General features: G+C 67.1%; 203 protein-coding genes, 3 tRNA genes, 2 other RNA genes, 8 pseudogenes, 2 riboswitches and 1 other annotated feature (2 of these 219 only partly in view). Of the genes and pseudogenes, 123 read left to right on the plus strand and 93 right to left on the minus strand.

The features are described from left to right. From kdpA to QP166_RS06025, 6 genes and pseudogenes are all read left to right on the plus strand, one after another. A pseudogene (gene kdpA / locus QP166_RS06000) lies at positions 1-60 on the plus strand (potassium-transporting ATPase subunit KdpA) (it extends 1,645 nt beyond the left edge of the window). Between the two features lie 11 nt (positions 61-71). Then, a complete protein-coding gene (gene kdpB / locus QP166_RS06005; RefSeq protein ID WP_333915089.1) occupies positions 72-2,105 on the plus strand; it encodes a potassium-transporting ATPase subunit KdpB in 2,034 nt (677 codons plus the stop codon). 117 nt (positions 2,106-2,222) lie between these two features. After that, positions 2,223-2,795, plus strand: a complete 573-nt coding sequence (gene kdpC, locus QP166_RS06010) for a potassium-transporting ATPase subunit KdpC (protein WP_333915090.1) — start codon at positions 2,223-2,225, stop codon at positions 2,793-2,795. Further along, complete coding sequence (locus QP166_RS06015; RefSeq protein ID WP_333915091.1) at positions 2,795-5,470, plus strand: sensor histidine kinase KdpD; 2,676 nt, start codon at positions 2,795-2,797, stop codon at positions 5,468-5,470. The genes kdpC and QP166_RS06015 overlap by 1 nt, the downstream gene beginning before the upstream one ends. Beyond that, on the plus strand, positions 5,470-6,162 hold the full coding sequence (locus QP166_RS06020) for a response regulator transcription factor (protein ID WP_333915092.1): 693 nt from the start codon (positions 5,470-5,472) through the stop codon (positions 6,160-6,162). The genes QP166_RS06015 and QP166_RS06020 overlap by 1 nt, the downstream gene beginning before the upstream one ends. A 298-nt stretch (positions 6,163-6,460) precedes the next feature. Next, on the plus strand, positions 6,461-6,739 hold the full coding sequence (locus QP166_RS06025; RefSeq protein ID WP_333915093.1) for a UvrB/UvrC motif-containing protein: 279 nt from the start codon (positions 6,461-6,463) through the stop codon (positions 6,737-6,739). A 166-nt stretch (positions 6,740-6,905) separates the two neighbouring features. On the opposite strand, the gene QP166_RS06030 is transcribed toward QP166_RS06025, so the two are convergent. Further along, positions 6,906-7,748, minus strand: a complete 843-nt coding sequence (locus QP166_RS06030; protein ID WP_333915094.1) for a LysR family transcriptional regulator — start codon at positions 7,746-7,748, stop codon at positions 6,906-6,908. A gap of 214 nt (positions 7,749-7,962) precedes the next feature. Between QP166_RS06030 and QP166_RS06035 the strand changes: the two genes are divergently transcribed. The 7 genes and pseudogenes from QP166_RS06035 to QP166_RS06065 all read left to right on the plus strand — a co-directional run bounded on the left by QP166_RS06035 (position 7,963) and on the right by QP166_RS06065 (position 15,823). Further along, a complete protein-coding gene (locus tag QP166_RS06035) occupies positions 7,963-9,129 on the plus strand; it encodes an isovaleryl-CoA dehydrogenase (RefSeq protein WP_333915096.1) in 1,167 nt (388 codons plus the stop codon). Continuing rightward, positions 9,126-10,721, plus strand: coding sequence for a carboxyl transferase domain-containing protein (locus tag QP166_RS06040; protein WP_333915097.1), 1,596 nt, complete (start codon positions 9,126-9,128; stop codon positions 10,719-10,721). The genes QP166_RS06035 and QP166_RS06040 overlap by 4 nt, the downstream gene beginning before the upstream one ends. A 14-nt stretch (positions 10,722-10,735) precedes the next feature. Further along, positions 10,736-11,209, plus strand: a complete 474-nt coding sequence (locus QP166_RS06045) for a hypothetical protein (RefSeq protein ID WP_333915098.1) — start codon at positions 10,736-10,738, stop codon at positions 11,207-11,209. Continuing rightward, positions 11,206-13,059, plus strand: coding sequence for an acetyl/propionyl/methylcrotonyl-CoA carboxylase subunit alpha (locus tag QP166_RS06050; RefSeq protein ID WP_333915099.1), 1,854 nt, complete (start codon positions 11,206-11,208; stop codon positions 13,057-13,059). The genes QP166_RS06045 and QP166_RS06050 overlap by 4 nt, the downstream gene beginning before the upstream one ends. Next, a complete protein-coding gene (locus tag QP166_RS06055; RefSeq protein ID WP_333915100.1) occupies positions 13,059-13,511 on the plus strand; it encodes a MaoC family dehydratase in 453 nt (150 codons plus the stop codon). Before QP166_RS06050 ends, QP166_RS06055 begins: the two co-directional genes overlap by 1 nt. Beyond that, positions 13,508-14,345, plus strand: a pseudogene (locus QP166_RS06060) (HpcH/HpaI aldolase/citrate lyase family protein). The gene QP166_RS06055 and the pseudogene QP166_RS06060 overlap by 4 nt, the downstream one beginning before the upstream one ends. Before the next feature lie 128 nt (positions 14,346-14,473). Beyond that, a complete protein-coding gene (locus QP166_RS06065) occupies positions 14,474-15,823 on the plus strand; it encodes an ABC1 kinase family protein (protein WP_333917271.1) in 1,350 nt (449 codons plus the stop codon). Positions 15,824-15,977: 154 nt separating this feature from the next. Here QP166_RS06065 and rnhA read toward each other — a convergent pair whose 3' ends face one another. Genes rnhA through ispH form a run of 3 tightly spaced genes read right to left on the minus strand, consistent with a single transcriptional unit; the run spans position 15,978 to position 18,377 of the window. Then, a complete protein-coding gene (rnhA, locus tag QP166_RS06070; RefSeq protein WP_333915101.1) occupies positions 15,978-16,439 on the minus strand; it encodes a ribonuclease HI in 462 nt (153 codons plus the stop codon). Beyond that, complete coding sequence (gene thrB, locus QP166_RS06075; RefSeq protein WP_333915102.1) at positions 16,436-17,389, minus strand: homoserine kinase; 954 nt, start codon at positions 17,387-17,389, stop codon at positions 16,436-16,438. Before thrB ends, rnhA begins: the two co-directional genes overlap by 4 nt. Positions 17,390-17,399: 10 nt before the next feature. Then, entirely contained in the window at positions 17,400-18,377 is a 978-nt protein-coding gene (gene ispH / locus QP166_RS06080) for a 4-hydroxy-3-methylbut-2-enyl diphosphate reductase (protein WP_333915103.1), read from the minus strand. A gap of 107 nt (positions 18,378-18,484) precedes the next feature. Between ispH and QP166_RS06085 the strand changes: the two genes are divergently transcribed. From QP166_RS06085 to ruvB, 3 genes are all read left to right on the plus strand, one after another. Next, a complete protein-coding gene (locus tag QP166_RS06085; RefSeq protein WP_443027243.1) occupies positions 18,485-19,141 on the plus strand; it encodes a hypothetical protein in 657 nt (218 codons plus the stop codon). Between the two features lie 218 nt (positions 19,142-19,359). Further along, a complete protein-coding gene (locus QP166_RS06090) occupies positions 19,360-19,551 on the plus strand; it encodes a hypothetical protein (RefSeq protein ID WP_333915106.1) in 192 nt (63 codons plus the stop codon). Positions 19,552-19,612: 61 nt separating this feature from the next. Continuing rightward, positions 19,613-20,635: a Holliday junction branch migration DNA helicase RuvB gene (gene ruvB, locus QP166_RS06095; protein WP_333915107.1), complete on the plus strand. Its 1,023-nt coding sequence runs from the start codon at positions 19,613-19,615 to the stop codon at positions 20,633-20,635. Between the two features lie 120 nt (positions 20,636-20,755). On the opposite strand, the gene QP166_RS06100 is transcribed toward ruvB, so the two are convergent. Further along, positions 20,756-21,199, minus strand: a complete 444-nt coding sequence (locus QP166_RS06100; protein ID WP_333915109.1) for a TM2 domain-containing protein — start codon at positions 21,197-21,199, stop codon at positions 20,756-20,758. A 131-nt stretch (positions 21,200-21,330) separates the two neighbouring features. Between QP166_RS06100 and ptsP the strand changes: the two genes are divergently transcribed. The 5 genes from ptsP (at position 21,331) to ftsH (ending at position 28,567) form a co-directional block, all read left to right on the plus strand. Next, complete coding sequence (gene ptsP, locus QP166_RS06105; protein ID WP_333915110.1) at positions 21,331-23,598, plus strand: phosphoenolpyruvate--protein phosphotransferase; 2,268 nt, start codon at positions 21,331-21,333, stop codon at positions 23,596-23,598. A gap of 110 nt (positions 23,599-23,708) precedes the next feature. Continuing rightward, positions 23,709-24,560, plus strand: coding sequence for a helix-turn-helix domain-containing protein (locus tag QP166_RS06110; protein ID WP_333915111.1), 852 nt, complete (start codon positions 23,709-23,711; stop codon positions 24,558-24,560). An 85-nt stretch (positions 24,561-24,645) separates the two neighbouring features. Next, the gene (locus tag QP166_RS06115) at positions 24,646-25,512 is read left to right on the plus strand and encodes a hypothetical protein (protein WP_333915112.1); all 867 of its coding nucleotides are present in this window, start codon (positions 24,646-24,648) and stop codon (positions 25,510-25,512) included. A gap of 1 nt (position 25,513) precedes the next feature. After that, positions 25,514-26,521 (plus strand): tRNA lysidine(34) synthetase TilS, encoded by a 1,008-nt coding sequence (tilS, locus tag QP166_RS06120; RefSeq protein WP_333915114.1) that lies wholly within the window; start codon positions 25,514-25,516, stop codon positions 26,519-26,521. Between the two features lie 135 nt (positions 26,522-26,656). Then, positions 26,657-28,567: an ATP-dependent zinc metalloprotease FtsH gene (gene ftsH / locus QP166_RS06125; RefSeq protein WP_443027244.1), complete on the plus strand. Its 1,911-nt coding sequence runs from the start codon at positions 26,657-26,659 to the stop codon at positions 28,565-28,567. A gap of 297 nt (positions 28,568-28,864) precedes the next feature. Here ftsH and ligA read toward each other — a convergent pair. Beyond that, a pseudogene (gene ligA / locus QP166_RS06130) lies at positions 28,865-31,003 on the minus strand (NAD-dependent DNA ligase LigA). Positions 31,004-31,043: 40 nt separating this feature from the next. Next, on the minus strand, positions 31,044-31,475 hold the full coding sequence (locus QP166_RS06135; RefSeq protein WP_333915117.1) for an RrF2 family transcriptional regulator: 432 nt from the start codon (positions 31,473-31,475) through the stop codon (positions 31,044-31,046). Between the two features lie 45 nt (positions 31,476-31,520). On the opposite strand from QP166_RS06135, the gene ssrA reads away from it, so the two are divergent. Further along, positions 31,521-31,868: a transfer-messenger RNA gene (gene ssrA / locus QP166_RS06140) on the plus strand. Between the two features lie 554 nt (positions 31,869-32,422). Here ssrA and QP166_RS06145 read toward each other — a convergent pair. Further along, positions 32,423-33,211 (minus strand): SDR family oxidoreductase, encoded by a 789-nt coding sequence (locus QP166_RS06145; RefSeq protein WP_333915118.1) that lies wholly within the window; start codon positions 33,209-33,211, stop codon positions 32,423-32,425. A gap of 14 nt (positions 33,212-33,225) precedes the next feature. Beyond that, positions 33,226-34,371: an acyl-CoA dehydrogenase family protein gene (locus tag QP166_RS06150; RefSeq protein ID WP_333915119.1), complete on the minus strand. Its 1,146-nt coding sequence runs from the start codon at positions 34,369-34,371 to the stop codon at positions 33,226-33,228. A gap of 412 nt (positions 34,372-34,783) precedes the next feature. Between QP166_RS06150 and QP166_RS06155 the strand changes: the two genes are divergently transcribed. Beyond that, positions 34,784-35,281 (plus strand): CHAP domain-containing protein, encoded by a 498-nt coding sequence (locus QP166_RS06155; protein ID WP_333915120.1) that lies wholly within the window; start codon positions 34,784-34,786, stop codon positions 35,279-35,281. A gap of 7 nt (positions 35,282-35,288) precedes the next feature. On the opposite strand, the gene msrB is transcribed toward QP166_RS06155, so the two are convergent. Beyond that, positions 35,289-35,786, minus strand: coding sequence for a peptide-methionine (R)-S-oxide reductase MsrB (msrB, locus tag QP166_RS06160; RefSeq protein WP_333915121.1), 498 nt, complete (start codon positions 35,784-35,786; stop codon positions 35,289-35,291). Between the two features lie 139 nt (positions 35,787-35,925). On the opposite strand from msrB, the gene QP166_RS06165 reads away from it, so the two are divergent. The 9 genes from QP166_RS06165 to QP166_RS06205 all read left to right on the plus strand — a co-directional run bounded on the left by QP166_RS06165 (position 35,926) and on the right by QP166_RS06205 (position 42,716). After that, the gene (locus QP166_RS06165) at positions 35,926-37,188 is read left to right on the plus strand and encodes a glutamate-5-semialdehyde dehydrogenase (protein WP_333915122.1); all 1,263 of its coding nucleotides are present in this window, start codon (positions 35,926-35,928) and stop codon (positions 37,186-37,188) included. 2 nt (positions 37,189-37,190) lie between these two features. After that, entirely contained in the window at positions 37,191-37,835 is a 645-nt protein-coding gene (locus tag QP166_RS06170; RefSeq protein ID WP_333917272.1) for a nicotinate-nucleotide adenylyltransferase, read from the plus strand. Between the two features lie 2 nt (positions 37,836-37,837). After that, on the plus strand, positions 37,838-38,230 hold the full coding sequence (gene rsfS, locus QP166_RS06175; RefSeq protein ID WP_333915123.1) for a ribosome silencing factor: 393 nt from the start codon (positions 37,838-37,840) through the stop codon (positions 38,228-38,230). Between the two features lie 40 nt (positions 38,231-38,270). Then, entirely contained in the window at positions 38,271-38,693 is a 423-nt protein-coding gene (locus QP166_RS06180) for a 23S rRNA (pseudouridine(1915)-N(3))-methyltransferase RlmH (RefSeq protein WP_333915124.1), read from the plus strand. Beyond that, positions 38,693-39,763 (plus strand): murein hydrolase activator EnvC family protein, encoded by a 1,071-nt coding sequence (locus QP166_RS06185; RefSeq protein WP_333915125.1) that lies wholly within the window; start codon positions 38,693-38,695, stop codon positions 39,761-39,763. Before QP166_RS06180 ends, QP166_RS06185 begins: the two co-directional genes overlap by 1 nt. Positions 39,764-39,869: 106 nt before the next feature. Continuing rightward, complete coding sequence (locus tag QP166_RS06190) at positions 39,870-41,246, plus strand: S41 family peptidase (protein WP_333915127.1); 1,377 nt, start codon at positions 39,870-39,872, stop codon at positions 41,244-41,246. Further along, entirely contained in the window at positions 41,246-41,728 is a 483-nt protein-coding gene (locus tag QP166_RS06195) for a disulfide bond formation protein B (RefSeq protein WP_333915128.1), read from the plus strand. The genes QP166_RS06190 and QP166_RS06195 overlap by 1 nt, the downstream gene beginning before the upstream one ends. After that, on the plus strand, positions 41,725-42,258 hold the full coding sequence (locus QP166_RS06200; RefSeq protein WP_333915129.1) for a demethoxyubiquinone hydroxylase family protein: 534 nt from the start codon (positions 41,725-41,727) through the stop codon (positions 42,256-42,258). Before QP166_RS06195 ends, QP166_RS06200 begins: the two co-directional genes overlap by 4 nt. 8 nt (positions 42,259-42,266) lie before the next feature. Then, positions 42,267-42,716, plus strand: coding sequence for a hypothetical protein (locus QP166_RS06205; RefSeq protein ID WP_333915130.1), 450 nt, complete (start codon positions 42,267-42,269; stop codon positions 42,714-42,716). 56 nt (positions 42,717-42,772) lie between these two features. Here QP166_RS06205 and QP166_RS06210 read toward each other — a convergent pair whose 3' ends face one another. Beyond that, entirely contained in the window at positions 42,773-43,405 is a 633-nt protein-coding gene (locus tag QP166_RS06210; protein ID WP_333915131.1) for a DedA family protein, read from the minus strand. Between the two features lie 113 nt (positions 43,406-43,518). On the opposite strand from QP166_RS06210, the gene QP166_RS06215 reads away from it, so the two are divergent. Continuing rightward, positions 43,519-44,280 carry an aldo/keto reductase gene (locus tag QP166_RS06215; protein WP_333915132.1) on the plus strand — a complete coding sequence of 254 codons (762 nt, stop codon included), beginning with the start codon at positions 43,519-43,521 and terminating at the stop codon, positions 44,278-44,280. A 54-nt stretch (positions 44,281-44,334) separates the two neighbouring features. Here QP166_RS06215 and QP166_RS06220 read toward each other — a convergent pair whose 3' ends face one another. The 3 genes from QP166_RS06220 to QP166_RS06230 all read right to left on the minus strand — a co-directional run bounded on the left by QP166_RS06220 (position 44,335) and on the right by QP166_RS06230 (position 47,542). Further along, positions 44,335-45,732: a UdgX family uracil-DNA binding protein gene (locus QP166_RS06220; protein ID WP_333915133.1), complete on the minus strand. Its 1,398-nt coding sequence runs from the start codon at positions 45,730-45,732 to the stop codon at positions 44,335-44,337. A 9-nt stretch (positions 45,733-45,741) separates the two neighbouring features. Beyond that, positions 45,742-46,227, minus strand: coding sequence for a hemerythrin domain-containing protein (locus QP166_RS06225; RefSeq protein WP_333915134.1), 486 nt, complete (start codon positions 46,225-46,227; stop codon positions 45,742-45,744). A gap of 61 nt (positions 46,228-46,288) precedes the next feature. Then, positions 46,289-47,542, minus strand: a complete 1,254-nt coding sequence (locus tag QP166_RS06230) for a putative DNA modification/repair radical SAM protein (RefSeq protein ID WP_333915135.1) — start codon at positions 47,540-47,542, stop codon at positions 46,289-46,291. A 65-nt stretch (positions 47,543-47,607) separates the two neighbouring features. Between QP166_RS06230 and QP166_RS06235 the strand changes: the two genes are divergently transcribed. Further along, a complete protein-coding gene (locus QP166_RS06235) occupies positions 47,608-48,852 on the plus strand; it encodes a hypothetical protein (RefSeq protein WP_333915136.1) in 1,245 nt (414 codons plus the stop codon). Here the strand turns inward: QP166_RS06235 and smc are convergent. From smc to QP166_RS06260, 5 genes and pseudogenes are all read right to left on the minus strand, one after another. Beyond that, entirely contained in the window at positions 48,797-52,189 is a 3,393-nt protein-coding gene (gene smc, locus QP166_RS06240) for a chromosome segregation protein SMC (protein WP_333915137.1), read from the minus strand. The genes QP166_RS06235 and smc overlap by 56 nt on opposite strands. Positions 52,190-52,400: 211 nt before the next feature. Continuing rightward, on the minus strand, positions 52,401-53,156 hold the full coding sequence (locus QP166_RS06245; protein ID WP_333915138.1) for a thioredoxin domain-containing protein: 756 nt from the start codon (positions 53,154-53,156) through the stop codon (positions 52,401-52,403). Positions 53,157-53,172: 16 nt separating this feature from the next. Next, positions 53,173-53,310, minus strand: a complete 138-nt coding sequence (locus QP166_RS06250; RefSeq protein WP_333915139.1) for a hypothetical protein — start codon at positions 53,308-53,310, stop codon at positions 53,173-53,175. 67 nt (positions 53,311-53,377) lie between these two features. Next, complete coding sequence (locus QP166_RS06255; RefSeq protein WP_333915140.1) at positions 53,378-53,833, minus strand: thioredoxin domain-containing protein; 456 nt, start codon at positions 53,831-53,833, stop codon at positions 53,378-53,380. A 25-nt stretch (positions 53,834-53,858) separates the two neighbouring features. Next, a pseudogene (locus tag QP166_RS06260) lies at positions 53,859-54,356 on the minus strand (DUF721 domain-containing protein); the annotation flags it as partial. A gap of 14 nt (positions 54,357-54,370) precedes the next feature. Here QP166_RS06260 and mutY point away from each other — a divergent pair. The 3 genes from mutY to nudC are packed head-to-tail and all read left to right on the plus strand — an operon-like array spanning position 54,371 to position 57,638. Further along, positions 54,371-55,411, plus strand: a complete 1,041-nt coding sequence (gene mutY, locus QP166_RS06265; RefSeq protein WP_333915141.1) for an A/G-specific adenine glycosylase — start codon at positions 54,371-54,373, stop codon at positions 55,409-55,411. Beyond that, on the plus strand, positions 55,408-56,763 hold the full coding sequence (locus QP166_RS06270; RefSeq protein WP_333915142.1) for a serine hydrolase domain-containing protein: 1,356 nt from the start codon (positions 55,408-55,410) through the stop codon (positions 56,761-56,763). The genes mutY and QP166_RS06270 overlap by 4 nt, the downstream gene beginning before the upstream one ends. Continuing rightward, positions 56,757-57,638 carry an NAD(+) diphosphatase gene (gene nudC, locus QP166_RS06275; protein WP_333915143.1) on the plus strand — a complete coding sequence of 294 codons (882 nt, stop codon included), beginning with the start codon at positions 56,757-56,759 and terminating at the stop codon, positions 57,636-57,638. Before QP166_RS06270 ends, nudC begins: the two co-directional genes overlap by 7 nt. Before the next feature lie 211 nt (positions 57,639-57,849). Here nudC and gyrB read toward each other — a convergent pair whose 3' ends face one another. The 4 genes from gyrB to recF are packed head-to-tail and all read right to left on the minus strand — an operon-like array spanning position 57,850 to position 64,002. Then, entirely contained in the window at positions 57,850-60,342 is a 2,493-nt protein-coding gene (gene gyrB / locus QP166_RS06280) for a DNA topoisomerase (ATP-hydrolyzing) subunit B (RefSeq protein WP_333915144.1), read from the minus strand. A 43-nt stretch (positions 60,343-60,385) separates the two neighbouring features. Next, entirely contained in the window at positions 60,386-61,606 is a 1,221-nt protein-coding gene (locus tag QP166_RS06285) for an MFS transporter (RefSeq protein ID WP_333915145.1), read from the minus strand. A gap of 9 nt (positions 61,607-61,615) precedes the next feature. Next, on the minus strand, positions 61,616-62,893 hold the full coding sequence (locus QP166_RS06290) for an MFS transporter (protein WP_333915146.1): 1,278 nt from the start codon (positions 62,891-62,893) through the stop codon (positions 61,616-61,618). Between the two features lie 23 nt (positions 62,894-62,916). Then, positions 62,917-64,002 carry a DNA replication/repair protein RecF gene (gene recF, locus QP166_RS06295; protein ID WP_333915147.1) on the minus strand — a complete coding sequence of 362 codons (1,086 nt, stop codon included), beginning with the start codon at positions 64,000-64,002 and terminating at the stop codon, positions 62,917-62,919. A 116-nt stretch (positions 64,003-64,118) separates the two neighbouring features. Between recF and rarD the strand changes: the two genes are divergently transcribed. Further along, entirely contained in the window at positions 64,119-64,985 is an 867-nt protein-coding gene (rarD, locus tag QP166_RS06300) for an EamA family transporter RarD (RefSeq protein WP_333915148.1), read from the plus strand. Here the strand turns inward: rarD and QP166_RS06305 are convergent. Further along, positions 64,975-66,204, minus strand: coding sequence for a dicarboxylate/amino acid:cation symporter (locus tag QP166_RS06305; RefSeq protein WP_333915149.1), 1,230 nt, complete (start codon positions 66,202-66,204; stop codon positions 64,975-64,977). The two genes, rarD and QP166_RS06305, sit on opposite strands and share 11 nt — an antisense overlap. Before the next feature lie 68 nt (positions 66,205-66,272). On the opposite strand from QP166_RS06305, the gene glmM reads away from it, so the two are divergent. Then, the gene (gene glmM / locus QP166_RS06310) at positions 66,273-67,610 is read left to right on the plus strand and encodes a phosphoglucosamine mutase (RefSeq protein WP_333915150.1); all 1,338 of its coding nucleotides are present in this window, start codon (positions 66,273-66,275) and stop codon (positions 67,608-67,610) included. A 194-nt stretch (positions 67,611-67,804) separates the two neighbouring features. Here glmM and gpmA read toward each other — a convergent pair whose 3' ends face one another. Continuing rightward, positions 67,805-68,491 (minus strand): 2,3-diphosphoglycerate-dependent phosphoglycerate mutase, encoded by a 687-nt coding sequence (gene gpmA, locus QP166_RS06315; RefSeq protein WP_333915151.1) that lies wholly within the window; start codon positions 68,489-68,491, stop codon positions 67,805-67,807. Positions 68,492-68,504: 13 nt separating this feature from the next. Beyond that, the gene (locus tag QP166_RS06320; RefSeq protein WP_333915152.1) at positions 68,505-68,963 is read right to left on the minus strand and encodes a GNAT family N-acetyltransferase; all 459 of its coding nucleotides are present in this window, start codon (positions 68,961-68,963) and stop codon (positions 68,505-68,507) included. Positions 68,964-69,037: 74 nt separating this feature from the next. On the opposite strand from QP166_RS06320, the gene QP166_RS06325 reads away from it, so the two are divergent. After that, positions 69,038-69,754: a dienelactone hydrolase family protein gene (locus QP166_RS06325; protein ID WP_333915153.1), complete on the plus strand. Its 717-nt coding sequence runs from the start codon at positions 69,038-69,040 to the stop codon at positions 69,752-69,754. Positions 69,755-69,871: 117 nt separating this feature from the next. Beyond that, positions 69,872-70,399, plus strand: a complete 528-nt coding sequence (locus QP166_RS06330) for a GAF domain-containing protein (RefSeq protein WP_333915154.1) — start codon at positions 69,872-69,874, stop codon at positions 70,397-70,399. Between the two features lie 4 nt (positions 70,400-70,403). On the opposite strand, the gene QP166_RS06335 is transcribed toward QP166_RS06330, so the two are convergent. Beyond that, positions 70,404-70,685, minus strand: a complete 282-nt coding sequence (locus QP166_RS06335) for a chorismate mutase (RefSeq protein WP_333915155.1) — start codon at positions 70,683-70,685, stop codon at positions 70,404-70,406. Positions 70,686-70,766: 81 nt separating this feature from the next. Here QP166_RS06335 and QP166_RS06340 point away from each other — a divergent pair, with 81 nt between their 5' ends. Then, entirely contained in the window at positions 70,767-71,777 is a 1,011-nt protein-coding gene (locus QP166_RS06340) for a polyprenyl synthetase family protein (protein ID WP_333915156.1), read from the plus strand. Positions 71,778-72,037: 260 nt separating this feature from the next. Here QP166_RS06340 and lepA read toward each other — a convergent pair whose 3' ends face one another. From lepA to pnuC, 3 genes are all read right to left on the minus strand, one after another. Next, positions 72,038-73,849 (minus strand): translation elongation factor 4, encoded by a 1,812-nt coding sequence (gene lepA, locus QP166_RS06345; protein WP_333915157.1) that lies wholly within the window; start codon positions 73,847-73,849, stop codon positions 72,038-72,040. A 98-nt stretch (positions 73,850-73,947) separates the two neighbouring features. Then, a complete protein-coding gene (locus QP166_RS06350; protein WP_333915158.1) occupies positions 73,948-74,463 on the minus strand; it encodes an AAA family ATPase in 516 nt (171 codons plus the stop codon). Next, entirely contained in the window at positions 74,460-75,038 is a 579-nt protein-coding gene (pnuC, locus tag QP166_RS06355) for a nicotinamide riboside transporter PnuC (protein WP_333915159.1), read from the minus strand. Before pnuC ends, QP166_RS06350 begins: the two co-directional genes overlap by 4 nt. 118 nt (positions 75,039-75,156) lie before the next feature. Here pnuC and QP166_RS06360 point away from each other — a divergent pair. The 6 genes and pseudogenes from QP166_RS06360 to QP166_RS06385 all read left to right on the plus strand — a co-directional run bounded on the left by QP166_RS06360 (position 75,157) and on the right by QP166_RS06385 (position 78,503). Continuing rightward, positions 75,157-75,233 (plus strand) — tRNA-Pro (locus QP166_RS06360). A gap of 78 nt (positions 75,234-75,311) precedes the next feature. Further along, positions 75,312-75,527 (plus strand): oxidoreductase, encoded by a 216-nt coding sequence (locus QP166_RS06365; RefSeq protein ID WP_333915160.1) that lies wholly within the window; start codon positions 75,312-75,314, stop codon positions 75,525-75,527. Between the two features lie 34 nt (positions 75,528-75,561). Next, positions 75,562-76,421: pseudogene (locus QP166_RS06370) on the plus strand (oxidoreductase). A 46-nt stretch (positions 76,422-76,467) separates the two neighbouring features. After that, positions 76,468-77,232 carry a molybdate ABC transporter substrate-binding protein gene (modA, locus tag QP166_RS06375; protein ID WP_333915161.1) on the plus strand — a complete coding sequence of 255 codons (765 nt, stop codon included), beginning with the start codon at positions 76,468-76,470 and terminating at the stop codon, positions 77,230-77,232. Then, on the plus strand, positions 77,229-77,909 hold the full coding sequence (gene modB, locus QP166_RS06380; protein WP_333915162.1) for a molybdate ABC transporter permease subunit: 681 nt from the start codon (positions 77,229-77,231) through the stop codon (positions 77,907-77,909). The genes modA and modB overlap by 4 nt, the downstream gene beginning before the upstream one ends. Before the next feature lie 115 nt (positions 77,910-78,024). Continuing rightward, positions 78,025-78,503 (plus strand): annotated as a pseudogene (locus tag QP166_RS06385) (ATP-binding cassette domain-containing protein). A gap of 164 nt (positions 78,504-78,667) precedes the next feature. On the opposite strand, the gene mtgA reads toward QP166_RS06385, so the two are convergent. The 3 genes from mtgA to QP166_RS06400 all read right to left on the minus strand — a co-directional run bounded on the left by mtgA (position 78,668) and on the right by QP166_RS06400 (position 81,326). Continuing rightward, entirely contained in the window at positions 78,668-79,342 is a 675-nt protein-coding gene (gene mtgA / locus QP166_RS06390) for a monofunctional biosynthetic peptidoglycan transglycosylase (RefSeq protein WP_333915163.1), read from the minus strand. A gap of 62 nt (positions 79,343-79,404) precedes the next feature. Continuing rightward, positions 79,405-80,307, minus strand: coding sequence for an RNA polymerase sigma factor RpoH (rpoH, locus tag QP166_RS06395; protein WP_028966128.1), 903 nt, complete (start codon positions 80,305-80,307; stop codon positions 79,405-79,407). A 71-nt stretch (positions 80,308-80,378) separates the two neighbouring features. Next, the gene (locus tag QP166_RS06400) at positions 80,379-81,326 is read right to left on the minus strand and encodes an RluA family pseudouridine synthase (protein ID WP_333915164.1); all 948 of its coding nucleotides are present in this window, start codon (positions 81,324-81,326) and stop codon (positions 80,379-80,381) included. A 20-nt stretch (positions 81,327-81,346) separates the two neighbouring features. On the opposite strand from QP166_RS06400, the gene QP166_RS06405 reads away from it, so the two are divergent. From QP166_RS06405 to QP166_RS06455, 11 genes are all read left to right on the plus strand, one after another. Beyond that, positions 81,347-81,799, plus strand: coding sequence for a M67 family metallopeptidase (locus QP166_RS06405; protein ID WP_333915165.1), 453 nt, complete (start codon positions 81,347-81,349; stop codon positions 81,797-81,799). A gap of 8 nt (positions 81,800-81,807) precedes the next feature. After that, on the plus strand, positions 81,808-82,455 hold the full coding sequence (locus QP166_RS06410) for a histidine phosphotransferase family protein (RefSeq protein WP_333915166.1): 648 nt from the start codon (positions 81,808-81,810) through the stop codon (positions 82,453-82,455). Positions 82,456-82,533: 78 nt separating this feature from the next. After that, positions 82,534-84,822, plus strand: coding sequence for a chemotaxis protein CheA (locus QP166_RS06415; protein WP_333915167.1), 2,289 nt, complete (start codon positions 82,534-82,536; stop codon positions 84,820-84,822). Continuing rightward, on the plus strand, positions 84,819-85,253 hold the full coding sequence (locus tag QP166_RS06420; RefSeq protein ID WP_333915168.1) for a chemotaxis protein CheW: 435 nt from the start codon (positions 84,819-84,821) through the stop codon (positions 85,251-85,253). Before QP166_RS06415 ends, QP166_RS06420 begins: the two co-directional genes overlap by 4 nt. Positions 85,254-85,324: 71 nt before the next feature. Continuing rightward, the gene (locus QP166_RS06425) at positions 85,325-85,690 is read left to right on the plus strand and encodes a response regulator (protein WP_333915169.1); all 366 of its coding nucleotides are present in this window, start codon (positions 85,325-85,327) and stop codon (positions 85,688-85,690) included. Between the two features lie 29 nt (positions 85,691-85,719). Further along, the gene (locus QP166_RS06430) at positions 85,720-86,781 is read left to right on the plus strand and encodes a chemotaxis protein CheB (RefSeq protein ID WP_333915170.1); all 1,062 of its coding nucleotides are present in this window, start codon (positions 85,720-85,722) and stop codon (positions 86,779-86,781) included. Continuing rightward, positions 86,781-87,605: a CheR family methyltransferase gene (locus QP166_RS06435; protein WP_333915171.1), complete on the plus strand. Its 825-nt coding sequence runs from the start codon at positions 86,781-86,783 to the stop codon at positions 87,603-87,605. Before QP166_RS06430 ends, QP166_RS06435 begins: the two co-directional genes overlap by 1 nt. Positions 87,606-87,687: 82 nt before the next feature. Continuing rightward, positions 87,688-88,377 carry an N-acetylmuramoyl-L-alanine amidase gene (locus tag QP166_RS06440; RefSeq protein ID WP_333915173.1) on the plus strand — a complete coding sequence of 230 codons (690 nt, stop codon included), beginning with the start codon at positions 87,688-87,690 and terminating at the stop codon, positions 88,375-88,377. Between the two features lie 52 nt (positions 88,378-88,429). Then, positions 88,430-88,823, plus strand: an RNA gene (rnpB, locus tag QP166_RS06445) — RNase P RNA component class A. Between the two features lie 54 nt (positions 88,824-88,877). Next, the gene (locus tag QP166_RS06450; RefSeq protein WP_333915174.1) at positions 88,878-89,426 is read left to right on the plus strand and encodes a J domain-containing protein; all 549 of its coding nucleotides are present in this window, start codon (positions 88,878-88,880) and stop codon (positions 89,424-89,426) included. Continuing rightward, positions 89,423-89,719 (plus strand): (2Fe-2S) ferredoxin domain-containing protein, encoded by a 297-nt coding sequence (locus QP166_RS06455; protein ID WP_333917273.1) that lies wholly within the window; start codon positions 89,423-89,425, stop codon positions 89,717-89,719. Before QP166_RS06450 ends, QP166_RS06455 begins: the two co-directional genes overlap by 4 nt. A gap of 503 nt (positions 89,720-90,222) precedes the next feature. Here the strand turns inward: QP166_RS06455 and paoC are convergent. The 3 genes from paoC to paoA are packed head-to-tail and all read right to left on the minus strand — an operon-like array spanning position 90,223 to position 94,003. Next, a complete protein-coding gene (gene paoC / locus QP166_RS06460) occupies positions 90,223-92,418 on the minus strand; it encodes an aldehyde oxidoreductase molybdenum-binding subunit PaoC (protein ID WP_333915175.1) in 2,196 nt (731 codons plus the stop codon). Continuing rightward, positions 92,415-93,368, minus strand: a complete 954-nt coding sequence (locus QP166_RS06465) for an FAD binding domain-containing protein (protein WP_333915176.1) — start codon at positions 93,366-93,368, stop codon at positions 92,415-92,417. The genes paoC and QP166_RS06465 overlap by 4 nt, the downstream gene beginning before the upstream one ends. Beyond that, positions 93,365-94,003 (minus strand): aldehyde dehydrogenase iron-sulfur subunit PaoA, encoded by a 639-nt coding sequence (gene paoA / locus QP166_RS06470; RefSeq protein ID WP_333915177.1) that lies wholly within the window; start codon positions 94,001-94,003, stop codon positions 93,365-93,367. The genes QP166_RS06465 and paoA overlap by 4 nt, the downstream gene beginning before the upstream one ends. A gap of 157 nt (positions 94,004-94,160) precedes the next feature. On the opposite strand from paoA, the gene QP166_RS06475 reads away from it, so the two are divergent. After that, a complete protein-coding gene (locus QP166_RS06475) occupies positions 94,161-94,931 on the plus strand; it encodes a class II aldolase/adducin family protein (protein WP_333915178.1) in 771 nt (256 codons plus the stop codon). A 60-nt stretch (positions 94,932-94,991) separates the two neighbouring features. Then, on the plus strand, positions 94,992-96,932 hold the full coding sequence (locus QP166_RS06480; RefSeq protein ID WP_333915179.1) for a sialate O-acetylesterase: 1,941 nt from the start codon (positions 94,992-94,994) through the stop codon (positions 96,930-96,932). Positions 96,933-97,295: 363 nt separating this feature from the next. Here QP166_RS06480 and pnp read toward each other — a convergent pair whose 3' ends face one another. From pnp to QP166_RS06540, 12 genes are all read right to left on the minus strand, one after another. Further along, complete coding sequence (pnp, locus tag QP166_RS06485; RefSeq protein ID WP_333915180.1) at positions 97,296-99,644, minus strand: polyribonucleotide nucleotidyltransferase; 2,349 nt, start codon at positions 99,642-99,644, stop codon at positions 97,296-97,298. Between the two features lie 215 nt (positions 99,645-99,859). Then, positions 99,860-100,129: a 30S ribosomal protein S15 gene (gene rpsO / locus QP166_RS06490; RefSeq protein ID WP_333915181.1), complete on the minus strand. Its 270-nt coding sequence runs from the start codon at positions 100,127-100,129 to the stop codon at positions 99,860-99,862. 20 nt (positions 100,130-100,149) lie between these two features. Then, positions 100,150-101,082, minus strand: a complete 933-nt coding sequence (gene truB / locus QP166_RS06495; RefSeq protein WP_443027191.1) for a tRNA pseudouridine(55) synthase TruB — start codon at positions 101,080-101,082, stop codon at positions 100,150-100,152. After that, entirely contained in the window at positions 101,046-101,738 is a 693-nt protein-coding gene (locus QP166_RS06500) for a site-2 protease family protein (protein ID WP_333915182.1), read from the minus strand. Before QP166_RS06500 ends, truB begins: the two co-directional genes overlap by 37 nt. A 56-nt stretch (positions 101,739-101,794) precedes the next feature. Next, complete coding sequence (locus QP166_RS06505) at positions 101,795-102,103, minus strand: hypothetical protein (RefSeq protein ID WP_333915183.1); 309 nt, start codon at positions 102,101-102,103, stop codon at positions 101,795-101,797. A gap of 49 nt (positions 102,104-102,152) precedes the next feature. Continuing rightward, on the minus strand, positions 102,153-102,737 hold the full coding sequence (locus tag QP166_RS06510; protein ID WP_333915184.1) for a thymidine kinase: 585 nt from the start codon (positions 102,735-102,737) through the stop codon (positions 102,153-102,155). Then, the gene (locus tag QP166_RS06515) at positions 102,737-103,126 is read right to left on the minus strand and encodes a type II toxin-antitoxin system VapC family toxin (RefSeq protein WP_333915185.1); all 390 of its coding nucleotides are present in this window, start codon (positions 103,124-103,126) and stop codon (positions 102,737-102,739) included. Before QP166_RS06515 ends, QP166_RS06510 begins: the two co-directional genes overlap by 1 nt. Next, on the minus strand, positions 103,123-103,398 hold the full coding sequence (locus QP166_RS06520; protein ID WP_333915186.1) for an AbrB/MazE/SpoVT family DNA-binding domain-containing protein: 276 nt from the start codon (positions 103,396-103,398) through the stop codon (positions 103,123-103,125). Before QP166_RS06520 ends, QP166_RS06515 begins: the two co-directional genes overlap by 4 nt. Positions 103,399-103,419: 21 nt before the next feature. Continuing rightward, the gene (gene rbfA / locus QP166_RS06525; protein WP_333915187.1) at positions 103,420-103,806 is read right to left on the minus strand and encodes a 30S ribosome-binding factor RbfA; all 387 of its coding nucleotides are present in this window, start codon (positions 103,804-103,806) and stop codon (positions 103,420-103,422) included. Beyond that, positions 103,799-104,185: a glyoxalase superfamily protein gene (locus QP166_RS06530; protein WP_333915188.1), complete on the minus strand. Its 387-nt coding sequence runs from the start codon at positions 104,183-104,185 to the stop codon at positions 103,799-103,801. Before QP166_RS06530 ends, rbfA begins: the two co-directional genes overlap by 8 nt. 3 nt (positions 104,186-104,188) lie before the next feature. Next, positions 104,189-107,002, minus strand: coding sequence for a translation initiation factor IF-2 (infB, locus tag QP166_RS06535; protein WP_333915189.1), 2,814 nt, complete (start codon positions 107,000-107,002; stop codon positions 104,189-104,191). Then, positions 107,003-107,710: a DUF448 domain-containing protein gene (locus QP166_RS06540; RefSeq protein ID WP_333915190.1), complete on the minus strand. Its 708-nt coding sequence runs from the start codon at positions 107,708-107,710 to the stop codon at positions 107,003-107,005. It abuts the gene before it with no gap. A 113-nt stretch (positions 107,711-107,823) separates the two neighbouring features. On the opposite strand from QP166_RS06540, the gene QP166_RS06545 reads away from it, so the two are divergent. Further along, positions 107,824-108,153, plus strand: a complete 330-nt coding sequence (locus tag QP166_RS06545) for a GIY-YIG nuclease family protein (protein WP_333915191.1) — start codon at positions 107,824-107,826, stop codon at positions 108,151-108,153. A gap of 88 nt (positions 108,154-108,241) precedes the next feature. Here QP166_RS06545 and QP166_RS06550 read toward each other — a convergent pair whose 3' ends face one another. Genes QP166_RS06550 through rimP form a run of 3 tightly spaced genes read right to left on the minus strand, consistent with a single transcriptional unit; the run spans position 108,242 to position 110,708 of the window. Continuing rightward, entirely contained in the window at positions 108,242-108,472 is a 231-nt protein-coding gene (locus tag QP166_RS06550) for a tautomerase family protein (RefSeq protein ID WP_333915192.1), read from the minus strand. Then, entirely contained in the window at positions 108,472-110,103 is a 1,632-nt protein-coding gene (gene nusA, locus QP166_RS06555) for a transcription termination factor NusA (RefSeq protein ID WP_333915193.1), read from the minus strand. The genes QP166_RS06550 and nusA overlap by 1 nt, the downstream gene beginning before the upstream one ends. Then, positions 110,103-110,708 (minus strand): ribosome maturation protein RimP, encoded by a 606-nt coding sequence (gene rimP, locus QP166_RS06560; protein WP_333915194.1) that lies wholly within the window; start codon positions 110,706-110,708, stop codon positions 110,103-110,105. Before rimP ends, nusA begins: the two co-directional genes overlap by 1 nt. Before the next feature lie 194 nt (positions 110,709-110,902). Here rimP and QP166_RS06565 point away from each other — a divergent pair, with 194 nt between their 5' ends. Both QP166_RS06565 and QP166_RS06570 read left to right on the plus strand, forming a co-directional pair. Beyond that, a complete protein-coding gene (locus QP166_RS06565; RefSeq protein WP_333915195.1) occupies positions 110,903-112,108 on the plus strand; it encodes a PQQ-dependent sugar dehydrogenase in 1,206 nt (401 codons plus the stop codon). A 317-nt stretch (positions 112,109-112,425) separates the two neighbouring features. Then, on the plus strand, positions 112,426-113,610 hold the full coding sequence (locus QP166_RS06570; RefSeq protein WP_333915196.1) for an MFS transporter: 1,185 nt from the start codon (positions 112,426-112,428) through the stop codon (positions 113,608-113,610). Here the strand turns inward: QP166_RS06570 and QP166_RS06575 are convergent. After that, the gene (locus tag QP166_RS06575) at positions 113,603-113,866 is read right to left on the minus strand and encodes a hypothetical protein (RefSeq protein WP_333915197.1); all 264 of its coding nucleotides are present in this window, start codon (positions 113,864-113,866) and stop codon (positions 113,603-113,605) included. The two genes, QP166_RS06570 and QP166_RS06575, sit on opposite strands and share 8 nt — an antisense overlap. 117 nt (positions 113,867-113,983) lie before the next feature. Continuing rightward, a riboswitch (glycine riboswitch) is annotated at positions 113,984-114,086 on the plus strand. Continuing rightward, a riboswitch (glycine riboswitch) is annotated at positions 114,087-114,192 on the plus strand. It begins immediately after the preceding riboswitch. Positions 114,193-114,256: 64 nt separating this feature from the next. On the opposite strand from QP166_RS06575, the gene gcvT reads away from it, so the two are divergent. The 4 genes from gcvT to gcvPB all read left to right on the plus strand — a co-directional run bounded on the left by gcvT (position 114,257) and on the right by gcvPB (position 118,857). Beyond that, a complete protein-coding gene (gene gcvT / locus QP166_RS06580) occupies positions 114,257-115,405 on the plus strand; it encodes a glycine cleavage system aminomethyltransferase GcvT (RefSeq protein ID WP_333915198.1) in 1,149 nt (382 codons plus the stop codon). Positions 115,406-115,407: 2 nt separating this feature from the next. Further along, positions 115,408-115,779: a glycine cleavage system protein GcvH gene (gcvH, locus tag QP166_RS06585; protein ID WP_333915199.1), complete on the plus strand. Its 372-nt coding sequence runs from the start codon at positions 115,408-115,410 to the stop codon at positions 115,777-115,779. A gap of 148 nt (positions 115,780-115,927) precedes the next feature. Next, positions 115,928-117,286, plus strand: coding sequence for an aminomethyl-transferring glycine dehydrogenase subunit GcvPA (gene gcvPA / locus QP166_RS06590; RefSeq protein ID WP_333917275.1), 1,359 nt, complete (start codon positions 115,928-115,930; stop codon positions 117,284-117,286). Then, positions 117,283-118,857: an aminomethyl-transferring glycine dehydrogenase subunit GcvPB gene (gcvPB, locus tag QP166_RS06595; RefSeq protein ID WP_333915200.1), complete on the plus strand. Its 1,575-nt coding sequence runs from the start codon at positions 117,283-117,285 to the stop codon at positions 118,855-118,857. Before gcvPA ends, gcvPB begins: the two co-directional genes overlap by 4 nt. A gap of 154 nt (positions 118,858-119,011) precedes the next feature. On the opposite strand, the gene QP166_RS06600 is transcribed toward gcvPB, so the two are convergent. Beyond that, on the minus strand, positions 119,012-119,911 hold the full coding sequence (locus QP166_RS06600) for a DMT family transporter (RefSeq protein WP_333915201.1): 900 nt from the start codon (positions 119,909-119,911) through the stop codon (positions 119,012-119,014). Between the two features lie 88 nt (positions 119,912-119,999). Here QP166_RS06600 and proS point away from each other — a divergent pair, with 88 nt between their 5' ends. After that, on the plus strand, positions 120,000-121,529 hold the full coding sequence (proS, locus tag QP166_RS06605) for a proline--tRNA ligase (protein WP_333915202.1): 1,530 nt from the start codon (positions 120,000-120,002) through the stop codon (positions 121,527-121,529). Between the two features lie 133 nt (positions 121,530-121,662). Here proS and QP166_RS06610 read toward each other — a convergent pair whose 3' ends face one another. Beyond that, positions 121,663-124,476, minus strand: coding sequence for a TonB-dependent receptor (locus QP166_RS06610; protein ID WP_333915203.1), 2,814 nt, complete (start codon positions 124,474-124,476; stop codon positions 121,663-121,665). Between the two features lie 18 nt (positions 124,477-124,494). On the opposite strand from QP166_RS06610, the gene QP166_RS06615 reads away from it, so the two are divergent. Further along, positions 124,495-124,701 carry a hypothetical protein gene (locus QP166_RS06615; RefSeq protein ID WP_333915204.1) on the plus strand — a complete coding sequence of 69 codons (207 nt, stop codon included), beginning with the start codon at positions 124,495-124,497 and terminating at the stop codon, positions 124,699-124,701. Here QP166_RS06615 and infC read toward each other — a convergent pair. The 4 genes and pseudogenes from infC to QP166_RS06635 form a co-directional block, all read right to left on the minus strand. After that, positions 124,671-125,202, minus strand: a pseudogene (infC, locus tag QP166_RS06620) (translation initiation factor IF-3). The gene QP166_RS06615 and the pseudogene infC sit on opposite strands and share 31 nt — an antisense overlap. 203 nt (positions 125,203-125,405) lie before the next feature. After that, entirely contained in the window at positions 125,406-125,726 is a 321-nt protein-coding gene (locus tag QP166_RS06625) for a hypothetical protein (protein WP_333915205.1), read from the minus strand. A 57-nt stretch (positions 125,727-125,783) separates the two neighbouring features. After that, entirely contained in the window at positions 125,784-127,781 is a 1,998-nt protein-coding gene (gene thrS, locus QP166_RS06630; RefSeq protein ID WP_333917276.1) for a threonine--tRNA ligase, read from the minus strand. Positions 127,782-127,920: 139 nt separating this feature from the next. After that, positions 127,921-128,061, minus strand: coding sequence for a hypothetical protein (locus tag QP166_RS06635; RefSeq protein ID WP_333915206.1), 141 nt, complete (start codon positions 128,059-128,061; stop codon positions 127,921-127,923). Between the two features lie 34 nt (positions 128,062-128,095). On the opposite strand from QP166_RS06635, the gene QP166_RS06640 reads away from it, so the two are divergent. Beyond that, positions 128,096-128,722, plus strand: a complete 627-nt coding sequence (locus tag QP166_RS06640) for a retropepsin-like aspartic protease family protein (RefSeq protein ID WP_333915207.1) — start codon at positions 128,096-128,098, stop codon at positions 128,720-128,722. Between the two features lie 41 nt (positions 128,723-128,763). On the opposite strand, the gene QP166_RS06645 is transcribed toward QP166_RS06640, so the two are convergent. Together QP166_RS06645 and QP166_RS06650 are read right to left on the minus strand one after the other, a co-directional pair. Continuing rightward, complete coding sequence (locus tag QP166_RS06645; RefSeq protein WP_333915208.1) at positions 128,764-129,123, minus strand: hypothetical protein; 360 nt, start codon at positions 129,121-129,123, stop codon at positions 128,764-128,766. 233 nt (positions 129,124-129,356) lie between these two features. Beyond that, a complete protein-coding gene (locus tag QP166_RS06650; RefSeq protein WP_333915209.1) occupies positions 129,357-130,172 on the minus strand; it encodes an LD-carboxypeptidase in 816 nt (271 codons plus the stop codon). Positions 130,173-130,222: 50 nt separating this feature from the next. Between QP166_RS06650 and QP166_RS06655 the strand changes: the two genes are divergently transcribed. The 9 genes from QP166_RS06655 (at position 130,223) to QP166_RS06695 (ending at position 137,736) form a co-directional block, all read left to right on the plus strand. Next, entirely contained in the window at positions 130,223-131,641 is a 1,419-nt protein-coding gene (locus QP166_RS06655; RefSeq protein ID WP_333915210.1) for a glutamate ligase domain-containing protein, read from the plus strand. Between the two features lie 54 nt (positions 131,642-131,695). Further along, positions 131,696-132,112 (plus strand): hypothetical protein, encoded by a 417-nt coding sequence (locus tag QP166_RS06660; protein WP_333915211.1) that lies wholly within the window; start codon positions 131,696-131,698, stop codon positions 132,110-132,112. Next, positions 132,109-132,309 (plus strand): helix-turn-helix transcriptional regulator, encoded by a 201-nt coding sequence (locus QP166_RS06665; protein WP_333915212.1) that lies wholly within the window; start codon positions 132,109-132,111, stop codon positions 132,307-132,309. The genes QP166_RS06660 and QP166_RS06665 overlap by 4 nt, the downstream gene beginning before the upstream one ends. A gap of 41 nt (positions 132,310-132,350) precedes the next feature. After that, entirely contained in the window at positions 132,351-133,076 is a 726-nt protein-coding gene (locus QP166_RS06670; RefSeq protein ID WP_333915213.1) for an alpha/beta hydrolase, read from the plus strand. A gap of 17 nt (positions 133,077-133,093) precedes the next feature. After that, positions 133,094-133,528: a VOC family protein gene (locus QP166_RS06675; RefSeq protein WP_333915214.1), complete on the plus strand. Its 435-nt coding sequence runs from the start codon at positions 133,094-133,096 to the stop codon at positions 133,526-133,528. A gap of 1 nt (position 133,529) precedes the next feature. Next, on the plus strand, positions 133,530-134,246 hold the full coding sequence (gloB, locus tag QP166_RS06680; protein WP_333915215.1) for a hydroxyacylglutathione hydrolase: 717 nt from the start codon (positions 133,530-133,532) through the stop codon (positions 134,244-134,246). Positions 134,247-134,302: 56 nt separating this feature from the next. Beyond that, on the plus strand, positions 134,303-134,710 hold the full coding sequence (locus QP166_RS06685) for a hypothetical protein (RefSeq protein ID WP_333915216.1): 408 nt from the start codon (positions 134,303-134,305) through the stop codon (positions 134,708-134,710). 11 nt (positions 134,711-134,721) lie between these two features. Next, positions 134,722-136,041, plus strand: a complete 1,320-nt coding sequence (locus QP166_RS06690; protein ID WP_333915218.1) for a cystathionine gamma-synthase family protein — start codon at positions 134,722-134,724, stop codon at positions 136,039-136,041. A 531-nt stretch (positions 136,042-136,572) separates the two neighbouring features. Beyond that, complete coding sequence (locus QP166_RS06695; protein WP_333915219.1) at positions 136,573-137,736, plus strand: NAD(P)/FAD-dependent oxidoreductase; 1,164 nt, start codon at positions 136,573-136,575, stop codon at positions 137,734-137,736. A 52-nt stretch (positions 137,737-137,788) separates the two neighbouring features. Here QP166_RS06695 and QP166_RS06700 read toward each other — a convergent pair whose 3' ends face one another. After that, complete coding sequence (locus QP166_RS06700) at positions 137,789-138,916, minus strand: zinc-binding dehydrogenase (protein WP_333915220.1); 1,128 nt, start codon at positions 138,914-138,916, stop codon at positions 137,789-137,791. Positions 138,917-139,010: 94 nt separating this feature from the next. Here QP166_RS06700 and QP166_RS06705 point away from each other — a divergent pair, with 94 nt between their 5' ends. The 5 genes from QP166_RS06705 (at position 139,011) to QP166_RS06725 (ending at position 146,263) form a co-directional block, all read left to right on the plus strand. Then, the gene (locus QP166_RS06705; RefSeq protein WP_333915221.1) at positions 139,011-139,844 is read left to right on the plus strand and encodes an arylamine N-acetyltransferase family protein; all 834 of its coding nucleotides are present in this window, start codon (positions 139,011-139,013) and stop codon (positions 139,842-139,844) included. Between the two features lie 148 nt (positions 139,845-139,992). Further along, positions 139,993-141,852 (plus strand): beta-L-arabinofuranosidase domain-containing protein, encoded by a 1,860-nt coding sequence (locus tag QP166_RS06710; protein WP_333915223.1) that lies wholly within the window; start codon positions 139,993-139,995, stop codon positions 141,850-141,852. 286 nt (positions 141,853-142,138) lie between these two features. Continuing rightward, positions 142,139-144,358: a S9 family peptidase gene (locus QP166_RS06715; protein ID WP_333915224.1), complete on the plus strand. Its 2,220-nt coding sequence runs from the start codon at positions 142,139-142,141 to the stop codon at positions 144,356-144,358. Between the two features lie 57 nt (positions 144,359-144,415). Beyond that, positions 144,416-145,132: an MgtC/SapB family protein gene (locus QP166_RS06720; protein WP_333915225.1), complete on the plus strand. Its 717-nt coding sequence runs from the start codon at positions 144,416-144,418 to the stop codon at positions 145,130-145,132. Between the two features lie 60 nt (positions 145,133-145,192). Then, a complete protein-coding gene (locus QP166_RS06725; protein WP_333915226.1) occupies positions 145,193-146,263 on the plus strand; it encodes an aspartate-semialdehyde dehydrogenase in 1,071 nt (356 codons plus the stop codon). A 135-nt stretch (positions 146,264-146,398) separates the two neighbouring features. Here QP166_RS06725 and QP166_RS06730 read toward each other — a convergent pair whose 3' ends face one another. Further along, positions 146,399-147,007 (minus strand): YitT family protein, encoded by a 609-nt coding sequence (locus QP166_RS06730; protein WP_333915227.1) that lies wholly within the window; start codon positions 147,005-147,007, stop codon positions 146,399-146,401. A gap of 94 nt (positions 147,008-147,101) precedes the next feature. On the opposite strand from QP166_RS06730, the gene QP166_RS06735 reads away from it, so the two are divergent. Continuing rightward, on the plus strand, positions 147,102-147,536 hold the full coding sequence (locus tag QP166_RS06735) for a GFA family protein (protein WP_443027192.1): 435 nt from the start codon (positions 147,102-147,104) through the stop codon (positions 147,534-147,536). After that, entirely contained in the window at positions 147,523-148,278 is a 756-nt protein-coding gene (locus QP166_RS06740; protein ID WP_333915229.1) for an alpha/beta fold hydrolase, read from the plus strand. Before QP166_RS06735 ends, QP166_RS06740 begins: the two co-directional genes overlap by 14 nt. A 97-nt stretch (positions 148,279-148,375) precedes the next feature. Here the strand turns inward: QP166_RS06740 and QP166_RS06745 are convergent, their stop codons facing one another. From QP166_RS06745 to QP166_RS06755, 3 genes are all read right to left on the minus strand, one after another. Beyond that, positions 148,376-148,858, minus strand: a complete 483-nt coding sequence (locus QP166_RS06745) for a hypothetical protein (protein ID WP_333915230.1) — start codon at positions 148,856-148,858, stop codon at positions 148,376-148,378. A gap of 65 nt (positions 148,859-148,923) precedes the next feature. Then, a complete protein-coding gene (locus QP166_RS06750; RefSeq protein ID WP_333915231.1) occupies positions 148,924-150,354 on the minus strand; it encodes an AMP nucleosidase in 1,431 nt (476 codons plus the stop codon). Positions 150,355-150,424: 70 nt separating this feature from the next. Beyond that, positions 150,425-150,904 (minus strand): peroxiredoxin, encoded by a 480-nt coding sequence (locus QP166_RS06755; protein WP_333915232.1) that lies wholly within the window; start codon positions 150,902-150,904, stop codon positions 150,425-150,427. A 96-nt stretch (positions 150,905-151,000) separates the two neighbouring features. Between QP166_RS06755 and QP166_RS06760 the strand changes: the two genes are divergently transcribed. From QP166_RS06760 to QP166_RS06805, 10 genes are all read left to right on the plus strand, one after another. After that, on the plus strand, positions 151,001-151,561 hold the full coding sequence (locus tag QP166_RS06760) for a YqgE/AlgH family protein (RefSeq protein ID WP_333915233.1): 561 nt from the start codon (positions 151,001-151,003) through the stop codon (positions 151,559-151,561). A 217-nt stretch (positions 151,562-151,778) separates the two neighbouring features. After that, a complete protein-coding gene (ahcY, locus tag QP166_RS06765; RefSeq protein WP_443027193.1) occupies positions 151,779-153,200 on the plus strand; it encodes an adenosylhomocysteinase in 1,422 nt (473 codons plus the stop codon). 133 nt (positions 153,201-153,333) lie between these two features. Continuing rightward, entirely contained in the window at positions 153,334-155,670 is a 2,337-nt protein-coding gene (locus tag QP166_RS06770; RefSeq protein WP_443027245.1) for a PAS-domain containing protein, read from the plus strand. Then, entirely contained in the window at positions 155,667-156,122 is a 456-nt protein-coding gene (tsaE, locus tag QP166_RS06775; protein ID WP_333915235.1) for a tRNA (adenosine(37)-N6)-threonylcarbamoyltransferase complex ATPase subunit type 1 TsaE, read from the plus strand. The genes QP166_RS06770 and tsaE overlap by 4 nt, the downstream gene beginning before the upstream one ends. After that, a complete protein-coding gene (locus QP166_RS06780) occupies positions 156,119-157,102 on the plus strand; it encodes an aminoglycoside phosphotransferase family protein (protein WP_333917278.1) in 984 nt (327 codons plus the stop codon). Before tsaE ends, QP166_RS06780 begins: the two co-directional genes overlap by 4 nt. Positions 157,103-157,155: 53 nt before the next feature. Further along, entirely contained in the window at positions 157,156-157,854 is a 699-nt protein-coding gene (locus QP166_RS06785) for a nucleotidyltransferase family protein (protein ID WP_443027246.1), read from the plus strand. Then, positions 157,847-160,822 (plus strand): double-strand break repair protein AddB, encoded by a 2,976-nt coding sequence (gene addB, locus QP166_RS06790; protein WP_333915237.1) that lies wholly within the window; start codon positions 157,847-157,849, stop codon positions 160,820-160,822. The genes QP166_RS06785 and addB overlap by 8 nt, the downstream gene beginning before the upstream one ends. A gap of 81 nt (positions 160,823-160,903) precedes the next feature. Then, entirely contained in the window at positions 160,904-164,353 is a 3,450-nt protein-coding gene (addA, locus tag QP166_RS06795; protein WP_333915238.1) for a double-strand break repair helicase AddA, read from the plus strand. 47 nt (positions 164,354-164,400) lie between these two features. Beyond that, positions 164,401-164,724, plus strand: a complete 324-nt coding sequence (gene trxA / locus QP166_RS06800) for a thioredoxin TrxA (RefSeq protein WP_028966059.1) — start codon at positions 164,401-164,403, stop codon at positions 164,722-164,724. Then, positions 164,724-165,200 carry a hypothetical protein gene (locus tag QP166_RS06805; protein ID WP_333915239.1) on the plus strand — a complete coding sequence of 159 codons (477 nt, stop codon included), beginning with the start codon at positions 164,724-164,726 and terminating at the stop codon, positions 165,198-165,200. Before trxA ends, QP166_RS06805 begins: the two co-directional genes overlap by 1 nt. 76 nt (positions 165,201-165,276) lie before the next feature. Here the strand turns inward: QP166_RS06805 and QP166_RS06810 are convergent, their stop codons facing one another. Further along, the gene (locus QP166_RS06810) at positions 165,277-165,888 is read right to left on the minus strand and encodes a glutathione S-transferase family protein (protein WP_333915240.1); all 612 of its coding nucleotides are present in this window, start codon (positions 165,886-165,888) and stop codon (positions 165,277-165,279) included. Positions 165,889-165,896: 8 nt separating this feature from the next. Next, positions 165,897-167,123 carry a bifunctional glutamate N-acetyltransferase/amino-acid acetyltransferase ArgJ gene (gene argJ, locus QP166_RS06815; RefSeq protein ID WP_333915241.1) on the minus strand — a complete coding sequence of 409 codons (1,227 nt, stop codon included), beginning with the start codon at positions 167,121-167,123 and terminating at the stop codon, positions 165,897-165,899. A 46-nt stretch (positions 167,124-167,169) separates the two neighbouring features. On the opposite strand from argJ, the gene QP166_RS06820 reads away from it, so the two are divergent. The 4 genes from QP166_RS06820 to QP166_RS06835 all read left to right on the plus strand — a co-directional run bounded on the left by QP166_RS06820 (position 167,170) and on the right by QP166_RS06835 (position 173,000). Continuing rightward, on the plus strand, positions 167,170-168,030 hold the full coding sequence (locus QP166_RS06820) for a TonB family protein (protein ID WP_333915242.1): 861 nt from the start codon (positions 167,170-167,172) through the stop codon (positions 168,028-168,030). 58 nt (positions 168,031-168,088) lie between these two features. After that, positions 168,089-168,343: a hypothetical protein gene (locus tag QP166_RS06825; RefSeq protein ID WP_333915243.1), complete on the plus strand. Its 255-nt coding sequence runs from the start codon at positions 168,089-168,091 to the stop codon at positions 168,341-168,343. Between the two features lie 87 nt (positions 168,344-168,430). Continuing rightward, a complete protein-coding gene (gene secA / locus QP166_RS06830) occupies positions 168,431-171,166 on the plus strand; it encodes a preprotein translocase subunit SecA (protein ID WP_333915244.1) in 2,736 nt (911 codons plus the stop codon). A 226-nt stretch (positions 171,167-171,392) separates the two neighbouring features. After that, positions 171,393-171,448, plus strand: a sequence feature (sul1 is cis-regulatory element that is thought to sense ions involved in sulfur or methionine metabolism; They are found in Alphaproteobacteria). Positions 171,449-171,515: 67 nt separating this feature from the next. Beyond that, a complete protein-coding gene (locus tag QP166_RS06835; protein WP_333915245.1) occupies positions 171,516-173,000 on the plus strand; it encodes a SulP family inorganic anion transporter in 1,485 nt (494 codons plus the stop codon). A 48-nt stretch (positions 173,001-173,048) separates the two neighbouring features. On the opposite strand, the gene QP166_RS06840 is transcribed toward QP166_RS06835, so the two are convergent. After that, positions 173,049-173,657: a CC0125/CC1285 family lipoprotein gene (locus QP166_RS06840; protein ID WP_333915246.1), complete on the minus strand. Its 609-nt coding sequence runs from the start codon at positions 173,655-173,657 to the stop codon at positions 173,049-173,051. A gap of 412 nt (positions 173,658-174,069) precedes the next feature. On the opposite strand from QP166_RS06840, the gene QP166_RS06845 reads away from it, so the two are divergent. After that, the gene (locus QP166_RS06845; RefSeq protein ID WP_333915247.1) at positions 174,070-175,260 is read left to right on the plus strand and encodes an acyltransferase family protein; all 1,191 of its coding nucleotides are present in this window, start codon (positions 174,070-174,072) and stop codon (positions 175,258-175,260) included. A 1-nt stretch (position 175,261) separates the two neighbouring features. On the opposite strand, the gene QP166_RS06850 is transcribed toward QP166_RS06845, so the two are convergent. From QP166_RS06850 to QP166_RS06870, 5 genes are all read right to left on the minus strand, one after another. Beyond that, positions 175,262-176,047: a glycosyltransferase family 32 protein gene (locus QP166_RS06850; protein WP_333915248.1), complete on the minus strand. Its 786-nt coding sequence runs from the start codon at positions 176,045-176,047 to the stop codon at positions 175,262-175,264. Positions 176,048-176,207: 160 nt separating this feature from the next. Continuing rightward, positions 176,208-177,206, minus strand: a complete 999-nt coding sequence (locus tag QP166_RS06855; RefSeq protein ID WP_333915249.1) for a hypothetical protein — start codon at positions 177,204-177,206, stop codon at positions 176,208-176,210. Between the two features lie 49 nt (positions 177,207-177,255). Next, positions 177,256-177,630: a type II toxin-antitoxin system PemK/MazF family toxin gene (locus QP166_RS06860; protein WP_333915250.1), complete on the minus strand. Its 375-nt coding sequence runs from the start codon at positions 177,628-177,630 to the stop codon at positions 177,256-177,258. 200 nt (positions 177,631-177,830) lie between these two features. Continuing rightward, complete coding sequence (locus tag QP166_RS06865; RefSeq protein ID WP_333915251.1) at positions 177,831-179,354, minus strand: oligosaccharide flippase family protein; 1,524 nt, start codon at positions 179,352-179,354, stop codon at positions 177,831-177,833. Between the two features lie 307 nt (positions 179,355-179,661). Then, positions 179,662-180,669 (minus strand): acyltransferase family protein, encoded by a 1,008-nt coding sequence (locus tag QP166_RS06870; RefSeq protein ID WP_333915252.1) that lies wholly within the window; start codon positions 180,667-180,669, stop codon positions 179,662-179,664. Positions 180,670-181,184: 515 nt separating this feature from the next. On the opposite strand from QP166_RS06870, the gene QP166_RS06875 reads away from it, so the two are divergent. After that, entirely contained in the window at positions 181,185-182,087 is a 903-nt protein-coding gene (locus QP166_RS06875; RefSeq protein WP_333915253.1) for a glycoside hydrolase family 16 protein, read from the plus strand. A 325-nt stretch (positions 182,088-182,412) separates the two neighbouring features. On the opposite strand, the gene QP166_RS06880 is transcribed toward QP166_RS06875, so the two are convergent. The 3 genes from QP166_RS06880 to moaA form a co-directional block, all read right to left on the minus strand. Further along, positions 182,413-182,487, minus strand: a tRNA-Asn gene (locus QP166_RS06880). Positions 182,488-182,563: 76 nt separating this feature from the next. Next, a complete protein-coding gene (locus QP166_RS06885) occupies positions 182,564-183,343 on the minus strand; it encodes an NAD kinase (protein ID WP_333915254.1) in 780 nt (259 codons plus the stop codon). Next, on the minus strand, positions 183,340-184,350 hold the full coding sequence (gene moaA / locus QP166_RS06890; protein WP_333915255.1) for a GTP 3',8-cyclase MoaA: 1,011 nt from the start codon (positions 184,348-184,350) through the stop codon (positions 183,340-183,342). The genes QP166_RS06885 and moaA overlap by 4 nt, the downstream gene beginning before the upstream one ends. A gap of 173 nt (positions 184,351-184,523) precedes the next feature. Between moaA and QP166_RS06895 the strand changes: the two genes are divergently transcribed. Both QP166_RS06895 and QP166_RS06900 read left to right on the plus strand, forming a co-directional pair. Continuing rightward, on the plus strand, positions 184,524-185,027 hold the full coding sequence (locus QP166_RS06895; protein WP_333915256.1) for a diguanylate cyclase domain-containing protein: 504 nt from the start codon (positions 184,524-184,526) through the stop codon (positions 185,025-185,027). Beyond that, positions 184,940-186,130 (plus strand): SgcJ/EcaC family oxidoreductase, encoded by a 1,191-nt coding sequence (locus QP166_RS06900; protein WP_333915257.1) that lies wholly within the window; start codon positions 184,940-184,942, stop codon positions 186,128-186,130. The genes QP166_RS06895 and QP166_RS06900 overlap by 88 nt, the downstream gene beginning before the upstream one ends. A gap of 100 nt (positions 186,131-186,230) precedes the next feature. On the opposite strand, the gene mfd is transcribed toward QP166_RS06900, so the two are convergent. Together mfd and QP166_RS06910 are read right to left on the minus strand one after the other, a co-directional pair. Next, positions 186,231-189,686, minus strand: coding sequence for a transcription-repair coupling factor (gene mfd, locus QP166_RS06905; RefSeq protein WP_333915258.1), 3,456 nt, complete (start codon positions 189,684-189,686; stop codon positions 186,231-186,233). A gap of 203 nt (positions 189,687-189,889) precedes the next feature. Further along, positions 189,890-190,165 carry an FAD assembly factor SdhE gene (locus QP166_RS06910; RefSeq protein ID WP_333915259.1) on the minus strand — a complete coding sequence of 92 codons (276 nt, stop codon included), beginning with the start codon at positions 190,163-190,165 and terminating at the stop codon, positions 189,890-189,892. Positions 190,166-190,238: 73 nt separating this feature from the next. Between QP166_RS06910 and recG the strand changes: the two genes are divergently transcribed. Both recG and QP166_RS06920 read left to right on the plus strand, forming a co-directional pair. Next, on the plus strand, positions 190,239-192,293 hold the full coding sequence (gene recG / locus QP166_RS06915) for an ATP-dependent DNA helicase RecG (RefSeq protein WP_333915260.1): 2,055 nt from the start codon (positions 190,239-190,241) through the stop codon (positions 192,291-192,293). Positions 192,294-192,435: 142 nt separating this feature from the next. Continuing rightward, positions 192,436-192,873, plus strand: a complete 438-nt coding sequence (locus QP166_RS06920) for a DMT family transporter (protein WP_333915261.1) — start codon at positions 192,436-192,438, stop codon at positions 192,871-192,873. Positions 192,874-192,887: 14 nt separating this feature from the next. On the opposite strand, the gene QP166_RS06925 is transcribed toward QP166_RS06920, so the two are convergent. The 6 genes from QP166_RS06925 to serS form a co-directional block, all read right to left on the minus strand. Next, complete coding sequence (locus QP166_RS06925; RefSeq protein ID WP_333915262.1) at positions 192,888-193,199, minus strand: PilZ domain-containing protein; 312 nt, start codon at positions 193,197-193,199, stop codon at positions 192,888-192,890. A 66-nt stretch (positions 193,200-193,265) separates the two neighbouring features. After that, on the minus strand, positions 193,266-194,492 hold the full coding sequence (gene tyrS, locus QP166_RS06930) for a tyrosine--tRNA ligase (RefSeq protein ID WP_333915263.1): 1,227 nt from the start codon (positions 194,490-194,492) through the stop codon (positions 193,266-193,268). A 24-nt stretch (positions 194,493-194,516) separates the two neighbouring features. After that, positions 194,517-195,134: a murein hydrolase activator EnvC family protein gene (locus tag QP166_RS06935; protein ID WP_443027194.1), complete on the minus strand. Its 618-nt coding sequence runs from the start codon at positions 195,132-195,134 to the stop codon at positions 194,517-194,519. Continuing rightward, entirely contained in the window at positions 195,092-195,640 is a 549-nt protein-coding gene (locus tag QP166_RS06940; RefSeq protein ID WP_333915265.1) for a LysM peptidoglycan-binding domain-containing protein, read from the minus strand. The genes QP166_RS06935 and QP166_RS06940 overlap by 43 nt, the downstream gene beginning before the upstream one ends. A 9-nt stretch (positions 195,641-195,649) precedes the next feature. Next, entirely contained in the window at positions 195,650-196,420 is a 771-nt protein-coding gene (gene surE, locus QP166_RS06945) for a 5'/3'-nucleotidase SurE (protein ID WP_333915266.1), read from the minus strand. Continuing rightward, complete coding sequence (serS, locus tag QP166_RS06950; protein WP_333915267.1) at positions 196,420-197,697, minus strand: serine--tRNA ligase; 1,278 nt, start codon at positions 197,695-197,697, stop codon at positions 196,420-196,422. Before serS ends, surE begins: the two co-directional genes overlap by 1 nt. A 116-nt stretch (positions 197,698-197,813) precedes the next feature. On the opposite strand from serS, the gene QP166_RS06955 reads away from it, so the two are divergent. The 3 genes from QP166_RS06955 to QP166_RS06965 all read left to right on the plus strand — a co-directional run bounded on the left by QP166_RS06955 (position 197,814) and on the right by QP166_RS06965 (position 199,364). Next, positions 197,814-198,323 (plus strand): host attachment family protein, encoded by a 510-nt coding sequence (locus QP166_RS06955; protein WP_333915268.1) that lies wholly within the window; start codon positions 197,814-197,816, stop codon positions 198,321-198,323. A gap of 174 nt (positions 198,324-198,497) precedes the next feature. Then, the gene (dksA, locus tag QP166_RS06960; RefSeq protein WP_333915269.1) at positions 198,498-198,965 is read left to right on the plus strand and encodes an RNA polymerase-binding protein DksA; all 468 of its coding nucleotides are present in this window, start codon (positions 198,498-198,500) and stop codon (positions 198,963-198,965) included. An 87-nt stretch (positions 198,966-199,052) separates the two neighbouring features. Then, the gene (locus tag QP166_RS06965; protein ID WP_333915270.1) at positions 199,053-199,364 is read left to right on the plus strand and encodes a PilZ domain-containing protein; all 312 of its coding nucleotides are present in this window, start codon (positions 199,053-199,055) and stop codon (positions 199,362-199,364) included. Positions 199,365-199,771: 407 nt separating this feature from the next. On the opposite strand, the gene QP166_RS06970 is transcribed toward QP166_RS06965, so the two are convergent. From QP166_RS06970 to purM, 3 genes are read right to left on the minus strand one after another with little or no spacing between them, the layout of a single operon-like run. Continuing rightward, a complete protein-coding gene (locus QP166_RS06970; RefSeq protein ID WP_333915271.1) occupies positions 199,772-200,044 on the minus strand; it encodes an MmcQ/YjbR family DNA-binding protein in 273 nt (90 codons plus the stop codon). Further along, positions 200,041-200,610, minus strand: coding sequence for a phosphoribosylglycinamide formyltransferase (gene purN, locus QP166_RS06975; protein WP_333915272.1), 570 nt, complete (start codon positions 200,608-200,610; stop codon positions 200,041-200,043). Before purN ends, QP166_RS06970 begins: the two co-directional genes overlap by 4 nt. After that, entirely contained in the window at positions 200,607-201,698 is a 1,092-nt protein-coding gene (gene purM, locus QP166_RS06980) for a phosphoribosylformylglycinamidine cyclo-ligase (RefSeq protein WP_333915273.1), read from the minus strand. Before purM ends, purN begins: the two co-directional genes overlap by 4 nt. Before the next feature lie 61 nt (positions 201,699-201,759). Between purM and QP166_RS06985 the strand changes: the two genes are divergently transcribed. From QP166_RS06985 to mprF, 8 genes are all read left to right on the plus strand, one after another. Continuing rightward, the gene (locus QP166_RS06985; protein ID WP_333915274.1) at positions 201,760-202,989 is read left to right on the plus strand and encodes a heavy-metal-associated domain-containing protein; all 1,230 of its coding nucleotides are present in this window, start codon (positions 201,760-201,762) and stop codon (positions 202,987-202,989) included. After that, a complete protein-coding gene (locus QP166_RS06990; protein WP_333915275.1) occupies positions 202,986-203,606 on the plus strand; it encodes an HdaA/DnaA family protein in 621 nt (206 codons plus the stop codon). Before QP166_RS06985 ends, QP166_RS06990 begins: the two co-directional genes overlap by 4 nt. After that, complete coding sequence (locus QP166_RS06995; RefSeq protein WP_333915276.1) at positions 203,603-205,789, plus strand: RNA degradosome polyphosphate kinase; 2,187 nt, start codon at positions 203,603-203,605, stop codon at positions 205,787-205,789. The genes QP166_RS06990 and QP166_RS06995 overlap by 4 nt, the downstream gene beginning before the upstream one ends. A 35-nt stretch (positions 205,790-205,824) precedes the next feature. Next, positions 205,825-207,273, plus strand: a complete 1,449-nt coding sequence (locus QP166_RS07000; RefSeq protein WP_333915277.1) for a Ppx/GppA family phosphatase — start codon at positions 205,825-205,827, stop codon at positions 207,271-207,273. 95 nt (positions 207,274-207,368) lie between these two features. After that, positions 207,369-207,746 carry a hypothetical protein gene (locus QP166_RS07005; RefSeq protein WP_333915278.1) on the plus strand — a complete coding sequence of 126 codons (378 nt, stop codon included), beginning with the start codon at positions 207,369-207,371 and terminating at the stop codon, positions 207,744-207,746. A gap of 2 nt (positions 207,747-207,748) precedes the next feature. Continuing rightward, positions 207,749-208,477 (plus strand): AcvB/VirJ family lysyl-phosphatidylglycerol hydrolase, encoded by a 729-nt coding sequence (locus QP166_RS07010; protein WP_333915279.1) that lies wholly within the window; start codon positions 207,749-207,751, stop codon positions 208,475-208,477. A gap of 90 nt (positions 208,478-208,567) precedes the next feature. Continuing rightward, positions 208,568-209,011 carry a DUF2147 domain-containing protein gene (locus QP166_RS07015; protein ID WP_333915280.1) on the plus strand — a complete coding sequence of 148 codons (444 nt, stop codon included), beginning with the start codon at positions 208,568-208,570 and terminating at the stop codon, positions 209,009-209,011. After that, a complete protein-coding gene (gene mprF / locus QP166_RS07020; RefSeq protein WP_333915281.1) occupies positions 209,004-211,574 on the plus strand; it encodes a bifunctional lysylphosphatidylglycerol flippase/synthetase MprF in 2,571 nt (856 codons plus the stop codon). The genes QP166_RS07015 and mprF overlap by 8 nt, the downstream gene beginning before the upstream one ends. A 30-nt stretch (positions 211,575-211,604) precedes the next feature. Here mprF and QP166_RS07025 read toward each other — a convergent pair whose 3' ends face one another. Both QP166_RS07025 and QP166_RS07030 read right to left on the minus strand, forming a co-directional pair. Next, positions 211,605-211,946, minus strand: a complete 342-nt coding sequence (locus QP166_RS07025) for an SWIB/MDM2 domain-containing protein (protein ID WP_028965720.1) — start codon at positions 211,944-211,946, stop codon at positions 211,605-211,607. A 306-nt stretch (positions 211,947-212,252) separates the two neighbouring features. Beyond that, on the minus strand, positions 212,253-212,951 hold the full coding sequence (locus QP166_RS07030) for an endonuclease/exonuclease/phosphatase family protein (RefSeq protein ID WP_333917279.1): 699 nt from the start codon (positions 212,949-212,951) through the stop codon (positions 212,253-212,255). 172 nt (positions 212,952-213,123) lie between these two features. Here QP166_RS07030 and QP166_RS07035 point away from each other — a divergent pair, with 172 nt between their 5' ends. Next, positions 213,124-213,627, plus strand: coding sequence for an acyltransferase (locus QP166_RS07035; RefSeq protein ID WP_333915282.1), 504 nt, complete (start codon positions 213,124-213,126; stop codon positions 213,625-213,627). A 34-nt stretch (positions 213,628-213,661) separates the two neighbouring features. Here QP166_RS07035 and QP166_RS07040 read toward each other — a convergent pair. The 3 genes from QP166_RS07040 to QP166_RS07050 all read right to left on the minus strand — a co-directional run bounded on the left by QP166_RS07040 (position 213,662) and on the right by QP166_RS07050 (position 215,351). Further along, a tRNA-Thr gene (locus tag QP166_RS07040) sits at positions 213,662-213,737 on the minus strand. A 25-nt stretch (positions 213,738-213,762) separates the two neighbouring features. Further along, entirely contained in the window at positions 213,763-214,650 is an 888-nt protein-coding gene (locus QP166_RS07045; RefSeq protein ID WP_333915283.1) for a hypothetical protein, read from the minus strand. After that, a complete protein-coding gene (locus QP166_RS07050) occupies positions 214,647-215,351 on the minus strand; it encodes a serine hydrolase domain-containing protein (protein WP_333915284.1) in 705 nt (234 codons plus the stop codon). Before QP166_RS07050 ends, QP166_RS07045 begins: the two co-directional genes overlap by 4 nt. A 284-nt stretch (positions 215,352-215,635) precedes the next feature. On the opposite strand from QP166_RS07050, the gene QP166_RS07055 reads away from it, so the two are divergent. After that, positions 215,636-215,809 carry a hypothetical protein gene (locus QP166_RS07055; RefSeq protein WP_333915285.1) on the plus strand — a complete coding sequence of 58 codons (174 nt, stop codon included), beginning with the start codon at positions 215,636-215,638 and terminating at the stop codon, positions 215,807-215,809. A gap of 285 nt (positions 215,810-216,094) precedes the next feature. Here QP166_RS07055 and QP166_RS07060 read toward each other — a convergent pair whose 3' ends face one another. Further along, positions 216,095-219,400 carry a glycosyltransferase gene (locus QP166_RS07060; RefSeq protein WP_333915286.1) on the minus strand — a complete coding sequence of 1,102 codons (3,306 nt, stop codon included), beginning with the start codon at positions 219,398-219,400 and terminating at the stop codon, positions 216,095-216,097. A 320-nt stretch (positions 219,401-219,720) separates the two neighbouring features. Here QP166_RS07060 and QP166_RS07065 point away from each other — a divergent pair. The 3 genes and pseudogenes from QP166_RS07065 to QP166_RS07075 form a co-directional block, all read left to right on the plus strand. Next, positions 219,721-220,005 (plus strand): annotated as a pseudogene (locus tag QP166_RS07065) (PDZ domain-containing protein); the annotation flags it as partial. Positions 220,006-220,044: 39 nt separating this feature from the next. Beyond that, positions 220,045-220,731, plus strand: a complete 687-nt coding sequence (locus tag QP166_RS07070; protein ID WP_333917280.1) for a response regulator transcription factor — start codon at positions 220,045-220,047, stop codon at positions 220,729-220,731. Continuing rightward, a protein-coding gene (locus QP166_RS07075) for a sensor histidine kinase (RefSeq protein WP_333915287.1) crosses the window boundary here: on the plus strand, positions 220,732-220,878 show its start. 1,197 nt of this gene lie beyond the right edge of the window; only the first 147 of its 1,344 coding nucleotides appear in the window; it begins with the start codon at positions 220,732-220,734; its stop codon lies off the right edge, out of view. It begins immediately after the preceding gene.

Consider the following 220,878-nt stretch of genomic DNA (forward strand, 5'->3'; position numbering starts at 1 on the left):
AGCCTCGCGCTCGGTCCCATCGCCGATCATCTCGCGATGATCCGCGGCCAGCTCTTCTGATCGGGCGCATCATGGCCAAGCAGACCAAAAGCCTCTTCACCGCCGACCTCGTCCTGCCGGCGATCTCGGCATCGTTCCTCAAGCTCAACCCGGCGCAGCTGGTGCGCAATCCGGTGATGTTCGTCACCGCCGCGGTCGCGGCGTTGATGACCGTGTTGCTGGTCATCGGTCACGATGGGCTCGGCACCGGCTTCAAGGTGCAGCTCGTCATCTGGCTGTGGCTGACGGTGCTGTTCGGCACCTTCGCCGAGGCGCTGGCGGAAGGGCGCGGCAAGGCGCAGGCCGCGTCGTTGCGCGCCGCCAAGGCCGAGCTGACCGCCAAGCGGCTAAAGCGCGACGGGCGCGACTATGACGACGTGCCCGCCAGCCAGCTGAAGATCGGCGACGTGGTGCTGGTGGAGACGGGCGACCTGATCCCGTCCGACGGCGAAGTGATCGCAGGCGTCGCCTCGGTCAACGAAGCCGCGATCACCGGCGAGAGCGCACCGGTGATCCGCGAGGCGGGCGGCGATCGCTCGGCGGTGACGGCGGGGACGCGCGTCATCTCCGACGAGATCCGCGTCAAGGTGACCGTCGAGCCCGGCAAGGGCTTCCTCGACCGCATGATCGCGCTGGTCGAGGGCGCCGAGCGGCAGAAGACGCCGAACGAGATCGCGCTGACGCTGTTGCTGGTCGGGTTGACGATCATCTTCCTGATCGCGGTCGCGACGATCCCCGGCTTCGCCAGCTATGCCGGGGGCAGCATCCCGGTGGCGATCCTGGCGGCGTTGCTCATCACGCTGATCCCGACCACGATCGCCGCCCTGCTGTCGGCGATCGGGATCGCGGGGATGGACCGGCTGGTGCGGTTCAACGTGCTCGCCAAGTCCGGACGCGCGGTCGAGGCGGCAGGCGATATCGACGTGCTGTTGCTCGACAAGACCGGGACGATCACGATCGGCGACCGGCAGGCGTCGGAGTTCCGCGCGGTCGGCGGCGCGAGCGTGGCCGAGCTGGCCGAGGCGGCATTGCTCGCCAGCCTTGCCGACGAGACGCCCGAAGGACGCTCGATCGTGGTGCTGGCGCGCGAGGCGTTCCACGTCACGACCGCAAGGCTGCCCGACGATGCCGAGGTGATCCCGTTCACCGCGCAGACGCGCATCTCGGGCGTGAAGACCGGCGGCGCGCTGATCCAGAAGGGTGCGGTCGATTCGATCCTGCGCGCCAACGAAGGCAGCGGTGCGACCGCGGCGGCGACCGAGTTGCGGCGGATCACCGACGAGATCGCGCGGGCGGGTGGCACCCCGCTGGCGGTGGCGCGCGACGGGCGGTTGCTGGGCGCGATCTTCCTGAAGGACGTGGTCAAGGCGGGCATCCGCGAGCGCTTCGGCGAGCTGCGGACGATGGGGATCCGTACGGTGATGATCACCGGCGACAACCCGCTGACCGCCGCGGCGATCGCCGCCGAGGCGGGGGTCGACGACTTCCTCGCGCAGGCGACGCCCGAGGACAAGCTGGCGCTGATCCGCAAGGAGCAACAGGGCGGCAAGCTGGTCGCGATGTGCGGCGACGGCACCAACGACGCGCCGGCGCTGGCGCAGGCCGATGTCGGCGTGGCGATGAACACCGGCACGCAGGCGGCGCGCGAGGCGGGCAATATGGTCGACCTCGACAGCGATCCGACGAAGCTGATCGAGGTGGTCGGGCTCGGCAAGCAGTTGCTGATGACGCGCGGGGCGCTGACGACCTTCTCGGTCGCCAATGACGTCGCCAAATATTTCGCGATCATCCCGGCGATGTTCGTCGCGCTCTATCCGGGGCTGGGCGTGCTGAACGTGATGGGGCTGGCGTCGCCGCAATCGGCGATCCTGAGCGCGATCATCTTCAACGCGATCATCATTCCGTTGCTGGTGCCGCTGGCGCTGAAGGGGGTGGCGTATCGGCCGATGGCGGCCGGGCCGCTGCTGGCGCGCAACTTGGCGGTCTATGGTCTGGGCGGGCTGCTCGCGCCGTTCGTGGGGATCAAGATCATCGATGTGGTCGTCGGCGGCCTGGGGCTGGCGTGATTTGGAAGCCTCTCCCCCTCGGGGGGGGCGGCGGGGTGGTTGTGGCGCGGGTCCGTTCCCTCTCCGCCCCACCCCCAGCCCCTCCCCTCAAGGGGAGTGGAGCGAAGGGAAACAGAGATGAATACCGATATCAAAACCGCTGTGCGGCCCGCGATCGTCATGACGATCCTGTTCGCGATCTTGCTCGGTCTGGTCTATCCTGTCGCGATGACAGGCTTGGGTCAGATGATCTTCCCCGCGCAGGCGAACGGCAGCCTCGTCCGCGACGCGTCGGGGCGCGTGATCGGCTCGACGGTCGTCGGGCAGGCGTTCGTCGCCGGGCGCTATTTTCAGACGCGGCCTTCGGCGGCGGGCAAGGGCTATGACGGGCTGGCCTCGTCGGGGTCGAACCTCGGGCCGACCAGCAAGGCGCTGGTCGAGCGCGTGACGCAGGACGTCGCGACGCGGCGCGGCGAGGGGGTGACGGGCGACATGCCCGCCGATCTGGTCACCGCGAGTGGGTCGGGGCTCGATCCCGATCTGTCGCCTGCGGCCGCTTTGGCGCAGGCGCCGCGGGTCGCGCGGGTGCGGGGCCTGCCGGTCGATCTCGTGCGTGCGCTGGTGACGGCGCAGACCGAGACGTCGCTGCTCGGCGACGCGCACGTCAACGTGCTGGCGCTCAACCGCGCGCTGGACGCCACCGCGCGCTGATGCCGCCCAACGGCGACGCCCGGCCCGATCCCGACGCCCTGCTGCGCGCCGCCGCGCAGGAAGGGCGCGGGCGGCTGAAGATCTTCCTCGGCGCGGCGCCGGGCGTCGGCAAGACCTATGAGATGCTGTCCGAGGGCAAGGCGCGGCGGCGCGACGGGGTGGACGTGGTCGTCGGCATCGTCGAGACGCACGGCCGCGCCGAAACCGAGGCGCTGACGCGCGGGCAGGAGATCGTCGCGCGCCGGGCGGTGAACCACGACGGGCATCTGCTGCACGAGATGGACCTCGACGCGGTGCTGGCGCGCGCGCCGCGGCTGGTGCTGGTTGACGAGCTGGCGCACACCAATGCGCCGGGCAGCCGGCATCCGAAGCGCTATCAGGATGTCGAGGAACTGCTCGCCGCCGGGATCGACGTCTATTCGACGGTCAACATCCAGCATGTCGAGAGCCTCAACGACATCGTCGCCAGCTTCACGCGGGTGCGGGTGCGCGAGACGGTGCCCGACAGTGTCCTGGAGGCGGCCGAGATCGAGGTCGTCGATATCCCGCCGGACGAACTGATCGAGCGGTTGAAGGCGGGCAAGGTCTATCTGCCGCAGGAGGCGACGCGCGCGCTGGGGCATTTCTTCTCGCGCTCGAACCTGTCGGCGTTGCGCGAGCTGGCGCTGCGGCGCGCGGCGCAGGCGGTCGATGCGCGGATGCTGGATGACGTGCGCGCGCTCGGGCTCGGCGGGACCTGGGCGGGGAGCGACCGGATCGTCGTGGCGATCAGCGAGCTGCCGGGCAGCGACGTGCTGGTGCGCGCGGGCAAGCGGATCGCCGACGGACTGCGGGGGCCGTGGACCGCGCTGTTCGTCGAGACGCCGCGCGCCGCGCACTTCACCGACGCACAGCACGCGCGGGTGGCGGCGGCGATGACGCTGGCGACGCAGCTGGGCGCGGCGGTCGCCACCGTGCCCGCGACGCATGTGGTGGAGGGGATACAAGGCTTCCTCGCGGATGCGCGCGCGACCCAATTGGTGCTCGGCAAGTCGCCGCGGTCCCGCTGGTTCGAGTTGCGGCACGGGTCGGTGGTCGATCGGCTGGTGCGCGACACGCCCGACGTGACGGTGCACGTCCTGCCGGTCGCGGCGGGCGCGGGGCGGACCGAGCGCGGCAAGCGGCGGCCGGCGCGATGGGGGGCACCGTCGGGCTATGCGGTGACGAGCGCGATGGTCGCTGGGGTGACGGCGGCCGGAAGCGCGCTGGTCCATGTCATCGACCTCGGCAACGTCGCCTTGCTCTATCTGCTGCCGGTGATGACGGCGGCGAGCCTCTACGGGCTGCGCACCGGATTGTTCGCGGGGCTCGCCTCCACGCTGGCCTATAATTTCTTCTTCCTGCCGCCGGTGGGGACGCTGAGCATCAACAATCCCGAGAACGTCATGTCGGTGGTGGTCCTGCTCGGCATCGCGTTCGCCACCAGCCAGTTGACCGCGCGGGTGCGGGCGCAGGCCGATCTCGCCGCCGCCAGCGCGCGCACCAACGCGACGCTCGCGGGGTTCCTGCGCCAGATCGCGGCGGTCAACGACGCCGATCAGGCGGCGCGGATGATCTGCGACGACGTGCGGCGATTGCTCGACGTGCATGTCGTGCTGCTGGGTGCGGCGGCGGATGGGCCGCTGGAGGTGCTGGCGGCGAGCGATCCCGGTTATCGGCTGGACGCGATGGACAATGCCGCCGCCAATTGGGCGTTCGACACCGGCAGCCCGGCGGGCAAGGGATCGGGGACGCTGACCGCCTCCGAATGGCTGTTCCAGCCGCTCAAGGCCGGCGCGCGCACGCTGGGGGTGCTGGGGGTGGCGAACGACGGGGGCACCAATCCAGTGCGCGCCGATCAATTGCCGCTGCTCAGCAGCCTGCTCGACCAGTCGGCGCTGGTGCTGGAGCGATTGCGGTTGCAGGCGGAGATGCGCGATCTGGACGTGGTGCGGACGCGCGACCGGCTGCGCGCGGCACTGCTGTCGTCGGTCAGCCACGACCTGCGCACGCCGCTGACCGCGGTGATCGCCGCCGCCGACCAGCTCGACCATGGCGCGACGCCGGAACTGATCGGCACCATCAAAAGCGAATCGGCGCGGCTCAATCGCTTCGTGGCGAACCTGCTCGACATGGCGCGGGTCGAGGCGGGTGCGATCCGGCTGAACGTCGAGGCGATCGACCTGAGCGATGCGGTGACCGGCGCGGCGCATGACGCGCGTCGCGCGCTGGAGGGACATGGCATGCGGCTCGACGTGCCGCCCGACCTGCCGCTGGTGCGCGCCGACCCGCAATTGCTCCACCATTGCCTGCTCAACCTGCTCGACAATGCCGGACGCTACGGCGAGCCGGGCAGCGAGATCGTCATCGAGGGACGGCACCGGTTCGGGGAGTTGCGGCTTGTCGTGCTCGATCACGGGCCGGGCCTGCCGCCGGGGCGGGAGGCGGAGGTGTTCGAGACCTTCACGCGGCTGGAGGGTTCGGACCGCGCGATCGGCGGCACCGGGCTGGGGCTGGCGATCGTCAAGGCGTTTGCGGAGGCAATGGGGATGATGGTCGAGGCGAGCAATCGTGGCGACGGGGGCGGGGCGGCGTTCACCCTGGTCTTTCCGGCGGCGTCGATCGTGCGCGATGCCGAGATGGAAGGTCGATCCTGATGCCCGCCAAGGTCCTGATCGTCGACGACGAGCCCGCGATCCGGCGGTTGCTGCGCAATACGCTGTCGCGCGCGGGCTATGAGGTGGTCGAGGCGGGGAACGCGAAGGACGCGTTGCAGCAGGCGGCGGCCGAGCATCCGGCGGCGATCCTGCTCGACCTCGGGCTGCCCGACCGCGACGGGCTGAGCCTGATCCCGTTGCTTCATGCGGGTGGCGAGGTGGTGATCCTCGTCGTCTCGGCACGCGACGCGGTCGACGAGAAGGTCGCTGCGCTCGACCTCGGCGCGGATGATTTCGTCGGCAAGCCGTTCGACACCGAGGAATTGCTGGCGCGGCTCCGTGTGGCGCTGCGGCATCGCGGCCCGGCGGTCGAGGTGCAGAAGAGCGTGACGCGTGGCGATCTCGACATCGATCTCGACCGACGGATCGTGCGACGCGATGGCGCTGAAGTGCATCTGACCCGCAAGGAGCATGATGTGCTGGCGATGCTGGTCCGGCACATCGGCCGGATCGTCACGCACGACAAGCTGCTCGATGCCTGTTGGGGCGGGGACGAGGATGCGCGGATCGAATATCTGCGCATCGTGATCCGCAACCTGCGGCAGAAGCTGGAGGCGCCCGCGCCGGTCGGTAGCGTGATCGCGAACGAGCTGGGGGTCGGCTATCGGTTGCGGAGCGACGGCGCGATTTGACGCGCGCGCACGGAGCGAGACGAAGATCGACCATATCATGCGGCCGGATCGACGCACGAGTGGCCACGGTAGCTGGCTTAGAGTTTGATCCAGCTGGCTTGAACCATCGCTATTTGCGCGCCGGCGAAGGCCGCGGCCCGGGTGGATAGGTCTGCGAGATAGAGCGCAACGCGCATCAGCAGCGTCCCCAACTGGGCCCCGGCGTTCGCCGGGGTGCACTCGGCTTGGATGGATCATACCATAGCGGCACGCCGCCCGGCTGATCGGAACGCGCTGTCCGCCTGCCGGTTGTGGTGGGATGGATCAAGGCGAGTCTCGAGCAGCGACGCTCCATGGGTTGCAAGCGCGGATGGAGGCGGCTGCGGCGGCGCTCGATTACGAGGAAGCGCGGCGGTTGCGCGACGTGATCGGCTTGTTGCGGAATGGCGCGACGATCGAGGAAGCGGCGGCGGCGGATGGGCTCACGCGCCAGCAGCCGGGTGCGATGGGGTTGGGGACGAGCCGCCAGCAGGTGGTGCCGCCAGAGGGGTGGAAGCCGCCGCGGAAGCCGGACCCGATGACGCGGGGAAAGTGGTAGATCATCATGCCGTGAGGTCGGGGTGACGGTCGTCACTGCGATCGAAGTGAAGCAGTCCAGGGCGTTCTGGTCCGGCTCTGGATTGCTTCGTTACACTCGCAATGACGGGTGGGTCGGGTAACCGTCTTTCTTCGTTGCTGGTGAGATCAGGTCCGGGATGACGGGGTTAGGGCAGCGCTTCTCGCAAGCCGGCGATCAAGGCGGCGTCGGCGGGCAGGTGTGCGGCGAAGACCAGTCCGACGTCGCGGCTCGCGTCGAAATCTTCCAGCGGCACGCGCGCGACGCCGTCGGCTTGGAAGCTCTCCGGCATCACCGTGATGCCCAACCGCGCACGGACGTGCGACAGGGCGCGATCGTCGCTGGTCGTGCGCGCCGGGAAGAACGGACGGACGCCGCGTGCGGTGAAGAAGCGGCTTGTCTCCGACAGCATCTCGCAATGGCGGCGGACGATCATCGGTTCGTGCGCGATCTCCTCGGCGCGCAGCGATGCGCGCGCGGCGAGCGGATGCGTCGCGCCGATCGCCAGCGCATAGCCCTCGGTGAGCAGATGCTGCCCGGCACTGCGATCGTCGCCGTCGCGCAGGATCGTCAGCGCGGCGTCGATCCGTCCGCGCGCGAGCCGGGCACGCAGGTCGCGTTCGTTGCCCTCGACCAGTTCGACGCGCTCGCAGGTGCGCGTCGCCAGCCAGCGCTCGATCCAGTGGCGCGGGATCGTGGTCAGCACGCCGACCCGCAGCAGTGGGGCGGATGCGGAGCCGGTCACCGCGCGCTCGGCGGCGGCGAACCCGCTCTCGATCGCGCGCGCGTGGGCGAGCAGGCCGGCACCCGCCTCGGTCAGCGCGACACGGCGGTTGGTGCGGTTGAACAGCGTGCGGCCGAGCGACGCCTCCAGCCGGGCGATGCCGACCGACAGCGTGGGTTGCGTGACGTTGCACGCGGCGGCGGCGCGCGAGAAATTGCCGGTGTCGACCACCGCGAGGAAATAGCGCAAGTGATAGCGGTCGATCATAGACGACATCTATACCCAGTTTCGGCGCGTTTCAATTTTGCCGGGTGACCTCGACACTCTACAGAGTGTTCTATCAAGCGGCGTCACCCACGCCGTTCGTGCTGAGCCTGTCGAAGCACGTGCCTTGGGGCACGCCCTTCGACAAGCTCAGGGCGAACGGGGGTGATGATCGTAAAAGCCCGGCAAGACGGGCAAGGACGGATAGGAGAGAGCGATGGACCTCGATTTCGGTCTGGGCGAGATGGCGGACACGATCCGCGAGACGGTGCGACGCTTCGCGGCCGATCGGATCGCGCCGATCGCGGCGCAGGTCGATGCCGAGGATCGCTTTGCGCGCGAGTTGTGGCCGGAGATGGGCGCGCTGGGGCTGCACGGCATCACCGTCGAGGAGGCCGATGGCGGGCTGGGGCTCGGCTATCTGGAGCATGTGATTGCGTGCGAGGAGGTCAGCCGCGCCTCGGCGGCGATCGGGCTCAGCTATGGCGCGCATTCCAACCTGTGCGTCAACCAGATCCGCCGCTGGGGCTCGGCCGAGCAGAAGGCCAAGTATCTGCCGAAGCTGGTCTCGGGCGAGCATGTCGGCAGCCTGGCGATGTCCGAGGCTGGTGCGGGATCGGACGTCGTGTCGATGAAGCTGCGCGCGACCAAGGTCGATGGCGGGTGGCGGCTGAACGGCACCAAGTTCTGGATCACCAATGCGGCCTATGCCGATACCCTGGTCGTCTATGCCAAAACCGATGTGGAGGCGGGGTCGAAGGGGATTACCGCGTTCCTGATCGAAAAGGGCTTCGACGGGTTTTCGATCGGGCAGAAGATCGACAAGCTGGGGATGCGCGGATCGCCGACCGCCGAACTGGTGTTCGACGATTGCTTCGTCGCGGATGCGCAGGTGATGGGGCCGCTGAACGGCGGGGTGAAGGTGTTGATGTCGGGGCTCGATTACGAGCGTGTCGTGCTGTCGGGTATCCAGCTGGGCATCATGCAGGCGTGTATCGACACGGTGCTGCCCTATGTTCGCGAACGCAAGCAGTTCGGGCGGGCGATCGGCGAGTTCCAGCTGATGCAGGCGAAGGTCGCCGACATGTATGTCGCGCTCAATTCGGCGCGGGCCTATGTCTATGCGGTGGCGAAGGCGTGCGACGCGGGGCGGACGACGCGCTTCGATGCGGCGGGGTGCATCCTGCTCGCCTCCGAAAGCGCGGTGAAGGTGGCAGGCGAGGCGATCCAGGCGCTGGGCGGCGCGGGCTATACCAAGGACTGGCCGGTCGAGCGTTATTGGCGCGACGCCAAGTTGCTCGATATCGGCGCGGGGACCAACGAAGTGCGACGGATGCTGATCGGGCGCGAGCTGATCGGGCACGACGCGCCGAGGGCGCAATGACCGCGATCCGCTCGCTGGTCGATACGGGCGCGGCGACGTTCGCGGCCAATGACGCGCACAACCGCGCGCTGGCGGCGGCGTTGCGCGAGAAGGCGGCGGCGAGCGCGCTGGGCGGGTCCGAGCAGCATCGCGCGCGGCATGTCGCACGCGGGAAGCTGCTGCCACGCGAGCGGGTCGACCGGCTGCTCGATCCGGCCGCGCCGTTCCTGGAGATCGGCGCGCTGGCGGCGAACGGTATGTACGAAGATGGCGCGCCGGGCGCCGGGATGATCGCGGGCGTCGGGCGCGTATCGGGGCGCGAGTGCATGATCGTCGCCAATGATCCGACCGTGAAGGGCGGCGCCTATTTTCCGATGACGGTGAAGAAGCATCTGCGCGCGCAGGAGATCGCGCGCGAAAACCGCTTGCCGTGCGTCTATCTGGTCGACAGCGGCGGGGCGAACCTGCCGCATCAGGCGGAGGTGTTCCCCGATCGCGAGCATTTCGGGCGGATCTTCTTCAATCAGGCACAGATGTCGGCGGAAGGCATCGCGCAGATCGCGTGCGTGATGGGGAGTTGCACCGCGGGCGGCGCCTATGTGCCGGCGATGTCGGACGAAAGCGTGATCGTGCGCAACCAGGGGACGATCTTCCTCGCCGGACCGCCGCTGGTCAAGGCGGCGACGGGCGAGGTGATCTCGGCCGAGGAATTGGGCGGGGCGGAGACGCATGGGCGACGGTCGGGGGTTGTCGACCATGTCGCCGAGAATGACGAACATGCGCTGCTGATCGTCCGCGATATCGTCGCGACGTTGGGCAAGGCGCGCGCGCCCGATGTGTCGCTTGCCGAGCCGCGCGCACCGTTGCTCGACGCGCGGGAGCTGTACGGGATCGTGCCGCAGGACGTGCGGGCGCCGTATGACGTGCGCGAGGTGATCGGGCGGATCGTCGACGGCTCGGAGTTTCACGAGTTCAAGGCGCTGTACGGCACCACCCTGGTGTGCGGCTTCGCGCATATCTGGGGGATGCCGGTCGCGATCCTGGCCAACAACGGCGTGTTGTTCAGCGAGTCGGCGCTGAAGGGCGCGCATTTCATTGAGCTGGCGTGCCAGCGGCGCATCCCCTTGCTGTTCCTGCAGAACATTTCCGGCTTCATGGTCGGCGGAAAGTATGAGGCGGAGGGGATCGCCAAGAACGGCGCGAAGCTGGTGACGGCGGTCGCGACCGCATCGGTGCCGAAGATCACATTGTTGATCGGCGGCAGCTTCGGGGCGGGCAATTACGGGATGTGCGGGCGCGCTTATTCGCCGCGCTTTCTGTTCAGCTGGCCGAACGCGCGGATCTCGGTGATGGGGGGCGAGCAGGCGGCGAGCGTGTTGGCGACGGTCCACCGCGACGCGGAGACGTGGACACCCGAGGAAGCCGAGCGCTTCAAGGCGCCGATTCGCCAGAAATATGAGGACGAGGGCAATCCTTATTACGCCACCGCGCGGCTGTGGGATGACGGGATCATCGATCCGGTGCAGACCCGCGACGTGCTGGGGCTCGCCTTTGCCGCGACGCTGAACGCGCCGGTGCCCGAACGCGCGCAGTTCGGCGTGTTCCGGATGTGATCCCAGGAGAGACGATGATGATCCTGCTGATGCTGTTGGCGCAGACCACGCCCGTCGCCCCGATCGTCAAGGGCACCGCCTTGCCGCCGCCGGGCACCGAAGAGGCGCAAGTGATGGCGCCGGTCGAGGCGCTGCTCCGCGCGATCGAGACCAGCGACCGCAGCGCCGCGCTCGCCGTGACCTTGCCCGAGGGGACGATCACCGCGACGCGCACCGGGCCGGACGGCTCGCCCCAGCGGCGGACGCTGCGCTGGGCCGACTGGGCGGCGCAGCTCACCCCCGAGCAAGGCCAGGTCGTCGAGAAGCAGGGAACGCCCGCGATCGAGATCGACGACAATGCCGCGATGGTATGGGCGCCCTATACCGTCACCGTTGCGGGCAAGCCGGTGCAATGCGGGTATAATCTGTTCGACGTGGTGCGCGGGGCGGCGGGATGGAGGATCCTGAACGTCACCTATTCGGCGCGCGAGACGGGGTGCACGCCATGATCGCCTCGCTGCTGATCGCCAATCGCGGCGAGATCGCGCGGCGGATCATCCGCACCGCGCGCACGCTGGGCATCCGCACGATCGCGGTCCACTCCGATGTCGATGCCGAGATGCCGTTCGTGCGCGAAGCCGACGCGGCGGTGTGCATCGGGACGGCGGCAGCGGCCGACAGTTACCTGCGGCAGGACCGCCTGCTCGATGCGGCGCGCGCTACGGGCGCGGCGGCGATCCATCCCGGCTACGGCTTCCTGTCCGAGAATGCCGAGTTCGCCGAGGCGGTGGTCGCGGCTGGGCTGGTGTGGGTCGGCGCACCGCCGGCCGCGATCCGCGCGATGGGGCTGAAGGACGCCGCCAAGGCGCGGATGATCGCGGCGGGGGTGCCGGTGACGCCGGGCTATCTGGGCGAGGATCAGTCGCCCGATCGGCTCAAGGCCGAGGCGGAGGCGATCGGCTATCCCGTGCTCATCAAGGCGGTCGCGGGGGGCGGCGGCAAGGGGATGCGGCAGGTCGATGCGCCCGCCGAGTTCGTCGAGGCGCTGGCGAGTTGCCAGCGCGAGGCGGCGGCGTCGTTCGGCGACGATCGCGTGCTGATCGAGAAGTACATCCTGTCGCCGCGCCATATCGAGGTGCAGGTGTTCGGTGACACGCACGGAGAGGTGGTGCACCTGTTCGAGCGCGATTGCTCGCTTCAGCGGCGGCATCAGAAGGTGATCGAGGAAGCGCCCGCCCCCGGGATGGATGCGGCGACGCGCGCTTCGGTGTGCGATGCGGCGGTACGCGCGGCCAAGGCGGTCAATTACGTCGGGGCGGGGACGATCGAGTTCATCGCCGACGCCTCCGAGGGGCTGCGCGCCGATCGCATCTGGTTCATGGAAATGAACACGCGGTTGCAGGTCGAACATCCGGTGACCGAGGCGATCACGGGGCAGGATCTGGTCGAATGGCAGTTGCGCGTCGCGAGCGGCGAGCCGCTGCTCAAGGCGCAGGACGAACTGGCGATCCACGGCTGGGCGATGGAGGCGCGGCTGTATGCCGAGAACCCGTCGACGGGGTTCCTGCCGTCGACCGGGCCGCTGGATCGACTGCGTTTCCCGGCAGGCGTGCGCGTCGACAGCGGGGTCGAGGAGGGCGGGGCGGTGACGCCATTCTACGACCCGATGATCGCCAAGCTGATCGTCCACGGCGCGACGCGCGCGCAAGCGGCGCAGCGGCTGGCGGAAGCGGCGGCGGGGACGCAGGTGTGGCCGGTGCGGACCAACGCCGCGTTTCTGGCGCGCGCGGCGGCGCATGCCGACTTCGTGGCGGGGCGCGTCGATACCGGGTTCATCGCGCGTCATGCCGACACCCTGATCCCGGCGGCGGAACCGACGCAGGCGGTGGTCGCGGCGGCGGCGCAAGCGTTGTTGCCCGCCGCTGGCGAGACGCCGTGGACGGCGTTGCGCGGGTTTCGGGCCAACGCCGCGCCGGTGATGGAGGTGGCGGTCGAGGTGGCGGGACAGCCATATGTCGCCGAGCCTGCGTCACTGCCGGGTGCCGAGATTGCCGGTGGCGTGCTGTTCGCGGGCGGCGAGGCGTGGCCGTTCGGGGCGCGGCGGGCGGATCATCTCGGCGGGGCGAGCGAGGGTGACGGTGCGCTGCTCGCGCCGATGCCGGGGCGTGTGATCGCGGTGCCGGTGACGCAGGGGCAGCGCGTCGCGCGCGGCGAGCGGTTGCTGGTGCTCGAGGCGATGAAGATGGAGCAGGCGTTGCTCGCGCCGTTCGACGGGGTGGTCGCCGAGTTGAAGGTCGTGGAGGGTGCGCAGGTGACCGAGGGGATGTTGCTGGCGCGGATCGCCGCGGGAGACGAATGATGGCCGGGCGGCACTATGACGAATGGCAGGTCGGCGATCGGATCGTCCACGAGATCCGTCGCACCGTCACCGAAACCGACAATCTGCTGTTCACGACGATGACGCACAATCCGCAGCCGCTCCACCTCGATGCCGAGGCGGCGAAGGCGAGCGAGTTCGGACAGATCCTCGTCAACGGCACCTTCACCTTCGCGTTGATGGTTGGGCTGTCGGTCGGCGACACGACGCTGGGAACATTGGTCGCCAACCTCGGCTACGACAAATTGGTGATGCCCAAGCCGGTGTTCATCGGCGATACCCTGCGCGCCGAGACCGAAGTGCACGAGTTGAAGGACAGCCGTTCGCGGCCGGAGGCGGGGATCGTCACCTTCCTGCATCGGCTGCTCAACCAGCGCGACGAGGTCGTCTGCCAGTGTTTGCGCACCGCATTGTTGAAGCGGCGCGCGGCATGAAGTTGCGCTCGCTGCTGTTCGTGCCCGGCGACCGGCCGGAGCGGTTCGACAAGGCCGCAGCGAGCGGCGCGGACGCGCTGATCCTCGACCTGGAGGATGCGGTCGCGCCGGGAAGCAAAGCGGCGGCGCGGGCGGCGGTTGGGGCGCGATTGCGGACGGCGCGGGGGACGTGGCGGTATTCGTGCGGGTCAATCCGCTGGGCACGTCGTTGCTCGACGAGGATCTGGCGGCGCTCGGCGGATTGTCGCCGGATGCGGTCGTGTTGCCGAAGGCGGAGGGGGCGGCGAGCGTTCGCGATCTGGCGGCGCGGCTGACGGCAGTGGGGATCGACGCGCCGATCCTGCCGATCGCGACCGAGACTCCGGCGGCGATCTTCCAGCTTGGTAGCTATGCCGGGTGCGGGGGGCGCTCGCCGGGCTGACGTGGGGGGCGGAGGATTTGCCGGCAGCGATCGGGGCGGCGACCAGTCGCGAGGACGATGGTCGGTTTACGGCGCCGTACGAAATGACGCGGTCGCTGGCGTTGTTCGCTGCCCATGCGGCGGGGGTAGCGGCGATCGAGACTGTTTATCCGGCGTTTCGGGATGACGCGGGGCTTTCGGCCTATGCTGCGCGAGCGGCACGCGACGGCTTCACGGGGATGATGGCTGTCCACCCGGCGCAGGTCGCGACGATCAACGCCGCTTTCACTCCGACCGACGAACACGTTGCGCACGCGCGGGCGGTGGTCGCGGCGTTCGGGGCGGCGCCGGGGGCCGGGGTGCTGCAGCTCGATGGCAAGATGATCGATGCGCCGCATCTGGTGCAGGCGCGACGGTTGCTGGCGCGGGTTTAAGGCGGTTCGTCATTGCGAGCGGAGCGAAGCAATCCAGGGCGTCCTGGTCCGGCTCTGGATTGCTTCGCTCCGCTCGCAATGACGGGCTCGGCGCGGAACCGCGCGCCATTCTCCCGCGCTCTGTGGTGATGCAGGATGATGATCTTTCCAAGGCCCGCCACCGCGCGGTGCCGAGCGGGCGGCTGGCGCGGCTCGGCGGGTTCGGGCGGCTGGCGGGCGGTGTCGCGGGCGGGATGCTTGCAGAGGGCGCGCGGCGACTGGCGGCGGGCGAGCGGCCGAAGGTCGGCGACCTGATCCTCACCCCCGGCAATGCGGCGCGCGTCGCCGACCGGTTGTCGCATCTGCGCGGCGCGGCGATGAAGCTGGGGCAGATGATCTCGATGGACGCGGGCGATGTGTTGCCGCCCGAGTTGCAGACGATCCTCGCACAGCTTCGCAACCAGGCGTACCGGATGCCGCCGCAACAGCTCGACCGCGTGTTGCGCGAGGAATGGGGCGCGGACTGGCGGCGGCGCTTCCGGCATTTCGACGCGTCGCCGGTCGCCGCCGCGTCGATCGGGCAGGTGCATCGCGCGACGCTGCCCGATGGGCGGATGCTGGCGATCAAGGTGCAATATCCGGGTGTCGCCGACAGCATCGGCGCCGATGTCGACAATGTCGCGACGCTGCTGCGCGTCTCGGGGCTGTTGCCCGCGACGCTGGATCTCAAGCCATTGCTGAACGAGGCCAAACGGCAGCTCGCCGAGGAAGCCGACTATGTCCGCGAGGGCGCGGAGTTGCGTGCCTATCGCGAGCGGCTGGCGGGCGATGCACGTTACGTGGTGCCGACGCTGGAGGAGGCGCTGACCACCAAGCGCGTGCTGGCGATGGAGTTCGTCGCCGGGCGACCGATCGAGGCGCTGGCGGAGGCGTCGCAGGACGAGCGCGACGCGGCGATGACGTCGCTCATCACCCTGGTGCTGCGCGAGTTGTTCGAGTTCGGGGTGATGCAGACCGATCCGAACTTCGCCAATTATCGCTGGCAGCCGGAGACGGGCGCGTTGGTGCTGCTCGATTTCGGCGCGACGCGGCGGGTGCCTGCAGAAACCGCGGCGGGGTATCGGCGGCTGATCGAGGCGGGGCTGGCGCGCGATCGTGACGCGATCCGCGATACCGCCGTCGAGGTCGGGTTTTTGGGCAAGGCGGCAGCGGACGCGCATCGTCCGGCGATCGACCGGATCATCGCGGCGATCGACGATGCGCTCAACCGGCCGGGTTCGTTCGACTTCGGCGACCGGGCGTTCGTGCCGGTGGTGCGCGAGGAGGCCAAGGCGCTGGTCGCGGATCGGGCGACGTGGCACGTGCCGCACGTCGAGACGCTGTTCGTCCAGCGCAAGGTGAGCGGGACGGCGTTGCTCGCCGCGCGGCTGAAGGCGCGCGTCGACGTGCGGGGGCTGGCGGCGGGGGCGGTGGGCGAGGATTTGCCCGGGCGGACTTGATCCACTCGACTTGAACCGGTTCCCACGGTCACCCCGGCGAAGGCCGGGGCCCAGTTGGGAAGGCCAAAGGAATGAGGCGCAACGCACATCATCAGCGTCCCCCAACTGGGGCCCGGCTTTCGCCGGGGTGACGATGGGGCTTTGGTCTACGAGATCAAACGGTCGCCTTGGTCCGCCCCGCCTCGACCGCCGCGTCGCTCGCCAGGCGATCGGCGCGTTCGTTTTCGGGGTGGCCGGCGTGGCCCTTGACCCATTTCCAGTCGACGCGGTGCGGCTTGGCGGCGGCGAGCAGCGCCTGCCAGAGGTCGGCGTTCTTGACCGGCTTCTTGTCGGCGGTCTTCCAGCCGTTCTTCTGCCAGCCGTGGATCCACTTCGTCAGCCCGTCCATGACGTAGCGGCTGTCGGTCGACAGCGTCACGCGGCACGGACGGGTCAGCGCGTTGAGGCCCGCGATCGCGGCGGTCAGCTCCATGCGGTTGTTGGTGGTGAGCGGCTCGCCGCCGGCCAGTTCCTTCTCGTGCTTGCCGGCGCGGATGACCGCGCCCCAGCCGCCGGGGCCAGGATTGCCCTTACACGCGCCGTCGGTGAACAGCTCGACCTGCGTCAGCTCGGTCATGCGAACGCCTCCGGGTGGGCTTCGTACCAGTCCAGCCGTCGCAAATAGGCGAGCGGGTCCTTGCGCATCACCAACGCATCGGCGGGCGTGTGCAGCCAGTCCCACGCGCGGCTGAGCAGGAAACGGATGCATGCGCCGCGCGCCAGTAGCGGCAGCGCGGCCCGCTCGGCATCGCTGAGCCCGAACGCCGTGGTATAGCCGGTCAGCAACGCCGCGCCGACCGCGGCATCGGGGTTCTCTCCGCGCGCATCGAACGTCCACGCCGAATGCATCACCGCAAGGTCGTAGGCGCGCACGTCGGTGCAGGCGAAATAGAAGTCGATCAGCCCGGTGACGATATCGCCGTGCATCAGCACGTTGTCCGGGAAGAGATCGGCGTGGATCGCGCTGACCGGCAGACCCAACGGCCAGGCGCGTTCGACGTCCCGAAGCGCGATATCGATGCGGTCGAACAGGCCGGGCTGGATCGTGTCGAGGTCGCGCCCGCATTTCTCCAGAAGCGGCCGCCACGTCGCGACGCCCATCGAATTGACGCGCGTCCGGCGGAAGTCGGCGAGCGCGGCGTGCATGTCGCCCATCGCGGTCGCCGCCGCCTGGGCCTGCGCCGGGGTCGGATGCGAGACGGACACGCCGTTCAGGAAGCGGATCAGGCACGCCGGGCGGCCCTCCAGCATCTGGATCACGGCGCCGTCGCGATCGGGGATCGCCGGGGGTACCGCCAGCCCGCGCCCGGCCAGATGGTCGAGCAGCGCCATGAAGAACGGCAGGTCGTCCGCCGCGACGCGCTTTTCGTAGAGCGTCAGGATGAAGCGCGCCGTCGTGGTGTCGACGAGGTAGTTGGAATTCTCCACCCCCTCGGCGATGCCCTTGACGGACACCAGTTCACCGACGTCGTAGCGAAGCAGGAAAGCGGCGAGCGCCTCGGCGGAGACGTGCGTGTAGACAGCCATGGTTCGTGCGTCAGGCGGCGGCGTCGAGCCCGCGCGGCAGCTTGAACGCGATCGTCTCGCGCGTCGTCTCCTCTTCGCGCTCGGTCACGTCGAACCGCGTCGCCAGCCGGTCGACCAGCTCGCGCACCAGCAGCTCGGGCGCCGAGGCGCCGGCGGTGATCCCCAGGGTGCCGACGCCCTCGAGGAACGACCAGTCGAGATCGGCGGCGCGCTGGATCAGCGCCGCGCGGATGCCCTGCCGCTCGGCGACCTCGACCAGCCGCACCGAGTTCGACGAATTGGGGGCGCCGATCACCAGCACCGCGTCGCACGCGTCGGCGATCGCCTTGACCGCGGCCTGACGGTTGGAGGTGGCGTAGCAGATGTCCTCGCCGCGCGGGGCCTGGATGGCGGGGAAGCGGCGGTGGATCGCGGCGACGATCGCGGCGGTATCGTCGACCGACAGCGTCGTCTGGGTCAGGAACGAGAGGTTCTGCGGATCGGGAACGACCAAGGTGTCGACGTCCTCGACCGTCTCGACCAGCGACATCGCGCCCGTCGGGACCTGACCGAAGGTGCCGATCACCTCCGGATGCCCGGCATGGCCGATGAAGAGGATGTGCCGCCCGGCCTCGACGAGGCGTTCGGCCTGACGATGAACCTTGGAGACGAGCGGGCAGGTGGCGTCGAGATAGTCGAGGCCACGGTCCTGCGCCTCGGCGGGAACCGATTTGGGAACGCCGTGCGCGGAGAACACCACCGGCGCACCATCGGGCACCTCGGTCAGTTCCTCGACGAACACCGCGCCCTTCGCCTTGAGCGAATCGACGACAAATTTGTTGTGGACGATCTCGTGCCGGACATAGACCGGCGCGCCATGCTTCTCGATCGCCAGTTCGACGATGCGGATCGCGCGATCCACCCCGGCGCAGAAGCCGCGCGGTGCGGCGATCAGCAATTCCAGCGGGCGACGGGGCGTGGCGGCGGGGTCGGTGACGGGATCGGCCATGTCGGCGGCTCTACGCGAATGCTTGCTCCGGCGATAGACGGTTCCTATGCTGGCGACGACCCGGGGCCGTTACGCGGCGCCGTATCATCTGTGCCCCATTGCCCGGGATTGTGTTTGTGAACGCTCGCCATATCGCCGCTCCGCTGATCCTCCTGCTCGTGGGTGGATGCGCGAAGAGCGGGGAGATCGATGTTTCCGGCGGGGGTGCCGGCATCACCGCGGTCCGCAGCGTCTGCCCGACGGTCGGCGTGCCCGCGGGCACCGGCGACGTGACGCTGTTCGATCCGTCGAACAGCCGTGCTGCCAGCGCGATCGACGTGGTCGCGACGATCAGCAACGTGCGTTCGACCTGCGACGATCAGGGCGCGGACGTGACGACGCGCGTCACCTTCGACGTCCGCGCGCGCCGCACCCGCACCGACGGGGCCCGTGACGTGACCTTGCCGTACTTCATCGTCGTGACGCGCGGCGGCAGCCAGGTGGTCGCGAAGCGGGTGTCGCAGGTCGGGCTGCACTTCGATGCGGGGCAGGGGGTCGCCTCCACCAGCGCCGAGGCGAGCAGCGCGGTCGCGCGCAGTGCCGCGACGTTGCCGCAGGAAGTGCGCGACCGCCTCACGCGCCGCCGCAAGGCCGGCGACGAGGACGCGGCGGTCGATCCGCTCGCCGATCCGAAGGTGCGGTCGGCCGTCGCCTCGTCATCGTTCGAGGCGCTGGTGGGCTTTCAGCTGACGCAGGATCAGCTGCGTTACAACGCGACGCGCTGAGCCGCCGACGAATATTTTCGTCCGACGCACCGATTGGCGCGAAGGCTCAACCTTTAGGTAACGATCGGCCGTGTACGTCAGCTGATCCGTCGTCGTTATGACGCGGCCGAAGGAAGTAACACGTGAACAGCCTGTCTCCTCTTGCCGGTGCTGGTTCGACCGTTCGGTCGCTCCCGGCCGTGCGCCCGGCGGCGGCACCTGCGACTCCGGCGACACCGGTGGCTTCGGTCACGGCGAAGGAACCGGGCGCGGCGTCGACCGGCAGCCTGATCCGTACCGCGAGCGAGCAGCTCGACCAATTCGATCGGGTCATGGAGAAGCTGCGGGCGGGCATGGGCGCGGGCGCGGCGACCTATGGCGGTGGTGCGCCGGCGGGGCAGACCGGGCAGATCGTCGACCGGCTCGGATAGGCGAGCACCCAAGGCCTCGGCAGGACTTGCCCCGCGCGCGTGCTTCGCTACGGAACGAAGCGTGACCGATGACGACCGCCTGATCTCGCCCGCGCGCCGCGTCGAGGACGTCGATGCCGCGCTGCGCCCCAAGACGCTCGACGATTTCGTCGGGCAGAAGGCCGCGCGCGAGAATTTGCGCGTGTTCATCGAGGCCGCGAAGGGGCGTGGCGACGCGCTCGACCATGTGTTGTTCTTCGGTCCGCCGGGGCTCGGCAAGACGACGCTGGCGCAGATCGTCGCGCGCGAGATGGGGGTCGGCTTTCGCGCGACTTCCGGCCCCGTGATCGCCAAGTCGGGCGATCTCGCTGCGCTGCTGACCAATCTCGAGGACGGCGACGTGCTGTTCATCGACGAAATCCACCGGCTCCAGCCCGCGGTGGAGGAGGTGCTGTATCCGGCGATGGAGGACCGCGCGCTCGACCTGATGATCGGCGAAGGGCCGTCGGCACGCAGCGTGCGGATCGACCTGCCGCGCTTCACCTTGGTCGGTGCGACGACGCGACAGGGATTGTTGACGACGCCGTTGCGCGATCGGTTCGGGATTCCGGTGCGGCTGCAATTCTATACCGTCGAGGAACTGGAGCGGGTGGTCTCACGCGCGGCGCAGCTGCTCGACCTGGGGATCGCGCGCGACGGCGCAATGGAGATCGCGCGCCGCGCGCGGGGGACGCCGCGGATCGCCGGGCGGCTGCTGCGGCGCGTGCGCGACTTCGCCAATGTCGCGGGTTCGCCGGTCGTCGATGCGACCGTTGCGGACCGCGCGCTCAATCGGCTGGAGGTCGATTCGCTGGGGCTCGATGCGATGGACCGGCGCTATCTCATGATGATCGCGGACATCTATCGCGGCGGGCCGGTCGGGGTCGAGACGCTCGCCGCCGGGCTCAGCGAGCCGCGCGATACGATCGAGGAAGTGATCGAGCCGTATCTGATCCAGCTCGGGCTGGTCGCGCGCACCGCGCGTGGGCGCGTGCTGAACGCGGGCGGGTGGAAGCATTTGAGGCTCAACCCGCCTGCGGGGGCGCAGGACGGGTTGTTCGACTGAACGGTGGGACTTGAGAGAGATTGCTTGGCCGTTCAGGGGGGCTCTTACCAAAGGCGTGCTCGTGGACGGGCCCCAACCCAACCCCTCCCCTGAAGGGGAGAGGCTTGAATCATCTCTGACTTACGGCCGGCGTGGGTAGCGCGCGGCGAACTCGCGATCTGACATGATGAGATAGCGAACGGTATCGACCAGCGCCCAGATGCCGGTGACGAGCAGCCCGACCACGGTGAGCGTCAGCACGAGCATCACGATCGCCGATGTCGTGCGCCCGAGGTAGAAGCGATGGATGCCGAGCGTGCCGAGCAGGAAGGCGAGCGCCGCCGCCACATATTTGTTGCGATCATTGTGCGGGACGGCGGTTGCCGCGATCGAGGCCGGCGCGGCGGCGAGCGGAAAGATGTTGAGCGCGCGGCTGCCCGAGGTTTCGAAATCGACCGATTGGCCGATCGCGGGTTCGCCGCGCTGCGCCCAATCCTCGGGCAGGAAGGTATAACGTTGCCCGTCGTCGCCCGCCACCAAGCCATGCCCGCTGCGCGTATCGACGCCAAGAACCTGCCCCCGCATCACTATCCCCTTTTCCCGATGACTCGTCTCAACATCGCGTCGCCCGTTTGGCAAGGAGCGACGCGACGGGAGGCGGACAAAAATATTTTGCTGCGTGGCACCCAAGCCACAGGTCTGATAGCCACGCGGTCATGCCCGTGTCTGCCGCCCGCTCCGCCCGCGAAATCCTGGTCAATCTGCACGACGTGATGGCCGCGCGCTCGAACGCGCAGGCCAAGCTCAATTCGGTGGTCGAGATCATTGGCGAGGCGCTGGATAGCGAGGTCTGCTCGATCTATTTGCTGCGCGAGGGCGTGCTGGAGCTGTTCGCGACGCGCGGGCTCGATCCGGCCGCGGTGCACGTGACGAAGCTGGCGATGGGCGAGGGGCTGGTCGGCACGATCGCGCAGCACAATGAGGTGCTCAACCTCGACGAGGCGGCGAGTCATCCCGATTTCGCGTACAAGCCGGAGACCGGCGAGGATCGCTATCACAGCTTCGCGGGCGTGCCGATCATCCGGCGCGAGCGCTCGGTCGGGGTGCTGGCCGTGCAGCACGCCGATCCGCGCCGCTACGAGGATGTCGAGATCGAGGCGTTGCAGACGGTGGCGATGGTGCTGAGCGAGCTGATCGCCAATGCCGGGCTGATCGACCAGGCGGGGCCGCGCGACCGGCCGCAATCGACGGCGCCGACGCGGATCACCGGGCAGAAGCTGGTCGACGGCATGGCGGTGGGCTGTGCGGTGTTCCACCAGCCGCGTATCCATATCGAGCATACCGTCGCCGAGGACACGGAGGCGGAGCGCCACCGCGTCTATGCCGCGTTCGACAAGATGCGCGATCAGATCGACCGGATCGCGCGCGAGGCGGAATTCGGCGTCGGTGACGAGCATCAGGAGGTGATCGCCACCTACAAGATGTTCGCCTATGACGAAGGCTGGGCGCGGCGCATCAACGAGGCCATCGACAGCGGGTTGACCGCCGAGGCCGCGATCGAGCGCGTCCAGCAGCGCACGCGCCAGCGGATGCGCGAGATCGACGATCCGCTGCTCGCCGACCGGATGCACGATCTGGAGGATTTGTCGAACCGGCTGCTCCGCATCGTCTCCGGTCAGATGGGCACGGCGGCGCAGATGGGATTGCGGCAGGACACGATCCTGATCGCGCGCAACCTCGGGCCGGCGGAATTGCTCGAGTACGACCGGCGTCGACTGAAGGGCGTCGTGCTGGAGGAGGGATCGCTGACCGCGCACGTCACGATCGTCGCGCGCGCGATGGGCGTGCCGGTGCTCGGGCGCGTCCGCGACGTGCGGCGGTTGATCGCCGAGGGCGACCTGCTGCTGCTCGACGTCAACGAGGGGACGCTGACCGTGCGCCCGACCGGCGCGATGGAAGAGGCTTTCGAGGCCAAACTGGCCGCGCGGCAAAAGCGCAAGGCCGCCTATGCCGCGCTGCGCGATGTCGCGCCGGAGACCAAGGACGGCCATCGGCTGACCGTGATGGTCAACGCCGGGTTGCGCGACGATGTCGCGGCGCTGGACGTGACGGGTGCCGACGGGATCGGGCTGTTCCGCACCGAATTCCAGTTCCTCGTCTCCGCGACGCTGCCTCAGCGCGAGCGCCAGCAGCGGCTGTATCGCGAGGTGCTGGATGCGGCGGGATCGCGGCCGGTGATCTTCCGCACCGTCGACATCGGTGGTGACAAGGCGTTGCCGTATCTGATCCATGCCGAGGACGAGGAAAATCCGGCGATGGGCTGGCGGGCGCTACGGCTCGCGCTCGAACGCGACGGATTGATGAAGGCGCAGGCGCGCGCACTCCTGGAGGCGGCGGCCGGGCGGACGCTCAACGTCATGTTCCCGATGGTGTCGGAGGCGTGGGAGTTCGACGAGGCGCGTGCGCTGTTCGAGAAGCAGCGCGATTTCCTTGCGGCGCGCGGGAAGAGGTTGCCGATGGAGGTTCGCTATGGGGCGATGCTGGAGGTGCCGGCGCTCGCCTATCAGCTCGACCTGCTGCTGCCGTCGGTCGACTTCCTGTCGATCGGCACCAACGACCTGACGCAATTCCTGTTTGCGGCGGACCGCGCCAATCCCAAGCTCGCCGAGCGTTACGATTGGCTCTCTAGCTCGATCCTGCGCTTCCTGCGGCACGTGGCGGTGCCAGCGGCGCAGGCGGGCGTGCCGGTCAGCGTGTGCGGCGAGATGGGTGGCCGGCCGCTCGAGGCGATGGCGTTGATCGGGATCGGAATTGAGCGATTGTCGATCACCCCCGCGGCAGTCGGGCCGGTCAAGGCGATGATCCGGTCGCTCGATCGCGGCGCATTGACCGCGTTCATGGAGGAGTTGCTCACGCATCCGCCGCGTGACGTGCGCGGCGCGCTGGCGCGCTGGGCGGCGGAGCAGGGCGTCGAACTGGCCTAGCGATCGGACGCATCGAACGCGCGTCACATGGTACGGTCGGTTGACACGTCCGTGACGCTTTGAAAGACGATGGTCACGCATCGCGGCAAACGCAGGGGTCGGAGACAGGAATGAGCGAAGGCGAGCATTCGGCGCAGGCGACGTCGCCGAGCGGCGCTCCGCAGCCCGGGACGGTTGGTGCCCGTTTGCGTGCGGCTCGCGAGGCGCAGGGGATGTCGGTGGCCGAGGTCGCGGCACGGACCCGCGTGACGCAGCGCTTCCTGGAGGCGCTGGAGGACGATCGGCTCGATCTGTTGCCGTCGCCGACCTATGCGTCGGGGTTCGCGCGGGCCTATGCGCGCGCGGTCGGGCTCGACCAGGCCGAGATCGGGCGCGGCATTCGCGGCGAGCTGGCGCGCGGCGCGATGCCGATGCGGCAGCACCATATCGAAGAGATCGCCGATCCCTCGCGCGGGCCGTCGCGCTTCACGGTGATCGTCGCGGCCGGGATTGCGCTGGCGTTGCTGATCCTCGGGGTGCTGTGGCTGTCGACGGGGATGTTCCGCGGCACGCAGCAAGCACCCGAGACGGCGGCGAGCCCGACGGTCGTGGCGCGCAGCGCGCCGGTGCCGCCGCCCAGCCCGACGGCAGCGGCCGGCAAGGTGGTGATGACCGCGAAGAACGAGGTGTGGATGCGCGTCTATGACGGTGCGAACAAGACCTTGTTCACGGGCACGTTGCAGCCGGGGCAGACGTTCGAGGTACCGGCAGGGATTGATCGGCCGATGCTGAATATCGGTCGGCCGGATCAGCTGCAGGTCGCGGTCGATGGCCGGGTGCTCCCGCCGCTCGGCGATGGCAAGCGTGCGATGAAGGATGTCGGTGTCAGCGCCGAGGCGTTGGCGGCGCGGTTCGCGGGCGCACCCGCGGCGTCCGCCAGCCCGCTGGTGCCGCCCGCGACGCCGTCTGCGACTGGCCTGTGACGTTGCTGCGTCGCCTGCTTCAGGCTGGCGACAGGCTTGATACTCCAAAATACTATCCGGTGCCGACGCATCGGGGGACGGGAAGATGACGAAGTTTCTAGTGGGCGCTGCGATCGCCCTGACACTCGCGAGCCCGGCGCTCGCGCAGCGCGATGCGCCGGTCGAGGCGCGCGTCGACAAGCTGGAGAGCGAGATGCGCGCGGTGCAGCGCAAGGTGTTCCCCAGCGGGGCTGGGATGATGGTCGAGCCGCAGATCGCGCCGAGCGCGCCGACCTCGGTCGAGGCCACGGGCGTTCCTGCGACGAGCGCGATCACCGATCTGTCCGCGCGCGTCGCTTCGCTCGAGCAGCAACTGGCGTCGATGACCGGGCAGATCGAGCAGAACGATTATCGCGTCCGGCAGCTCGAGACGCAGTTCGCCGACTATCGCAAGGCGACCGACGCGAAGCTTGCCGCGCCGCCGGTCGCGACGCCGGTCGCCCCGGTCGGCGGTCCCGATGTGACCGTCCCCGAAGCGCCCGAACCTGCCAGCACCGCCGCGGTCGCCAAGCCGAGCACCGGCGATCCGGCCGAGGACGGGTATCTCTATGGCTTCCGGTTGTGGGAGGCGAAGCGCTATGGCGAGGCGGTGACGGTGCTCAAGAAGGTCGTCGCCGATAATCCCAAGTCGCGCCGCGCCAGTTACGCGCAGAATTTGATCGGTCGTGCCTATCTGGACGACAACAAGCCCAGCCTCGCGTCGATCGCTTTCTACGACAATTACAAGAAGATGCCGGATGGCGAACGCGCGCCGGACAGCCTGTTCTATCTGGGCAGCGCGTTGGTGAAGCTCGACAAGGCCGCGGACGCGTGCAAGGTCTATGGCGAGCTGTCCGATGTCTATGGCGCGACGATCTCCGCCAAGATGAAGGCCGATATCGTCAAGGCCCGTGCCGCCGCCAAGTGCAAGTGAGGTGACGCTGCGTCCGCTGCCTCCGGCGGCGGTCGCAAGGTTTCGCACCGACGTCGAGCGGCTGGTCGGGCGTGCGTTCGACGGCGCAAGCCTGTCTGAGACGGCGCGGCTGGCGTTGGCGGTGTCGGGCGGCGCAGACAGCATGGTGATGCTCCGGCTGAGTGCGGCGGCGTTTCCGGGACGGATCATCGCCGTGACCTTCGACCATCGTTTTCGTCCGGAGTCTGCCGCCGAGGCGGCGATGGTCGGCCGGGTGTGCGCGATGCTTGGCGTTCCGCATCAAACTCTTACACCGGCCGAGCCGATCGTCGGCAACAGCGTGCAGATGCGGGCGCGGGACGCGCGCTATGCCGCAATGGTGGCGTGGGCGACGGCGGCGGATGTGTCGTTCCTGCTGACCGCGCATCATGCCGACGACCAGGCCGAAACGTTGCTGATGCGGTTGCAGCGCGGCTCCGGGCTGTCGGGGCTTTCGGCGATCCGCGCGGTGCGCTTCGACAGCGTCGGCGTCGTCCTGCGGCCGCTGCTCGGGTGGCGGCGCGTTGAATTGCGGGCGATTGCCGAGGAAAGCGCAACGCCGTTCGTCGACGATCCGTCGAACCTCGACCCGCGGCATGATCGCACTCGGGTTCGCGAGTTGCTGGCCGCGACACCGGCGCTGGACCCGGTGGCGCTGGCGGCGTCGGCGGGCTTTCTTGCCGAGGCGGAGGACGTGCTCGTCCGCCATGCCGAGCGGATCTGGTCCGAGCGATGGCTCGGGCCGGATCGCGGCCTGGCGATCGCCGACGAACCGCGCGATCTGCGGCGGCGTCTGGTCCGCCGCGCGCTGGCGGAAACGCGCGCGCGACTCGGGATCGTCCTGCCGGCCTTCGACGGTGATTCGGCCAATGTCGAGGCGCTGCTTGACGCTCTGGAGGCCGGGAAAAGCGCGACGCAGGGCGGAATTATGGTCCGCAGCGTCCCGCAAGGCTGGATCTTTCGTGCGGCACCACCGCGTCGATCACTCTGACCGACGTTGTTCCATTGCCATTAACCTGTCCGAGCCTACATTATAGCCGACGAAAGGTAGCCGATGAACGACAACGACAGGCAGCCCGGAAACGGCGGCAACGACAATAACGGTTCGGGTGGCCCGAACCCGTGGATGAAGAGCCTGCTGATCTGGGTCGGCGTGCTGCTTTCGCTCGCGGTGGTGGTGACGCTGTTCGACGGTCGGACGAGCACCGCGCAGGGCAATACGATCGCTTACTCCACCTTCCTCGACAAGGTCGACGAGGGCACGGTGAAGAGCGTCAACGTCAGCCGCGACATGATCTCGGGCAGCTTCTCTAGCGGTGACAAGTTCCGCACCTATCCGGTGCAGGATTCCGGCTTGATGGACCGGCTGCGCAAGTCGGGCGTCGAGGTCGCAGGCAAGCCCGAAGAGGGGCCGTCGGTGTGGATGGTGCTGCTGTACCAGTCGCTGCCGTTCCTGCTGTTCCTCGGGATCGCCTTCTTCGTGCTGCGCCAGATGCAGAAGGGCGGCGGCGCGGGCGGCGCGATGGGCTTCGGCAAGAGCCGCGCCAAGGTGCTGACGCAGAAGGAAGGCAAGGTCACCTTCAACGACGTCGCCGGCATCGACGAGGCGCGTGAGGAACTGGTCGAGATCGTCGACTTCCTGAAGGACCCGACGAAGTTCGCGCGGCTGGGCGGCAAGATCCCGAAGGGCGCGCTGCTGGTCGGTTCGCCCGGCACTGGCAAGACGCTGCTCGCGCGCGCGATCGCGGGCGAGGCAGGCGTGCCGTTCTTCACGATCTCGGGTTCGGACTTCGTCGAGATGTTCGTCGGCGTCGGCGCGAGCCGCGTCCGCGACATGTTCGAACAGGCCAAGAAGAGCGCGCCGTGCATCGTCTTCATCGACGAAATCGACGCGGTCGGTCGTCATCGCGGTGCCGGCTTGGGTAACGGCAATGACGAGCGCGAGCAGACGCTCAACCAGCTGCTGGTCGAGATGGACGGTTTCGAGGCCAACGAAGGGATCATCATCGTCGCGGCGACGAACCGTCCCGACGTGCTCGACCCCGCGCTGTTGCGTCCGGGCCGCTTCGATCGACAGGTCGTTGTGCCGCGCCCGGATATCGACGGTCGCGTGAAAATCCTCGAAGTGCATATGAAGAAGGTGCCGTTGGCGCCCGACGTGGATGCGCGCACGATCGCGCGCGGCACGCCGGGCTTCTCGGGTGCCGATCTCGCCAACCTCGTCAACGAGGCGGCGCTGATGGCAGCGCGCAAGGGCAAGCGGCTGGTTGCGAACGCCGAGTTCGAAGAGGCCAAGGACAAGGTCATGATGGGCGCCGAGCGTCGCAGCATGGTCATGACCGAGGACGAGAAGCGTATGACTGCCTATCACGAGGCGGGCCACGCGATCGTCGCGCTGCACGAGCCGGCATCGGATCCGATCCACAAGGCGACGATCATCCCGCGTGGTCGCGCGTTGGGCATGGTGATGCGCCTGCCGGAGCGGGACAGCTACAGCTATCACCGCGACAAGATGTACGCGAACCTCGCCGTGGCGATGGGCGGGCGGATCGCCGAGGAGGTGATCTTCGGCTATGACAAGGTGTCGAGCGGCGCGAGCGGCGACATCCAATACGCCACTGGCCTGGCGCGCGACATGGTCACCAAATGGGGCATGTCCGACAAGGTCGGCCCGGTCGAATATGCGCAGCCGGAAGGCGAGAGCTTCCTTGGTTATTCGTCGAGTCAGCCGGTGCGGATGTCGAACGCCACCGCGCAGCTGATCGACGACGAGATCAAGGCGATCGTCGAGGGCGGTCTGCACCGCGCCAAGCAGGTGCTGACCGAGCATCTCGACCAGCTTCACACGCTCGCGGGTGCGCTGCTAGAGTATGAGACGCTGAGTGGTGACGAGATCAAGCGGTTGATCGCGGGCGAGGAACTCGATCGTCGCGATCATGGGCCGAAGACGCCTTCGATGCCGGCGGTCGGGACATCGATCCCGAAGACGAAGCGGCCGTCGGGTCCGTTCGGGAATCCGTCGCCTGCCGGGGCTTGAGGGTTCGGTAGTGATTGGGTGATGAAGGAGGCGGCCTGCGGGTCGCCTTTTTTTGTGCGCGGTTGGGAGCTCGTCATTGCGAGCGTGGCGAAGCAATCGAGGATCGGACCAGGACGCTCTGGATTGCTTCGCTGCGCTCGCAATGACGTTCGCGGTTGCTGCGCTATCAGTGACGGTGCGAGCCGCTTCCTTCATTCGTCGCCCCGGACTTGATCCGGGGCCCCGCTTCTTTCTTGGGAAGTAGGAGGTAAGAAGCCAAATCCCGGATCAGGTCGGGGATGACGTTGGGGGTGAGCGTTATTCGCCCGCGCGGGCGACGATCGCGTTCCATTCGGCTTCGTCGACTACCGTGATCCCCAGCTCGACGGCCTTGGTCGCTTTGGACCCTGCGTCGGGGCCGGCGACGAGCAGGTCGGTCTTCTTCGACACCGAGCCCGCGACGTGCGCGCCGAGCCGTTCGGCCTGCGCCTTCGCTTCGTCGCGGCTTAGCGTTTCGAGCTTTCCGGTGAACACCACTGTCTTGCCGGTGATCTCCGAACCGCGGGTCTCGACCACGAACGACGGGGGAGAGACTTGCGCGAGCAGATCGTCCCAGACCGCCTGATTGTGCGGCTCGTGGAAGAAGTCGGCGAGCGCGTGACCGACCGCCGCGCCGACGTTTTCGACCCCGATCAGCTCGGCGATCGCCTTGTCGAGGCGGGTGCGGTGACGCTCCGGTGTCTCGCCGATCACCGCGGGTAGCGCCTCGCGGAGCGACATGACCTCGCGTGCCTTGTCGGCGAGCGCGGGGAGGGTGACGTAGCGTTTGAGCAGATCGCGTGCGGTGACGATCCCGACATGGCGAATGCCGAGCCCGAACAGCAGCCGCGCCGCATCGGGTGCGCGGCGTGCCTCGATCGCGTCGAGCAATGCATCGACCGAGCGCGCCTGCCAGCCCTCACGCCCGACCAGCTCGTCGCGGTGGGCGGCGAGGCGGAAAATATCGGCCGGCTCGGTGATCCAGCCGAGGTCGATCAATTCGACGAGCGTCTTCTCGCCGAGCCCGTCGATGTCGAGCGCGCCGCGGCTGACGAAATGCTTGAGCCGTTCGAGCCGCTGCGCCGGGCAGACGAGGCCGCCGGTGCAGCGGACGTCGACTTCCCCTCTTCGGCGACCGCCTCGCTGTGGCAGATCGGGCAGTGATCGGGGAAGGCGAACGGCGGCAGGTCGGCGGAGCGCGGGAGCACCGCGACGATCTGCGGGATGACGTCGCCGGCGCGTTGCAGGATCACGCGGTCGCCTTCGCGCGCATCGAGCCGCGCGATCTCGTCGCGATTGTGGAGCGTGGCGTTGGTGACGACCACGCCGCCGACCGTCACCGGGGTGAGCCGCGCGACCGGGGTCAGCTTGCCGGTGCGGCCGACCTGGATGTCGATCCGCTCCAGCGTGGTCTGCGCCTGTTCCGCGGGGAATTTGTGCGCGATCGCCCAGCGCGGCGCGCGGCCGACGCTGCCCAGCCGCTCCTGCCAGTCGAGCCGGTCGAGCTTGTAGACGACGCCGTCGATGTCGAAGGGGAGGTCGGCGCGCCGTGCCTCGATCGCGCGATAAACCGCCAACGCGCCCGCCGCATCGTCACAGCGCGCGAAGGCGTCGGCGATCGGAAAGCGCCAGTCGCGCAAGGCGGCAACCACCGCGGTTTGCGTGTCGCCGGGGATCGCGCTGGCCTCGCCCCAGCCGTGCGCGAGGAAGCGGAGCGGGCGGGCGCGCGTGACCTCCGGGTCCTTCTGGCGCAACGATCCGGCCGCGGCGTTGCGCGGATTGGCGAATTGGCGGGCGTCCTTACCCGTCGCTGCGGCCTCGTCGGCGAGCCGGCGGTTGAGCGCCGTGAAGGCCGCTTTTTCCATATAGACCTCGCCGCGTACCTCGAGCACATCGGGCGCCGCGGGGAGCGTCGCGGGGATGTCGGCGATCGTGCGGACGTTGGCGGTCACGTCTTCGCCAACCGCGCCGTCGCCGCGGGTCAGTGCCTGTACCAGCCGGCGATCCTCGTAACGCAGCGAGCAGGACAGGCCGTCAATCTTGGGCTCGGCGGTCAGCGCGACCGGCTCCTCGGCACCGAGCCGCAGGAAGCGCCGGACACGCGCAACGAACTCCAGGACGTCCCCATCGGAGAACGCGTTGTCGAGGCTCATCATCGCACGGGCGTGCGCGACCTTGGCGAGGTGCGCGGCGGGGGCGGCGCCGATCTGGCCGCTCGGCGAGATCGTCGCGGACCAGCGCGGGGAAGGCTTGTTCGATCGCGCGGTTCCGCCGAACCAGCGCGTCATACGCCGCGTCGCTGATCTCGGGCGCGTCCTCGGTATGATAGCGCTGGTTGTGGTAGGCGATCTCGGTGGCCAGCCGCGCCAGCTCGGCAGCGGCGGCGGTGTCGTTCTCGGGCAGCGGCGCGTCGGTCATCGTAACGGGTTAGAAAACCCGCGCGGCAGCGTCCATCACTTCACGCCGCGGCGAGCTTCTCCGCCGTCGCATCGGCGAGGCTGGTGCCGTCGAGGATGCGTGCGGTTTCATCGCGCACGCGCATCATCGCAAGGCGGATCGCGCAATCGGCTTCGCTCTTGCAGTCCTTGCAGGGGCGGTAGGCGGTGCGGCTGACACAGGGGACGAGCGCAAGCGGCCCCTCGATCACGCGGATCACTTCGCCCAGCGAAATCAAATGCGCGGGACGGGACAGCACATAGCCGCCCATCTTGCCACGATAGCTGTGCAGCAGCCCGGCGTCGCGCAGATCGGCGAGGATCAGCTCGAGGAACTTGCGCGGCACGTTCGCCTCCGCCGCAATGCGCGTCATCGGCGTCGGGGGCGCACCGGCCGGGGCGGTGGCCAGGAACAGCATCGATCGTAGGGCATAACGGGAGCGCTGGGTAAGCATGACCCACTATATACAGGGATATTGTGGCGGGCAAATGGCCGCATGCCCCTTTTCCAATCGCTTCGGGTGCCCTATATCGCCCTTTGTCGGGTTCTACCCGGCTATGGCGATAAACTGCGGCGTAAAATAGACGCAGCGGACCCGGGGGCAGTACCCGGCGGCTCCACCATAAGTGGTGGTGTATCTGGACACCGTTTCTGACGGGGCCGAACCAGGATCGACGTGTGTTGAAAGGCGCTGTTTTCGCTCGGAATGGGACCACCGCAACGGCCCATTACACAAGTGCCAACGATAACGAAGCACTCGCGATTGCGGCGTAACTGATGGCCTAACGGCCTGACGTTACACCAAAATAGCGCGGTTGGACCCCACCGGGCAACAGAAGGGGATTCCAGCGGTACGGGGAGCACCGGGCAACAGAAGCTCCCCACTTTTAGATTACATTGCAAGCGATTGGCCGCCGCGGCTTAGTCGTCGCCAAGCAGCGACGACTTGCGCGGGATGGTTTCTTCGTTGGGCTGGCCCTTGTCGAGCTGGTCAGACGGGCGGCGCGCGTCGCCGTCCTGCTGATGCTCCGTCGACAGGTTGGGGCGCTTGGTTTCGGTCGTGGGGCGGATCGAATCGTCGGTGATCGCGTCGTCTCCTCTGGCTGGATCAACGGACTGCCTTGCGCGGGCGTTCCTTGCCTTAGTCGGGGCGACAGAGCGGAATGACCGGCACCCGTTTTGTCATTGCGAGCGTAGCGAAGCAATCCAGGGCGTCCCGGTCCTTCCCAAGATTGCTTCGCTACGCTCGCAATGACGCATGAGGTTCTAACCTGCGTCATCCCACATCTTCGTTGCCAATTATTCGGGACGTCGCCCCGTTGTTTGGCGGCGGCCGCAAAAGCGGGATCCCGGATCAGGTCCGGGATCATGTGGGAGGAGGATGACGGGGAGGGCAGGCGCCTAGCCGTCGATGCTGCCACCCAGCGAGGCATGGACGAGGCCGCCATCGACTGCGATCGTCTCGCCGACGACATAGTCTCCCGCCCGGCTGGCGAGATAGATGGCGGTGCCTGCCATGTCCTCGTCGGTGCCAATGCGGCGCGCGGGGATCGCCTTGGCCACCGCATCGCCATGGTCGCGCGCGGCGCGGTTCATCTCGCTGGCGAACGCGCCGGGGGCGATCGAGGTGACGTTGATGCCGTCGCGGATCAGCCGCGCGGCCAGCCGCTTGGTCAGATAGATCAGCGCCGACTTGGAGGCGTGATAGCTGTAGGTCTCCCACGGATTGAGCCGCAGCCCATCAACCGACGTGATGTTGATGACCTTGGCCGGGCGCTCGGCGTTCGCACCGGCCTTGAGCAGTGCGTGGAGCGACTGGGTGAGGAAGAAGGGCGATTTGACGTTGAGGTCCATGACCTTGTCCCAGCCGCTCTCCGGAAACTCCTCGAACGCGACGCCCCACGCCGCCCCGGCATTGTTGACGAGGATGTCGAGCCGGTCCTCGCGTTCCGCCAGGGCAGCGGCGAGCGCGCGGCAGCCGTCGACGGTCGAAACGTCCTGCGGCAGCGCGATGCAATTCTCGCCGAGTTCGGCGGCGGTTTCGGCGCAAGCCTCCGCCTTGCGGCTGGAGACATAGACGCGCGCGCCCTGCGCGACGAAGCCGGCGGCGATCATCTTGCCGATCCCGCGACTGCCGCCCGTGACCAGCGCGACGCGACCGTCGAGGCGGAACAGCTTGCCGGTATCCATATGAACCCTCTCCCTTATCCGCCGCGCTTCAATGTCTCGCGTGCGATGATCAATTGCTGGATCTGGCTGGTGCCTTCGTAGATGCGGAAAAGCCGCACGTCGCGGTACAGCCGTTCGACGCCGTAATCGGCGATATAGCCCGCGCCGCCGAGGATCTGCACCGCGCGGTCGGCAACGCGGCCGACCATCTCGCTGGCGAAATATTTGGCGGCGGCGCTCTCCAGAATGACATCGTCGCCGGCATCCTTCCTGCTGGCGGTGTCGAGCACCAGCGCGCGAGCGGCGAGCGCCTCGGTCTTCGAATCGGCGATCATCGCCTGAATCAGCTGATGCTCGGCTATCGCCTTGCCGAACTGGCGGCGGCTGGTGGCGTAAGCGACCGCATCGGCGATCAACCGTTCGGCGACGCCGACGCAGACCGCGGCGATGTGCAGCCGCCCGCGATCGAGCACCTGCATCGCGATCCGGAAGCCGTCGCCCTCGGCACCCAGCCGGTTCGCGACCGGGACGGGCACCTCGTCGAACACGACGTCGGCGACCTTCGCGCCTTTCTGCCCCATCTTCTTTTCCGGCGCACCGATGGTGACGCCGGGCAGATCGCGCGGCACGAGGAAGGCCGAGACGCCGCGCCCGCCCTTTTCCTCTCCGGTGCGTGCCATCACGGTGAACAGGTCGGCACGATCGGCATTGGTGATGTAGCGTTTCGTGCCGGTCAGCCGATAGACGTCACCGTCGCGTACCGCGCGCGTCGTGACGCTACCCGAATCGCTTCCGACGTCGGGTTCGGTAAGGGCGAAACTGGTGATGATCTCGCCGCTGGCGATCCGCGGAAGCCATGCGGTTTTCTGTTCGTCGTTGCCCGCGATCACCACACCTTGGCTGCCGATCCCGACATTGGTGCCGAAGGCGGAGCGGAACGCCGGGGTGGTTCGCCCGAGTTCGATCGCAACGCGAACCTCTTCGCCCATCGTCAGCCCGAGCCCGCCGTATTCGGGGGCGATCGAAAGTCCGAACAGGCCGAGCTCGCGCATCTCGGCAATGACGGCATCGGGCACGGCATCGTCGGTCTCAACCTGCGCCTCCAGCGGGCGCAGCCGTTCCGCCACGAAGCGGCGCACCGTCGCAATCAGGGCTTCGAACGTTTCCGAATCAAGCGCCATGGTGACAGCCTCATCCTCTCCGTAGACAGAGGCCGGCTTAGGTGCAGACCGACGGGTCGGCAAGCCGAGAGCGATACCTGACATTCGAAAAGCTCGCGATCCGCTTGTTGTTGCTGCCCGTACTGGTCGGCCGAAAAGCCGGTTGTAGCTTCGTGCGAATCGTCAGTCGGCCTCGGATCAGGTTGATTTTAACGCCTCGATAACACTCAAGGTCAGCAACGCTGACGTGATTTCCGGCGCAATGTTCGGTTCGTCGTCGGTCATCTTCGGTTCATCCGAAAAGGTTCCCGCGGCATTTGTTGATTCAGATCTTTCTGGTTAGCCGACTTCCATCAGTCCTGTTGACCGGGGGTCGCCCGTGAACGTCAAGGTTTGGACAGCGCGCTTTGCGCTGGTGGTTTCGTGCGTCCTGATGACGACTGCGCCGGCACAGGCGCGTTATCTGCAGTGCGTGCCGTTTGCTCGTGAAGTCTCCGGCATCGATATTCGTGGCAATGCCAATACTTGGTGGGGCCAGGCAGCGGGCCGCTATGATCGTGGCACCTCGCCGCAGGTCGGCGCGGTCATGGCGTTCAAGGCGACGCACGCGATGCCGGTCGGGCATGTGGCGATGGTCAGCCGGATCGTCAGCGATCGCGAGGTTCTGCTCACCCACGCCAATTGGTCGCGTCGTGGTGGGATCGAGCGCGACGTGCGCGCGGTCGACGTCTCGGCGGCGGGCGACTGGAGCGAAGTGCGGGTGTGGTTCGCAGAGGTGGGTGATCTGGGCACGAGCAGCTATCCGCTCGCCGGCTTCATCTATGCGGGCAAGGCACCGACGACGAACGAGGATGTCGCGCCGCTCGCGCCGCTGACGATTGCGACCGCAGCCGTGGTGCCGGTCGCCGGGGTATTGCCCGCCGAGCGTTGAGACGCGATCAGGCGGGGCGGAAGATCATCGCCACGCCATTCATGCAGAAGCGTTTTCCGGTCGGGCGCGGCCCATCGTCGAAGACGTGACCCAAGTGCCCGCCGCAGCGGCTGCAATGTACCTCGGTCCGTACCATCCCCAGCGTCGAGTCGCGATGATAGCCGATCGCGTTGGGCAAGGGCGCAGTGAAGCTCGGCCAGCCAGTGCCGCTTTCGAACTTGGTCTTCGACGAAAACAGCGGCTGGGTGCAGCCTTTGCACGCGAACGTGCCGGCGCGATGTTCGTTGTTGAGCGGGCTGCTGTACGGACGTTCGGTGCCCTCGCGGCGCAGCACATCGAAGGCCGCCGGACCGAGTTGCGCCTGCCATTGCGCATCGGTGCGGGTGACGGGGAAACGCTCCGCCGCGTCGGCGCTGCGCGACCCGCAGGCGAACAAGGTCGTGGCGAGAAGCCCGCCGCCAGCGACGGCAAAAAAGCGACGACGGTCCAAGGCTGTATCGGTCATTGCGGTGATATGGTGCGCGTCGGGCCAGCCGCCAGCACCCGCCGGGGTGCGCAATCAAATTTGTCGACGTGAATGCCGCCGCCGGTGCGCGCCGCCGTGGGTTTGGGAGTTCCGAGACTTGCGTGCTACGCCCACGGCCATGTTGGACACGAATACGCCCACGACCCTGATCGCCACGATGGCGGCGCGCGCACGCGCGGCGGCGCACCACCTCGGCGGATCGAGCGACGCGCAAAAGGCGAGCGCGTTGCGATCGGCGGCGACCGCGTTGCGTGAGGCGAGCGCGTCGATCCTCGCGGCCAATGCGCTCGATCTGGAGCGAGGGCGCGGCAATGGGCTGTCCGATGCGCTGCTCGACCGGCTGCGGCTGGACGAGGCGCGGCTCGAGGGCGTTGCGGCGGCGGTGGCGACGGTCGCCGATCTTCCCGATCCGGTCGGGCAGGTGATCGACGAGGCGGTCCGGCCCAACGGGCTGGCGCTCAGCCGCGTGCGGGTTCCGATCGGCGTGATCGGGATCATCTACGAAAGCCGCCCCAACGTCACCGCCGATGCGGCGGCGCTGTGCGTGCGATCGGGCAATGCGGTGATCCTGCGTGGCGGCTCCGAGGCGGTGGAGAGCAATCGCGCGATCCATGCCGCGTTCGTGCGCGGGCTGGAAGAGGCGGGGGTGTCCGGCGAGGCGGTGCAGCTCGTCCCGACCACCGACCGTGCGGCTGTCGGTGCGCTGCTCACGGCTGCGGGCGCGATCGACCTCATCATTCCGCGTGGCGGGCGTAGCCTGGTCGAGCGGGTGCAGAACGAGGCGCGCGTCCCGGTGCTCGCGCATCTTGATGGGATCAATCATGTCTTCGTCGATCGCTCCGCCGATCTTGGGATGGCCACGCGGATCGTGCTCGACGCGAAGATGCGGCGGACCGGTGTTTGCGGCGCGATGGAGACGTTGCTGATCGATCGCGATTGGCCGCACGCCGCCGCGCTCGTCACCGCGCTGGCCGAACGCGGTTGCGCGGTGCGTGGCGACGAGGCGGCAAGGGCGCTGGTGCCCTCGATCGACGTCGCCGAGGCGGCCGATTGGGACACCGAATATCTCGACGCGATCGCGGCGGTGGCGATCGTCGATGGCCTGGATGGCGCGCTGTCGCACATCGCCGCGCACGGCTCGCATCACACCGATGCGATCGTCGCCGAGGATCCTGCGGTCGCGGAACGCTTTTTGCGCGAGGTCGATTCGGCGATCGTGCTGTGGAATGCCTCGACGCAATTCGCCGATGGTGGCGAGTTCGGGCTGGGGGCGGAGATCGGCATCGCGACCGGGCGGCTCCATGCTCGCGGGCCGGTCGCGCTCGAAGGGCTGACCACCTACAAATGGCTGGGGCGCGGCAGCGGGCAGATCCGCGGTTGACGATCCGGCGCATCGGCCTGCTGGGCGGGTCGTTCAATCCGGCGCATCGTGGCCACCGCCATGTCACGCTGGAGGCGATCCGGCTACTCGCGCTGGACGAAGTCTGGTGGCTGGTGTCGCCGGGCAACCCGCTCAAGCCGCGCGCGGGCATGGCGCCGCTGGCCGCACGGCTCGCTTCGGCACGCGCGATGGCACGCCGCGCACCGATCAAGGCGACCGATCTGGAGGCGCGGCTGCGGACCCGCTACACCGTCGATACGCTGCGACGGATCGTGCAGCGTTATCCGCGCAATCGCTTCATCTGGATCATGGGCGCGGACAATCTCGCGCAATTTCATGCGTGGCGGCAATGGCGGACGATCGCGCGCACGATGCCGATTGCGGTGTTGACCCGTCCGGGCTATGACGACGATGCTCTCGCGGCTCCCGCGATGGGCTGGCTGCGGCGCTATCGGCGGCCCGCGCGCCAGGCAACGAACTGGGCCGAGTGGAGTGTGCCAGCCCTGGTGCTGTTACGTTTCCGCCCCGACCGGACATCCGCGACGCAATTGCGCGCCGTCGATCCCGACTGGCATGTTCGCTTCGCCGATCCGATATCTGTGACCTCAATTCCCGCCGCGTCGTCGTCGCGGCAACCCCAGGAGTAACCTTGCCCGCCACCGAACCCGCCCGCCGCTCGCCCGATTCCACGGATGTCGAGGCGCTGCATCGTCTGGTCCTGCAATCGCTGGACGACGATCAGGCGGTGGACACGATCTCGATCCCGCTCGCGGGCAAGTCGTCGATCGCCGACTATATGGTCATCGCCAGCGGGCGTTCGACTCGACAGGTCGCGTCGATGGCCCAGAAGCTGTCGGAGCGGATCAAGGGCGCGACCGGGCGTCCCGCACGGATCGAAGGGCTGCCCAACGCCGATTGGGTGCTGATCGATGGCGGCGACGTGATCGTCCATCTGTTCCGCCCCGAGGTGCGCAGCTTCTACAATCTGGAGCGGATGTGGTCGTTCGGCGATGCGCCGGCGCCGAGTGTCGCGCCGAACTAAAGGCGGCTTCTGGTTTCTGCCGCTCTGTCGGAAGGCGGTTATGTTGCTGCACATCGTCGCGCGGGGGCGGATCGGGCGATCGTCCGAGGCCGAGCTTGTAGAGCGATACCTCAAACGCATCGTCTGGCCGACGCGGGTCAGCGAACTGCCCGATCGTGGCGGGCGCGAGCCCGACCGGGTGGGGCAGAGCCGCCGCATCCTGCTCGACGAAAAGGGTGAGGTTCTCGGCTCGACCGCCTTCGCGGAGCGGATCGGCCGCTGGCGCGACGATGGCGTGCGCGAGGCGCGCTTTCTGATCGGGGCCGCGGACGGCTTTTCGGATAGCGAACGTGGCGAGGCCGATATGCTGCTGTCGTTCGGCCGCGCGACCTGGCCGCACCTGCTGGCGCGCGCGATGCTGGCCGAGCAATTATTTCGCGCGACCAGTATCCTGGCGAGCCATCCCTATCACCGCGAGGGATGATGCGGGCGCAGGCGTCATGGGTGATGGTCGTGGCGGCTGCGCTCTGTGGCGGCGGGGCGGGGGCCGCGCCGGAGCCGGCCGCGACCGCGCAGCGCCGGGCGCAGATGCTCGAAGAGCGTGCCGATCGCATCGCAGACCCGGCACAGCGCGCGGAGCTGCGCGAGGCGGCGGTCGCGGCGCGGGTGGCGGCGGCCGAAAGCGATCTCGCCGCTTTGCAGGCCCGCGCCGCCGCGATCAAGGCGCGGTTGGCGACGCAACGACGCGTGCTCGCCGCGCGTGAGGCACCGGTCGCGCGGCTGCTGGCGACGCTGACCACCCTGGCCCGGCGACCGGCGGTGGTCGCGCTGGCGCAACCGGGCAGCGTCGCGGACCTGGTCCATGCCCGTGCGGTGACGACGGCGGTGATGCCGGTCCTCCGCGCGCGATCGGAGGAACTGCGGCGCGTGGTGGCGAACGGACGCGCGTTGCAGGCGAGCGCGGATGCCGCGGAAGGTCGGTTGCGCACCGCACGCGCGCGGCTGGTCGAGGCGCGTGAGCAGCTTGCGGCGGTGACCGGCGGCGATGACGAGCGCGCGCTGGCGATGGAAGAGGCGGTGCGCGATACCGCCGAGCGGCTTAGCACGATCGGCGGCGAGCAGGCGGTGCTCGCCGATGCGATGGCGCTGGCGTTGCCGGCGATGCCGTTCACGGCGGCTGGCATGGCGACCCCGGCCTATCGCTTGCCGGTGCGCGGGCGGTTGGTGACCGGGCTGGGTGAGATCTCCGGAAATGGCGTCCGGGCGCGCGGGCTGACGCTGGCGGTGCCTGCCGCCGCGGCGATCGTTGCGCCAGCCGGTGGGCGCGTCCGCTTCGCCGGGCCGTTCCGCAGCTTTGGACGGATCGTGATCGTCGATCATGGCGCGGGCTGGACGTCGTTGATCGCCGGGCTTGGCAGCGTCGCGGTCGAGAGCGGGGCAAGTGTCGCGGCGGGCGGCGCGCTCGGTGCTGCGCCGACGGTCGACGGCGCGCGCGTCACGGTCGAGTTGCGACGGCGCGGCCGGCCCGTGGATATCGCGCAGCTCGTCGGGTGAAACCGGATGCCGCTCAGCCGCCATTCTGCCGCGCGGGCGCTTTGATCGTCCCTGCAATTCCGCTACACGGCGGGATCGTCCATTCGCAGGAACAGTTTCGCCCGTCATGAAGTCAAAGCTGCTCCCGGCCGTCGCGCTGGTCACCGCCATCGCCACCGTGCCGGTCGCCACCGGGGCGATGGCCGCATCGGACACCGCCTCCTATCGCCAGCTCGACAAGTTCCTCGACGTCTACAATCGCGTAAAGGCCGATTACGTCGACAAGGTCACCGACGATCAGTTGATGAAGGGTGCGATCGACGGGATGCTGGCGGCGCTCGATCCGCACAGCAGCTATGTCGACGCGTCCGACTTCGACAATCTGCGCATCCAGACCGAGGGCAATTATGGCGGCCTTGGCCTGACCGTCTCGATGGAGGATGGCGCGGTGAAGGTGATCGCGCCGCAGGAGGATACGCCTGCCGGGCGCGCCGGGATCAAGTCCGGCGACTTCATCACCCATATCGATGGCAAGCTGATCTACGGCGGCACGCTCGACGAAGCGACTGCGCAGATGCGGGGCAAGCCGGGCACGAAGGTGACCCTGACGCTGATCCGGTCCGGTCGGGACAAGCCGATCGTGGTGACGTTGGTGCGCGAAGTGATCGTGCAGCGTCCGGTCAAATGGGAGGTGAAGGGCGATGTGGGCTACATCAACATCAACACCTTCTCCGAACAGACCGGCGCGGATACGCGCGCCGCGATCATGGCGATCGACAAGTCGCTTGGGCATCGCCCGCTCGGCTATGTCGTCGACTTGCGAGAGAATGGCGGCGGGCTGCTGACGCAGGCGATCGAAGTGTCGGACGCGTTCCTCGACCGGGGTGAGATCGTCAGCCAGCGTGGGCGCGAGAAGGACGATATCGAACGCTATTTCGCGCGACCGGGCGACGATGCGCACGGGCTGCCGATCATCGTGCTGACAGATTCAGGCACCGCCTCGGCCAGCGAGATCGTCGCGGGCGCGCTTCAAGATCATCATCGAGCGCTGGTGATGGGCGAGCGGACGTTCGGCAAGGGATCGGTGCAGACGTTGCTCCAGCTTGGCCCGCGCACCGCGCTGCGGCTGACCACCGCGCGTTACTTCACCCCGTCGGGGCGCAGCGTGCAGGAGGGCGGGATCGAGCCCGACATCAAGGTGCCGCAGATCTCCGACCACGATTACAAGTCGCGGCCGGTGTTCCGCGAGGCCGATCTGCGCCGCCATCTGATCAACGAGATCAAGTCGCCCGACAATGCGGTGCTCGAAGAGGACGTGAAGGACGATCCGCGCTTCTCGACCTCGCCCGACGCGCTCAAGAAGCAGGGGATCGAGGATTTCCAGCTCTGGTATGCGCTCAAGACGATCGCGCGGCTGGGTGGCGCTACGCAGGTCGCGGCGGTGACGCAGGCGATGACGGTCAAGCCGACCGCCGCCGCCACGCCGGCACCGGTGAAGAAGTGATGGCGACCGGCCTGCGTAACGCCCGCCTGCTCGCGCTGCTGATCCCGGCGGCGCTGCTCGGCGGGGCGTGGGCGTTCCAGCTGATCGGCGGGCTATACCCGTGCGAGATGTGCCATTGGCAGCGCTGGCCGCATTATGGCGCGCTGGCGATGGCGGTGCTGGCGTTCGTGACCGGCGGACCGCGGGTCAAGGCGACGCTGGTCGCCGGCGCGGCGGCGCTGATCGCGGTGTCGGGGCTGATCGGCGTATTCCACGCCGGGGTCGAATATCATTGGTGGCAGGGGATCACCGCCTGCACGCAGACCACGAACCTGTCGGGGTTGTCGAGCGATCAGGCCTTGAAGGACCTGCTCGCCGCACCCATCGTCCGGTGTGACGCGCCGCAATGGTCGCTGCTCGGCGTGTCGCTGGCAGGGTGGAATGCGGTGATCTCGTTGGTCGGCGCAGTGCTGATCGCGGTGCAACTGAGGAAGCGTGGATGACCTGGAAGCCCGGTGACCGTCCGCATCCGTCCGCAGCGATGATCCGCGTCGATCAGGCCGGTGAGTTCGGCGCGATCCGCATCTATGCGGGCCAGCTTGCGATCATGGGGCAACGCTCGCCGATGGCGCGCAAGATCTCCGCGATGGCGTTGCAGGAGGAGAAGCACCGCGCTTTCTTCGACCGTATGATTGTCGAGCGGGGTGTGCGCCCGACCTTGTTCCAGCCGTTCTGGGACGTCGCGGGCTTTGCGCTCGGCGCAGTCACCGCCGCAATCGGGCCAGAGGCGGCGATGGCGTGCACCGCTGCGGTCGAGACCGAGATCGACAAACATTATGGGGAGCAGCTCGTCGCGCTCGGCGACAGCGATCCCGAATTGTCCGATGCTATCCGCGAGTTCCAGGCCGAGGAGCTGGAGCATCGCGACACCGCGCTCGCCAATGGCGCCGAGAATGCGCCGGCCTATCCGCTGCTGTCGGCGGCGATCCGGCTCGGCTGCCGCTTTGCGATCGCCACTGCCAAACGTATTTGAGAGGACCTATGCCGCTGCGACGCTTTCCCCTCGTGCTGCTGACGCTCGCTGCGCTGCCTGCAGCGGCGCAGAGTGGGCCACCGACGACCACCGCGCGGGTGTCGCGCACCACGCCTGCCGAGGGCGTGTCGCGTAGCGCGCCGGTGAATGGCGTGATCGTCCTCTATGGCAACGAACGCTGCCCGACCGACAATGCCGGTAACGAAGTGGTGGTCTGCACGCGCCGTCCTGCGGAAGAGCAGTTTCGTATCCCCAAGGAGTTGCGCAACTTCGAGGTGACGCCCGAGAATGAGAATTGGGCGGCACGCGAACAGGCCAATCGCGATGTCGGGACGGTCGGCGTCGGGAGTTGCTCGACGGTCGGCGCGGCGAGCGCGACGGGCTGCGTCACGCAGAGTGCGACGCGGTGGAAGAAGGAGCGTCGCGCCGAAGCGAAGCGGGATACGCCCGAGCTGTAGAGGCCGGGGCGGAAGCAGCGAGGCCCCGGATCAGGTCCGGGGCGACAAACGGGGTGTCAGCCCTTCGCTTTCATGCCCTTGACGCGGTGCCAGATGTAGAAGGCGATCGCCGCCACCAGCACGACGCCGATCGCCGCGTCGGCGCGGTGGAAGAACGCCTTGAGGCGCGGATCGCTGTTCCACTTGTCGCCCAGCGTCATCCCGATCCAGGCCAGCAACAGGCAGAACGGCCACGAGCCGATGAAGGTGTAGAGGTGGAAGGGGATCAGCTTCATCCGCGCCACACCGGCGGGGAAGGCGATGAAGGTACGGATCACCGGCAGCATCCGCCCGATCAGGATCGCCCACCCGCCCCAGCGATTGAAGAAGCGATCGGCGAGATCCAGCTCGCCTGGCCCGAGCAGCACGTAGCGCCCGAACTTCTCCGCCATCGGCCGCCCGCCGCGCCGCCCGATCTCATAAGCGACGATCGAGCCGAGATTGCACCCCAGTGCGCCGGCGGTCGCGGCGAGGAACAGGTTCAACTCGCCGGTCGACACCAGATAGCCCGCGAACGGCATAATGATCTCGCTGGGCAGCGGGATGCATGCGCTCTCGATCGCCATCAACAGCGCGATACCCCAATAACCGCCGGCAGAAATGACGGCGATGGCAAAGCCCGCGAGGGCGGCAAGGATCTTCTCGACCATTTGCTGCGCTTGCGGCACGGCGGCGAGAAAGGGAAGCGGGAATCCGGGAACCGCGCCGGGACAGCAATGGTTCGTCGCGCATGACGGAACTTACATTGAACGACGGTCGTGCCATGCCGCAGTTGGGCCTTGGCACTTATCAGATCCCCGATGCGCAGGTGGCGCAGGTGGTTCGCGCGGGGCTCGATCTCGGCTTCGGCCTGGTCGACACCGCCTCGATCTATCACAATGAGCGCGGTGTCGGTGAGGGGCTGGCGCATGACGACGTCTGGGTGACGACCAAATTGTGGCACGACCAGCATGGCGATGCGGCGGCGGCGCTCGACGCCAGTCTGGCGCTGCTCGGTCGTGACTATGTCGATCTGTACCTGATCCACTGGCCGCATCCCGATGGCGAACGCTTCGTGGATGCGTGGCGGACGCTGATCGAATTGCGCGAGCGTGGGCTGGCACGGTCGATCGGTGTGTCAAACTTCCTGCCCGAGCATCTCGACGCGATCATCGATGCGACGGGGGTCGTGCCGGCGGTCAACCAGATCGAGCTGCATCCGACGTTCCAGCAGCGCGCGGTACAGGATGCCAATCGCGCGCACGGGATCGTGACGCAGAGCTGGAGCCCGCTCGGGCAGGGCGCGACGCTGAAGGACGAGCGCGTCGTGCAAATCGCGGACGAGGCGGGAGCGACGCCGGCGCAGGTGATCATCGCCTGGCATCTCGCGAAGGGCTTGTCGGTAATCCCGAAGGCGGGTGATCTGGAGCATCTCGCCAGCAATTGGGGCGCGCAGAAGGTGCAATTTTCGGACGAGCAGATCGCGGCGATCGACGCGATGGATGATCCTGACGGACGTATGGGACCCGATCCGCGAGAGATGTGAAGGGGATCGGCACCCTGCTCCGTCGTTGCTTCGCTACGCTCGCAATGACGGACGTCAGCTTAGCGCCGCGTGCGCCAGCTTCAGATCCTCGACGAAGCGCGCAAACTCCGTGGTGCGCGCATCCTCGTCGGGCAGGCGTAGCAGATAGCTGGGATGGACCGTGATCCAGGCCGCACCGCCATCCGGTAGGCGTTGTTCGCGACCACGTTCGCGACCGATCGTCATCAACTTGCCGAACAGACTGCGCGCGGCGGTCGCGCCCAGCGCCACTGTCACCTTCGGCCGCAATAGCAGTTGCTCCTGTTCGATCCACCAGCGGCACGCCTCGATCTCGCCCGCGTCGGGCTTGGCGTGGATGCGGCGCTTGCCGCGCGGCTCGAACTTGAAGTGCTTGACCGCGTTCGTGACATAGGTCTGCTCGCGGGTAATCCCGGCAGCGGCGAGTGCACGGTTGAACACCTGACCAGCGGGGCCGACGAACGGGTGGCCGGCAAGATCCTCCTGATCGCCGGGTTGCTCCCCGACGAACATCATCGGCGCCGACACCGGTCCCTCGCCGAACACCGTCTGCGTCGCATGCTTGTGGAGGTGGCAGCGCGTGCAGGCGGTGGCTTCGTCGCGTAGCGCCTCCCATGCGAGTTGCGCATTGCCGCCGATCTCCTCCCGGTCTCGGGCTCGCTCGATCATTCCGCTCTCCCGTGCCTGTGCGCTGGCCAGCAATTGCGGCACCAGCGCGGTTTCCGGCATGTTCTTCCAGTATTTGCGCGGCATTTCCTTGAGCATCGCGTTCACCTTGACGCGCGCCGGGTTGAAGATGCTGGCGTAATAGGTCTTCCACACTTCCTCGACCGGATCGCCCTCCGGCGCGTCGCCGCGCACCGCCGCCGGGCCTTCGGTCAGCCGCGCGCCGTCCCAATGGATCGAGACCTCGGGAGTGAGGATCGACCAGCGCATCGATGCGAAGCGGTTGACGAAGAACGCGGCGTTGCCGCGGACGATATGATGCTCAGGCTCGAACCACGCGACATAGCGGTCGCCGTCATCGTCGGTGACGCTGCGGAAGCGCACGAAGGCGCGCATCTTGTGGATGTCGCGGCGGACCGCCTTCGCCAGCCCTTCGAGCCGGCGCACGAGCGGATCGGCATGATCCTCGACCAGCCGCGGCATGTCGCGCAGGCGCCATAGCAACGTGTAGAGCAGCGCGAACCGCTCCGGATCGCGGTGGAGGATTGCGTCCCCGGCCAGCGCGATGAATGCGCGCGACACGCGCAACGGGGAGGCGGCGGGCGGCGGCGCTCCGGCGGGTTCCGCCGCCGTTGCAAACAAGTCCTCCGCCGCCGTGCCGACCTGCCACACGACACGGTCGGGCGGCACGTCGGCGGCGATCAGCGCGCGCGCGGCTTCACGCCAGGCGTCCATGTCATCTGGCGCGGAGAGAGTCGCGACGCGCATCGGTCGTGATTAGTCGCGCTCGTCGCCGCCGGGCGAGTTGTCGCGTGCCAGGTCCAGCTCGGCGGGCTTGCGCTCCTCATAGGTGTCGGCGAGGCGTTCCTCGGTTGCGTCATCGAGCTTCTCCTCGGCGGCGGGAAACATCTCTTCCTCTTCCTCGTCGATATGATGTTCGTAGCGGTGGCGCATGTGGGCGAACTTCTCCTCCCAGGCGTCCGAGCCGAACTCCATCTCAAACAATTCGCCGATCAAGTCGTCGACTTCCTTGTGCTCGGCAACCGAGTGCCGTGCATCGTCTCGCAAATCGGGGCGGCCGAGCATCGTCGCATAGAGCGACTCCTCCTCGGCAGCGGCGTGGCTTTGAACCTCCAGCCGAAACGTTTCGAACAGCTCGCGGCGCTCGGCGCTGTCGCCCTTCTGCGCGTCGAGCCGCTTGAGCATGTCGCGCTGCTTGTCGTGATCGCGCTTGAGGTCCGCGTAGATTTCTGCCTGCGCCATATCGATCTCCTTCGAGGCCGAAGCGCATGAGGCGGCGCGCCGTTTCACACGCGATTCATTCTCACGCGCCGAACAATTCCAATTGCTGGCGGGAGGGGTGGGGCGTGACGAGCGGTTTGAGCTCGGCGCGGTCGGTGAGCGTCACCGGACGCCAGTCTTCGGCGACGATGAACGGACGGATGCGCGCGATCGATACGGTCAGCCGCGCCACGTCATCGAGCCGCAGCCGACGCCAGCGGCGTGCGGCAAGGATGCTCTTGACCGCCTTCGTGCCGAGACCGGGAACGCGCCAGAGCAACTCACGCGGGGCGCGGTTGACGTCGACCGGAAATTGGTCGCGAAACTTGAGCGCCCAGGCGAGCTTCGGATCGATATCGAGCGGCAACATGCCCGTGGCGTCGTCGGTCGCGGCGACCACTTCGCGCGGCTGGAAACCGTAGAAGCGCATCAGCCAATCCGACTGATACAGCCGATGCTCGCGCATCAATGGCGGACGTTGCAGCGGGAGCACGCTCGATGCGTCCGGGATGGGGCTGAACGCCGAATAATAGACGCGGCGCAAACCGAAGCGATTGTAAAGCGACGACGCCTTGGTGACGATGTCGCCATCGGTCGCGGCATCGGCCCCGACGATCATCTGCGTCGACTGACCGGCGGGAGCAAAGCGTGGAGCGGACTTGTACTTGGTGCGCGCTTCGGTCGTGTCCACGATCGCCGCGTTCATCTTGCCCATCGCGCCCTCGATACGGGCGTTGTCCTTCTCGGGCGCGAGCCGCTTCAGCCCGCCGACGGTCGGCAACTCGACATTGATCGAGACGCGATCGGCATAGAGCCCAGCCTGATGCACAAGCTCGGGATCGGCGTCGGGGATCGTCTTGAGGTGAATATAGCCGCGGAAGTGGTGATCCTCGCGCAGGCTGCGCGCAACTTCGACCAGTTGCTCCATCGTATAATTCGAGGATTTGATGATTCCCGACGACAGGAACAATCCCTCGATATAATTGCGGCGATAGAAGGAAAGGGTCAGGTTGACGACCTCCTGCGCGGTGAAGCGCGCGCGGCGGACGTTCGAACTCTTGCGGTTGATGCAGTAATGGCAGTCGAAGATGCAGCTGTTCGTCAGCAGGATCTTGAGCAACGAGATGCAGCGCCCGTCGGGGGCATAGGCGTGGCAGATGCCCATGCCTTCGGTCGAACCGATCCCCTTGCCATCAGCGGAATTGCGCTTCGCGGTGCCCGACGAAGCGCAGGACGCGTCATATTTTGCCGCATCCGCAAGGATTTCCAGCTTCTGTCGGACATCCAGTTGCGCCATGTGTTCGATGTATGTTCGACAAGGCGGCTTGTCGAGGGCACATCGCTTTGCCATGGATCAGCCCCGTGAAGAAGCTGATCGACCGGCTCGGCCCCAATGGCCCGTACCTTGCGCTGGCGCTGACGTGCCTGCTCGGCTGGGCGTTCAAGGCGCATTGCGGCGCGGGGTGGAGCGGGTCCGAGCAGTATATTACCGGCTGTTATAGCGATGCGGTGCCGTTCTGGGGCTTGCGGGGGGTCGCGGCGGGGCAGGTTCCGTACTTCGAGGCGCGGATGGAATATCCGGTGCTGACCGGCGCGCTGATCTGGGTCGAAGGACTGGTCGCGCGCGTGATCGGTGGGCGGGGCGCGGATGCGGCCGACTTCCTCAATGCGGTGACGCTCGGCAATGCGATCCTCGCCTTCGTGGTGCTGGAGTTCCTGCGCAGCGGCGGCGTGGGGATCAGGCGGCAATATGCGTGGGCGCTCGCGCCGCCGCTGGTGCTGTATCTCGGGCATAATTGGGATCTGCTGGCGGTGAGTTTCGCGGTCGCGGCGTTGCTGGCGGCACGGCGCGGGGCGGACCGGAAGGCGACCGCGCTGGCGGCACTGGGGGGCGCGGCGAAGCTGTTCCCGGTGGTGATGCTGCCGTTGTTCGGATTGGGCGCGTTGTTCCGCGCCGGCTGGCGCTGGCCGCATCGGATCGGCGCGGCGGCGGCGATGGTGGTGGTCGCGGTGGTCGCATGGGGCGTGGTCAACCTGCCCGTGGCCGCGCTGGCGTTCGAGAATTGGCGTGAATTCTATACCTTTTCCAGCGAGCGCAGCGGGACGGCGGCAAGCGCCTGGGAGTTGATGGCGCAGTTCGGCTGGTGGGCCACCGACATACCGACGCGCAATTTCTGGTCGTTCGTGCTCTTCGCGGGTGGCGCGGCGACGATCGTCGCGGTGGGCTGGCGCAAGCACGGCGAGCGACCGTGGTTGCTGTTCATGCCGGTGCTGGCGTGGTTCCTGCTGACCAACAAGGTCTATTCGCCACAGTTCGATCTGTGGCTTTGGCCGATGATCGTGCTGACCGGCACGCGGGTGCGGGCGATGGCGCTGTTCCTGCTCGGCGACCTGCTCGCCTATTTCGCGGAATTCTGGCTGTTCGCGGGAATGGACGGCCCGTGGCCGTCGGCGACGCAATCGGACATCCTTGCCGCCGCGATCGTGCGCGGGGTGGCGATGCTATGGTTGATCCACGGCGCGGTGCGCGACGATGCGCCCGGCTGGACGCTCATTCCGCCGCCAGCAGCTCCGCCGCTTGAAGATCGACCGACACCAGCCGGCTGACGCCCTTCTCGATCATCGTGACACCGAACAACCGGTGCATCCGGCTCATCGTCACGGCATTGTGCGTGACGATCAGGTAACGCGTGTCGGTTTCGCGGGCCATGCGATCGAGCAGGTCGCAGAAGCGCTCGATATTGGCATCGTCGAGCGGCGCGTCGACCTCGTCGAGAACGCAGATCGGCGCCGGGTTGGTCAGGAACAGCCCGAAGATCAACGCGATCGCGGTCAGCGCCTGCTCGCCGCCGGATAGCAAGGTCAGCGATTGCAGCCGCTTGCCGGGCGGCTGCGCCATGATCTCCAGCCCGGCTTCAAGCGGATCGTCGGAGTCGACCAGCGCGAGATGCGCCTGACCGCCGTCGAACAGGGTGGTGAACAGCCGCCGGAAATGGCCGTCGACCGCCTCGAACGCGGCGAGCAGCCGTTGGCGGCCTTCGCGATTGAGCGTGCCGATCGAGCCGCGCAGGCGGTTGACCGCCTGACCCAGTTCCTCACGCTCCGCGGCGGTGGCGGTGCCGGCGGCTTCCAGCTCGGCAAGTTCCTGTTCGGCGACCAGGTTGACCGGGCCGAGCCGTTCGCGATCCATGGAAAGCCGCTCGTGCGCGGCCGATTCTTCCGCAGGGCTCGCCACCGAGTCCACGTCGAAGCCTATCCGCTCGGGCAAGACCGGCGCAGGGCATTCGAAGCGTTCGCCCGAGACTCGCCCCATTTCGACACGGCGCAGTTCGTGACCTTCGAGCCGCGCGACCGCGCCGGCGCGTCGCTCACGCGCCTGCGCCAAGGCTTCTGCAGCGCCGGTGAGTGCGGCGTCCGCGACGCGTAGGGCAACATCGGATTCTCGTTCGGCTTCGTGCGTGGCCTCGGCGTCGGCGCGCGCGGCGAGGTGCTGCGCCTCCAGCGTCGCGATGTCGGTCGCCAGCGCGGCTGGACGCGCCGACAGATCGGCCAGTTCGATATCGAGCGCGGCGGCGCGCGCGGCCATATCCTCGATCCGCCGTGCCGCTTCGCCGGCCCGCGCGCGCCAGCCGAGCGCTTCGTCGCTGGCGCCCGACGCGCGGGAACGCGCCTCTTCGAGCATCCGGTCGTGCGTGCTGCGATCGGCGCGGGCGAGCGCGACATGCGCGCGCGCCGTCTCGGCCTCGGCACGCAGTCGCGCGGTGGCGGCGGTCGCCGCGGCTCCATCGGGCAAGGCGTCCACCACCTGAGCAGCCTGCGCCTTTTCGAGGTCCGCCGCCTCCGCCTCGGCGGTCACGCGCGCGGCACGCACGGCGAGATCGGCTTGTTGCGCCACCAGACGCTCGATCAGCGCGGTGGCGCGATCCTCGTCGCGTTGCGCCCCGCGGTGCGCTGCCTCGGCCTCGGTGAGCAAGGTCCGCGATGACTGGGCCGCAGCGCGGGCACGCGCGATCCGCTCATCAAGCTTGGTGCGGCGCGTGGTGGCGACCGCAACCGCCTGTTCGGCGGCGGGGCGTGCCGCCTCAAGCGCGCTGATCCGGTTAAGCCGCTGCAATCGCTCGGCCGCCGCCACGCCACCGATGTCGCTAACATAGCCATCCCAGCGCCGCACATGCCCGGTGCGGGTGACGAGGCGCTGCCCGACCTGGAGAACCTGACCGGAATCGCCCTCCACCAGGAATACCTGCGACAGGCGCCGTTCGAGCGCGCGCGGGGCCGTAACGCGAGCGGCAAGCGGCAGCGTCCCCACCGGCGCGGGGGGATCGGTCGGGTCGAGCGCGGCGCCGGTCCAGTCGGCCAGTGCGGTCTCCAGTTCGTCGCCGAGCACTGCGGCCAGCGCTCGCTCGAAACCGGGCTCCGCACGGACTGCGTCGATCAACCGATCGCCATCGCGCGCCGTCGACTGGCGCAGCGCGGCGAGTTCGCCGTCGAGCGCCGCCAGCGCGGCGATCGTGGCGGCGCGGCTTGCCTCGGCCGGGTCTCGTTCCTCGCGCGCCTCGGTCTCGCTGGTCTCGGCCCAGGTCAGCGCCGCCGCCGCCTTTTCGGCCTGCTCCTGTGCCGCGGCGAGCGCCGCCTGCGCGATGGCGCGTTGTTCCTCCAGCACCGCGGGATCGTCGAGCGCCTCGATCGCACCGGCGAGCTGGATCGCCTCGCGACGCGCGCGGTCGTAGCGCGCGGCCGCTGCCGCCTGCGCAGCGAGTGCGACGCGGCGTTCGGCGGCCTCGGCGGCCTCGGCGGACATTGCCTGCGCCAACGCGACTTCGGCATCGCGCGCGCGGCGTTCGGCATCGGTCAGCGCGGCATCGAGCGCGGGACGCGCGGCGGCAGCTTGCGCGATGCGCTGCTTGAGGGCTTCGCGTTCGTCCGCCAGTCGCGCGATGGCGGCGGCGGCGTCGTGCGCGAGCGCATCTTCCCGCGCGCGATCGTCGTCGATCCGTACGCGCGCGTTGCGTGTGTCGGACAAGCGGCGTTCGAGGCCGATGCGCTGTTCCTGAAGCCGGGTGAGCTGGTGCGCGATCTCGGCGGCGGCCTTGCGGGCGGCGAGCGCGGCGTCACGCGCGGCGACATGGCGCTCGGCGGCCGCTTGCTGTTCAGCCTGGGCGGCGGTGCTGCCCGCGGAGGCGGTGACAAGCGCGGCGTCGGCGGCGTCCGCTTCGGCCTTGGCTTCGGTCGCCGCGGCGGCGGCGTCGCGCCACCGTGCGAAGATCATCCGCGCTTCGGCGAAGCGGATCTGTTCGGAGAGCAGCCGGTAGCGTTCGGCGGCGCGTGCCTGTCGCCGGAGCGCGGTGATCCGCGTCGTCTGGTCGGCGAGCAGTTCGTCGAGGCGCGCGAGATTGGCCTCGGTGGCGCGAAGCCGCGTTTCGGCATCCTTGCGGCGGACGTGGAGCCCGGCGATGCCGGCGGCTTCCTCCAGCATCGCGCGTCGTTCGACCGGGCGCGCAGCGATCACCGCGCCGATGCGATTCTGGCTGACGAGCGCGGGCGAGTGCGCGCCGGTCGCGGCATCGGCGAACAGCAACTGCACGTCGCGCGCGCGGACGTCGCGACCGTCGATCCGGTAGGCGGAGCCTGCGCCACGCTCGATACGGCGGACGATCTCGCTTTCCTCGGGACCGTCCGGGCCGTCGCGTTCGGCGAGCAATGCCACTTCGGCGAAGTCGCGCGGCGGACGCGAGGCGGTGCCCGCGAAGATCACGTCCTCCATCCCCGCGCCGCGCATCGAGCGGGCGCTGTTCTCGCCCATCGTCCAGCGGAGTGCTTCGAGGAGGTTGGACTTGCCGCAGCCATTGGGGCCGACGACGCCGGTCAGGCCCGGCTCGATGCGGAGATCGGCGGGGTCGACGAAGCTCTTGAAGCCCGTGAGGCGGAGGCGTTTTATCCGCATCGCGTCAGGCGGGGCCGGTCGTCTTCGTCATTCCCGCGCAGGCGGGAATCCAGACGCGCGAACGCTGCGCCTTTTGCGGGAAGGTCAGAGGTTCTGGATTCCCGCCTTCGCGGGAATGACGGTGTGGGGCGGGAATGAAGGGTTGGCGCGGGGCGGGCGCGTTCGGCACCCGCCCGCAACAGGCGTCCGGGGCGGCGGACGCCCGCCGGCATCACGCGCCCGCGTTCTTCAGCGCCGTCTCGACCTGCGCCCATGTGACGCCGTCGACCTTCGCGCCATTCAGGATGAAGGTCGGGGTGCCGGTGACGCCGTTCTTGTCGGTGCCGTCCTGCATCATCTTGGTGAGCTGGTCGATCGCCTTCGCATCGGTGAGGCAGGCGCGCGCCTGCGCCTCCGGCACCCCGCGCTGCTTGATGAACTCCAGATAGCCCATCTTCTCGGCCCAAGCCGTCGCGACCTGCGCGGGGGCGGCGTTCTGCGTCTGCTGCAGGAACGCCTGATCCTGCGCGATCTTCATCTGCGTATCGAGGAACTTGGGCTGATCGATATACATTTGCTCAAGGATCGGGAAGAACGGCTGCGGCCCGGCGCAGCGACCGAGCAGCGCGGCGGCGAGATCGGGCGGGCCGTGAACGAGGAAGTCGCGGAATTCGTACGAGACCTTGCCGCTCTTGACGTAATTGTCCTCGAGCGGACGCATTCCGGTCTGGCCGAACGCGCCACAGGTCGGGCAGGTGCGCGAGCCATATTCGACCAGCTTCAGCCTGGCGTCGGGATTGCCGACGACGAAGCCGCCTTCCGGGGTTGCGGACACGACCTGCGTCCAGTCCTGACCGGCGGGGGCCGCGACCGCCTTCACCGATCCCGCGGGTGCGGTCGGCGTGCTGCCATTACCGTCGCCCGCGCCGCTGCCGCAGCCGGCGAGCAGCGCGATCGCCGCCAGCAAGGGGGTTGCCATACGCTTCATCGTGTCACTCCGTCGCTCATTTCGCACCGGCCGCGCGCAAGTGCGGTTGCAACTGCGTCCAGCCGACATTCTGGATCAGCCGCCCGTTGATTTCGAACGCGGGCGTGCCGGGGACCTTTGACGTGCTTTCGGATATCGCGATCGTCTTCTTCACCGCTGCATCGGTGGCGAAGCAGGCGCTGATCGCCGCCGGCGGCGCCCCGCGTCGCGCGCGATGGCGGTCAGCCCGGCACCTTCGGCGATCGCGGAGAGCTGAGCGAGTTGCGGCCAGCTGGCGATCCGCGCCTGATTGGCCTGCGCCCAGTCGCTGGCAAGATCGAGCCATTGCTCCTGCTTCTGGAAAAAGCGGCATGAACGCGCGGGAAGGCCGCCGCGCCCGAACAGCGCGCCAGCGTCGCCGCGGCCAGGTCGATCCCGTCATGGACCTGGTTGCGCAACTCGACGCTGGTCGAGCCCGAGCGGACCATCGCACCGAGCGTGGCATCGGATTCCTGGGTGAAGTGCGCGCAATGCGGGCAGGTGTAGCTGACATATTCGACGAGCTTCACGCGCGCCTTGGGATTGCCGATCAAATAGCTGCCGCTTGCCACCGGCGTCGCGACCGCGGTCCAGGGGCGGGGCGCGGTGGCGGCGGTAAGCGCGACGGCGGCGAGCAGGGGGAGGAGAATGCGGGTCATCGGACCTTCGGCAATACGGGGCGGGGGCGGCAACGCCGGAGGCGAGCGCCTCCAGCACGGCCTTCAACTCGGGATCGGCGATCGTGCGCAGGCTTTGCCCCATCTCGGGCGGGGCCGGGGCGAGCGACGGCGGCGTGCGGCGTTCGGGGCGGCGCGTGACCTCGCCATGCCGGATCGCGACGCGCACCACCGCGGCATAGCCGAAGAAACGGTTCACGCGTTCGATGATCTCGGCCGTCAAATGGCTCATCATCGCAGCATGAGCGCCGCGGACCGTGAGCGTCAACACGCCGTCCTGCTTCTTGCCGGTGGGAAAGCGGATCGATTCGGGGGTGCTGGCGGCGGCGAGTCGCTCGCCGACGATCTCCGGCCAGCGCGTGACGATCGCCGACTGCACGAAGCCGAAGCGGCGGAATGCTGCGCCGCCGACCGCGGGCAACAGCTCGGCGACCTGCCGCGAGCGATTGTGGCGCGGGGATTCGGTTTTGGGATCGCCAGCGCGCTTGCTCATTCCACTGCCCATGCCATAGCCGGGGCATGGACGCCAAGCACCGGATCGATATCGCGACTCCGTTGCTCGGTTGGTACGATCGCCATCGCCGCGATCTGCCGTGGCGCGCGAAGGCGGGCGAGGCTGCCGCCCCCTATCGCGTGTGGCTGAGCGAGGTGATGCTACAGCAGACGACGGTAGCGACGGTGCGCCCGCGCTTCGTCGAATGGACGCGGCGCTGGCCGACGTTCGCCGACCTCGCCGCCGCCGACGAGGGTGAGGTGATGGCGGCGTGGGCCGGGCTTGGCTATTATGCGCGAGCGCGCAACCTGCTGGCGGCGGCGCGGACGATCGCAGCCGAGCATGGCGGGAAATTGCCGGACACCGAAGCGGCGCTGCGCGCTTTGCCGGGCTTCGGCGACTATACCGCGGCGGCGGTGGCGGCGATCGCGTTCGGGCGGCGCGCGGTGGTGGTCGATGCCAATGTCGAGCGCGTGGTGTCGCGGCTGTTTGCCATCGACACGCCGCTGCCAGCGGCGCGCAAGCCGATCCGCACGGCCGCGGATGCGATCACGCCCGAGGCGCGCGCCGGCGACTTCGCGCAGGCGATGATGGACCTCGGCTCGGCGATCTGCACGCCGCGCCGGCCGCGCTGCCTCCTATGTCCGCTGAACCACGGCTGCGCCGCGCAGGTAGCCGGGAACCCCGAAGCCTATCCGGTCAAGAAGCCCAAGGCGGCGCGGCCCCACCGGCACGGCACATTGTTCTGGTTGCAGCGCGACGACTCGGTGCTGTTGGTGCGGCGGCCGGACAAGGGGTTGCTCGGCGGCATGCGCGCGCTGCCGACCGGACCGTGGTGCGACGACCCCCCGTTGCTCGTCGATGCACCCGCAGACGCCGACTGGCGGCTGCTGAATGAGGCGGTGAGTCATGGCTTTACGCATTTCACGATCGACCTTGCGGTCGCGGTGGCGCACACGGAAGCCGCGAGCAACAAAGGTGAATGGTGGCCGGTCGACCGGCTTGCCGAAGCGGGATTGCCGACGGTGTTCGCGAAAGCGGCAGATGTGGTGAGGAGACGGGCATGAAGACGACGCGGTGGACGATGATGAAGCCGGTGAAGACGGCGGGGCTGAGCGCGGCGCTGCTGGCGACGGTCGCAGCCTCTGCGCAGCAACCACAGCCGCAGATGCGCGCGCCCGCACCAACCCAGCGTGCGCCGGACGCCGCGGTGGCGGGGACGATGCTGCCCGCGACCAAGGCGCTGTACGATGGCTATATCGCGGCAGGGAAGATGCCGGGGATCGTCGGCGCATTCGGGCTGGGTGAGTTGCCGACGGTGTTCGTCAGTGCCGGCAAGATCTCGCTCGACCCCGGTGCCGCCGCGGCTGGTCCCGACTCGTTGTGGCGCGTCTATTCGATGACCAAGCCGATCACGGGCATGGCGGCGATGTTGCTGGTCGAGGATGGCAAGCTGTCGCTCGACGATCCGCTGTCGAAATACTTCCCGGCGTTCGCAAAGATGCGCGTGCTGACCAGCCCCGATACGTCGCTGGAGACGCGCGCCGCGACCAAGCCGATCACGATCCGCGAGTTGATGACGCACACGTCCGGCATCGGGTATCAGATCAACGCCAAGGGGCCGTTGATCAAGGAAATTGAGCGACTCGGCCTGGTGCCGGCGACCGTGAACGCGCAAGTCGAGGCGCAGGCGCGACGCACGCGTCCGGCGTCGCTCGCCGCCTTCGCCGATCGCTTGGCGCAGGCGCCGCTGGTCGCCGAGCCGGGGACGACCTGGCATTATTCGATGGGGCTCGACGTGCTGGCGGCGGTGGTCGAGAAGGCTAGCGGCATGTCGTTCGAGCGCTTCGTCCAGACGCGATTGCTCGATCCGCTCGGCATGACCTCGACCTATTGGCAGGTGCCGCAGCGCGATGTCGGGCGATTCGCGAGCAATTACGCCTTCGTCGGCGAGAACCTGACCCCGCTCGACCCGGCGGCACGGTCGCCGTGGCTGCAGCCGCCGAGCTTCCCTTATGGTGGCGCGGGGCTGGTGAGCAGCGCGCGAGATTACGACCGGTTCCTCCATATGCTCCAGAACTATGGAAGCTTGCAGGGCAGTCGCGTGATGAAGGAACAGACCGCGCGACTGGCCATGTCGAACCTGATGCCGGCCGGCGTCTTTTTCGACAATGACGGCCAGCAGCGCGGCTTCGGCGCGGGCGGCGTCGTGTATCTGAACGACGATCCGAACGGCGCGTCGAAGGGCAGCTATGGCTGGGCCGGGGCGGCGGGGACGCTGGCGCTGGTCGATCCCGCCAAGCGGTTCCGCAGCACGATCATGGTCAATTACTTCCCGGCCGAGAAGTGGCCGCTGGGCAAGGAAACCTATGCCGCGATCCGGCGCGATGCCGCGCGGCTGCATGGAGGGCAATGGTGATCGAAACCGGGTTCACCGGCGGCACGCTGGATCGCGCCGACGCGCTGCGGCAGGATCCGGCGGCGATGGCCGCGCTGCTGGCGAACCCGGGATCGCGGCTTCTGCGGCTCGATGCGTTCGAGCCGGTCGTCGAGGAGGACGGCTCGCTTGCGTGGGGCGTGGTCGCCGACGCGCCGGACGGGGCCGAATTCGTGTTGCTGGGGCTTGCAGAGGGACGCGCGCATTTTGCGGCCGTCATTCCCGGCGACGGGGCGCCGCCGCCCTACCGGTCGCCGACGCTGTTTGCGTTGCTCGATCGGTTGCGCGGCGGTGAGGCCGCGACGTTCGCAGCGGCGCGCGCACTGATCGACTGGCATGCGCGGCATCCGTTCTGCGCGCGGTGTGGCCATGGCACTGCGCCGTTCCGCGCCGGCTGGGGGCGTCGCTGCGCGAACTGCAAGGCGGAGCATTTTCCGCGCGTCGACCCGGTGGTGATCATGATCGCCGAACACGAGGGGCGCGCGCTGATCGGGCGACAGGCGGCGTTCCCGGCGGGGCGGTATTCGGCGCTGGCGGGCTTTCTGGAGCCGGGCGAGTCGATCGAGGAAGCGGTGGCGCGGGAGATTGCCGAGGAAGCCGGGGTGCGGGTGAGTGCGGTGCGCTATGTCGCGAGCCAGCCGTGGCCTTTCCCGTCGCAGTTGATGATCGCGTGCATCGCCGAGGCAGAGGATGATGCGATCACGCTCGATACCAACGAGCTGGAGGATGCGCGCTGGGCGACGCGCGACGAGGTTCGCGCCGCGCTGGCGGGGGAGGCGGGCGCGTTCGGTGCGCCGCCGCCATATGCGATCGCGCATTCGTTGTTGCGGGCGTGGGTGGACGGGAAGGTGGGCTAGGTCTTGCTGGCTGCCGCTTCGGCGTTCCTGCGTTCGTCATCCCCGCGTTCGTCATTCCCGCGAAGGCGGGAATCCAGAACCCCTGGCGTCTCGGCTTTCGCGAAGACCTGCTCGTCTGGATCCCCGCCTACGCGGGGATGACGGGTGTGGGGAGCGTTATGTCACCGTCGTCCCGAACCTAGTCCGGGACGACGAGAAGTGATGGTGCCGCTTAAACGTCGAGGTTCGCGACGCTCAGCGCGTTCTCCTGGATGAACTCGCGGCGCGGCTCCACGACGTCGCCCATCAGGCGCGTGAAGATCTCGTCCGCGACATCGGCCTGCTCGATCGCGACCTTGAGCATCGTGCGGTTCGACGGATCGAGCGTGGTTTCCCAGAGCTGCTCGGCGTTCATTTCGCCGAGACCCTTGTAGCGCTGGATCGCCAGTCCCTTGCGACCTGAAGCGAGGATCGCCTCCAGCAATTGCGACGGGCGCGCCACCAGCGATTCGCCACGGCCGACGGAGACGGTCTCCTCACCCTCCTCGTCGGTGGCGATCGCGTCGACCGGCGTCTCGACCGCGGCGGTCTTGACCGGCACCAGCTTCGCGGCGTGCGCGAAGGTCTCGGCCTGTTCGGCGGCGAGCGTGTGGAGCTTGCGTGCCTCGGCAGAGGCGAGGAACGCCGCCTCGACGATGTGATGATCGGTCACGCCGCGCCACAATCGCTCGAAGTGGATGCTGCCTTCCTCGGTGACGCGCGCGCTCCATGTCGCCTCGTTGTCGCCCTGATCGAGCCGGCGGACGACCTCCGTGACGGCAGCGGCGCGGGTGTCGCGCGTCGCTTCCGGATCGAGCGCGCCGCCCAGCGCCAGCCCTTCGATGATGACCGGATCGTAGCGACGCGGCACGTAACGCATCAGCGTCCGCATCCGCCGTGCGTGCTCGACCAGCGGGCGCAGGTGGACGCCGGTAAGCTTCTCGTCGCCACGCTCCAGCGCCATCGCGCCCAGCCCGGCGTCAACCAGGTAATTGTCGAGCGCGTGATCGTCCTTGAGATAGACCTCCGAGCGGCCCTTGGTGGCCTTATAGAGCGGCGGCTGCGCAATATAGAGATGCCCGGCCTCGATGATCTCGCGCATCTGGCGATAGAAGAAGGTCAGCAGCAGCGTGCGGATATGCGCGCCGTCGACGTCGGCGTCGGTCATGATGACGATCTTGTGGTAGCGCAGCTTCTCGAGCTTGAAGTCGTCGCGACCAATCCCGGTGCCCATCGCCTGGATCAGCGTGCCGATCTCCTTCGAGCCGAGCATACGGTCGAAGCGCGCCCGCTCGACGTTGAGGATCTTGCCGCGCAAGGGCAGGATCGCCTGGAAGTGGCGGTCGCGGCCCTGCTTGGCCGAGCCGCCGGCCGAGTCACCCTCGACGAGGAACAGTTCGGACTTGGCGGGATCGCGCTCCTGACAGTCGGCGAGTTTGCCCGGCAGGCTGGCGATGTCCATGACGCCCTTGCGCCGGGTCAGCTCGCGCGCGCGCTTCGCCGCCTCGCGCGCGGCGGCGGCGTCGATGATCTTGCCGACGATCGAGCGCGCGTGCTGCGGATTTTCCTCGAGCCATTCGGCCATCTTGTCGGCCATGAGGCTTTCGAGCGGCTGGCGGACCTCTGACGAGACGAGCTTGTCCTTGGTCTGGCTGCTGAACTTCGGGTCGGGCAGCTTGACCGAGACGATCGCGGTCAGCCCCTCACGCATGTCGTCGCCGGTGAGCGAGACCTTCTCCTTCTTCAGGAGCCCGGACTTTTCGGCATAATTGTTGAGCGTGCGGGTCAGCGCGGCGCGGAAGGCGGCGATGTGCGTCCCGCCGTCACGCTGCGGGATGTTGTTCGTGAACGCGAGGACGTTCTCGTAATAGCTGTCGTTCCACTCCAGCGCGACCTCGATCGTCACATGATCGCGGGTGCCGGCGACCGAGATCGGATCGGGGAACAGCGGCTGCTTGTTGCGGTCGAGCCACTTCACGAACGCGGCGATCCCGCCTTCGTAGAACAGCTCGATCGACTTCGGCTCCTCGTGGCGCGCGTCGTTCAGGAACAGACGGACGCCCGAGTTGAGGAACGCCAGCTCGCGATAGCGATGTTCGAGTTTCTCGAAATCGAACTCGACGATCTTGAAGGTCGCGGGCGAGGGGAGGAACGTGACGCGCGTGCCCTTCTTGCCCTCGGCGGGGCCGACCACCTTGAGCGGAGCGACCGCGTCGCCGTGAGCGAAGCGCATGTAATGCTCCTCGCCGTCGCGCCAGATCGTCAGGTCGAGATATTCGGACAGCGCGTTGACCACCGACACGCCAACGCCGTGCAGGCCGCCCGACACCTTGTAGGCGTTGTCGTCGCTGGTGTTCTCGAACTTGCCGCCGGCGTGGAGCTGGGTCATGATGACCTCGGCCGCCGACACGCCTTCCTCCGGGTGGATGCCGGTCGGGATCCCGCGGCCGTTGTCGGTCACCGACACCGAACCATCGGCGTTCAGCGTGATGTCGATCCGGTCGCAATGCCCGGCCAGCGCCTCGTCGATCGCATTGTCGCTCACCTCGAACACCATATGGTGGAGGCCCGAGCCGTCGTCGGTATCGCCGATGTACATGCCAGGGCGCTTGCGGACGGCGTCGAGGCCCTTCAGCACCTTGATCGAGGAGGCGCCGTATTCGCTGGTATTCTGAGGTTCTGCCATGCCGGAGCATATAGGCAGCCGGGCGGTGTAGCGAAAGCGAAACCTAGGCCCGGGTGGGCCGGTCGCGCAGCCCCGCGAAGAGCAGCCCGGCGATCGCCAATGCGCCGCTCGCCACGGTCAGTCCGACGGCATCCCCGCCGGTCAGGTCATGGAGCGCGCCGAAGCCAATGATCCCTGCGCCGCTTCCGATCAGTGCGACGACGATCAGCGTGCCGTAGATCTCGCCATAGGCGCGCAACCCGAACAGCCGCGCGGCGAAGAAGGGGAAGAGGTCGTTCTCCGCGCCGTTCATCAGCCCGGCGCAGAAGACGCAGAGTGCCAGCCCGGGCAGCGCCAGGGCCGGCCATTGCAGCGCCGCAAAGCCGAGTGCGGAGATGAAGGCGACGGCGGCGGCGATCCGCTGCGGCGGGAAGCGGTCGATCAGCGCGCCGAACGTGACGCGCGCTGCGACCTGCGACGCGCCGAATGCCGTCAGCAGCAGCGCCGCCTCCTTCGCGGCCAATCCCCGGTCGATCCCGAACGGCACCAATTGCGTGATGAAACCGATCGTGCCCAAATTGACGAAGAAGCCGGTCAGCCCCAGCCGCCAGAAGCGCGGATCGCGCCGCGCCGCGGCGGCGGAGATGCCGGGAGGCTCGGGCGCGTCGTCGGTCGGGCGAGTGACGAGATCGGCGCGGCGGATCGAGAACAAGGCGATCGGCAAGGCGATCAGCGCCGAATAGATCGCCAGCGCCACGAACCCGCCGCGCCATCCGAAATGCCCGATCACCTCGGCCAGCGCGATCGGCAACAGCAAGGTGGTCAGCGGCAGTCCGGAGGTCGCTAGTCCCAGCGCCAGACCGCGATGCGCGACGAAACGCGCTGCGATCAGCTTTCCATAGGCCAGCGCGCTGGTGCCTGGCACGGTCATCGCCAGGGTGAGTACGAGCAGGTGATAATGCCACAATCGCCCGGTCATTGCCGCCATGCCGAGATAGGCGGCGGCGAGCGCGACCATGCAGCCGACAATCATCGGGCGGACGCCGATGCGATCGACGACGCGCCCGAGCAACGGCACCGCGAGGCTGCCGGCGAAGCCCAATCCGCTGGCGGCGGCGATCGCACCGCGGCTCCAGCCGAACTCGCCGGTCATGCCCGGCACGAACATGCTCGACAGATTTTGAAAGAGCGCGGGGCCTGCGCCGCTGCCCACCACCGCACCGAGCACGATCGGCCAACCGCTGCGCCATTCGCTGTGATTCGGAGCAGGCGAGCGGGCGGGCATCGGCGGTCGCTAGCGAGCGGTGGGGTCGCCGTCATCCCCTGCACGGTCGGGGAGGATCAGAAAGCATATTGCCGCGAGCAGCAGCGCGCCGCAACCAAGCGTCAACGCCCCGGTATAGCCGCCGGTGAGGTCGTGCAGGCGTCCGAAGCCGATGATCCCGACCGCGGTGCCCGACAAAGCGATCGGCATCGCGGTGCCGTAAATCTCGGCATAGGCACGCAAGCCGAACAGGCGCGCGGCGAAGAACGGCAGCAGGTCGTTCTCCGCGCCATTCATCAGCCCGGCAAGGAAGACGAGCACCAGCAGCAGCGCCAGTCCGGAAGGCGCGAAGGCGAGCGCGACGAAGCTGGCCGCCGAGACGATCGCGAAGGCGGCGGCAACGGGTTGCGGACGGAATCGATCGATCAGCCAGCCGACCAGCAAACGCCCGGCGATCGCGCTGGAGGCGAAGCTGGTGAGCAGCAACGCCGCCTGGGAAGGGCGCAGCCCGAGTTCGAGCCCGATCGGAACGAGTTGTGTCACGAAGCCGGTCGTGGCGGCGTTGATGAGCCAGGCCGAGGCGACCATGATCCAGAAGCGGCTGTCGCGCCGCGCCGCTGCCGCGCTGGTGCCCGGCAGGCCGCTACGGTCCGCCGCGGGGGTGGCGGGCAGCGGCACGGCGCGGAGGCTGAGCAGGATCAGCGGCAGCGCGAGTACGGCCGAGCCGCCTGCCAAGGCAGCGAACCCCGCGCGCCAGCCGAAGTTGGCGATGGTGGCGCCCAGAATGGGTGCAGCGACGATCGTTGCCAGCGCCAGCCCCGAGGTGCCGAGTGCCAGCGCCATGCCGCGGCCGCGCACGAAGCGCGCCGCGATCAGTTTTCCGTAGGTGAGGCTGCTCGTCCCCGGCAGCGCCAATACGAGCAGGACGACGCCGAGCTGATAGCGCCAGATCGCCCGGCCGCCGCTCATTCCCATCGCCGCGAGCCACAGATAGGCCGCGCCCAGCAACAGCATCGACGCGACGATCACTGGTCGCACCCCGACGCGGTCGGCGGCGCGCCCGATCAACGGCGCGGCGATCGCGCCGCTCAAAGCGAGCCCGGCAGCGGTGGCGATGTTGCCCCGCGACCATCCGAAAGTTGCCTCCAGGCCCGGCGTGAAGAGGCTGGAGAGGTTCTGGTACAGCCCCGGCCCGAACCCGGCGCCGAGCATCGCGGCCGCCACCACCGGCCAGCCGCGCCGCCATTCGGTCAGCGTGCGCGGGGCGGCGGCAGGAGCGGCAACATCGGTCAGCGGGCTTCTTCCCATGAGAGCGGACGACAATTCGTCCCTCAACGCGGCGCAGGCGAAAATGTTGTGGGTGTAACGACATCGTGCAGCGCCACCCAAGTGGCGGTGTCGATCCCGTCGAACAAGGCACGCTCGGTCCCGGTCATCCACACCTGTCCGAGCGGGGCGAGGCGCGCGAACAGCGCGGCGCGGCGAACGGGGTCGAGATGCGCGGCCACTTCGTCGAGCAGCAGCACCGGAGCGTGCCCGGTCAGTCGCGCGACAAGCTCCGCATGGGCGAGCACGATACCGAGCAGCAGCGCCTTTTGCTCGCCGGTCGAGGCGGTGGCGGCAGGGCGGGCCTTGTCGACGTGCGTGACGATCAGATCGGCGCGATGTGGGCCGACCAGTGTGCGCCCGGCGGCGGCATCGCGGGCGCGGCCGGTGCGCAGGGCGTCCGCCAGTGCTTGCGCATCGCCGCTCCACCCGTCGAGCGCGATCCGCGCGCGCGCGATCTCCCCGGCGGGCTGTAAGGCGAGTGCCTGATCGAGCGCGGCGACGGTGCGACGGCGCGCGGAGTCGAGCGCGGCACCGTGCTGCGCCATTTGCGCCTCCAGCGCAGCGAGCCAGTCGGAGTCGGGGAGCGGATCGGCGAGCAACCGGTTGCGATCGCGCATCGCCGCCTCGTAGCGTGCGCCGTCGCGGGCATGGCCGGGCTCGATCGCCAGCGTCAGCCGGTCGAGGAAACGCCGTCGCCCGCCCGCCGCCTCGGTGAATAGCCGGTCCATCGCCGGGGTGAGCCACAGCACCGCGACCCGCTCGGCGAGCGCGGTCGCGGGTGCGGCGGCGCCGTTGATCCGCACCACGCGGCGTTCGGGCGCCGACGCCACCGCACCGGTGGCGAGCGTCTGCCCATCCTCAAGCGTCGCCGCGACTCCGAAGCCGCCCGGCCCGTCGCTGCGCGCGACCTCCGACAAGGCGGCGCGGCGCAATCCCCGACCGGGTGCGAGTAGCGACACCGCCTCCAGCACGTTGGTCTTACCCGCGCCGTTCGGGCCGTACAGCACGACGAAGCCTGGCGCGGCATCGGGCGCGATCGACAGCGCTTCGTGGTTGCGGACATCGGTGAGGACGAGGCGGGACAGCATGGGGGCGCGACGCTGGTACGGGCAAAGCGCGGAGAGGGCGACTGTTTCCTTGCTCCCCGATCGCCGCGGGTCGCGGCGGCCTTGCATCGCGTCGCTTCACTAGCGACAGGGCAGGGATGACCGACAATTCGCATCGTTCCGGCCTGCTTCTCGGCGTGGGCGCCTATGTGTCCTGGGGCCTGCTCCCTCTCTATCTCCACCTGCTGACCGGCGTGCCGGCGTTGCAGGTGCTGGCGCATCGCGTGATCTGGTCGTTGCTGCTGCTCGCCGCGATCGTGCTGGCGATGCGGCGTGGACCGGCGATCATGGCGGCGGCGCGCGGGCGGACGTTGTTGCTGCTGTGCGCGTCCGCCGCGCTGATCGCGGTCAACTGGCTGGTCTACATCTTCGCGGTACAGAGCGGGCATGTGCTGGAGGCGAGCCTCGGCTATTTCATCAATCCGCTGCTCAACGTCGCCCTTGGGACGATCGTGCTCGGCGAGCGGATCGGCGCGGCGCAGAAGGCGGCGGTGGCAGTGGCGGCGATCGGCGTCGCGGCGCTGGCGATCGTGGGGGGCGGGGCATTGTGGATCTCGCTGACGCTCGCTTTCACCTTCGCCCTCTATGGGTTGATCCGCAAGGTGGCGGCGATCGATGCGCTGGGCGGGCTGACGGTCGAGACCGCGTTGCTGGTCGGGCCGGCGTTGGCGGTGCTGTGGCTCAGCCCCGAGCCGGTGTTCGGGCGCGGCGACATCGATCTGTTGCTGGTGCTGGCGGGGGCGGTGACCGCCGCGCCGTTGCTGATGTTCGCCGCCGCGGCGCGTCGGTTGCGGTACTCGACGTTGGGACTGCTGCAATATCTCGCGCCGACGCTGCAGTTCCTGCTGGCGGTGCTGGTGTTCCACGAGCCGTTGCGCGGGGTGCATATCGTCACCTTCGCGCTGATCTGGACCGCCTGCGCGCTCTACGCCTTCGGCAGCCGACCGCGGCGCGCTACGCTCTAGGTTCGCGCCGGCCCAGCCATGCGGTGGTCGCAAGGTCCATGGTGACGTTGCCGACGGTGCGGATGATGTCGGGGATGGTCTCGACCGCGACCAGCAAGCCAAGCGGGGCGATCGGCGCGCCGATCGTGCCCGCGATCGGGGCGATGGCGCTGACATAGCTGACCGTGCCGGGCAGGCTGACCGAGCCGAGCGAGGTGAGCGTCGCCACCACCACGCCGATCGCCAGCGTCGCGGGCGACAGGGAGACGCCGAACCATGTCGCGACATAGATCGCGACCGCGAGATTCATCGCCGGGCCGGTCGCACGGAAGATGGCGACCGCTAGCGGGAGCGTCACGCCCGCGGTCTGGACCGGCACACCGAGCTTGCGCGCCCCCTCCAGCATCGCCGGCACCGAGGCGAGTGAAGACTGCGTGCTGATCGCCACCGCCTGCGACGGCAGCGCGGTGCGGGCGAAATCCGCAGGGTTGAGCCGTGCGCCGGTCCAGGCGACCGGATAGGCGAGCAACGTCACGATCACCCCGACGCTGGCGACGACGAGGATGTAATGCGCGAGCGCTCCGAACGCGCCCGAGCCGGCACGTGCACCGACCACCAGCGCCAGCGCGAACACGCCGAGCGGCGCGATCCACAGCACCCAGTCGATCACCACCAGCATCGTATCGCGCAATGCGGTGAAGAAGCGCACCAGCAAGGTCCGCCCCTCGGCGTCGATCCGCGCGATCGCGAATGCGAAGACGAGCGTGAAGATGATGAGCGACAGGAAGGCATCGCTGGCGGCGGCGTGGACGATATTGGTCGGTACGATCCCGGCGAAGAACTCGCCGAGCGGCGGGACGGTCGGCACCTTGCCCGCGCCGACCAGCGCGGCGCGCAACGCCTGTGCCGAGGCGGCGGGGAGCGGGGCGACCGCGAGGATCAGCGGCGTGGCGATGGCGGCAATCACCGCCGACAGGAACAGGAAGGTGACGTAAAGCGCGATGGCGCGACCGGCGAGCCGCCCGGCGCGCGCTGCCTCCGCCGTCGAGGCGACGCCGGTGACGAGCAGCGACACCACCAGCGGCACGATCGTCATCTGCAACCCGTGCAGCCATGCCGCGCCGATCGGCTCCGCGATCGCGATCGTGCCCGGGACCGCAGCGCGCGCGAAGCTGGCGAGGGCGACGCCGCCCGCCAGCCCGATCAACAGCGACAGGAGAATGCGCGTAGCTTGCGACATGCGGTATCTTCGCCTTTTGCTCGTCCGCGATTATGGGACCTGTCTGGGCCAAGCGAACGGAAGACACGATGGCAAGAAAATATTTCGGCACCGACGGCATTCGCGGCCTGACCAACGCCGGCGCGATGACCGCGGAGATGGCGATGAAGGTCGGGATGGCGGCCGGTCGACACTTCCTGCGCGGGCAGCACCGCCACCGGGTGGTGATCGGCAAGGACACGCGCCTGTCGGGCTATATGCTGGAGAGCGCGTTGCAGGCCGGGTTCACGAGCGTCGGGATGGATGTGACGCTGGTGGGTCCGATGCCGACCCCGGCGGTGGCGATGCTGACCAAGTCGATGCGCGCCGACATGGGCGTGATGATCTCCGCCAGCCACAATCCGTTTTTCGACAACGGAATCAAGCTCTTCGGGCCGGATGGTTACAAACTGTCCGACGAGGACGAGCTGGCGATCGAGGCGGCGATTGACGGCGAGGTTGCGCTCGCCCCGGCGGGCGAGATCGGGCGCGCCAAGCGGATCGACGACGCGCGCGGTCGCTATATCCATTTTGCCAAATCGACGTTCCCCAATGACTTGCGGCTCGACGGGATGAAGGTGGTGGTCGATTGCGCGAACGGCGCCGCCTATCAGGTCGCACCGGAGGCGCTGTGGGAATTGGGCGCCGACGTCGTTCAGATCGGGGTCAATCCCAATGGCCTGAACATCAACGACAAGATCGGCTCAACCCACCCCGAAGCCTTGTCGGAGGCGGTGATCGCGCATGGCGCGGCGATCGGGATCGCGCTGGACGGCGATGCCGACCGGCTGATCGTGGTCGATGAAAAGGGCCGGGTGATCGACGGCGACCAGTTGATGGCGACGATCGCCGCGGGCTGGGCGCGGGCCGGGCGGCTGGCGGGCGGCGGGCTGGTCGCGACGGTGATGTCGAACCTCGGGCTGGAGCGACATCTGAAGGCGCAGGGCCTTGGGCTGATCCGCACCGCGGTCGGCGATCGGCACGTGCTGGAGGCGATGCGGCGGCGCGGCTACAATGTCGGCGGCGAGCAATCGGGGCATATCATCCTCAGCGATTATGCGACGACCGGCGACGGGTTGGTTGCGGCGTTGCAGGTGCTGGCGGAGATCTGCCGCGCGGGCGCACCGGCCAGCGAGGTGCTGCACCGTTTCGAGCCACTGCCGCAATTGCTGAAGAACGTGCGCTTCTCGGGCGGCAAGCCGCTGGAGACCGACGCGGTGAAGGCGGTGATCGCCGATGCCGAGGCGGAGCTGGCAGGGCGGGGGCGGCTGGTGATCCGTCCGTCGGGGACCGAGCCGGTGATCCGCGTGATGGCCGAGGGCGATGATCCGGCGCAGGTGGAGCGGGTGGTGGACCGCATCTGCGATGCGGTGCGCGCCGCGGTTTGAGGGTTGGGCGGTGGGCTCAATCGCCCGCCATTTTCACCCTCTCTCCCGTCACCCCGGCGAAGGCCAGGGTCCAGTTGCAGGAGGCTTTTGACGACGCGCAGCGCACCACCACTGCGACCTTCCCAACTGGGCCCCGGCCTTCGCCGGGGTGACGGGGAGGGTGGTACAGCCCCCGAATCAGGGAGCCCGTGTGATTACCGCTCGTTCAGATAGTAACGGTCGGTCGCATTGAGTGCGTTGTCCAATTCGTAGACGATCGGCTGGCCGGTCGGAATTTCCAGCCCGGTGATCTCGTCGTCCGAAATCCCCGACAGATGCTTGACCAGCGCGCGGAGCGAATTGCCGTGCGCGGAGATCAGCACGCGTTGTCCGTCCTTGAGCGCGGGAGCGATGCGGCCTTCCCAATAAGGCAGAACCCGCGCAATCGTGTCCTTGAGGCTCTCGGTTGCGGGAACGTCGATCCCGGCGTAGCGGCGGTCCGCGGAGAGGTCGAACTGGCTGCCCGGCTCGATCGGCGGCGGCGGGACGTCGAAGCTGCGGCGCCAGACGTGGACCTGCTCGTCGCCGTGCTTCGCCGCCGTCTCGGCCTTGTCGAGCCCGGTCAGCCCGCCATAGTGCCGCTCGTTGAGCCGCCAGTCCTTCTCGACCGGCAGCCAGAGCCGCCCCATCGCCTCCAGTGCGAGGTTGAGCGTCTTGATCGCGCGGGTCTGGAGCGAGGTGAAGGTCTGGTCGAAGTCCAGCCCCTTGGCCGCCATCAATTCGCCCGCGGCGCGCGCCTCGGCGGCGCCCTTCTCGGTGACGTCGACGTCCCACCAGCCGGTGAAGCGGTTTTCGAGGTTCCAGGCGGACTGGCCGTGGCGGATGAGGACGAGCGTCGGCAATCGGGTTCTCCCGTTAGAGGATCAGGGTCAGAAACTGGTTATGCGGGCTGGGGGCATAATCGGCGAAGGCATCGCAAGGGACGAAGCCGGCGCGGCGGTATAGCGCGAGCGCCGGTGCATAGGCCGCGGTGGTGCCGGTTTCGAGGTACAAGCGACGATAGCCGCGCCCATGAGCCGTCGCGACGATCGCCTCCAGCATCGCATGACCGACTCCGCGCCCGCGCCAGGCGTCGGCGGCGCGCATCGACTTCACTTCGCCGCTGTGCGCGTCGAGTTCGCGCAGTGCGCCCATGCCGATCGGCGTGTCACCGTCCCAGGCCGTCCAGAACGTGACGTCCGGGGTCGACAATCCCGCGGTGTCGAGCGCGAAGGAGAAGCCGGGCGGAGTGTTGTCGCGCTGATCGGCGACATGCGCGGCGAGCAACGGCGCGATCAGCGGATTGGCGGGAACGTCCTTCCTGATCTGCATCATGAGCCCCGCTGCTTGTCCGGCGAATGGCTCCGATCTAGCGAAAGGTACGACCGACACAACAGGAGAGCGCGCCCATGACGATCAGCCGTCGCACTATCGTCCATGACGGGCCGGGCGGTCCGTTCGAAGGCGTGTTCGCGTGGGACGATGCCGGGGCCGGGCCGCGGCCGGGCGTGCTGGTGATCCCGAACGTGCTCGGGCAGAAAGAAGCCGACACGCTCAAGGCCGAGGCGCTGGCGGCGCTCGGCTATACCGCCTTCGCCTGCGACCTGTTCGGCCAGGGCAAGCGCACGCAGCGCGGCGCGGGGGCGAGCCGCTATATGGACGAACTCAACGCCGATCGCGGGTTGCTGCGCGAGCGGTTGGGTGCGGCGCTGGGCGCGCTGACCACCCAGCCCGAGGTCGATGAAGCGAGCGTCGCGGCGATCGGCTTCTGCTTCGGGGGCAAATGCGTGCTCGACATGGCGCGGGCCGGGTTGCCGATCCGCGGCGGGGTCAGCTTCCACGGCGTCTATGACCGGCCCGACTGGCCGAGCGTCGATCCGATCACCGTTCCATTGTTGATCTGCCACGGGTGGGACGATCCGCTCGGGCCGCCGTCGGCGGTGGTCGAACTTGGCGAGGAGCTCACCGCCGCGCGCGCCGACTGGCAGATCCATGCCTATGGGCGCGCGGGCCATGCCTTCACCGATAGCGCAATGCCCGCCGGGCAGGCCGGGTTCGGTTACGACGCACGGGCCGATCGCCGCAGTTGGCGCGCCATGAGTCAATTTTTACAAGATTGCCTTTGAAAACAAATACATGATTGCCGCCCTTTCAGCGGCATTGTAGCGACCCTCCCCAGACAGCGCGCGTCGATCGATCGGCGCGCCGTTCCAGAAAACATAAAGCTCGGAGTCGCCGGGGGTATGGGGATCACCGTTTATGCACCGGCGCCTACGCCGAGTGACGAGGCCGCCCGCGAACGCGCGGTGCTGTCGTCCGGGGCGCTGGACGCGCGCAATGACAGCATATTGATCGAGCTGGTCGAACAGGCGCGGCAGCGGTTCGGCACCGGGATGGCGGCGGTGTCGATCCTCTCGCGCGACTGGCAGTATCTGATCGCCGCCGCCGGGGTCTCGTCGCGAACCTACAGCCGCCGCATGTCGCTCTGCGGTCATGCGATCATTACCCCGCAGGCGGTATTCTGCGTCGAGGATGCGCGTGCGGACGCACGCTTTGCCGACAATCCGGTGCTGATCGACGGCGGGCAGGTGCGTTTCTATGCCGGCGCACCGCTGGTCGATGCCGACCATCTGCCGATCGGGACGTTCTGCGTGTTCGACCGAACGCCGCGCGCCGATTTCGGCGCCTATGACCAGATGCACCTCAAGCAGCTTGCCGACGCGACGATCGCGCGGCTGGCGATGCGTCGCGCCGACCGGCCGGCGACCTGACCGTTCAGCCCGCCGCGGCGGCGCGGTGGTGGCGGATCACCTCGTCGATGATGAAGCGCAGGAACTTCTCCGAGAATTCGGGGTCCAGCTCGGCGTCCTCGCTCAACTGACGCAGCCGCGTGATCTGCGCCTCTTCGCGGCCGGGGTCGGCGGCGGGCAGCCCGGTATGCGCCTTGTGCGCGCCGACCGCCTGCGTGATCTTGAAGCGCTCCGCGAGCAGGCACACCAAAGCGGCGTCGATGTTGTCGATGCTCTTGCGATAGCCCTTCAGAACGTCGTCGGTCATCACGGCTTCCCCGTCAAAGCGATAATGGTCATGCAGCCCGCGCTTGCGTTGCGCGCGTGCCTCCCCTAAGGGCAGGAACAGATGAGCGCTACCTTGCACCGACTTCCCGGGCACACGCCCTCGCTCGATCCCATGATCGGGCTGGTTGCCGCCGACATGGATCACGTCAATGCCGTGATCGTAGAGCGGATGCGATCGGAAATTCCGTTGATCCCGGAATTGGCCGGTCATCTGATCGCGGGCGGCGGCAAACGGATGCGCCCGATGCTGACGCTCGCGGGGGCGCAGCTGGTCGGTTATGGCGGCGATCGCCATCACCTGCTCGCCGCGGCGGTGGAGTTCATCCATACGGCGACGCTGCTCCACGACGATGTCGTCGACGGATCGGACCTGCGCCGCGGCAAGCGTACCGCGAACATCATCTGGGGCAATCCGGCGAGCGTGCTGGTCGGCGACTTCCTGTTCTCGCGCTCCTTCGAGCTGATGGTGGCGGGCGGCAACATGCGCGCGCTGGAGATCCTGTCGAACGCCTCGGCGGTGATCGCGGAGGGCGAGGTCAATCAGTTGACCGCGGCGCGGCGCGTCGACCTGCCCGAGGAACGCTATCTCGACATCATCCACGCCAAGACGGCGGCGCTGTTCGCCGCGGCGTGCCGGATCGCGGCGGTGGTCGCCGAGCGCCCGGCGGCGGAGGAGCAGGCGCTCGACTCGTACGGCCGTAACCTCGGGATCGCGTTCCAGCTGGTCGACGATGCGATCGATTACACCAGCGACGCGGGCACGATGGGCAAGGATGCCGGCGACGATTTCCGCGAAGGCAAGATGACGCTGCCAGTGATCCTCGCTTATGCGCGGGGCGGCGACGAGGAGCGGGCGTTCTGGCGCGACGCGGTCGAGGGACGCCGGTCTAGCGATACCGATTTCGCGCAGGCGATCGATCTGGTCCGCCGCACGCGCGCGGTCGACGATACGCTGGCGCGAGCGCGGCATTATGGGCAGCGCGCGATCGAGTCGCTGGCGATCTTCGCCGACAGTCCGATCAAGGACGCGATGGTCGAGGCGGTCGAGTTCGCGGTGGCACGGGCGTATTGATGCTGCTGGTGGGCGTGTGGGCACGCCCTTCGACAGGCTCAGGGCGAACGGATAGGGTTCACCGATAGCGGTCGATCCGCCGTCATTGCTTGGACGTACGCTCAATGAAGTTTACCGGGTCGGGCACGCCCTTCGACAAGCTCAGGGCGAACGGGAGAGAGCCGGATTGTAACCCCCGTTCGTGCTGAGCTTGTCGAAGCACGTGTCGCGGACGGTCTTGGCCGTCGTCCCGAGTCACACCCGGAGCGACGGCCAGCGACTCAGTTCTCGTCGCCCATGCGAAGGGCAGCGATGAAGGCTTCCTGCGGGATGCTGACCGAGCCGTATTCGCGCATCTTCAGCTTGCCCTTCTTCTGCTTGTCCAGCAGCTTGCGCTTACGCGTGGCATCGCCGCCGTAGCATTTGGCGGTAACGTCCTTGCGCATCGCGCTGATCGTCTCGCGCGCGATCACCTTGCCGCCGATCGCCGCCTGGATCGGGATCTTGAACAGATGGCGCGGGATCAGTTCCTTGAGGCGCTCGCACATGCCGCGACCACGCGTCTCGGCGGTGCCGCGGTGGACGATCATGCTCAGCGCATCGACCGGTTCCTCGTTGACGAGGATGCTCATCTTGACGAGGTCGCCCTCGCGATAGCCGATCTGGTGATAGTCGAAGCTCGCATAGCCCTTCGACAGCGACTTGAGCCGATCGTAGAAGTCGAAGACGACCTCGTTGAGCGGCAGCTCATAGGTCGCCTGCGCGCGTCCGCCGACATAGGTCAGGTTCTTCTGGATACCGCGGCGATCCTGACACAGTTTGAGGATCGACCCGAGATATTCGTCGGGGACGTAGATCACCGCCTCGATCCACGGTTCGCTGATCGACTCGATCTTGTTGGGATCGGGCATGTCGGCGGGGTTGTGGAGGTCGATATGCCCGGCGCCGTGGCTCAACTCGATCTGGTAGACCACGCTCGGCGCGGTGGTGATGAGGTCTAGGTCGTATTCGCGGGTCAGTCGCTCCTGGATGATCTCCAGATGCAGCAGCCCGAGGAAGCCGCAGCGGAAGCCGAAGCCGAGCGCGGCCGAGGTTTCCATCTCGAAACTGAACGACGCGTCGTTGAGGCGCAGCCTCGAAATGCTCTCGCGAAGCTTCTCGAAGTCGTTGGCATCAACGGGAAAAAGTCCGCAAAAGACGACCGGCTGAACTTCCTTGAACCCCGGCAGCGCTTCGGTGGCGGGGCGCTTGGCGTCGGTCAGCGTGTCGCCGACCCGCGCCTGCGCGACGTCCTTGATCTGCGCAGTGATGAAGCCAATCTCACCGGGGCCGAGGTCGGGAAGCTGCTCGATCTTGGGCCGGAAGCAGCCGACGCGGTCGATCAGATGCGTGGTGCCGGCCTGCATGAACTTGATCTGCTGACCCTTCTTCAGCACGCCTTCCATGACGCGCACGAGGATCACGACACCGAGATACGGGTCGTACCAGCTGTCGACCAGCATCGCCTTGAGCGGGGCCTCGGCATCGCCCTTGGGCGCCGGGATCTTCTTGACGATCGCCTCGAGGATGTCGGGAATGCCGATCCCGGACTTGGCGCTGGCGAGGACCGCATCGGACGCGTCGATGCCGATCACGTCCTCGATCTCGGCGCGGACCTTCTCGGGCTCGGCGGCGGGCAGGTCGATCTTGTTGATGACCGGCACGATCTCATGGTCGTGCTCGATCGACTGGTAGACGTTGGCGAGCGTCTGCGCCTCGACGCCCTGCGCGGCATCGACGACCAGCAACGCGCCCTCGCATGCCGCCAGCGACCGCGACACTTCATAGGCGAAGTCGACGTGGCCGGGCGTGTCCATCAGGTTGAGCGTGTAGGTCTCACCGTCCTGCGCCTTATAGGCGAGGCGCACGGTCTGCGCCTTGATGGTGATCCCGCGCTCCTTCTCGATGTCCATATTGTCGAGCACCTGCTCGCTCATCTCGCGATCGGTGAGGCCGCCGGTCGCCTGGATCAGGCGGTCGGCGAGCGTCGACTTGCCATGATCGATGTGCGCGATGATTGAAAAATTGCGGATCGTGTTGAGCGGGGTAGTCATATCCCCGCGCGCCTAGCGCAGCCGTGACGCGAGCGATAGGGGGCGAGCGTTCCGAGGCCGCCGCGGAAGCCGCGGAAATGCGCCGCCGCCGGGGCCGCTCACATCGCGGCGCGGATCGCCGCCACCGCGTTGAGGTAACGCCGCGAGCCTTCGCCCTGGATCAGCACCCATGGTACGTTGCGACGCTCCAGCTCGCGCCGCGACAGGTCGAAGAAGCGTTCGCGTGCGCGCTGCGTGCCGAACATGCGGGTGCCGTCCTCTACCCACGGCAGGTCGATGTCGAACAGCAAATAGAGGTCTGCGGTGGCGTCCCACCGATCGAACCACGGATCGCGCCGCCCGAACATCATGTCCGCCCACACCGCGCTCATCAACGGATCGGTATCGAGGATCACCGGCCGCGCGCCGCTTTCCCGGGCGGTGCGTGCCTTGGCATCCTGCGTCCGCGCGATCATGACGAGATCAGCCATCGTCAGATCGATGCCATAGGTTTCGCAATAGGTTCGGCCGAATTCGGCGACGCTGACCGAATCGAACTGCTGCGCCAGCCGCGGGGCGACGGTCGACTTGCCGGTGCTCTCCGGCCCATGCAGGCATACGGTGCGCACGCTCATGCCGGCACCGTCCGCCAATCCGCACCGGCTGCGCGCCGCCAGTCGATCAACCCCCATAAAGCGAGCGCGAGATAGAAGAGGTAGAGCCCGGCAAAGGCATATAATCCCTTTGCCAGATAGAGCGGCACCGATGCGACGTCGACTGCGATCCACAGCCACCAATTTTCGAGCGCGCGCTTCGCCATGAGCAGCTGTGCGGCGACACTGGCCGCCGCAATCCCGGCATCCCACCACGGCAGCGCGGCATCGGTCCACCGGTGCATCGCGCTGCCCCATGCGAGCCAGCACAGGATGATGCCGCCCAGCCACAGGGTGCGGGCGCGGGTGTCGAGCGTGCGGACAGGGACGTCGCCGCTGCGCGCCTCCGCGCGTCGCCAGTTGATCCAGCCGTACAGGTTCGCCGCGGCGAAGAAGAGCTGGAGCAAGGCGTCCGAATAGAGCCGTGCGCGAAACACGACGAGCCCGAGCAACGCGACCGAGACGATCGCGGTCGGGAAGGTCCAGATGCTCCGTCTAGCCGCCAAAGCGACACAGGCGATCCCGAGGATGGTAGCGGTCCATTCAGCAAGCGACATCGCCGTGGAACCTAGCCGTGCGGGTATGTAAAAACAGCTACGATTCCCCGCTTGCGCTGCAAATTTCCGCTGATATAAGCCGCGCCCTGTCGACGGTACATCCGACCGGCACCCTGGTCGGGGAATAGCTCAGCCTGGTAGAGCACTGCCTTCGGGAGGCAGGGGCCGGAGGTTCGAATCCTCTTTCCCCGACCATTTATCTCCGCCGCATTTGTGCGGCACGATCTTCCCGCTGATGCGTAGGAGCCGCTCACCTTCAGGAGCGTGTTTCCGATGAGCGGACCCCGGTTATTCCAGCCAATCGAGATCGGCGGCCTGTCGCTCGCCAACCGCATCGTCATTGCACCGATGTGCCAATATTCGGCGGTCGACGGCGGCATGACCGATTGGCACACGATCCATCTCGGTCATCTGGCGCTGTCGGGCGCGGGCGTGCTGACGATCGAGGCGACCGCGGTCGAGCCGGTCGGGCGAGATCAGCTACGGTGATGTCGGGTTGTGGGACGATGCGACCGAGGCGGCGATGGCGCGCGTGCTCGAATCGGTGCGCCGTCATTCGGACATGCCGATCGCGATCCAGTTGGCGCACGCCGGGCGCAAGGCGTCGACCGACCTGCCGTGGAAGGGCGAGCGCCAGATCCCGGCCAGCGATCCGCATGGCTGGGAGACGGTCGCACCGTCGGCATTGCCTTACGATCCCAAGAACCCGGCACCCGTAGCGCTCGATCGCAAGGGTCTGGCGCGCATCCGCGATGCGTTCGCCGCGTCGGCGAAGCGGTCGGCACGGCTTGGGCTCGACCTGATCCAGATCCATGCCGCGCACGGCTATCTGCTCCACCAATTCCTATCGCCGCTCTCCAATCGTCGAGACGATGAATATGGCGGGTCGCTGGAGAACCGGATGCGCTTTCCGCTGGAAGTCTATGATGCGGTGCGTTCGGCCTTCCCGGCGGAGCGACCGGTGACAGTGCGTGTGTCGGGCAGCGACTGGGTCGAAGGCGGCTGGGATGCCGAGCAGACCGTCGTGTTCGCCAAGGCGCTGGCGGATCGCGGGTGCGCGGCGATCCATGTGTCGAGCGGGGGCTCGATCCGCGTCAGCAGATCCCGGTCGGCCCGAGCTACCAGGTGCCGCTGGCACGCGCCGTGAAGCAGGCGGTATCGATCCCGGTCGTCGCGGTCGGGCTGATCACCGAGCCGGAACAGGCCGAGGCGATCGTCGCGACCGGCGACGCGGATATGATCGCGCTGGCGCGGACGATCCTCTACGATCCCCGCTGGCCGTGGCACGCCGCCGCCGAACTTGGCGCGCGGGTGAAGGCGCCCGACCAGTATCTCCGCTCGCAACCGCGGCAGTACAAGCACCTGTTCGATATCGACGATTGAGGGGGCGATCGAGGGCGGCGCAATTGTCTTCGCGGGGGGCGGTGCCATGAGCATCGTCATGCGCTTTCTGCTTTCGCTGCTCGCCCTTGTCACCTTGGCCTTGCCGGCGGCAGCGCAGGAGCGCGCGCCGCTCGTGCTGGCGGCGGCGAGTATGCAGGAGGCGTTGACCGACGCCGCCGACACATGGGCGAAAGCGGGGCATGAGCGGCCGCGATTGTCGTTCGCGGCGTCGTCGGCGCTCGCGCGGCAGATCGCGGCGGGCGGGCGCGCCGATCTGTTCATTTCCGCCGACAGCGACTGGATGGACGATGTCGCGAAACGCGGACTGATCGTGGCGGGGAGCCGCGCGGTGCTGGTGCGCAATCAGTTGGTGGTGGTGTCGCGGCCGGGGCTGCCGCGGGTCGTCGCGACCAAGGGGGCGGCGCTCGGCAAGCTGCTGGGCGGTGCGCCGCTGGCGATGGCCGACCCGGACAGCGTTCCCGCGGGGAAATACGGTCGCGAGGCGCTGACGCGGCTCGGTGCGTGGGAGGCGGTGGCGCCGCGCGTCGTGCGGGCGGAAAATGTCCGCGCGGCCTTGGCGCTCGTCGAGCGTGGGGCGGCACCCTATGGCATCGTCTATGCCACCGACGCGCGCGCCGCGACCGGCGTGCAGGTCGCGGGGGTGTTCCCGCCGCGCAGCCATGCGCCGATTGTCTACCCGATCGCGCGGTTGACCGCCGGGACGAGCCCGGAGGCGGAAGGCTTCCGCCGCTTCCTGCTGTCGCGCGCCGGGCAGGCGATCCTCGCGCGGCGTGGCTTTTCGACGCGTTGAGCGAATTGCTGCCGATCGTTCGCCTGACCCTGCTGGTCGGCGGCACCGCGACGCTGGGGGCGCTGCCGATCGCCTTCGTACTCGCGTGGGTGCTGGCGCGGTGGCGGTTTCCGGGCAAGGTGCTGCTCGACGGGCTGGTGCATCTGCCGCTCGTGGTGCCGCCGGTGGTGACGGGTTGGCTCCTGTTGCTGGCCTTCGCTCCCGCCGGGCCGATCGGACGCGTGCTGGAGGCCGGCTTCGGGATCAGCGTGCTGTTCCGCTGGACCGGCGCGGCGATCGCGGGGGTGATGGCGCTGCCGCTGATGGTGCGCGCGATGCGGCTGTCGATCGAGGCGGTCGACCGGCGGCTGGAGCAGGCGGCGCGGACGTTGGGTGCGACGCGTTGGCGCGCCTATGCGACGGTGACGCTACCGCTTGCCGCCCCCGGGATTGCGGCGGCGCTGGTGCTAGGGCTGGCCCGCGCGATCGGCGAGTTCGGGGCGACGATCACCTTCGTCTCGAACGTGCCCGGCGAGACGCAGACGTTGCCGCTCGCCATCTATGCCGCGCTTCAGCGGCCGGGGGGCGAGGCGGAAGTGTGGCGACTGGCGGCAGTGTCGGTCGGGCTGTCGCTGGTCGCGTTGATCGTGTCGGAGGCGCTGGTGCGCCGCGCGGGGCGGGGCGTGCATGTCCTTTGACGTCGATGTCGAGGTGCAGCGGGGCGAGGCGATCGTCGGCGCACGCTTCGTGGCGGGCGACGGGCTTACGGTGCTGGTTGGCGCGTCGGGGGCGGGGAAGACCAGCCTGCTCGACATGATCGCCGGGCTGCTGCGGCCGATGCGCGGGCATGTGCGGGTTGCCGGGCGGACGTTGTTCGATGCCGATGCCGGGGTCGATGTGCCGCCGGAGCAGCGGGATGTCGGCTACGTGTTTCAGGACGCGCGCCTGTTTCCGCATCGGCGCGTGCAGGCGAATTTGCTGTACGGCGCGCGCGATGCTTCGCGGCTGGCGGAGGTGGCGGCGACGCTCGACATCGCGCCGTTGTTGCGGCGCTGGCCAAGGACGTTGTCGGGGGCGAGGCGCGGCGGGTGGCGATCGGGCGGGCGTTGCTCAGCGAGCCGGCGTTCCTGTTGCTGGATGAACCGCTGTCGTCGCTCGATCCGGTGCGGCGCGAGGAGGCGATGCTGGCGATCGAGCGTATTCGCGATGCGCGGGCGGTGCCGATCCTGATGGTGACGCATGATGTGCGCGAGGCGGAGCGGCTGGGGGATCGGGTGATTGCGATCGGGTGAAATAAGGTCGGACCGTACCATCCCCGTTCGCCCTGAGCCTGTCGAAGGGCGTGCGACGGGGCACGTGCTTCGACAAGCTCAGCACGAGCGGGGTTGGTGTTGCGCCGATCTTCCCGGAAAGGAAGAGGCCGGTCCCCGAGTCCGGAGCAACTGCGCGGTGATGGTCAGCGAAGGCAGCTATCCAGCCCGGTGCGGCGGACCGCGCCGACGTAGCGCGCGATCTGGTTGCCGCGGCGGCGGACGAAGCCGGTCGGGGCGACCGCCTCGCGCTTCTTCGGGAGCGGCAGGACCGCGGCGATCCGTGCAGCCTCGACCGGGCTGAGCGTCGCGGCGCTATGGTGGAAGTAACGCTGCGCCGCCGCCTCTGCGCCGTAGGTGCCGATCCCGGTCTCGGCGATGTTGAGGTAGACTTCCATGATCCGCTTCTTGCCCCAGATCGTCTCGATCAGCAGCGTGAACCATGCCTCCAACGCCTTGCGGAGATAGCCGCCGCCCTGGAAGAGGAAGGCGTTCTTGGCGGTCTGCTGGCTGATCGTCGAGCCGCCGCGGATCCGCTGACCCTCGGCATTGTGCGCCGCTGCACCGGCGATCGCGCGCCAGTCGAAGCCGTGATGGCTGCAGAAGCGTGCGTCCTCACCGGCGATCGCCGCGCGCGGCATGTCGGGATCGATCCGCGACAGCGGCGTCCAATCCTTGGTGACCGAGTGACCGCCGACGAGGTCGCCCATCATCGTCATCGTGAAGGGGACGGGGACGATCGCGTACACGCCCACCCAGACGAGCGACAGCACGACGAAGCCGAGGACGATCTTGATGAGCAAGCGCAGCGCGGTGAACATGCCGCACGTCGTACCGGCACCGGGCGGGGTCGCTCAACCCCTTCCCGGTGTCGTGCCGTGCATCAGGCGGTGAGCAGTCGCTTGTCGCCCGCCAGCCGCATCATCGCGCGCTGGAGCTTCTCGAACGCGCGCACCTCGATCTGGCGCACGCGCTCACGCGAGACGCCATAGACCTGGCTGAGTTCCTCCAGCGTCTTGGGATCGTCGGTCAGCCGCCGCTCGGTCAGGATGTGCTTCTCGCGATCGTTGAGGTCGTCCATCGCGTTCATCAGCATGTCGTGGCGGACGTCCGCTTCCTGCTGATCGGCGACGACGCTGTCCTGCAACGGCGCATCGTCCTGCAACCAGTCCTGCCACTGGCCCTCGCCGTCCTCGCGCATCGAAACGTTGAGCGACGTGTCGCCGCCCATCGCCATGCGGCGGTTCATGCTGACCACGTCCGCCTCGGTCACGCCGAGATCGGTGGCGATCTTCTGGACGTTCTCCGGCGTCAGGTCGCCGTCCTCGAACGCGTCGAGGCGTGCCTTCATGCGGCGAAGGTTGAAGAACAACTTCTTCTGCGCCGCGGTGGTGCCCATCTTCACGAGGCTCCACGAACGCAGGATGAACTCCTGGATCGACGCGCGAATCCACCACATCGCATAGGTGGCGAGACGGAAGCCGCGATCGGGCTCGAACTTCTTGACGCCCTGCATCAGGCCGATATTGCCCTCGGAGATCAGCTCGCTGACCGGCAGGCCATAGCCGCGATAACCCATCGCGATCTTCGCGACGAGCCGCAGGTGGCTGGTGACAAGCTGCGCCGCGGCATCGGTGTCGCCGTGCTCCTGAAAGCGCTTGGCGAGCATATATTCCTGCTCGGGCGCGAGGATCGGAAACTTCTTGATCTCCGACAGGTAGCGATTGAGGCTCTGCTCCCCGCCGAGCGCAGGAATCGTCGCGGGGACGTTGCTGCGGGTTGCCATGATCCTAAGTCTCCCTTCCTTGCGGAATACGCGCGACGTGCCCGGTGGCAACGTCGACCCGCGTTCCGCTTCTATACGATAAGCTGACTGAACAGTTCCTGCATGTCCGGCGGCATCGCGCTGTCGAAACCCAGCGTTTCGCCGGTGATCGGATGCACGAAGCCAAGATGCGCGGCGTGAAGCGCCTGTCGCCGGAAATTCAGCGTGTCCAGCACCTGCTTGTGAGCATGTTTTGTTCTACCATAAACCGGATCGCCCAGCAAGGCGTGGCCGATCGACGCCATATGGACGCGCACCTGATGCGTGCGCCCGGTTTCAAGCCGGCACTCCACCAGGGTCGCATCACGCAGTAGCTCCAGCGTGCTGTAATGCGTCACCGCGCGCTTGCCGCCCTGCACGATCGCGACCTTCTTGCGATTATCGGGCGAGCGCGCGAGCGGAGCATCGACCGAGCTGGCCGCCGGCATCGGACGCCCGCCGACGATCGCGCGGTAGCGCCGGTCGATGCTGTGTGCGGCGAATTGCTTGGCAAGACCCTCATGCGTGCGGTCGGTCTTGGCGGCGACCATCAGGCCGGAGGTGTCCTTGTCGATCCGGTGGACGATCCCCGGCCGCGCGACTCCGCCGATCCCCGAGAGCGAGCCGTGGCAATGGTGAAGGAGTGCGTTGACCAACGTCCCGTCGAGGTTTCCCGCAGCGGGGTGGACGACCAGCCCGGCCGGCTTGTCGATCACGATCAGATGCTCGTCCTCATATGCGACGACGAGCGGGATGGCCTGCGCCTCGTTATGCGCCGGCGTGGGGGCGGGGACCGCGACCGCGAACCGTTCGCCGCCGCGCGCCTTGCGCGACGGATCGCGCATCGCGGTGTCACCCTGCGTGACCTGCCCGGCGTTGATGAGCACCTTCAGCCGTTCGCGCGACAGCGTCGGCACCGCATCGGCGAGCGCACGGTCCACCCGCCAGCCATCCGCTGCCGGTGCGATCGTCGCTTCGAGAATGATGACCCCCCGGTCCATTGCTTTGCTAAATGGCGATGATGGTCAGGATTACAATCGCTCAGCGAAACGAACTGTGCGCGCGGGCCGCCGAAACGGATGACGAGATTTGCGGCTTGTTGCTCGGTTCCGGGAGCGACGTCGCGCGGCTGGTGCCATGCACGAATGTCGCCGCCGATCCGGGAGTTCGGTTCGAGATCGACCCGGGAGCATTGATCGCCGCCCATCGCGCGGCACGCGGCGGGGGCGAGCAGGTGATCGGTCATTATCATTCGCATCCCTCCGCCGTCGCCCGGCCCTCGCCGCGCGACGCGGCGGATGCGGCACCGGACGAGAGCATCTGGCTGATCGTCGCGGGCGAGGTGGTGACGGCGTGGCGCGCGGTGGCGGATGGCGCGGTGCACGGGCGGTTCGATCCGCTGCGGCTGGACGTAACCGGTTGCGCCGATCCGGGCGACTCGCCACAAGGCGTTAATCCTGTTTCGCCGAGGTAACCTCCCCGATGTCCATCAGCCCGGTCGATTTTGCCTCGCTCCTTTGTTCGCGGCTTTGCCACGATCTGCTGTCGCCGGTCGGCGCGCTCAACAACGGGCTGGAGCTGCTGAACGACGAGACCGATCCCGAAATGCGCGCGCGGTGCCTCGATCTGCTGAACGAAAGCGCGCGCACGTCGGCGAACAAGTTGAAGTTCTTTCGGCTGGCGTTCGGCGCCGCGGGCGGATTCGGGGAGCGGGTCGACGTGCGCGAGGCGCGGCAGGCGGTCGAGGCGCTGCTGGGCGACAACAAGCGGCTGAACCTGCAATGGATGGTCGAGGCCGAAGAACTGCCGAAGGGGGCGGTCAAGGTGCTGCTCAACCTCGCGCTGATCGCGGGCGATACCCTGGTGCGCGGCGGTACGGTGACGATCGGCACCGAGGAAAGCCCCGAGGCGACCGAGATTGTGTTGCGCGCCGAAGGTCCGCGGATCGTGCTCGACCCCGATCTGCGCGCCACGCTGACCGACGGGCCGGCGGACGATGCCGCGGTTGCGCCGCGCGCCGCGGCGGCGTTCCTCATCCACGAACTGGTGCGCGAGGCCGGGGGATCGGTGGTGGTCAGCGAGCCGGTGGATGGCGCGCTGCTGTTCGGCGCGGCGCTGCCGCACCGCTAAGTTCAACGGTGGCGCGGTAAAGACCCTTTTAACGCCTGTCGTGCGATGCCGTCTGCCTGACTTGGGCAATGGGACCGCATGGACGATCTGCTGCAGGAATTCATTGCCGAGACGCGCGAGACGCTCGAGGCGATCTCGGGCGAGATCGTGGGTTGGGAGGCCGACCCCGGCGATCGCTCGCGGCTGGATGCGATTTTTCGGTTCGTCCACACGATAAAGGGCAGCTGCGGCTTCCTCGACCTGCCGCGGCTGGCGCGGCTGAGCCACGCCGCCGAGGACGCGCTCGCGGCGGTGCGCGCGGGCGAGCGTGCGCCGGATCAGGCCCTGGTGACGGTGATCCTCGCGATCATCGACCGGATCGGCGAGATCGTCGAGGCGATCGATGCCGGCGAGGCGCTGTCCGAGGCCGGCGAGGCGATGCTGATCGCGGCGCTGGACGGCGCGATTGCGGGCGAGACGGGCACGCTGGCCGAACTGGCGGATGCGCCTGCGGTCCCGTCTGCGACACGCGCCGCGCCGAAGCGTTCGGTCCGCCTGTCGGTCGACCTTCTCGACCGGATGATGAGCGGCGTGTCGGATATGGTGCTGGCCCGCAACCAGCTGGCGCGCCACCTGCGGATGATCGACGATCCGCGGCTCGAATCGATGCTGGAGCGGCTGAGCATCTCGGTCGACGAATTGCGCGACACGGTGACGCGGACGCGGATGCAGCGCGTCGAATCGCTGTTTTCGGCACTTCCGCGATTGGCGCGCGATTCGGCGGCGGCGCTCGACAAATCGGTGGTGCTGACGATCGAGGGCGGCGACGTCGAGCTGGACCGCGAGATGATCGAGCTGCTGCGCGATCCGCTCGTGCATCTGGTCCGCAACGCGGTCGATCACGGGATCGAGGATCGCGCCGGACGGATGCGTGCGGGCAAGCCCGCCGCCGGGCAATTGCGGATCGTCGCGCGACAGGCCGGCAACCTCATCATCATCGAGATCGTCGACGACGGACGCGGGATCGACAGCGAGCGATTGCTCGCCAAGGCGTTGCGCGAACAACCGGAGCGCGCCGCCGAACTCGCCGCCCTGGACGAGGAAGGGCGGCTGAAGCTGATCTTCGAGCCCGGCCTGTCGTCGCGCGACGAAGTGACCGCGCTGTCCGGACGCGGCGTCGGAATGGACGTGGTGAAGGCCAATGTCGAACAGGCCGGCGGACGCATCTCGCTGACGAGTCGACCGGGGCAGGGGCTGACGATCGCGCTGGAAGTGCCGTTGACGCTCGCGATCCTCAACGCGGTGCTGGTCGATGCCGCGGGCACGCGCTTCGCGATCCCGCGCCAATCGGTCGACGAGATCGTGGCGGTGGACGGCGGCGCGGTGCGGGTCGACCGTATCGCGGCCGGAGCGGTGGTGCTGCTGCGCGGGCAACGCCTGCCGATGGTGTCGCTGCCGACGCTGCTGGGACAGGACGAGACTCAGGCGGCGCCCGGCTTCCTCGCGATCGTGTCGTTGCGCGAAGGGCGATTCGCGCTGGCGCTCGATGGCGTCCGCGATACGCAGGAATTGGTGGTCAAGCCTGCCGCCCCGGCGGTGATGTGCGCTGGCATCTATGCCGGCCAGATGTTGCCCGACGACGGGGCGCCGATCCTGCTGCTGGATTGCTCCGCGATTGCGGCGCGCGCGGCGCTGGCGTTCGAGCGCCCCGATGCCGCGGTGGCGGAGGCCGAGATGGTCGAGCCGGTCCGCGCCTTGCTGTTCGACGACATCGACGGCGTGCGCCGGATGATCGTGTCCGACGCGGTCGACCGGATCGAGGGCGTCGCGCCTGGCGCCGTGCGCGCGCTGGCTGGTGGTCTATGGCTGACGATCGGTGACCGTTCGATCCCAGTCTGGGCCGGAACCGGCGCCGTCGCGGGCGAGGTGCGGAAGGTGCTGCGCCTCCAGCTCGACGATCAGGAACTCGCCTATCCGATCGCCGATCCGATCGAGATCGTGCCGTTGCCACAGGAGATCGCACCGGCGGCCAACCCGCATGGTGTGATCGCAGGACTGGCGGTGATCGACGGAGAGCCGATCGAACTGGTCGATCCGCTCGCCTTGTTCGACGACGCGCCTGCGATCGCCGAGCGCCCGCTGTGCCTGCTCCACGGTGCCGAGAGCGGCTGGATGGAGGCGTTCCTGAAACCGGCGATCGAGCAGGCGGGATATCGTGTCGTCCGTCGCGCACCGCCGGGCACGCCGGTGACGCTGGCGCTGACGATGGAGGATGACGCCGACGCGCCACCGGTGCCGGCGCTGCGCCTTAGCCGCGAGCGCGGCAAACCGCTCTATCGGTTTGATCGCGCCGCGTTGATCGCCGCACTGAAGGGATATGCCGCATGAACGAGGCCCTGCATCTGGTCGCGCGGGTTGGTGACCGCGGGTTGCTGTTCGATGCCGAACGCGTCGATTCGGTGGTGGAGGTCCACAGCACCGTTCCCGCACCGGGCGCTGCTCCCGCAGTGGTCGGGCTAGCGGCGATGCGCAGTCGCGTCGCGACGGTGATCGACGTGCGCGCGCTGTTCGGCGGTACGCCGATGGAGCGCGACGGCAAGGGCGGCCGCGCGGTCGCGACGCTGGTCGACGGGCATCTCTACGCCATCGCCGTCGACGCGCTGGAGGATGTCGCAACCTTCACGCTCGCGCCCGCGCCGATCGCACAGGGCGCGGCGGGCGAATGGGACTTCGTCACCGGCGTTGCGGAGGGCGATGGCGAAACGCTGATGGCGGTCGACATCGACCGGCTGGTCGCGCGCGCCAGTGCGCTGAGCTGAGCGCCTTCGTTAACTCCATCCTTACTGCGGCGCGGCCAAGATCGGTCAGCACCAGAACTATCGGAAAAGACATGAAGACCTGCCTGATCGTCGATGATTCGAAGGTGATCCGCAAGGTGGCGCGTCACATTCTGGAGGCGCTCGACTTTTCCGTTTCGGAGGCGGGCGACGGTCGCGAGGCGCTGACGCAATGCCGGCAGTCGTGCCCCGACGTGATCCTGCTCGACTGGAACATGCCGGTCATGAGCGGCATGGAATTCCTGCGCGCGCTCGGCGAGGAGCCGATGCCGCATCGTCCGAAGGTGGTGTTCTGCACCACCGAGAACGGCATGGCGCACATCCGCGCCGCGATCGAGGCGGGTGCCGACGAATATGTGATGAAGCCGTTCGACCGGGAGACGTTGCACAGCAAGCTCCAGATCGTCGGCGTCGCCTGAACTAGACCGGGCAGGTGCCGGAACCCGTCATGATCCCGCGTAGCGACTCGGCCGGCTCGGCCCGGCGTGTGCCGCGTGTGCTGATCGTCGACGATTCGGCGGTCGCACGCGCCGCACTGTCGCGCTTCATCAGCGGCAGTGGTCGGTTCGATCTCGCCGCGGCGCTGCCGGACGCGCAGCGCGCGCTCGCTTTCCTGCGTACCGAACCAGTCGATTTCATCCTGCTCGACCTCATCATGCCGCATCAGAGCGGGATCGAGGCACTGCCCGAGCTGCTGAAGGCCGGCGCGGGCGCGCGCGTGCTGGTGGTATCGAGTTCGGCCGCCGAGGGGGCAGCGGTGACGATGCGCGCGCTGGCGCTCGGCGCCGCCGACACGTTGGTGAAGCCCAGCATCGGCGCCTTCGCCGGTCGGTTCGGCGAGACGTTGCTGGCGCGGCTGGATCTGCTCGCTGCTCACGGCGTCAATCGCCCGCTCCCACGCCGTGCGACGATCATGACGCCGCCGCCGTTCGATGCGATCGCGATCGGCGCATCGACGGGTGGCATCCACGCGCTCGCGTCGTTGCTGGAGCAGGTGCCTGCGACGATCACGCAGCCTATCTTCGTCACGCAGCATCTCCCGCCGTCCTTCTCGCCCTATTACGCCGCGCAGGTCGGCGTGTTCGCCAAGCGACCGTCATCGATCGCGCACGAGCGGCGACGCGTGGTCGGCGGCGAGGTGCTGATCGCGCCGGGCGACGCGCATCTGCTGGCCACTATGCAGCCCGATGGACATATCGCCACGCGCCTGTCGCAAACGCCGAGCCCGACCGGGAACCTGCCGTCGGTCGATCCGATGCTCACCAGTCTCGCGCAAACCTATGGCCCGCGCCTGCTGGCGATCGTGCTGACCGGTATGGGGCGCGACGGGCTCGAAGGTGCGCGCGCGGTGCGTGCCGCTGGCGGGACGATCGTGGTGCAGGATCGTGAGTCGTCGGTCGTCTGGGGTATGCCGGGCGCCGTGGCGGAGGCAGGGCTCGCCGACGCGGTGCTCGCGCCGCAGGAGATCGGCACGATGATCGCGGCGCGCCGCACCGGTGCGCGCGGCTGATGGCGGAGATCGACCCCGGCTCGGCGCGCGTGTTCGCGGCGCTGCTGGAAGCGCGCACCGGGCAGCGGATCGCCAACGGCCGCAGCTGGCGCTTCGAAGCGTCACTGGGGCCGCTGCTGCAGGCCCATGCGCTCGACCGCGTCGACCAACTCGCCGCACGGCTCATCGAGGGCAAAGACAAGCAATTGGCGGACCGGATCGTCGACGCGCTGCTCAACCAGGAGACCTCTTTCTTCCGCGACGCCGGCATCATCGAGGGGGCGGCGGAGGCGGTCGCCGGACGGGTGCCGCTCCGTGTGTGGTGCGCCGCCTGCGCGACGGGGCAGGAGCCATTGTCGCTGGCGATGCTGTTTGCCGAAGCGGGCGGCGCGATGCCGGAGATTGTCGCCACCGACGTTTCCGCTGCGGCGATCGCGCGGGCGCGCGAAGGCACTTACTCGCAATTCGAGATCCAGCGCGGGTTGCCGGTGCGGCGGATGGTCAAATGGTTCGAACCTGCGGCCGAAAACCATTGGCGCGCGTCGGCCGCGTTGCTGGGCGCGATCCATTTCCGCCGCCACAATCTGATCGTCGATATGCCGCCGGCCGGTGAGTTCGACCTGATCCTCTGTCGTAACCTGTTGTTCTATTTCGCGCCCCATCAACGCGAGCAGGTGCTGGCGCGGCTGGCAGGCGCGCTGAAGCCCGATGGTTTGCTGTTGCTCGGCGCGGGCGAGACGGTGATCGGCCAGTCGGAACGGCTCCGCCCGAGCGTCCGCGCGCGCGGCTTCTACGAACGCGTTCCGAGCCCTGGCGACAGCAACCGGGTTTACACCGGGCACTGATTTCGCGAACGACGTCGCAACGGGTAATGGTGGCGAGGTCGATGGTGACAGGCGAGCAGCGTCGGACGGGCGGATCGGGCGCATGAGGTGCCGCGAGGTGCCGTCGCCGAACTCCAACGAGCGGTTGCTGCCGATCTCGATGATCGTGCTGCACTATACCGGCATGAAGACCGCGCAGGAGGCGCTCGACCGGCTCTGCGACCCGGCCGCCGAAGTGTCATGCCATTATTTCGTCGACGAGGACGGCACGATCACGCGGCTGGTGCCCGACGAAAAGCGCGCGTGGCACGCGGGTGCGGCGCATTGGCGTGGCGTGACCGACGTCAATTCCGCCGCGATCGGCATCGAGATCGTCAACCCCGGTCACGATCATGGCTATCGCGCTTTCCCGGAGCCACAGGTCGATGCGGTGATCCGGCTCGTCGCGCATCTGAAGGATATGTACGAGATCACGCGCGGCAACATCGTCGGCCATTCCGACGTCGCGCCGCTGCGCAAGCGCGATCCGGGCGAGCTGTTTCCTTGGCATCGGCTCGCGCGACTGCGGCTGGCGCTGCCGCGACCGACAAAGAACCTTGTCGATCCGCTGTGGGGCGAGGCGGCATTCTGCCTCGCGCTGGAGCGGTTCGGTTACGACGTGAGCGACCGGATGGCGGCGATCATGGCGTTCCAGCGACGCTTCCGTCCCGAGTTGATCGACGGCGAGATGGACGCGGAATGCCGGATGATCCTGCTGGCGTTGCTGCTGCCGAAGCCGCAGGGGGATGATTGATCCGCCGTCGTAGTGCTTTCCTAATGCCCGTTGGCACGCTACGGCGTCCGCGCCAGAGGGCCGGGCGGCCGCGTCGCGCGCAAGCGTGCCGAGGAAAGTCCGGGCTCCACGGAACAACGGTGGCGGGTAACGCCCGCCGGCTCGGGCTTCGGTCCGCAGTCAGGGACAGTGCAACAGAGAGTAGACGGCCTGGGCCTCGGCCCGGTCATGGTGAAAGGGTGCGGTAAGAGCGCACCGCGCGGCCGGTAACGGTCGTGGCACGGTAAACCCCACCGGGAGCAAGACCGAATAGGGGCGGCATGGCGGCGCTTGCGTCACCGGGGTGTGTTCCCACCCGCTGCCCGGGTTGGTTGCTGGAGCGCGTCGGCAACGGCGCGCCGAGAGGAATGGTCGCCTATCCCCGTTCGCGGGGTGGACAGAACCCGGCTTACAGGCCCTCTGGCAAATTCGCAGGTACGATCGGTTGGCGCGGGCACGACGCGCCCCTATGTGCCGCAGGAATGGCACGTATTCCCACCCGATCGAACGACTGGGGCTTTCCCCGCTGGCGCGGCTATGGCGCCAATCGCGAGGCGACGACCGTGCGGCTGTGCGACCGCCACGGCTGTAACGAACCGGGGATCTGCCCCGCGCCCAAGTCGCCGAACAGTCCGGAGCGCTGGTATTTTTGCCAAGCGCATGCCGCCGAATACAATCGTGGCTGGAATTATTTCGAGGGCCTGTCCGCCGAGGAGGCCGCGCAGCGCGAGGCGAACGAGCGGCGCGATGCCGGCGGTTTCTCGCAGTCGAAGCATCAGGCCTGGGCCGGCTCGGGCGATGGCTCGCGTTCGCGCGACGAACTGCGCGCGCTGGAGGTGCTTGAGCTGGAGGTCGATGCGTCGTTCGACGATGTGCGGCTGGCGTGGCGACGGTTGGCGAAGTCGAACCATCCCGACGTGCGGCCCGGCGACAAGGACGCCGCGACGCGCTTCCAGGCGATCCAGGCCGCCTATGACGTGCTGCGCGTCGCTGAGGAGGCGCGGACGTGGAAGCCGCGCGCCGAGCCATGAAGGATCAGGTGCGCGCCGGCTGGACGGGCGCGGTGCTGGTGTGCGGCAAATGTTCGAAGAAGCTGGGCGGCGGGTTCGGTGCGAAGGGCAAGACGTCGCTGGCGAAGGCGCTGCGCGGGGAGCCGGGGTTCGGCAAGGGTCGCAAGGCGGCGGTCGGGGTGGTTGAGGTGAAGTGTCTCGGGATTTGTCCGAAGGGGGCGGTGACGGTCGTCGACAGCCGGGCGCCAGGGTGCTGGCGGATCGTGCCGTTGGGGGTGGATGTCGGCGCGTTGGCGGGGCAGTTGAGCGAGTGAGGGACACTCACGACCGTTCGCGCTAAGCTTGTCGAAGTACGCGCTCGAGGCGCTGTGCTGCCGGCACGTGCTTCGACAGGCTCAGCACGAACGGAAGGAGTGGCTTTCCACAACCTCGTCATTCCCGCGAAGGCGGGAATCAAGACGCGCGGATCTGTCGATAGAGGCGCAACGTCAGAGGTTCTGGATTCCCGCCTTCGCGGGAATGACGGTGGGGAGAGATGCGAGCCCACTTCCGCGATCACGCCACCGGCAATCTCCGGCAGGTCAGGTGACGGGCTGAGGGACACTCACGACCGTTCGCGCTGAGCTTGTCGAAGTACGTGTTCGCGGCGCTGTGTGGCGGCGCGTGCTTCGAGCGGCTCAGCACGAACGGAAGGAGTGGCTGTCCACAACTTCGTCATTCCCGCGAAGGCGGGAATCCAGACGCGCGGGTCTGTCGATAGAGGCGCGAGGTCAGAGGTTCTGGATTCCCGCCTTCGCGGGAATGACGAACGTGGCCCTCACGCCATCGGCAATCCCTCCAGCACCTTGTCGAGCGTCAGCGGATAGTCGCGGATGCGGACACCGCAGGCGTTGTAGACTGCGTTCGCCACTGCCGCGGCCGCGCCGCATAGCCCCAGTTCGCCGACGCCCTTCGCCTTCATCGGCGAGCTCTTGTCGTCGAGCGTGTCGAGGAACACGACCTCCTGATGCGGCACGTCGAGGTGCACAGGGACGTGATATTCGGCCAGATCGTGGTTCACGAAATAGCCGAAGCGCGGGTCGACCACTGCGTCTTCCATCAACGCCGCGCCGATCCCCATCGTCATGCCGCCGATCACCTGGCTGCGCGCCGATTTGGGATTGAGGATGCGTCCGGCATCATAAACGCCTGACATCCGGCGCACGCGGATTTCGCCGGTGTAGACGTTGACCGCAGCCTCGACGAAGTGCGCGCCGAAGGTCGCCTGTGCGTAGTCCTTTTCCAGCGTGCCATATTCCATCGTGTCTTCGCCGCTGATCCCCTCGTCGCCCGCCGCCTTGGCGAGATCGACCGAGCGGTTGCCGCTCGACACCTTGCCGTCGGCGAAGGTTGCGTCGTCGGAGTTGAAGCCGAGTTTCTGCGCGATGCGGCGGCGCAGGTCGAGGCAGGCGGCATAGACGCCGGCGGTCGAGCTGTTGCCGCCCCATTGCCCGCCCGACCCCGCCGAGACCGGGAAGCGGCTGTCGCCCAGCAGCACTACCACCTTGTCGAGCGGCACGCCCAGCATCTCTGCAGCAGTCTGTGCGATGATCGTATAGCTGCCGGTGCCGATGTCGGTCATGTCGGTGGCGACCGTCACCATGCCCTTGCGATCGACGCCGACCCGCGCGCCAGACTTCATGTTCATGTTGTTGCGGAACGCCGCCGCCATGCCCATGCCGACCAGCCAGTCACCGTCACGCACCTGTGCGGGCTTCGGGTTGCGGCGATCCCAGCCGAACTTCTCCGCCCCTTCCTCAAGGCATCGGACGAGGTTGCGATCGGAGAACTTCCGTTCGGGCTTCTCGGGGTCGACCATCGTGTCGTTGACGATGCGGAAGCGCACGGGATCCATCCCGAGCTTCTCCGCCATCTCGTCCATCGCGACCTCCAGCGCCATCATGCCGGGGCCTTCGCCGGGCGCGCGCATCGCATTGGCTTCGGGCAGGTCGAGCACCGCGAGATGCGTCTCGGTCAGCCGGTTCGCCCCGGCATAGAGGAGCTGCGTCTGGTTGGCCGCGGTCTCCGGTCCGCCGCCGGGCAGGTCGCCCGACCACGTCTGGTGCGCGATCGCGGTGATCTTGCCGGCCTTGTCCGCGCCGATGCGGATGCGCTGGATCGTCGCCGGACGATGGGTGGTGTTGTTCATCAATTGCGGCCGGGCGAGCGCGACCTTCACCGGTCGCCCCGCCGCCCTGGCGCCGAGCGAGGCCATTACTGCGTCCGACCGCACCCACAATTTTCCGCCGAACCCGCCGCCGACATAGGGCGAGACGACGCGAACCTTCTCCTTGGGGATCAGCAGCGTTTCGCTCATGTCGCGCACGGCCCAGGCGATCATCTGGTTGCTGGTCCACAACGTCAGTTCGTCGCCGTTCCATGCCGCGATCGTCGCGTGCGGCTCCATCATCATGTGGCTCTGGTCGGGCGTGGTATAGGTCGCATCGAGCTTGACCGGCGCGCCTGCGAAGGCGCCCGCGAAGTCGCCGCGTGCGGTCTTCATCTTGTCGCCCTTGGCGATCGGCGCGCCGTCCTTGGCGGCCTTCAGCTCATACTTGCCCTTGACGCGCTCATAGTCGACGCGGACGCGCTTGGCGGCGTCGCGCGCCTGCTCGAACGTCTCTGCCACGACGATCGCAACCGCTTGGTCGTAATGCTCGACCTCCGGACCCGCGAGCATCGTCGCAGTATGCGCCTTGGCCTTCCCGAGTTTGCCGGCATTCTCATAGGTCACGATCGACAGTACGCCGGGCGCACGCTGCGCGTCCGTCGTGTCGATCCGCGTGATCCGCCCCTTGGCGACCGCCGCGCCGAGGATCACGCCATAAGCATGGTTCGGCGCCACGTCGTTGCGCTCGAAGGCATAAGGCGCGGTGCCGGTGACCTTGAGCGGACCGTCGATGCGATCGGTGGGCCGGCCGATGACCTTTTGCTGGTCGATCGGGTTGCGGCCGGCGGGAGTATCGAACTTCATGCTGCGCGTCCTTCGGCGAGCACCGCGGCCAGCGTGCGCTCGACCAGCGGGATTTTATAGGCGTTCTGCGGCGTCGGCGTGGCGCCGGCCAGTGCGGCGGCGGCGATGGCCTTTGCGCCACCATCCAGCCGCGCTTCGGCGGCGGTGACGCGCCACGGCTTGTGCGCGAGGCCACCGAAGGCGAAGCGCGGCGTGCCGCTTTCCGGCAGGATCGCGGCGACCGAGATCGTCGCGAAGGCATAGGAGGCGCGGTCGCGGACCTTGCGGTAGATGTGCGTGCCGCGCACCGGCGCGGGAAGCGTGACCGCCGTAATCATCTCTCCCGGCGTGAGCGCCGTCTCGATCCAAGGTGTGCTGCCGGGCAGGCGATGGAAGTCGGCGATCGGGATCGTGCGGGTACGCCCGCCGCCGTCAACCGTCTCGACGATCGCGTCGAGCGTGCGCATCGCTACCGCCATGTCGCTGGGGTGGGTCGCGATGCAATCCTTACTGGTGCCGATCACCGCCAGCGCGCGGCTGTAGCCGCCGAGCGCGGCGCAGCCCGAGCCGGGCTTGCGCTTGTTGCACGCCTGATTGGTGTCGTAGAAATATGGGCAGCGCGTCCGCTGGAGCAGATTGCCCGCGGTCGTCGCCTTGTTGCGCAACTGCCCCGACGCGCCCGACAGCAAGGCGCGGCTGAGCACGCCATAGTCGCGGCGGACGCGCGGATCGGCGGCGAGCGCGGTATTGCGCACCAGGGCGCCGACGCGCAGGCCGCCATCGGGAGTCGCCTCGATCGTGTCCAGCCCGAGCCGGTTGACGTCGACCAGATGCGTCGGTGCTTCGACCTGCAGCTTCATCAGGTCGAGCAGATTGGTGCCGCCCGCGACGAACTTCGCGCCTGGCGTCGCGGCGACCGCCGCGGCGGCGGCGGCGGGGGAGGTGGCGCGCTCGTAGGTGAAGGGCTTCATGCGACGTCCTCCGCACCGGCGACATCGGCGATCGCGGCGACGATGTTCGAATAAGCGGCGCAGCGGCAGATGTTGCCGCTCATCCGCTCGCGGACTTCGTGCGCGTCGATGCGTCCGGTGGCGGTGAGATCGGCTGAGACGTAGCTCGGCACACCGTCCTTCACTTCCTGCAACATCGCCACCGCGGCCATGATCTGGCCGGGCGTGCAATAACCGCATTGGTATCCGTCGTGCTTGACGAACGCGGCCTGCATCGGGTGCAGGTCGCCGGGCTTGCCGAGCCCTTCGATCGTGGTGATGCTGTCGCCGTCGTGCATCACGGCCAGCGTCAGGCACGAGTTGATGCGCTTGCCCTCCACCATCACCGTGCACGCGCCGCACTGGCCGTGGTCGCAGCCCTTCTTGCTGCCGGTGAGGTACAGATGCTCGCGCAGCGCGTCGAGCAAGGTGACGCGCGGGTCGAGGTCTAGCGCGCGCTTCTTGCCGTTGACGGTGAAGGACACCGGCAAGGTCGCGGCGGGCGGCTCCGCGGGCAGCGGCTGCGCATCGAGCGGCAGCGCGGTGGTGGAAGCGGCGGCGACTCCGCTGACGAGCGCGCCGCGCCGCGTAAGGCTGAATCCGTTGGTGTCGGTCATGTCGGTCCTGCTGCGGGAACGGGCAGGAAAGCCGCTCCCGTTCATGAAACGCAACCGATCCACGTTATATCCGGCTGCAACACAAGGATACATGCGCCGCTGGCGGGCGGCCAGCACCTGTATTAACATCCATGTCAAAAGCATGGAGAGGAAGCGCATGGCAACGGCGGCGATGGTGGAATCCACGGCGATGGCACCCGGCGAATGGGAGGCACGGGTCGATCTCGCTGCTGCCTATCGGCTGGTGGCGCTCTATGGTTGGGACGACCTGATCTTCACGCATCTGTCGGCGCGCGTGCCGGGGCCGGAGCATCATTTTCTCATCAATCCCTATGACATGATGTTCGAGGAGATCACCGCCTCCTCGCTGGTCAAGATCGATGTCGAAGGTCAGCCGGTCGGCGCGAGCGCCCATCCGGTAAACCCGGCCGGGTTCACGATCCACTCCGCGATCCACATGGCGCGCGACGATGCGCAGGCGGTGATGCACCTTCACACGCCACACGGGCAGGCGGTGTCGGCGATGGCGTGCGGGCTGTTGCCGCATACGCAAACCGCGATGATCGCGTCGCACGACGTCGCCTATCATGAATATGAGGGCATCGCGACCGACCTGGAGGAGCGCGAGCGGCTGGTCGCGGACCTCGGGTCGCGCCATGCGATGATCCTTCGCAACCATGGCACGCTGACCGTCGGCGACTCGGTCGCGTCATGCTTCCTGCGGCTGTATTTCCTCGAACGCGCGTGCGAGGCGCAGGTGCTGATGCTCGCCGCCGGCATGGATGGCCTGCACACGCCGCCGCAGGGTGTCGAGGACAAGGTCGCGCGGCAATCGCCACCCGCCGGGGTGGGGATGCTGGCGCGCGGGCTGGCGTGGCCGGCATTGTTGCGCAAGCTCGACCGCATCGATCGCTCCTATCGCGATTGACGCTTGGCGAGTCCCCGCCGGGTGCGATACGCGAGCGCTAACAAAGCAATGGAGGGGATGATGGCGATGTGGCGCATGTTGATGGCGGGATCGGCTATGGCGCTCGCCGCGCCGGCGGTGGCGCAGGACGCGACGCCGCGCTTCGCGCATATCTTTGCGGATCATGCCGTGCTGCAACGTGACCGGCCGATCGCAATCTGGGGGCAGGGTAAGCCGAACACCGCCGTGACGGTGCGGCTCGGCCAGCAGAGCACCGGCGCGACCGCCGACGCGCAAGGGCGGTGGCGCGCGACGCTGCCGGCGCAAGCCGCGGGCGGCCCGTACACGCTGACGGTCGATGGCGGACAGACGCTGAGCGACATCATGGTCGGTGATGTCTTCCTCTGCGGTGGCCAGTCGAACATGGAGTTCATGGTCAAGCAGTCGACCAATGCTTGGGGCGCGTTGCAGACGCCTGCCGATCCCGACCTGCGCTACGCCACGATCCCCGACACCAGTCGCGCGCGGGCGCTCGGCGATCTCGAAGCGCCCGCCAAATGGCAGCGCGTCGGGCCGGAGACGGTCGGCGACGCCTCGGCGGTCTGTTACTACATGGCGCGCTCGCTGCGACAGAGCGAGAAGGTGCCGATCGGCTTCATCAATTCCGAATGGGGCGGCACGCGGATCGAGAGCTGGATCAGCCCTGCGTCGCTCGCGACCCTTCCACGGCTGAAGGACGGGATCGCGGCGGTCGATCTCTACGGGCGTGATCCGGCGAAGGCGCTGGCGCAGGACGGCGCACGGCGTGAGGCGTGGTGGAAGGCGCATGATCCCGCCGCTGCGCGACAGGCGGCATTTCGGCGTCCCGACTTCGACGATGGCAAATGGGCGACCATCCCCACTTCGGCGTGGAAGCAGGCGGGCGTGCCCGCGCTCGCGGCGTTCGAGGGGGTGATGTGGCTGCGTGGCACGATCGACCTGACCGCCGAACAGGTCGCGGCGGCCAAGACGCTGCGTCTCGGGCCGATCGACCAATATGAGGAAACCTGGGTCAACGGCCGTTATGTCGGCGGCGGTAGCGTCAATTGGGCGTGGCGCCATTATGACGCGCCGGCCGGTACGTGGAAGGTCGGCCGCAATGTCGTCGCGATGCGCGTGCTGGGCGGCGCGAATGGTGGCGGGCTGACCGGTGCTGCGCCGCGCGGGCTGGAACTGGCCGACGGGACGTTGGTGCCGTTCGCCGGGCCGTGGCGCTATTATCAGGGCCGGGCGCTGACCGGCGAGAAGATCGCGCCCGCGCCGTGGGATGTGCCGAACAGCCTCGCGACGCTCCACAACGGCATGATCGCGCCGTTCGCCGGCTACGGGCTGAAGCTTGCCGCCTGGTATCAGGGCGAGTCGAATGCGGGTGAGGCGTCGACCTATCGCGAATTGATGACGCTGTTGATGGCGGACTGGCGGCGGACCTTCGCGGCGCCGGAATTGCCGTTCTTCGTCGTCCAGCTCACTTCCTATGGCAAGCCGTCCACCGCCCCGCTGCAATCAGGCTGGGCGGAACTGCGCGAGGCGCAGGCGCAGGCGGTCGCGCAGGATGCGCACGCCGGGCTGGCGGTGACGCTGGACGTCGGTGATCGGTTCGACATTCACCCGACGCAGAAGACCGTGGTCGGCGAGCGGCTGGCGCGGCTTGCGCGCGTGATCGCTTACGGTCAGCCGGGGCTGCGCAGTGGACCCGAAGTGGCGGGCGTGTCGCGGAGCGGCAGCGATCTGGTGGTGCGCTATCGCAACGTCACCGATGGGCTGCACACGTATAGCGCGGGGCAGGCGATCGGGTTCGAGGCGTGCGCGGGCGATGCGTGCCGCTACGTGCCGGCGGAGGCGCGCGGCGATACGGTGGTGTTGCCGGGCGCGAATGCCGGCGGGGTGACGAAGGTGCGCTATGCGTGGAGCGATGCGCCGTTCACGAATTTGTTCGATGGCGCGGATCTGCCGGCGGCGCCGTTCGAGCGGGTGGTGGAGTAGGGGGCGTCATTACGAGCGTGGCGAAGCAATCCAGCGCGTCCTGGTCCGACCCTGGATTGCTTCGCTACGCTCGCAAAGACGGGGTTGTTCTACCTCTTCGACCTGAATTTGATCCGAAGACGGGCCTTCTTTGATTGGGCCATACGGCTGGCGCGATATCATGTCGTCACACCGGCGAAGGCCGGGGCCCCAGTTGGGAGGGGCAGTGGAACGAAGCGCGACGCGCCTCACCAGCGTCCCCAAACTGGGCCCCGGCCTTCGCCGGGGTGACGGCCTAGAAGTCCGAAGCGACGAGCACTCAAACGAAAATGGCCCCGGCATCGCTGCCGGGGCCATTCGCTTGCTGCACGCAAAGCGAAACGCTTAGTCGCGGTCGCCCGTCAGGAAGGCCGGGGCGAAAGCGGGCGCATCGCCCTCTTCCTTGCCGCCTTCGCTGCGCTCGCGACGCGGGCCGCGGCCTTCGCGACGCGGACCACGGTCGCCGCCACGATCGCCGCCGCGGCCACCACCGTCACGGCTACCGCCGTCACGACGCGGGCCACGATCGCCACCACGGCCACCGCCGTCACGGTCGCCGCGCGGCTCGCGCGCCGGGCGGGTGTCTTCCAGCTCGGCGCCGGTTTCCTGATCGACGACGCGCATCGACAGGCGGACCTTGCCGCGCGGATCGATCTCGAGGACCTTGACCTTGACCTCCTGGCCCTCGGTCACGACGTCGCCCGGCTTCTCGACACGCTCGTTCTTCATTTCGCTGACGTGGACGAGACCGTCCTTGCCGCCCATGAAGTTCACGAACGCGCCGAAGTCGACGATGTTGACGACCTTGCCGTTGTAGATCTTGCCGACCTCGGCCTCTTCGACCAGGCCCTTGATCCAGTTGATCGCGGCCTCGATCTGCGACGAGTCCGACGACGACACCTTGATGACGCCCTCGTCGTCGATGTCGACCTTCGCGCCGGTGGTGGCGACGATCTCGCGGATCACCTTGCCGCCGGTGCCGATCACTTCACGGATCTTCGACTTGTCGATCGAGAAGGTCTCGATGCGCGGTGCGTGTGCCGACAGCTCGGTACGCGTCGAGTCGAGCGCCTTGGCCATTTCGGCCAGGATGTGCGCGCGGCCTTCATGCGCCTGTGCCAGCGCGACCTTCATGATCTCCTCGGTGATGCCGGAGATCTTGATGTCCATCTGCAGCGCGGTGATGCCCTCGCTGGTGCCGGCCACCTTGAAGTCCATGTCGCCGAGGTGATCCTCGTCGCCAAGGATGTCCGACAGGACGGCGAAGTCCTTGCCCTCGAGGATCAGCCCCATCGCGATGCCCGAGACCGGGCGCTTCAGCGGCACGCCCGCGTCCATCATCGCCAGCGAACCGCCGCAGACCGTCGCCATCGACGACGAGCCGTTGCTCTCCGTGATGTCGCTGGTGACGCGGATCGTGTAGGGGAACTCTTCCTTCGTCGGCAGCACCGGGTGCAGCGCCCGCCACGCCAGCTTGCCGTGACCGACTTCGCGACGGCCCGGCGCGCCGAAGCGGCCCACTTCACCGACCGAATAGGGCGGGAAGTTATAGTGCAGCATGAAATGCTGGTACGACAGGCCGTTCAGACCGTCGATCATCTGCTCCGCGTCGCGGGTACCCAGCGTTGTGGTCGCGATCGTCTGCGTCTCGCCACGCGTGAACAGCGCCGAACCGTGCGAGCGCGGCAGGAAGTGGACTTCCGCCTCGATCGGACGGACCGTCTTGGTGTCGCGCCCGTCGATGCGGCGGCCGGTCTTCAGGATCGCGGTGCGGACGATATCCGCCTCCAGCTTCTTCACCAGCTTCAGGCTGGCGAGATAGGCTTGCGGATCGCTGTCCTTCAGGTCGGCCATGCCGTCGCGCGCCTTGGTGCGCGCGGCGTTGATCGCGGTCTGGCGCTGCTGCTTGTCGGTCAGCTTGTAAGCCGCCTCCAGATCCTTGCCGATCAGCTTCTTGAGCTTGGTCTTGACGGCAGCGCTGTCGGCCTGGACCTTCAGCTCCCACGGCTCCTTCGCCGCCTGCTCGGCCAGATCGATGATCGCGTTGATGATGTCCTGCGACGCCTTGTGCGCGAACATCACCGCGCCCAGCATCACGTCCTCGGACAGCTCCTTGGCCTCCGACTCGACCATCATCACCGCGTCGTGCGTTGCGGCGACCATCAGGTCCAGCTCGCCCTCGACGACCTGCGCGTCCGACGGGTTCAGGATATATTCGCCGTCCTGATAGCCGACGCGCGCCGCGCCGATCGGGCCCATGAACGGCACGCCCGACAGCGTCATCGCTGCCGAGGCGGCGATCATCGCCAGCAGATCGGGCTCGTTCTCGCCGTCATACGACATCACCTGCGCGATGCAGTTGATCTCGTTGTAGAACCCTTCCGGGAACAACGGGCGGATCGGGCGATCGATCAGGCGGCTGACCAGCGTCTCACGCTCGGTCGCGCCACGCTCGCGCTTGAAGAAGCCGCCGGGGATGCGGCCGCTGGCGGAGAACTTCTCCTGATAGTGAACGGTGAGCGGGAAGAAATCCTGCCCTTCCTTCACGTTCTTGGCGGCGGTCACGGCGCACAGCACCACCGTTTCGCCGAGCGTCGCGATCACCGCGCCGTCGGCCTGGCGGGCGACCTTGCCCGTCTCCAGGGTCAGCGTCTTGCCGCCCCACTGGATTTCCACCTTCTTGGTATCGAACATATGATTTCCTTCACTCCCCGCACCCGATGCGCGGGGGCCTGCGTACGGGCCGGTAGTGGCCCGGGAAGATGTGGCCGTATTGCCGTCTCTTCCGTCCCGGCTCCAGCGGGCCGGGGAGGGGTGCCGTCTGGCGCCCCTTCATGCTGGACCCGGCTTACGCCGGGATGACAAAGAGGAATGACAAAAGGGGCGACCTTGCGGGCCGCCCCTTCATGTTACTTGCGGAGTCCGAGCTTCGCGATGAGCGCCAGATAACGATCACCGTCCTTCTTGCGGAGATAGTCGAGCAGCGAGCGCCGCTTGTTGACCATCATCAGCAGGCCGCGGCGGGAATGGTTGTCCTTGGCGTGGCCCTTGAAGTGCTCGGTCAGGTTCTTGATCCGCTCCGTCAGGATCGCAACCTGGACCTCGGGCGAACCGGTATCGCCTTCGGCGCGGGCGTTGTCGGTGATGACTTCCTGGCGGCGTTCTGCGGTAATCGACATATGTGTTCCTACGACATCTTCTACAAGTTGAAGCCACGGACGACGCGGACGGAGCCATGCTCCACCTCGACCAGTGCGACGGGCAATTCCCCCAGCATGGCAAAGGCCTGACCGTCGTCGGCGGCGATCCCGGCCAGCACACGCCCCTGACGGAGCGCCCCTGCCTGGTCGGGCGTGAGTGCGAGAGCCGGGATGTCGTCCAGCCCTGCGCTCAATGGCAGGAGAGAGTGTTCAAGGCTGCGCGCCTTAGCGACTTCGTCCAATTTGTCCAGCGTAATCGCCTGATCGAGGGAGAACGGCCCGGCCTTGGTACGGCGCAGATAGGTGACATGGCCGACGGTGCCTAGCGCCAGTGCGATGTCGCGCGCGAGGCTGCGGATATAGGTGCCCTTCGAGACATGCGCGGTCAGCGTGACGGCCTCGAGCGGCGCGTCGCCCGGTGCGGTCGCCAACGTGAGCGCGTGGATCGTCACGTCGCGCGTCGCCAGCACCACCTCCTCGCCAGCGCGCGCGAGATCATAGGCGCGCTGCCCGCCGACCTTCAGCGCGGAGTAAGCGGGGGGCATCTGCGCGATCGGGCCGGTGAAGCGCGGCAGGATCGCCGTCAACGCTGCCGCGGTCGGGCGCACGTCGCTGGTGGCGATCACCTTGCCTTCTGCGTCGAGCGTGTCGGTCTGCTCGCCGAAACGGATCGTGAAATCATAGATCTTGTCGCTGTCGAGCAACCGCCCGGCCAGCTTGGTCGCCTCACCGATCGCGATCGGCAGCACCCCGGTCGCCAAAGGGTCGAGCGTGCCGCCATGTCCAACCTTGGCCTTAGCATAACCGCCGGTGCGCAGCGCACGTTTCGCCGCCGAGACACCCTGCGTCGAGCCGAGTTCCAGCGGCTTGTCTAGGATCAGCCATCCGTGCAACGTCACCGTCCGATCGCCCCTGCGAGCGCGAGATACCATTCGGCAAGCGCCTGCGCCGGTGGCGCGACCAGCCGCTGGACGATGTTCGCCCCCGGCATCAGCATTGGCAGGACCAGCAGCAGCACGATCAGCAATGGGAAGCCGAAGCGCGCCAGCCGGTCCCAGCGCTGTGCCAGCCGCTCGGGAAGCAGCCCGGCGACGACATGCCCGCCGTCGAACGGTGGCAGCGGGATCAGGTTGAAGATGGCGAGAAAGACGTTGATGATGACGAAGTTGAGCAGGTTGGCCGCCACGAACGCGCTGATGCTGCCCGCTGCGACCCCGTAGATGTCGCGCGTGAACAGGCCGAGCAGCACTGCACCGATCAGCGCGAGCACGAGGTTCGATCCCGGACCGGCGAGCGCGACCAGCATCATGTCACGACGGGGGTGTGGCAGGCGGTTCGAGTCGACGGGCACAGGCTTCGCCCAGCCGAACACCGGCGCCTTGGCGATCGCGAGCAGCAACGGCAGCGCGACCGTTCCGATCGGATCGACGTGGCGCAGCGGGTTGAGCGACAATCGCCGCTGCTCCTGCGCGGTCGGATCGCCGAGCGCGCGCGCGGCGAGGCCATGCGCGACCTCGTGAAAGACGATCGCGATGACGAGCGGGATGATCCAGATCGCCGCCGACCAGATGATGCCGTTGGGGTTCATGGTGGCGCAGATAGGGCGGGGGAGGGGGAAGGCTAGGTGTGTGGTTGTCGGCCAACCTATTCATCCTCGGGCAGTGGATGGACGGCCCAAGGCGATTGAGCATCGATCCTTTCGGCCAGATGGCCGAGCTCAACGTTTGGAAGCGATGCTAGGTCTGGTTGTTCGTCAAGGATGTGCGTGGCGTGAACGAACTGGCAGTCTTTCTCGAAGTCGTGATCGTCAACGCCACACATGAATTGAAGGTCGCCGTTACCCTCGTGAAGAAACAGGAGAACAGGCGCGCCGTCGATCACGTGGATGCAGGTGAAACATCCTTTGTCGGCATCGAAGGTATAGCCTGCAAAACTAATGGTGGAGGTGTCCACGGCCTCATTCTAACACAGATACGGGTAAGAAAACGATCAGGAACCGGCATTACGCACGGTTATGGAGCGCCTCGCTAAAATGCCGTCGGCACATCGCGACGTAGCGATCATTGCCGCCGATCTCGGTCTGCCGACCTTCTGCGACCGGACGGCCTTCAGCATCAACGCGCAGGTTCATCGTCGCCTTGCGCCCGCACGCGCAGACCGACTTGATCTCGACCAGCGAGTCCGCCAGCGCCAGCAGCCGCGCCGATCCCTCGAATAGTGCCCCGCGGAAATCGGTGCGCAGGCCGTACGCGAGCACCGGTATCCCCGCGCGATCCGCCAGCGCGGCGAGTTGATCGACCTGCGCCGCGGTCAGGAATTGCGCCTCGTCGACCAGCACGCAGGCGAGCGGGGTCTCGGCGTGACGCTGAAGCACGCAGGCGGCGATGTCGGTCGCGGGGTCGAACATCGTCGCAGGCGCTGACAAGCCGATCCGCGACGCGACCGTTCCCGCGGCAAAGCGATCGTCGACCGCCGCGGTGAACAGCATCGTCGCCATCCCGCGCTCGCGATAGTTGAAGTCGGCTTGCAGCAGGTTGGTCGATTTGCCGGCGTTCATGCTGGCATAATAGAAATAGAGCTTGGCCATCAGGCGAGTGTTTCGATGGTGAGCGGGCAGTAGTCGCCGGCCGCCGGGGCGATGCCACGATCGAAGGTGACGAAGCGATTGGCGGGCTCCGCAGCTGCGATGTGAAGAAGGTCCGCAATATCGCCACCGCTGCGGTAACGTGCCAAGGCCCAGCGTACACCGGTCTCCGCCTGCGCCAGGACGTTCGGATAGTCCAGAAAGGCACTCAGCAGCCCCGCGACGGTCGCGCGATCAAAGCCGTAACGCGAGCGCAGGACCCATGCGCTCTCGATCATGACGGTGATCGTCACCAATACTGGCTCGCTTATCAATGCCCGGGCCGTTGCCTGTTGCGCAGGATCGTCGCCGATCAACAGTCGGATCACGACATTGGTGTCGATCGCCTTCATTGCCGGCCGCTAGCTGCCCAGTGCTCCGCGACCGTCGCGTTCATGTCATCGATTGACACGACCGGGCCTTGATATGAGGCTGCGAGTTCACGAACACGAGCGGCGACCTCGTCAGCCGACTGGCCGCTTTTCGTCGGTGCCGGACGGAGGAGCACAGAATCGCCGCAGCGAATGACATCGAGCTGTTGCCCGGGACGAAGGGCCAGCGCTTCACGTACATCCTTGGGGATGACGACCTGCCCTTTAGCCGACAATGTCGTCCGCGCGCTCATACCGGTAAGATGCGTCTTACCTCATTCCCCGTCAAGATCGCGCGCCACCTCGGGCTTGCGGAGCAACGCGTCGATGTGGCTGCCCTCGTCGAAGCTTTCGTCCGCCAGGAACTTGAGCCGCGCGGCATATTTCATCTTCACGCGCGTCGCGACCTCCCGCTGCAGATAGGCGGTGTTGGTGCGCAACGCCTTCAGCACCGCTTCCTCGTCCTTGCCGAGCAGTGGCTTCACGAACACCGTCGCGTGGCGCAGGTCGGGCGACATGCGAACCTCGGTGATGCTGACCATATGGCTGGCCAGCGTCTCGTCGTGCACGTCACCGCGCTGGAGGACTTCCGAAAGGATATGACGGACTTGCTCGCCGACGCGCAGCGTGCGGACCGAGCGTTCGCCGCTTTGCTCATTCATTGCCGTCACCGTTCACAGGGGTGAAGAAGGTCAGCCGGTTGTACGACGGATCATGGACGCCGATCTCCAGCGTGCCCCATGGCGTTCGCTGCGGCTCGCCGGGGCGGGCGTTCTCGAACCCACGCGCGCGCAGCGTCGCGGCATAGGCCACGACGTCGTCACACGCGATCCGCACCGACGACCCGGGCGCACCATCGCCGTAATGTTCCGACAGGTGGAGCGTACAATCGCCGGACCTGACGCCCATGTAGAGCGGCATCCCCGACTCGAACCGGTGTTCGAACACCAAGTCGAAGCCGAGGAAGTCCAGGTAGAACGCCCGCGTCCGCGCCGCATCGAAGCTGCGCAGGACGGGCGTGACCGTACCGAGCGTCGTCATCCCTTACAGCGTGCGCTCGCGCAGTTCGACTTCGAAGGTTTCGAGATAATCCCCGGCCTTGATGTCGATGAAGTTCTGCGTGAACGTGACACCGCACTCCAGACCGGCGCGCACTTCCGGCACGTCGTCCTTGAAGCGCCGCAGCGACGCGATCTCACCGCTGTAGATGATGACGTCGTTGCGCGTGATGCGCGCTTTGAGCGCCTTGCGAATGACGCCCTCGGTGACCAGCAGACCGGCGGCCTTGCCGTGCTTGCCCGCCGAGAAGACCTCGCGGATTTCCGCACGACCGACGACCGTCTCGAACGCTTCCGGCCCAAGCTCGCCTGCCATACCGGCGCGGATCTCGTCGATCAGGTCATAGATGACGTCGTAATATTTCAACGCCACCTTCTGCCGCTCGGCGATCTCGCGGGCCTTGGCATTGGCGCGGACGTGGAAGCCGATGATCGGCGCGCCGCTGGCACCCGCCAGCGTCACGTCGCTCTCGGTGATCCCGCCGACGCCCGAGTGCAACACCCGCGCGCGGATCAGATCGGTCGAGATCTTGTTGATCGATGCGACGATCGCCTCGACCGTGCCCTGCGTATCGGCCTTCACGACCAGCGGATATTCGATCGCAGCATTCGCACGCAGCGCCGAGAACATGTTCTCGAGGCTGGTCGGCGCCGAGGTCGTGCGCTTCTGCGTGAGCACGCTCTGGCGATATTCCGCGACTTCACGCGCGCGCTGCTCGTTCTCGACGACCTGCAACTGGTCGCCCGCCGACGGCGTGCCCGACAGGCCGAGCACCTCGACCGGCATCGACGGACCCGCGACCTTGAGCTGACGCCCCTTGTCGTCGACCAATGCACGAACCTTGCCGCTCTCCGCGCCGACGACGAACACGTCGCCGACCCGCAGCGTGCCGCGCGTGACGAGCACGGTCGCGACCGGACCACGGCCCTTGTCGAGTTTGGCCTCGATCACGCTGCCCTCGGCGGCACGATCCGGGTTCGCGCGCAGGTCGAGCAATTCGGCCTGGAGCTGGATCTTCTCGATCAGTTCGTCGAGCCCGATCTTCTTGAGCGCGGAAACTTCGACGTCCTGCGTCTCGCCGCCCATCATCTCGACCTGGATGTTGTGCTCCAGCAGACGCTCGCGGACACGCTGCGCATTCGCCTCGTGCTTGTCGATCTTGTTGATCGCCACGATCATCGGCTTGCCCGACGCCTTGGTGTGATTGATCGCCTCGATCGTCTGCGGCATCAGCCCGTCGTCGGCGGCGACCACCAGCACCACGATATCGGTCACGTCGGCACCGCGCGCCCGCATCGCGGTGAACGCTTCGTGGCCCGGCGTGTCGAGGAAGGTGATCTTCGACTTGTCCTTCAGCGTGACCTGATAGGCGCCGATATGCTGCGTGATGCCACCGGCCTCGCCACGTACCACATCGGTGCCGCGCAGCGCGTCGAGCAGCGAGGTCTTGCCGTGGTCGACATGGCCCATGATCGTCACGACCGGCGGGCGCGTCTGCAACGTCTCCGCCGCATCCTCGGTGGTGTCCATCGCCAGATCGATGTCCGAATCCGAGACGCGGACGATGTTGTGGCCGAATTCGGTCACCAGCAGCTCGGCGGTGTCCTGGTCGATCGTCTGCGTCATCGTGACGGGCATGCCCATCTTGAACAGCGTCTTGACCAGATCGGCCCCACGCTCCGCCATGCGGTTCGCGAGTTCCTGCACCGTGATCGCCTCGGGCACCTGCACGTCGCGGACCTGCTTGGCCTGCGGCTCGCGCGGGCCGCCGAAGCCACGCTTCTCCTTCTCGCGCGCGCGCTTCAGCGCGGCGAGGCTGCGGGCGCGCGCACCGTCTTCGTTGAGCGCGCGCGTGACGGTCAGCTTGCCGCCACGACGCTCGTCACCCTTGCGGTCACGCTGCTGCGGACGTGCCGGGCTGTTGTTGCGCGGCGTCGCCTGACCACTGGGCAAACTGCGCGATGCGGCGCTGCCACCGGCAGTCGGCGCGTTTGTCGACGCGGCAGGAGCCGAAGCGGCGGCCGGCGCAGGCGCCGGCTTGGGTTGCGGCTTCGGGATTTCGGGACGCGCGACCGGCGAGAAGCGGCGCGGCGCGGGCATCGACGGATCGCGACCCAGCCCAAGTGTCGGGGCGGGAGCGGGCGTCGGTGCGGCACGCGGCGCGGGAGCCGGCTTCGGTGCCGGGCTCGGCGCGGGAGCTGGCGCTGCCTCGGCAACCGGGGCAGGCGCGGGCGTCGGCGCTACCACCGGGGCAGGCGCAGGGGTCGCGGCCTCGACTGGTGCGGGAGCGGGCGTCGGCGCCGGCTCGGGGGCATGCTGCGCGGCAACCGGTTCCGGTGCCGCCGGGGCAGGCGTCGGCTCCGCAGCCTTGGCAGTCGCCTCGGCTTCAGCACGCGCGCGCTCGTCGACGCGACGACGCTCTTCATCGGCAGCGCGGTGACGCTCGGCATCCTCGCGACGGCGGCTTTCCTCCAGCGTGTGCATGCGCTGGTCTTCAGCCTCGCGAAGCAGGCGTGCCTGACGCTCCTGCGCGGTCTCGTTCGAAACCGGCGGGCGCGGTGCGGGACGCGCAGGGGCGACCGGCGCGGTGGGCGCAGGGGTCGGCTCAGGCGCGGGGGTCACTGCCTCGGGCGCACCGCCCTGCGGACCGAGTACGCGGCGACGCTTCACCTCGACCACCACCGTATTGCTACGGCCGTGGCTGAAGCTCTGCTTCACCTTGCCGGTCTCGACCGTGCGCTTGAGCCCCAGCGGCTGGCGCATTCCGAGTTTCGGCTTGTCGTTGTCGGTCTCGCTCACTCAAATTCCTCGTGCATTCTCACGGCCGGTAGCGGTCGCCTCGGCAATGCCGGGCGCCGATGCGCCTTGCGCGGCCGTAGCGCAAGGTGCTGGATTCAGATCAGGGCCGATAAAGTGCAGCCAACGATCGAGCGCTTCGCTGAGTCGTGTGGCCGCAGCGCGGTCGATGACGCCGACGTGTACCACATTTTCGCGGCCCAGCGCCAATGACAATATGGGGCGCGCCACCGGCAGTGCCAAGCCCCTGACGTCCGAACCTTCGCGATCGGACCCGACGCGCCACGCCTGCGCCAGTTTGCGGCAGCCGTCCTCGGCCGCGTCGGCAGCGTGATAAAGCGCCCGAAGCTTGCCCGAGCGCGCAGCGGTCTCGATCCGCTCGGAGCCGGTAAGGATCGTCCCACCGCGCGACTCCAGCCCGAGCCGGTCGAGCGCATTGCGCTCCAGCGCGGCGGCGATCAGCGCGGGCAGGTCGTCGGGGATGGTCAACTCGCCGGTCTTGAACGCGCGTGCGAGCGCGCCGCGCAGCTTGCCCTTGGCGATCGCCTGTTCCAGCTCGGCGCGGTCAACCCCGATCCACGCGCCACGGCCGGGAGCCTTGGCGCGCACGTCCGGCAACACCCGCCCGTCGGGGGCGAGCGCCAACCGAATCAGCGCCGCGGGCGACGCACGCTCGCGGGTGAGGATGCAGGAGCGTTCGGGAGCGGTCATGCGCGTACCCCAGACATCACAATCGTCACTCCGGACTTGTTCCGGGGTCCACCGTGCCGCACCATCTTACGGCGGCGGATTCGCGGAAGAGTGGATGCCGGGACAGGCCCGGCATGACGGGGGAAGAGGAAGTGAGAGAACGGCAACCCTGCGTCTACATTATGGCCAGTAGTAAGAACGGCACGCTCTACATCGGCGTCACGTCCAACCTGCTCGGCCGCATCATGCAGCACCGCAACGGCGCCTTCGGTGGGTTCACCGAGCGCTACGCCGTCAAACATCTCGTCTGGTACGAAATGGCCGATACGATGGAGGCCGCCATTGCGGCCGAGAAGCGCATTAAGAAATGGCCGCGCCAATGGAAGCTCAACCTGATCGAGCGCGACAATCCGCAGTGGCACGATCTCGCGATCGCACTCGGGCTGGATGTCGTGCGCAACTGATCGCCCCTCTCGCAAAGGCGCGGGCAGGAAGGTCGTGATAGCGGTGGATGCCGGGACGAGCCCCGCATGACGATGAAGCGTCAGCGTCTCATTGTCGGGGGTCCGCATGCGCGTCTCCCTTGGCAACAGGCGCGTCGCGGTCGGCCAGCAACTGGCCGCCCGCACCGTAATTTTCGGTCGACACTTCCTCGATCACGATCTGCACCGCGGCCGGGTTCTTGGCCAGCCGCGTGACCAGCGACGTCGTAACGTCTGCCACGATCGCCGCTTTCTGCTCGCGCGTCGCCGCGCCGGCCAGTCGGATCGACACGAACGGCATCAGGCGTCCTGATCCTCCGACGCCTGCTCGGCGGGCTGTTCGGCGGCCGGCTCGTCCTCGAACCAGTGCGCGCGTGCGGCCATGATGATCTCATTGCCCTGTTCGTCGCTGAGCCCGTACTCGCCCAGCACGCCGCCCTTGTTCTCGGGACGATCGGTGCGACGCGGCGCATCGTCGTTGCGGCGGCGCGGCTCGGCGCGCTTCTTCTCGACCAGCTCGTCGGTCGCGAGATCGGCGAGGTCGTCAAGCGTCTTGATCCCGGCCTTGCCGAGCGTGACGAGCATCGCTTCGGTCAGATACGGCAGCTCGGCCAGCGCGTCCTCGACGCCCAGCGCCTGCCGCTCCTCGCGGTTGGCCTGTTCGCGACGATCGAGCGCTTCCTGCGCGCGGCTCTGCAATTCCTGCGCGAGATCCTCGTCGAAGCCCTCGATGCCCGCCAGCTCGTCGAGCTCGACATAGGCGACCTCTTCCAGCGCGCCGAAGCCTTCGGCGACCAGCAGCTGTGCCAGCGTCTCGTCGACATCCAGCTCGTTCTGGAAGGTCTCGGAATTCTTGACGAACTCCTGCTGACGCTTCTCGCTGGCGTCGGTCTCGGTCAGGATGTCGATCGCCTTGGCGGTCAACTGGCTGGCGAGGCGGACGTTCTGGCCGCGGCGACCGATCGCGAGGCTGAGCTGATCGTCGGGGACGACCACCTCGATGCGATCCTCTTCCTCGTCGATCACCACGCGCGCGACGTTCGCCGGCTGCAACGCATTGACGACGAAGGTCGCGGTGTCGGGCGACCAGGGGATGATGTCGATCTTCTCGCCCTGCATCTCCTGCACGACCGCCTGCACGCGGCTGCCCTTCATGCCGACGCACGCGCCGACCGGGTCGATGCTGGAGTCATGCGAGATGACGCCGATCTTGGCGCGGCTGCCCGGATCGCGCGCGGCGGCCTTGATCTCGATGATGCCGTCGTAGATTTCGGGCACTTCCTGCGCGAACAGCTTCTTCATGAAGTCGGGATGCGCGCGGCTCAGGAAGATCTGCGGGCCGCGGTTCTCGCGCACCACCTTCAGGATCAGCGAGCGGATGCGATCGTTGACGCGCACCACTTCGCGCGGGATCTGCGCGTCGCGGCGGATGACGCCCTCGGCGCGGCCGAGGTCGACGACGATATGGCCGAACTCGACGCGCTTGACGACGCCGGTGATGATCTCGCCGGCGCGCTCCTTGAATTCTTCATACTGGCGCTCGCGCTCGGCATCGCGGACCTTCTGGAAGATCGTCTGCTTGGCGGCCTGCGCCTGGATGCGGCCGAACTCGATCGGGGGCAGCGGATCGACCAGATAGTCGCCGACGGTCGCGCCCGGCTGCAGCTTCTGCGCGCCGTTGACGTCGACCTGCTTGTAGATGTCGTCGACCAGCTCGACCACCTCGACGACGCGCCACAGGCGCAGGTCGCCGTTGTTCGAATCCAGCTTCGCGCGGATGTCCATTTCCTGGCCGTAGCGGGTGCGCGCGGCGCGCTGGATCGCATCTTCCATCGCCTCGATGACGATCGCCTTGTCGATCATCTTCTCCGAAGCGACCGAATTGGCGATCGCGATCAGCTCCGCACGATTGGCGGTGACGCCGGTGGCCATCAGTGGGTTTCCTCTTCTTCCCCGTCCGCGTGCGCGGACATGTCGTCACTATCGTCCGTGGACGTATCTTGGATCTCTTCTTCCGCGCCCTCCATCGAGAGCGGGACGGTGGCCTCGATCAGGCGATCGGTCAGCACCAGCTTGGCATCGGCGATCAGCGCGAACGGCACCTGCTCGACCACGCCGGTGCGCGGGTGGCGGATCGCGATCAGGCCGTCGGCATCGATGCCTTCGAGGTCACCCTTGAACTGCTTCTGCCCGTCGACCGCCTCGGTTAGCACGATACGTGCCTCATGCCCGGCCCAGTCGGTGAAGTCCTGCTTGCGGGTCAGCGGGCGGTCGATGCCCGGCGACGACACTTCCAGCCGGTAGGCACCCTCGATCGGGTCCTTGCCGGCTTCCTCCAGCGCGTCGAGCTTATCCGAGATGCGGCGCGACAATTCGGCGCAATCGTCGATGTTCAGCTGCCGTGTCTCGGGCCGCTCGGCCATGATCTGCAGCGTGCGCTCGTCGTCCTTGCCGAACAGCCGGACGCGCACCAGCGCGAAACCGAGCGCACCGGCCTCTGGCTCGATCAACCGGACGAGGGGAGTGATATCGTTCAAAAGCACCTACCGCACATGCGTTTCTCGCCGCCGCGGAGCGAGCCCCGCAGCCCCTTATCACCTGACGATGTAAGAGAAAGCACGGTCCATATAGCGCCAGTGCGTCACCCTAGCAAGCACCTAGGCCAAGGTAGCGGAACAATGGCGTAAGCACGGGTTTGTTTGATGAAATCGACATGAAAAGGAGAAAAGGGTTGCTGTACCGTATCGCCTTCGCCGCCGTCGCGCTGAGCGCTGCCGCGGCTTGCAACGGTGAGGATTCGGCGGCGGTGCAGCCGATCGCGGACGCCCCGGTCGCGCCCGCGCCCCAGCCCGCCCCGACGCCGAGCCCGTCGCCTTCGCCAAGCGGCACGCCGATCGCCGGCACTCCCTTCGCACGCGCGGTCATCGCCGACTTCGACGCTCCCTGGGCGATGACGTTCCTTCCCGATCGGCGGATGCTCGTCACCGAGAAGAAGGGCGAAATGGTGCTCGTCACCGCCGATGGCGCGTCCAAGCGGACGATCGCGACGATCGACGTCGATTCTGCCGGGCAGGGCGGATTGATGGACGTGGTGCTCGCCCCCGATTTCGCGAGCAGCAAGCGCGTCTATTTCAGCTATTCGGCGGCCGGGCGGGGCGGAAAGGGCGTGGTGCTCGCGCGCGGTGTCCTGTCAGGCGAGGCGGGTGCGGAGCGGCTGGCGTCGATCGAGACGCTGTACCGCGCCACGCCGCTGGTGACGGGTGACGGCCATTATTCGGGGCGCATCGCCTTCTCGCCCGATGGCCAATATCTGTTCTTCACCAACGGCGACCGGCAGAAGTTCACGCCGGCGCAGGACAAGAGCGGTTCGCTCGGCAAGGTGCTGCGGCTCACGCCAGACGGCAAGCCGGCGGCGAACAACCCGCTGGCGGCACAGGGCTTCCTTCCCGAGGTGTGGAGCTATGGTCACCGCAACCTGCTCGGCCTCGCCTTCGATCCGCAGGGAAATCTCTGGCAACAGGAGATGGGGCCAAAGGGTGGGGACGAGCTGAACCTCGTGCTGTCCGGACGCAATTATGGCTGGCCGAACGCCTCGAACGGCTCGAACTACGACGGCAGCGACATCCCCGATCACGCGCCCGGCGACGGCTATGAAGCGCCCAAGGTGTGGTGGAATCCGGTGATCTCGCCCGGCGGGCTGATGATCTATTCGGGGGATCTGTTCCCGCAATTTAAGGGCGATGCGTTCATCGGCGGGTTGTCGTCGCAGTCGCTGGTGCGCGTCGACCTCAACGGAACGAACGCGAGCAAGGGCGACCAATGGTCGATGGGCGCGCGGATCCGCGAGGTCGAGCAGGGGCCGGACGGCGCGATCTACGTGCTGGAGGACGGTGGCGACTCGCAGGGGCGGTTGCTGCGGCTGACGCCGGCGGCGTGAACCGTCGCAAGCCTGCTTGCTAGCAGAAGAAGCGGGATTCCGGATCAAGTCTTGGATGACGATAGTGGTGCAGGTGACTGTCCCACCGCATCGTCGCCCCTGCGCAGGCAGGGGCCCATGTCTGTCGAGTGTCGCACAGAGGCTGACACATTCGCCGAGCCTTGTGTGTCAAACGCTCAGCGCCTCCACTAACGGACATAAGCTCCTGCCTACACAGGAACGATCGCGGCCTTCTCAAACGATCGCAGCACTTGACGCTGCACCGCAGCATCGCCAGCTATGCGGTTCACCAGAAAAGTCGAAAACGGGGAATTCGCATGGCCACCGCCATCGCCGACGTGCGCAATGCACCCGTCGGCTTGATCCATTTGTCGCTCGCGGTCGGCGGGTTCGCGATCGGCACGACCGAATTCGCGACGATGAGCCTGCTGCCCGACATGGCGCGCGATCTCGGTGTCGACGCCCCGACCGCGGGGCATGTCATCAGCGCTTATGCATTGGGAGTGGTGGTCGGGGCGCCGTTGCTCGCGGTACTCGGCGCGCGGATGGCGCGGCGGCATCTGCTGATCGCGCTCATGACCTTGTTCGCGCTCGGCAATGGCCTGTCGGCACTCGCGCCCACCTATGGCTGGATGATGCTGTTCCGCTTCATGGCCGGGCTTCCGCACGGTGCGTATTTCGGCATCGCGATGCTCGTCGCGGCGTCGCTCGTCGATGCGGGCAAGCGGACGCAGGCGGTAGCGCGCGTCATGCTGGGGCTGACGGTCGCGACGATCGTCGGTGTGCCGCTGGCCAATTTCATGGGGCAATTGCTCGGCTGGCGGTCGTGCTTCATCGTCGTCGCGGGGCTGGCGGCACTCACCGCCGGGCTGGTCGCCTTCTTCGCGCCGCGCGACCGCGGCGATCCGCAGGCAAGTCCGCTATCGGAACTGCGGGCGCTCAAGCGGCCGCAGGTGTGGCTGACGCTCGGGATCGGCGCGATCGGCTTCGGGGGGCTGTTTGCGGTCTACACCTATCTGGCGGACACGATGGCCGATGTGACGCACGTCGGCCCGCGCATGGTGCCGTTCGCGCTGGCGGCCTTCGGCGTCGGCATGACCGCTGGAAATCTGATCGTTCCGAAATTTGCCGACCGCGCGTTGCTGCCGACCGCGGCCGTCGTGCTGTTGTGGAGCATCGCCGCGCTGCTGCTCTGGCCGTTGGCGGCGCAACATTTCGCGACCGTGCTGGTGGCGATGGTGGCGATCGGGATCGGCGGATCGCTCGGCACCGTGCTCCAGACCCGGCTGATGGACGTGGCGGGCGATGCGCAGGCGCTTGCGGCCGCCCTGAACCATTCGGCCTTCAACACCGCCAATGCGCTGGGGCCGTGGCTGGGCGGAATGGCGATCGCCGCCGGTTGGGGCTGGACGTCGACGGGTCCGGTCGGGGCAGCGCTCGCGGTGGCCGGGCTGGCGGTGCTGGCCGTGTCCTGGGCCGTGGACCGCCGCGTCGCTACATGACGATGCCCGGCTTCGCCTCCGCGATCGCCGCCAGCACCATCCGCTCCCATACCGCGACATCGCCCGCCGCCGCCATTGCCAGGCTTGGCGCACGCATCGTGTGCAGCACCGCGATCGCATCGTCGCGGTGATCCTTCCATTGCGCATCGACCAGCGCGCTGGGCGACTCGACGGTACCGTGACCATTGGCGCTCAGGTGCTGCGCGGCCAATACCCGTGCGATCCGCTCCACGACCGGGGAGGTGGCAGTGTCCATTGGCGATCTCCTTCTCCTGCACGATGAACGTGCCCCGCGCGTAACGGCTCCACTGAGCGATTGACTCCCGCTCCGGCGGGCGTAGACGGCAATGCAGTCGATGCCGCGCAAGGGGCATGGGCCAGCGCGGGAGAGCGCGGCCGGCCTTCCAGGTCACCAGCCGCCGCCGAAGGAGCAACCACCCCGGAATCTCTCAGGCAGCAGGGACCGCGCCGGCCGATCGACACTCTGGAAAGCGGTATGTGGGCTTTTGCCTGCACGCCCACCGAAGGGGTAACTCGGCGCGCCCGAGGAAAGCTCTCAGGTTCCGTGACAGAGGGGGACATTCGGATCGCCAGCGGGCTTAGGCTCCGTCTGCGACCGGCCTCTTGTGACGGAAGACCGAGAACGATGAGCGACGCCCCCGTTCAATCCGAAGACGATGGTTTCGAGCCGCTCGAAATCCTGACGCTCCCGCTCGACGCCTGGCATCGTGCGAAGGGCGGCCGGATGGTCGAGTTCGCCGGCTATCACATGCCCGTCCAGTACGAAGGCATCATGGCCGAGCACCTCTGGACGCGCGAGAATGCCGGGCTGTTCGACGTCAGCCACATGGGCCAGCTGTCGATCACCGGCGACAACGTTGCGACCGCACTGGAGTCCTTGATGCCCGCAGCGATCACCGATGCGCCGCTCAACAAGGCGCGCTACTCGCTGCTCCTCAATGACGAGGGCGGGGTGCTCGACGACCTGATGCTGACGCCGCAAGCCGCGGATCGCATCTACATGGTCGTCAACGGCGCAACCAAATATGACGATGTCGCGCACATGATCGAGCATCTGCCCGACGACGTGACGCTCAACATGATGGAAGATCATGCGCTGCTGGCGGTGCAGGGCCCGAAGGCGGTCGAGGCGGTCGCGCGGCTGGTGCCCGGCGTCGCGGCGCTGACCTTCATGCAGGCGGGCGCGTTCGAGTGGAACGGCCATGAACTCTGGGTCAGCCGCTCGGGCTATACCGGCGAGGACGGCGTCGAGATGTCGGTGCCCGCCGAGGCCGCCGAAGCCTTCGCCGATGCGCTGGTCGCCCAGCCGGAGATCAAGCCGATCGGCCTCGGCGCACGCGACTCGCTGCGGCTGGAGGCGGGATTGCCGCTCTACGGCCATGACCTCGATCCCGCGATCACGCCGGTTCAGGCCGATCTCGGCTTCGCCCTGTTCAAGCGCCGCCGCGAGGCCGGTGATTTCCCCGGTGCCGCGCGCATCCTCGCCGAGCGCGAGAACGGCCCCGCCACCAAGCGCGTTGGCCTGCTGGTCGATGGGCGTCAACCGGTCCGCGAGGGCGCCGATGTCGTCGATGCCTCGAGCGCGGTCGTCGGCCGCGTCACCAGCGGCGGCTTCGCGCCCACGGTCGGCGCGCCGATCGCGATGGCCTATGTCCCGCTCGCCGATGCCGTCCCTGGCACCGTCGTCACCTTGTCACAGCGGGGCAAGGCGCATCGCGCCACCGTCACCGCCATGCCGTTCGTTCCCCACCGCTACTTCCGAGGAGTGAAGTAAAGATGAGCCGTTATTTCACCGAGGACCATGAGTGGATCGATGTCGATGGCGACATCGGCACGGTCGGCATCAGCGACTATGCGCAGAGCCAGCTGGGCGACATCGTGTTCGTCGAGGTGCCCGATGCGGGCCGTTCGCTCGGCAAGGGAGACGAGGCCGCGGTCGTCGAGAGCGTGAAGGCCGCGTCGGACGTCTATTCGCCCGTCTCCGGCAATGTGCTGGAAGGCAATCCGGCGCTGACCGACGAGCCGGCGCTGGTGAACAGCGATCCCGAAGGCGAGGGCTGGTTCTTCAAGATCACGCTGTCGGATGCCTCCGAGCTCGACGCGCTGATGGACGAAACCGCCTACGCGGCCTTCGTCGCGAAGCTCTGACGACAAGAAGCCCCCTCCCTTTCAAGGGAGGGGGTTGGGGGTGGGTGGTGTGCTCATATGCGGCCAGTGCCGTGCGACGCCGATCCCGTACCCCCGGACGCTGACCCTCCCCGACCCCTCCCTGTCAGGGAGGGGGAGTTTTTTGACCATGCGCTACCTGCCCCTTACCCCCACCGACCGCCACGACATGCTGGCCATGATCGGCGCATCGTCGATCGACGAGCTGTTCGCCGACGTTCCCGAAGCGGCGCGGCTCGATGGCCCGATCCACGACCTGCCGATGCACGCCAGCGAGCTGTCGGTCGAGCGCCACATGTCGGCGCTCGCACGTCAGAACACGGTCGCCGGCGAAGTGCCGTTCTTCCTGGGGGCCGGGGCCTATCGCCATCACGTCCCCGCCAGCGTCGATCACCTGATCCAGCGCGGCGAGTTCCTGACCGCCTATACGCCATATCAGCCGGAGATCGCGCAGGGCACGCTCCAGATGCTGTTCGAGTTCCAGACGCAGGTCGCCGCGCTGCTCGGCACCGATGTCGCGAACGCCAGCATGTACGACGGCTCGACCGCGTGTTGGGAAGCGATCGGCATGGCACGCCGGATCACGCGGCGGGGCAAGGCGATCCTTTCGGGCGGGCTGCATCCGCATTACGTCTCGGTCGCCAAGACGATGGCGAAGTACACCGGCGACGTGCTCGACACCACGCTGCCGGTGCTGGGGGCGGAGACCGATCTCGACGCGCTGATCGGCAAGATCGACGACGACACCTCCTGCGTCGTCGTCCAATATCCGGATATCCTCGGCCGCATCGCCGATCTGACCCCGCTGGCCGATGCCTGCCATGCGAACAAGGCGTTGCTGATCGCGGTCGTCACCGAGCCTGTGGCGCTGGGCGCGCTGCGTTCCCCGGGCGAGATGGATGCCGATATCGTTGTCGGTGAGGGCCAGTCGCTCGGCGTCGGCCTCCAGTTCGGCGGTCCCTATGTCGGGCTGTTCGGCTGCAAGGAAAAATACGTTCGCCAGATGCCGGGCCGGTTGTGCGGGCAGACGGTGGATGCCGAGGGGCGGCGCGGCTTTGTGCTGACACTGTCGACCCGCGAGCAGCATATCCGCCGCGAGAAGGCGACCAGCAACATCTGCACCAACTCCGGGCTGTGTGCGCTGGCCTTTTCGATCCACATGACCCTGCTGGGCGAGGCGGGTCTGCGGCAATTGGCAGCGCTCAACCACGCCGGTGCGTGTCGTGCCGCCGACCGGCTGGCGAAGGTGCCGGGCGTGAAGGTCGTCAACGACACCTTCTTCAACGAATTCACGATCGACATCGGGCAGGAGGCGCGCCCGGTCGTGCGTGCGCTGGCCGACAAGGGCGTGCTGGCGGGCGTATCGCTCGGGCGGCTCTATCCGGGCGAGGATGCGCTCGCCAACGGGCTGATCGTCGCCGTCACCGAGACCGCGACCGACGAGGACATCGAGGCGCTGGCGACCGCGCTTCAGGAGGCACTGGCATGAGCATCAACGCAAGCGGCTGGAAGCCGACCGCACCCGTCAAGGGCGAGGGCGCGGCCCCGACCTTCACCGGCAACAAGGCATTGATGCTCGAAGAGCCGCTGATCTTCGAGATCGGCTCGACCGAGACGACCGGCGTCGATTTCGCCAATGGCGACGTCGCGGGTTCGCGGCTGGGCGACCTGACCCGCAAGAGCGCGATCGGCCTGCCCGGCCTGTCGGAGCAGGAGACGGTGCGCCACTACACCCGCCTCAGCCGGCAAAATTACGCGATCGACCTCGGGCTGTTCCCGCTCGGCTCGTGCACGATGAAGCACAATCCCCGCCTGAACGAGAAGGTCGCGCGGATGCCGGGCTTTGCCGACGTCCACCCGCTCCAGCCGGTCGATACCGTGCAGGGCGCGCTCGGCGTCATCAACGAACTGGCGGTGTGGCTGATCAAGCTGACCGGTATGTACGGTGTCGCGATGAGCCCGAAGGCGGGCGCACATGGCGAATTGTGCGGCATCCTCTGCATCAAGGCGGCGCTGGAGAAGCGCGGCGAGGGGCACCGCAAGGTCGTGCTGGTCCCCGAGAGCGCACACGGCACCAACCCGGCGACCGCGGCCTTCGCGGGCTTCACGGTCGAGGACATCCCCGCCACCGCCGACGGTCGCGTCGATACCGCGGCGCTGAAGGCGCGGCTGGGGCCGGACGTCGCGGCGGTGATGATCACCAACCCGAACACCTGCGGGCTGTTCGAGCGCGATCTCAAGGAGATCAGCGACGCGGTCCATGCCGCGGGCGGCTATGTCTATTGCGACGGCGCGAACTTCAACGCGATCGTCGGGCGCGTGCGGCCGGGCGATCTCGGCGTCGACGCGATGCACATCAACCTGCACAAGACCTTCTCGACCCCGCACGGCGGCGGCGGGCCGGGCTCGGGGCCGGTCGTGCTGTCGGAGGCGCTCGCGCCGTTCGGCCCGCTGCCGTTCACCGCGCGGATGGCCGATGGGCACATCCAGCTCATTGAAGAGGAAACCGCCGGCGACGACCACCCCGATACGTTCGGTCGGATGGTCGCCTTCCACGGCCAGATGGGCATGTTCACCCGCGCGCTGGCGTACATCCTCAGCCACGGCGCGGACGGGCTCCGCCAAGTCGCCGAGGATGCGGTGCTGAACGCCAATTACGTGCTGCGCTCGCTGGAGGACGTGCTCGACGCGCCCTTCGCGCCGTCGGGGCCGTGCATGCACGAGGCGATCTTCTCGGATAAGGGCTTTGCGGCCGGCTTCTCGACGATCGACGCTGCCAAGGCGCTGATCGACGAGGGTTTCCACCCGATGACCATGTACTTCCCGCTGGTCGTTCATGGTGCGATGCTGATCGAGCCGACCGAAACCGAGAGCCGCGCCGCGCTTGACCAGTTCATCGGCGCGCTGCGCTCGGTAGCGGAACGCGCCAAGGCAGGCGACCCGTCGCTCAAGACCGCCCCGCACTTCGCCCCTCGCGCACGCCTCGACGAGACGCTCGCGGCGCGCAAGCCGATCCTGACGTGGAAGCCGTCGGTCGTGCAGGCCGAAGCGGCGGAGTAGGCACGGAGCGCGGAGCCCTGAACACCGTTCGCACTGAGCTTGTCGAAGTGCGTGTTCCAAGCGCTCCGCCTCTTTCACGTGCTTCGACAAGCTCAGCACGAACGGAGAGTGTGACCACGCGGCGGTCGAGCCGTGCCTGCGGAGGAACGGCCGTTCAATCCTCCGGCGCGGCCGTCACCGTCTGCTGCTTGCCCAGCCGCTGTTCGCGCCACACGATGAACAGCCCGCTGGCGATGATCACCGGCGCGCCCACCCAGGTCATCGTGCTCGGCAGCACCCCGAACAGCAGCCAGCCGTAGATCGTCGCCCAGATCAGCCCCGAATAGTCCATCGGCACCACGCTGGTCACCGGCGCCAGCTTCGCCGCCCCGGTCAGCGCCAGCTGTCCGCACCCGCCGACCAAGCCGATCGCGGCGAGATTCAGCCATGTCAGCGGGTCGTGCGCCTTGAGGTGGAAGGCATAAGGCACCGCGATCAGCGGCAGCGTCAGCACCGAGAACCAGAACACCGTCGTCCCTGACGGCTCGTCGCGTAATTGCCGCAACAGGATCGCCACCAGCGCGACGAACAGCGCCGCCAGCAACCCGACGATGGCGCCGAACAACGGAACATGCGTCCCGCCGCTGGGCTGCGCGACGATCAGCACGCCCGCGAACCCGATCAGCACCGCACTCCAGCGCTGAACCCCGGTCCGCTCGCCCAGCACCAAAGCGCCCAGGATCGTCGCGAAGATCGGCACCGTAAACTGGAAGGTCGTCGCCTCGGCAAGCGGGAGCAGCAACACCGCGCCGAACGTGAACACCATCCCCACCACGCCGACCAGCGACCGCGCCAGATGCCCCTTGATCCGCGTCGTGCGCAGCGATCCCAACCCGCGCGTCGCCGCGACGAACCCCAGCACGACCGGCAGCGCGCACGCCTGTCGCCAGAACATCGTCTCGGGCAACGACGCCCCGCGCGTCTCGGCGAGCTTCACCAGCGCCGACATCGTGGAGAGGAAGAAGATCGCCAGCAGGCGTAGGGCGATGCCCTTCAGGACGCGATCACCCGACATGCGGTCGTCCCTAACCGCCGCACCCCGCCAAAGGAACCCCGCGCGTTGCCGCTTGGCGAGTGGGCGCTTTGCCGCTATCGCCGCGCGCATGAAACATGCGCTACCCGTCACCCGCGAGGCCGATTTCGCCGCCTGGTATCAATCCGTCATCACCGAGGCCGACATGGCCGAGGAGTCGGGCGTACGTGGCTGCATGGTCATCCGGCCATGGGGTTATGGCATCTGGGAGCGGTTCCAGCGGCTGCTCGACGATCGCATCAAGGCGACCGGTCACGAGAATTGCTATTTTCCGGTCTTCATCCCGCTCAGCTATTTCGAGCAGGAAGCGAGCCATGTCGAAGGCTTCGCAAAGGAAATGGCGGTCGTCACCCACCACCGGCTGATCGCGGACGGGAAGGGCGGGCTGGTCCCCGATCCCGCCGCCAAGCTGGAAGAGCCGCTGGTCGTCCGCCCGACCAGCGAGACGGTGATCGGCCATGCCTTCGCGCGTTGGGTGCAGTCGTGGCGCGACCTGCCGGTGCTCATCAACCAATGGGCGAACGTCGTCCGCTGGGAGATGCGCACCCGCATGTTCTTGCGCACCGCGGAATTTCTGTGGCAGGAAGGGCATACCGCGCACGCCACCGCTGACGAGGCGCGCGAGGAAACGCTCAAGATGCTCGAGGTCTATCGCGACTTCGCCGAAAATTGCGTCGCGGTCCCGGTGATCGCTGGTGAGAAGCCAGAGAACGAGCGCTTCCCCGGCGCGGTCGGCACCTGGTCGATCGAGGCGATGATGCAGGACGGCAAGGCGCTTCAGGCGGGCACCTCGCACTTTCTCGGCACGAACTTCGCCAAGGCGCAGAACATCCGTTTCCAGAACGCCGACGGGCAGCTGGAACATGCGCAGACGACCAGCTGGGGCGTGTCGACGCGGATGATCGGCGCGCTGATCATGGTGCATGGCGACGACGACGGCCTGCGCGTCCCGCCGCGCGTCGCGCCGTGGCAGGTGGTGATCGTGCCGATGCTGCGCGACACACCCGAGGACGAAGCGCTGGTGAGCTATTGCCGCGAGTTGCAGCAGGCGCTGGCGGCGGAGAGCGCGTTCGGGGAGCCGGTGCGTGCCCTGCTCGATCTCAAGCCGGTCAAGGCCACGAACAAGCGCTGGGGCTGGATCAAGAAGGGTGCGCCGCTCGTGATCGAGGTCGGCGGGCGCGACATGGCGGCGGGCAACATCTCGGTGATCCGCCGCGATCGCCTGTACCGCGCGGACGGCAAGCTCGACAGCGCCGCGGTGGCGCGTGACGGCTTCGCGGGCGAGGTCGCGGCGCTGCTGACGGATATTCAGCAGACGCTGTTCGATCAGGCCAAGGCGCGGCTGGAGTCGAACATCGCACCAGCCGACGGTTGGTCGCAGGTCGAAGCGCATTTCGCCGACGGGGCGAAGAACCCGGGGTGGCTCGAGGTGCAATGGTCGCGCCCGACCGGCGCGGGACTCGAGGCGGTGGTCGAGCGGCTGAAGGCGCTCAAGCTGACGCTGCGCAACGCGCCGATGGGGCAGGCGGCGGCTGACGGCCCGTGCATCTTCACCGGCGACGTGGCGGTGGAGCGCGTTTTGGTAGGGCGGGCGTACTGAGGTTTCTCACCTGACCGTTCCCGGCGAAGGCCGGGGTCCAGTTGGGTGCCGCTCATTGTTATACGGCGACGTTCGCCAACTGGACCCCGGCCTTCGCCGGGGAACAGCGGAAGAATAAGCCTTTTATCCTACCTCAGAACCGCGTCCGCAGCGTCAGTCCATAGGTCCGCGGCTCCGCGAGGAACGACGCGAACAGCTGGTTGCCGACCCCGCCGAACGACTGCACCTGCTGCTGGCTGCCCGCTCCCTGGAACGGCGCGTTGAACGCCACCTGCTCGTAATTGGTGTTGAGCAGGTTCTGCGCCCAGACCTCGATCGCCCAGCGATCCTGATTGCCGCGCAAGCCGATGCGCGCGTTCATCAAAGTGAACCCGTCCTGCGTCTTCTCGACGAACAGGTCGGAGCCGGTGTTATAGTCCGACACCGTCCGCTGATCGACGTAGAACAACGCCGACATCCCGCTGCTCCCGATCGGCGGGTTCCAGCTCACCGACGTGGTGATGACGTTGCGCGGTGCGTTCGACATCTGCGATCCCGACAGCAGGAACAATGCCGGATCAAGCGCCGCACCCGCATCCGATCCGACCAGATTACGGCGATACTTCGTATCCGCAAACGTATAGCCCATGTTGATCGCGAGATGCTCGACCGGATAGATTCCGGCTTCGGCCTCGAAACCCTGGCTGACCACGCCGTAGCGTACGTCGCCGGTGCAGGCACCGGTCGCCAGCGAATTGTCGCGGTCCGCACCGTTCAACCCGGCCGAGCACGATCCGATATTCTCGACGACATAGTTGGTGCCGTTAAAGGTGTTGAGCTGGAAGTTCTTGAACTCGGACCGGAAGCCGGCAAGGTTGAACGTGAACTGCCGGCTCGAATATTTGAGCCCGACCTCATAGGCATTCACCGTCTCGGGATCGAAGCGCAGCCGGCTGCCGTCGATATTGGCGATCGTTGCGGGATTATAGGCGTCGCCGAGGTCCGATCGGTCGAGATTATACCCGCCCGCCTTATAACCGCGCGAATAGCTGGCATAGGTCATCAGCCGGTCGGTCGGCTTCCAGCTCAGCACCGCAGTGCCGGTTACCTGGTTCTCGCGCAGCTTGTCGTCGATCGTCCGCCCGTTGAGCGCGCTGGACGAATTGCCGGTGCAGGCGAGGGTAGCGATCCCGCGGGTCAGCGCGGCCAACTGCGGGTTATTGAACAAATTGCCGCCCGGCCCGGCGCCCAGCAACGCCTGCACCTGCGGACAGACGGTGTTGTTGTTGCCGAAGGTCGCGTCGAAGTCCTTCTGTTCGCGGGTCCAGCGCAGGCCGGCGGTCAGCGACAGTCGGTCGGACAGCCGGAAGATGTTGTGCGTGAAGACCGCGAAGCTCTTGCTGTTCTGGTTGTAGACGTCGCGCGTCGTGCCCAGATCGTTGAGCGTCGAGAGCAGGCGGATGCTGCCCAGCACGATCGGAGTCGCCGCCCCGAACGCCGCGGTCGTGCCCGGCACTTGCCCCTGCAGGATCGCCGACCCCGCCGCGCTCAGACAGCCCGGATTGGCGGGATTGCGCAATGCGGCGTTCGGATTGATCGTCGCGACGATCCGGCACGCCGCGAACGCGCCATAGTCACGCCCGAACTTCAGATTGTCGACGACCTGTAGGTTCTCATTGCTGAAGAAGCCGCCGATCAACCAATTGAGCCGGTCACCGAATGCCTCGCCGTTCAATCGCAATTCCTGCGTGAAGGTGTGGAACTGCCGGTAGTTGTTGCCGTCGTTCGGACGGTATCCGATGTCGAGGACATTGGCGTCGATGTCGTTCGCGCCGTCCGACTTGTACTCACGGTAAGCGGTGATCGAGGTCAGCGCCGCGCCGCCCAGGTTCCAGTCGATCTGCCCAGAGCCGCCGTAATCCTTGGTGACGTTCGAATAAGCGCGGCCGGGGGTGAAGGCGATGCGGCGGCTGTAGGGATCGTTGCCCGCCGGGAAGACGCTGCCTGCCGGATAGCCGCGCAGCGCCGCGATCTGCTGCATGACGCTGACGATGCGATTGCCCGCCGGATTGATCGCATAGTCGCCCGGCGTGCCCGGCGTCGGATCGATCTTCTCGCGCGTGTCTACATAGACCGCGCCGCAGCACTTCTCGTTGCGCCACGTATAGTCGCCGATCAGCCGCACCGAGAAATCGGGTGACGGCTCCAGCAGCAATTGCCCCCGCACGAACCAGCGGTTGCGATCGTTGTAATCGGTGTTGTTGACGACATCGCGATAGAAGCCGTCGCGCTTCGAGGCGACGCCATCGATGCGGAAGGCGAGCAGGTCCTTGACGATCGGCCCGGTGATCGCGCCCGCAACGCGGTAAAAGTCGTAATTGCCGTACGTGCCCTCGGCATAGCCGCCGAAGTCGAACGATGGCGCCTTGGTATAGATGTTGATCGCACCCGCGGAGGAATTTCGCCCGGAAAGCGTGCCCTGCGGACCGCGCAGCACCTCCACGCGGTCGACCTCGCCGAGGTCGTTGAGGCCGGAACCGGTGCGGCTGCGATAGACGCCGTCGATGAACACCGTCACCGAGCTTTCGAGCCCCGGATTGTCGCCGACGGTGCCGATGCCGCGGACCCGCGCGGAGGCATTGGCCTCAGATCCGGTCGAGGACACGTTCAGCGAGGGTGCGAGCTGCGCCAATTGGCGAATATCGGTTGCGCCCGAATTCTGTAGCGCAGCCTGGCTGACCGCATTGATCGAAATCGGAACGTCGGCAAGGCGCTCGGCACGGCGGGTGGCGGTGACCACGATGTCGCCGGCGTTGAGCATTCCGGTATCGCCGGCCTGCGCCGAAGCGGTGTCGCTTTGCCCGGCGACCGCGGCGTTAGTGGTTACGGGGCTCGTCTGGTCCTGCGCCAGGGCCGGCATTGCCAGCACCGCGGCGGCGGTGGACAGAAGGGTGGCGGTAAGACGCATGGCGCTATCTCTCTCCCAATGTCATCCGAACTCTTTGAAGGTTCGGTATTGGAAGAGCGTAACGTCGATGCCGCGCTCGTCCAGCCATTTTATATGGCTGTCCCGAGTTTTTCGAAAACGCTGTCGGATAAATACAACGCCGCCGCGCTGGTCGGGCGCGGCGGACGTTACGGCAGGCTCGGCAAATTCACGCGTTACTTCGGCGCGAGCACCATCAGCATCTGACGACCTTCCATACGCGGATAGGCCTCCACCTTGGCGATTTCCTGCACCTGCTCGGCGACTCGCTGCAGCACGTTCATGCCGAGCTGGCCGTGGCTCAGCTCACGGCCGCGGAATCGCATCGTGACCTTGACCTTGTCACCTTCCTCGATGAACTCGGCGACCTTCTTCATCTTGGTGTCGTAATCGTGGTCGTCGATGTTCGGACGCATCTTGATCTCTTTGATCTCCTGCGTCTTTTGTGACTTACGCGCGAGGTTCGCCTTCTTCTGCGCCTCGTACTTGAACTTGCCGACGTCGAGGAACTTGGCCACGGGCGGATCGGCGTTGGGCGACACTTCGACTAGGTCGAGGCCGACTTCGCGCGCCTGCTCCATCGCCTCGCGCGTGTACATCACGCCGAGATTCTTCCTCGTGGTCGATCACGCGGACTTTTTGGCTCTGGATCCACTCGTTGAACCGCGGGCCGTTCATCGGAGGCGCCTGCATCGGCCGGCGCGTCATGGGAGGACGTATGGGTATTGCTCCTGAAGTGATTACGCTTGCAATATACGGCATCCCGTCGCGTTTTGGAATAGCTCCCGCTCCCCGCCCGAGAGAGAGCCGAGGTGAGGGACCGATGTCGAGCAGAGAGCGTCCTGTCGGCGTGTCTCGCGAGTGGCGAGACCGGATCGGAAGCTCGGTCCAGATCCGCCGCGTGACGTCGTTCAATCCTTCGGTGCGCTACGTGCCGGCGCGTCCAAAATGCTTCGCATCGCATTGTTGCGGTTCGTTACTTCGGTTTGCTCGTTATCGGTGATGCGACCATCGCTCGCGTAGCGATCGGACAGCGAGTCATTCACGGCATTCTCGCTCTTCGCCCGGCGCGCATCGCGGCGCGACAGCCGCCCGGCGGAATGCTCCCGGTCAATCCGTGCGTTCTTGTCGCGCACCCCGCGCTCGACGGGGACGATCCGCCCATTGATCCCGGTCTGCGCGCCAGCGGGCAGCGAAAGCGACAAGGCGAGGGTCGCCAGCAAGATACGCATCGGTCCGCTCCCTAGGTGCCCACGCATCATATGGGAGCGGACCGATCACGTCGAGCGTCAGCGCAGATCGGGCGCCCGTGCCTCGTCGCGCAACATCTGCACCGCCTCCTCCAGCGTCAGGAACGTCTGCGCCTGGCTGCCGAGCCGCCGCAGCGCGACCTTGCCTTCCTCGGCCTCGCGCTTGCCGACCACCAGCAGGTTCGGGACCTTGGCGACCGAGTGCTCGCGGACCTTGTAGTTGATCTTCTCGTTGCGCAGGTCGGTTTCGACGCGGATGCCCGCCGCGCGCAGCTTCGCGGCCACCTCATGCGCATAATCGTCGGCGTCCGACACGATCGTCGCCACCACCGCCTGCACCGGGCTGAGCCACAGCGGGAACCGGCCGGCGTGATGCTCGATCAGGATGCCGATGAACCGCTCGAACGTGCCGAGGATCGCGCGGTGGAGCATCACCGGGCGATGCCGGTTGCCGTCCTCGCCCACGTAGCTCGCGTCGAGCCGGTCGGGCAGCACGCGATCGGACTGGATCGTGCCGACCTGCCACGTCCGCCCGATCGCATCGGTCAAATGGAACTCCAGCTTCGGCGCGTAGAAAGCGCCTTCGCCCGGCAGCTCCTCGAACTTGTCCTTGATGTCCTGCGGCAGGTTCGACGCCTGCACCGCCTCGCGCAATTCCTGCTCGGAGCGGTCCCACATTTCGTCCGAGCCGAAGCGCTTCTCGGGGCGCAGCGCCAGCTTCACCGCATAATCGGTGAAGCCGAGATCCTGATAGACCGAGTGGAGCAGTTCGCAGAACTTACGCACCTCCTCGACCAACTGGTCCTCGCGCACGAAGATATGCGCGTCGTCCTGCGTGAACTGGCGGACGCGCATGATGCCATGCAGTGCGCCATGCGGCTCGTTGCGGTGACAGCAGCCGAACTCCGCCATGCGGATCGGCAGATCGCGATACGATTTGATCCCCTGCTTGAAGATCAGCACGTGCGCCGGACAATTCATCGGCTTCAGCGCCATCATGTCGGCATCACCCGAAATGACCGCGCCCTCATCCTCGGTATTGGGGATTTCGTCGGGGACGACGAACATGTTCTCGCGATACTTGCCCCAGTGGCCGGACTGCTCCCACTGGCGTGCGTCCATCAGCTGCGGCGTCTTCACCTCGGCATAATCGGCGGCATCCAGACGGCGGCGCATATACGCCTCCATCTGCCGCCACAGGATATAGCCCTTGGGGTGCCAGAAGACCGACCCTTGCGCCTCGGACTGGAGGTGGAACAGGTCCATCTCCGCGCCGATCTTGCGATGGTCGCGCTTGGCGGCTTCCTCCAGCATCGTCAGATGCGCGTCGAGCTGCTTCTTGTTGAGCCAGCCGGTGCCATAGACGCGGCTGAGCATCGCGTTCTTCTGGTCGCCGCGCCAATACGCGCCCGACACGCGCGTCAGCTTGAAGGCGTTCGGATCGAGCCGCCCCGTCGACGGCATGTGCGGCCCGCGACACATGTCGAGCCACGCGCCCTGACGATAGATCGTCAGTTCCTCACCGTCTGGCAGTTCGGCGGCCCATTCGGCCTTGAACGTCTCACCCTGCTTCTGCCACGTCTCGATCAACTGCTCGCGCGACCAGACTTCGCGCGTGAACGGCTCGTTCTTCGCGATGATCCGCCGCATCTCGGCCTCGATCGCGGGCAGATCCTCGTCGGTGAACGGGCGATCCTTCGGCGCGAAGTCGTAATAGAAGCCGTCATCGGTCGCCGGGCCGAAGGTGATCTGCGTGCCCGGGAACAGATGCTGCACCGCTTCGGCCATCACATGCGCGAAGTCGTGGCGCGCCAGCTCCAGCGCATCCGCCTCGTCCTTCTGCGTCACCAACGACAGCCGCGCATCCTGCGTCAGCGGACGCGACAGGTCGCGCAGCTCGCCCCCTTGGCCTTCATCCACCCGCGCGGCGATCGCCGCCTTGGCGAGCCCCGGCCCGATCGCGGCAGCGATGTCGGCGGGGGTGGTGCCGGACGCGACCTCGCGGACCGAACCGTCGGGCAGCGTGATCGAGAGCATTTCCATCGGAGGTCTTCCTGCACAAAGTCGAGGTGTCGGCCTAGCGATGCCGTGCCCCGACGAAAAGAGCGGCGTGGGTGATCGTCAGGGTGGAAAGCCGCCGCACCGTTCCCCCGGTCCGGGTGGGCGGTGCCGTGCGTCAGAGAATGACGCGGGCGCCGGCCCCCGGACATGGCCGGGTAGTGGTGGTAGTGAGCATCGTCTTCACCTCACCGACATAGCGCGCACGCCCGACATGCGCCAGCCATTCTCCAGCCCGGCCATTCTCCAGCCCGGCCATTCTCCAGCAAGGTTGCCGTCCCTATATCACGATCATGCCCGTCGAGATTTCGGCCAACCCGCATTTCTATTTGCTGCTCGGCGCGCTGTTCGTCGCTGCACTGGTGGCGCGACGCATTCCGATCCTGCGCACCCTGGTCAGCCTCGCATTGTGGGTCGGGGCCGGGCTGCTGCTCTACGCGACGATCGCCGAGCGCGGTCGCTTCGACCCGTGGCTCGGCCGTGCGGCGGCGGCGCTCGACATGGACGATCAGAAGGTCGCGGGCGAGGAAACGCGCATCCGCATGAGCCGCGATGGCCATTTCTACGTCCGCGCGCAGATCGGCGGGGCCGAGCGTCGCTTGCTGGTCGACAGCGGTGCGACGATCACCGCGCTGTCCCCGGCGACCGCCGCGGCGGCCGGGGTCGAGGTTAAGCCCGCCGTCTTCCCGGTGCTGCTGAAGACCGCCAACGGCACGATCCGCGCCGACACCGGCGAGGTGCGCGAGTTGCGCTTCGGCAACGTCATTGCGCGCGATCTTGCAGTGGTGGTGTCGCCTGCATTCGGTGATGTCGACGTGCTGGGGATGAACTTCCTGTCGCGGCTCAAAAGCTGGCGGGTCGAGGGCCGCACGCTGATCCTCACCCCGCATCATCCGCAGGAGACGCCCGCGAAGGCGTGAGACGTCGGCGGCGGGCCGTACCCGCCGCCGATCATGTTTGCTCAGGCCGTTCGCGCCCGGGCAACCGCGGTGTCGAAGTGGTTGCCCGGTGCCACGGTGCAGGCATCTACCGCCACCGGGATGATCCGCGCATCGTCGATCACCTCTTCGGTCGTCACCTTCTTGCCATGGCGCATCGCGGTGTCGAACGCGATCCCTTCGGGACGCAGCTTCACGAGTGCGTCCGCGGTGTCGCGGCACACCACGGTCTTCTCGGTATTGCCGTTCTTCACCAGCGCGATGGCCACCATGCCGTTCGACAGCGGCACCTGCGCCGCCTGCGCCACCCAAGGTGCCGCCGACGCGCCGGTGGCGGCGATCAGGCTGGAGAAAGCGACAACTGCGGTGAGCATCTTGTTCATCGTGCCCTCCTCTTGGCTAGGGTTAGGCCCAAAAAACGACGGATTTGCGGGGTGGTTTCGTTCCCGTATCGACATTGACAAATGTTAATCCGGGGTTTGGAAACCGTTCATTGCGTGCCCCGTACCGTCATGGCGAGCGTAGCGAAGCAACCCAGGGCGTCCTGATCCAACGCGGGATGGCTCCGCTACGCTCGCAAGGACGAAGAAGACAAACCCGCGGGCCAAGGGCGCGCTCACGTCACCCCGAACGGCACCACATGGTTCGCCTGCGTATGCCCGATCTCTGCGCGCCCGAGATACGGCACGCCCAGATCGCGGCACCAGCGCGTCATCATCTCGTCGAGCGGTTCGCTCCATTCGGGCTCATTGGGCTGCACCGCGGTCACCGCGCCCAGCCGGACGCCTGCGATGCTGCGCAATTGCGTGGCGTTGCCGAGCGTGAACAGCATTCGGTCGATCGCATACATCGGCTCCGACACTTCCTCGACGATCAGCACATGGTCGGCAAGGTCGGGGAGGTAGGGCGTCCCGACCAGTGCGGCGAGGATCGACAGGTTGAAGGCCGCGGCCGGACGTCCGTCGAGCCCCGGCTCCAGCCCCGCGCGATCGCCGCGTGCCAACCAACCCAGCGCCCGCGCCACCGTCGCATCGCCGCCATGCCGTCGGATATCGCTCGCCATCGGCCCATGCACCGCACGCCCGATCCGCCGCGCATAGAGCGCTCCCAGCAGGAACCCGACGTCGGAATAACCGAGATAGGTCTTGGTCCGCGCCGCCGCCCCGAGGTGCGGCATGATCGTCGCCAGCAACCGGTTCGACCCATAACCGCCGCGCAGGAACCAGATCGCATCGAACGCAGGATCGTTGGCGTATTCGAGGAACGCCGCCGCGCGTACCGCGTCGGACCCGGCAAAATGCCCGTCATGCGCATAGCATTGCGGATGAAAGACGAGGTCGATTTCGGGGTAGGCGACCGCTGCGAACGCGGACACCGGCGCGATCACGTCCGGGTTGGCGACGCTGCTCGCCGCCAGCACTCCGATCCGCATCGCCACCTCCTGCTTGTCACGCCCGCGCAAAGCGCCGATAGCCCGCCGCCATGCATGACGGCAACCTATCGGGCCAGCGCTTCTTTCTGGTCGGGATCGGCGGATCGGGAATGATGCCGCTGGCGATGATCCTCCGCGGGCGCGGCGCGATCGTCGCGGGCAGCGACCGGGGCCTCGACCAGGGGCGTGTGCCCGCCAAGTTCGACGGACTGCGCACGCTGGGTGTCGAGCTGTTCGCGCAGGACGGCGGCGGCGTGACCGCTCCCGAGCAGATCGTGGTGGCGTCCGCCGCGGTCGAGGACACCGTCGCCGACATCGTCGCCGCGAGCCGGCTCGGTTGCCGTCGTCTGTCGCGTGCCGATCTCAACGCCGCGCTGTTCAACGCCGCCGCGCAGCCGATCGGCGTCGCGGGAACCAGCGGCAAGTCGACGGTCACGGGCATGATCGCGACGATCCTCGACGCCGCCGGACGCGATCCGACCGTGATGAACGGCGCGGTGATGAAGGATTTCGCCAGCCCCGACCGCCCGTTCGCCAGCGCGCTGGTCGGGCAGGGCGATTCCTATGTTAGCGAGGTAGACGAAAGCGACGGCTCGATCGCGCTCTATCGCCCGCAGGTCGCGGTGCTCAACAACGTTAGCCTCGATCACAAGTCGCTCGACGAGCTGAACCGCCTGTTCGGCGATTTCATCGGCCATGCGCGCACCGCAGTGGTCAACGCCGACAATATGGACGCCGCTCGGCTGGCGATGGCGTTGCCCCCGGCGCGCGTGACGCGCTTCTCGCTGGTCGATCGAAGCGCCGACCTGTTCGCAACAGACATGGTCGCCGAGCCGTTCGCGATCCGCTTCACGCTGGTTCACGACGGCCGACAAGCACCCGTGGCGCTCAAGGTGCCCGGCCGCCACAACGTGTCCAACGCTTTGGGTGCGATCGGCGCGACGCTCGCCGCCGGTCTCTTGCTCGAACAAGCGGTGGCGGGCATCGAGCGCTTCACCGGCCTGCGCCGCCGTTTCGATCTGGTCGGCGAGGCGAACGGCGTCGCAGTGATCGACGATTTCGGCCACAACCCGGACAAGATCGCCGCGACGCTCGACACGCTCCACGCCTTCCCCGGCCGGGTGATCGCTTTGTTTCAGCCGCACGGCTACGGCCCGCTCAAGGTGATGCGCGCCGAACTCGCCGCGATGTTCGCGACACACCTGCGCGCCGACGACCTGCTCGTGCTGCCCGACCCCGTCTATCAGGGCGGCACCGTCTCGCGCGAGGTGACCAGCGCCGATGTCGTCCATGACGTGACGATTGCCGGGGGAAACGCGCTCCACATCCCCGATCGCGCCGCGGCGGCGGCGCATTGCGTCGCGCAGGCGCGCCCCGGCGACCGCATCGTCGTCATGGGCGCACGCGACGACACCTTGTCCCTGCTCGCCGGCGAGATGGTGCAGATGCTCGGTGTAAAGCACGCTTGACGTAAAGCAGCCTTGACTTGTAAAGCTTCCTTCACATGATGAGGGAGAGTCGAGATGCACGTCCAGCCCGAGATCAAGCGCTATAGCTACCGGCTCGCCGCGACGATGACCGTCTACGTCGTGACGCTGATCGGCGTGAACCTGTGGTTTCGCGCGGCGCCGCCGTCCGGCGCGCTCGCCTATCTCGCGGCGGTGCTGCCCGCACTGCCGATCGCGGGCGTGTTCGTCGTCATCGGACGCTTGATGGTAGAATTGCGTGACGAATATATCCGCGCGCAATTCGTTCGCCAGTCGCTGATCGCAACCGCGGTGACGCTGTCGATCACGACCGGCTGGGGATTCCTCGAAGGCTTCGGCCTCGCGCCGCACGTCGCCGGCTATTATGCCGCGACGATCTGGTTCGTGGTCTTCGGCGTCATCGCCACCAGCAACGCCTTGCTGACGTGGCGCGCATGCCGGGCGGCGCGATGACCAATCACCTGCGCGCATTGCGCGCCGAGCGCGGCTGGAGCCAGCAGGAACTCGCCACGCGGCTGGACGTCAGCCGTCAAAGCGTGATCGCGATCGAGAACGGGCGCTACGATCCGTCGCTGCCGCTCGCCTTCCGCATTGCCGAGACCTTCGGCAAGCGCATCGAAGAGGTGTTCGTCAGCCCCTCGGCAAGCTGACCCGCTTTCCTGACTCGCCCGCCGTTCCTATGTCCGCGCGCATGAGCATCGTCACAACGCAACCGCCGCGCCCGCGGCTCGTGTATCACCACACGCAAGGCACGTCGCCGACGATCGTCTTCCTGCCCGGCTATGCCTCCGATATGACCGGCAGCAAGGCGGTCGCGCTCGAGGAATGGGCCAAGGCGCAGGGCCGGGCCTATCTGCGCTTCGACTATGGCGGTTGCGGCGCCAGCGAGGGCAAGTTCGAGGATCAGTCGCTGGCCGACTGGCGCGACGACGCGCTTGCGATGATCGATCATGTCGATGGCCCGGTCGTGCTGGTCGGCTCGTCGATGGGCGGGTGGATCGCCTTGCTCGCCGCGCTTGCCCGGCCGGAGCGGGTCGCGGCGCTGGTCGGCATCGCCCCCGCGCCGGACTTCACCGACTGGGGCTTCTCGCAGGACGAGAAGATGTACCTGCTCCAGCACGGCCGTCTGGAGCGTCCGAACCCTTATGGCCCCGAGCCGACCGTCTATACGCGCCGCTTCTGGCAATCCGGTGAGGCCAACCGCCTGATGGGCGGGACGATCGCCTTCGACGGCCCGATGCGGCTGCTGCAAGGTCAGCAGGATCCCGACGTGCCGTGGCATCGCACCTGCCGGCTTGCCGAACTGATCCGCTCGCCGCACGTTCAGACGTGGTTGGTCAAGGACGGCGACCACCGGCTCTCGCGCGAGGACGATATCGCGTTGCTGATCCGCGCCGTCGAGGACGTGGTGCCCTGACGGGCGGGAGCAAGACGTTGAAATATCTGCACACGATGATCCGGGTCAGCGATCCCGGCAAGACGATCGCCTTCTTCGAGGTGCTCGGGCTCAAGGAAGTCCGCCGCCTCGACAATGAGGCGGGGCGCTTCACGCTGATCTTTCTTGCCACGCCCGAGGACATGAACGCGCCCGGCGAACGCGCCAACGCCGAGGTCGAGCTGACCCACAATTGGGACCCGGAGGAATATGCCGGCGGCCGCAACTTCGGCCATCTCGCCTACCGCGTCGAAGATATCTACGAGACCTGTCAGCGGATGCTCGATCACGGCTACGTCGTCCACCGCCCGCCGCGCGACGGGCACATGGCGTTCGTAAAGACGCCCGACGGCATCTCGATCGAGCTGCTGCAGAACGGCAGGCTCGAACCCGCCGAGCCATGGGCGTCGATGCCCAACACCGGGACGTGGTGAGATGCTAGAGATCGTCCGCGTCCCCGTGCTCAGCGACAATTATGCGTGGCTGCTCAACGACGGGACGCATACCGTGGCGCTCGACCCGGGTGAGGCGCAGCCGGTGCTCGACGCAGCGGCGGCGCGCGGCTGGACGATCGGCGCGGTGTGGCTGACGCATTGGCACGCCGATCACGTCGGCGGCGCGGCGGCGATCAAGCAGGCGACCGGCGCACCGGTCATTGGCCCGGAAGCCGAGCGCGCCAGGATCGAAGCGCTGGACGATGGTGTGGGGCAGGGCGATACCGTCATGCTCGGCGATCGTCGCGCCGAGGTGTGGCACGTGCCCGGCCACACCGCCGGCAACATCGCCTTCCACTTCGCGGACGACGCCGTGATCTTCACCGGCGATACCTTGTTCGCGATGGGCTGCGGCCGGCTCTTCGAGGGCACGCCGGCCGAGATGTTCGCGAACATGCAGCGCTACGCCACACTCGACGATGCGACCCGCGTTTATTGCGGGCACGAATATACGCAATCGAACGGTCGCTTCGCGCTGACGGTCGAGCCTGACAATCAGGCGCTCGTGCAGCGGATGCAGCAGGTCGACCGGCTCCGTGCAGCGGGCGAAGCAACGATCCCGACCACGATCGGTCTCGAACGTGCGACCAATCCGTTCCTGCGCGCGCCCGACGTCGCGACGTTCACGGAACGCCGCTTGCGCAAGGATCAGAGCTGACGATATGGTATCGCACGTAACCATGTCGGTGCGTGCGGATGGAAGGAGAGAAAGCGATGCGTTTCCTCGTCACCTTCGCCGCTGCGGCGGCGCTCGGGGCCGTAGCGGTGGTCGCCGCTCCGGCACAGAACACCGACAAGCCCGACAAGAACCGCATCGCTTATGAGAAGCTGCTCGCCGGCAAGACCCCCGGCAAGCCGCAGGATTGTATCGATACCCGCTTCACCCGACCGCAGCTGACCGCCTACGACGGCAAGCTGCTGTACCGTGTCAGCGGCAAGCTGGTCTATGTCACCGATACCGGTGGCGGCTGCGAGGCGGTAGCGCGCGGCGACGCGATCGTCACCCGCCAGTTCCAGACCCGGTTGTGCCGCGGCGACATCGCCCAGACCGTCAACCTCCCGGCGCGCATCCCCAGCGGTAGCTGCGCGATGGGCCAGTTCGTTCCTTATCGCTCGCAATAGGTGAGACTGCCATGACCAAGCCGACCGAAGACGATCTGACCGGCGTCGAGACGCGCCGGTCGCCCAAGGCTCAGATCGATTCGATCGGCGGGCGCAAGCTCAAGCCGGCGACGCTGATGATGGGTCACGGTTACGACCCGGCGCTGTCGGAAGGCGCGCTCAAGCCGCCGGTCTTCCTCACCTCGACCTTCGTCTTCCCCAACGCCGCGGCGGGCAAGCGCCATTTCGAGGGCGTCACCGGCAAGCGGCCCGGTGGTGCGGAGGGGCTGGTCTATTCGCGCTTCAACGGCCCCAATCAGGAAATCCTCGAAGACCGGCTCGGCATCTGGGAGGGCGCGGAGGATGCGCTGACCTTCTCCAGCGGCATGTCGGCGATCGCGACCTTGTTCCTGTCGCTGGTGCGACCGGGTGACACGATCGTCCACTCCGGCCCGCTCTATGCCGCGACCGAAACGCTGATCGCACGCGTGCTGGGTCGCTTCGGGGTCAATTGGCTCGACTTTCCGGCGGGCGCGACCCGCGAGGAGATCGACGCGGTCATGAAGAAGGCCAACGACGCCGGTCGTGTGGCGTTGATCTATCTCGAGAGCCCAGCCAACCCGACCAACGCGCTGGTCGACGTCGAGGCGGTACGCGCCAGTCGAGACGCCATCTTCGCCGATGCCGAGGAACTGCCGCCGATCGCGATCGACAACACCTTCCTCGGCCCACTCTGGTCGCAGCCGCTCCAGCATGGTGCCGATGCGGTGGTCTACAGCCTCACCAAATACGCCGGCGGCCATTCCGATCTGGTCGCGGGCGCGGTGCTGGGGGCCAAGCCGCTCATCAACACGATCCGCGCGATGCGCAACACGATCGGGACGATCTGCGACCCGAATACCGCGTGGATGCTGATGCGCAGCCTCGAAACGCTGGAATTGCGGATGAGCCGCGCTGGCGAGAATGCCGCCAAGGTCTGTGCCTTCCTGCGCGATCAGGAGAAGGTCGAACTTGTCGGCTATCTCGGCTTCCTCGCCGAGGCGGAGGGCCGACAGGCCGACATCTACCGCCGCCACTGCACGGGCGGGGGCTCGACCTTCTCGCTCTACCTGAAGGGCGGCGAGCCCGAGGCATTCCGCTTCCTCGACGCGCTGAAGATCGCCAAGCTCGCGGTCAGCCTCGGCGGCACCGAGACGCTCGCCAGCCACCCGGCGGGCATGACGCACCTGTCGGTCGCGGACGAGCGCAAGCAGGCGCTCGGCATCACCGACAATCTCGTCCGCATCTCGATCGGCGTCGAGGACGCCGACGATCTGGTCGCCGACATGGAACAGGCGCTGGCGGCGATCTAGAGTTTGATCCACCCGGTTTGCACACTTATTCATCGTCACCCCGGCGAAGGCCGGGGCCCAGTTGGGAAGGTCGACGAAATTAGGCGCAACCTACATCATTAGCGTCCCCCAACTGGGCCCCGGCCTTCGCCGGGATGACGCTTCTGCTTGGATGGATCACCCTCTAGGGTAACCGCGGCTTCATCCGTCATGCCGGACTCGTTCCGGCATCCACCGTTCCGCTAACGGGTAAGTGTTGATCCTGCGGAACGGTGGACCCCGGAACAAGTCCGGGGTTACGGAATGATCGGGACAGTGTTTTCGAGTTGATTCGAGGAGCTTTCCTGCGGCCTGTCAAAAAAGCATCGTCACCGGTTCGATGCCGAAGCGATGGTGGCAAGCGACCAAAATCAAACGCCTTCCGTCATTGCGAGCGTAGCGAAGCAATCCAGGACGTCCTGATCCGGCGCTGAATTGCGTCGCTCCGCTCGCAAGGACAACCGAGGCTCGACCGGCATCGACTTCGCCGCGCGCCTATGACACGGCCGCGCGATGGAAACATTCGACGCGATCGTGCTGGGCGCGGGCGGGGCAGGGTTGATGGCGGCGGCGGTCGCCGGGCAGCGCGGCCGGCGCGTCGTCGTACTCGATCATGCCGAGGCGCCGGGCAAGAAGATCCTGATCTCCGGTGGCGGCCGCTGCAACTTCACCAACCTGCACACCGCGCCCGACCGCTACCTCTCCGCCAACCCGCATTTCGCCAAGTCCGCGCTCGGCCGCTACACCGCGCGCGACTTTCTCGACATGGTCGAACGCCACGGCATCGCCTGGCACGAAAAGACGCTCGGACAATTGTTCTGCGACGGCTCGGCGCGCGCGATCGTCGACATGCTGCTTGGTGAGTGCGAGCTGGGCGGCGTCACGATCCGCCTGGGGCATTCGCTCGGCGAGATCGGCCACGCCGATGGCCGCTTCACCGTCGCGCACGGCGACCGCAGCTATACCGCCCCGGCGCTGGTGATCGCGACGGGCGGGCCGTCGATCCCCAAGATGGGCGCCACCGGCATCGCCTATGACATCGCGCGTCGCTTCGGCCTCAAGGTCGTCGAGCCGCGCCCGGCGCTGGTCCCCTTGACCTTGCCCGGCGACGAAGCGCTCTTCCGCGCCCTCTCAGGGGTCGCTACGCCGGTCGTCGCCCGCGCCGGTAAGGCCGCTTTTGCCGAAGCCGCGCTCTTTACCCATCGCGGCCTGTCCGGCCCCGCGATCCTGCAAGCGTCGAGCTACTGGCGGCACGGCGAAGCGGTCGCGATCGACTTCCGCCCCGACGCTGCCCCCGGCTGGCTGACCGGCGCCAAGCGCACGCGACCGCGGGGCACGCTCGCGCAGGTCCTCGATTTGCCGTCACGGCTCGCCGACGTGCTCGCCGAGCGGCTCGGCGTCGGCGAACTCGGCGCGACGACCGACCGCGCGCTGGCGGAGGCCGAGCGCCGCCTGTCCGATTGGCACTTCCATCCCGATGGCACCGAAGGCTTTGCCAAGGCCGAGGTGACGGTCGGCGGCATCGCGACCGATGCTTTGTCCTCGAAGACGATGGAGGGGCGCAAGGTGCCCGGCCTGTACGCGATCGGCGAGGCGGTCGACGTCACCGGCTGGCTTGGCGGCTATAACTTCCAATGGGCATGGGCGAGCGGTTGGGCTGCCGGGCAGGCGATTTAGCCTCTATCGTCGTTGCGACCCCGGCCTGCATCGGGGTCGCAACGACGACCGACTATCGCGTCGGGTCGATCAGATACTTCTCCCCCGTTGCCTTGCGCTCGTAGGCGCGCAGCACGTCCGGGTTCAGCGCTTCCTTCAGTCCGATGGTCGCGGTGTAGTTGCTGGCGAAGGTCGTGGTCAGCTCGTCGGCGATCCGCTGCCGCATCCGCTGCGCCGTTTCCGCCCCCGCTTTCTTCAGCCACGGGAACAGCAGGAAGCCCGACACGCTCCACTGGAACCCGAACGCCAGCCGGTTGAGCGTCGTCGGTCCGGTATCGAGCGCACCGTAGATATACAGCTGCTTGAACGTATCCGAGCCATAGCGGCTGTACTCGCCCGCATTGCGGCTCGCGGCCTGCTCCATCGCCTGCAGGATATCGCTTCCCAGCGACCCGCCGCCGATCGCGTCGAAGGCGATCGTCGCGCCCGTCTCGGCGCACGCATCCGCCAGCTTCGCGCGGAAATCCTCGTCCTGGCTGTTCAGGACGTAGGTCGCGCCGATCGCGCGCAGGATCTCCGCCTGCTCGGGCTTGCGAACGATGTTCACCAGCGGCACGCCATCGGCGAGGCAGATCTTCTGGAGCATCTGCCCGAGGTTCGATGCCGCGGCGGTATGGACGATCGCCTTATGCCCCTCTGCGCGCATCGCCTCGACGAACGCGAGCGAAGTCAGCGGGTTGACGAACATCGCCGCGCCGTCCGCCGCGCTGGCACCCTCGGGCAGCGGCACCACCTCGCGCAGCTTGGCGAGCCGGTATTGAGCGAACATCGCGCCGCCGATCATCCCGACCTTGCGGCCGACCAGTTCCTGCCCCTGCGCACCCGCGGCGACCACCGTTCCTGCGCCTTCGTTGCCCACCGGCAGCGACTGGCCGACCCGCGCACGCAGCCCCTTCACTCGCCCGTCCGGAACCTGGAAGCGCAACGCCGGCGCGTCAGGCGTGCCGACCTCTTCCAGCGTCGTCACATCGGCCGGTCCCAGCAACAGCCCGAGGTCGGAAGGATTGATCGGCGCGGCCTCGACGCGCACCAGCACCTCGTCGTCGCCGGGCGTCGGATACGTGACCTCTTCTAGCCTCAGTGTCAGCGAGCCATCGGCGTCGACCACCGATCGCAGTTCCAAACCCTTGGTGTCGCTCAACTTGGCCTCCTCATTTGGTGATCCGGCATGGGCCTGACTATGGGGTCGGTCAAACCCGTTCTCAACGTCGCCCAACCGCGCTACCGCGGGCGGCATGTTCGACCTCGACGCCTATCTCGCCCGTATCGACCTTCCCGCGCGCCCGACCCGCGATGCCGCCGGCCTGTCGCGCGTCCAGCATGCGCACCGTCTCGCGATCCCGTTCGAGAGCCTCGACGTGCTGCTCGGCCGCGCGATCGCGATCGACGGGGCGAGCGTCGCCGCCAAACTGGTCACCGCGCGGCGCGGCGGCTATTGCTTCGAGCACAACCGCCTGTTGCTCGACGCGCTCGCCGCGCTCGGCTTCACCGCGCGGCCGTTGCTCGCGCGGGTCTGGCTCGGCGCCACCGCGATGCCGCCGCTGACGCACACGCTGTCGCTGGTGACGATCGACGGCCAGCCGTGGATCGCCGACGCCGGCTTCGGCGGCAGCTACGCCCCGGTCATGCCGCTGGAGGATGGGGCACAGGGCGAAGCGCCCGACGGCGCGCACTTCCTGCTGGTTGGCGATGACGAACGCGCCGGGGAGGGCGGCTGGCTGCTGCTCCGTGACGGCGATCCGACCACCACCGATGGCCGGGGGACGGGGCCGGGCTGGCAGCCGCAATATAGCTTCACCACGACCGAAGTGCATGACAGCGATCTGGCGCTGGGCAATCACTGGTCGATGAGCGCGCCGGGCAGCCGCTTCACCCGCACGGCCGTGACGAGCATCGTCCTGCCGCGCGGCTTCGCGTCGCTGATCGACCGCCAGTATCGCCGCCGCGCAGCGGAGACGATCGCCGAGGCGGAGATCACCGATCCGCGCGTCTATCGGATGCGGCTGAGCATGATGTTCGGGATCGACCTTAGCGCGAATGAGGTCGAAGAACTTGGATTGTTTGGATGATGATCGCCGATCGTCCACCGCCCTACCTTCCAGGATCTCAGCCGGGCGCGACAAGACAAAAGTGCCGAGGCGACGGCTGGCATTTGACGGAGTAATGGCTATGATCGTCACGCGCAGTCGACGGAACTGCGTACGATAGGAGAGTTTTGTGACGAACGTCTGTTGTAGCCCATTGTCGCGTCGTCATTTTCTTTCCGGCGTCGCCGGCAGCGCGCTTTTGGCCGGCGTTACCGTCCCCACCCTTGCGCAGGTGAGCACCCCCGCCAAGCTCCAGCCGTTCGACATGCAGGACGTCGACCTGCTCGACAGCCCGTTCCTCCATGCGCAACGCCAGACCGAGGCATATCTGCTCCGGCTCCAGCCCGACCGAATGCTCCACAACTTCCGCATCAATGCCGGCTTGAAGCCCAAGGCGGCGGTGTATGGCGGCTGGGAATCCGAGCCGATGTGGGCGGAGATCAACTGCCACGGCCACACGCTCGGCCATTATCTCTCCGCCTGCGCGCTGGCCTATCGCGCCACCGGCAAGCAGGAGTACCGCAAGCGCATCGTCTATATCGCCCGCGAACTGGCGGCGTGTCAGAAGGCGGCGAACAGCGGCCTCGTCTGCGCCTTCCCCAAGGGCGCGGCGCTTCTGTCGGCGCATCTGCGCGGCGAGCCGATCACCGGGGTGCCGTGGTATACGCTCCACAAGGTCTATGCCGGCCTACGTGACGCGACGCTGCTCGCGGACAGTGCGGCGGCGAAGGCGGTACTGCTGCGGCTCGCCGATTGGGGCGTGGTCGCCACCCGTCCGCTCAGCGACGCTCAGTTCGAGGAGATGCTGAAGACCGAATATGGCGGCATGAACGAAGTCTATGCCGACCTGTTCGTGATGACGGGAAACGCTGACTATCAACGACTTGCGGAGCGTTTCTCGCAAAAGGCGATACTCGCGCCGCTGGTGAAGGCGCAGGATCAACTCGACGGCTTGCATGCCAACACCCAGATCCCGAAGATCATCGGCTTCCAGCGTGTGCATGAGGTAGGCGGCGACGCCAGCTACCATGCCGCCGCGCAATTCTTCTGGAAGACCGTCGCCCGCACCCGCGCCTTCGCGACCGGCGGGCATGGCGACAACGAACATTTCTTCGCGATGGCCGATTTCGACAAGCACGTCTTCTCGGCAAAGGGGTCGGAGACGTGCTGCCAGCACAACATGCTCAAGCTGACGCGGCAGCTGTTCCTGCAGGATCCGCGCGCCGATTACGCAGACTATTACGAGCGCACGCTCTACAACGGCATCCTCGCCTCGCAGGACCCCGACAGTGGGATGGCGACCTATTTCCAGGGTGCGCGCCCCGGCTACATGAAGCTGTACCACACCCCGGAGGACAGCTTCTGGTGCTGCACCGGGACCGGAATGGAAAATCACGTCAAGTACCGGGACTCGATCTATTTCCACGACGGGCGCCAGCTTTACGTCAATCTGTTCATCCCATCGTCGTTGAAGTGGCGTGAGCAAGATGTTGTTTTAACACAAGAAACATCCTTCCCCGCGCAGTCCGGCACGCGGCTGCGGATCGCGGCGAAGCGCCCGGCCTTGCTTGCGCTCAAGCTGCGCCACCCGCGCTGGAGCCATACCGCCACGGTGCTGGTCAACGGTGTCGAGGCGGCGACTTCGGTCGAACCCGGCAGCTATGTCACGCTCGACCGGACGTGGAAGGATGGCGACAGGGTCGACTTGCGGCTGGTCATGGAGCCCGCCGCCGAGCGGGCCCTGCGGCGCCGCAGATCGTCGCCTTCACCTACGGCCCGCTGGTGCTGGCCGGCGCGCTCGGCAAGCAGGGGCTTGCGCCCGGCGCGGACATCATCGTCAACGAGCGCAAATACGGCGAATACAATGATGCGCCGGTCGCGGTGCCGGTGCTCGCGGGCGACCCCGACGCGCTGGTCAAGAGCATCCGCCCGACCGGCAATCCGCTCGAATTCACGATCGTTGCACAGGACGGGACGCCGGTCCGGCTGATCCCCTATCACCGCGTCGCGCACGAACGCTACGCGACCTATTGGCAACTCGCCTAGCGCAACACCGGGGCAGGTTGGATCACCGTCGCACAGCGATCGCCTGTATGGCGCTGACGGTGGTTCGATGCGGTCCGGCCTTGCTCCGGATTGCGACGTGGTCATCCTTACCCAGCAATGACGGCAAAAGACAAACCTGCGTCATCATGTTCGGGCGCGATCGATCCCAAGATTCTGCTGTCTTCGTGCGGTGATCTTTGTCACCAGCATTCGGGTGACGGAGGGTCTGAATGCACAAGTGGTTTATCGTCGCCGCGCTGGCGACGACGGGATTTTCGGCCGTGGCTGACGCGCAGGGGGCAGTTGCGCAGACGCCGCTGACACTTGAGCGGGTGTTCGCCACCCCCGATCTCGCGGGACCGCAGCCGCGCGCGCTCAAGCTGTCGCCGGACGGCACGTTGCTGACCTTCCTGCGCGCGCGCCCCGACGACAAGGACCGGCTCGACCTGTGGGCACGCGACACCAGCACCGGCGCGGAGCGGATGCTGGTAGACAGCCTCAAGGTCGGCTCTGGCGCCGAATTGTCCGAAGCCGAGAAGATGCAGCGCGAACGCGCCCGGATCGGCGCGCTCAAGGGGATCGTCGCCTATGACTGGGCCGCGGACGGTCGCAACCTGCTCGTGCCCGTTGACGGCAATCTGTATCTTGCCGGTGTCGACGGGCAGGTCCGCCGGATCACCGACGTGCCCGGCGGCGTGCTCAACGCCAACGTTTCCCCGCGCGGCGGCTTCGTCAGCTATGTCCGCGACCAGAACGTCTGGGTCCAGCCGCTCGGTGGCGGTGCGGCGCGCGCACTGACCAGCGAGGGCAAGGGCCTCGTCCACTTCGGCGAGGCGGAGTTCGTCGCGCAGGAGGAAATGCACCGCACCGACGGTTATTGGTGGAGCCCCGACGATCGCTACGTCGCGGTCGAGCGGTTCGACGAAACGCCGGTCAAGGTCTTCACGCGCGCCGCGATCGGCGCGACCGGCACCAGCATCTACGAGCAACGCTACCCCGCCGCCGGCACGCCCAACGTGCTGGTCGACTTGTACGTGATGCGCGCCGACGGATCGGGGAAGGTGAAGGTCGATCTCGGCAGCGACCCCGACATCTATCTGGCGCGCGTCGATTGGTTGCCGGACGGCTCGGCGCTGCTCGTCCAGCGCGAGAACCGCGCGCAGACGAAGCTCGACATGCTCCGCGTCGATCCGGCGACCGGCAAGGCGACCGTGCTCTTCACCGAGTCCGCGCGTGCGAAGAGCTGGATCAATCTCTCCGACAGCTATCGCCCGATGGAGGACGGCAGCCTGTTGTGGCGCTCCGAGCGTGACGGCTTCGGACATCTCTGGCGATTGAAGGGCGGCCGCTGGACGCAACTCACCAAGGGCGATTGGGTGGTCACCGGGCTGGTCGCGGTCGATGAGCCGAAGGCGCGCGCCTATTTCCTCGGGACGAAGGACGACGTCCTCGAACAGCATCTCTACGCGCTCGACCTGAAGCGCGGCGGCATCACGCGGCTGACCGAGCGCGGCTGGAACAACAGCGTCACCGCCGACGGCAAGGCGCAACGCTTCCTCGTCACCCGCTCCAACCCCAACCAGCCGCCGCAGACCTATCTCGCCGACGCCGGCGGCAAGCGGCTGGCCTGGATCAACGAGAACCGCGTCGAGGGCGCGCATCCCTATGCCCCGTATCTCGCCAGCCATCGCCCGGTGCAGTTCGGGACGATCAAGGCCGCGGACGGCAGCACCGATCTTCACTGGCAGATGATCACGCCGGTGATGGCGCCGGGCAAGCGCTATCCGGTGTTCTTCCAGCATTATGGCGGGCCGGGGTCGCAGGGCGTGGTCCGCAACTGGAAGAACCCGCTGATCCAGCATCTGGTCAGCCGCGGCTGGATCTATTTCGAGCTGGACAATCGCGGCTCGCCCAACCGCGGCGTCGCCTTCGAAAGCGCGATCTGGCACGCGATGGGCACCGTCGAGGTCGCCGATCAGCTCAAGGGTGCGGATTACCTGAAGACGCTCGCCTTCGTCGATCCGGCGCGGATCGCCACTTATGGCTGGTCCTACGGCGGCTATATGTCGCTCAAGATGGCCGAGGCCGATCAGGACGTCTATGCCGCTGCGATCTCGGGCGCGCCGGTCAGCGACTGGCACCTGTATGACACGCATTATACCGAGCGGTACATGGGCGATCCGCGTGTCGACGGCGTCGCCTATGACGCGTCGCGTGCGGTGATCGATCCGAAGAAGATCACCACGCCGCTGCTGCTGATGCACGGCATGGCCGACGACAACGTCTTCCTCGACAATTCCACCAAGGTGGCGGCGGACCTGCAGGCCGCCGACATGCCGTTCGAGATGATGCTCTATCCCGGCAAGACGCATTCGGCGGTGCGCGACATCCACGTCTGGACGACGATCGAGCGCTTCCTCGACCGGCACATCGGCGACAAGCCGGAATGACCCGATCGCGACGACGGTGTCATTTCGCCGTCGTCGTCGTTGGCTAACGCCCCCGCGATGCGCTTCCTGACCCTGTTTCACCTGTCGCCGTTCCTCGACACCGCGATCAGTTACGTGACCGCCTTCGTGCTCGGCACGGCGATCGGGGCGGAGCGGCAGTATCGGCAGCGGACGGCGGGGCTGCGCACGAATGCGCTGGTGGCGATCGGTGCGGCCGCGTTCGTCGACCTCGGTCAACGACTGGGCGGCGACGTCGAGTCGATCCGGGTCATCTCCTATGTCGTATCCGGGATCGGTTTCCTCGGCGCCGGCGTCATCATGAAGGAGGGGATGAACGTCCGCGGCCTCAACACCGCCGCGACGTTATGGTGTTCGGCCGCCGTCGGGGCGATCGCCGGGTCCGACATGGTGGCGGAGGCGGTGTTGCTGACCGGTGTGGTGCTGTTCGCCAACACCGCGCTTCGGCCATTGGTCGACGCGATCAACCGCATTCCGTTCGCGGGCGGCACGGTGGAGGCGACCTATAGCGTGACGATCACGGTCGCGGTCGAGGAAGCGGGGCCGCTCGGCGATCTGCTGGTCGAGCATCTGGAGAATGCGCAACTGCCGGTCGCCGACCTCGCGACGCAGGAACGCGGCGAGGAACAGGTCGCGCTCGTCGCCACCCTGGTCGGCACGAATGTGGCGCATAGCGAACTGGATACGCTGGTCGAGCACCTGTCGCGCGTCCATGGCATCGACCACGCCACCTGGCAGGTAAGCACGCACGATTAGGAAAGCGGATGGACGACCTTGCGCAACGGCGATAGGGCCGGGCCATCAGCGGAGGTTTTGATGGGTTATCGGGTAGTAGTGGCGGGAGCCACGGGCAATGTCGGGCGCGAGATGGTCAACATCCTCGCCGAGCGGCAGTTTCCGGCGGACGAGATCGCGGTGCTCGCCTCGTCGCGCTCGGTCGGTGACCAGATCGAGTACGGCGACACCGGCCGGATGCTCAAGGTGCAGAACATCGAGCATTTCGATCCCGCCGGCTGGGACATGGCGCTGTTCGCGATCGGCAGCGAGGCCACCGCGGTCTATGCGCCGAAGTTCGCCGCGGCGGGCTGCACCGTGATCGACAATTCGTCGCTCTACCGCATGGACCCCGACGTGCCGCTGATCGTGCCGGAGGTGAATGCCGCCGCGATCGACGGCTACAAGCGCAAGAACATCATCGCCAACCCGAATTGCTCGACCGCGCAGATGGTCGTCGCGCTCAAGCCGCTGCACGACGCCGCCACGATCAAGCGCGTCGTCGTCGCGACCTATCAATCGGTGTCGGGCGCGGGCAAGATCGGGATGGACGAGCTGTTCGAGCAGAGCCGCAACATCTTCGTCGGCGACCCGGCCGAGCCGAAAAAGTTCACCAAGCAGATCGCCTTCAACGTCATCCCGCACATCGACAGCTTCCTCGACGACGGGTCGACCAAGGAAGAGTGGAAGATGGTTGTCGAGACCAAGAAGATCCTCGATCCCAAGATCAAGGTGACCGCCACCTGCGTGCGCGTGCCGGTGTTCGTCGGCCATTCCGAGGCGCTGAACATCGAGTTCGAGAACGAACTGTCGGCCGAGGACGCGCAGAACATCCTGCGCGAAGCGCCCGGCGTGATGCTGATCGACAAGCGCGAGGACGGTGGTTACGTCACCCCGATCGAAAGCGCCGGCGACGACGCCACCTATGTCAGCCGCGTCCGCGAGGACCCCACGGTCGAGAACGGCCTGGCGTTGTGGTGCGTCAGCGACAACCTCCGCAAGGGCGCGGCGCTCAATGCGGTGCAGATCGCCGAACTGCTCGGCCGCCGGCATCTCAAGAAGGCCGACGAGACCGGCGAGGAAGACTTCCAGGCGGTGCTGACCGCGGAGTAAGCATACTCTACCCGTCATTCCCGCGAAGGCGGAATCCAGACGCGCAGGCCTTCGAAAGAGCCCTGACGTCATAGGTTCTGGATCCCCGCCTTCGCGGGGATGACGGCCGTCGAGAGGGGGCAGCCGTACGCCCCCTCAATACCCGCGATACCGCCCCGGCCGATGCCACGCGATCAAGATCCCGCTGATCGCCGCCGACGACACCGCCGACCACCCGACCCGCTCAGGCGGCAGAAACGCTAGCGCGGTCAGCAGGATGAGCGTGTCGATCGCCATCTGCGTCCGTCCGGCGTTCCATCCGCGCGTCTTCTGCAGCCACAAGGTCACCACCCCGGTCCCGCCGATCCCGGCATGATGCCGCGCCAGCGCCAGCGCACCGAAGCCGATCACCGATCCACCCGCCAGCGCCGCGAAGGCCGGATCGATATGCGCGATCGTCAGTCCGATCCGCGTCCACGTCCCCAACGCCGCCACCCCCGCACCGACCAGCACGGTACGCAGCGTGAAACGCCGTCCCATCGCCTTCCACGCCAGCCACATGAAGGGCAGGTTGATCAACGTGAACAGCGCGCCCGTCGGCAGCGGCACCGCATAGGAGATCAGCAACGCGATTCCCGCGGTCCCGCCCGTCACCAGCCCGGCGGCGTGCAGCAGCGCCAGCCCGAGCACAACGAGGATGCAGCCGAGCGTCAGCGCATAGGCGTCCTCGATGGCGGAATGGGGCAGGGGCTGGTCCGGCGTCACAAGCAATCCCTATCCACGTCGGTGGTGTGCTGCAACGCAGCATCGATGGACGCGGCGCGTGCCGGTGCGTAGAGCCGGCGGCATGAGCCCTATCATGACCGGTGGCTGCCAGTGCGGCGGCATACGCTACAGCGTCGTGGTGACCGACGACGACGCCTATCTCTGTCATTGTCGGATGTGCCAGCGCGCGACCGGCGGCGTATTCGCGGCGCTCAAACAAGTGCCCCGCGCCGCGGTCACCTGGACGACCCGCCAGCCCGATCGTCGTGCTTCGTCGGAAATCGCTCAGCGCGGCTTCTGTGCCGAATGCGGCACGCCGCTGACCTACGAAGGTGTGAGGTCGGACAATCTGGACCTGACGGTCGGAAGCTTCGACGAAGCGCACCGGTTGAAACCGGTCGGACATTTCGGCGTCGAAAGCCGCCACCCGGCCTGGAGAGACACGGCAAACCTGCCCGAGAAGCGGACGCAGGATCTCCCGAACATCGTCAGCCAATGGATGGAAACGCGCGGCCATGTCCCCGACTGAAACCCGATATTTCGATAGCTTCGACGGACAGCGGATCGCGTGGCGTGAGTTGGGGGAAGGGCGCCCCGTGGTGCTGATCCACGGTTTCTTCTCCGATGCGCAGACCAATTGGTTGAAATACGGCCATGCCGCCGCGATCGCCGCGGCCGGTTTCCGGGTGATCATGCCCGATCTGCGGGCACACGGCGAAAGCGCCCGACCGCACGACAGCGCGTCATACCCACCCGACGCTTTGGCGCGGGATGGTCACGCGTTGCTCGCTCATCTCGGGTTGAGTGATTACGATCTCGGCGGTTATTCGCTGGGCGCGCGAACGACGGTACGGATGCTCGCGACCGGCGCGACGCCGCGTCGCGTGGTGATCGCCGGCATGGGCCTGGACGGCATCACTCGCGCCGACCGCCGCGCCGGACACTTCCGCAACATCCTGACCAACCTCGGGAAACACGAACGCGGCAGCCCCGAATGGATGGCCGAGGCGTTCCTGAAGACGACCGGTGGCGATACCGTCGCGCTGCTCGGGATCATCGACACGTTCGTCGGCACCCCCGAGGCTACGCTCGAGGCGATCGTGCAGCCGGTGCTGGTCGTCAGCGGCAAGGACGACGACGACAACGGCTCCGCGCCCGCCCTCGCCGACGCGCTCCCGCAGGCACGCTATGTCGAGGTGCCGGGCAACCACATGAGTGCGGTGACCAAAGCCGAACTCGGCCAGGCGATCGCAAGCTTTCTCAAAGGATAAGGCTCAATCCCGGTCATCCCGGACTTGATCCGGGATCCCGCTTCTTCTGCTCGCGAGTAAGCGACGCCCCGGAAGAAAACCGGGGCGTCGGACGAAATCACGCCTTCTCGGGGATCGTGTTCTCGTCGGCGATCTTCGCCTCGAATGACTTGGAAGAATCCTTGCCATCCGGCTGATGCGCCTTGGCCTTCTTCGCGCCGTCGGGTGCAGGAAGCTGCGGCGACTTGGGCGTTGAGCCACGTAGCGTCAGCAGCGCAGCCGTCGCTGCCGCACCGATCGCCGCGACGCCGCCGGCGATCGCCGCCGCGCCCCATTTGCCGCCGACCTTGTCGATCGCGGACTCGCTGCGCGACGCGGACTTTCGGCCCGTCGTGGCCCGCGGCTTCGCCGGCGTGGCGCGGGCGCGCTTGGTCGCCGGCTTCTTGGCGGGGGCGGCGCTGGTATCCGACTTCGTCGCCTTCGTCTTGGCAGCCCGAGGCGCCGCCGCCTTCGGCGCAGCGGCCTTGCGCGGCGCACGGCGGCGCGGAGTGGCGGGCTTCGATGCCGCCGGCGTCGGCGTATCGCTGGTGTCGTCGGCCATGATCTGCTCCCATATCGATGGTTTCGGGAGCGCAACGCACGGACGCCGCTGTGTTTCCAAGCCGATCAGCGAAACGGCGGCTCGTTGAACGCGCGCAGCTTGCGGCTGTGCAGCTTCGCACCCTCGCGACGCAGCTCCTCGCACGTCTCGATCCCGATCCGCATATGTTCGCTGATCGCGCGTTCGTAGAAGCGATTGGCCTGGCCGGGCAGTTTCAACTCGCCGTGCAGCGGCTTGTCCGAGACGCACAGCAACGTTCCATAAGGCACGCGGAAACGATAGCCCTGCGCCGCGATCGTCGCCGATTCCATGTCGATCGCCACGGCGCGGCTGAGCGAGAAGCGCAGCGCCGAGCGGGCGTAGCGAAGCTCCCAGTTACGATCGTCGGTGGTGACGATCGTCCCGGTACGCAGCCGCCGCTTCAATTCGTCGCCTGACTGACCCGACACCGTCTCCGCCGCGCGCGCCAGCGCCTGTTGTACCTCGGCGATCGCCGGCACGGGAATTTCGGGCGGCAGCATGTCGTCGAGCACATGGTCGTCGCGCAGGTAGGCGTGCGCGAGCACATAATCGCCGATCCGCTGCGACGGCCGCAGCCCGCCGCAATGCCCGATCATCACCCACGCTTCCGGGCGCATCACCGCGAGATGGTCGCAGATCGTCTTTGCGTTCGATGGGCCGACGCCGATGTTGACGAGCGTGATCCCCGTGCGGTCGTCGGCCATCAAATGATAGGCCGGCATCTGCAACCGCCGCCATGCGCTGTCGTCGAGCATCGCGGGATCGTCGCCCGCCTTGAACAGCACGCCGCCCGGCCCCGACAGCGCGGTGAAGCGGCCTCCCTCGCTCACCTGCTGCGCACCCCAGCGGACGAATTCGTCGACATAGCGGTGATAGTTGGTGAACAGCACGTAGCGCTGGACATGCTCGGGCGGGGTGCCGGTGTAATGACGCAGCCGCGCAAGGCTGAAGTCGGTACGCAACCCGTCGAACAATGCCAGCGGGCGCGTGCCGTCGATCGACGCCCATAGCCCGTCGGCGATCTCGTCGCCGATAAACGCCAGTTCGGTGGTCGGAAAATAGCGTGCCAGCTCGGCAGCGGAAGTCGCGTCCAGGCTCAACGCATGATGCGGTTCGATGACATAGGGGTAGGGGATCTCCTGCGTCCCCGGGACCGCATCGACCTTAACGTCGTAATCCTCGATCAACAGCGTCAGCTGCTCGACCAGATAATCGGCGAACGCCGCGGGTTTGGTGACGCTGATGCGATAGTCGCCAGGGCTGACCAGCCGCCCGAACGAGCGCATCGGGGTAGGGCGTCCGTCGCCACCGGCAAAGCGCAAGCGGATTTCGGGATAGGCGAACGCGCCGTCGTTTCGCGCGCTGCGTTCGGGCACGGAGCCATCGGCGATATAGGCGGTAATCGCCGCCTTCAGTCGGTCGACGGAGGCGGTGTAGAGCCGGTCGAGTTCCCGGACGAGGTCGTTCGCTGTCATGTCGGACGGTTACATAGTCCGCATGACCGGGGCAAGTCGCCCCGCCGTCAAACGGCGGGGCGTGTAACGCTCACAGTGTTTCGAGCAGGTGATCCGCCGAGCTGACGCGGAACTCGCCGGGTGCCTCGACATGAAGCGACTCGACGACGCCATCGTTGACGACCATCGCATACCGCTGGCTGCGGCGGCCCATCCCGAACTTTGTGCCGTCCATATCGAGACCCAGCGCGGCCGCGAAATCGGCATTGCCGTCGGCCAGCATCGTGATGCCCTGCGCGTCATTGGCCTTTGCCCATGCCTCCAGCACGAACGGATCGTTGACCGCGGTGCAGGCGATCTCATCTATGCCCTTCGCCTTCAACGCGTCGGCCTTCTCGATGAAACCGGGGAGGTGCTTGGCCGAGCAGGTCGGCGTGTACGCGCCGGGCACGGCGAACAGCGCCACGCGGCGGCCCTTGAAATAGTCGGCGGTGTCGATCGGCTCGCGGCCATCGGCGACAAGCTTCGTAAGCTGCACGGAAGGAAGGGGTTCGCCGATACCGATGGGCATATAGATAACTCCGGTTAGGATGGGCGCCAGCGATGGCGAGTGCGCGCGGCGATTTCAAGCTTTGGCAACCGCGGCCGGAGCGCCTAAGTCACAGCCATGGAGCAAGCGACCTATTTCACCGGCCAGTTCCTGCTCGCGATGCCGGGCATCGGCGACGCGCGGTTCGATCATTCGGTGATTGCGATGTGCAGCCATGACGAACAGGGTGCACTCGGGATCGGCGTGGGCGCGACCGTCAACGGCCTCGGGCTGCACGAGGTGCTGGAGCAACTGGAGATCGCGCCCGGAGTCGCGCCCGACGCGCCGGTGCATTTCGGCGGACCCGTCGAGCCGCGGCGCGGCTTCGTTCTCCATTCGGACGATTGGGGCGGTCAGGACACGCTCGATGTCGCGGGCCGCTGGCGCCTGTCGGGAACGCTCGACGTGTTGCGGGCGATCGCTGCGGGAACCGGACCGTCGCAATGGCTGGTCGCGCTCGGCTATGCCGGATGGGGGCCGGGACAGCTCGAGGTCGAATTGACGCGACACGGCTGGCTCAATGTCGAGGACACGACGGACATGCTGTTCGCCACCCCGGTCGAGGAACGCTGGACGCGCGGCTTCGTCGCGGCCGGCGTCGATCCGCGGCTATTGTCGAGCCAGTGCGGTCATAGCTGACGCGTTCTCGATGCGAGCGCGGTCCAGGGCGTCGCCGCTCGTCCATATTCTTGAACAAGGCAGTGTCCCCGTGCGCCGGGAAGCGCCACCGATGGGCACCGATCACATATAAAGATACCTTTATATTTGATCCGCGCAGGCATCGCGGCTAAGGCGCGCGGATGCCGATCGGTGTGGTGCATGCCTTGGTCGGCCTCATCTGAGTGGAGACAACGCCGTGGCAACCGCCCCCGTGCTCGAAAAGAACGACTACGTCATCAAGGACATCGGCCTCGCCGACTTCGGTCGCGCCGAGATCAACATCGCCGAGACGGAGATGCCCGGCCTGATGGCGCTGCGCGAAGAGTATGGCGCAGCACAGCCGCTGAAGGGCGCGCGGATCACCGGATCGCTGCACATGACGATCCAGACCGCCGTCCTCATCGAAACCCTCACCGCGCTGGGCGCCGACGTGCGCTGGGCGACCTGTAACATCTTCTCAACGCAGGATCATGCCGCCGCCGCCATCGCCGCTGCGGGCATCCCGGTGTTCGCCGTGAAGGGCGAGACGCTCGCCGATTACTGGGATTACGTCGGGTCGATCTTCGACTGGGACGTCAACGGTGACGGCCAGACCGCCAACATCATCCTCGACGATGGCGGCGACGCGACGATGTTCGCGCTGTGGGGCGCGAAGCTCGAAGCCGGTGCGACCTTCGGCGAGCCGGAGAACGACGAAGAAGTCGAATTCCAGCGTTCGGTCAAGGCGTTCATCGCCAAGAAGCCGGGCTACCTGACCGAGACCGTCAAGAACCTGAAGGGCGTGTCGGAAGAGACGACCACCGGCGTGCACCGTCTGTACGAGATCGCGAAGAAGGGCGAGCTGCCGTTCCCGGCGATCAACGTCAACGACTCGGTCACCAAGTCGAAGTTCGACAACCTCTACGGCTGCAAGGAATCGCTGGTCGACGCGATCCGTCGCGCCACCGATGTGATGCTCGCCGGCAAGGTCGCGTGCGTCGCGGGCTTCGGTGACGTCGGCAAGGGCTCGGCACAGTCGCTGCGCAACGGCGGCGCCCGCGTGATGGTGACCGAGGTCGACCCGATCTGCGCCTTGCAGGCGGCGATGGAAGGCTTCGAAGTCGTGACGATGGACGAGGCGGTGAAGCGTGCGGACATCTTCTGCACCGCCACCGGCAACGCCGACGTCATCACCGCCGATCACATGAAGGCGATGAAGCCGATGGCGATCGTCTGCAACATCGGCCACTTCGACAGCGAGATCCAGATCGCGGCGCTCAGCAACTATGAGTGGACCGAAGTGAAGCCGGGAACCGACCTGGTGAAGTTCCCCGATGGCAAGCAGATCATCATCCTCGCCAAGGGGCGTCTGGTGAACCTGGGCTGCGCGACCGGTCACCCGTCGTTCGTGATGTCGGCGTCGTTCACCAACCAGACGCTCGCGCAGATCGAGCTGTGGACCAAGTCCGAGAACTACAAGAACGAGGTCTACGTCCTGCCGAAGCACCTCGACGAGAAGGTCGCGGCGCTGCACCTCGAGAAGCTGGGCGTCCAGCTGTCGAAGCTGACCCCGAAGCAGGCCGGTTACATTGGCGTGCCGGTCGAGGGGCCGTTCAAGCCGGATCACTATCGCTACTGATCGCACGATCGGCGATGGCGAACGAAGGGCGGGGCCATTGGCCTCGCCCTTTTTCGTGAGCGCGCGCCGCGCCGCTTGCCGCTAGTCGATGCCGACCCTAGACAAGCGCTATGTCGCGGATCTCGCACGCTCTATGACGCCGTTACCGCCGGGCATCGCGATCGCGATCGGCGCGGTCGTGCTGTTGCTCGTGTTCGCTGGAGTCGTGTTGATCGCGCTGGGACTGCGCGCGCGCGCCGGCGCGGTCGAAGCGGTGCGGGAGCGCGAGACCATCGAGACGTTGCTCGCGAGCGCGCCGATGCAGCCGATGGTGGTGCTGCCCGATGGGCGCGTCGAGATGGCGCGTCGGGTGGCCGACTGGCTGGGCTTCACTGACATCCCGGCCTATTTCCAGGAGGTCGAGGCAGCAGGCTGGGGCCTGCATCCTCATGAGGCTGCGGCGATGTCGAGCGGGCTCGCCGCTTGCCAGCGATCGGCACGCCCCTTCACGCATACGATCCACGCACGCGATGGCGGGCGGACGTTGACCGTGCAGGGCGACCGCCGCGGCGAGGCCGTCATCCTGTGGTTCTACGATTCGACCGCCAGCGAAGGCGAGATGCGGCGGCTCGGCAACGACTTCAACGATTTGTCTGATGCGTTCGATGCGCTGACCGGGCTGGTCGAAGCCGCGCCTTTGCCGATGTGGTACCGCGATGGTGACCTGCAACTCGCGATGGTCAACTCGGCCTATGTCACGGCAGTCGAGGGCAGCGACGCCGGCGATGTCGTTGGGCGCGGGCTGGAACTGGTCGACGGTTCGGGGCAGGGCAGTCCGACCGCCGGCGCGGCGCAAGCGCGCGACGAGCGCCGGCCGCAGCAGCGTGTGCTGCCCGCCACGATCGGTGGCGCGCGGCGGGCGTTGCGCATCCACGACGTCCCGCTGCCGGTCGGCGGGGTGGCGGGCTATGCCATCGATATCGAAGAATTGGAGCAAAGCCACGCCCGCGAGCGGCGGTTCGCGGAGGCGCAGCGTGCGATGCTCGACCGTCTGTCGGCGGGCGTGGCGCAATTCAGTGGTGACCGCAGCCTCGTCTTCTGTAACCAGCCGTTCCGGCGGATGTTCGCGATGCGGCTGGAATGGCTGGCCGATCGCCCCGAGTTCGACCGCGTGCTGGAGCGGATGCGCGAAGCCAATCGCGTTCCCGAAGTCCGCGACTTCCCCGGCTGGAAGGCGGAGCGGCGCGGCTGGTTCGTCAATGCCGATACCGCGGTCGAGGAGAACTGGCACCTGCCTGGCGGCACGCACCTGCGCGTCGTGGCGCAGCCGATCCCCGACGGCGGATTGATGGTGTTTTTCGAGGATCGTACCGAGCAGGTGCAGCTCGCCAGCGCGCGCGACACGCTGCTGCGCGTCCGTACCGCAACCTTCGACAATCTGTTCGAGGCGTTGGGCGTCTTCTCGGCGGACGGGCGTTTGCAACTCTGGAACAATCGCTTCCGCGCCTTGTGGGATCTGGAGGAGGAGTTCCTCACCGGCCATCCGCGCGTCGACGTGATCGCGGAGAAGGTCGCGCCCAAGCTGTCGAACCCGCGGCGCGCACGTTCGATCGCCGAATTGGTGCGCACAGCGACGATCGAACGGCAGCAACGCGCCGGGCATATCGCGCTGGCGGACGGGCGGCAGTTCGAATTTGCGGCGGTGCCGCTGCCCGACGGCAACGCGCTGTTCACGATGCTCGACATCAGCGACAGCCGCGCGATGGAACAGGCGCTGCGGGAGCGCAACGATGCGCTCGAGGCGGCCGACCAGGTGAAGACCGCGTTCGTCGCGAACATGAGCTACGAGTTGCGTACGCCGCTGACCTCGATCAGCGGTTTCGCGGAGATGCTGCACGGTGGCTATGCCGGCGATCTGTCGCCGGACGCGATCGCCTATCTGGATGCGATCCTCGACTCGGTCGACCGGCTCGGCTTGCTGATCGACGACGTGCTGGATCTGACCTCTACCGACAGCGGTGCGCGCCCGATGGAGCGGGCCGACATCGACGTGGCGGCCGTCGCGCGCGCCGCGGTCGAGGCGTTGCGCGCCACTGCACGGCGGCATCATATCGATCTGGCGGTCGAGGTGCAGCGCTCGGCAGGGCGGCTGGCTGGCGATGCGCGTCGCATTCGGGAGGTCGTCGAGCATCTGCTGCGCCGCGCGATCGGTGCCGCACCCGAGCATGGCAAGGTGGAGTTGTCGGTCAACGGCAACGCGCGTGGTGCACGGATCGTGGTGACGGACAGCGGACCCGGTATGACCACCGAGCAGGTATCGCGCGCCTTCGATCGCTTCGCCGGCGAGGGTGCGCCAACGACCGGCGAGCGAGCGCTCGGTCTCGGTCTCCCGCTCGCCAAGCAATTCGTCGAGGCGCACGGCGGGACGATTGCGCTGCAAAGCGCGCCGGAAACCGGCACGATCGTCACCGTGGAGCTGCCGCGGCGATGAGGCACGGCGAGGAGCGGTTGTTGGACGCCGTGGCGACTGCGGCGGCGGGCGCGCGACTTGCGGAGGTGCTGAAGGCCGGCGACGTCGTGACGCTGACCGGCGGGCTGGGTGCGGGCAAGACCACGCTGGCGCGGGGCATACTCGCTGCGCTCGGACTGGCCGAGGAAGCGCCGAGCCCGACCTTCGCGATCGTTCAGCCATACGACCCGCCAGAGGTGCGGCTGTCGGTGTTGCACATCGATTTATACCGGCTTGATGATCCTTCCGAAGTTGATGAACTGGGGCTCGATGAAGCGAGGCTCGACGCGGCGCTGCTGATCGAATGGCCCGAGCGCGCCGGAGTTGGGCGCTGGCCGGATGCGCTGGCGCTCGACGTGGCATTGGCCCCCGATGGCGCGCGTCGCTTGACTTGGAACGCGCCCGACGCTTGGGACGGGCGATGGCCACGATGATTCCGCCGGCGGACGCGCCCGCCTTTCTCGACGCGCATGGATGGGGCGGGGCTCGCATCGAGCCGCTGGCCGGCGACGCCTCGTTCCGGCGGTATTTTCGCGTCTACGCCGATGCCCGTCGTGCGATCCTGATGGACGCACCGCCGCCGCAAGAAGACCCGCGTCCATTCCTGGCGGTGGCCGAATGGCTCGCCGAGCACGCCTTCGCTGCGCCTGCGATCCATGCCGTCGATCTCGAACGCGGGTTGGTGCTGCTCGAGGATTTCGGTGACGTGCGGCTACGCGAAACCGCGGACGCCGATCCGGAAGCGGCAGTGGCGCTATATGAGGCGGCGATCGATCTGCTCGTCGTCTTGCGCGCGCAGCCGGCCGGGCCGTGGCGCGATTATGGCCGTGCCGAGTTGCAGCGCGAGGCGGGGTTGCTCGTCGACTGGTATTGTCCTGCAATCGGCGCGGACGTCGATGCCGAGCGTTATTGGGCAGCTTGGGACGAGGTCCTGCACCATGTCGAGGGCGTGACGCCGGTGACGGTGCTGCGCGACTATCATGCCGAGAACCTGATGCTGGTCGGCGCGGAGCGGACGCTCGGCCTGCTCGACTTTCAGGACGCGCTTGCCGGTCATCCCGCCTATGATCTGGTGTCGCTGCTGCAGGACGCTCGGCGTGACGTCGACCCGTCGATCGAGGACGCGATGCTGGCGCGGTATCGTACCGCGACCGGCGAGGGCGAGGATTTCCTGCGCGCCTATCATGTGCTCGGCGCGCAGCGAAATGCCAAGATCCTCGGCATCTTCGCGCGATTGTGGAAGCGTGATGGCAAGCCCCGTTATGCCGCGCTGTGCCCGCGGGTCTGGGCGTATCTGGAACGCGACCTGACCGATCCGGCGCTGGCGCCGGTCGCGCGTTGGTTCGACGACAATCTGCCGTCGGAATGGCGCGGTGATCCGCTGGTGCTCGCCGACGCGCGAGGGCTCAAGTGACCCGCCCGAAATACATTCGCCCCGACCCGGGCTCACGCGTCCCGCGCACCGCGATGGTGATGGCGGCGGGAGTCGGCAAGCGGATGCGCCCGTTGACTGCGACGCGGCCCAAGCCGCTGGTCGAGGTGCGCGGGCGCGCATTGATCGACCATGTGTTCGATCGCCTGCGGTCCGCTGGAGTCGAGCGCGCGGTGGTCAATGTCCATTATCTCGCCGACGCGCTGGAGGCGCATCTGCGCCACCGAGTCCACGATATCGAGGTGATCGTCTCCGACGAGCGCGCGCAATTGCTGGAGACCGGCGGAGGGATCGTCCGCGCGCTGCCGTTATTGGGCGAGGAGCCGTTCATCGTCGTCAACGGCGACAATCTCTGGCTCGACGGCCCGACCGACGCGATCCGCCAGCTTGCCGATCGATGGGACGACGCGTCGATGGATGCGCTCTTGCTGATGGTGCCCTACGCCCGCGCCCACAATCATAGCGGGCAGGGCGATTTTCATCTCGCGGCCGATGGAAGGATCAGCGGTCGGCGCAAGCCCGGTCGCGTCGCGCCTTTCGTCTTCACCGGCGTGCAGATCGTGTCGCCGCGGTTGATCCATGATTGGCCACAAGGGCCGTTTTCGACCAACCTGTTCTGGGATCGCGCGATCGCGGCGGGACGCGGCTATGGCCTCGTCCACCAGGGGCTGTGGTCCGAGGTAAACGTGCCGCGCGCCATCGCGCGAACCGAGGCGCTGCTCGCGGATGGTTGATCCCGCCCCGCCGTCGGAGCGGGGGCTGCGGCTCTATACCATCCCCGCGCATCGTGCCTTTGCCGATGCGCTGGTCGCGGGACTGTTGCGGCGGTTCGGTGGCGACCGGCTGGCATTGGCCCGCGGGACGGTGCTGGTACCCAATAATCGCGGGGGGCTGGCAGTGCGTGAGGCGTTCGTGCGTGCGAGTGGCGGCGCGCTGCTTCTGCCGCGGATCGTCGCGCTGGGTGGCGAGGAACTGGACACCGGGATTGGCGCTGCGCTCGATCCGGCCGATGCGGCACCGCCGCTGCCGGCGGCGATCGATCCGCTGCAACGACGGATGATCCTGGCGCGGCTTGTCGAGGAGGAGCGCGCTGCAGACGGTCGCCCCGTCGACGCGGCGGAAGCAGTACGGCTGGCGGGGGAGCTTGCCGCGACGCTGGACCAACTGATCGTCGAGGAAGTGCCGCCCGCGCGGCTCGCGGCGATCGATCCCGGCGAAGGGCCGTCCGACCATTGGGAGGCGTCGCTACGCCTCTTCCGTCTGCTGCTCGACCGCTGGCCTGCCGAGCGCGACCGGCTGGGTGCGATGGATGCTGCGGAGCGCCGTATTCGCTTGCTCGATCAGCAGGCCGCCCGCTGGCGCGCCGCGCCGCCCGACCAATTCATTTGCGCGGCCGGCATTACCGACCCCGCCCCCGCGGTGGCGCGGCTGTTGCGCACGGTCGCGGAATTGCCGCAGGGGATGGTGGTCTTCGCCGATCTGGATCTGACGCTTCCCGAGGAGGAATGGGCGGCACTCGGCCCCCATGCTCCGGATCCTGTCACGGGATTGCGGGCGCGATCGATCGAGGTGCACCCGCAATTTCACCTCAAGCTGCTGCTGGAACGGATCGGAGCGGCGCGCGACGAAGTGTCGCGCTGGACCGCGGGCAGCGAGCATGATGCGACCGCCGCCCGCGGCCGCGCGATTGCCAACGCGCTCGCGCCGGCGCGCTTCACTGCCAAATGGACGCAGCTCGAGGCCGCCGACCGGCGACTGACCGGGGTCACGGCGGTCGAACTCGCGACGCCGGCCGAGGAAGCACAGGCCATCGCGCTCAAGCTGCGCGAGGCGGTCGAGACGCCGGGGTTGACCGCTGCACTGGTCACGCCCGACCGGATGCTGGCGCGTCGCGTTGCGGCGCACTGCCGGCGCTGGAATATCGAAGTCGACGACAGCGCGGGCCGGGCGCTCGCGATCCTGCCACCGGGGACGCTGCTGACCGCGATCATCGAAGCGGCTGCGCAGGATTTCGCCCCGATGGCGCTACTTACGTTGCTCAAGCACCCGCTGGTGCGGCTTGGCGAAGGGCGTGGCGAGTGGCTCGATGGCGTGCGGCGGCTGGACCTCGCGCTGCGCGGCCCGCGGCCCGCGCCGGGGCTCGACCGGATCGACCGACACCTCGCCGCAAGGCCTGCCTTTGCCCGCGCCGCCGAATGGTGGCGTTCGGCGCGCCCGTTGCTGGAGCCCGTGGCGCGCGGGTTCGGCGCAGCGATGGCGACGCTGCCGGGGCTGGTCGCGTGCCTCCGCGAGGCGGCGGACCTACTGGCGGGCGAGGAAGCGTGGCGCGGTCCGGCGGGGCGTGCCGCGGCGGATCTGCTGACCGGGCTGGAGACGCAGGCACCGCTTGGGCCGCAGCGGATCGCGCCGGCAGGGTTCGCGCCGCTGCTGCGGATGCTGATGGACGAGATCGCGATCCGGCTGTTGCCGCGCGAGCGCCATCCGAGGCTCGCGATCTACGGACTGATGGAGGCGCGGCTGCAACGCGCCGACCTGATGATCCTGTCGGGACTTAACGAAGGGACATGGCCGGGCTTGCCTGCGCCCGACCCATGGTTGGCGCCGCGCGTCCGCGCCGAGCTGGGTTTGCCGGGGCTCGACCGTGGCATCGGGGTTGCCGCGCATGATTTCGGACAGGCGCTGGGCGCAAAGCAGGTCGTGCTGACTCGCGCGCGTCGTGACGCGCGGTCGCCGGCACTTGCGTCGCGTTTTTGGTTGCGGCTGGAGGCGATGACGGGCGAGCGGTTTCCGCGGGACGGGACGCTGGCGGCGTGGGCGCGCGCCTTGGATGGGACGCGCGTGCCGATCCCCGCCGACCGCCCCGCGCCGTTGCCGCCCGCGCGACTGCGGCCACGTCAGATTTCGGTGACGGAGGTCGACCGGCTCAAGGCCGATCCATTCGCCTTCTACGCGCGGAGGATCCTCAAACTTTCCTCGCTGGATCCGGTAGATGCCGATCCCAGCGCGGCGTGGCGCGGCACCGCGGTTCATGCCGTGCTGGAGGCATGGGCGCGCGAGGATGGGTGCGATGCGGAGAAGCTGCTCCCGCGCGCGCTGACGTTGCTCGCCGACCCCGCGACCCACCCGCTGCTTCGCGCCTTGTGGCAGCCGCGGCTGGTCGCGGCGTTCGAATGGGTCGCCGGCAAGACGCTCGCCGACCGCGCCGCGGGACGCATTGTGCTCGCAGTTGAGGGGCGTGGTACCACCGAGCTGTCCAAAATAGCAGTGACGGGGCGCTTCGATCGCATCGATCGGATGCCGGATGGCGGGCTCGGGATCATCGATTACAAAACCGGGAAGGCTCCGTCGGTCGCGGCAGTGCGTGGCGGCTTCAACCTGCAACTCGGGCTGCTCGGCGCGATCGCGGAGGCGGGCGGGTTCGTCGATGTGAGCGGGCAGGCGAGCGCGTTCGAATATTGGTCGCTGGCGAAAAAGGGCGAGACGTTCGGCTCGGTATCGAGCCCCGCGGACCCGGCGGGGAAGGGCGGGCGGATCATGACCGACGATTTCGTTCGCGCCGCACGCGACAGCTTCGCCGAGGCGGCGGCGCGTTGGCTGACCGGAGAGGAGCCGTTCACCGCCAAGCTGCACCCGGAGTTCGCGCCCTATGCGGAGTACGACCAGTTGATGCGGCGCGACGAATGGTATGGTCGCGATGTTTGACGTCGATCGTCGTGGCCGCGTGAGTGGCGTAGGTCCGGGGTTCTGGATCCCCGCCTTCGCGGGGATGACGGAGGCGCACGGATGACGCCGCGCGCTGTCACCCCGCTGCCGCAGTTGAAGGATGCGCAGCTGCGCGCCAGTCGGCCGGAGGCGCATGTCTGGCTTTCCGCGTCGGCGGGCACCGGCAAGACGCAGGTGCTGGCGGCGCGCGTCTTCCGGCTGTTGCTCCGCGACGTCGAGCCCGGTGCGATCCTCTGCCTTACCTTCACCAAGGCTGGCGCGGCGGAGATGGCCGCGCGCGTCAATCGACAGCTCGCCGCCTGGGTACGGATGCCCGACACCGAACTCGGCGCCGATCTCGCCGCGCTCGGTGAACCGCCGACACCGGAGCGTCGTGCCCGCGCGCGCACGCTCTTCGCTCGGGTCCTCGACGCGCCCGGCGGCGGGCTTCGCATCCAGACGATCCACGGTTTCTGTCAGGGCCTGCTCGCGGCCTTCCCGATCGAGGCCGGGCTGGTCCCCGGCTTTCGACCTATCGAGCCGCGCGAGGAAGCGCTGCTCCGTCGGCAGGCGCTCTCCGATCTGCTGGTGCAGGCCGAACGGGAAGGGCGCACCCGCCCGGTCGAGACGATCGGTGCGCTCAGCGTCCGGCTCGGCGAACAGGGCGCGGAGCAGTTCCTCGCCGATTGCGCGCGCGCGCATGATGCGCTGGAGGCGCTGCCCGCCGGGATCGCGCCGTTCATCCGTACGCAACTCGGCCTGCCGCTCGGTGATGTCGCCGCGCATATCCGCGATGCGTGTAGCGATGGCGCGATCGATCGGGCGACGCTCGACACGATCGCCGCGCTCAATCGTAATTGGGGGACCAAGAGCGGGATCGACCGCGCCGAGACGATCGGGGCGTGGCTGGCGGCGAGCGTCGAGGAACGCGCCGCGACGCTCGATCGACTGCACGGTGTCTGGGCGAAGAAGGACGGCGATCCGCTGTCATTCGGCAAGGGCCGCGCGCCTGCGGACTCTGATTATGCGGAACACGCGCTGCGGATGCACGGCTGGTGCGGCGAGTTGCTGTCACTGCGCGTGCGCGCCGCCTATGCCGACCGGCTTGGCGCGACGCTGGAGGTCGGGCGCGAATATGCGCGCGGCTATGCCGCCGCCAAGCGTTACAGCGGCGCGGTCGACTTCAACGACCTGATCGACGCCGCGGTCGCGCTGCTGCGGCAGGAAGGGATCGGCGAGTGGATCCGCTACAAGCTCGATCAGATTACCGAGCACGTGCTGGTTGACGAGGCGCAGGACACCAATGTCGCGCAATGGACGATCATCCGCGCGCTGGTGGATGAATATTTCGTCGGGCGCGGCGTCTATGCGCCGTCGGTGCGGACGTTGTTCACGGTCGGCGATCTGAAGCAGGCGATCTTCGGCTTCCAGGGCACCGATCCGATCAACTTCCTCGCCGCCGAGCGCTATTTTGCCGAGCGCGCGCGCGATGTCGAGGGCGACGACCTGATGCCCGATCATGAGCGTGGGCTGCCCTTCGACCGACTTTCGCTGACCGATTCCTTCCGGTCGACTGCACCGGTATTGGAGTTCGTCGATCAGGCGATCGCGACGGTCGGCGCGGGCGGGCTCGGGGCGGCCGAGGACATTCCGCCGCACGCCAGCCGCGTCACCGGACCGGGGGCGGTCGTGCTGTGGCCGCCGGTCGTGGCGGGAGCGACCGATGCCGAGGACGGCGGCGAGGAAGGCTGGATCGACGATGCGGTCCGCGCCAATGCCACCCGCATCGCGCAGGCCGTGAAACGCTGGCTCGGCCCTATCGAAGACGGTGGGTTGATGCTGGAGAGCAAGGGGCGCCGCCTGCGCCCCGAGGACGTGATGATCCTCGTCAAGCGTCGTGGCGAGCTGGCGCAATTGCTGGTCGCGCGGCTCTATGCCGAGGGCGTACCCGTCGCTGGGGTCGATCGACTGCGACTGTCCGCGCCGCTCGCGGTGCAGGATCTGCTCGCCGCGGTGCGCTTCGTGCTTCAGCCCGATGACGATCTCAGCCTCGCCAGCCTGCTCGTCTCGCCGCTGATCGGCTGGACGCAGGACGAGTTGATGATGCGCGCGGTCGAGCGGCAGGGATCGCTGTGGCGACACCTGTCGCGCCATCATGCCGCACACGTCACCGAACTGGCAGGGCTGCTCGCCAGCGCCGACTTCGACACGCCCTATCGGTTTCTGGAGATGCTGTTGTCGGGGCCGCTCGACGGACGGCGCAAGCTGTTGGCGCGGCTCGGCGAGGAAGCGCGCGACCCGATCGAGGAACTGCTCAACGCCGCACTCGATTTCGAGACTGGCTCGACGCCGTCGTTGCAGCGTTTCCTCGATTGCTTCGAGCGCGACGATGTCGAGATCGTTCGCGACGCCGCTGCGCCGCTCGATGCGGTGCGGGTGATGACGGCGCATGGCGCGAAGGGCTTGCAGGCGCCGCTGGTGATCCTTGCCGACGCCACCGCCGACCCCGACGCGAGCCCACGATCGACATTGATGTGGACGCCCGAGGGGATGGACAAGCCGATCCCGGTGTTCCGCCCCCGAACCGCCGAGCGCGCCGGCGCGATCGATGCGGCGATGGCGCAGGTCGAGGAGCGTGAGCGTCAGGAGCATTGGCGGCTGTTCTACGTCGCCGCGACGCGTGCCGAGGAGCGGCTGGTGATCGCTGGCTCGCTGAGCGCCAAATGGCAGGGTGTGACACCCGAAGCGAGCTGGTACGCCGCCGCCGCGCGCACGTTCGACGCGCTTGAGGTCCCGGGTGAGGGCGAGCGGGTGTTCGCCGGGCGCAGGCCCGCAATGCCGGTCGCGGTCAAGGGCGGGGCGGGCGATGCTGACGAAGGCGCTACCCTGCTGCCTGACTGGGCACGTCGGCCCGCTCCCGAAGACGCCAAGCCGCCACGCCCGCTGACCCCGTCGTCGGTCGGCGACGACGTAGTGAGCGATGCGCCGGCGGCACCCGCCGCGCGCGACGCGGCCGAACGCGGCACGTTAATGCACGCACTCTTCGAGCGGCTTCCTCCGCTTGCGCCCGCCGTGCGCGAGGCGGCGGCGCTGCGCTGGCTCAGTGCGCGCGGGGTGAGCGATCCGCAAGGCGTGCTCCGCCCGGTCATGGCGGTGCTGGACGATCCCGGCTACGCCGCCTTGTTCGGCCCCGCCGCGCTCGCCGAAGCGCCGATCGCCGCGACCTTGCCGAGCGGGCGCGTGATCTCAGGGACGATCGACCGGCTGCTGATCGGCGACGGCGTGGTGCGCGCCATCGACTTCAAGACCGGGCGCAGCGTTCCCGACAGCATCGAGGGAGTGCCGGACTATCACCGTCGCCAGATGGCTGCCTATCATGCGGCGCTGGAGGTGATCTTTCCGGGCACGCGCGTCGAGGTGGCGTTGCTCTACACCGCGGCGCCGCGGTTGATCGAATTGCCCGCCGCGCTGCTCGACCCCGTCAAGCGCCGCTTCTCCGGCCCGGAGCAAAGCTTGGCCATCGGTGGTTGAGCGAGCGCATCCCGCACCCTAATTTGATGGCTTCCAAGGAGAATGACATGGCCACCAAGAAGATCACCGACGCCAGCTTCCAGACCGACGTGCTGTCCGCCGATAAGCCGGTGCTGGTCGATTTCTGGGCGGAATGGTGCGGCCCGTGCAAGATGATCGGCCCGTCGCTGGAAGAAATCAGCGAGGAACTGGGCGAGCAGGTGACGATCGCCAAGCTGAACATCGACGAGAATCCCGACGCGCCGGGCCAGTATGGCGTGCGCGGTATTCCGACGATGATCCTCTTCAAGGGCGGCGTCCCGGCCGCTACCAAGGTCGGTGCCGAGCCGAAGGGGCGGCTGAAGGCATGGCTCGAGGGTGAACTGGGCTGATGTTGCTGGCGGCGCTGCTGTTGATGCAGGGCGCCGCCATGGTTCCGGTCCTGGCCGAGACGCCGCAGTGTCGGCGTGAAGAGCGGTCGGGCGGTGCGGTGGTCGTGATCCGCGGGCCGGATCGTGATTGTCGCCGGTTTCGCGCGCCGCGATCCTTCGACGGTGTGTGGATCGACGAATTCGAAGGCTCCCGTTTTATCGAGGGTGCGCGAAGCTACGACGAGGCACGACGGCGGCTGGCGTCCGATCCGAATGTCTATTGGCTGGCGATCGACGACAAGAGCAAGATCGCGAAGGTCGTGCCTCGGCGGTATGGCACTGCTTACCGTATCCGGCTGATCGCGCGGGAGATGCTGCCCGAGGCGGGGCGATCGCGGTTCAGTCTGCCGGGCTTCGGTCACATGGGGATGTGGTACCGGAGCATATTGGTCGACGCGGTTGAGTCAGCCGAGGTGATCCGTGCCGCGCCTGAATGATGACGTCGGGGATCGAGCTTTGGTCAGGCTGACATAGGACCGATCCGACCGTGGTTCGATGTCATGCCAGCGCGCGCTAGCTTAGCGGGATCATCACGTTATCGGCGTAGCCCGGTCGCGTCTTGAGCCGCTCGTACCAGTCCGCGAGATGCGGCAGCGGCTCGCGGGCCAGTGCGAGCGCGAAGAACGTTTGCGCGTACACGCCCATCGGCACGTCGCCGAGGCCGAACGTCTCGCCCGACAGCCACGGCTGCGTGGCGAGCGCGGCGTCGAGGACCGTCATCATTCGGTTGCAGGCCACCGTCGCCTGCTCGATCGCATCGGCGTTGCGCTGGTCGCCTGGCTGACGGACGAGGCCGAAGAACGCCGGACGCTGCGCCTCGGCATAGCCGAACTGCCAGTCCATCCAGCGATCCGCGAGCGCGCGGCGCACCGGATCGGCGGGCCACAATGCATCGCCGCCGTGCCGCGCCGCCAGATAGCGCAGGATCGCGTTCGACTCCCACAGCACGATGTCGGCATCGTCGATCGTCGGGATCAGCGCATTGGGGTTCTTCGCGCGATAGGCGTCGTCCATCCCGAACGCGCCGCCGACGTCGTGGCGCTCATAGGGGAGCCCCAGCTCCTCGGCGAGCCACACGACCTTCTTGACGTTGTGCGAGTTCAGCCGTCCCCAGATCGTCAGCATAGCCCGGCTCAGCTACGATAGTCGGCGTTGATCGAAATGTAGCCGTGCGTCAGGTCGCAGGTCCATACCGTCGCGCGGCCTTCACCCAGCCCGAGGTCGACCCCGATCTCGATCTCGGCGCCCTTCAGATGCGCCGCGACCGGGGCTTCGTCATAGCCGATCACCGCCAGCCCGCCCTCGGCGACCTGCGTGGCGCCGAAGCGGATCGCTAGCCGGTCGCGTTCGGCGGGCTCGCCGGCCTTGCCGACCGCCATCACCACGCGGCCCCAATTGGCGTCCTCGCCCGCGATCGCGGTCTTCACCAGCGGTGAATTGGCGATCGACATCGCGATGCGATGCGCGGAGCGGTCGCTCTCCGCGCCCTCGACCGTCACCTCGATCAACTTTGTCGCGCCTTCGCCGTCGCGCACCACCAGCAGCGCGAGTTGACGGCAGACGTCCGCGAGCGCGGCGCGGAAGGCATCGGCGCCGTCGCTGTCGTCGTCGGCCAGCGGGGTGTTGCCCGCTGCGCCGGTCGCGAACGCCAGGACGGTGTCGCTGGTCGAGGTGTCGCCGTCGACCGTGATGCACGAGAAGGTGCGCGTGTTCGCCGCCGCAAGCGCCGCCTGCAGGAACGGTGCCTCGACCGCGGCGTCGGTGAAGATGAAGCCGAGCATCGTCGCCATGTCGGGCGCGATCATTCCCGAGCCCTTGATGATCGCGGCGATCGTGATCGTGCGGCCATCCACCACCGCCGTCGCGGTCGCGCCCTTGGGATAGGTGTCGGTGGTGCCGATCGTCTCCGCCGCCGCGTGCCAGTTCGCTTCCGGCGCGACGAAGGCGGTGGCCAAGCCGGCCTGCGCCTTGTCGATCGGCAGCGGCACGCCGATCACCCCGGTCGAGGCGACGAACACGTCGGACGGGCGGCAACCGATCGTCTGCGCGGTCTGCGCCGCGATCGCTTCGACCGCCTCCCGCCCGCGATTGCCGGTGAAGGCGTTGGAGTTGCCGGCGTTGACGACCAGCGCGCGGGCCTCGCCGAGCACCAGCGCCTTGCGGCACCATTCGACCTCGGGCGAGGGGCATTTCGATTGCGTGAGCACGCCGGCCACGGTGGTCCCCGGGGTGAACTCGGCGAGGGTGAGGTCGGTGCGATCCCATTCCTTGTAGCGTGCCTTGGCGACGCGCAGGCGGACGCCGGCGATCGCCGCCATTTCGGGGAAGGGCGTGGCGAGCGGGGAGATGGACGTCGACATGACCGCCCCATAAGCTGCGTCGCGGCACAGGCAAAGGGGCGATGCGATGCAGTGGTGGTGGGCGATCGCGGCGGCGCTGGTCAGTGGAGCGGCATCGGCGCAAGGGACGCTGGAGCGCCGCGCGCAGGTCATCCATCCCGAGGAATGGCTTGGCCCCGAACATTATCCGCCGGCGGCGCTGCGGGCCGGCGAGCAGGGCCGCGTGGTCGTGGCGGTCGACGTGGATGCGGACGGCAAGCCATCGGGATGCCGGGTGAGCGAGCCGGGGAACCTGCCGATCCTGGAGAGCAGTACCTGTCAGGCGGTGATGAGCGGGGGTGAGTTCGCACCGGCACTTGATCGGCGGGGACGCCCGGTCACCAGCACGCTGATCATGCCCGTGCGCTGGGTCATCCCGGTATCGCCGGTCGCGCCGACGCAATTGCCCGTGGCGGGACCGATCGACTTCGCGTGGCGCCTGTCGTTCGCGGCCGACGACCAAGTCCTGTCGTGCGAGTCGCGCATCGACGGGCGTCCGCTGCCGATGCCGGCCAACGTCTGTGCGACGATATCGCACTACGACCCGGCAAAGCTGCGTGCGCAGGCGAAGCTGGTCGGGCCGTTCAGCATCGCGACGACCGTCTCGACCCGCTTCGGCGACACCCCGCCGCCGCTGCCGGCGGCATCATGGCCCGGCAAGGAATTGCTCGTCGCCGAAGTGCGTCAGCACCTCGATGCGAATGGAAAGGGGAGCGGGTGCGAAGCGCATTTCACCGGGGAGCTGGCGGCGCGTGCACAAACGATCGTGCCCGCCGATCCGTGCGTCAGCGACCCGCGCCTTCGCGACGCGATCGACAAGATGGGCACGTCGCATCCACAACACATGTTGCTCGTAACCCGCATGACGTTGCTTCCCGCCCCGAATTGATGGTTTACGCGTGCGCGGGCGGTGGACGTGTCGCCGCCCTCATCCTATGTCCGGCGTCGTGAATCTGCTGCTCATCCTTTCCGCATTGCTTTCCGCGCTGACCGGCGTCGGGGCGGCGGCGCGTCAGCCGCAGGTTGCGCAGGCGGTGGCGCAGCAGGTGAAGGCCGCCGCGATCGCCTCTGCTGCGCGACGTCTCGCCACGCGCCCGGCGCAACCGCGCGCGACGCTCGTGGCCAGCAGCACCATGCCGGTCGCGCGCACTTTTGCGATAGTCGCGATCGAGCCGATCTTCGCGAGCCGTCGGCGCGAATAGCGCGGCGTCCGCTTCGTCACGCCACTTCTTCCCGCGCGGCCGCCCGACACCGGCCGCCGCGCCGCTTCCAGATACAGGATCACGCCCATGTTCGGCGGTATTGCCAAATCGCTCTTCGGTTCGTCCAACGACCGTTACGTCAAGTCGCTCAACCCGATCCTCGCCAAGATCGCCTCCTACGAGCCGGCGTTGCAGGCGATGGACGACGCCACGCTGTCCAACCAGACCGTGTTGTTTCGCGAGCGGCTGGCGAATGGCGAAACGCTGGACCAATTGCTTCCCGAGGCATTCGCGACCGTCCGCGAGGCGGCCAAGCGCGTGCTGGGACAACGGCACTATGACGTGCAGATGGTCGGCGGCATCGTGCTTCATCGCGGCGAGATTGCCGAGATGCGCACCGGTGAAGGCAAGACGCTGGTCGCGACGCTCGCCACCTATCTCAATGCGCTGCCGGGCGAGGGCGTCCACGTCATCACCGTCAACGATTATCTCGCCAGCCGCGACGCCGACTGGATGGGCCGCGTCTATCGCTTCCTGGGGCTGACCACCGGCGTGATCGTGCCGAACCTGTCGGACGAAGAGCGCCGCAACGCCTACGCGGCCGACATCACGTACGGCACGAACAACGAATTCGGCTTCGATTACCTGCGCGACAACATGAAGTATGAGCGCAACCAGATGGTGCAGCGCACGTTCGCGATGGCGATCGTCGATGAAGTCGATTCGGTCCTGATCGACGAAGCGCGCACCCCGCTGATCATCTCGGGCCCGACCGACGACAAGTCCGAGCTGTACATCAGCGTCGACGCGATCGTGAAGCAGCTCAACGAAGAGGATTACGAGAAGGACGAGAAGCAGAAGTCGATCGTCCTGACCGAAGACGGCACCGAGCGTGCCGAGCGGATGCTCGAGGCCGCCGGGCTGTTGCAGGGTGCGAACCTGTACGATTTCGAGAACACGCAGGTCGTCCACCACCTGAACCAGGCGCTGCGTGCGAACGCGATGTTCAAGCGCGACACCGATTACATCGTCAAGGACGACAAGGTCGTCATCATCGACGAATTCACCGGGCGCATGATGGACGGCCGCCGCTGGTCGGACGGGCTCCACCAGGCGGTCGAGGCGAAGGAGGGCGTCAATATCGAGCCCGAGAACCAGACGATGGCCTCGATCACCTTCCAGAACTACTTCCGCATGTACCCGAAGCTGGCCGGGATGACCGGCACCGCGGCGACCGAGGCGGCCGAGTTCTACGACATCTACAAGATGAACGTCGTCACGATCCCGACGAACAAGCCGGTGCACCGCGTCGACGAAGAGGACGAGTTCTACAAGGATACGCAGGACAAGTTCCGCGCGATCGCCAAGAAGATCCGCGAACATGCCGAAACCGGCCAGCCGGTGCTGGTCGGCACGGTGTCGATCGAGAAGTCCGAGCTGCTCAGCGAATTCCTGCGGCAGGAAGGCGTCGATCACTCGGTACTCAACGCGCGCTACCACGAGCGCGAGGCGCATATCGTGGCGCAGGCCGGGCGGCTGGGCGCGGTGACGATCGCTACCAATATGGCGGGCCGCGGCACCGACATTCAGCTGGGCGGCAACCTCGAGATGCGCGTCGAGGACGAACTGGCCGGGATGCCCGAGGGGCCAGAGCGCGAGGCCGCGATCGAACAGATCCGCGCCGAGATCGCGGTCGAGAAGCAGAAGGTGCTCGAAGCCGGCGGACTGTTCGTGCTGGCGACCGAGCGGCACGAGAGCCGCCGTATCGACAACCAGCTGCGTGGCCGGTCGGGGCGCCAGGGCGATCCGGGCCTTAGCCGCTTCTACCTGTCGCTGGACGACGATCTGCTGCGTATCTTCGGGCCGGACACGCTGTTCGCCAAGATGATGCGCAACAACATCAACGATGGCGAGGCGATCGGCAGCAAGTGGCTGACCAAGGCGATCGAGACCGCGCAGAAGAAGGTCGAGGCGCGCAACTACGATATCCGCAAGCAGGTCGTCGAGTACGACGACGTGATGAACGATCAGCGTAAGGTGATCTACGAGCAGCGCGCCGACATCATGGATGCCGACACGGTCGGCGACGTGGTGACCGACATGCGCGCCGAGACGGTCAATGCGATCGTCGGCGAAGCGTGCCCGCCCAATTCGTATCCCGAACAATGGGATGTCGAGGGGATGAAGACGCGGCTCGCCGAGGTGCTCAATATTACCCCGCCGGTGGATGATTGGTTGAACGAAGACGCGCTCGATCCCGAGATCGTCACCGAGCGCGTGCTGGCCGAAGCCGACGCGATGGTCGAGGCCAAGGCCGCCGAGCTGGACACCGCGACATGGACGCAGGTCGAGAAGTCGATCCTGCTCCAGAACCTCGATCATCACTGGAAGGAGCATCTTTCGACGCTCGACGCGTTGCGCCAGGTCGTCCACCTGCGCGCCTATGCGCAGAAGACGCCGATCAACGAGTATAAGCAGGAGGCATTCAACCTCTTCCAGCGGATGCTCGACGCGATTCGCGAGGATGTGACGCGCACGATTGCCTACGCGCAGTTCCAGATGCAGGCACCGCCAACGCTGCCCGACCTGCCGGACTTCATCACCACGCACTTCGACCCGTTCACCGGCGAGGACAATTCCAACGACATCGATGCCGGTACGCGTGGGCTGGTGACGACGACGATCCCGCCGCTCCAGATCCCGCAGCCGACCGCTGCCGATCTCGGCGACGATCCGGCGAGCTGGGAAGGTGTCGTCAGCCGCAACGCGCCTTGCCCGTGTGGTTCGGGTCGCAAGTACAAGCATTGCCACGGCGCAGCGTGAGGTAAGGAGGGCTGTTCCTTCGTTGTCCCGGTGATTGGATTAACCGCGGGGCACTTGGGTTGCCGCCCTTTCGCCGTCATTGCGAGCGTAGCGAAGCAGTCCAGAGCGTCGTGGTTCGGCGCGGAATTGCTTCGCCGTGCTCGCAATGACGGACACTGACGTTCCGCGCGCCGCGTACAACCTCTTGCCCCGACCAGCCCGCATCGCCTAAAGGCACCGGCATCCGCATGGACCCGGTGAAAATCCGGGTGGCTATCCCGGCCGCCGACCCGCCGGGCAACCTCCACGTATCATCCTGAACTCAGCGTCTCATGTAGGCGCCGATACGTGCTGTGGTTTCAACAGACTCATGACCAACATCATCTCTCACTTCCGATCCGCGTGGTGCGCGGATCTTGGCGAGGCGCGCCGCGAAATCCTCGCCGGTATCGTCGTCGCGCTCGCACTGATCCCCGAGGCGATCGGCTTCTCGATCATTGCCGGAGTCGATCCGCGCGTCGGCCTTTATGCCTCGATCGCGATTGCGATCGTCATCTCGCTGCTTGGCGGACGGCCGGCGATGATCTCCGCCGCGACCGCGGCGGTCGCGGTGGTCGTCACCCCCTTGGTGCGTCGCTACGGCGTCGATTATCTGTTTGCCGCCACGATGCTGATGGCGGTGATCCAGATCGTCGCCGGGCTGTTGCGGCTCGACCTGCTGATGCAGTTCGTCTCCCGCTCGGTGATTACCGGCTTCGTCAACGCACTGGCGATCCTCATCTTCATGGCGCAGCTGCCGCAACTCACCGGCGTCACCTGGCATAGCTTTGCACTGGTTGCCGGGGGATTGGCGATCATCTACCTGTTGCCGCGTGTGACGAAGGCGGTGCCGTCGCCGCTGGTGGCGATCGTCGTTCTGACGGTGCTGGCGATTACGCTCGGCCTTCCGGTGCGCACCGTGGGGGACATGGGGCGGCTGCCCGAAGGGCTGCCGTCGCTGACTCTGCCGCAGGTGCCGCTGACACTCGACACGTTACGCATCATCCTGCCCTATTCGCTGACGATGGCGGCGGTCGGCCTGCTCGAGTCGATGCTGACCGCGCAGATCGTCGACGACATGACCGACACCGAAAGCGACAAGCGGCGCGAGTGTATGGGGCAGGGCGGGGCGAACTTCGCCGCCGCGCTGGTCGGCGGGATGGGCGGCTGCGCGATGATCGGGCAATCGGTCATCAACGTCACCTCGGGCGGGCGCAAGCGGCTCTCGACCTTCATCGCCGGCGCGTTCCTGCTGTTCCTGCTCGCGGTACTCGGGCCGGTGGTCGGGCGGGTGCCGATGCCGGCGCTGGTCGCGGTGATGATCATGGTGTCGATCGGCACGTTCAGCTGGAATTCGATCCCCAACCTGCGCCGGCACCCGCCGACGTCCTCGATCGTGATGCTCGTCATCGTCGCCGTGGTGGTCGCCACGCGTGACTTGGCGCAGGGCGTCATGGCGGGCGTGCTGCTGTCGGGGATCTTCTTCGCCGGCAAGGTGCGGCGGATGTTCGCGGTCGTGCGGGAGCCGGGTGATCCGGTTCGCTACCGCGTGCGCGGCGAGATCTTCTTCGCCTCGGTCGATCTGTTCACGCGTGCCTTTGCGGCGGAAGGCGCGGCCTCGATCATCATCGACGTGTCGGAGGCGCACTTCTGGGACATCTCGGGTGTCGGTGCGCTCGACAAGATCGTCGCGCGGTTGCGGCGCGACGGTGCGACGGTGGAGGTGGTCGGCTATAACGACGCCAGCGCGGACTTGATCGACCGTTTCGCGCTCCATGACAAGACGGGCTTCGAACTCGGCGCCGTCCCGCATTGAGGTCATGAGAAAGGGCATCGGTCACCCGGACCGATGCCCTTCCGGTGCTTAGGACGCCTTGGGCAGCCGGATGGTCGGGCCGATCGAGTCGACCACCGCGCGCGCGTTGAACGCCCGCACGTTGCCGCGATCGGGCGTGCCCTTGAACATCACGATCTCAGCCGACGCTTCGTAGCGATCAACGGTGCGGATATCCTGACCGCCGCCGAAACCGCCCCACTGGCCGCCCCAGAACGGGTCCCAGGCGCGATAGCCGAACCCGCGACCGTAGAAGCCCCAGCGCGGGCCCCACAGACCACCACCGAAGGCGCCGAAGCCGGGGCCCCAGCCACCACCGAAGCCCGGCGTCGAATAGGTGCGCGCCTGACGATCGGTATCGCGATCGGCCATCACGAAATAATCGAAGCCGTTCTGCAGCGTCAGCTCGGCGGAGCGGAACAGCAGATAGCGCTCGACGACATCGCGGTCGGTCACGGTGTTGCCGGCGAAGGTGACACGATAGCGGTTCGGTTCGATCCGCATATCGCTGTAGCCGGTACGGTAGAAGCCGCTGCCGGTTGCGGGCCGATAGGCAGTCTCGGTCGCGCAGGCCGCGACCAGCGTCGTGCTGGCCGCCAGGGCCACCACCATCGCCGAGCGACCAAACTTCATCATCATGGCGTACTCTCCAACGCACCCGGGCGGTGCGACGAACCGTCGCATAGCCGAGATGAGTGGAACGTGCGATGAACGAAAATGCTCCGGCCCTCCGAAGCGGGCGAATCCGCTGATTTTTGCGATCGACGTGCTGCATGATTTTGGGATGATTTGCCGAGCTGCGGCATCCTCCAGCCAATTGATTTCAGCGAGCGCTATAGTGGGCGGGAACATACCTATGGGCGGCCGGAAATGGAGGGTCGGGGTACAGCTGGGTTTATAGTTAACGCCTTGGTTCGTGCACGTTAACTCTATCACATTCTGTGCCAAAATGTGTCGCGGTCATCCGTCGGCTGCAGCGTCAGAAGCTTGCTTCGATATTCGATCTACTTGATTGAGCCGCATCGCGATTGAATAGCAAGCGGGGCGGGGGATGGCTGCGGCCGATAGAGTTACAGATGGCGCGCGAGAAGCGGCGCCGACTTCGTCGCGATACCCGAACTTTGACGTTCTGCGTCTGATCGCCGCCAGCAGCGTGATGTTTTCGCATGCCTTTGCCATTACGGAAGGCCATGAGCGATCCGAACCTTTCGTGCGTCTGCTCGGCCCTGGCAATATCGTTGGCGTCTACGCGGTCTATACATTCTTCATCATCAGCGGCTTTCTGATTACGCGGAGCTATAATCGAAGCAGCCTTGCCGATTACGTATTGAAGCGAGGCGCGCGCATCTTGCCCGGCCTCGCCGTATGTGTGACCGTTACATCGGCAACGGCGATGCTGATCGCATGGCGAGGTCAAGTACCTCTATCGGCGATGATCGCGAGCATTCGCTATATCATCAAGTCTATACTGTTCATCAACACCTCTGGTTTCAGTCTGCCTGGTGTCGTTTTCTCGCAAAATGACTTTGGGAAGATATTCAATGGCTGCCTTTGGTCGCTTGAGCCGGAGTTGGTATGCTATGTAGCGGTTGCTGCCCTCGGCATGACGGGGCTGCTTGGTCCTCGCGCCGCGCTGGCCGCCTTGATCGTCGGTTTCGTCACGCATTATAACGGATGGCTTGGCCGCGTCGGTCTTGTGATGCCGTTCTTTGCGGCTGGGGCGATGCTCTATTATTGGGAGGCTCGCCCAACCTTGTCGAAATCGACCGCTTTACTAGCAATCAGTGGCCTTGCGATCGGCGCCGCGGCGGGCATGCCATCGATCGCTTTCATCTTCTTCGGTTCTTGGCTCATCATCGCCTTGGCAACGGCGCGACACCAGATTGGCGGCGCCACTCGTTACGGTGATCTGTCCTACGGCATCTACCTCTACGGCTGGCCGATCGAGCAGACGGTGAGATATCTACTAGGCGACGCGGCGACTTGGTGGCTGGTGTTCCTGATCGCCCTTCCGCTTGCAATACTTGCGGCGCTCATCTCGTGGAGGTTCGTGGAGAAGCCGGCACTTCTCTTTTCCGGGTCACGCCGACCGTCGTACAGGGGCGCGGCATTTTTGCTCGGGCTCGAGCTAACCAACGATAAGCTGTCGCGAAACGGCTTGAAGAACGCTTCTTGGATTTCAAAGGCGATCGTAGCGGCCAACCCACTGAACTCGGGGAGGACGCTCTCCGATCGCGGATGAACTAAGGTCGCAACCAAGCGCGCAGGCGCTGCGCCGCGCGATAGGCCGCCTCCGCCGGTTGCCGTTGGAACGGCACCCGTACGATCGAATGGCGATGCAAAGAATAATGACTCTTGAAAACGTCGAGGTGCGAATACCCCTCGGCGATGCTGTAGTGGAGAGATATCGCCGTTTCGTCCGGCACCCGCCGATATGGTGCCGTATCGAGGATCGGCAGGATCGCGCGGGTATAGGCAATCGGCCCGGTCACTCGCTGCACGCCGATGCGGCCGACGCCGAAGCGCCACGATGAATAATGAGCGATGTTGCCCAGCACGCGTTCAATCACCGCTTCCAAGAACGGATGCTGCTCCCGGGCGATCACGTGCCATTGCTGGAACTCGCCTCCCGGCAGGTCGGCGAGATCGCGATGAAGGCCAAAGCCAGCATGTAGATCGCCGGGCTGATTTCGCCATTGGCTGATTATGTACTCATCGTCGGCCTGCAGCACTTCGTCGATCGGCTTTGAAAAGGAGCTCTTGATGTCGAGATAGATGCCCCCGCGTGCGTATACGGAGAGATAACGGAAAAAGTCCGCCCGTGCCGCGCCATATCGAGGGTCGATGCTGTGATAGGCTGTCAGCGTCTTCGCACCGTACGCATCGTTGATGAAGTCGGCGATATCGGCATCGTCGAATAGTTGAAACACATAATCCGGATTGCGCGCGATCATCTCGTCGCGCACCGACGCGATCTTCGGGGGCAGTTCCCTACGACCGAACGTTTGGATTACCAGCTTCGGAATCATCGACGTTTCCCCACATCTTGCGTCGCCGCAGCGTCCGCGTGCTCAGGCGTAGCGCCTTGCCTGAACGCGCGATATTCTCAAACTGCGGATGCCTCGTTCACACCAGCAGAGCCGCTTCTGAAGGGCGAACGGCGGTAAAGACGCTTTTGCTGTCCCGATGTCAGTGCCAAAGCGCGTCCGCCAGCTGCTCGCCCAGCCAATTCTCCTCCAGCAACCGCGCCGAATAGGCCAGCGCCCGAAGCTGGCGCGCGCGGAACGCGTCGGCATCGTGCGCGCGATGATCGCGCCGGACATAGTCGAGGAGTTGGTTCAGGTCGGAATAGGGGACGATCACGGCGAGCCGCTCGATCTCCTCGCGATCCGGAATGACCATGTCGGTATCGATCACGACCGGCACACGCCCGAACCGCAGCGCCTCGTACATGCGGAAGCTGTAATTCTCGCACCCTCGCGGACAAAGGACGTAGGTGTTCGACAGAAGATGCCGGCTAAACCGCTCGCGACTCCGTTCGGATCGGTCGAAGCCGTGCGTGTCGACAATGTCCACCGCAACGTCGCTGCCGGATGTGGCGCTGGCCGTCGCCGCGATCGCCTCGATCCGGGGGAAAGTCGGGAGAAACCGCAGAGGGACGCCACGCTCCTCCAGCATTGCCTGCCTTTGCAGTGAGCGGGCCAACGCGCCGCGCAGAATCCACTCCTTTGCCGCACGCGGCAGCCGCGCACAGAGTGTCGCCGCGCGCGATGAGGCGTAGGTCGATCCCATAAATCCTACCGTCAGCGAAGGCTTCTCCGTCCAGTCGACCGGTAGCGACCCCGGATCCGCCAGACCCCAGGGATGCGGCACGACCAGCAGCCTTTCGACTGCGCGCCAAGAGGCATAACCGGAAAAAGCGACCGAGATGTGCGGGCCTTCCACGAAATATTCTCGAGCGCCCGGGCAGAAGACGATCAGCTCGCCACTTGCCCGTGGTTCAAGCTTGCGCTTGATGCTGGCACAATGCGCCGACGACAGCGTGCCTGGCTTGAAGAAGTCGTAGGCGTCGACGATCACGTCGTGGCCGAACGGGCGAAGCGCCGCGGCGATCAGCGAGCCGTGGTCGATCACGTCGCCTTCCATGTAAACGACGCGGGTGGCACTGGCGATTGAGGTGGCGGCCATATCTCACTCGCTTGACGATCTCACGCACCCCTCTCGCTGAAAACTATCGTTAAAGCGACAGGCTTATCCTCAATGCCCGGTCGATGCGGTCCATCGCTTCCGCCCTGACGACCCCGCGATGATTGATGATCCGGCGGCGATCGATCGTTCGCACATGACCGCATTCGGCCGATGAATCGATGCTGTTGGGCATCAAAATTTCGGATGCTTTTAGCAGGACCTGCACTGGATATCCCTTGAACTGCTGCTCGCCAGTGAGCGGCACGACCTGCGTCAGCGGGGACACCGGGTTTCCCCGATCATTCTGGACGACGATGCAGGGACGTGAGTTGATCGTCCCGTAATTCATCTTTTCAACGCCTCTGGCGCCACCCAGATCGACATCGACGATGTCACCCCGCCTGATATCAATGCGTTCGTTCATGATGTCGATAGACCTTTTGTCTCGTACTAGCCTTCAGCAAAGGGAGGCTATAGTGCGGCCTGTTATGCGTATACGTGCGCAGGTTCTCGCAGTGATCCGCCGCGACACTTGGTGTTTGGGGCGGCGAAAGTGGGCATTTGCATCAACCTGCGTCGGATGCTCATGACGTCGCCGCAATCATTTGACAGCGGCGACGGACGTCAGGTCGCCCGAGGTGGCATAAAGCGCTTGATCGGCAGGTGCCGGGTCAGCGGTGCCAGAAGCGATCCCAGCTGGGACGAGGGCCAGACGAGGAGGGTGATGACAACGCCGCAGCCGAAGACCAACGCGAAGATCGTCCCCTGCATGATCGCATGGACGAACATTGAGCCGTCAAAATACTTCGACGGCAGTGCGATCGAGCATAGGAGTGCCGTCGCGGTGATGGCGACCGGCGCTGTCATGCAGACCACCCATTCGAGAATGGACGTCTGCGTCTGCTTGTTCGCGAGCGCGACGATCAGCGCGTGGAAAGCCGCGATCGCCACGACAACCAGCGCCGTCACCCCGGCGAGGCCGTATCGGCTTCCGAGCGCGCTGGCGAAAATGACAGCGATCGCGAACACGACTTGCCGCCAAAACGAAGAAAGAACGTTGCTGGCCGCGAAAGCGACCGCCTCGGCGACCTTCACATGGACTCGGAAGAACAGGCCGATGCTCAGGATCTGAAAAGGAACGATTGCCGAGGTCCAGCCGTCGCCTAGCACGATCTTGACGAGAACGGCGGAGAACAGAAAGGCCAGCGCGGCACCCGGCAACGCCAGGAAAGCCGCCGCCGTCGTCGCCTTCATGTACGCTGCCTTCAACCGCTGCCGATCGCCCCGCAGCTCGACGACCGCGGGATAGAATACGTTGCTGATCGAAGCGCCGATGAGGTTCACCGGCTTGTTCATCAAATTGTAGGCACGCGAATAAATGCCGAGCGCGGCCGCATCCATGGTCCGGCCGACGACGTAGTTGTCGCCGTTGAGAGCAACGTAGCTTGCGCATCCCATCAGGGAAAACCAGGCGGCATCCTTATAGCCCCTTATCGCCTCCCGCGTCGGAGCATCGATCAGGCCGAACAGCCCGCTCATACAGAGGAACGCCAACCAGAGCCCGGCTTGAACGACCAACCCGATGAGCAACGAAAGCGGTCCGAAGCCGAGAAGGGCGAGCAAGCACGTCAGGAAGTAAAGGCCGACGCCCTGCGATCCCGTTTCCGCGAAGGTTGCCGCCCCGAATTTCAGGTTCTTTCGTACGAGCGCATCAGCCAGAAAGGAGAGGAACAGCAGCGGGATCGTCAGGAGAACGAGGGATAGCTCGGTGCCGCTGATGACGATGCCGAAGAACTGCTCGATTACCGGCACCAATGCCAGCACCAGGAGGTCGGCGGTCAGCGCCAAGAGGCCGACGATGGCCAAGCCGGTTCCCGCCGCGCCCTTGCTCTCGATCCTGATCAATGCCTGGCCGACGGCGTAGGGGAATACGCCAAGGATGCCGATCAGAAGCTGGATGACGGTAAACCGCCCGAATTCCGCAGGCGAGATCAGCCGGGCGGTTATGCCGAGCGCGATGATGTTGGCCAACATCAAGCCAGCTCTGGAACCAAACGTAAGCGCAGCACCGCGCATGACAGATCGAGTTAGTGAACCCTTCATCGCCGCCCCCGGCCTTATAAATTTTCCACAACCGAGTTCGTCCATCGAAGCTTGGCGTGAGACGCCACTTCAAAAAGAAAACGAACTGGTCAACGCCGCGTAGCGTCGATCCCTTTGAAGTAAAGATTCAGGTTTATCGATGTTTCTTAGTATGGAACAATTATAATTCCTACCACAGCCGGCTCGAATGAATATTAAATTATATCTATGTGACTCAACGGGTTGTCAGGGATTTACCGCAACGTAGGTAGCTGGATAGAAGCTGGCACCGCGAAATATCTGCGTAACCCTCATTGCTCTACATATTCAACGTCTACTTTCAGTAACTTAGGCTGAGGCAAGTCAACGAAACTCAGCCAAAGACGTACTTGGCTGCGCGCGTGCGCTCCATGATCAGAATTGTCACGCAGGTCAGAATGGCGGTGCTGACCGACGCCAGCACGATCGCCAGCGGCCAAAGGGCGATGCGCTTGCAAAGCGTGACCATGACCAGATTGATTGGAGGATGGATCAGGTAGATCTGTAGAGATCTCGCCCCGATCCAGCGGGCCACCTGACTGCCGGTGAGGCCCCGCGCGATCGACACGATGACGCCGGCTCCCGAAATCAGTGCCGCGTCGGAGATGATCATCTCCAGGGGCGTGTCGATGCCGAAGATGCGATAATCGGCCAGCACGCTCTCCAGCCGGAAGTGGATGAGTGCGAGCGAGCTGAGAGCGAAGACCGCCGCGTTGACGGCGATCATCTTCCCGCGCCACTCAAGGCAGCGAAGCTGCATGAAAATCAACGCCGGAAGCAGGATGTAGGCTGCCAGCGCCGATCCAAGGGGAGCCATCGCGAGAACGGATCGAGGTACGGTCGGCAATCCCAGGTGTGCCACGCACGCGGCCGCGACGATCGCGATCTTGAGCTTCCGGTCGGCGAGGCCGTACCAGTTGTACAAGATGCAGAAGACGAAGAAGGCGGGAAGGAACCAGAGCAACTTAAGTCCCGTCGCTGCATCCAGCATCGGGGATGTTGCGACGAACAGGGCCGCGAACAACCTTAATGCCCAAGTCGCGAGGTCGACCTTTCCGTGCAGGAACTCCGACACGAAGAACAGAACGCCGTATATCGTGGTGAAGATGACATAAGGCTTCAGGAACGCGCGCCACATTCCGTAGAATGTCTTCCTGTTGAGTGGCCGAGGCCGCCCGAAGGTGGCAAGGAGGAAGAATGATCCGACGTGAAAGCTATAGATGAAAATATAGCCAGTGTAGTAGAGGTGGTCGTGGAAAATTCGATCGTGGCCGAGAACGACCAGCAAAATCAATATGGCCCTAATGACCAGCTTTACTGACTCTTCGTCTTGCGCGGTCATCATAATCTCTTAAGCGTATGCTTCTACAGCGAACTGTCGCCCCGCCGCCTTTCGCGGGCTACAATTCAAGATCGATGAAGGGTGCACCCCACTTGCGATGAGGGCCTTCGAAAGAACCGGCTGAGACATCGTGATGGCCGTCGCTTCGTCACAAGTGAGGTGATTTCGTAGAGGGGCGCACGCATCCCTGTTGGCGAGTTGCGCCATCAACAGCCTTTCTTCCATGAACTGGCACGCCTGACGTTTTCGTTCACTCGTATGTCGCTCCATCTTCCGTCGCACGCAGGGGGCGCACGTAACTGACGCGCAATCGACGCGATCTTTCGGATCTCGGTGCCCATCCGTGCCCGCTTTACGAAACAATTTTCAAGACATGTTGCGCCGGGATCACTCAAGATTGCGACATACCGATGAATGGTGATGGTTGAAGTGAAAAATCCTTGCCAACCCGGCGGCGCTGCCTAATTGATTGCGGTCACGCCGCCGATGACGATTATACATCGAAAGTTCATTTTATGTTCATAGATCAGCTTCGATCTTCGATAAAGGCGCCACTGTCGCGTCGCAGCCTTCGGACTATTTTACTTGCGCCCGTATTCTTCGCAGCGACAGCACAGGTTGATCCGGCGCCGCGTGGCGAAGCTGATTGGTCAGCAGAAAAGCAGGGCGAGGCGCTGGATCTCGGCAAGTCGAAGCAGGTTTTTGCGGAGGAGTTCTCAAAGCCGGTTTCGCTGGATGGTCCGGTCCTTTTTGCCAAACAGCATGCCGATTATGGCCGGGCAGGCTTTGATCCTCCAGGTGGAGCAGCTTATGCTTTTCGCGACGGAGCATTGGCTTTGCGGGTATATAGCGACGGCCAGCGGATGCGGGGCGCGAACGTGCAATCGGTGTCGTCCGCGCAATCATATACTGGAGCACCTATCGTGCCGGGACGGCAAGGTTTCACGTGCGCGGGATGCTATTGGGAGGCGCGTCTCCGGTTCCCGGAAGCGCGTGGCACATGGGGTGGTTTCTGGCTCCTTACGCCCGATGATCCCCGGAACCGCGGCCATTTGGAGGTAGATGTCGTCGAATATTACGGCATCGGCGACGAGCGCGGCCTGCATCATTCGCTGCACCGCTGGCGACCGAAGGAACTTGGCGGGCACACACGACAGAGCGACTATGTCAGAATGCCTGAGATCGCAGATTTCGGGTGGCATACTTACGGCGTGGACCTGCGTGGCTCGTCGTCGAACGATGCCAAGCAGCAGGCGGTCTTCTATGTCGATGGGAAAGAGGTGCGGCGCGTTCCGGTGGACGATGAGTTTCTCAAGAAGCCGTTCTACTTCCTCAATACGTTGACGATCAGCGCCAAGAAGCAGGAAATAACTCTCCCACAGGAGCTGTTGGTAGATTATGTGCGTGTCTGGCACTGATAGATAATCACATCGGATGTTCCTAGATCGCGATCGGCGCGCCGAGCGGCCGCCTTCGCGATCTGTCAACCTTAGACGCTAAAGCTTTTCTGGCGCGGTCGACGCGGAGATAAGGCTCCGTCCGAGCTTTGGCAGCAAACCTTCCATTACCGCTGCGAGGAAGACGCGAGGCTGTGACGCCTGGCTGGCGGGACCGATCTCGATGCCGACGCACTGACCGCCGCCACGGCAAAGCCCAAAGCGCAAAATGTCGAGGGGTGCGTGATAACAACGTATGAACCTTCTCTCCTGTCTTCCGAAAGCGTCGGAAAACCGTGAGAAAACGTGGCTCCCTGAGTAGGATTCGAACCTACGGCCGCTCGATTAACAGTCGAGAGCTCTACCGCTGAGCTATCAGGGAACGTCGTTCAACGTCGTGGAGGGGGTCTATAAAGCCGGATTTATACCGCGCAAGACCCTTATTTCATCTTTGCGACTTATGCGACGAACTGCTCCATGGTGATGCGGTCGTCGAGCGCATGTTCCGGGTCGAACAGCAGCGTCAGCTCGCGTGCGCGGTCCATCGCAATATCGACCTGCGCGACGTTGCGGATTTCGCGCTGATCCGCGACCGCCGACACCGGACGCTTGCCGGCCTCCAGCACGCGGAGCGACACGCGCGTCTTGTCGGGCAGGATCGCGCCGCGCCAGCGCCGCGGCCGAAATGCGCTGATCGGGGTCAGCGCCAGCATCTGCGAACCGAGCGGCAGGATCGGGCCATGCGCCGACAGATTGTACGCGGTCGATCCCGCGGGCGTAGCGACGAGGATGCCGTCGCACGACAATTCCTCCAGTACGATCCGATCGTTGATCCGTACCTCCAGCTTGGCGGTCTGTCGCGTCTCGCGGAGCAACGACACTTCGTTGATCGCGGGCAATGTATGCACGCTGCCGTCGAAACCGGTTGCGGTCGCCGTCAGCGGGGTGACCTTGAAGGCGCGCGCGCGCTCGATCCGTCCATCGAGATCGTGGCGCCGCCATTCGTTCATCAGGAACCCGACGGTGCCGAGGTTCATCCCGAACACCGGCACGATCGCCCGCCGCCGCTCCAGCAACAGGTGCAGCGTCTGAAGCATGAAGCCGTCGCCGCCCAGCGCGACGACGAGATCGGCCTCCTCGAGCGGGCACCAGTCCCACGCGTCGGCGAGTTCGGCACGCGCGGCCTGCGCGGTGGCGGTAGGCGAGGCGACCAGCGCCCGCCGGGGATAGAGGCTCATCCGCCGGTGACGCTCATGTGCCGTGCGACCGCCGGGCCTTCGTCGCGACCGATGCGGAAATCGTGGCGGCGGGGCTTGGTGGTCAGCGCATCCTCAATCGCCGCATCCAGCCCAGCGACGCCGCCGTCGCGCAATGCCGCACGCAGGTCGCGGTGATCGTCATGGCCGAGGCAGGTATACAGCCGCCCCTCGGTGGTCAGGCGTACGCGGTTGCACCCGTCGCAAAAATTCTGCGTCAGTGGCGAGATTAGCCCCAGCCGCGTCGCGCTGCCGTCGACACTCCAGTAACGCGCAGGACCGCCGGTCTGCGCCGCATCGGGCGCCAGCGTGAAGCGCGCATCGAGCCGCTCCTTCACGACCGTCAACGGCAGGAAACGATCGGTACGATCCTCGTCGATCGCGCCCATCGGCATCGTTTCGATCAAAGTCAGGTCGTGCCCTTCCGCGACACACCAGTCGAGCATCGTCGCGATCTCGTCCTCGTTGACGCCTTTCAGCGCGACCATGTTTATCTTGACCGACAGCCCGGCCTCTCGCGCGGCGGCGATCCCGTCGAGCACCTGCGCGACATCGCCATGGCGCGTGATGCGGCGAAAGCGATCGGGGTCGCGGCTGTCCATGCTGACGTTGAGCCGGCGTAGCCCGGCGTCGTGCAACGCCGCGGCATGATCGCGCAGCCGCGTGCCGTTGGTGGTCATCGTCAACTCGTCGAGCGTGGAGCCGACATGGCGCCCGAGACGCTGGACGAGCTGCAACACGTCGCGCCGCACCAAGGGCTCGCCGCCTGACAACCGCACCTTTCGCACCCCCCGCGCGATGAAGCGCTCGGCGATGATCGCCAATTCCTCCAGCGTCGCGATCTTCTCGCGCGGCAGGAACGTCATATGCTCTGCCATGCAATAGCGGCAGCGCAGGTCGCAGCGATCGGTAACCGATACCCGCAAGTATCGGATGGTACGGCCGAAGCCGTCGATGAGCGGCGCGGCCGTGTTGCTGGTCTGGATCATTGCCGTCACAACGCGTGACGCTATTGAGTCGTTCAACATCCGGCAAGTTCGGATTGCCGTCTCGTGAACCACCACCTAGGTTTAAGGCTATGGAGCGTCAGACACGAACCATGCAACGCGCGGCCGGACGGCGCCGGGGCGAGCGCATCGCGAGCGCGGAACAGCACCAGTTGATGGCGTCCGCCGATGACGGCGTGACCGCGATCACCGCCGCACCGACCAGTTTCGAGATCGTCAATGCCGCGTACGGCCGGACGACCGGCGACCAGTTGGTCGAGGCGATCGACGAGCGGCTGAGCGACGCGCTGGCCGATTATCAGAGCGCGGCGGTGCGCAGCGGCGCAACCTTCACGATCGTGGTGGTGGGCGACGCGCGACTTGGCGATGCGGCGGTCGATTCCGTCGAACGCGCGCTGGAGCAGCCGTTCACGATCGGGAACGAGACGATCCACCTCGGCGCGCGGATCGGCGTGGCGCGGCGCACCGATCAAGAGGCGCTCGACCATCTGCTCCGCCGTGCCGCCGAAGCGCTCGCGCACGCACGCGCCAGCGAGGGGGTGACGACGCGCGTCGCGACCGAGGGCAGGGGGTGCCGATCGCCGCGCTCGCGGCGGATTTGCACCGGGCGATGGAGCGGCAGGAGATCGATGTCCGCTTCCAGCCGCAGGTGCATCTGATCGACGGCCGGATCGTCGGGGTCGAAGCGCTGGCGCGCTGGCATCATTCGCGATTGGGTGAGCTGGGTGCGGAGACGTTGCTGGCCGCCGCGGATCGCGCCGGGCTGGGCGTCGCGCTGTCGGATCACGTCCAGGCGCTGGCGCTTCGTCGCGCGGCGGAATGGCCCGATTTGCTGTCGGGGCTGCGGATCGCGGTCAATGTCACCGCCACCGATCTGTCGCGTGCGCCGTTCGTCAGCCGCTTCCTCGCTCGCGTCCATGAAGCCGGGATCGCGCCGGGGCGCGTCACCGCCGAGGTGACCGAGGGGGCGATGATCGACAATCTGCGTGCCGCGGGTGTTGCGCTGGCGGCGCTCCGTGCCGCGGGCTGTCGCGTCGCGCTCGACGATTTCGGCACCGGCTATTCCAGCCTGTCCTATGTCGCATCGCTGCCGCTCGATTACATCAAGATCGACCGCAGCCTGACGCAGGCGGCGGTCAGCGACGCGCGCAATCGCGTCGTCTTGCAGGGCGTGCTGTCGATCGCCGACGGTCTGGGGCTAGAGACGATCGCAGAGGGCGTCGAAACCGAGGCGCAACGCCTGTTGCTCGCGGCGCGCGGCTGCACCTTCTATCAGGGCTTCCTGTGCGCGGGGCCGCTCGACGATGCCGCACTGATCGAACTGGTGCGTCGCGGCGCGGGCAAGGGAAGTGACATGATGCCGATCGTCCCGATCCTGATCGCCGCCGCTGCGGCCGCCACGCCGCAGGCGGCGATCGACGCGGCGATGGCGGACAGCGCGGCGGGCTGGAACGCCGGCGACCTCGCGCGCTTCACCGCCATCTACGCGCCCGACGCGGTGTACGTTGCGGGTGACAAGGTCGTGCGCGGGAAGGCGGCGATTGCCGAACGCTATGCGCGCAGCTTCGCCGACGGCGGCAACACGCGCGGGAAGCTCAGCTTCCAGCCGATGGCGTGGCGTCCGCTCAGCGCGGTCCATGTCCTCCATGTCGCGCGCTGGACGCTGACGCCTGCCTCAGGGGTGCCGCAGACCGGGCTGACGACGCTGCTGTTCGAGCGCCGGAAAGACGGCTGGAAGATCATTTCCGACCACAGTAGTTAGGTCCACGTTTCGGCTCGGGATCGTCATTGCGCGTAACGATGCAATTCAGGGCGTCTTGGTCCGACCCTGGATTGCTTCGCTACGCTCGCAATGACGTTGGTTACCCCGCCGCTTTGGCCAGCCCCTTCGACAATTGCAGTGCGCCGTGCAGCCGCGCCTTGGGGTCGGCCCACGCACGCGTCAGTGCCAGCTTGCTGTCGGGGCGCAGCTTCGCGATGCCACCCAGCTTGTCGACATAGGCGAGCAGCCCGGCGATGTTTGGCGGCTTGTCGTCGTGGAATGCGACCAGCGCGCCCTTCGGCCCGACGTCGAGCTTGGAGACACAGGCCTTCTTGGCGTTGAGCTTGATCTCCATGATCTTGACCAGATTGTCGGTCGCTTCGGGAAGCGGACCGAAGCGGTCGATCATCTCGGCGGCGAAGGCGTTCAGCCCCTGCACCTCGTCCACCTCGTTGAGGCGGCGGTACAGGCCCATCCGCAGGTCGAGGTCGGGGACGTATTCCTCGGGAATAAGGATCGGCGCGTCGACGCTGATCTGCGGCGAGAAGTCGCGCTGGCGTTCGCGCAGGCCACCCGCCTTGGCCTCCAGGATCGCCTCCTCCAGCATCGACTGGTAGAGTTCGTAGCCGACCTCCTTGATATGCCCCGACTGTTCGTCGCCGAGCAGATTGCCCGCGCCGCGAATGTCGAGGTCGTGGCTGGCGAGTTGGAAACCGGCCCCCAGCGTGTCGAGGTCGCTCAGCACCTTGAGCCGCTTTTCCGCCGCCTCCGTCATCTGCCGCTCGGGTGGTGCGACCATATAGGCATAGGCACGCGTCTTCGATCGCCCGACCCGCCCGCGAAGCTGGTACAGTTGCGCGAGCCCGAAGCGGTCGGCGCGGTTGACGATCATCGTATTGGCGGATGGAATGTCGATGCCGCTCTCGATGATCGTGGTCGAGACCAGCACCTCGAACTTCTTGTCGTAGAAGGCGGACATCCGCTCCTCGACTTCGGTCGGCGCCATCTGGCCGTGCGCGACGACGTAGCGGATCTCGGGCACCTCGCGGCGGAGGTAATCCTCGATATCCGGCAGATCGGCGATCCGCGCGGTGACCAGGAAGCTCTGCCCGCCGCGATAATGTTCGCGCAGCAACGCCTCGCGCAGCACGACCGGGTCCCACGGCATGACATAGGTGCGCACCGCGAGACGATCGACCGGTGGAGTCTGGATCACCGACAGTTCGCGAAGCCCGCCCATCGCCATCTGGAGCGTGCGCGGGATCGGCGTCGCGGTCAGCGTCAGCATGTGGACGTCGGCGCGTAGCGTCTTGAGCCGCTCCTTGTGAGTGACGCCGAAACGCTGCTCCTCGTCGACGATCACCAGCCCGAGCCGCTTGAAGTCGATGGTCTTCGCCAGCAGCGCATGGGTGCCGATGACTATGTCGATCGTGCCGTTGGCGACGCCTTCCTTGACCTTCTTCGCCTCGCTGGCGGTCACCAGTCGTGACAGACGGCCGATCTCGACCGGGAACCCCTCGAAGCGGGCGCAGAAATTCTGGTAATGCTGGCGCGCGAGCAGGGTGGTCGGGCAGACGACCGCGACCTGCATCCCGGCCATCGCCGCGACGAAGGCGGCGCGCAGCGCGACCTCGGTCTTGCCGAAGCCGACGTCGCCGACGATCAGCCGGTCCATCGGCTTGCCCGCGGCGAGGTCATCCAGAACGTCGCTGATCGCGCGGTCCTGATCGTCGGTTTCCTCATAGGGGAAACGATCGACGAAGGCGGGGTAGCCGCTCGCATCCGGCTCGGCGACCTCGCCGGGGCGCAGCGCGCGTTCGGCGGCGACCGCGATCAAGGTGCCCGCGATCTCGCGGATGCGCTCCTTCATCTTCGACTTGCGGCGCTGCCATGCCTCGCCGCCAAGTCGATCGAGGCTCGCCCCTTCCTCCGACGAGCCGTAGCGGGAGAGGACTTCGAGGTTCTCGACCGGGATATAGAGCTTGTCGCCGCCGGCATATTCCAGCGCCACGCAATCGTGCGGCGCCTTGGCGACCGGCACCTGCGTCAACCCGACATAGCGGCCGATGCCGTGATCGGTGTGGACGACCAGATCGCCCGGCGAGAGCGTCGCGAGTTCGGCAAGGAAGGCGTCGGCGGACTTGCGGCGCTTGGCGCGGCGGATCAGCCGGTCGCCGAGCATGTCCTGTTCGGTCAGGACCGCGACGTCGGGAGCGGCGAACCCATGATCGAGCCCGACGACGGTCAGTGCGACGCCGCGATCCGCTGCCCCAAGCGCGTCCTGCCATGTATCGGCCAGCCGTGCGCCGACCAGTCCGTGATCGTCGAGCAGCGTCTTCAGCCGATCACGCGCACCGACCGAATAGCTGGCGAGGATCGGCTTGCGGCCATCCTTCTTCAGCCGCGCGACATGCGCGACCACCGCTTCATAGACGTTGGCCTGATTGGCGCGCTCGGGCGCGAAGTCGCGTGGCCCGTCGACCTGGAAGTCGAGGACGGTCGAGGATTCGGGTTCGTGGAACGGCGTGACCAGATGCGCGGGCATCCCGGCCACCTCGGCGCGCCATTCCTCCTCGTCGAGATAGAGCGTCTTGGCGGGCAGCGCGCGATAGCTGCCCGGTTCTGCCGCCTCGGCGCGCTTCCGGTTCTCGTAATAATCGGCGATCGCATCGAGCCGACCCTCGACCGCGGCCGGGGTGCCCGCGTCGCGCACCACCACGGCATCGTCACCGAGATGGTCCCACAGCGTCGCCAGCTTTTCCTCGAACAGCGGGAGCCAATGCTCCATCCCCGCCAGCCGCCGGCCTTCGCTGACCGCCTGGTAGAGCGGATCGCCGGTCGCGGTCGCGCCGAACTTCTCGCGATATCGGGTGCGGAAACGCTTGACGCTGTCGTCGTCGAGCAGCGCCTCGGACGCGGGGAGCAGCACGAACCCGTCGAGCCGCCCGGTGGTGCGCTGGTCGCCGGGATCGAACGTGCGGACGCTCTCGATCTCGTCGCCGAAGAAGTCGAGGCGGAGGGCCTGTTCCTCGCCGCTGGGGAACAGGTCGACGATCCCGCCGCGCACCGCATATTCGCCGGCATCGTGGACGGTGTCGGTGCGGACATAGCCGTTCGCCTGCAACAGCGCGCCGAGCTTGTCGCGATCGATCCGCGCGCCCGGCTTCAGCTCGGCAACCAGCTGCCGGATGCGGAACGGCGTCAGCGTCCGCTGCGTCAGCGCGTTGACCGTGGTCAACAGGAGCTGCGGCCCGGCCGGCTTGTGTTGCAGGCGGTGCAGCGCACCGATCCGCTCCGCCATGACGCGCAGCGTCGGCGAGGCGCGGTCGTAGGGGAGGCAGTCCCAGGCCGGCAGTTGCACGACCTCCAGCTCGGGCGCGAAGAACGGCGCGGTCGCGGCGATGCTGCGCATCTGCGCCTCGTCGGCGGCGACGAACACCGCACGGCGCGTCGCGGCACGCGCGAGATCGGCGAGCAACGACGGGAGGAAGCCGCCGGGAACGCCCGAGAGGGTGAGCGGGACGGTGGCGCGGAGGATCGTGGAAAGGTCGGGCATTCTATCTCCCCCTCCCTTTCAAGGGAGGGGATTATCGGGTCGAAATGTCCCCCGGACATTTCTGATCCATGCCGGGGGCATGGATCACCCGATCATGGTGGGTGGCGTCCGGGTGGTACGGGGAGAACAAGAGTGGGGCGACCGTATCGTCAAGCCTCGACCCACCCCAACCCCTCCCTTGAAAGGGAGGGGCTAACGGCACGTCACATCCCCGTGTCGAGCACCGTCACGAAATCGACTCGCCGCATCGTCTGCATCATCTCGCCCTCCCATTCCGCCGGACAGGGGAGCGAGCCGATCGCCCAGCCCATGATGTCGACGTCCTGTTCCTCCAGCAGCTGCTCGAACCAGTCCAGCTGCTCAGCGTTCCACGTCGCCCCGTGCGCATCGAAGAAGCCGCCGATCATCAGATCGGCCTCGCGCGTGCCGCGGTGCCAGGCGCGAAAGCGGAGGCGTTTCAGGCGGATGTCGTGATCCATGACGTGTCCAATGCAAAACGACCGGCGGGCGCTGGCGGCGGCCGTCGGGGCAGGGTATCGGCACCAGATAGTCATGCGACCCGATATCCTCAATCCGTTGTTCGCCGAGGTGGAGGCGCTGAAGGGCGTCGGGCCAGCGCTCGCCAAGCCGCTCGATCGGCTGGCGATCGCCCGCGTGCTCGACCTGTTGTTCCATCTTCCCTCGGGGTGGGTCGACCGCTGGCCGCGCGACGAGCTGATGCAGAGCGACGTCGGGCGGACGATCGCGATCACGCTGACCCCGACCGATTATCGCACCAGCAGCAGCCCGCGCGCACCGACGCGGGTCGTGGCGCGCGACGCGCACGGCAACACGGTGGCGCTGGTGTTCTTCGGCGGCGGCTCCGGGCGGGTGCGCAAGTTGCTGCCGTTGAACGAGCCGCGTCGCGTCTCGGGTCGGCTCGACCAATACGGGCAGGACCTGCAGATGGTACACCCGGAGGTGGGTGGCGAGGACGATGACTTCCGCGAGCGCGAGGCGATCTATCCGCTTACCGAAGGGATGACCTCGCGACGGCTCGGCGCGCTGGTCGAACAGGCGTTGGCGCGTGCCCCCGATCTGCCCGAGTGGATCGAGCCGAGCCTGAAGGCACAACGCGACTGGCCCGCATGGCGCGAGGCGATGACGCGGCTCCACACCGATCCTGCCGACGCCGTGGCGCGCGCGCGGCTGGCCTATGACGAGGTGTTCGCCAACCAGCTTGCGCTGTCGATCGTCCGCGCCGACACGCGCAAGCGGCGCGGGCGGGCGTTGCAGGGCGACGGACGGCTGCGCGACATGCTGCGGCTGCCGTATCAGCTCACCGGTGCCCAGGCGCGCAGCGTTCGTGAGATCGAGGGCGACCTCGCACAGAGCGCACCGATGCTGCGGCTGCTGCAAGGCGATGTCGGCTCGGGTAAGACGCTGGTCGCGGCGATGGCGATGCTGATCGCGGTCGAGGCCGGCGCGCAGGCCGCGATGCTCGCGCCGACCGAAATCCTCGCGCGCCAGCATTATGAGACGCTGCGGCGGACGCTGGCGGGGCTGCCGGTCGAGATTGCGGTGCTGACCGGGCGCGACAAGGGACGCGTGCGCGAGGCGACGCTTATGGGGCTGGCGGATGGCTCCATCCATATTCTCGTCGGCACACACGCGATCTTCCAGGAGGCAGTCAGCTATCGCGATCTCGGGCTGGTGGTGGTCGACGAACAGCATCGCTTCGGGGTTGCGGAGCGAATGCTGTTGCAAGCCAAGGGGCGCACCCCGCCACACCTGCTGGCGATGACCGCGACGCCGATCCCGCGCACGCTGACGCTCGCACTGCACGGCGAGATGGACCAGAGCCGGCTCGACGAGATGCCGCCGGGGCGAGAGCCGATCGAAACGCGCGTCTTGTCCGAGGAACGCGTCGACGAGGTCGTCAATGCGCTCGGCCGGCATCTGTCGGAAGGCAAACAGGCGTATTGGGTCTGCCCGCTGGTCGAGGAGAGCGAAACCAGCGACCTTCAAGCCGCCGAGGCACGCGCCGCCGCGCTGGCGAGCCGCTTCGGCGACCGCGTCGGGCTGGTCCATGGCCGCATGAAGGGGCTGGAAAAAGACGCGGTAATGGCGCGCTTCTCGGCGGGCGAGATCGGCGTGCTGGTCGCGACGACGGTGATCGAGGTCGGGGTCGACGTGCCCAATGCCACGCTGATCGTCATCGAACATGCCGACCGCTTCGGGCTGGCGCAGCTACACCAATTGCGGGGGAGAGTCGGGCGCGGCGGTGGGCGCTCGGTGTGCCTGCTGCTGCGTGGCGGGTCGCTCAGCGAGACGGCGCGCGCGCGGCTCGCGCTGATGCGGGAGACCAACGATGGTTTTCGCATCGCCGAAGAAGACCTGCGGCTGCGTGGTGCGGGCGAGTTGCTGGGGACGCGCCAATCGGGCGAGGCGATGTTCCGGCTCGCCACACCGGAGATGCTGTCGGACCTGCTGCCTGCCGCGACCGACGACGCGCGGTTGCTGATCGACCGCGACGGCGGGCTGAACGGCGCGCGCGGGCAGGCGGCGCGGATCCCGCTTTATCTGTTCGAGCGGGATGCCGGCGTGGCGCTGCTGCGGTCCGGATAACGAGGCGAGCCATGGGCTTGCTCATTCTCCACCCGTCGCCCTGAGCTTGTCGAAGGGGCTGCGACCGGGCACGTGCGTCGACAAGCTCAGCACGTACGGTGGAGCGCGATACGGGCGACGAGCGCTTCAGGAGATCAAGGGTTTGTCCGGACTGATACCGATCATCATCGTCGTGTTCGCGGGTCTCGGCCTCGCGATCCAGCCGCCGACCAATGCCGCATTGGCGCGGGTGTCGGGCTCGGTGTGGCTGGCGGCGTTGGTGTCGTTTACGGTTGGGACGGCGACGTTGCTGATCGTCTGGGCGTTCGATCGCACGCCGCTGTCGGCGCTGAAGGGCGCGCCGTGGTGGGCGTGGCTCGGCGGCCTGTACGGCGCTGCCTTCGTTGCGGCGCTCGCCTTTGCGGCGCCGCGGCTGGGGATTGCGGCGGCGCTCAGCATCGCGATCGCGAGCCAGTTGACCGCAGCGCTGACGCTCGACCATTTCGGCCTGCTGCAAGTGCCGCAGCAACCGGTGACCGTCACCAAACTCGCCGGGATCGCGCTGGTGCTAGTCGGCGTGGTGGTGTTCCGGCGGGGATGAGTCGCCCTTAGCGGCTACCGCATCGCCGCCAGTACGAACTGGTACAAGGCCGGCGCCACTTCCTGCGCGAGCTTGCAGCCGATCCGTCCGCCAAGCGCCCAGCGCACCTCGGCGGTGAAGCTGCCCGCCATCGGGAGGGTGACGGTGACGGCGTCACCGGGTGCGAACGCTTCGTCGCTACGCGCCATGAAGCCGTTGGGCGAGACGTTGACGATCGTCACCATCCGTGGCTCGCCGCTCGCGACGATCAGCCGTGTGCGATGCAGCGTCTCGTCGCGCGGTTCGACGCGGTCCTCATACGCTATCGTCGCCGATCGTACGGCCATGTCGTCCTCCTACGCTAACCCCGTGCTTATCGCCTGACCGAAGTTAACGTGGAGTGAGCAAAGACGTTAAGCGGGGTTCACCATCCCATGGTGCTTCTTGCCCGCGGAGATGCGCACCGGCGCGTCTCCGATGGTCACCACGGCGGCTTCGTCGGAGACCTTGTCGCCGTCGATCCGCGCACCGCCGCCCTTGATGAGCCGGCGTGCCTCGCCCTTCGATGCCGCGAAGCCGAGCGCCACCAATACGTCGACCAGCGGGGTCGCGCCCGATGCGGTCATCGATGGCAGGCCCGCGCCGCTCGCGCCTTCCTCGAAGGTCTTGCGCGCGGTTTCGGCGGCGTCTTCGGCAGCGGCGCGGCCACGGCACATCGCCGTCGCCTCGTTGGCGAGCACCTTCTTGGCCTCGTTGATCTCCGCGCCGCCCAGCGCCTCCAGTCGCGCAATCTCGTCGAGCGGCAGATCGGTGAACAGCCGCAGGAAGCGGCCGACGTCGCGATCGTCGGTGTTGCGCCAGAATTGCCAGTAATCGAAATGCGGCAGCTGATCCTCGTGGAGCCACACCGCGCCCGCCACGGTCTTGCCCATCTTCTCGCCCGAGGCAGTGGTGAGCAGCGGAGTCGTTACGCCGAACACCTCGGTGCTGTCCATCCGCCGCGCCAGTTCGACGCCGTTGACGATATTTCCCCATTGATCGCTGCCGCCCATCTGGAGCCGCACGCCCTCGCGGCGCGCCAGCTCGCGGAAGTCGTAGCCTTGCAGGATCATGTAGTTGAATTCGAGGAACGACAGCGATTGCTCGCGGTCGAGCCGCAGCTTCACCGAGTCGAAGCTGAGCATCCGGTTGACGCTGAAATGTTGCCCGACCTCGCGTAGGAACGGGATATATTCCAGCTTGTCGAGCCATTCGGCGTTGTCGAGCATCACCGCATCGCTCGAACCGTCGCCGAAGGTCAGGAAGCGGTCGAAGATGCGCTTGATGCCGGCGACATTGGCGGCGATCACCTCGTCGCTGTTCAGCTTGCGCGCCTCGTCCTTGAAGCTCGGATCGCCGATCTTGCCGGTGCCGCCGCCCATCAACACGACCGGCTTGTGCCCGGCCTGTTGCAGCCGGCGTAGCAGCATGATCTGCACCAGGCTGCCGACGTGCAGCGACGGCGCGGTCGGATCGAAGCCGATATAGCCCGGCACGACCTGCTTCATGGCCAGCGCGTCGAGCGCGGCGGCGTCGGTCATCTGGTGGACGTAACCGCGTGCGGTCAGCGTGCGGAGCAGGTCGGATTGATATTCGGTCATGATGGGCGTGTCGTTACACACACGTCAGCGGCGCGGCAATTGCGTGACCGGATCCACCGGCGAACGGCCGCGACGCAGCTCGAAATGCAGCTCCGGCTGATCGGCGAATCCGGTCGCACCGCTCAGCGCGATCACCTGCCCACGCGTCACCGCTTGCCCGCGCCGGACCAGCAACTTGCCGGCATGGCCGTAGATCGAGGTCCAATTCTCGCCATGCTTGACGATGACGAGCCCGCCCAGCGCGGCGATCCCGTCCCCTGCATAGGCGACCGTGCCTGCCGCCGCGGCTTTCACCTCGGTGCCGGAGGGCACCGCGATCTCGATCCCGTCGAAGCGCTCGCCGCTGCGTCCGACCCCGAAGCGCCGGACGATCTGCCCGGTCAGCGGCCAGACGAAGCGACCGGGCGCGGCGCTCGGCGGGGCGACGGGGATGGTGGCGGCGGGAACCTTGGTCGCGCCCTTTACGGGCCGCACCGGCGCGCGTCCGCTCGCCACCGCCGGCTCGCCGCCGGTCAGGATCGTGTCGACGTCGAGCGTGAAGGCGGCGGCGCGCTCGGCGGCGGAAGCGGGCTGCATCGGGATCAGCACGCGCTGCCCGGTCACCAGCACGAACGGCTCGCGCAGGTCGTTGGCGACAACCACCTGGCTCCATGGCACGCCGTAAGCGCGGGCGATTCCGATCCCGGTCTGCCCCGGATCGACGCGGTGATATCGCCCGCCGGGGATGACGAGCCGCTGCCCGGCGCGCAGCGCAAAGGCGGCGAGAGCGTGTTGCGGCGGGCAATCGCCTCGATCGAGGCTCCGGTCCGCTCGGCGATCGCGCTCAACGTATCGCCGGCCCGAACGACCACGTCCTGCGTGCGGACCAGCCGCGCATCCGGCGTGATCGGCGCCGCTTCCCACGCCGGGCGCGCCGCAGCGAGCTGCTCGACCGGTGCCCGTCGTTGCGGGCGGGAGGGACGAAGCGGATGTGGCGCCTCGACCGCCTGCTCCGGCTCGCGCTCGGGTGGGGGTTCGGCGGGCAGGTCGGGGGCGGGCAGGTCTGAGGCGGGCAGTGGCGCGGTGGGCGGCGGAGCGAAGCGCGGATCGGCGGGGATGCACCCCGCCAGCACCAGCAGCAGCGCCGCCGATTTCGCCGCTCGCCGCATCAAACCGCTTTACGCTCCGGCGAAGGCGTCGCCGAGCGCGGCAAGCGAGTCGTGCAGCGTCAGGTCGAGCTGGAGCGGGGTCACCGTGATCCAGCCCTGCGTGATCGTCGCCAGATCGCTGCCATCGTCGACGGCAGGCTTGACCCGGCCCATCGACAGCCAGTGATAGTCGAACCCGCGCGGATCGGTGCGGCGATCGAAGCGCACGCGCCCGTAATCGCGCAGGCCCTGCGGCACGACACGCACCCCCTTCACCTCGCCCGCCTCGGGCTCGGGAAAGTTGATGTTGACCACCGAGCGCGGCGCCCAGTCATGGTCGAGCAAGGGCCGCAGCACGCGCGCACCCCATTCCTCGGCCGCGGCGAACGAGACGTCCTCACCCGGCTCGCGCCGGCCGTAACGCTGGCTGAGCGCGACCGAGCGCACGCCCGCCAGCGCGCCCTCCATCGCCGCCGAGACGGTGCCCGAGTACATCACGTCCTCGGCGATGTTGCCGCCGCGGTTGACGCCGGACAGGATCAGGTCGGGCGGCGTGTCGCGCATCAGCTCGGCGAGCGCATACATCACCGCGTCGGTGGGCGTGGCCCCGACCGCAAAACGCTTCTCACCGAACTGCTTGACGCGCAACGGCCGCGTCAGCGTCAACGAGCGGCCGGTGCCCGACTGTTCGGAAGCCGGCGCGCAGACCCAGACGTCGTCGGACAGCTGCGCCGCGATCCGCTCCAGTACCGCGAGCCCTGGCGCGTGATAGCCATCGTCGTTCGAAAGCAGGATGCGCATCAGCGCGCGCCCAGCACTTCGAGGCCGCCGAGATAGGGACGCAGCACCTCGGGCACCGTCACCGTCCCGTCCTCGCGCTGATAATTCTCGAGCACCGCGACCAGCGTCCGGCCGACCGCCAGACCCGAGCCGTTGAGCGTGTGCACGAAGCGCGTGGCCTTTTCGCCCTCGGGGCGATAGCGCGCGTTCATGCGCCGCGCCTGGAAATCGGTGCAGGTCGAGCAGCTCGAAATCTCGCGATACCGTTGCTGGCCGGGCAGCCAGACCTCCAGATCATAGGTGCGCGCCGCAGTGAACCCCATGTCGCCGGTGCACAATTTCATGCGGCGATAGGCGAGCCCCAGCGCGTCGAGCGCACCCTCGGCGCACGCGGTCATGCGCTCATGCTCGTCCTCGCTCGCCTCGGGCGCGACGATCGATACCATCTCGACCTTGTCGAACTGGTGCTGGCGGATATAGCCGCGCGTGTCCCGACCTGCCGCGCCCGCCTCGGAGCGGAAACACGGCGTCAGTGCCGCAAAGCGTAGCGGCAGGACGTCGTGGCTCAGGATCTTCTCGCGCACGATATTGGTCAGCGATACCTCGGCGGTGGGGATCAGCCAGCGCCCGTCGGTGGTGCGAAACAGGTCCTCGGCGAATTTCGGCAATTGCCCGGTGCCGAATACCGCCTCGTCACGCACCATCAGCGGCGGGGCGACTTCCTCATAGCCATGCTCGCGCGTCAACCGGTCGAGCATGAACTGCCCGAGCGCGCGTTGCAGCCGCGCCGCATCGCCGCGCACCAGAGTGAAGCGCGCGCCCGCGATCGCCGCGCCGGTCTCGAAGTCGAGCCCCAGCGCTGGGCCGATCGCGTCATGCTCTCGCGGGGTGAACGCGAAGTCCGGTCGCTGCCCGCGTTCGTGGACGAGCTGGTTGTCGTCCTCGTCGGCGCCCTGCGGCACATCGGCGGCGGGAACGTTCGGCAAAGCGGCAAGCGCGGCGTCGAGCGCGCTGCCCGTCTCCGCCTCTTCGGTTTCGAGGTGCGGCAACCGCTCCTTCAGCGTCGCTACCTCCGCCATCAGCGCGGCGGCGGTGTCGTCGTCCTTCTTCGCCTTCGCGGCGCCGATCGCCTTCGATGCCTCGTTGCGGCGCGCCTGTGCGGTCTGCGCTTCGGTCGCGGCCTCCCGGCGGCGGCGGTCGAGCGAGACCAAGGTCTCGGCGCTGGCGGGAAGGCCACGCTTGGCCATCGCGGCATCGAAAGCGGCGGGATCGTCGCGGATCAGGCGGATGTCGTGCATGGCCGCGCTATGACCCCGCGCTTGGCCGGAGGCAACCCGGCTCCGCGGCGAGGCAACCCACGCCATGGACGCGGCGTTCTTCGTCCGAGACGCAACGAGCAGAAGGAGAAACGTCCATGCACGTCCCCCATAAATCGGTCGTTCTGGTCGCCGATGGTCGCAAGCTGCTGTTCCTGCGCAACGAAGGCGATGCCGACTATCCTAATCTGCAGGTGGAGCACGCCGAGGAGCGCGCCAATCCTGCCACCCGCGATCAGGCGACCGACGCCGCCGGCGGCGCGTCCTCGACGCAGAGCGGGGCAGGGGCGCCCAACGCCGCCCAGGGCGGCTCGGGCCATGCGCAGGGCGGTGGCGCGCAATTCGCCCCCTCGCGCGGCAGCTTCGAACAGACCGACTTTCACCAGCTCGAGGAAGACCGGTTCGCCGCCGACGCTGCCGATCTGCTGAAACGCCGCGCGCTGTCGAACGACTTCGAATCGCTGATCGTGGTCGCGCCGCCGCGCACCTTGGGCGAGCTGCGCAAACATTATCACAAGGAGGTGAGCGCCCGGCTGACCGGCGAATTGGACAAGGATCTGACGGGGCATCCGATTCCCGACATCGAAAAGGCGCTGCTCTCCGCCTGATCGTCGGCGTGCCGGCGGGGCAGCCCCGCCGGCCGCGATGTTCAGCCTTGCTACAGTTCGTATCGGGTAAGACCAAGTCATTCGCTTGTGGAGGATCGGTCAGGTGCTTATAGGCGCGCCCAAAGGGGCGTGCAGAGATGCTGAAGACATCCTTCACGTGGGCGGGAGAAGGTCATGGCGACGGTTATGAGTCAGGTCGAAGACGCGTTTGACGAGCCGGAGGCGCTCTCCAGCCCGATGCCGGATGGCTACCGCCCCAGTGCGGACGAGCCGTTCATGAACCCGCGCCAGCAGGCGTACTTCCGCCACAAGCTGCTCGCGTGGAAAGAAGCGATCCGACGGGAAGCGCAGGGCACGCTGTCCCAGCTGCAAGTCGATTCCCTGCGCGAGGCGGATCTCAACGATCGCGCATCGAGCGAGGCGGACTGGTCGCTCGAGCTTCGCACCCGTGATCGGCAGCGCAAGCTGATCGCCAAGATCGATGCCGCATTGCGTCGCATTGAGGAAGGCGAGTATGGCTATTGCGAGGTCAGCGGCGAACCGATCAGCCTCGGCCGGCTCGAGGCGCGCCCGATCGCGACGATGACGGTCGAAGCGCAGGAGCGGCACGAGCGCGCGGAGAAGGTGTCGCGCGACGATTGATGCGGATCTTTACTTTCCATCAATCAATTTGACATTATCGTCCGGTGCAACGAACGGGCGAGTATGATGGGGCAGTCGAGGCGCAACTTGGTTGACGAGCATAAGGCTGTGGGCAACCCCGACGAACGCGGCCGTGGCGATATCCTGCTGTCGGCGCGGATGCGGGTCCATGCCGAAGATGCCGGGTTTCTCGTGCGCATCCGCAACGTCTCGGCGGGCGGGCTCATGGCCGAACTTCCCCATCCTTTGCCGCCAGACAGCGCCGTAGAAATCAAGCTCGACGGTCTGGGTTGGGTCGCGGGAAGAGTCGTCTGGCAGACGGAGGGCCGAAGCGGGATCGCGTTCGACCATCCGATCGACGTTGCGATCGTCCACGAGGCCAGCAACGCCATCCGCTAAGTTTCCGCCGCGTTTGCAGTGGCTTAGGCGAACTTAATTCCGCTTGTTCTTGGCGGGCTTAGGGCGTCCCGAAGCCGGATCGGCTCAACCCGTTTCTGCGAGCGAAGCGACGCAAACCACAGCGGCGTCCTCCAAGCTGGATTGCCGCGTCGCCGCGCTCCTCGCAATGACGAAACCGCCTGATGTCGTCCGCCCTAGATCGTGATGAAGTCACCTTTGCCCGGCATCGTCATTGCGAGCGGAGCGAAGCAATCCAGAGCGTCCTGACTGTGGGCCCTGGATTGCTTCGCTGCGCTCGCAATGACGGCTCGAAGCAATTTCAAATCGATCTGCTCTAGGAAGCGGGATCCGGGATGACGACGTTCGGCCAAGCGCGACCGGCCGCCACCGCCCGCACTGGCGCTGACCTACCGCCCGCCGGCCTCCAGCAACCGCCTCGGCGCGGTCAACTCCCAGCTTCGCGCAACCCGATCCTCGACCAGCGTCCAGTCCGCATCGTCTCCCAGCGTGACCACGACATCCCCAGCCGCCTCACGCACGCGCACCGCAGGCGCCGAGCTTTCGACGACCTGCGCGAATACCTTCCCGTCGACAAGGAAGTCCGCACCCTCGTTCGTCGGGCGCTCCACCACCTCGGGCAACAGCAGCGCGATCGCGCGCACGCGTTCCACGGCGCTCATGCGCGGACGAACTTCTTGAGCATTGCCGGATACAATCGATGCTCCTCCACCAAAACCCGCGCCGCCAGACTCTCCGGCGTCTCACCGGCCTGTATCTCTACCTCGGCACGGCTCAGCACCTCGCCGCCGTCGAGTTCCTCGGTCACGACATGCACCGAGCATCCGCCGACGGCATCGCCCGCCGCGATCGCGCGCGCATGGGTGTCGAGCCCCTTGTACTTGGGCAGTAACGACGGATGGATGTTGATGATCCGCCCGCGCCACCGCGCGACGAACGCGTCCGACAGCAAGCGCATATAGCCCGCCAGCGCGATCCATTCCGCGCCCGCATCGCGCAGCGCGCGATCGAGCGCGTCTTCATACGCGGCCTTGCCGATCCCCTTCGGAGACAAGGCGAACGTCTCGAGTTCCTGCTCGCGCGCCCATGCCAGCCCGGCCGCGTCGGGGCGATCGGAGGCGACGAGCACGATCTTATACGCCTCGCCCTGTTCGGCGGCGAGCGCCTGCATGTTCGACCCGCGGCCGGAGATCAATACGGCGACCGGGGCTGGCGCGGGCGTGCTCATTGGTGGTGAGTCGCCGTCCAGTCGCTACGCGCGCTCCACGTCTCGGTGCTGCCCGTCACGGTGCAGCCACGCGCGCCGGCTTCGATCCGCCCGATATTATGGACCGTCTCGCCCGCCTCGCGCAGCGTCGCTGCGACCGCATCGGCCTGATCGGCCGCGACCACCACGGCCATGCCGATCCCGCAGTTGAAGGTGCGTGCCATTTCCTCGGGCTCGATCGCCCCCTGCGCTTGCAGGAACGCCATCAGCCGCGGCTGCTCCCACGCATCGGCATCGACATGCGCATGGGTGTCGCGCGGCAGCACGCGCGGAATGTTCTCGAGCAGGCCGCCGCCCGTGATATGCGCCAACCCCTTGATCTTGTGCGCACGCAGCAGCGGCAGCAGGCTGGCGACATAGATGCGCGTCGGGGCCATCAGGATGTCGATCAGCAACCGGTCGGCATCGAACAACGCCGGGCGGTCGAGCTTCCAGCCCTTGTCCGTCGCCAGCCGCCGCACCAGCGAGAAGCCGTTCGAATGGACGCCCGACGACGCGAGGCCAAGGATCACGTCGCCCGCGCCGATCGTCGCGCCGGTCAGCACGTCGCCACGCTCGACCGCGCCCACGCAGAAGCCGGCGAGATCATAATCGCCGGCCGCATACATCCCCGGCATTTCGGCGGTCTCCCCGCCGATCAGCGCGCAGCCGGCGATCCGGCAGCCCTCGGCGATCGAGGCGACGACGCTCTCCGCGACAGCATTATCGAGCTGCCCGGTCGCGTAGTAATCGAGGAAGAACAACGGTTCGGCGCCCTGGACTACGAGATCGTTGGCGCACATCGCCACCAGGTCGATCCCGACCCCCGCATGGCGATCCCATTCGATCGCCAGCTTCAGCTTGGTGCCGACCCCGTCGTTCGCCGCCACCAGCAGCGGATCGGTGAAGCCGGCGGCCTTGAGATCGAAGAAGCCACCGAACCCGCCGAGGTCGGCGTCGGCACCGGGGCGGCGAGTGGCGCGGGCCAGCGGCGCGATCGCGCGGACCAGCGCATTGCCGGCCGCGATCGACACGCCGGCGCTCTCGTAGGTGTAGGCTTCGTTGCTCATATGGCCCGACTAGCCACATCGCGCTTGGATTTCCACGCCTGCTTCGCCAAAAGACGTTCCGATGCGTCATCGCCTTCCGATCGCCCTTGTATTGACTGCGCTTGCCGCTGCGCTGGGCACGCGTGGCGTGTTCGCGCAGATCGAGGGAGGTGACCGGGGCGTCGCCGCGGTGGACAGTTCCAACGACTTCGAGGTGGCGGGCGTCCGCGTCGACGTCTCCGGCCCCAATGCCGAAGCGGCGCGACTGGCCGGCTGGCGAGAGGCGCAGCGCAAGGCCTATGTCCTGTTGTCGCAGCGCATGGGGGCGGGGGGCGGATCGCTTCCGGACGGCACGCTCGACTCGATCGTATCGAGCATCGTGGTCGAAGACGAACAGATCGGCCCGACCCGCTATGTCGCGCGGCTGGGTGTGCTGTTCGATCGTGGGCGTACCGCGGGCTTGCTGGGCGTGTCGGCTGCGGTCGCCCGCTCGTCGCCGTTCCTCGTCGTGCCGGTGCAATGGTCGACGGGCGTCGGCACCGTCTTCGAACAGCGGACCTTGTGGCAGGAGGCGTGGGCACGCTTCCGCACCGGCAGCAGCGCGATCGACTATGTGCGCCCGACCGGCACCGGGCCCGACTCGCTGTTCCTCAACGTCGGACAGACCCAGCGTCCGGATCGCGCCTGGTGGCGCACGCTGGTCGACCAATATGGTGCCAGCGACGTGCTGATGCCGAGCGTTCAGTTGTTCCGGCAATGGCCCGGCGGACCGGTGGTCGGCGTGTTCGAGGCACGCTACGGCCCCGATCATCGCATGTTGCAGCGTTTTTCGCTGCGTGTCGGTTCGACGGCGGGCATCCCCGCGCTGTTCGACGCGGGCGTTAAGCGGCTCGACGACGTGTATCAGCGGGCGTTGCGCGAGGGCTATCTCGGGCTCGATCCGGGGCTCAACCCGATCATGCCGGTCGCGGAGACGCCACCGGAGGAAGTGTCGGATCTGCTCGCCGACGATCCGACCTTGGCCGCACCGACGCTCGCGCTGACGATCCAATATGACACGCCCGACGTCGTTGCGGTCAACGGCGCCGAGGCGGCGTTGCGCGGACTGCCGGGCGTCTCCAGTGCCGCGACGACCAGCCTGGCATTGGGTGGCGTCTCATCGATGAACGTCACTTATGCCGGCACGCCGGAGGCGTTGCGCGCCGCTCTGGAGGCGCGCGGCTGGCAGGTGATCGGCACTGGCACCACGTTGCGCATCCGCCGTGCTGCACCGGCGCCGACTCCCAGCCCGCGGGTCGGAGCCGCGACATGAACCAGTTCGCGCTGCCGCTGGGGTGGGCGGCGGAGGAGCAGGGCGAGTTTCTGGTAGTCGAGTCGAATGCCCGTGCCGTGCGGATGCTCGAACATTGGGCGACATGGCCGGTGCGCACCGCGGTGCTCGCGGGTCCGCCTAAGTCGGGCCGCTCGCTGCTCGGGCGGATTTTCGCCGCACGTTCCGGCGGGTCGGTGATCGACGATGCCGAGACGGTCGACGAGGAAACGCTCTTCCACGCCTGGAATCGCGCGCAGGAGGAGCGGCGGCCGCTGCTGCTGATCGCCACCGCCGTGCCGCCGACATGGTCGATCGCCTTGCCGGACCTCCGCTCCCGACTGGCCGCCAGCCCCGCTGCCACGATCGACGCGCCGGAGGAGGCGCTAATGGCGACGCTGTTCGAACGCGGCTTCGCGCGCCGCCATCTGGACGCGCGCGCCGATCTTATCGCGTGGCTCACCGCGCGCACCGAACGGAGTCACACCGCCGTCATCGAGACGATCGATAGGCTGGACCGGGCTGCGCTGGCGGGGCGCCGTCGGCTGACGATCCCGTTGGCGCGCGAAACACTCGACATCGACAAGACCGCAAGGAACCGGAGCGACCTTCCATCATGACACGGCCCGTGAGTATCGCGCGTAAGGATGCCGAAGCCGCGCTCGATCTGGACGACCCGTTCGTCGAGCGCGACGGCAATCGCTACTTCAACCGTGAGCAATCGTGGCTGGCCTTCAACCGTCGCGTACTGGAAGAAGCGTGCAACCCCGCGCATCCGCTGCTGGAACGCCTCCGCTTCCTCGCGATTTCCGGCGGAAACCTCGACGAATTCTTCATGGTCCGCGTCGCGGGTCTCAAGGGGCAGCAGCTTCAGGACGTCGAGGCGCGCTCGGCCGACGGTTTGACTCCCGGACAGCAACTCGCGGCGATCGTCGAGCAGGCCGATGCCCTGATGGCCAGCCAGCACGCGGTGTGGCGCGATATCCGCCGCGAGATGGACGAGGCCGGCATCTCGGTGCTGGCCAGCCGCTCGCTGGAACGGCTCGACGACGAGCAGCGCGCGTGGCTCGACACCTATTTCCAGGAGCAATTGCTCCCCGTCATCACCCCGCAGGCGCTCGATCCCGCGCATCCGTTCCCGTTCATGCCCAACAAGGGCATGGCAGTGATGTTCGATCTGGTGCGCCGTTCGGACTCCGAGCCGATCCGCGAACTGGTGATGTTGCCCGCGGCGATGCCGCGCTTCGTGCGCTTGCCCGGCAGCGAACGCGCTTCATACGTCGCGATTGAATCGGTCCTCAAGCGCTTCTCACATATGCTTTTTCCTGGCTATGACGTGCTGGGGGCGGCGGAATTCCGGGTGCTGCGCGACAGCGATATCGAGATTGAGGAAGAAGCGGAGGATCTGGTCCGCTACTTCGCCAACGCGATCAAGCGGCGCCGACGCGGACGCGTCATCCGGCTCGAGCTGGAGACGGGAATGCCCGACGGGCTCGCGCAGGCGCTCCGCGAGGAACTGGGCGGTGCCGACACGATCATCACGGAAACCGGATCGTTCCTCGGCATGGGCGACCTGTCGTTGCTGGCGGACGAAGATCGCCCCGACCTGAAGTTCGTCCCGTTCACGCCACGTTTTCCCGAACGAATTAGGGAGTTTGGCGGCGATTGCTTCGCAGCGATCCGAAGCAAGGACATCGTCGTCCATCACCCGTACGAGACGTTCGATGTCGTACTGGCCTTCCTCAAGCAGGCCGCGAACGACCCTGACGTCGTGGCGATCAAGCAGACCCTGTACCGCGCGGGCAAGCAGTCGGCCGTCATCAGCGCACTGATCGCCGCTGCGGAGGCGGGCAAGTCAGTGACCGCGGTGGTCGAACTCAAGGCGCGCTTCGACGAGGAGCAAAACCTGCAATGGGCCAGCGCGCTGGAGCGGGCAGGGGTGCAGGTCGTCTACGGCTTCATCGAGTGGAAGACCCACGCCAAGGTGGCGATGGTGGTGCGTCGCGAGAATGGTAAATTCCGCACCTACTGCCACTTCGGGACCGGAAACTATCACCCGATCACGGCGAAAATATATACTGATCTCAGTTTCTTCACCGCCGATCCTCGCATCGGACGTGATGCCGCGCGGATGTTCAATTACATCACGGGCTATGTCGAGCCGGCCGGCATGGAGATGGTCGTGCTCAGCCCGCGCGCGTTGCGTGAGCGCTTGCTGGCGCGGATCGACGCCGAGATCGAGCATGTGCGCGCCGGTCGTGCCGGATCGATCTGGGCAAAGATGAATTCGCTGGTCGATCCGATCATCATCGAAAAACTGTACGAGGCGAGCTGCGCCGGGGTGGAGATCGACCTGATAGTGCGCGGGATTTGCTGCCTGCGGCCGAAGGTGCCGGGCATGTCGGAGAACATCCGGGTGAAGTCGGTGGTCGGGCGCTTTCTCGAACACAGCCGCATCGCTGCGTTCGGCAATGGTGCGCCGCTGCCGAACGACGGCGCGGTGGTCTATATTTCCTCGGCAGACTGGATGCCGCGCAATTTCGACCGCCGGGTCGAATATCTGCTCCCGCTGGAAAACGAGACCGTCCACGATCAGGTGCTCGACCAAGTGATGGTCGCCAATCTGATCGACAATGAGCAGAGCTGGGAGCTGGAGGCGGACGGCAGCTATGTCCGCGATACGCCCGGCGAGAAGCCGTTCAACCTGCACCGCTATTTCATGGTCAATCCGTCGCTGTCCGGGCGCGGCGCGGCACTGGACGGCGACGAGGTGCCGGTGCTGTCGTTGAGGCGCAAGCGTTGAGGTGGCCGAAGCGCGGGGCGGAAGAAGTGGATGCCGTGACCGCCGCCGAACCGCGTACCGCAATCATCGACATCGGTTCGAACTCGATCCGGCTGGTCGTCTATCAAGGCCCGCCACGGCTGCCCGCGATCCTGTTCAATGAAAAGGTGCTGGCAGGGCTGGGCCGCAGCCTCGCCGAAAGCGGGTCGATCGATCAGCAGGCGATGGCGCTCGCGCAGACGGCGCTGCGACGCTTCGCCGCTTTGGCTCACGCCATGGACGTCACCACGCTGCGCACCGTTGCGACCGCTGCGGTCCGCGATGCAAGCAATGGCGCCGACCTCATCGCCGTTGCCGAGGCGGCCGGGCTTTCGGTCGAGATCCTGCCCGGCGAAAAGGAAGCAGAGGCAGCGGGTTACGGAGTGCTCTCGGGCATTCCCGGCGCCGACGGCATCGTCGGTGACCTGGGCGGAGGCAGCCTCGAGCTGGTGCGGGTGCGGCGCGGCGAGTTGCTGGGACGCGCGTCCTTCCCGCTCGGCGTGCTGCGTATTCCGGCGTTGCGCGACAAGGGGCGGCTCGACCGGCGGGTCAATGCGTTGCTGGAGGAAAGCGGCTGGCTCGGCGCGGGCAAGGGGCTACCCTTCTATCTGGTCGGCGGATCGTGGCGCGCGCTGGCGCGGCTCGATATGGAAGCGACCCGCTATCCGCTGCCGGTGATCCACCAATATGCGATGTCGGAGGAGACGGTCACCCGCCTGCGCCGCACGCTCGCGCACGTCGGCAAAGCGCGCCTGAAGAACGTGCCCGGCCTGTCCTCAGGCCGTATCCCGACGCTCGCCGACGCCGCGGCGCTGCTCTCGGCGATGCTGAAGCACCTGCGCAGCAGCGGTACGATCGTCTCGGCCTATGGCCTGCGCGAGGGACTGCTCTACGAACGGCTTTCGCCGGCACAGCGCGCTGCCGATCCACTGATCGTCGCCGCGCGTGACGAGGGACGGCGCAGCGGACGGTTTCCCGAACATGGCGATTTGCTCGACCGCTGGATCGCGCCGCTGTTCGGTGACGATCGGCGGGCCGACGCGCGCTTGCGGATCGCCGCCTGTCATCTCGCCGATGTCGGCTGGCGCGCCAATCCCGATTTCCGTGCCGAACGTGGTGTCGAGATCGCGCTGCACGGCAATTGGGTAGGGATCGACGCGCGCGGACGCGCGATGCTGGCGCAGGCATTGTGGACCGCCCTCGGCGGGGCGACCGACAGTCCTGCGCCGCTGGTCGCGCTCGCGGGCGAGCCGGCGTTGCGCCGTGCGGTGCAATGGGGGCTCGCGATCCGGCTCGGCCAACGTCTCAGCGGCGGATTGGCGGCACCGCTGACGCGGGCGGCGATCAGCGTCGAGGACGGCGTCCTGCGGCTCCAGCCGGGGGACGCGGCGCTCTACGGCGAAACCGTCCAGAAGCGCCATCGCGCGCTCGCAGCGATGATGGGGATGCAGCCGGCAATGGCGTAAGGCCCGTCCGCAAAGGGGGCGATGGCATTCGAACATGACCGATCGCTCATCTTCCGGATAGACGATCGCGAAGGCACGCCGGGCAGAAGCGCCGTATGAGCGAGCCGCTTCCTTCCGATCAGCTGCTGCACGAGCCTGGTGGACGTTCGCGCTCGGCGCTCGACGAACGGGTGTGTCGGCTGATCTGCCCGATGGCCGCGGCGATGGTCGGCGTGTGCCTGACCGGGATCGGACTGCTGCATGTCGGGATCGCCTGGGGCAAGCGCGCGAGCTTCGCCGACGATCTGCTCGCGATCGACTCGCTCATCTTCCTGATCGCGATGCTGGCCTCCTATCTTGCGGTACGCACGCCGGACCCGCGGCGGCATGCGTGGCTCCACCGGCTGGAGCAGGTCGCCGACGCGAGCTTCATCCTCGCGATGCTGCTGCTCACTGCCGCCTGCTTCGTCATCACCTATGCCGTGAGTGCCTGACCATGCCGATGCCGCCCCGCAACTGGTTGGCGATCGTGGCGGGTGCGGCCGCCGCGATGGCGCTGCTCGTCGTCGGGGGGATCGGGTATCTCGGCTATTACGGCGGCCCCATTCTCCGCGACTTCCCCGCGACGGCACCGACGCCCGCGACGGAGCGGGACATGCGCGTCCTGTTCCTCTCGGGAGACATGGGCATCAATGCCGGAATGGGCCCGCGCTTGATCGCGGCGTTGAACGCCGCCGGGTTACCCGTTCTGGCGTTCAATTCACTGACCGCCTTCGGCACCCGCCGCACCCCGGACGAGGCCGCGGCGATCGTCGCAGATGCGGTGCAGCGTGCCGAGCGGATGCCGGGAACGTCGCGGGTCGTGCTGATCGGGCAATCGTTCGGCGCGGATATGCTGCAATATGCCAGCGCGAGATTGCCTCGACCGTTGCGGCCGAAGGTGACGCAAGTGGTCTTGCTCGTCCCCGGTAACACGTTGCTCTTCAAGGCCAGTCCCGGCGGCATCCTCGACGCGGCCCCCGACGCGGCTGCCTTGCCGAGCGCCCGCCGGATCGACTGGACCAACTTGACCTGCATTCAGGGCAGGGAGGAAAGCGTCAGCCTGTGCCCGCTGTTGCACGGCGCCAACGTGCGGCGCATCGCGCTGCCGGGCGGGCATTTCATGAACTATGACGTGCCGCTGATCGCGCGGACACTGCGCGCCGTGATGGCAAACGGTCGCTGAGCCGTCATCTTCATTACAGATAATTCAGTCGTCGTCGACGTGCCGGCAATCAATAGCGGCCTAAGGTCGGCAGATCACAGGGGATCACATATGTTCGCTTCTCGCTTCGCCGCGGCTGTCGCCGTCTTGCTGACGGTCGCCGCCGGCCCCGCCGGGGCGCAACCGCAAAATGCCGCGCCGCCGCCGACGATCTACGGGACGTGGATGAACCCCTACAAGAGCGTCGCGGTGCGCACCGGTCCGTGTGGCGAACGGCTGTGCGGTTGGATCGTGTGGGCGAATGAAGAAGCGCAGACCGACGCGCGCGACGGCGGCACGCCGAAGCTGATCGGCACCGCGCTGCTGGAAAATTACCGCGCGGAGAAGCCGGGAAGCTGGTCGGGCACCGTGTTCGTCCCCGACATGAACCGCCGCTTCTATTCGATCATCCAGCAAGTCGGGCCGGATCAGATGAAGGTGAAGGGCTGCATCCTCGGCGGGCTGCTCTGCAAGTCGCAGCTGTGGCACCGCATTGCGGACGTTCCCCATGCTTGAGGTTCGGCGGTGGCTGGCGCGACATCGCACCGCGTTGTCGCTGGTCATGGTGCTGGTGCTGATCGGGCTTGGGTTCGCCGCGATGCAGCAGCTCACCCGCGAACTGCATTTCTCGCATATCCGCGCCGCGCTTCACGCGTTGACGCCGTGGCAGATCGCCGCATCCTTGATCTTCACCGCGCTCAGCTATCTGACGTTGACGGGCTATGACGTGCTGGCGTTGCGGATCATCGGGCGGCCGCTGCCGTCGCGGGTCGCGGCGCTTGCGTCATTCACCAGCTACACGCTCAGCCACAATCTCGGGCTCTCGCTGCTGACCGGCGGGTCGGCACGCTACCGCATCTACACCGCCGCCGGGCTCGACGGGCCCGATGTTGCGCGGGTGATCGGGATCGCGAGCGCGACCTTCTGGAGCGGGGTAGTCACGGTCGCTTCGATCGCGCTGCTGGCCCGCAACGGCCCGATCGACCTGGCCGGGATCACCATTCCCGCAGGCGTGTCGCATGGGATCGCCGCGACGGTGCTGGTGCTGATCGCCGCGGTCGTCATGCTGTGCGGCAATGCGAACGGCCCGCTGCGCATCTGGCGATTGAGCGTACCTTTGCCGAGCTTCGGTCAGGCGCTGGCGCAGATCGGCCTCGCGGTGCTCGACACCGGGACCGCCGCGGCAGCGCTGTTCGTGCTCGTCCACGGCGCCGAGCCGTCGCTGCTGCCCGCGTTCATCCTCGCTTATGCGCTCGGGATCGTCGCGGCAGTGCTCGCGCATGTCCCCGGCGGGATCGGCGTGTTCGAGGCGGTGGTGCTCGCGGTGCTGCCGGGCGACCGCTCGATCGCGTTTGCGGCGCTAATCGCCTATCGCGTCATCTATTACCTGCTGCCGCTCGCCGTCGCGGTCGCGATCCTCGCATGGCGCGAAGGGTTGCGGCGGCGACACCTGCTCAATCACCCGCTGTCGTCGCGATTGTTGCGCGACGGGCGTGCGGTCGCCAACGGCATCGCGCCGCTCGCGCTGTCGGCCGCGACCTTCATGGGCGGCGCGATGCTGCTGCTGTCCGGGTCGCTGCCGTCGCTCCATGCGCGGATGGGCGCGCTCGCGTCGATCGTGCCGCTGCCGTTCATCGAGGCGAGCCACATCGCCGGCAGCCTGGTCGGCACGGGGTTGCTGCTGCTTGCGCCCGGGCTTTATCGCCGGCTGGATGGCGCGTTCGTCGCGACGCGCGCGCTGCTGCTCGCCGGGGCGGCCTTCTCGCTCGCCAAGGGCATCGATTACGAGGAGGCGATCGCGTGCCTCACACTCGCTGCGATGCTGCAATGGACGCGCGGCGCTTTCTACCGGCGGACCGCGTTGACCCAGATCCGCTGGTCGGCGGGCTGGCTGTCGGCGGTGCTGGTCGTGCTCGCGGCGGCGGTGTGGATCGGGCTGTTCGCCTATCGCCGCGTTCCATACGAGGATGATCTCTGGTGGCGGTTCGCGTTGAAGGGGGATGCGCCGCGCTTCCTGCGCGGTACGCTCGCGGCGACGGTGGCGCTGTTCGCAGCATTGGTGTGGCGGTGGATGTCGCCGCCGAAGGCACCCGAACCGCGCGCGTTCGAACCGGAGGCGCTCAGCCGGGCGCTGGCGCTCGCCGATCGCACCGACGCGATGCTCGCGATGATTGACGACAAGCGACTGCTGTTCTCCGAATCCGGCGCGGCGATGCTGATGTATCAGGTGCGCGGCGCGAGCTGGATCGTCATGGGCGACCCGGTCGGATCGCGCGACGACTGGCCCGAACTGCTGTGGCGGATCCGCGACAAGGCCGATCAGGCGCAGGGCCGGTTGATGCTGTACCAGGTCACTGGCCCGGTGCTCGAACTCGCGATCGGCATGGGGCTCCACGTCATCAAATATGGCGAGGAGGCGATCATCGACCTGCCCGATTTCACGCTGGAGACGCCGCGGCTACGCTCGGTGCGCAAGGCGGAGCGCGCGGCGGCGCGGCGCGGGCTGTGTTTCCGGATCGTGCCCGCAGCCGCAGTGCCGGTGGTGCTGGACGAGCTGGCGGAAATTTCGAACGAATGGATGGCGTCGAAGGGTCATGCCGAAAAGAGCTTCAGTCTCGGCCATTTCAGCCGCGAGTATATGCAGCGCTTCGACGTCGCGCTGGTGATGGACGGCGAACGCATCGCCGCCTTCGCCAACCTCTGGCTGACCGAGAATCATGCCGAGGCGTCGGTCGATCTCATGCGGCATCGCGACGATGCACCGCATGGCACGATGGACTTCCTCTTCGTCAATATCCTGCAATGGGCGAAGGATCGCGGCTACCAGCGCTTCTCGCTGGGTATCGCGCCATTGTCGGGGATTTCGGGGCGGCGGCTGGCACCCGCCTGGGCGCGCGCGGCATCCCTGGTCTTCCATCACGGAGAGCGCTTCTACGGCTTCCGCGGCCTGCGTAGCTACAAGGAGAAATTCGCGCCGCGGTGGGAGCCGCGATATATTGCGGGTCCGAAGGGGATCGCGATGATCCGCACGTTGCGCGATCTGTCGCGGCTGATCGGGCACGCACCCGCCGGGTCGTGATCGACCGCGGCGAGCGCGTTACCCGGCAGGTCAGCCCTTGGGCGCGGTCAGATGCGCGCTCAGGAACTTGTTCATCTCGAACATGCTGGCCGACTTCTTGCCGAAGATCTTCTCCAGCTTGTCGTCGGCGTTGATCTGCCGGCGATCCTTGGCGTCCTGCAGGTCGTGCTTCTTGATGTACTCCCACACCTTGCTGACGACCTCGCTACGCGGCAGGTCGTTCTTGCCGACGATCTCGGCGAGATCGGCCGAGGGAGTAACCGGGGCGGTGATGCCGCCGCGCGCGCCGCCAGCGGGCTTGCCGGTCGCCTTGACCTTCTTTTCCGCAGCCTTGGTTTCGTCCTTGCCGCGCTTTTCCGCCGACTTTGCCATGATTAGCTCCCTTCCTGATCTGCTCTTGGATGGCGCAACACCCGGGTGAGGCGCAAGTTCATCCTAACGACGTCTTATCAGCGGTTTTATGCGCGTACACAAGGAAGCACGAGACGGAAGGTCGCAGGCGTCGCTCGGGCCAGCGTGCGACGGCCTCCGTGCGCATGGGCTAGTTAACCTGCGAGGCCCAGGCCGATGCTGGTGCCGTCGGACCTTCCCGGTGTGGAACAGGCGGAAAATGCGCGGTGCTCGCGGGACGTGCAGTCTGCGCTGGCTGCATGCGACGGGTCGCCTGACCGATGATGCTTACTGAACGCTCAGTTCGGCCCAGATCGGCAGGTGATCGGAGGCGACACGAGCGGCGGCGGACTGATGCACGCCGCACGCGTCGATTTGCCATTGTGGAGAGACCATGATCCGGTCGAGTCGCGCGATCGGGCGTCGCGCGTGGAAGCTCGGTCCGGTTTCAGCGAAGCGGAAGCAGGTACCGAAATCCCGCAGACAACCTGCGGAGCGGCTCCACTCGTTCAGGTCACCCATCATCACGGTCGGCGTTGACCCGGTGTCCGCGCCGATATGCGCGAGGATCGCGGCCGCCTGCTTCCGACGCCATAGGCCCGACAAATCGAGATGCATCCCGACGATCCTGACGGTCGCCTCACCGATCGCAACTTCCGCCATCACCGCGCCACGCGGTTCCAGCGCGGGTAGATGCAATTGCGCGCAATCGATGATCCGGGCGGACTTGCGCACCAATATCGCATTGCCGTGCCAGCCCATGCTCGTCGCGCGCATCCCGAGACCGACCGATTGCCAGTCGCTATGCTCCTCCAGCAGATGTTGCGTCAGGACAGCGGACCGCTGCCCGAACCGGCGATCCGCCTCCTGTAGCGCGACGAGATCGGCGTCCACCTCGCGGAGCACTTGTAGTACCCGTTCCGGGCTGCGGCGGCGATCGGTGCCGATCGCCTTGCGGATGTTGTAGCTGGCGACTTTGATTTTCATTGTCCGGCGCAACGACTGAGCGGCGTGCGGGTTGCAGCGTGCCCATTTGCCGCCAGCAAAAGCGGTGGACGCTTCGCCACCGACAAAGCAAACATCACCATAATTGGTCGCCTTGATACGAATCGCGGTGAGGGGGCATTCGCAAATGGTCGCTGCCAGCAGAAACATCTTTGTGGCCACGTTGCGTGCCTGGTGGATCGCGATCGTCAATGCGATTGCTTCGGCATTGCCGGATGACCCGCTAACGTCGCGTTTTCGCGCCTATCTTTATTACGGCTTGTCGTTCCGGTGCGGCATCGGGCCTACGATCAAAGGCGGATGCCGGATCAATGGCTTCGGATTGCGGATCGGCCATCGCGTCTTCATCAATCGCGATTGCTACTTCGATCTGACCGCACCAATCCTGATCGGTGACAATGTGGTGATCGGCCACTACTCGCGGTTCGTCACCGCCGACCACGAGATCGGCGATCGGCATCGTCGTGCAGGGGCGGTGAGAGGCGCGCCGATCGTCGTCGAAGAGGGTGTCTGGATCGGAGGCTGCTGCACCATCCTCGCCGGGGTGACGATCGGGCGCGGCAGCGTCGTCGCCGCAGGAGCGCTCGTGCGAAAGGATGTCGCCCCGAACACCAAGGTCGGCGGCGTCCCGGCACGAGTGATCGGTACGTTGGCCTGAGTCGCTAACGACAAGGAGGAGGTTGCGATGACGGTGGTGCCGGTTGCAGGAATCGAACCCGCGACCTTCGGTTTACAAAACCGCTGCTCTACCAGCTGAGCTAAACCGGCCCGTCGTCACGCCGCACTCCATGCGTCAGCGAACGCCGAACGTCCAGCCCTCCGTCGCGGTGACCTCGTCGGACATGAGGTCCGGCTGCCATAACCCGGCGTCGTTGACGGCACGGCGGAGCCAGGCGGCGGTCATTACCGCATCGGTCGCGTGATCGGTGTAGGCGGCGAGCGGCGCGTGTGGGGCGCTGCCGAGTGCGGCCAGCGCATGATCGAGCGAGGCGGCATCGCGCACTTTGCTGAGCCCGCGCCGCATTCCGGTCGCGCGCGCCGCGATCGCCGTGTAGATTTCGACGACCAGCGCGCCGCGGTCCGGCAAGGCGTCGAACGGCCATACCGGTATGCGGCCCGCCAGCCGGTGCAGCAGCCGCATCCCGGCGAAGCTCGCCTTGGCGACCTGCGCCGCGCCGACCGCGTCATAGACCGTCGACGGCTTGGTCGTGCCGTCGCCGCGCTGTTCGCAGACGCGCCAATGCAGGAAGTCGCGCTTCACGCCGTCCGCCGCGCCCAGGTAGAAATGCCGGCCGCGGCGCGCTTCCAGAAACGTCGCCGCGCCGAGGTCGACATCGGCGGCATGTGCATCGACATAGGCCCACAGCGCCTTCGCGTCGGCCGTCTCGGTCTCGCCGGGCAGATGCGCGCCACGGGCGACGAACGGGGCGGAGAAGCTGAAGTCGAACCCGATCAGCATCGGTGCGTCGCGCCGTTCCACCAGCCATTCGAGCACCGCCGTGCGCGACCAGGCGACGGCGTTCTCCGGCGGTGCGATCAGCACCGGCGCGTCGCTGCCGCTATCGCAACAAGCGACCGCAATCCCGCGGTGCCGCGTGCCGCGCGCGCCCGACCAGTCGATCGCCGCGAAGCGCGTGAACCGCTCCGGAGCAGGAAGACGCCGCCGACCGGCTGCGCTCACGGCGCGGCGATGACGTCGGCGGTGAAGCGCGCCACGTCGAAACGCGCGCTGCCCGGATCCTCCCCGCGCCGCACGACGACGAGCCGGTGCGACGGCACCACCATCACATATTGCCCGCGGTTGCCTTGCGCCGAATAACTGCCCGTCGGCAGCCCCTGCGCCGGGCCGAACAGCCAGATCGATGCGCCATAGCCTTCGCTACGATCGGGCTGCGGCCCGACGGGGGTCGTCATATAGCGCATCCACCCGGCGGGAAGGATGCGGCGGCCCTGCCAGACGCCGTCCTGCAACCAGAATTGCCCGAGCCGGGCGAGATCGCGCGCCGTCGTCCACATGTCGCTGGAGGCGATGAAATTGTCCTGCCAATCGCTCTGCGCGACGGTGTGACGCATGCCGAGCGTCGCGAAGAGCCGGTTCGGTAACGCCCGGTAACGCGCCTCGCCGAGCGTCGCGCGCAGCGAGCGCGCGGCGAGCAGGATGTCGTTGTTGGCGTAGCGGAACCGCTCGCCCGGCCGTGACGACAACGGCCATGCCGTCACCTGCTCGGTGACGGTGGTGCCGCCGAAGTAGATCGCGTCGGTGCGATTGCCCGCGGTGTCGCTGTGCAGACCCGACGACATGCGCAGCAGATTGTCGAGCGTGATCTCGTGCGCGAGGATCGACGCCGAAGCGGCTGCGCCATTCCGGAATGTCGGCCGCACGACGCGGATCGACGCCGCTCATCCCGACCAATGTCCCGGTGACGCTCTTGGCGACCGACCAGGTACGGTTCGCGACGAACGGGCCGAAGCCATCGCGATAACGCTCCGCCACCACGCGCCCGTCGCGGAGCACCACCACCCCCAATGTGTCGCTGCCGCGACCATAGCCACCGTCGAAGGCGCGCTCGACGACTTTCGCCAGCGCTTCCAAGGGGCGCGGGGCTATCCCGGCGTCTCCCATCGGCCATGCGCGTGGATCGGCACCCGCGAGGAGCGGCGGGCTCGTGCGCAGCCCCGGCGCAGGCGCCGCGCCGATCGGCGCGAGCGTGCAGCCCTTGCCGGCCGACCAGCTCGCGCGGCGCGGCGGCAATTGGCGATCGAAGGAGACGCTGACCGTTCCGGCGCGACGATCGACCTGCGCGGCGAGCGCCGGGACGATCTCGTCATATTCGGGGTAGATGCCCTTCAGCTCGGTGGCTTCGATCTGTCGCTCGCTGCGCCCGGCGTTGAAGATACCGCCGCACAGGAATGCGGCCTTGTAGCCGGCCGCGACCGCGCGGACCCAATTGCCGCGATCGTCGGCGCGCACCGACTGTGGGGATTGCGCAAGCGACGCGGAAGACAGCAGGATCAGGGCGGGGACGGTGAGGGCGAAGCGCATGAGCGCGTCATCCCATCCCGCGCTGCCCGCCGCAACGAGTATCGACGATGCCGCCCCACCAACAGGCGACGCGGCATGGGCGTCAGCTTGCCGGGGCCGCGACGCGCCCCGTCCGCTCGAGCTTGCCCCAGCCGACCACCAGCCCGCGCACCGCCGAGGAGATCGCGCGCAGCACGACGCCGTACATGATCTGGCGATACACCAGCCGTTGCGCGATCAGCAGCAGCGCCGGATAGCGTTCCTTGCGCCCGTCGAGACGGTACGCGACCCAGCCGCACAATACCTCGACCGCGGTGAACGCCAGCCAATAGAGACCCATCTTGCTGACGTCGCCGCTGGTCTGCGCCCAACCGTGCTGATGCACGCGCAGCGCGGTGCCGACGATCGACAGCACCAGCGTGAAGTCGATCAACGGCGAGATCGCAGCGAACAGGATCTGGAACAACCACGCCTGCGGCAGCCCGACCAGTGCCAGCCCCGACGGCTTCCGGGTGCGCAGGATCGCGCGATGCTTCCACAGGCATTGCAGCGTCCCGAACGCCCAGCGGTAGCGTTGCTTGGCGAGCGCACGAAAGGTCTCGGGCGCTTCGGTCCACGCCACCGCGCGCGGATCGTAGGTCACCCGCCAGCCGGCGCGCTGGATCGCGATCGTCAGATCCTGATCCTCGGCCAGCGTGTCCTCGGGATAGCCGCCAACCGCATCCAGCGCCGCGCGCCGCCAGGCGCCGACCGCGCCCGGCACCACGGTCATCGCATCGAACCCGGCGAGCGCACGGCGTTCGAGGTTCTGCGCGGTGATATATTCGATCGCCTGCCAGCAGGTGACGAGGTTCACGCGATTGCCGACGCGCGCATCGCCCGCGACTGCGCCGATCCGCGGATTCGCGAACCAGCGGACGAGGCGGGTGATCGTCTCCGCCTCGAACTGCGTATCCGCGTCGAGCGCGATGACGACCTCGCCGGTCGCCTGCAGCAAGGCGCGGTTGAGCGCCGCTGCCTTGCCGCCGTTCTGCAGCGTCAGCAACGTGACGCGCGGATCGTTCGCGAATGCCTCGGCCACTGCCGCGCTGGTGCCGTCGCGCGAACCGTCGTCGGCGACGATCACCTGCAAATCGGGATAGTCGCTGGAAAGCACGCGCGCGACCGAGCTGGCGATCACCCGTTCTTCGTTATACGCGGGGATGATCACCGACACGGTCGGATGGAAGACCGGCGGCTCGGCACGCCGCCGCCGACTCTGCACCCACGCGAGTGCCGCCATCAACACCGCGCGCGCCATGCCCAGCCCGATCGCCAGGTACGACAGCCAGCCGATCAGCGCGACGATCCCGGCGAGCACCACGAACATCGCGACGTCGGCGCGTACCGCCAGCAGATCGCGCCCTTCGACCTTCGGCATCGCCTGCGCCTGGTTGAGCCCCGCCAGTTGCGAGACGGTGACGAAGCGATAGCCTTCGCCCTTCAGCGTCGCGATGATCCGCGGCAGCGCCGCAACCGTCTCCGATCGATCGCCGCCGCCATCATGGAGCAGGACGATGTTGCCCGAGTTGGTCGGGGTGGCGTTGTGCACCTGATCGAGCACCCCCTCGACGACTGCGTCGGTGCCGGGGCGTGCCCAGTCGTCCGGATCGACGTGCAACCCGGTGACCGTATAGCCCATGTTCTGTGCGATCAGCGCCGGCCCGAGTTCGTCGGTCGTGGTCGGCTCCGCGTCACCGAAGTACGGCGCACGGAACAGCGTCATCCGCCGGCCGGTATAGGCTTCGACCAGCCGCTGCGTCGTGTTGATCTCGAGTTGTGCCTGACCATCGGACACCGCCGCAAGGTTAGGGTGGCTATAGGTGTGATTGCCGATCTCGCCCCCGTCCGCGATGATGCGATTGAGCAGCCCCGGCTCCTGAAGCGCGTTCTGCCCGATCACGAAGAAGGTGCCGGGAATGCCCGCTTGCTCCAGCTCCGTCAGGATCTTCGGCGTCCACTTCGGGTCCGGGCCGTCATCGAAAGTGAGCGCGAGCAGCTTGGGGTTCTGCGCACCGGTCCGGCGGACCACGAACGGCGTCGGCAATGCCGCATAATGTTCGTCGGTGATGATCCCGTTGCGGTCATGCGTCACCTGCCGGACGCCCGGCGTCGGCGTGGCGGTGATCCGCAGGATCTCGCCGCTGCCTTCGACGTCCGCGTTCAGCAGCGCGCGGGGCGCGGAGAGATCGGGCTTGCCGCCGGTGCGCCATGCGCTCAGGTCGGACCAGAAGCCGGGGTCCTCGCTGCCCAGCCGCCACAAGGCGACGTCGTCGATTCCGAGGCGCTTGAGCGCGACCAGTTCGTTCCAGCTCGTCGCCGCATCGAGCATCCAGACGGTGTGGCGCTCGCCGTCATCGTCATAGGCGAAACCGGCGTTGCCGGCGTTGCGATCGAAGGTGACCGGGGCCTGGCTGTCGTGCGCGGCGAGCCACGCATCCTCGATCGACAAAGCGTCGGTTTCGTCACCGTGCCAATCATAGCCATAGCTGCCCAGCGCGACGACCAGCTTGTCGCGGCCGACCGTGCGGATCGCCTTGGCGACCTGATCGACGAACCATGCCTGGCCGGCGATCGGGCCGGAGCTGCCGCCCTCCCAATGCTGGTCATAGGCCATGAAGATCAACCGGTCGGACACCCGCGCCAAGGCGGCGAGCGGCCAGGCATCGTCCTCCGCAGGAACGGTGACCGCGAGTTGGGCGCCCTTCGGCATCGCCGCGCGGACGAGGCGCAGGAAGCGCTGGTAATCGCCCATCGACGAGGCGGGCAGCGTCTCGAAGTCCATGACCAGCCCGGCGCGATGCGTCATCGTGACGTAGCGGCCCAGCTTTTGCGCGAAGTCGCCCGCCGCCCGCGGATCGTGCAGCAGTGCCGCCGCTCCGGCGCCGTCCCAATCGCTGTTGCCGAAATTCTGGACCATCGGCAGCACCTTCGGCGCGTGCTTCATCGCCGCGATCATGCGATCGAAGGCGGGATCGCGCTCCAGCTGCACCTTGTGCGACGGGCCGAACACGCTGATCGTCGCCGGCACCACCCAGTCGAGGCTTGCGCTGTGACGCCGCAGCGACGCGATGCTCGCGTCGTCGCCGGGGACGTAGAAGCCGATCGACAGCGGAGAATGCGGATCGGCAACCGCGGGACGGTGCGGCAGCCATCCGGCGATCCCGCGCCCTAGCGACTTTTCGACCCGCAATGCGGCGGCGCGCGGCTGGGGCAGCGGCAAGGCGAGATCGCGCCCGCGCGGTACGCGGATCAGCGTCAGCGCGAAGATCGCGGAGCTGAGGACGATCACGGCCAGCAGCGCCGCCAGCACGCGCTTCGACATGCGGCTGCGTCGACCGGTGGGATCGAAGAAGATTGGCTGGGTCATGGCTTAGCAGCCGGTCCGGGTCGCTGCGGCGACGGTCATCACGATCACGAATCAACTCCCGACGGACCACGCGCCCGAACGATGACGCTATAGATCGCGATCAATGGAGATTGCGTGATGACCAGATTACGTTTCGGTCATCCGCGATCATGACCGATCGGTCATGATCGGCTCATCTTGCGTCGAGTCACAAGCGTTTAGGCACTTGGCTCGGAGGTTCCTGCCATGTCGACCATGCCCCCCGGCATCAGCGTGCTCGCGACGGTTACTCGATCGGCGTCGATCCGGACGTGCGCGCGATCGGGTTGCTGGCGCTGGCGGTGATTATCGCCGCGCTGATCGGCGGGCTGTTCTGGTCGCGTTCGCTTGACCTGCATGGCGCGAGTCTTCGCGGCAGCGAGCAGATCGGCGCGACGCTGGCGCCGCTCGGTGGCGCGGCGGTGGTGGTGGACAGCGTCCGCGCGAGCGGCGCAGCGCAGCGCGGCGGGCTGCTGGTCGGCGACGTGATCGAGGCGGTCGACGGCACCCCGATCCCCGATGTCGAGTCTGCGGATCACGCTTTCCTCGGCCAAAGCCTCGACATTCGTGTCCGTCGCGGCAAGAGAGAGCTCGACCTGCATTTGGGCGCAGGCGGGGAGACGGGCGTGGCCAACAAGGTCCTGCTGATCGAGGATGACGACGCAACCGCCGACTTCGTCGCGCGCGGGCTGACCGAAGAGGGATTTGTGGTCGATCGCGCCGCGAACGGCCGCGACGGGCTCTTCCATGCCACCGACGGCAGCTACGATTGCATCGTGCTCGATCGGATGCTTCCCGGGATCGACGGCATGGGCGTGCTGGCGGCGGTACGCGCGGCCGGGATCGAGACGCCGGTGATCGTGCTGTCGGCGCTCGGTGCGGCCGATGATCGTATCCACGGATTGACGCACGGCGCCGACGATTACCTGACGAAACCGTTCGCGTTCGTGGAACTGCTGGCACGGATCAGGCTGTTAATTCGGCGCGGCGGTGCCACCAAGGCGGTCGAGACCGTCCTGCGTTGCGGCGATCTGGAAATGGATCTGCTCGCCCGGCGCACCAAGCGCGCCGGAAAGGCGATCGATCTGCAACCGCGCGAGTTCCGGCTGCTCGAATTCATGCTCCGCCACGTCGATCAGGTCGTGACGCGCACGATGCTGCTGGAGGGCGTGTGGGACTATCATTTCGACCCGGGCACCAATGTGATCGACGTGCATCTCAGCAGGTTACGCAAGAAGGTCGATGAGGGCTTCGATCGCCCGCTGCTGCATACGGTGCGTGGGGCAGGGTATCGGCTCGGGCTCGATCCCTAGGTGTTGCGGTCGGCCACCTTCCGGTTCGCGGCGCTGGTCTTCCTCCTGCAACTGGTCAGTGCAGCCGCGCTGATCGTCACGATCGGCATCGCGGTTCGCCGGCAATTACAGACGGATGCGCAACGCACGGTCGCGGTCCTGCGCGAC

Origin of the sequence: Sphingomonas sp. LR60, from assembly GCF_036855935.1 — a bacterium.
In the GTDB taxonomy this organism is placed as follows: domain Bacteria; phylum Pseudomonadota; class Alphaproteobacteria; order Sphingomonadales; family Sphingomonadaceae; genus Sphingomonas.

Bases quoted from the DNA above. Each gene is read 5' to 3' on its own strand.
- kdpB (WP_333915089.1), top strand. From the start codon at position 72: ATGGCCAAGCAGACCAAAAGCCTCTTCACCGCCGACCTCGTCCTGCCG.
- kdpC (WP_333915090.1), top strand. From the start codon at position 2,223: ATGAATACCGATATCAAAACCGCTGTGCGGCCCGCGATCGTCATGACG.
- QP166_RS06015 (WP_333915091.1), top strand. From the start codon at position 2,795: ATGCCGCCCAACGGCGACGCCCGGCCCGATCCCGACGCCCTGCTGCGC.
- QP166_RS06020 (WP_333915092.1), top strand. From the start codon at position 5,470: ATGCCCGCCAAGGTCCTGATCGTCGACGACGAGCCCGCGATCCGGCGG.
- QP166_RS06025 (WP_333915093.1), top strand. From the start codon at position 6,461: ATGGATCAAGGCGAGTCTCGAGCAGCGACGCTCCATGGGTTGCAAGCG.
- QP166_RS06030 (WP_333915094.1), bottom strand. From the start codon at position 7,748: ATGATCGACCGCTATCACTTGCGCTATTTCCTCGCGGTGGTCGACACC.
- QP166_RS06035 (WP_333915096.1), top strand. From the start codon at position 7,963: ATGGACCTCGATTTCGGTCTGGGCGAGATGGCGGACACGATCCGCGAG.
- QP166_RS06040 (WP_333915097.1), top strand. From the start codon at position 9,126: ATGACCGCGATCCGCTCGCTGGTCGATACGGGCGCGGCGACGTTCGCG.
- QP166_RS06045 (WP_333915098.1), top strand. From the start codon at position 10,736: ATGATGATCCTGCTGATGCTGTTGGCGCAGACCACGCCCGTCGCCCCG.
- QP166_RS06050 (WP_333915099.1), top strand. From the start codon at position 11,206: ATGATCGCCTCGCTGCTGATCGCCAATCGCGGCGAGATCGCGCGGCGG.
- QP166_RS06055 (WP_333915100.1), top strand. From the start codon at position 13,059: ATGGCCGGGCGGCACTATGACGAATGGCAGGTCGGCGATCGGATCGTC.
- QP166_RS06065 (WP_333917271.1), top strand. From the start codon at position 14,474: ATGCAGGATGATGATCTTTCCAAGGCCCGCCACCGCGCGGTGCCGAGC.
- rnhA (WP_333915101.1), bottom strand. From the start codon at position 16,439: ATGACCGAGCTGACGCAGGTCGAGCTGTTCACCGACGGCGCGTGTAAG.
- thrB (WP_333915102.1), bottom strand. From the start codon at position 17,389: ATGGCTGTCTACACGCACGTCTCCGCCGAGGCGCTCGCCGCTTTCCTG.
- ispH (WP_333915103.1), bottom strand. From the start codon at position 18,377: ATGGCCGATCCCGTCACCGACCCCGCCGCCACGCCCCGTCGCCCGCTG.
- QP166_RS06100 (WP_333915109.1), bottom strand. From the start codon at position 21,199: ATGCGGGGGCAGGTTCTTGGCGTCGATACGCGCAGCGGGCATGGCTTG.
- ptsP (WP_333915110.1), top strand. From the start codon at position 21,331: ATGCCCGTGTCTGCCGCCCGCTCCGCCCGCGAAATCCTGGTCAATCTG.
- QP166_RS06110 (WP_333915111.1), top strand. From the start codon at position 23,709: ATGAGCGAAGGCGAGCATTCGGCGCAGGCGACGTCGCCGAGCGGCGCT.
- QP166_RS06115 (WP_333915112.1), top strand. From the start codon at position 24,646: ATGACGAAGTTTCTAGTGGGCGCTGCGATCGCCCTGACACTCGCGAGC.
- ftsH (WP_443027244.1), top strand. From the start codon at position 26,657: ATGAAGAGCCTGCTGATCTGGGTCGGCGTGCTGCTTTCGCTCGCGGTG.
- QP166_RS06135 (WP_333915117.1), bottom strand. From the start codon at position 31,475: ATGCTTACCCAGCGCTCCCGTTATGCCCTACGATCGATGCTGTTCCTG.
- QP166_RS06145 (WP_333915118.1), bottom strand. From the start codon at position 33,211: ATGGATACCGGCAAGCTGTTCCGCCTCGACGGTCGCGTCGCGCTGGTC.
- QP166_RS06150 (WP_333915119.1), bottom strand. From the start codon at position 34,371: ATGGCGCTTGATTCGGAAACGTTCGAAGCCCTGATTGCGACGGTGCGC.
- QP166_RS06155 (WP_333915120.1), top strand. From the start codon at position 34,784: ATGACGACTGCGCCGGCACAGGCGCGTTATCTGCAGTGCGTGCCGTTT.
- msrB (WP_333915121.1), bottom strand. From the start codon at position 35,786: ATGACCGATACAGCCTTGGACCGTCGTCGCTTTTTTGCCGTCGCTGGC.
- QP166_RS06165 (WP_333915122.1), top strand. From the start codon at position 35,926: ATGTTGGACACGAATACGCCCACGACCCTGATCGCCACGATGGCGGCG.
- QP166_RS06180 (WP_333915124.1), top strand. From the start codon at position 38,271: ATGTTGCTGCACATCGTCGCGCGGGGGCGGATCGGGCGATCGTCCGAG.
- QP166_RS06185 (WP_333915125.1), top strand. From the start codon at position 38,693: ATGCGGGCGCAGGCGTCATGGGTGATGGTCGTGGCGGCTGCGCTCTGT.
- QP166_RS06190 (WP_333915127.1), top strand. From the start codon at position 39,870: ATGAAGTCAAAGCTGCTCCCGGCCGTCGCGCTGGTCACCGCCATCGCC.
- QP166_RS06195 (WP_333915128.1), top strand. From the start codon at position 41,246: ATGGCGACCGGCCTGCGTAACGCCCGCCTGCTCGCGCTGCTGATCCCG.
- QP166_RS06200 (WP_333915129.1), top strand. From the start codon at position 41,725: ATGACCTGGAAGCCCGGTGACCGTCCGCATCCGTCCGCAGCGATGATC.
- QP166_RS06205 (WP_333915130.1), top strand. From the start codon at position 42,267: ATGCCGCTGCGACGCTTTCCCCTCGTGCTGCTGACGCTCGCTGCGCTG.
- QP166_RS06210 (WP_333915131.1), bottom strand. From the start codon at position 43,405: ATGGTCGAGAAGATCCTTGCCGCCCTCGCGGGCTTTGCCATCGCCGTC.
- QP166_RS06215 (WP_333915132.1), top strand. From the start codon at position 43,519: ATGCCGCAGTTGGGCCTTGGCACTTATCAGATCCCCGATGCGCAGGTG.
- QP166_RS06220 (WP_333915133.1), bottom strand. From the start codon at position 45,732: ATGCGCGTCGCGACTCTCTCCGCGCCAGATGACATGGACGCCTGGCGT.
- QP166_RS06225 (WP_333915134.1), bottom strand. From the start codon at position 46,227: ATGGCGCAGGCAGAAATCTACGCGGACCTCAAGCGCGATCACGACAAG.
- QP166_RS06230 (WP_333915135.1), bottom strand. From the start codon at position 47,542: ATGGCGCAACTGGATGTCCGACAGAAGCTGGAAATCCTTGCGGATGCG.
- smc (WP_333915137.1), bottom strand. From the start codon at position 52,189: ATGCGGATAAAACGCCTCCGCCTCACGGGCTTCAAGAGCTTCGTCGAC.
- QP166_RS06245 (WP_333915138.1), bottom strand. From the start codon at position 53,156: ATGAAGCGTATGGCAACCCCCTTGCTGGCGGCGATCGCGCTGCTCGCC.
- QP166_RS06255 (WP_333915140.1), bottom strand. From the start codon at position 53,833: ATGACCCGCATTCTCCTCCCCCTGCTCGCCGCCGTCGCGCTTACCGCC.
- mutY (WP_333915141.1), top strand. From the start codon at position 54,371: ATGGACGCCAAGCACCGGATCGATATCGCGACTCCGTTGCTCGGTTGG.
- QP166_RS06270 (WP_333915142.1), top strand. From the start codon at position 55,408: ATGAAGACGACGCGGTGGACGATGATGAAGCCGGTGAAGACGGCGGGG.
- nudC (WP_333915143.1), top strand. From the start codon at position 56,757: ATGGTGATCGAAACCGGGTTCACCGGCGGCACGCTGGATCGCGCCGAC.
- gyrB (WP_333915144.1), bottom strand. From the start codon at position 60,342: ATGGCAGAACCTCAGAATACCAGCGAATACGGCGCCTCCTCGATCAAG.
- QP166_RS06285 (WP_333915145.1), bottom strand. From the start codon at position 61,606: ATGCCCGCCCGCTCGCCTGCTCCGAATCACAGCGAATGGCGCAGCGGT.
- QP166_RS06290 (WP_333915146.1), bottom strand. From the start codon at position 62,893: ATGGGAAGAAGCCCGCTGACCGATGTTGCCGCTCCTGCCGCCGCCCCG.
- recF (WP_333915147.1), bottom strand. From the start codon at position 64,002: ATGCTGTCCCGCCTCGTCCTCACCGATGTCCGCAACCACGAAGCGCTG.
- rarD (WP_333915148.1), top strand. From the start codon at position 64,119: ATGACCGACAATTCGCATCGTTCCGGCCTGCTTCTCGGCGTGGGCGCC.
- QP166_RS06305 (WP_333915149.1), bottom strand. From the start codon at position 66,204: ATGTCGCAAGCTACGCGCATTCTCCTGTCGCTGTTGATCGGGCTGGCG.
- glmM (WP_333915150.1), top strand. From the start codon at position 66,273: ATGGCAAGAAAATATTTCGGCACCGACGGCATTCGCGGCCTGACCAAC.
- QP166_RS06320 (WP_333915152.1), bottom strand. From the start codon at position 68,963: ATGATGCAGATCAGGAAGGACGTTCCCGCCAATCCGCTGATCGCGCCG.
- QP166_RS06325 (WP_333915153.1), top strand. From the start codon at position 69,038: ATGACGATCAGCCGTCGCACTATCGTCCATGACGGGCCGGGCGGTCCG.
- QP166_RS06330 (WP_333915154.1), top strand. From the start codon at position 69,872: ATGGGGATCACCGTTTATGCACCGGCGCCTACGCCGAGTGACGAGGCC.
- QP166_RS06335 (WP_333915155.1), bottom strand. From the start codon at position 70,685: ATGACCGACGACGTTCTGAAGGGCTATCGCAAGAGCATCGACAACATC.
- QP166_RS06340 (WP_333915156.1), top strand. From the start codon at position 70,767: ATGAGCGCTACCTTGCACCGACTTCCCGGGCACACGCCCTCGCTCGAT.
- lepA (WP_333915157.1), bottom strand. From the start codon at position 73,849: ATGACTACCCCGCTCAACACGATCCGCAATTTTTCAATCATCGCGCAC.
- QP166_RS06350 (WP_333915158.1), bottom strand. From the start codon at position 74,463: ATGAGCGTGCGCACCGTATGCCTGCATGGGCCGGAGAGCACCGGCAAG.
- pnuC (WP_333915159.1), bottom strand. From the start codon at position 75,038: ATGTCGCTTGCTGAATGGACCGCTACCATCCTCGGGATCGCCTGTGTC.
- QP166_RS06365 (WP_333915160.1), top strand. From the start codon at position 75,312: ATGAGCGGACCCCGGTTATTCCAGCCAATCGAGATCGGCGGCCTGTCG.
- modA (WP_333915161.1), top strand. From the start codon at position 76,468: ATGAGCATCGTCATGCGCTTTCTGCTTTCGCTGCTCGCCCTTGTCACC.
- mtgA (WP_333915163.1), bottom strand. From the start codon at position 79,342: ATGTTCACCGCGCTGCGCTTGCTCATCAAGATCGTCCTCGGCTTCGTC.
- rpoH (WP_028966128.1), bottom strand. From the start codon at position 80,307: ATGGCAACCCGCAGCAACGTCCCCGCGACGATTCCTGCGCTCGGCGGG.
- QP166_RS06400 (WP_333915164.1), bottom strand. From the start codon at position 81,326: ATGGACCGGGGGGTCATCATTCTCGAAGCGACGATCGCACCGGCAGCG.
- QP166_RS06405 (WP_333915165.1), top strand. From the start codon at position 81,347: ATGGTCAGGATTACAATCGCTCAGCGAAACGAACTGTGCGCGCGGGCC.
- QP166_RS06410 (WP_333915166.1), top strand. From the start codon at position 81,808: ATGTCCATCAGCCCGGTCGATTTTGCCTCGCTCCTTTGTTCGCGGCTT.
- QP166_RS06415 (WP_333915167.1), top strand. From the start codon at position 82,534: ATGGACGATCTGCTGCAGGAATTCATTGCCGAGACGCGCGAGACGCTC.
- QP166_RS06420 (WP_333915168.1), top strand. From the start codon at position 84,819: ATGAACGAGGCCCTGCATCTGGTCGCGCGGGTTGGTGACCGCGGGTTG.
- QP166_RS06425 (WP_333915169.1), top strand. From the start codon at position 85,325: ATGAAGACCTGCCTGATCGTCGATGATTCGAAGGTGATCCGCAAGGTG.
- QP166_RS06430 (WP_333915170.1), top strand. From the start codon at position 85,720: ATGATCCCGCGTAGCGACTCGGCCGGCTCGGCCCGGCGTGTGCCGCGT.
- QP166_RS06435 (WP_333915171.1), top strand. From the start codon at position 86,781: ATGGCGGAGATCGACCCCGGCTCGGCGCGCGTGTTCGCGGCGCTGCTG.
- QP166_RS06440 (WP_333915173.1), top strand. From the start codon at position 87,688: ATGAGGTGCCGCGAGGTGCCGTCGCCGAACTCCAACGAGCGGTTGCTG.
- QP166_RS06450 (WP_333915174.1), top strand. From the start codon at position 88,878: ATGGCACGTATTCCCACCCGATCGAACGACTGGGGCTTTCCCCGCTGG.
- QP166_RS06455 (WP_333917273.1), top strand. From the start codon at position 89,423: ATGAAGGATCAGGTGCGCGCCGGCTGGACGGGCGCGGTGCTGGTGTGC.
- paoC (WP_333915175.1), bottom strand. From the start codon at position 92,418: ATGAAGTTCGATACTCCCGCCGGCCGCAACCCGATCGACCAGCAAAAG.
- QP166_RS06465 (WP_333915176.1), bottom strand. From the start codon at position 93,368: ATGAAGCCCTTCACCTACGAGCGCGCCACCTCCCCCGCCGCCGCCGCC.
- paoA (WP_333915177.1), bottom strand. From the start codon at position 94,003: ATGACCGACACCAACGGATTCAGCCTTACGCGGCGCGGCGCGCTCGTC.
- QP166_RS06475 (WP_333915178.1), top strand. From the start codon at position 94,161: ATGGCAACGGCGGCGATGGTGGAATCCACGGCGATGGCACCCGGCGAA.
- QP166_RS06480 (WP_333915179.1), top strand. From the start codon at position 94,992: ATGGCGATGTGGCGCATGTTGATGGCGGGATCGGCTATGGCGCTCGCC.
- pnp (WP_333915180.1), bottom strand. From the start codon at position 99,644: ATGTTCGATACCAAGAAGGTGGAAATCCAGTGGGGCGGCAAGACGCTG.
- rpsO (WP_333915181.1), bottom strand. From the start codon at position 100,129: ATGTCGATTACCGCAGAACGCCGCCAGGAAGTCATCACCGACAACGCC.
- truB (WP_443027191.1), bottom strand. From the start codon at position 101,082: ATGGTATCTCGCGCTCGCAGGGGCGATCGGACGGTGACGTTGCACGGA.
- QP166_RS06500 (WP_333915182.1), bottom strand. From the start codon at position 101,738: ATGAACCCCAACGGCATCATCTGGTCGGCGGCGATCTGGATCATCCCG.
- QP166_RS06510 (WP_333915184.1), bottom strand. From the start codon at position 102,737: ATGGCCAAGCTCTATTTCTATTATGCCAGCATGAACGCCGGCAAATCG.
- QP166_RS06515 (WP_333915185.1), bottom strand. From the start codon at position 103,126: ATGAAGGCGATCGACACCAATGTCGTGATCCGACTGTTGATCGGCGAC.
- QP166_RS06520 (WP_333915186.1), bottom strand. From the start codon at position 103,398: ATGAGCGCGCGGACGACATTGTCGGCTAAAGGGCAGGTCGTCATCCCC.
- rbfA (WP_333915187.1), bottom strand. From the start codon at position 103,806: ATGAATGAGCAAAGCGGCGAACGCTCGGTCCGCACGCTGCGCGTCGGC.
- QP166_RS06530 (WP_333915188.1), bottom strand. From the start codon at position 104,185: ATGACGACGCTCGGTACGGTCACGCCCGTCCTGCGCAGCTTCGATGCG.
- QP166_RS06540 (WP_333915190.1), bottom strand. From the start codon at position 107,710: ATGACCGCTCCCGAACGCTCCTGCATCCTCACCCGCGAGCGTGCGTCG.
- QP166_RS06545 (WP_333915191.1), top strand. From the start codon at position 107,824: ATGACGGGGGAAGAGGAAGTGAGAGAACGGCAACCCTGCGTCTACATT.
- QP166_RS06550 (WP_333915192.1), bottom strand. From the start codon at position 108,472: ATGCCGTTCGTGTCGATCCGACTGGCCGGCGCGGCGACGCGCGAGCAG.
- nusA (WP_333915193.1), bottom strand. From the start codon at position 110,103: ATGGCCACCGGCGTCACCGCCAATCGTGCGGAGCTGATCGCGATCGCC.
- QP166_RS06570 (WP_333915196.1), top strand. From the start codon at position 112,426: ATGGCCACCGCCATCGCCGACGTGCGCAATGCACCCGTCGGCTTGATC.
- QP166_RS06575 (WP_333915197.1), bottom strand. From the start codon at position 113,866: ATGGACACTGCCACCTCCCCGGTCGTGGAGCGGATCGCACGGGTATTG.
- gcvT (WP_333915198.1), top strand. From the start codon at position 114,257: ATGAGCGACGCCCCCGTTCAATCCGAAGACGATGGTTTCGAGCCGCTC.
- gcvH (WP_333915199.1), top strand. From the start codon at position 115,408: ATGAGCCGTTATTTCACCGAGGACCATGAGTGGATCGATGTCGATGGC.
- gcvPA (WP_333917275.1), top strand. From the start codon at position 115,928: ATGCGCTACCTGCCCCTTACCCCCACCGACCGCCACGACATGCTGGCC.
- gcvPB (WP_333915200.1), top strand. From the start codon at position 117,283: ATGAGCATCAACGCAAGCGGCTGGAAGCCGACCGCACCCGTCAAGGGC.
- QP166_RS06600 (WP_333915201.1), bottom strand. From the start codon at position 119,911: ATGTCGGGTGATCGCGTCCTGAAGGGCATCGCCCTACGCCTGCTGGCG.
- proS (WP_333915202.1), top strand. From the start codon at position 120,000: ATGAAACATGCGCTACCCGTCACCCGCGAGGCCGATTTCGCCGCCTGG.
- QP166_RS06610 (WP_333915203.1), bottom strand. From the start codon at position 124,476: ATGCGTCTTACCGCCACCCTTCTGTCCACCGCCGCCGCGGTGCTGGCA.
- QP166_RS06615 (WP_333915204.1), top strand. From the start codon at position 124,495: ATGTCATCCGAACTCTTTGAAGGTTCGGTATTGGAAGAGCGTAACGTC.
- QP166_RS06625 (WP_333915205.1), bottom strand. From the start codon at position 125,726: ATGCGTATCTTGCTGGCGACCCTCGCCTTGTCGCTTTCGCTGCCCGCT.
- thrS (WP_333917276.1), bottom strand. From the start codon at position 127,781: ATGCTCTCGATCACGCTGCCCGACGGTTCGGTCCGCGAGGTCGCGTCC.
- QP166_RS06635 (WP_333915206.1), bottom strand. From the start codon at position 128,061: ATGGCCGGGCTGGAGAATGGCCGGGCTGGAGAATGGCTGGCGCATGTC.
- QP166_RS06640 (WP_333915207.1), top strand. From the start codon at position 128,096: ATGCCCGTCGAGATTTCGGCCAACCCGCATTTCTATTTGCTGCTCGGC.
- QP166_RS06645 (WP_333915208.1), bottom strand. From the start codon at position 129,123: ATGAACAAGATGCTCACCGCAGTTGTCGCTTTCTCCAGCCTGATCGCC.
- QP166_RS06650 (WP_333915209.1), bottom strand. From the start codon at position 130,172: ATGCGGATCGGAGTGCTGGCGGCGAGCAGCGTCGCCAACCCGGACGTG.
- QP166_RS06655 (WP_333915210.1), top strand. From the start codon at position 130,223: ATGCATGACGGCAACCTATCGGGCCAGCGCTTCTTTCTGGTCGGGATC.
- QP166_RS06660 (WP_333915211.1), top strand. From the start codon at position 131,696: ATGCACGTCCAGCCCGAGATCAAGCGCTATAGCTACCGGCTCGCCGCG.
- QP166_RS06665 (WP_333915212.1), top strand. From the start codon at position 132,109: ATGACCAATCACCTGCGCGCATTGCGCGCCGAGCGCGGCTGGAGCCAG.
- QP166_RS06670 (WP_333915213.1), top strand. From the start codon at position 132,351: ATGAGCATCGTCACAACGCAACCGCCGCGCCCGCGGCTCGTGTATCAC.
- gloB (WP_333915215.1), top strand. From the start codon at position 133,530: ATGCTAGAGATCGTCCGCGTCCCCGTGCTCAGCGACAATTATGCGTGG.
- QP166_RS06685 (WP_333915216.1), top strand. From the start codon at position 134,303: ATGCGTTTCCTCGTCACCTTCGCCGCTGCGGCGGCGCTCGGGGCCGTA.
- QP166_RS06690 (WP_333915218.1), top strand. From the start codon at position 134,722: ATGACCAAGCCGACCGAAGACGATCTGACCGGCGTCGAGACGCGCCGG.
- QP166_RS06695 (WP_333915219.1), top strand. From the start codon at position 136,573: ATGGAAACATTCGACGCGATCGTGCTGGGCGCGGGCGGGGCAGGGTTG.
- QP166_RS06705 (WP_333915221.1), top strand. From the start codon at position 139,011: ATGTTCGACCTCGACGCCTATCTCGCCCGTATCGACCTTCCCGCGCGC.
- QP166_RS06715 (WP_333915224.1), top strand. From the start codon at position 142,139: ATGCACAAGTGGTTTATCGTCGCCGCGCTGGCGACGACGGGATTTTCG.
- QP166_RS06720 (WP_333915225.1), top strand. From the start codon at position 144,416: ATGCGCTTCCTGACCCTGTTTCACCTGTCGCCGTTCCTCGACACCGCG.
- QP166_RS06725 (WP_333915226.1), top strand. From the start codon at position 145,193: ATGGGTTATCGGGTAGTAGTGGCGGGAGCCACGGGCAATGTCGGGCGC.
- QP166_RS06735 (WP_443027192.1), top strand. From the start codon at position 147,102: ATGACCGGTGGCTGCCAGTGCGGCGGCATACGCTACAGCGTCGTGGTG.
- QP166_RS06740 (WP_333915229.1), top strand. From the start codon at position 147,523: ATGTCCCCGACTGAAACCCGATATTTCGATAGCTTCGACGGACAGCGG.
- QP166_RS06745 (WP_333915230.1), bottom strand. From the start codon at position 148,858: ATGGCCGACGACACCAGCGATACGCCGACGCCGGCGGCATCGAAGCCC.
- QP166_RS06750 (WP_333915231.1), bottom strand. From the start codon at position 150,354: ATGACAGCGAACGACCTCGTCCGGGAACTCGACCGGCTCTACACCGCC.
- QP166_RS06755 (WP_333915232.1), bottom strand. From the start codon at position 150,904: ATGCCCATCGGTATCGGCGAACCCCTTCCTTCCGTGCAGCTTACGAAG.
- QP166_RS06760 (WP_333915233.1), top strand. From the start codon at position 151,001: ATGGAGCAAGCGACCTATTTCACCGGCCAGTTCCTGCTCGCGATGCCG.
- QP166_RS06770 (WP_443027245.1), top strand. From the start codon at position 153,334: ATGACGCCGTTACCGCCGGGCATCGCGATCGCGATCGGCGCGGTCGTG.
- tsaE (WP_333915235.1), top strand. From the start codon at position 155,667: ATGAGGCACGGCGAGGAGCGGTTGTTGGACGCCGTGGCGACTGCGGCG.
- QP166_RS06780 (WP_333917278.1), top strand. From the start codon at position 156,119: ATGATTCCGCCGGCGGACGCGCCCGCCTTTCTCGACGCGCATGGATGG.
- QP166_RS06785 (WP_443027246.1), top strand. From the start codon at position 157,156: ATGGTGATGGCGGCGGGAGTCGGCAAGCGGATGCGCCCGTTGACTGCG.
- addB (WP_333915237.1), top strand. From the start codon at position 157,847: ATGGTTGATCCCGCCCCGCCGTCGGAGCGGGGGCTGCGGCTCTATACC.
- addA (WP_333915238.1), top strand. From the start codon at position 160,904: ATGACGCCGCGCGCTGTCACCCCGCTGCCGCAGTTGAAGGATGCGCAG.
- trxA (WP_028966059.1), top strand. From the start codon at position 164,401: ATGGCCACCAAGAAGATCACCGACGCCAGCTTCCAGACCGACGTGCTG.
- QP166_RS06805 (WP_333915239.1), top strand. From the start codon at position 164,724: ATGTTGCTGGCGGCGCTGCTGTTGATGCAGGGCGCCGCCATGGTTCCG.
- QP166_RS06810 (WP_333915240.1), bottom strand. From the start codon at position 165,888: ATGCTGACGATCTGGGGACGGCTGAACTCGCACAACGTCAAGAAGGTC.
- argJ (WP_333915241.1), bottom strand. From the start codon at position 167,123: ATGTCGACGTCCATCTCCCCGCTCGCCACGCCCTTCCCCGAAATGGCG.
- QP166_RS06820 (WP_333915242.1), top strand. From the start codon at position 167,170: ATGCAGTGGTGGTGGGCGATCGCGGCGGCGCTGGTCAGTGGAGCGGCA.
- secA (WP_333915244.1), top strand. From the start codon at position 168,431: ATGTTCGGCGGTATTGCCAAATCGCTCTTCGGTTCGTCCAACGACCGT.
- QP166_RS06835 (WP_333915245.1), top strand. From the start codon at position 171,516: ATGACCAACATCATCTCTCACTTCCGATCCGCGTGGTGCGCGGATCTT.
- QP166_RS06840 (WP_333915246.1), bottom strand. From the start codon at position 173,657: ATGATGATGAAGTTTGGTCGCTCGGCGATGGTGGTGGCCCTGGCGGCC.
- QP166_RS06845 (WP_333915247.1), top strand. From the start codon at position 174,070: ATGGCTGCGGCCGATAGAGTTACAGATGGCGCGCGAGAAGCGGCGCCG.
- QP166_RS06850 (WP_333915248.1), bottom strand. From the start codon at position 176,047: ATGATTCCGAAGCTGGTAATCCAAACGTTCGGTCGTAGGGAACTGCCC.
- QP166_RS06855 (WP_333915249.1), bottom strand. From the start codon at position 177,206: ATGGCCGCCACCTCAATCGCCAGTGCCACCCGCGTCGTTTACATGGAA.
- QP166_RS06860 (WP_333915250.1), bottom strand. From the start codon at position 177,630: ATGAACGAACGCATTGATATCAGGCGGGGTGACATCGTCGATGTCGAT.
- QP166_RS06865 (WP_333915251.1), bottom strand. From the start codon at position 179,354: ATGGACGAACTCGGTTGTGGAAAATTTATAAGGCCGGGGGCGGCGATG.
- QP166_RS06870 (WP_333915252.1), bottom strand. From the start codon at position 180,669: ATGACCGCGCAAGACGAAGAGTCAGTAAAGCTGGTCATTAGGGCCATA.
- QP166_RS06875 (WP_333915253.1), top strand. From the start codon at position 181,185: ATGTTCATAGATCAGCTTCGATCTTCGATAAAGGCGCCACTGTCGCGT.
- QP166_RS06885 (WP_333915254.1), bottom strand. From the start codon at position 183,343: ATGAGCCTCTATCCCCGGCGGGCGCTGGTCGCCTCGCCTACCGCCACC.
- moaA (WP_333915255.1), bottom strand. From the start codon at position 184,350: ATGATCCAGACCAGCAACACGGCCGCGCCGCTCATCGACGGCTTCGGC.
- QP166_RS06895 (WP_333915256.1), top strand. From the start codon at position 184,524: ATGGCGTCCGCCGATGACGGCGTGACCGCGATCACCGCCGCACCGACC.
- mfd (WP_333915258.1), bottom strand. From the start codon at position 189,686: ATGCCCGACCTTTCCACGATCCTCCGCGCCACCGTCCCGCTCACCCTC.
- QP166_RS06910 (WP_333915259.1), bottom strand. From the start codon at position 190,165: ATGGATCACGACATCCGCCTGAAACGCCTCCGCTTTCGCGCCTGGCAC.
- recG (WP_333915260.1), top strand. From the start codon at position 190,239: ATGCGACCCGATATCCTCAATCCGTTGTTCGCCGAGGTGGAGGCGCTG.
- QP166_RS06925 (WP_333915262.1), bottom strand. From the start codon at position 193,199: ATGGCCGTACGATCGGCGACGATAGCGTATGAGGACCGCGTCGAACCG.
- tyrS (WP_333915263.1), bottom strand. From the start codon at position 194,492: ATGACCGAATATCAATCCGACCTGCTCCGCACGCTGACCGCACGCGGT.
- QP166_RS06940 (WP_333915265.1), bottom strand. From the start codon at position 195,640: ATGCGGCGAGCGGCGAAATCGGCGGCGCTGCTGCTGGTGCTGGCGGGG.
- surE (WP_333915266.1), bottom strand. From the start codon at position 196,420: ATGCGCATCCTGCTTTCGAACGACGATGGCTATCACGCGCCAGGGCTC.
- serS (WP_333915267.1), bottom strand. From the start codon at position 197,697: ATGCACGACATCCGCCTGATCCGCGACGATCCCGCCGCTTTCGATGCC.
- QP166_RS06955 (WP_333915268.1), top strand. From the start codon at position 197,814: ATGCACGTCCCCCATAAATCGGTCGTTCTGGTCGCCGATGGTCGCAAG.
- dksA (WP_333915269.1), top strand. From the start codon at position 198,498: ATGGCGACGGTTATGAGTCAGGTCGAAGACGCGTTTGACGAGCCGGAG.
- QP166_RS06970 (WP_333915271.1), bottom strand. From the start codon at position 200,044: ATGAGCGCCGTGGAACGCGTGCGCGCGATCGCGCTGCTGTTGCCCGAG.
- purN (WP_333915272.1), bottom strand. From the start codon at position 200,610: ATGAGCACGCCCGCGCCAGCCCCGGTCGCCGTATTGATCTCCGGCCGC.
- purM (WP_333915273.1), bottom strand. From the start codon at position 201,698: ATGAGCAACGAAGCCTACACCTACGAGAGCGCCGGCGTGTCGATCGCG.
- QP166_RS06985 (WP_333915274.1), top strand. From the start codon at position 201,760: ATGCGTCATCGCCTTCCGATCGCCCTTGTATTGACTGCGCTTGCCGCT.
- QP166_RS06990 (WP_333915275.1), top strand. From the start codon at position 202,986: ATGAACCAGTTCGCGCTGCCGCTGGGGTGGGCGGCGGAGGAGCAGGGC.
- QP166_RS06995 (WP_333915276.1), top strand. From the start codon at position 203,603: ATGACACGGCCCGTGAGTATCGCGCGTAAGGATGCCGAAGCCGCGCTC.
- QP166_RS07005 (WP_333915278.1), top strand. From the start codon at position 207,369: ATGAGCGAGCCGCTTCCTTCCGATCAGCTGCTGCACGAGCCTGGTGGA.
- QP166_RS07010 (WP_333915279.1), top strand. From the start codon at position 207,749: ATGCCGATGCCGCCCCGCAACTGGTTGGCGATCGTGGCGGGTGCGGCC.
- QP166_RS07015 (WP_333915280.1), top strand. From the start codon at position 208,568: ATGTTCGCTTCTCGCTTCGCCGCGGCTGTCGCCGTCTTGCTGACGGTC.
- mprF (WP_333915281.1), top strand. From the start codon at position 209,004: ATGCTTGAGGTTCGGCGGTGGCTGGCGCGACATCGCACCGCGTTGTCG.
- QP166_RS07025 (WP_028965720.1), bottom strand. From the start codon at position 211,946: ATGGCAAAGTCGGCGGAAAAGCGCGGCAAGGACGAAACCAAGGCTGCG.
- QP166_RS07030 (WP_333917279.1), bottom strand. From the start codon at position 212,951: ATGAAAATCAAAGTCGCCAGCTACAACATCCGCAAGGCGATCGGCACC.
- QP166_RS07060 (WP_333915286.1), bottom strand. From the start codon at position 219,400: ATGACCCAGCCAATCTTCTTCGATCCCACCGGTCGACGCAGCCGCATG.